This is a genomic window from Bradyrhizobium sp. SZCCHNRI1029 (genome assembly GCF_032487555.1).
Taxonomy (GTDB): domain Bacteria; phylum Pseudomonadota; class Alphaproteobacteria; order Rhizobiales; family Xanthobacteraceae; genus Bradyrhizobium.
Genome location: NZ_JAUEUK010000002.1, coordinates 230394 through 449115, shown reverse-complemented (window position 1 = coordinate 449115; position 218722 = coordinate 230394). Strand labels below are relative to the sequence as shown.

General features: G+C 65.3%; 236 protein-coding genes, 1 tRNA gene, 3 pseudogenes and 1 riboswitch (2 of these 241 only partly in view). Of the genes and pseudogenes, 90 read left to right on the top strand and 150 right to left on the bottom strand.

The window, feature by feature from the left end; genetic code table 11:
* Positions 1 to 521, top strand: partial view of a hypothetical protein gene (locus QW861_RS07865; RefSeq protein WP_316192889.1) — the 3' portion only. Its footprint begins 469 nt before the window's first position; only the last 521 of its 990 coding nucleotides appear in the window; its start codon lies beyond the left edge, outside the window; the stop codon is at positions 519 to 521.
* Between the two features lie 217 nt (positions 522 to 738).
* Positions 739 to 1014 (top strand): hypothetical protein, encoded by a 276-nt coding sequence (locus QW861_RS07860; RefSeq protein WP_315713008.1) that lies wholly within the window; start codon positions 739 to 741, stop codon positions 1012 to 1014.
* Positions 1015 to 1064: 50 nt separating this feature from the next.
* Here the strand turns inward: QW861_RS07860 and QW861_RS07855 are convergent, their stop codons facing one another.
* Positions 1065 to 2039 (bottom strand): quinone oxidoreductase, encoded by a 975-nt coding sequence (locus tag QW861_RS07855; protein ID WP_315752890.1) that lies wholly within the window; start codon positions 2037 to 2039, stop codon positions 1065 to 1067.
* A gap of 211 nt (positions 2040 to 2250) precedes the next feature.
* Here QW861_RS07855 and QW861_RS07850 point away from each other — a divergent pair, with 211 nt between their 5' ends.
* The 3 genes from QW861_RS07850 (at position 2251) to QW861_RS07840 (ending at position 4525) form a co-directional block, all read left to right on the top strand.
* Complete coding sequence (locus QW861_RS07850; protein WP_315825146.1) at positions 2251 to 2511, top strand: hypothetical protein; 261 nt, start codon at positions 2251 to 2253, stop codon at positions 2509 to 2511.
* Between the two features lie 177 nt (positions 2512 to 2688).
* Positions 2689 to 3012, top strand: a complete 324-nt coding sequence (locus QW861_RS07845; protein ID WP_315713012.1) for a multidrug efflux SMR transporter — start codon at positions 2689 to 2691, stop codon at positions 3010 to 3012.
* 1291 nt (positions 3013 to 4303) lie between these two features.
* Positions 4304 to 4525: a hypothetical protein gene (locus tag QW861_RS07840; RefSeq protein WP_315752889.1), complete on the top strand. Its 222-nt coding sequence runs from the start codon at positions 4304 to 4306 to the stop codon at positions 4523 to 4525.
* A 47-nt stretch (positions 4526 to 4572) separates the two neighbouring features.
* Here the strand turns inward: QW861_RS07840 and QW861_RS07835 are convergent, their stop codons facing one another.
* From QW861_RS07835 to phnG, 9 genes are read right to left on the bottom strand one after another with little or no spacing between them, the layout of a single operon-like run.
* Entirely contained in the window at positions 4573 to 5184 is a 612-nt protein-coding gene (locus tag QW861_RS07835; protein WP_315752888.1) for a pyridoxamine 5'-phosphate oxidase family protein, read from the bottom strand.
* Entirely contained in the window at positions 5162 to 5803 is a 642-nt protein-coding gene (gene phnN / locus QW861_RS07830; RefSeq protein WP_315752887.1) for a phosphonate metabolism protein/1,5-bisphosphokinase (PRPP-forming) PhnN, read from the bottom strand. Before phnN ends, QW861_RS07835 begins: the two co-directional genes overlap by 23 nt.
* A complete protein-coding gene (locus tag QW861_RS07825) occupies positions 5800 to 6957 on the bottom strand; it encodes an alpha-D-ribose 1-methylphosphonate 5-triphosphate diphosphatase (protein ID WP_315752886.1) in 1158 nt (385 codons plus the stop codon). The genes phnN and QW861_RS07825 overlap by 4 nt, the downstream gene beginning before the upstream one ends.
* A gap of 14 nt (positions 6958 to 6971) precedes the next feature.
* On the bottom strand, positions 6972 to 7670 hold the full coding sequence (phnL, locus tag QW861_RS07820) for a phosphonate C-P lyase system protein PhnL (RefSeq protein ID WP_315752885.1): 699 nt from the start codon (positions 7668 to 7670) through the stop codon (positions 6972 to 6974).
* 18 nt (positions 7671 to 7688) lie between these two features.
* Complete coding sequence (gene phnK, locus QW861_RS07815) at positions 7689 to 8483, bottom strand: phosphonate C-P lyase system protein PhnK (RefSeq protein ID WP_315752884.1); 795 nt, start codon at positions 8481 to 8483, stop codon at positions 7689 to 7691.
* Positions 8476 to 9360 carry an alpha-D-ribose 1-methylphosphonate 5-phosphate C-P-lyase PhnJ gene (locus QW861_RS07810; RefSeq protein ID WP_315752883.1) on the bottom strand — a complete coding sequence of 295 codons (885 nt, stop codon included), beginning with the start codon at positions 9358 to 9360 and terminating at the stop codon, positions 8476 to 8478. Before QW861_RS07810 ends, phnK begins: the two co-directional genes overlap by 8 nt.
* Positions 9357 to 10460 (bottom strand): carbon-phosphorus lyase complex subunit PhnI, encoded by a 1104-nt coding sequence (locus tag QW861_RS07805; RefSeq protein WP_316192888.1) that lies wholly within the window; start codon positions 10458 to 10460, stop codon positions 9357 to 9359. Before QW861_RS07805 ends, QW861_RS07810 begins: the two co-directional genes overlap by 4 nt.
* A 3-nt stretch (positions 10461 to 10463) precedes the next feature.
* The gene (gene phnH / locus QW861_RS07800) at positions 10464 to 11075 is read right to left on the bottom strand and encodes a phosphonate C-P lyase system protein PhnH (protein ID WP_315752881.1); all 612 of its coding nucleotides are present in this window, start codon (positions 11073 to 11075) and stop codon (positions 10464 to 10466) included.
* The gene (gene phnG, locus QW861_RS07795) at positions 11075 to 11530 is read right to left on the bottom strand and encodes a phosphonate C-P lyase system protein PhnG (RefSeq protein ID WP_315713029.1); all 456 of its coding nucleotides are present in this window, start codon (positions 11528 to 11530) and stop codon (positions 11075 to 11077) included. Before phnG ends, phnH begins: the two co-directional genes overlap by 1 nt.
* Before the next feature lie 119 nt (positions 11531 to 11649).
* Here phnG and phnF point away from each other — a divergent pair, with 119 nt between their 5' ends.
* Positions 11650 to 12375 (top strand): phosphonate metabolism transcriptional regulator PhnF, encoded by a 726-nt coding sequence (gene phnF, locus QW861_RS07790; protein ID WP_315752880.1) that lies wholly within the window; start codon positions 11650 to 11652, stop codon positions 12373 to 12375.
* Between the two features lie 35 nt (positions 12376 to 12410).
* Here the strand turns inward: phnF and QW861_RS07785 are convergent, their stop codons facing one another.
* From QW861_RS07785 to phnC, 9 genes are all read right to left on the bottom strand, one after another.
* Positions 12411 to 13253: a phosphodiesterase gene (locus QW861_RS07785; RefSeq protein WP_315752879.1), complete on the bottom strand. Its 843-nt coding sequence runs from the start codon at positions 13251 to 13253 to the stop codon at positions 12411 to 12413.
* Between the two features lie 7 nt (positions 13254 to 13260).
* Positions 13261 to 14313, bottom strand: coding sequence for an ABC transporter ATP-binding protein (locus tag QW861_RS07780; protein ID WP_315752878.1), 1053 nt, complete (start codon positions 14311 to 14313; stop codon positions 13261 to 13263).
* Between the two features lie 5 nt (positions 14314 to 14318).
* The gene (locus tag QW861_RS07775) at positions 14319 to 15104 is read right to left on the bottom strand and encodes an ABC transporter permease (RefSeq protein ID WP_315752877.1); all 786 of its coding nucleotides are present in this window, start codon (positions 15102 to 15104) and stop codon (positions 14319 to 14321) included.
* 4 nt (positions 15105 to 15108) lie between these two features.
* Complete coding sequence (locus tag QW861_RS07770; RefSeq protein WP_315752876.1) at positions 15109 to 15924, bottom strand: ABC transporter permease; 816 nt, start codon at positions 15922 to 15924, stop codon at positions 15109 to 15111.
* 52 nt (positions 15925 to 15976) lie between these two features.
* Positions 15977 to 16984, bottom strand: coding sequence for an ABC transporter substrate-binding protein (locus QW861_RS07765; protein ID WP_315752875.1), 1008 nt, complete (start codon positions 16982 to 16984; stop codon positions 15977 to 15979).
* Between the two features lie 159 nt (positions 16985 to 17143).
* Positions 17144 to 17992, bottom strand: coding sequence for a phosphonate ABC transporter, permease protein PhnE (phnE, locus tag QW861_RS07760; RefSeq protein WP_315713042.1), 849 nt, complete (start codon positions 17990 to 17992; stop codon positions 17144 to 17146).
* The gene (gene phnE / locus QW861_RS07755; protein ID WP_315713044.1) at positions 17989 to 18873 is read right to left on the bottom strand and encodes a phosphonate ABC transporter, permease protein PhnE; all 885 of its coding nucleotides are present in this window, start codon (positions 18871 to 18873) and stop codon (positions 17989 to 17991) included. The genes phnE (QW861_RS07760) and phnE (QW861_RS07755) overlap by 4 nt, the downstream gene beginning before the upstream one ends.
* A 95-nt stretch (positions 18874 to 18968) precedes the next feature.
* The gene (gene phnD, locus QW861_RS07750) at positions 18969 to 19901 is read right to left on the bottom strand and encodes a phosphonate ABC transporter substrate-binding protein (protein ID WP_315741002.1); all 933 of its coding nucleotides are present in this window, start codon (positions 19899 to 19901) and stop codon (positions 18969 to 18971) included.
* Positions 19902 to 19980: 79 nt separating this feature from the next.
* Entirely contained in the window at positions 19981 to 20790 is an 810-nt protein-coding gene (gene phnC, locus QW861_RS07745) for a phosphonate ABC transporter ATP-binding protein (protein ID WP_315752874.1), read from the bottom strand.
* 174 nt (positions 20791 to 20964) lie between these two features.
* Between phnC and QW861_RS07740 the strand changes: the two genes are divergently transcribed.
* The 7 genes from QW861_RS07740 (at position 20965) to QW861_RS07710 (ending at position 29268) form a co-directional block, all read left to right on the top strand.
* The gene (locus QW861_RS07740; RefSeq protein WP_315752873.1) at positions 20965 to 21627 is read left to right on the top strand and encodes a DapH/DapD/GlmU-related protein; all 663 of its coding nucleotides are present in this window, start codon (positions 20965 to 20967) and stop codon (positions 21625 to 21627) included.
* A complete protein-coding gene (locus QW861_RS07735; RefSeq protein ID WP_315752872.1) occupies positions 21624 to 22808 on the top strand; it encodes an alpha-D-ribose 1-methylphosphonate 5-triphosphate diphosphatase in 1185 nt (394 codons plus the stop codon). Before QW861_RS07740 ends, QW861_RS07735 begins: the two co-directional genes overlap by 4 nt.
* A gap of 6 nt (positions 22809 to 22814) precedes the next feature.
* Positions 22815 to 23525: a DUF1045 domain-containing protein gene (locus tag QW861_RS07730; protein WP_315752871.1), complete on the top strand. Its 711-nt coding sequence runs from the start codon at positions 22815 to 22817 to the stop codon at positions 23523 to 23525.
* Positions 23526 to 24295: 770 nt separating this feature from the next.
* The gene (locus tag QW861_RS07725; protein ID WP_315713058.1) at positions 24296 to 24850 is read left to right on the top strand and encodes a peroxiredoxin; all 555 of its coding nucleotides are present in this window, start codon (positions 24296 to 24298) and stop codon (positions 24848 to 24850) included.
* A gap of 2 nt (positions 24851 to 24852) precedes the next feature.
* On the top strand, positions 24853 to 25398 hold the full coding sequence (locus QW861_RS07720; protein ID WP_315752870.1) for a carboxymuconolactone decarboxylase family protein: 546 nt from the start codon (positions 24853 to 24855) through the stop codon (positions 25396 to 25398).
* A gap of 503 nt (positions 25399 to 25901) precedes the next feature.
* Entirely contained in the window at positions 25902 to 26819 is a 918-nt protein-coding gene (locus QW861_RS07715) for a sel1 repeat family protein (RefSeq protein ID WP_316192887.1), read from the top strand.
* Between the two features lie 103 nt (positions 26820 to 26922).
* Positions 26923 to 29268, top strand: coding sequence for an ABC transporter substrate-binding protein (locus tag QW861_RS07710; protein ID WP_316192886.1), 2346 nt, complete (start codon positions 26923 to 26925; stop codon positions 29266 to 29268).
* A gap of 13 nt (positions 29269 to 29281) precedes the next feature.
* Here QW861_RS07710 and modD read toward each other — a convergent pair whose 3' ends face one another.
* Positions 29282 to 30157, bottom strand: coding sequence for a ModD protein (gene modD / locus QW861_RS07705; protein WP_316192885.1), 876 nt, complete (start codon positions 30155 to 30157; stop codon positions 29282 to 29284).
* Between the two features lie 73 nt (positions 30158 to 30230).
* On the opposite strand from modD, the gene QW861_RS07700 reads away from it, so the two are divergent.
* Entirely contained in the window at positions 30231 to 30794 is a 564-nt protein-coding gene (locus QW861_RS07700) for a DUF2478 domain-containing protein (protein WP_315768941.1), read from the top strand.
* A 27-nt stretch (positions 30795 to 30821) separates the two neighbouring features.
* Here QW861_RS07700 and QW861_RS07695 read toward each other — a convergent pair whose 3' ends face one another.
* The 11 genes from QW861_RS07695 to nifH (QW861_RS07645) all read right to left on the bottom strand — a co-directional run bounded on the left by QW861_RS07695 (position 30822) and on the right by nifH (QW861_RS07645) (position 39901).
* Complete coding sequence (locus QW861_RS07695) at positions 30822 to 31028, bottom strand: molybdopterin-binding protein (RefSeq protein WP_315713067.1); 207 nt, start codon at positions 31026 to 31028, stop codon at positions 30822 to 30824.
* Between the two features lie 152 nt (positions 31029 to 31180).
* A complete protein-coding gene (locus QW861_RS07690) occupies positions 31181 to 31477 on the bottom strand; it encodes a ferredoxin family protein (protein WP_172112536.1) in 297 nt (98 codons plus the stop codon).
* Between the two features lie 41 nt (positions 31478 to 31518).
* Positions 31519 to 32826: an FAD-dependent monooxygenase gene (locus QW861_RS07685; RefSeq protein WP_316192884.1), complete on the bottom strand. Its 1308-nt coding sequence runs from the start codon at positions 32824 to 32826 to the stop codon at positions 31519 to 31521.
* 22 nt (positions 32827 to 32848) lie between these two features.
* Positions 32849 to 33955: an electron transfer flavoprotein subunit alpha/FixB family protein gene (locus QW861_RS07680; RefSeq protein WP_316192883.1), complete on the bottom strand. Its 1107-nt coding sequence runs from the start codon at positions 33953 to 33955 to the stop codon at positions 32849 to 32851.
* 36 nt (positions 33956 to 33991) lie between these two features.
* A complete protein-coding gene (locus QW861_RS07675; protein ID WP_316174146.1) occupies positions 33992 to 34837 on the bottom strand; it encodes an electron transfer flavoprotein subunit beta/FixA family protein in 846 nt (281 codons plus the stop codon).
* 261 nt (positions 34838 to 35098) lie between these two features.
* On the bottom strand, positions 35099 to 35437 hold the full coding sequence (gene nifW, locus QW861_RS07670; RefSeq protein ID WP_316183885.1) for a nitrogenase stabilizing/protective protein NifW: 339 nt from the start codon (positions 35435 to 35437) through the stop codon (positions 35099 to 35101).
* Positions 35434 to 36225 carry a serine O-acetyltransferase gene (cysE, locus tag QW861_RS07665; RefSeq protein WP_315825159.1) on the bottom strand — a complete coding sequence of 264 codons (792 nt, stop codon included), beginning with the start codon at positions 36223 to 36225 and terminating at the stop codon, positions 35434 to 35436. The genes nifW and cysE overlap by 4 nt, the downstream gene beginning before the upstream one ends.
* Positions 36226 to 36227: 2 nt before the next feature.
* A complete protein-coding gene (gene nifV, locus QW861_RS07660; RefSeq protein ID WP_315752865.1) occupies positions 36228 to 37367 on the bottom strand; it encodes a homocitrate synthase in 1140 nt (379 codons plus the stop codon).
* Between the two features lie 316 nt (positions 37368 to 37683).
* Positions 37684 to 38178 carry an iron response transcriptional regulator IrrA gene (irrA, locus tag QW861_RS07655; RefSeq protein ID WP_315713082.1) on the bottom strand — a complete coding sequence of 165 codons (495 nt, stop codon included), beginning with the start codon at positions 38176 to 38178 and terminating at the stop codon, positions 37684 to 37686.
* Positions 38179 to 38195: 17 nt separating this feature from the next.
* Positions 38196 to 38930, bottom strand: a complete 735-nt coding sequence (locus QW861_RS07650) for a nitrogen fixation protein NifQ (protein ID WP_315752864.1) — start codon at positions 38928 to 38930, stop codon at positions 38196 to 38198.
* Positions 38931 to 39013: 83 nt separating this feature from the next.
* Entirely contained in the window at positions 39014 to 39901 is an 888-nt protein-coding gene (gene nifH, locus QW861_RS07645) for a nitrogenase iron protein (protein WP_315713086.1), read from the bottom strand.
* A 419-nt stretch (positions 39902 to 40320) separates the two neighbouring features.
* On the opposite strand from nifH (QW861_RS07645), the gene QW861_RS07640 reads away from it, so the two are divergent.
* The gene (locus QW861_RS07640) at positions 40321 to 40752 is read left to right on the top strand and encodes a response regulator transcription factor (RefSeq protein WP_315713088.1); all 432 of its coding nucleotides are present in this window, start codon (positions 40321 to 40323) and stop codon (positions 40750 to 40752) included.
* Position 40753: 1 nt separating this feature from the next.
* Positions 40754 to 41173, top strand: coding sequence for an ArsC/Spx/MgsR family protein (locus QW861_RS07635; protein ID WP_315752863.1), 420 nt, complete (start codon positions 40754 to 40756; stop codon positions 41171 to 41173).
* A 19-nt stretch (positions 41174 to 41192) separates the two neighbouring features.
* Here QW861_RS07635 and QW861_RS07630 read toward each other — a convergent pair whose 3' ends face one another.
* From QW861_RS07630 to QW861_RS07620, 3 genes are read right to left on the bottom strand one after another with little or no spacing between them, the layout of a single operon-like run.
* Complete coding sequence (locus QW861_RS07630; protein ID WP_315752862.1) at positions 41193 to 41555, bottom strand: (2Fe-2S) ferredoxin domain-containing protein; 363 nt, start codon at positions 41553 to 41555, stop codon at positions 41193 to 41195.
* Positions 41552 to 41881 carry a Grx4 family monothiol glutaredoxin gene (grxD, locus tag QW861_RS07625; RefSeq protein WP_315752861.1) on the bottom strand — a complete coding sequence of 110 codons (330 nt, stop codon included), beginning with the start codon at positions 41879 to 41881 and terminating at the stop codon, positions 41552 to 41554. The genes QW861_RS07630 and grxD overlap by 4 nt, the downstream gene beginning before the upstream one ends.
* 48 nt (positions 41882 to 41929) lie before the next feature.
* A complete protein-coding gene (locus tag QW861_RS07620) occupies positions 41930 to 42163 on the bottom strand; it encodes a BolA/IbaG family iron-sulfur metabolism protein (RefSeq protein WP_006609694.1) in 234 nt (77 codons plus the stop codon).
* A 272-nt stretch (positions 42164 to 42435) separates the two neighbouring features.
* Between QW861_RS07620 and QW861_RS07615 the strand changes: the two genes are divergently transcribed.
* The 4 genes from QW861_RS07615 (at position 42436) to QW861_RS07600 (ending at position 44442) form a co-directional block, all read left to right on the top strand.
* The gene (locus QW861_RS07615; RefSeq protein WP_316169744.1) at positions 42436 to 42927 is read left to right on the top strand and encodes a hypothetical protein; all 492 of its coding nucleotides are present in this window, start codon (positions 42436 to 42438) and stop codon (positions 42925 to 42927) included.
* Positions 42928 to 43015: 88 nt separating this feature from the next.
* Positions 43016 to 43378, top strand: a complete 363-nt coding sequence (locus QW861_RS07610; protein WP_315752901.1) for an iron-sulfur cluster assembly protein — start codon at positions 43016 to 43018, stop codon at positions 43376 to 43378.
* A 36-nt stretch (positions 43379 to 43414) separates the two neighbouring features.
* A complete protein-coding gene (locus QW861_RS07605; protein WP_315752859.1) occupies positions 43415 to 44173 on the top strand; it encodes a dienelactone hydrolase family protein in 759 nt (252 codons plus the stop codon).
* 26 nt (positions 44174 to 44199) lie between these two features.
* A complete protein-coding gene (locus QW861_RS07600; protein WP_315752858.1) occupies positions 44200 to 44442 on the top strand; it encodes a hypothetical protein in 243 nt (80 codons plus the stop codon).
* Between the two features lie 259 nt (positions 44443 to 44701).
* Here the strand turns inward: QW861_RS07600 and QW861_RS07595 are convergent, their stop codons facing one another.
* From QW861_RS07595 to QW861_RS07500, 20 genes are all read right to left on the bottom strand, one after another.
* Complete coding sequence (locus QW861_RS07595) at positions 44702 to 45160, bottom strand: group II truncated hemoglobin (RefSeq protein WP_315752857.1); 459 nt, start codon at positions 45158 to 45160, stop codon at positions 44702 to 44704.
* Between the two features lie 16 nt (positions 45161 to 45176).
* The gene (locus QW861_RS07590) at positions 45177 to 45344 is read right to left on the bottom strand and encodes a hypothetical protein (protein ID WP_315752856.1); all 168 of its coding nucleotides are present in this window, start codon (positions 45342 to 45344) and stop codon (positions 45177 to 45179) included.
* Complete coding sequence (locus QW861_RS07585; RefSeq protein ID WP_315752855.1) at positions 45341 to 45673, bottom strand: DUF6156 family protein; 333 nt, start codon at positions 45671 to 45673, stop codon at positions 45341 to 45343. The genes QW861_RS07590 and QW861_RS07585 overlap by 4 nt, the downstream gene beginning before the upstream one ends.
* 13 nt (positions 45674 to 45686) lie before the next feature.
* The gene (locus QW861_RS07580) at positions 45687 to 45899 is read right to left on the bottom strand and encodes a hypothetical protein (RefSeq protein WP_315752854.1); all 213 of its coding nucleotides are present in this window, start codon (positions 45897 to 45899) and stop codon (positions 45687 to 45689) included.
* Between the two features lie 12 nt (positions 45900 to 45911).
* Positions 45912 to 46220, bottom strand: a complete 309-nt coding sequence (locus tag QW861_RS07575; RefSeq protein WP_315752853.1) for a 2Fe-2S iron-sulfur cluster-binding protein — start codon at positions 46218 to 46220, stop codon at positions 45912 to 45914.
* Between the two features lie 35 nt (positions 46221 to 46255).
* Positions 46256 to 47470 (bottom strand): DegT/DnrJ/EryC1/StrS family aminotransferase, encoded by a 1215-nt coding sequence (locus tag QW861_RS07570; RefSeq protein WP_315752852.1) that lies wholly within the window; start codon positions 47468 to 47470, stop codon positions 46256 to 46258.
* Positions 47471 to 47472: 2 nt separating this feature from the next.
* Complete coding sequence (locus tag QW861_RS07565) at positions 47473 to 47733, bottom strand: hypothetical protein (protein WP_315752851.1); 261 nt, start codon at positions 47731 to 47733, stop codon at positions 47473 to 47475.
* 19 nt (positions 47734 to 47752) lie between these two features.
* The gene (locus QW861_RS07560; protein WP_315713117.1) at positions 47753 to 48109 is read right to left on the bottom strand and encodes a DUF3024 domain-containing protein; all 357 of its coding nucleotides are present in this window, start codon (positions 48107 to 48109) and stop codon (positions 47753 to 47755) included.
* A 6-nt stretch (positions 48110 to 48115) separates the two neighbouring features.
* On the bottom strand, positions 48116 to 48364 hold the full coding sequence (locus QW861_RS07555; protein ID WP_315752850.1) for a nitrogen fixation protein NifZ: 249 nt from the start codon (positions 48362 to 48364) through the stop codon (positions 48116 to 48118).
* Positions 48361 to 48684 (bottom strand): nitrogen fixation protein NifZ, encoded by a 324-nt coding sequence (locus QW861_RS07550; protein WP_315752849.1) that lies wholly within the window; start codon positions 48682 to 48684, stop codon positions 48361 to 48363. The genes QW861_RS07555 and QW861_RS07550 overlap by 4 nt, the downstream gene beginning before the upstream one ends.
* Entirely contained in the window at positions 48681 to 49454 is a 774-nt protein-coding gene (locus tag QW861_RS07545; protein WP_315752848.1) for a 4Fe4S-binding leucine-rich repeat protein, read from the bottom strand. Before QW861_RS07545 ends, QW861_RS07550 begins: the two co-directional genes overlap by 4 nt.
* Positions 49447 to 49980: a hypothetical protein gene (locus QW861_RS07540; protein ID WP_315752847.1), complete on the bottom strand. Its 534-nt coding sequence runs from the start codon at positions 49978 to 49980 to the stop codon at positions 49447 to 49449. The genes QW861_RS07545 and QW861_RS07540 overlap by 8 nt, the downstream gene beginning before the upstream one ends.
* 11 nt (positions 49981 to 49991) lie before the next feature.
* Positions 49992 to 50321 (bottom strand): iron-sulfur cluster assembly accessory protein, encoded by a 330-nt coding sequence (locus tag QW861_RS07535; protein ID WP_315713125.1) that lies wholly within the window; start codon positions 50319 to 50321, stop codon positions 49992 to 49994.
* Between the two features lie 11 nt (positions 50322 to 50332).
* Positions 50333 to 50557 carry a YfhL family 4Fe-4S dicluster ferredoxin gene (locus QW861_RS07530; protein ID WP_006609676.1) on the bottom strand — a complete coding sequence of 75 codons (225 nt, stop codon included), beginning with the start codon at positions 50555 to 50557 and terminating at the stop codon, positions 50333 to 50335.
* Between the two features lie 55 nt (positions 50558 to 50612).
* Positions 50613 to 52175 carry a nitrogenase cofactor biosynthesis protein NifB gene (gene nifB / locus QW861_RS07525; RefSeq protein ID WP_315752846.1) on the bottom strand — a complete coding sequence of 521 codons (1563 nt, stop codon included), beginning with the start codon at positions 52173 to 52175 and terminating at the stop codon, positions 50613 to 50615.
* Positions 52176 to 52439: 264 nt separating this feature from the next.
* Positions 52440 to 53306 (bottom strand): SIR2 family protein, encoded by an 867-nt coding sequence (locus QW861_RS07520; RefSeq protein WP_315752845.1) that lies wholly within the window; start codon positions 53304 to 53306, stop codon positions 52440 to 52442.
* Positions 53306 to 53527: a putative nitrogen fixation protein NifT gene (nifT, locus tag QW861_RS07515; RefSeq protein ID WP_315713133.1), complete on the bottom strand. Its 222-nt coding sequence runs from the start codon at positions 53525 to 53527 to the stop codon at positions 53306 to 53308. The genes QW861_RS07520 and nifT overlap by 1 nt, the downstream gene beginning before the upstream one ends.
* A complete protein-coding gene (gene nifS / locus QW861_RS07510) occupies positions 53524 to 54738 on the bottom strand; it encodes a cysteine desulfurase NifS (RefSeq protein ID WP_315752844.1) in 1215 nt (404 codons plus the stop codon). The genes nifT and nifS overlap by 4 nt, the downstream gene beginning before the upstream one ends.
* Before the next feature lie 9 nt (positions 54739 to 54747).
* Positions 54748 to 55038 carry a NifU family protein gene (locus tag QW861_RS07505; RefSeq protein ID WP_315713137.1) on the bottom strand — a complete coding sequence of 97 codons (291 nt, stop codon included), beginning with the start codon at positions 55036 to 55038 and terminating at the stop codon, positions 54748 to 54750.
* 38 nt (positions 55039 to 55076) lie between these two features.
* Positions 55077 to 55397, bottom strand: a complete 321-nt coding sequence (locus QW861_RS07500) for a HesB/IscA family protein (protein ID WP_257170758.1) — start codon at positions 55395 to 55397, stop codon at positions 55077 to 55079.
* Between the two features lie 323 nt (positions 55398 to 55720).
* Between QW861_RS07500 and QW861_RS07495 the strand changes: the two genes are divergently transcribed.
* Positions 55721 to 56329, top strand: coding sequence for a hypothetical protein (locus tag QW861_RS07495; RefSeq protein WP_315752843.1), 609 nt, complete (start codon positions 55721 to 55723; stop codon positions 56327 to 56329).
* A 71-nt stretch (positions 56330 to 56400) separates the two neighbouring features.
* Here the strand turns inward: QW861_RS07495 and QW861_RS07490 are convergent, their stop codons facing one another.
* A complete protein-coding gene (locus tag QW861_RS07490) occupies positions 56401 to 56820 on the bottom strand; it encodes a Rieske (2Fe-2S) protein (protein WP_315752842.1) in 420 nt (139 codons plus the stop codon).
* A 199-nt stretch (positions 56821 to 57019) separates the two neighbouring features.
* Between QW861_RS07490 and QW861_RS07485 the strand changes: the two genes are divergently transcribed.
* From QW861_RS07485 to QW861_RS07475, 3 genes are read left to right on the top strand one after another with little or no spacing between them, the layout of a single operon-like run.
* Complete coding sequence (locus tag QW861_RS07485; RefSeq protein ID WP_315752841.1) at positions 57020 to 57478, top strand: hypothetical protein; 459 nt, start codon at positions 57020 to 57022, stop codon at positions 57476 to 57478.
* Positions 57479 to 57531: 53 nt separating this feature from the next.
* A complete protein-coding gene (locus QW861_RS07480; RefSeq protein ID WP_315752840.1) occupies positions 57532 to 58383 on the top strand; it encodes a sulfurtransferase in 852 nt (283 codons plus the stop codon).
* A 22-nt stretch (positions 58384 to 58405) separates the two neighbouring features.
* Complete coding sequence (locus QW861_RS07475) at positions 58406 to 58723, top strand: hypothetical protein (protein WP_315713146.1); 318 nt, start codon at positions 58406 to 58408, stop codon at positions 58721 to 58723.
* Positions 58724 to 58926: 203 nt separating this feature from the next.
* On the opposite strand, the gene hspQ is transcribed toward QW861_RS07475, so the two are convergent.
* From hspQ to nifH (QW861_RS07425), 10 genes are all read right to left on the bottom strand, one after another.
* Positions 58927 to 59253 carry a heat shock protein HspQ gene (hspQ, locus tag QW861_RS07470; protein ID WP_315752839.1) on the bottom strand — a complete coding sequence of 109 codons (327 nt, stop codon included), beginning with the start codon at positions 59251 to 59253 and terminating at the stop codon, positions 58927 to 58929.
* A gap of 19 nt (positions 59254 to 59272) precedes the next feature.
* The gene (gene fdxB / locus QW861_RS07465) at positions 59273 to 59560 is read right to left on the bottom strand and encodes a ferredoxin III, nif-specific (protein WP_315713149.1); all 288 of its coding nucleotides are present in this window, start codon (positions 59558 to 59560) and stop codon (positions 59273 to 59275) included.
* 23 nt (positions 59561 to 59583) lie between these two features.
* Positions 59584 to 59784 carry a CCE_0567 family metalloprotein gene (locus QW861_RS07460; protein WP_315713150.1) on the bottom strand — a complete coding sequence of 67 codons (201 nt, stop codon included), beginning with the start codon at positions 59782 to 59784 and terminating at the stop codon, positions 59584 to 59586.
* 18 nt (positions 59785 to 59802) lie between these two features.
* On the bottom strand, positions 59803 to 60273 hold the full coding sequence (locus tag QW861_RS07455) for a NifX-associated nitrogen fixation protein (RefSeq protein ID WP_315752838.1): 471 nt from the start codon (positions 60271 to 60273) through the stop codon (positions 59803 to 59805).
* Between the two features lie 10 nt (positions 60274 to 60283).
* The gene (nifX, locus tag QW861_RS07450) at positions 60284 to 60679 is read right to left on the bottom strand and encodes a nitrogen fixation protein NifX (protein WP_315713153.1); all 396 of its coding nucleotides are present in this window, start codon (positions 60677 to 60679) and stop codon (positions 60284 to 60286) included.
* A 25-nt stretch (positions 60680 to 60704) separates the two neighbouring features.
* Positions 60705 to 62102 (bottom strand): nitrogenase iron-molybdenum cofactor biosynthesis protein NifN, encoded by a 1398-nt coding sequence (nifN, locus tag QW861_RS07445; RefSeq protein ID WP_315752837.1) that lies wholly within the window; start codon positions 62100 to 62102, stop codon positions 60705 to 60707.
* 10 nt (positions 62103 to 62112) lie between these two features.
* The gene (gene nifE / locus QW861_RS07440) at positions 62113 to 63786 is read right to left on the bottom strand and encodes a nitrogenase iron-molybdenum cofactor biosynthesis protein NifE (RefSeq protein WP_315752836.1); all 1674 of its coding nucleotides are present in this window, start codon (positions 63784 to 63786) and stop codon (positions 62113 to 62115) included.
* Positions 63787 to 63918: 132 nt separating this feature from the next.
* Positions 63919 to 65478, bottom strand: coding sequence for a nitrogenase molybdenum-iron protein subunit beta (gene nifK, locus QW861_RS07435; protein WP_315752835.1), 1560 nt, complete (start codon positions 65476 to 65478; stop codon positions 63919 to 63921).
* 83 nt (positions 65479 to 65561) lie between these two features.
* Entirely contained in the window at positions 65562 to 67064 is a 1503-nt protein-coding gene (nifD, locus tag QW861_RS07430; RefSeq protein ID WP_315713160.1) for a nitrogenase molybdenum-iron protein alpha chain, read from the bottom strand.
* 73 nt (positions 67065 to 67137) lie between these two features.
* Positions 67138 to 68025, bottom strand: a complete 888-nt coding sequence (gene nifH / locus QW861_RS07425; protein WP_315713086.1) for a nitrogenase iron protein — start codon at positions 68023 to 68025, stop codon at positions 67138 to 67140.
* 449 nt (positions 68026 to 68474) lie between these two features.
* On the opposite strand from nifH (QW861_RS07425), the gene QW861_RS07420 reads away from it, so the two are divergent.
* Positions 68475 to 68867 (top strand): response regulator, encoded by a 393-nt coding sequence (locus tag QW861_RS07420; protein ID WP_315752834.1) that lies wholly within the window; start codon positions 68475 to 68477, stop codon positions 68865 to 68867.
* A gap of 45 nt (positions 68868 to 68912) precedes the next feature.
* Positions 68913 to 69374 carry a SufE family protein gene (locus QW861_RS07415; protein WP_315752833.1) on the top strand — a complete coding sequence of 154 codons (462 nt, stop codon included), beginning with the start codon at positions 68913 to 68915 and terminating at the stop codon, positions 69372 to 69374.
* Positions 69375 to 69644: 270 nt separating this feature from the next.
* Here QW861_RS07415 and QW861_RS07410 read toward each other — a convergent pair whose 3' ends face one another.
* The 7 genes from QW861_RS07410 to QW861_RS07380 form a co-directional block, all read right to left on the bottom strand.
* Positions 69645 to 70886 carry a cysteine desulfurase gene (locus tag QW861_RS07410; protein WP_315752832.1) on the bottom strand — a complete coding sequence of 414 codons (1242 nt, stop codon included), beginning with the start codon at positions 70884 to 70886 and terminating at the stop codon, positions 69645 to 69647.
* 3 nt (positions 70887 to 70889) lie between these two features.
* Positions 70890 to 72215 carry a Fe-S cluster assembly protein SufD gene (gene sufD, locus QW861_RS07405; protein WP_315752831.1) on the bottom strand — a complete coding sequence of 442 codons (1326 nt, stop codon included), beginning with the start codon at positions 72213 to 72215 and terminating at the stop codon, positions 70890 to 70892.
* Positions 72216 to 72229: 14 nt separating this feature from the next.
* Positions 72230 to 72991 carry a Fe-S cluster assembly ATPase SufC gene (sufC, locus tag QW861_RS07400; protein ID WP_315752830.1) on the bottom strand — a complete coding sequence of 254 codons (762 nt, stop codon included), beginning with the start codon at positions 72989 to 72991 and terminating at the stop codon, positions 72230 to 72232.
* Positions 72992 to 73028: 37 nt separating this feature from the next.
* On the bottom strand, positions 73029 to 74549 hold the full coding sequence (gene sufB, locus QW861_RS07395; RefSeq protein WP_315752829.1) for a Fe-S cluster assembly protein SufB: 1521 nt from the start codon (positions 74547 to 74549) through the stop codon (positions 73029 to 73031).
* A gap of 38 nt (positions 74550 to 74587) precedes the next feature.
* Positions 74588 to 74782 (bottom strand): 4Fe-4S dicluster domain-containing protein, encoded by a 195-nt coding sequence (locus tag QW861_RS07390; RefSeq protein ID WP_315713168.1) that lies wholly within the window; start codon positions 74780 to 74782, stop codon positions 74588 to 74590.
* A 455-nt stretch (positions 74783 to 75237) separates the two neighbouring features.
* Positions 75238 to 76977: a nif-specific transcriptional activator NifA gene (nifA, locus tag QW861_RS07385; protein ID WP_315752828.1), complete on the bottom strand. Its 1740-nt coding sequence runs from the start codon at positions 76975 to 76977 to the stop codon at positions 75238 to 75240.
* Between the two features lie 422 nt (positions 76978 to 77399).
* Entirely contained in the window at positions 77400 to 78248 is an 849-nt protein-coding gene (locus tag QW861_RS07380) for an SDR family oxidoreductase (protein ID WP_315752827.1), read from the bottom strand.
* Between the two features lie 397 nt (positions 78249 to 78645).
* Between QW861_RS07380 and QW861_RS07375 the strand changes: the two genes are divergently transcribed.
* Positions 78646 to 79500 (top strand): xanthine dehydrogenase, encoded by an 855-nt coding sequence (locus QW861_RS07375; protein WP_315752826.1) that lies wholly within the window; start codon positions 78646 to 78648, stop codon positions 79498 to 79500.
* 65 nt (positions 79501 to 79565) lie between these two features.
* Positions 79566 to 79808 (top strand): bacterioferritin-associated ferredoxin, encoded by a 243-nt coding sequence (locus tag QW861_RS07370; RefSeq protein WP_315752825.1) that lies wholly within the window; start codon positions 79566 to 79568, stop codon positions 79806 to 79808.
* 81 nt (positions 79809 to 79889) lie between these two features.
* On the opposite strand, the gene QW861_RS07365 is transcribed toward QW861_RS07370, so the two are convergent.
* Positions 79890 to 80750 carry an SDR family oxidoreductase gene (locus tag QW861_RS07365; protein ID WP_315752824.1) on the bottom strand — a complete coding sequence of 287 codons (861 nt, stop codon included), beginning with the start codon at positions 80748 to 80750 and terminating at the stop codon, positions 79890 to 79892.
* A 135-nt stretch (positions 80751 to 80885) separates the two neighbouring features.
* Between QW861_RS07365 and QW861_RS07360 the strand changes: the two genes are divergently transcribed.
* A complete protein-coding gene (locus QW861_RS07360) occupies positions 80886 to 81056 on the top strand; it encodes a hypothetical protein (RefSeq protein ID WP_315713176.1) in 171 nt (56 codons plus the stop codon).
* A 230-nt stretch (positions 81057 to 81286) separates the two neighbouring features.
* Here the strand turns inward: QW861_RS07360 and QW861_RS07355 are convergent, their stop codons facing one another.
* From QW861_RS07355 to QW861_RS07340, 4 genes are all read right to left on the bottom strand, one after another.
* Positions 81287 to 81442, bottom strand: coding sequence for a hypothetical protein (locus QW861_RS07355; RefSeq protein WP_315752823.1), 156 nt, complete (start codon positions 81440 to 81442; stop codon positions 81287 to 81289).
* A gap of 25 nt (positions 81443 to 81467) precedes the next feature.
* Positions 81468 to 81656 carry a DUF2934 domain-containing protein gene (locus QW861_RS07350; protein WP_315713177.1) on the bottom strand — a complete coding sequence of 63 codons (189 nt, stop codon included), beginning with the start codon at positions 81654 to 81656 and terminating at the stop codon, positions 81468 to 81470.
* 137 nt (positions 81657 to 81793) lie between these two features.
* Positions 81794 to 82150, bottom strand: coding sequence for a hypothetical protein (locus QW861_RS07345; RefSeq protein WP_315752822.1), 357 nt, complete (start codon positions 82148 to 82150; stop codon positions 81794 to 81796).
* 103 nt (positions 82151 to 82253) lie between these two features.
* Positions 82254 to 83600 (bottom strand): ATP-binding protein, encoded by a 1347-nt coding sequence (locus QW861_RS07340; protein ID WP_315752821.1) that lies wholly within the window; start codon positions 83598 to 83600, stop codon positions 82254 to 82256.
* 154 nt (positions 83601 to 83754) lie between these two features.
* On the opposite strand from QW861_RS07340, the gene QW861_RS07335 reads away from it, so the two are divergent.
* Together QW861_RS07335 and fghA are read left to right on the top strand one after the other, a co-directional pair.
* The gene (locus QW861_RS07335; protein ID WP_315713180.1) at positions 83755 to 84375 is read left to right on the top strand and encodes a response regulator transcription factor; all 621 of its coding nucleotides are present in this window, start codon (positions 83755 to 83757) and stop codon (positions 84373 to 84375) included.
* An 85-nt stretch (positions 84376 to 84460) separates the two neighbouring features.
* Complete coding sequence (gene fghA / locus QW861_RS07330) at positions 84461 to 85306, top strand: S-formylglutathione hydrolase (RefSeq protein ID WP_315752820.1); 846 nt, start codon at positions 84461 to 84463, stop codon at positions 85304 to 85306.
* Between the two features lie 649 nt (positions 85307 to 85955).
* Here the strand turns inward: fghA and QW861_RS07325 are convergent.
* The gene (locus QW861_RS07325) at positions 85956 to 86435 is read right to left on the bottom strand and encodes a DUF3280 domain-containing protein (RefSeq protein ID WP_315752900.1); all 480 of its coding nucleotides are present in this window, start codon (positions 86433 to 86435) and stop codon (positions 85956 to 85958) included.
* A 142-nt stretch (positions 86436 to 86577) separates the two neighbouring features.
* Between QW861_RS07325 and QW861_RS07320 the strand changes: the two genes are divergently transcribed.
* The 5 genes from QW861_RS07320 to QW861_RS07300 all read left to right on the top strand — a co-directional run bounded on the left by QW861_RS07320 (position 86578) and on the right by QW861_RS07300 (position 91148).
* Complete coding sequence (locus QW861_RS07320; RefSeq protein WP_315752819.1) at positions 86578 to 87786, top strand: ABC transporter substrate-binding protein; 1209 nt, start codon at positions 86578 to 86580, stop codon at positions 87784 to 87786.
* A gap of 158 nt (positions 87787 to 87944) precedes the next feature.
* Positions 87945 to 88877, top strand: coding sequence for a YVTN family beta-propeller repeat protein (locus QW861_RS07315; RefSeq protein WP_315752818.1), 933 nt, complete (start codon positions 87945 to 87947; stop codon positions 88875 to 88877).
* Positions 88874 to 89689: an ABC transporter ATP-binding protein gene (locus QW861_RS07310; protein WP_315752817.1), complete on the top strand. Its 816-nt coding sequence runs from the start codon at positions 88874 to 88876 to the stop codon at positions 89687 to 89689. The genes QW861_RS07315 and QW861_RS07310 overlap by 4 nt, the downstream gene beginning before the upstream one ends.
* Complete coding sequence (locus QW861_RS07305) at positions 89686 to 90540, top strand: ABC transporter permease (protein ID WP_315825186.1); 855 nt, start codon at positions 89686 to 89688, stop codon at positions 90538 to 90540. Before QW861_RS07310 ends, QW861_RS07305 begins: the two co-directional genes overlap by 4 nt.
* Positions 90537 to 91148 carry a hypothetical protein gene (locus QW861_RS07300; protein WP_315752815.1) on the top strand — a complete coding sequence of 204 codons (612 nt, stop codon included), beginning with the start codon at positions 90537 to 90539 and terminating at the stop codon, positions 91146 to 91148. The genes QW861_RS07305 and QW861_RS07300 overlap by 4 nt, the downstream gene beginning before the upstream one ends.
* Positions 91149 to 91180: 32 nt before the next feature.
* Here QW861_RS07300 and QW861_RS07295 read toward each other — a convergent pair whose 3' ends face one another.
* Together QW861_RS07295 and QW861_RS07290 are read right to left on the bottom strand one after the other, a co-directional pair.
* Positions 91181 to 91741 carry a PQQ-dependent catabolism-associated CXXCW motif protein gene (locus QW861_RS07295; RefSeq protein WP_315752814.1) on the bottom strand — a complete coding sequence of 187 codons (561 nt, stop codon included), beginning with the start codon at positions 91739 to 91741 and terminating at the stop codon, positions 91181 to 91183.
* A complete protein-coding gene (locus QW861_RS07290) occupies positions 91738 to 92613 on the bottom strand; it encodes a substrate-binding domain-containing protein (protein ID WP_315752813.1) in 876 nt (291 codons plus the stop codon). Before QW861_RS07290 ends, QW861_RS07295 begins: the two co-directional genes overlap by 4 nt.
* A gap of 161 nt (positions 92614 to 92774) precedes the next feature.
* On the opposite strand from QW861_RS07290, the gene QW861_RS07285 reads away from it, so the two are divergent.
* Both QW861_RS07285 and QW861_RS07280 read left to right on the top strand, forming a co-directional pair.
* Complete coding sequence (locus QW861_RS07285; protein WP_315752812.1) at positions 92775 to 93701, top strand: quinoprotein relay system zinc metallohydrolase 2; 927 nt, start codon at positions 92775 to 92777, stop codon at positions 93699 to 93701.
* A gap of 56 nt (positions 93702 to 93757) precedes the next feature.
* Positions 93758 to 94579, top strand: a complete 822-nt coding sequence (locus QW861_RS07280) for a quinoprotein dehydrogenase-associated SoxYZ-like carrier (RefSeq protein WP_315752811.1) — start codon at positions 93758 to 93760, stop codon at positions 94577 to 94579.
* A gap of 20 nt (positions 94580 to 94599) precedes the next feature.
* Here the strand turns inward: QW861_RS07280 and QW861_RS07275 are convergent, their stop codons facing one another.
* Positions 94600 to 94959 (bottom strand): hypothetical protein, encoded by a 360-nt coding sequence (locus QW861_RS07275; RefSeq protein WP_315713197.1) that lies wholly within the window; start codon positions 94957 to 94959, stop codon positions 94600 to 94602.
* 86 nt (positions 94960 to 95045) lie between these two features.
* On the opposite strand from QW861_RS07275, the gene QW861_RS07270 reads away from it, so the two are divergent.
* The 4 genes from QW861_RS07270 to QW861_RS07255 are packed head-to-tail and all read left to right on the top strand — an operon-like array spanning position 95046 to position 97847.
* The gene (locus QW861_RS07270) at positions 95046 to 96026 is read left to right on the top strand and encodes an ABC transporter substrate-binding protein (protein ID WP_315752810.1); all 981 of its coding nucleotides are present in this window, start codon (positions 95046 to 95048) and stop codon (positions 96024 to 96026) included.
* Positions 96026 to 96763 carry an ABC transporter permease gene (locus tag QW861_RS07265; protein ID WP_315741273.1) on the top strand — a complete coding sequence of 246 codons (738 nt, stop codon included), beginning with the start codon at positions 96026 to 96028 and terminating at the stop codon, positions 96761 to 96763. Before QW861_RS07270 ends, QW861_RS07265 begins: the two co-directional genes overlap by 1 nt.
* Positions 96753 to 97463: an ABC transporter ATP-binding protein gene (locus tag QW861_RS07260; RefSeq protein ID WP_316192882.1), complete on the top strand. Its 711-nt coding sequence runs from the start codon at positions 96753 to 96755 to the stop codon at positions 97461 to 97463. The genes QW861_RS07265 and QW861_RS07260 overlap by 11 nt, the downstream gene beginning before the upstream one ends.
* A 36-nt stretch (positions 97464 to 97499) precedes the next feature.
* The gene (locus tag QW861_RS07255; protein ID WP_315825193.1) at positions 97500 to 97847 is read left to right on the top strand and encodes a hypothetical protein; all 348 of its coding nucleotides are present in this window, start codon (positions 97500 to 97502) and stop codon (positions 97845 to 97847) included.
* Positions 97848 to 97877: 30 nt separating this feature from the next.
* On the opposite strand, the gene QW861_RS07250 is transcribed toward QW861_RS07255, so the two are convergent.
* A complete protein-coding gene (locus QW861_RS07250) occupies positions 97878 to 98090 on the bottom strand; it encodes a hypothetical protein (RefSeq protein WP_315713207.1) in 213 nt (70 codons plus the stop codon).
* 214 nt (positions 98091 to 98304) lie between these two features.
* On the opposite strand from QW861_RS07250, the gene QW861_RS07245 reads away from it, so the two are divergent.
* On the top strand, positions 98305 to 98613 hold the full coding sequence (locus tag QW861_RS07245; RefSeq protein WP_315713209.1) for an EthD family reductase: 309 nt from the start codon (positions 98305 to 98307) through the stop codon (positions 98611 to 98613).
* A gap of 168 nt (positions 98614 to 98781) precedes the next feature.
* On the opposite strand, the gene pqqA is transcribed toward QW861_RS07245, so the two are convergent.
* On the bottom strand, positions 98782 to 98862 hold the full coding sequence (gene pqqA / locus QW861_RS07240; RefSeq protein WP_009031067.1) for a pyrroloquinoline quinone precursor peptide PqqA: 81 nt from the start codon (positions 98860 to 98862) through the stop codon (positions 98782 to 98784).
* Positions 98863 to 99079: 217 nt separating this feature from the next.
* Positions 99080 to 99472 (bottom strand): hypothetical protein, encoded by a 393-nt coding sequence (locus QW861_RS07235; protein WP_316192881.1) that lies wholly within the window; start codon positions 99470 to 99472, stop codon positions 99080 to 99082.
* A 262-nt stretch (positions 99473 to 99734) separates the two neighbouring features.
* Between QW861_RS07235 and QW861_RS07230 the strand changes: the two genes are divergently transcribed.
* From QW861_RS07230 to QW861_RS07220, 3 genes are read left to right on the top strand one after another with little or no spacing between them, the layout of a single operon-like run.
* Positions 99735 to 101399, top strand: coding sequence for a methanol/ethanol family PQQ-dependent dehydrogenase (locus tag QW861_RS07230; RefSeq protein ID WP_315713213.1), 1665 nt, complete (start codon positions 99735 to 99737; stop codon positions 101397 to 101399).
* 25 nt (positions 101400 to 101424) lie between these two features.
* Positions 101425 to 101766, top strand: a complete 342-nt coding sequence (locus QW861_RS07225) for a cytochrome c (protein ID WP_315810551.1) — start codon at positions 101425 to 101427, stop codon at positions 101764 to 101766.
* Positions 101766 to 102701, top strand: coding sequence for a transporter substrate-binding domain-containing protein (locus QW861_RS07220; RefSeq protein ID WP_316166045.1), 936 nt, complete (start codon positions 101766 to 101768; stop codon positions 102699 to 102701). Before QW861_RS07225 ends, QW861_RS07220 begins: the two co-directional genes overlap by 1 nt.
* Before the next feature lie 20 nt (positions 102702 to 102721).
* Here QW861_RS07220 and QW861_RS07215 read toward each other — a convergent pair whose 3' ends face one another.
* The gene (locus QW861_RS07215) at positions 102722 to 103669 is read right to left on the bottom strand and encodes a helix-turn-helix domain-containing protein (RefSeq protein ID WP_315713217.1); all 948 of its coding nucleotides are present in this window, start codon (positions 103667 to 103669) and stop codon (positions 102722 to 102724) included.
* 406 nt (positions 103670 to 104075) lie between these two features.
* Between QW861_RS07215 and xoxF5 the strand changes: the two genes are divergently transcribed.
* The 7 genes and pseudogenes from xoxF5 to QW861_RS07180 all read left to right on the top strand — a co-directional run.
* A complete protein-coding gene (gene xoxF5, locus QW861_RS07210; protein WP_316192880.1) occupies positions 104076 to 105878 on the top strand; it encodes a lanthanide-dependent methanol dehydrogenase XoxF5 in 1803 nt (600 codons plus the stop codon).
* Between the two features lie 132 nt (positions 105879 to 106010).
* Positions 106011 to 106490: a c-type cytochrome, methanol metabolism-related gene (locus tag QW861_RS07205; RefSeq protein WP_316192947.1), complete on the top strand. Its 480-nt coding sequence runs from the start codon at positions 106011 to 106013 to the stop codon at positions 106488 to 106490.
* 78 nt (positions 106491 to 106568) lie between these two features.
* On the top strand, positions 106569 to 107678 hold the full coding sequence (locus QW861_RS07200; RefSeq protein WP_316192879.1) for an S-(hydroxymethyl)glutathione dehydrogenase/class III alcohol dehydrogenase: 1110 nt from the start codon (positions 106569 to 106571) through the stop codon (positions 107676 to 107678).
* 33 nt (positions 107679 to 107711) lie between these two features.
* Positions 107712 to 108275: an S-(hydroxymethyl)glutathione synthase gene (gene gfa / locus QW861_RS07195; protein ID WP_315713222.1), complete on the top strand. Its 564-nt coding sequence runs from the start codon at positions 107712 to 107714 to the stop codon at positions 108273 to 108275.
* A 360-nt stretch (positions 108276 to 108635) separates the two neighbouring features.
* Positions 108636 to 109088: a (2Fe-2S)-binding protein gene (locus QW861_RS07190; RefSeq protein ID WP_315741262.1), complete on the top strand. Its 453-nt coding sequence runs from the start codon at positions 108636 to 108638 to the stop codon at positions 109086 to 109088.
* 2 nt (positions 109089 to 109090) lie between these two features.
* Positions 109091 to 111424: a xanthine dehydrogenase family protein molybdopterin-binding subunit gene (locus QW861_RS07185; RefSeq protein WP_316192878.1), complete on the top strand. Its 2334-nt coding sequence runs from the start codon at positions 109091 to 109093 to the stop codon at positions 111422 to 111424.
* Between the two features lie 105 nt (positions 111425 to 111529).
* Positions 111530 to 111853, top strand: a pseudogene (locus QW861_RS07180) (amidase); the annotation flags it as partial.
* Between the two features lie 8 nt (positions 111854 to 111861).
* On the opposite strand, the gene ccoG reads toward QW861_RS07180, so the two are convergent.
* Both ccoG and QW861_RS07170 read right to left on the bottom strand, forming a co-directional pair.
* A complete protein-coding gene (gene ccoG / locus QW861_RS07175; RefSeq protein ID WP_316192877.1) occupies positions 111862 to 113343 on the bottom strand; it encodes a cytochrome c oxidase accessory protein CcoG in 1482 nt (493 codons plus the stop codon).
* Positions 113344 to 113697: 354 nt separating this feature from the next.
* Entirely contained in the window at positions 113698 to 114492 is a 795-nt protein-coding gene (locus QW861_RS07170) for a fumarylacetoacetate hydrolase family protein (protein ID WP_315752802.1), read from the bottom strand.
* A gap of 963 nt (positions 114493 to 115455) precedes the next feature.
* Between QW861_RS07170 and QW861_RS07165 the strand changes: the two genes are divergently transcribed.
* Entirely contained in the window at positions 115456 to 116070 is a 615-nt protein-coding gene (locus QW861_RS07165; RefSeq protein ID WP_316187016.1) for a heme-binding protein, read from the top strand.
* Between the two features lie 269 nt (positions 116071 to 116339).
* On the opposite strand, the gene QW861_RS07160 is transcribed toward QW861_RS07165, so the two are convergent.
* Both QW861_RS07160 and QW861_RS07155 read right to left on the bottom strand, forming a co-directional pair.
* A complete protein-coding gene (locus QW861_RS07160) occupies positions 116340 to 117116 on the bottom strand; it encodes a cyclase family protein (RefSeq protein WP_315713232.1) in 777 nt (258 codons plus the stop codon).
* A 50-nt stretch (positions 117117 to 117166) separates the two neighbouring features.
* Entirely contained in the window at positions 117167 to 118156 is a 990-nt protein-coding gene (locus tag QW861_RS07155) for a fumarylacetoacetate hydrolase family protein (RefSeq protein WP_316187017.1), read from the bottom strand.
* A 99-nt stretch (positions 118157 to 118255) separates the two neighbouring features.
* On the opposite strand from QW861_RS07155, the gene QW861_RS07150 reads away from it, so the two are divergent.
* From QW861_RS07150 to QW861_RS07130, 5 genes are read left to right on the top strand one after another with little or no spacing between them, the layout of a single operon-like run.
* Positions 118256 to 119191, top strand: a complete 936-nt coding sequence (locus tag QW861_RS07150; RefSeq protein WP_315825201.1) for an ABC transporter substrate-binding protein — start codon at positions 118256 to 118258, stop codon at positions 119189 to 119191.
* A complete protein-coding gene (locus tag QW861_RS07145) occupies positions 119191 to 119889 on the top strand; it encodes a GntR family transcriptional regulator (RefSeq protein ID WP_316192876.1) in 699 nt (232 codons plus the stop codon). The genes QW861_RS07150 and QW861_RS07145 overlap by 1 nt, the downstream gene beginning before the upstream one ends.
* 1 nt (position 119890) lies before the next feature.
* The gene (locus QW861_RS07140; RefSeq protein ID WP_316192875.1) at positions 119891 to 120694 is read left to right on the top strand and encodes an ABC transporter ATP-binding protein; all 804 of its coding nucleotides are present in this window, start codon (positions 119891 to 119893) and stop codon (positions 120692 to 120694) included.
* Positions 120691 to 121458, top strand: coding sequence for an ABC transporter permease (locus QW861_RS07135; RefSeq protein WP_316192874.1), 768 nt, complete (start codon positions 120691 to 120693; stop codon positions 121456 to 121458). Before QW861_RS07140 ends, QW861_RS07135 begins: the two co-directional genes overlap by 4 nt.
* Positions 121455 to 122222 carry an ABC transporter permease gene (locus QW861_RS07130; RefSeq protein ID WP_316192873.1) on the top strand — a complete coding sequence of 256 codons (768 nt, stop codon included), beginning with the start codon at positions 121455 to 121457 and terminating at the stop codon, positions 122220 to 122222. The genes QW861_RS07135 and QW861_RS07130 overlap by 4 nt, the downstream gene beginning before the upstream one ends.
* A 500-nt stretch (positions 122223 to 122722) precedes the next feature.
* Here QW861_RS07130 and QW861_RS07125 read toward each other — a convergent pair whose 3' ends face one another.
* From QW861_RS07125 to QW861_RS07075, 11 genes are all read right to left on the bottom strand, one after another.
* Positions 122723 to 122902, bottom strand: a complete 180-nt coding sequence (locus QW861_RS07125; RefSeq protein WP_316192872.1) for a hypothetical protein — start codon at positions 122900 to 122902, stop codon at positions 122723 to 122725.
* A 347-nt stretch (positions 122903 to 123249) separates the two neighbouring features.
* Entirely contained in the window at positions 123250 to 124641 is a 1392-nt protein-coding gene (locus tag QW861_RS07120) for a M20/M25/M40 family metallo-hydrolase (RefSeq protein WP_316192871.1), read from the bottom strand.
* Positions 124642 to 124767: 126 nt separating this feature from the next.
* Positions 124768 to 125115: a RidA family protein gene (locus tag QW861_RS07115; protein WP_316192870.1), complete on the bottom strand. Its 348-nt coding sequence runs from the start codon at positions 125113 to 125115 to the stop codon at positions 124768 to 124770.
* 7 nt (positions 125116 to 125122) lie between these two features.
* Positions 125123 to 126256 (bottom strand): FAD-dependent oxidoreductase, encoded by a 1134-nt coding sequence (locus tag QW861_RS07110; RefSeq protein WP_316174191.1) that lies wholly within the window; start codon positions 126254 to 126256, stop codon positions 125123 to 125125.
* Positions 126253 to 127659, bottom strand: coding sequence for an FAD-dependent oxidoreductase (locus QW861_RS07105; protein ID WP_316192869.1), 1407 nt, complete (start codon positions 127657 to 127659; stop codon positions 126253 to 126255). Before QW861_RS07105 ends, QW861_RS07110 begins: the two co-directional genes overlap by 4 nt.
* A complete protein-coding gene (locus QW861_RS07100; protein ID WP_315713257.1) occupies positions 127656 to 127952 on the bottom strand; it encodes a (2Fe-2S)-binding protein in 297 nt (98 codons plus the stop codon). Before QW861_RS07100 ends, QW861_RS07105 begins: the two co-directional genes overlap by 4 nt.
* Positions 127953 to 127985: 33 nt before the next feature.
* Positions 127986 to 129122, bottom strand: coding sequence for an FAD-dependent oxidoreductase (locus QW861_RS07095; protein WP_316192868.1), 1137 nt, complete (start codon positions 129120 to 129122; stop codon positions 127986 to 127988).
* 11 nt (positions 129123 to 129133) lie between these two features.
* Positions 129134 to 129943 (bottom strand): ABC transporter permease, encoded by an 810-nt coding sequence (locus QW861_RS07090; RefSeq protein ID WP_316166024.1) that lies wholly within the window; start codon positions 129941 to 129943, stop codon positions 129134 to 129136.
* Entirely contained in the window at positions 129940 to 130821 is an 882-nt protein-coding gene (locus tag QW861_RS07085; protein WP_315713263.1) for an ABC transporter permease, read from the bottom strand. Before QW861_RS07085 ends, QW861_RS07090 begins: the two co-directional genes overlap by 4 nt.
* Positions 130818 to 131861 (bottom strand): ABC transporter ATP-binding protein, encoded by a 1044-nt coding sequence (locus QW861_RS07080; RefSeq protein ID WP_316166023.1) that lies wholly within the window; start codon positions 131859 to 131861, stop codon positions 130818 to 130820. Before QW861_RS07080 ends, QW861_RS07085 begins: the two co-directional genes overlap by 4 nt.
* A gap of 116 nt (positions 131862 to 131977) precedes the next feature.
* Positions 131978 to 133009: an ABC transporter substrate-binding protein gene (locus QW861_RS07075; protein WP_316192867.1), complete on the bottom strand. Its 1032-nt coding sequence runs from the start codon at positions 133007 to 133009 to the stop codon at positions 131978 to 131980.
* A 217-nt stretch (positions 133010 to 133226) separates the two neighbouring features.
* Between QW861_RS07075 and QW861_RS07070 the strand changes: the two genes are divergently transcribed.
* Positions 133227 to 134156: a LysR substrate-binding domain-containing protein gene (locus tag QW861_RS07070; protein ID WP_315752780.1), complete on the top strand. Its 930-nt coding sequence runs from the start codon at positions 133227 to 133229 to the stop codon at positions 134154 to 134156.
* 124 nt (positions 134157 to 134280) lie between these two features.
* Here the strand turns inward: QW861_RS07070 and QW861_RS07065 are convergent, their stop codons facing one another.
* From QW861_RS07065 to QW861_RS07050, 4 genes are all read right to left on the bottom strand, one after another.
* Positions 134281 to 135267 carry an FAD:protein FMN transferase gene (locus tag QW861_RS07065; protein WP_316192866.1) on the bottom strand — a complete coding sequence of 329 codons (987 nt, stop codon included), beginning with the start codon at positions 135265 to 135267 and terminating at the stop codon, positions 134281 to 134283.
* Positions 135248 to 137452 (bottom strand): PepSY domain-containing protein, encoded by a 2205-nt coding sequence (locus QW861_RS07060; RefSeq protein ID WP_316192865.1) that lies wholly within the window; start codon positions 137450 to 137452, stop codon positions 135248 to 135250. Before QW861_RS07060 ends, QW861_RS07065 begins: the two co-directional genes overlap by 20 nt.
* A 16-nt stretch (positions 137453 to 137468) precedes the next feature.
* Complete coding sequence (locus tag QW861_RS07055; protein ID WP_316192864.1) at positions 137469 to 137939, bottom strand: DUF2271 domain-containing protein; 471 nt, start codon at positions 137937 to 137939, stop codon at positions 137469 to 137471.
* A gap of 238 nt (positions 137940 to 138177) precedes the next feature.
* The gene (locus QW861_RS07050; RefSeq protein WP_316192863.1) at positions 138178 to 138594 is read right to left on the bottom strand and encodes a PepSY domain-containing protein; all 417 of its coding nucleotides are present in this window, start codon (positions 138592 to 138594) and stop codon (positions 138178 to 138180) included.
* Positions 138595 to 138755: 161 nt separating this feature from the next.
* On the opposite strand from QW861_RS07050, the gene QW861_RS07045 reads away from it, so the two are divergent.
* The gene (locus tag QW861_RS07045) at positions 138756 to 139418 is read left to right on the top strand and encodes a response regulator transcription factor (RefSeq protein WP_315713274.1); all 663 of its coding nucleotides are present in this window, start codon (positions 138756 to 138758) and stop codon (positions 139416 to 139418) included.
* Positions 139415 to 140740: an ATP-binding protein gene (locus tag QW861_RS07040; protein ID WP_315752775.1), complete on the top strand. Its 1326-nt coding sequence runs from the start codon at positions 139415 to 139417 to the stop codon at positions 140738 to 140740. The genes QW861_RS07045 and QW861_RS07040 overlap by 4 nt, the downstream gene beginning before the upstream one ends.
* Positions 140741 to 141307: 567 nt before the next feature.
* On the opposite strand, the gene QW861_RS07035 is transcribed toward QW861_RS07040, so the two are convergent.
* From QW861_RS07035 to QW861_RS07000, 8 genes are all read right to left on the bottom strand, one after another.
* A tRNA-Lys gene (locus tag QW861_RS07035) sits at positions 141308 to 141383 on the bottom strand.
* 165 nt (positions 141384 to 141548) lie between these two features.
* Positions 141549 to 142154, bottom strand: a complete 606-nt coding sequence (locus tag QW861_RS07030; RefSeq protein ID WP_315752774.1) for a Spy/CpxP family protein refolding chaperone — start codon at positions 142152 to 142154, stop codon at positions 141549 to 141551.
* Between the two features lie 149 nt (positions 142155 to 142303).
* Positions 142304 to 143629, bottom strand: a complete 1326-nt coding sequence (locus QW861_RS07025) for a TRAP transporter large permease subunit (protein ID WP_316192862.1) — start codon at positions 143627 to 143629, stop codon at positions 142304 to 142306.
* Entirely contained in the window at positions 143626 to 144192 is a 567-nt protein-coding gene (locus tag QW861_RS07020; RefSeq protein ID WP_315713280.1) for a TRAP transporter small permease, read from the bottom strand. The genes QW861_RS07025 and QW861_RS07020 overlap by 4 nt, the downstream gene beginning before the upstream one ends.
* Before the next feature lie 122 nt (positions 144193 to 144314).
* Entirely contained in the window at positions 144315 to 145331 is a 1017-nt protein-coding gene (locus QW861_RS07015) for a TRAP transporter substrate-binding protein (protein ID WP_315713282.1), read from the bottom strand.
* 299 nt (positions 145332 to 145630) lie between these two features.
* Complete coding sequence (locus QW861_RS07010; RefSeq protein ID WP_316192861.1) at positions 145631 to 147208, bottom strand: 2-isopropylmalate synthase; 1578 nt, start codon at positions 147206 to 147208, stop codon at positions 145631 to 145633.
* A gap of 126 nt (positions 147209 to 147334) precedes the next feature.
* A complete protein-coding gene (locus QW861_RS07005; protein WP_316192860.1) occupies positions 147335 to 147460 on the bottom strand; it encodes a hypothetical protein in 126 nt (41 codons plus the stop codon).
* Between the two features lie 296 nt (positions 147461 to 147756).
* The gene (locus QW861_RS07000; RefSeq protein WP_315778629.1) at positions 147757 to 148002 is read right to left on the bottom strand and encodes a hypothetical protein; all 246 of its coding nucleotides are present in this window, start codon (positions 148000 to 148002) and stop codon (positions 147757 to 147759) included.
* Between the two features lie 332 nt (positions 148003 to 148334).
* On the opposite strand from QW861_RS07000, the gene QW861_RS06995 reads away from it, so the two are divergent.
* The gene (locus tag QW861_RS06995) at positions 148335 to 149069 is read left to right on the top strand and encodes an alpha/beta fold hydrolase (protein ID WP_316192859.1); all 735 of its coding nucleotides are present in this window, start codon (positions 148335 to 148337) and stop codon (positions 149067 to 149069) included.
* A gap of 9 nt (positions 149070 to 149078) precedes the next feature.
* Here QW861_RS06995 and QW861_RS06990 read toward each other — a convergent pair whose 3' ends face one another.
* Positions 149079 to 149579 carry a hypothetical protein gene (locus QW861_RS06990; RefSeq protein WP_409998671.1) on the bottom strand — a complete coding sequence of 167 codons (501 nt, stop codon included), beginning with the start codon at positions 149577 to 149579 and terminating at the stop codon, positions 149079 to 149081.
* Between the two features lie 134 nt (positions 149580 to 149713).
* Between QW861_RS06990 and QW861_RS06985 the strand changes: the two genes are divergently transcribed.
* The 4 genes from QW861_RS06985 (at position 149714) to QW861_RS06970 (ending at position 156815) form a co-directional block, all read left to right on the top strand.
* Positions 149714 to 151273, top strand: coding sequence for a serine hydrolase (locus QW861_RS06985; protein WP_316192858.1), 1560 nt, complete (start codon positions 149714 to 149716; stop codon positions 151271 to 151273).
* A 249-nt stretch (positions 151274 to 151522) separates the two neighbouring features.
* Positions 151523 to 152974 carry a HAMP domain-containing sensor histidine kinase gene (locus tag QW861_RS06980; RefSeq protein ID WP_316192857.1) on the top strand — a complete coding sequence of 484 codons (1452 nt, stop codon included), beginning with the start codon at positions 151523 to 151525 and terminating at the stop codon, positions 152972 to 152974.
* A gap of 350 nt (positions 152975 to 153324) precedes the next feature.
* Complete coding sequence (locus QW861_RS06975) at positions 153325 to 155622, top strand: TonB-dependent siderophore receptor (RefSeq protein ID WP_316192856.1); 2298 nt, start codon at positions 153325 to 153327, stop codon at positions 155620 to 155622.
* A gap of 17 nt (positions 155623 to 155639) precedes the next feature.
* On the top strand, positions 155640 to 156815 hold the full coding sequence (locus QW861_RS06970) for a PepSY-associated TM helix domain-containing protein (protein WP_316192855.1): 1176 nt from the start codon (positions 155640 to 155642) through the stop codon (positions 156813 to 156815).
* Positions 156816 to 156825: 10 nt separating this feature from the next.
* Here QW861_RS06970 and QW861_RS06965 read toward each other — a convergent pair whose 3' ends face one another.
* Together QW861_RS06965 and QW861_RS06960 are read right to left on the bottom strand one after the other, a co-directional pair.
* The gene (locus QW861_RS06965; protein ID WP_315713647.1) at positions 156826 to 157389 is read right to left on the bottom strand and encodes an HXXEE domain-containing protein; all 564 of its coding nucleotides are present in this window, start codon (positions 157387 to 157389) and stop codon (positions 156826 to 156828) included.
* Positions 157390 to 157511: 122 nt separating this feature from the next.
* Positions 157512 to 157802 carry a hypothetical protein gene (locus tag QW861_RS06960; RefSeq protein ID WP_315713297.1) on the bottom strand — a complete coding sequence of 97 codons (291 nt, stop codon included), beginning with the start codon at positions 157800 to 157802 and terminating at the stop codon, positions 157512 to 157514.
* 181 nt (positions 157803 to 157983) lie between these two features.
* On the opposite strand from QW861_RS06960, the pseudogene QW861_RS06955 reads away from it, so the two are divergent.
* Together QW861_RS06955 and QW861_RS06950 are read left to right on the top strand one after the other, a co-directional pair.
* Positions 157984 to 158115: pseudogene (locus QW861_RS06955) on the top strand (TetR/AcrR family transcriptional regulator); the annotation flags it as partial.
* Positions 158116 to 158308: 193 nt separating this feature from the next.
* Entirely contained in the window at positions 158309 to 158590 is a 282-nt protein-coding gene (locus QW861_RS06950) for a hypothetical protein (RefSeq protein ID WP_316192952.1), read from the top strand.
* 6 nt (positions 158591 to 158596) lie between these two features.
* Here QW861_RS06950 and QW861_RS06945 read toward each other — a convergent pair whose 3' ends face one another.
* Positions 158597 to 158833 carry a hypothetical protein gene (locus QW861_RS06945; RefSeq protein ID WP_315713301.1) on the bottom strand — a complete coding sequence of 79 codons (237 nt, stop codon included), beginning with the start codon at positions 158831 to 158833 and terminating at the stop codon, positions 158597 to 158599.
* Between the two features lie 123 nt (positions 158834 to 158956).
* Here QW861_RS06945 and QW861_RS06940 point away from each other — a divergent pair, with 123 nt between their 5' ends.
* Positions 158957 to 159682: a Crp/Fnr family transcriptional regulator gene (locus QW861_RS06940; RefSeq protein WP_315713303.1), complete on the top strand. Its 726-nt coding sequence runs from the start codon at positions 158957 to 158959 to the stop codon at positions 159680 to 159682.
* Between the two features lie 69 nt (positions 159683 to 159751).
* Here the strand turns inward: QW861_RS06940 and QW861_RS06935 are convergent, their stop codons facing one another.
* The 4 genes from QW861_RS06935 to QW861_RS06920 all read right to left on the bottom strand — a co-directional run bounded on the left by QW861_RS06935 (position 159752) and on the right by QW861_RS06920 (position 164683).
* Complete coding sequence (locus tag QW861_RS06935) at positions 159752 to 160105, bottom strand: hypothetical protein (protein WP_316192854.1); 354 nt, start codon at positions 160103 to 160105, stop codon at positions 159752 to 159754.
* A gap of 170 nt (positions 160106 to 160275) precedes the next feature.
* A complete protein-coding gene (locus QW861_RS06930) occupies positions 160276 to 160908 on the bottom strand; it encodes a CAP domain-containing protein (protein WP_315825222.1) in 633 nt (210 codons plus the stop codon).
* A 150-nt stretch (positions 160909 to 161058) separates the two neighbouring features.
* The gene (locus QW861_RS06925) at positions 161059 to 162060 is read right to left on the bottom strand and encodes a transporter (protein WP_316169779.1); all 1002 of its coding nucleotides are present in this window, start codon (positions 162058 to 162060) and stop codon (positions 161059 to 161061) included.
* Positions 162061 to 162475: 415 nt separating this feature from the next.
* Entirely contained in the window at positions 162476 to 164683 is a 2208-nt protein-coding gene (locus tag QW861_RS06920) for an arylsulfatase (protein ID WP_316169780.1), read from the bottom strand.
* On the opposite strand from QW861_RS06920, the gene QW861_RS06915 reads away from it, so the two are divergent.
* Positions 164676 to 164933: a hypothetical protein gene (locus QW861_RS06915; RefSeq protein WP_315752759.1), complete on the top strand. Its 258-nt coding sequence runs from the start codon at positions 164676 to 164678 to the stop codon at positions 164931 to 164933. The genes QW861_RS06920 and QW861_RS06915 overlap by 8 nt on opposite strands.
* Positions 164934 to 165067: 134 nt before the next feature.
* Here the strand turns inward: QW861_RS06915 and QW861_RS06910 are convergent, their stop codons facing one another.
* On the bottom strand, positions 165068 to 165310 hold the full coding sequence (locus tag QW861_RS06910) for a hypothetical protein (RefSeq protein WP_315713314.1): 243 nt from the start codon (positions 165308 to 165310) through the stop codon (positions 165068 to 165070).
* 329 nt (positions 165311 to 165639) lie between these two features.
* Between QW861_RS06910 and QW861_RS06905 the strand changes: the two genes are divergently transcribed.
* Complete coding sequence (locus QW861_RS06905) at positions 165640 to 167934, top strand: tetratricopeptide repeat protein (RefSeq protein WP_315752758.1); 2295 nt, start codon at positions 165640 to 165642, stop codon at positions 167932 to 167934.
* A gap of 120 nt (positions 167935 to 168054) precedes the next feature.
* On the opposite strand, the gene QW861_RS06900 is transcribed toward QW861_RS06905, so the two are convergent.
* Positions 168055 to 168396 (bottom strand): YqfO family protein, encoded by a 342-nt coding sequence (locus QW861_RS06900; RefSeq protein WP_315713316.1) that lies wholly within the window; start codon positions 168394 to 168396, stop codon positions 168055 to 168057.
* A 205-nt stretch (positions 168397 to 168601) separates the two neighbouring features.
* Here QW861_RS06900 and QW861_RS06895 point away from each other — a divergent pair, with 205 nt between their 5' ends.
* On the top strand, positions 168602 to 169849 hold the full coding sequence (locus QW861_RS06895) for a multidrug effflux MFS transporter (protein WP_316174216.1): 1248 nt from the start codon (positions 168602 to 168604) through the stop codon (positions 169847 to 169849).
* A gap of 15 nt (positions 169850 to 169864) precedes the next feature.
* Here QW861_RS06895 and QW861_RS06890 read toward each other — a convergent pair whose 3' ends face one another.
* Positions 169865 to 171661: a ShlB/FhaC/HecB family hemolysin secretion/activation protein gene (locus tag QW861_RS06890; RefSeq protein ID WP_316192853.1), complete on the bottom strand. Its 1797-nt coding sequence runs from the start codon at positions 171659 to 171661 to the stop codon at positions 169865 to 169867.
* A gap of 127 nt (positions 171662 to 171788) precedes the next feature.
* Here QW861_RS06890 and QW861_RS06885 point away from each other — a divergent pair, with 127 nt between their 5' ends.
* Entirely contained in the window at positions 171789 to 173048 is a 1260-nt protein-coding gene (locus QW861_RS06885; RefSeq protein ID WP_316192852.1) for a FecR family protein, read from the top strand.
* 149 nt (positions 173049 to 173197) lie between these two features.
* Positions 173198 to 175963 (top strand): EAL domain-containing protein, encoded by a 2766-nt coding sequence (locus QW861_RS06880; protein ID WP_316192851.1) that lies wholly within the window; start codon positions 173198 to 173200, stop codon positions 175961 to 175963.
* Positions 175964 to 176215: 252 nt separating this feature from the next.
* On the opposite strand, the gene QW861_RS06875 is transcribed toward QW861_RS06880, so the two are convergent.
* The 5 genes from QW861_RS06875 to QW861_RS06855 all read right to left on the bottom strand — a co-directional run bounded on the left by QW861_RS06875 (position 176216) and on the right by QW861_RS06855 (position 180823).
* Positions 176216 to 177136 (bottom strand): polyphosphate kinase 2 family protein, encoded by a 921-nt coding sequence (locus QW861_RS06875; RefSeq protein ID WP_315713323.1) that lies wholly within the window; start codon positions 177134 to 177136, stop codon positions 176216 to 176218.
* Complete coding sequence (locus QW861_RS06870; protein WP_315713325.1) at positions 177133 to 177849, bottom strand: NUDIX hydrolase; 717 nt, start codon at positions 177847 to 177849, stop codon at positions 177133 to 177135. The genes QW861_RS06875 and QW861_RS06870 overlap by 4 nt, the downstream gene beginning before the upstream one ends.
* Before the next feature lie 3 nt (positions 177850 to 177852).
* Positions 177853 to 178866 carry an ABC transporter substrate-binding protein gene (locus QW861_RS06865; RefSeq protein ID WP_315713327.1) on the bottom strand — a complete coding sequence of 338 codons (1014 nt, stop codon included), beginning with the start codon at positions 178864 to 178866 and terminating at the stop codon, positions 177853 to 177855.
* 222 nt (positions 178867 to 179088) lie between these two features.
* Positions 179089 to 179874: an ABC transporter permease gene (locus QW861_RS06860; protein WP_315713329.1), complete on the bottom strand. Its 786-nt coding sequence runs from the start codon at positions 179872 to 179874 to the stop codon at positions 179089 to 179091.
* A 142-nt stretch (positions 179875 to 180016) separates the two neighbouring features.
* Positions 180017 to 180823: an ABC transporter ATP-binding protein gene (locus QW861_RS06855; RefSeq protein ID WP_409997663.1), complete on the bottom strand. Its 807-nt coding sequence runs from the start codon at positions 180821 to 180823 to the stop codon at positions 180017 to 180019.
* A gap of 141 nt (positions 180824 to 180964) precedes the next feature.
* Between QW861_RS06855 and QW861_RS06850 the strand changes: the two genes are divergently transcribed.
* Together QW861_RS06850 and QW861_RS06845 are read left to right on the top strand one after the other, a co-directional pair.
* Positions 180965 to 181759, top strand: a complete 795-nt coding sequence (locus QW861_RS06850; protein WP_315752896.1) for an ATP-binding cassette domain-containing protein — start codon at positions 180965 to 180967, stop codon at positions 181757 to 181759.
* Positions 181756 to 183312, top strand: coding sequence for a glycine betaine ABC transporter substrate-binding protein (locus tag QW861_RS06845; RefSeq protein ID WP_315752754.1), 1557 nt, complete (start codon positions 181756 to 181758; stop codon positions 183310 to 183312). Before QW861_RS06850 ends, QW861_RS06845 begins: the two co-directional genes overlap by 4 nt.
* Positions 183313 to 183445: 133 nt before the next feature.
* Here the strand turns inward: QW861_RS06845 and QW861_RS33975 are convergent.
* Both QW861_RS33975 and QW861_RS06840 read right to left on the bottom strand, forming a co-directional pair.
* A pseudogene (locus tag QW861_RS33975) lies at positions 183446 to 183688 on the bottom strand (transposase); the annotation flags it as partial.
* Between the two features lie 114 nt (positions 183689 to 183802).
* The gene (locus QW861_RS06840; protein WP_315752753.1) at positions 183803 to 184513 is read right to left on the bottom strand and encodes a glutamine amidotransferase-related protein; all 711 of its coding nucleotides are present in this window, start codon (positions 184511 to 184513) and stop codon (positions 183803 to 183805) included.
* Between the two features lie 80 nt (positions 184514 to 184593).
* Here QW861_RS06840 and QW861_RS06835 point away from each other — a divergent pair, with 80 nt between their 5' ends.
* Complete coding sequence (locus QW861_RS06835) at positions 184594 to 185472, top strand: LysR family transcriptional regulator (protein ID WP_315752752.1); 879 nt, start codon at positions 184594 to 184596, stop codon at positions 185470 to 185472.
* A gap of 86 nt (positions 185473 to 185558) precedes the next feature.
* Here QW861_RS06835 and QW861_RS06830 read toward each other — a convergent pair whose 3' ends face one another.
* From QW861_RS06830 to QW861_RS06820, 3 genes are all read right to left on the bottom strand, one after another.
* The gene (locus QW861_RS06830; RefSeq protein WP_315752751.1) at positions 185559 to 185954 is read right to left on the bottom strand and encodes a rhodanese-like domain-containing protein; all 396 of its coding nucleotides are present in this window, start codon (positions 185952 to 185954) and stop codon (positions 185559 to 185561) included.
* 126 nt (positions 185955 to 186080) lie between these two features.
* Complete coding sequence (locus QW861_RS06825) at positions 186081 to 187790, bottom strand: sulfatase-like hydrolase/transferase (RefSeq protein WP_315713333.1); 1710 nt, start codon at positions 187788 to 187790, stop codon at positions 186081 to 186083.
* A 191-nt stretch (positions 187791 to 187981) separates the two neighbouring features.
* Positions 187982 to 188914, bottom strand: coding sequence for a DUF2380 domain-containing protein (locus QW861_RS06820; RefSeq protein ID WP_315752750.1), 933 nt, complete (start codon positions 188912 to 188914; stop codon positions 187982 to 187984).
* Positions 188915 to 189103: 189 nt separating this feature from the next.
* On the opposite strand from QW861_RS06820, the gene QW861_RS06815 reads away from it, so the two are divergent.
* Together QW861_RS06815 and QW861_RS06810 are read left to right on the top strand one after the other, a co-directional pair.
* Positions 189104 to 190501, top strand: coding sequence for a histidine kinase (locus QW861_RS06815; RefSeq protein ID WP_316192946.1), 1398 nt, complete (start codon positions 189104 to 189106; stop codon positions 190499 to 190501).
* Complete coding sequence (locus tag QW861_RS06810; RefSeq protein WP_315713335.1) at positions 190498 to 191139, top strand: response regulator transcription factor; 642 nt, start codon at positions 190498 to 190500, stop codon at positions 191137 to 191139. The genes QW861_RS06815 and QW861_RS06810 overlap by 4 nt, the downstream gene beginning before the upstream one ends.
* A gap of 31 nt (positions 191140 to 191170) precedes the next feature.
* Here the strand turns inward: QW861_RS06810 and QW861_RS06805 are convergent, their stop codons facing one another.
* Both QW861_RS06805 and QW861_RS06800 read right to left on the bottom strand, forming a co-directional pair.
* Complete coding sequence (locus tag QW861_RS06805) at positions 191171 to 191473, bottom strand: hypothetical protein (RefSeq protein ID WP_315825236.1); 303 nt, start codon at positions 191471 to 191473, stop codon at positions 191171 to 191173.
* Positions 191473 to 192330, bottom strand: coding sequence for an SDR family oxidoreductase (locus QW861_RS06800; protein WP_316192850.1), 858 nt, complete (start codon positions 192328 to 192330; stop codon positions 191473 to 191475). Before QW861_RS06800 ends, QW861_RS06805 begins: the two co-directional genes overlap by 1 nt.
* 543 nt (positions 192331 to 192873) lie before the next feature.
* Here QW861_RS06800 and QW861_RS06795 point away from each other — a divergent pair.
* The 3 genes from QW861_RS06795 to QW861_RS06785 all read left to right on the top strand — a co-directional run bounded on the left by QW861_RS06795 (position 192874) and on the right by QW861_RS06785 (position 197300).
* Positions 192874 to 193986 (top strand): DUF2336 domain-containing protein, encoded by a 1113-nt coding sequence (locus tag QW861_RS06795; protein WP_315752746.1) that lies wholly within the window; start codon positions 192874 to 192876, stop codon positions 193984 to 193986.
* A 270-nt stretch (positions 193987 to 194256) separates the two neighbouring features.
* Positions 194257 to 194475, top strand: a riboswitch (cobalamin riboswitch).
* Between the two features lie 95 nt (positions 194476 to 194570).
* A complete protein-coding gene (locus QW861_RS06790) occupies positions 194571 to 196646 on the top strand; it encodes a TonB-dependent receptor plug domain-containing protein (protein ID WP_316192849.1) in 2076 nt (691 codons plus the stop codon).
* 75 nt (positions 196647 to 196721) lie between these two features.
* Positions 196722 to 197300, top strand: a complete 579-nt coding sequence (locus QW861_RS06785; protein ID WP_316192848.1) for a hypothetical protein — start codon at positions 196722 to 196724, stop codon at positions 197298 to 197300.
* An 85-nt stretch (positions 197301 to 197385) separates the two neighbouring features.
* On the opposite strand, the gene ilvC is transcribed toward QW861_RS06785, so the two are convergent.
* The 7 genes from ilvC to miaA all read right to left on the bottom strand — a co-directional run bounded on the left by ilvC (position 197386) and on the right by miaA (position 205272).
* Positions 197386 to 198405 (bottom strand): ketol-acid reductoisomerase, encoded by a 1020-nt coding sequence (gene ilvC, locus QW861_RS06780; protein WP_315713342.1) that lies wholly within the window; start codon positions 198403 to 198405, stop codon positions 197386 to 197388.
* A 150-nt stretch (positions 198406 to 198555) separates the two neighbouring features.
* Complete coding sequence (locus tag QW861_RS06775) at positions 198556 to 199158, bottom strand: LysE family translocator (RefSeq protein ID WP_315713343.1); 603 nt, start codon at positions 199156 to 199158, stop codon at positions 198556 to 198558.
* Positions 199159 to 199386: 228 nt separating this feature from the next.
* Positions 199387 to 200076, bottom strand: a complete 690-nt coding sequence (locus tag QW861_RS06770) for a class I SAM-dependent methyltransferase (RefSeq protein ID WP_316192847.1) — start codon at positions 200074 to 200076, stop codon at positions 199387 to 199389.
* Positions 200077 to 200079: 3 nt separating this feature from the next.
* A complete protein-coding gene (ilvN, locus tag QW861_RS06765) occupies positions 200080 to 200622 on the bottom strand; it encodes an acetolactate synthase small subunit (RefSeq protein ID WP_315713345.1) in 543 nt (180 codons plus the stop codon).
* A 214-nt stretch (positions 200623 to 200836) separates the two neighbouring features.
* Positions 200837 to 201820, bottom strand: coding sequence for a threonine dehydratase (locus QW861_RS06760; protein WP_316192846.1), 984 nt, complete (start codon positions 201818 to 201820; stop codon positions 200837 to 200839).
* 215 nt (positions 201821 to 202035) lie between these two features.
* Positions 202036 to 203805, bottom strand: coding sequence for an acetolactate synthase 3 large subunit (locus QW861_RS06755; RefSeq protein WP_315713347.1), 1770 nt, complete (start codon positions 203803 to 203805; stop codon positions 202036 to 202038).
* Positions 203806 to 204354: 549 nt separating this feature from the next.
* Entirely contained in the window at positions 204355 to 205272 is a 918-nt protein-coding gene (gene miaA, locus QW861_RS06750) for a tRNA (adenosine(37)-N6)-dimethylallyltransferase MiaA (protein ID WP_315752740.1), read from the bottom strand.
* Positions 205273 to 205275: 3 nt separating this feature from the next.
* On the opposite strand from miaA, the gene serB reads away from it, so the two are divergent.
* The 7 genes from serB (at position 205276) to arsH (ending at position 210249) form a co-directional block, all read left to right on the top strand.
* Positions 205276 to 206166, top strand: coding sequence for a phosphoserine phosphatase SerB (gene serB / locus QW861_RS06745; RefSeq protein WP_315752739.1), 891 nt, complete (start codon positions 205276 to 205278; stop codon positions 206164 to 206166).
* Between the two features lie 481 nt (positions 206167 to 206647).
* Positions 206648 to 206917: a hypothetical protein gene (locus QW861_RS06740; protein WP_315752738.1), complete on the top strand. Its 270-nt coding sequence runs from the start codon at positions 206648 to 206650 to the stop codon at positions 206915 to 206917.
* A gap of 453 nt (positions 206918 to 207370) precedes the next feature.
* Positions 207371 to 207667, top strand: coding sequence for a metalloregulator ArsR/SmtB family transcription factor (locus tag QW861_RS06735; protein ID WP_315752737.1), 297 nt, complete (start codon positions 207371 to 207373; stop codon positions 207665 to 207667).
* Positions 207664 to 208716, top strand: a complete 1053-nt coding sequence (locus QW861_RS06730; RefSeq protein ID WP_315752736.1) for a permease — start codon at positions 207664 to 207666, stop codon at positions 208714 to 208716. Before QW861_RS06735 ends, QW861_RS06730 begins: the two co-directional genes overlap by 4 nt.
* Before the next feature lie 16 nt (positions 208717 to 208732).
* On the top strand, positions 208733 to 208969 hold the full coding sequence (locus tag QW861_RS06725; RefSeq protein WP_315752735.1) for a thioredoxin family protein: 237 nt from the start codon (positions 208733 to 208735) through the stop codon (positions 208967 to 208969).
* Entirely contained in the window at positions 208954 to 209469 is a 516-nt protein-coding gene (locus tag QW861_RS06720; RefSeq protein WP_315752734.1) for a heme-binding protein, read from the top strand. Before QW861_RS06725 ends, QW861_RS06720 begins: the two co-directional genes overlap by 16 nt.
* A 78-nt stretch (positions 209470 to 209547) precedes the next feature.
* Positions 209548 to 210249 carry an arsenical resistance protein ArsH gene (arsH, locus tag QW861_RS06715; protein WP_315752894.1) on the top strand — a complete coding sequence of 234 codons (702 nt, stop codon included), beginning with the start codon at positions 209548 to 209550 and terminating at the stop codon, positions 210247 to 210249.
* Positions 210250 to 211131: 882 nt separating this feature from the next.
* Here the strand turns inward: arsH and QW861_RS06710 are convergent.
* The 8 genes from QW861_RS06710 to QW861_RS06675 form a co-directional block, all read right to left on the bottom strand.
* Complete coding sequence (locus tag QW861_RS06710; protein ID WP_315752480.1) at positions 211132 to 212634, bottom strand: Do family serine endopeptidase; 1503 nt, start codon at positions 212632 to 212634, stop codon at positions 211132 to 211134.
* Positions 212635 to 212866: 232 nt separating this feature from the next.
* The gene (locus QW861_RS06705) at positions 212867 to 213073 is read right to left on the bottom strand and encodes a DUF2065 domain-containing protein (RefSeq protein ID WP_315713359.1); all 207 of its coding nucleotides are present in this window, start codon (positions 213071 to 213073) and stop codon (positions 212867 to 212869) included.
* Between the two features lie 120 nt (positions 213074 to 213193).
* Positions 213194 to 214132, bottom strand: coding sequence for a protease modulator HflC (hflC, locus tag QW861_RS06700; protein ID WP_315713360.1), 939 nt, complete (start codon positions 214130 to 214132; stop codon positions 213194 to 213196).
* Positions 214129 to 215256 (bottom strand): FtsH protease activity modulator HflK, encoded by a 1128-nt coding sequence (gene hflK, locus QW861_RS06695; protein ID WP_315713361.1) that lies wholly within the window; start codon positions 215254 to 215256, stop codon positions 214129 to 214131. The genes hflC and hflK overlap by 4 nt, the downstream gene beginning before the upstream one ends.
* A gap of 250 nt (positions 215257 to 215506) precedes the next feature.
* Entirely contained in the window at positions 215507 to 216019 is a 513-nt protein-coding gene (locus tag QW861_RS06690; protein WP_315713362.1) for a dihydrofolate reductase, read from the bottom strand.
* Complete coding sequence (locus tag QW861_RS06685) at positions 216016 to 216501, bottom strand: GNAT family N-acetyltransferase (protein ID WP_315713363.1); 486 nt, start codon at positions 216499 to 216501, stop codon at positions 216016 to 216018. The genes QW861_RS06690 and QW861_RS06685 overlap by 4 nt, the downstream gene beginning before the upstream one ends.
* 3 nt (positions 216502 to 216504) lie before the next feature.
* Complete coding sequence (locus QW861_RS06680; protein WP_315713364.1) at positions 216505 to 217299, bottom strand: thymidylate synthase; 795 nt, start codon at positions 217297 to 217299, stop codon at positions 216505 to 216507.
* Positions 217300 to 217569: 270 nt separating this feature from the next.
* Positions 217570 to 218722, bottom strand: the 3' portion of a protein-coding gene (locus tag QW861_RS06675; protein WP_315752476.1) for a tripartite tricarboxylate transporter permease. It continues 362 nt past the right edge of the window; 1153 of the gene's 1515 nt are visible here — the last part of the coding sequence; its start codon lies beyond the right edge, outside the window — the gene reads right to left on this strand; the stop codon is at positions 217570 to 217572.

Here is a 218722-nt window from a genome sequence, read left to right as displayed (position 1 = left end):
TCTATTGCAGCAACAATCCCTGGACGGGCCAGGGGCCGCCGACGGTGCCGATCTGCTCATATCCGGCCGATGATCCGAACGTGGGACTGCCCGTCACCTCGGCGATGCTCACGCAAAGCCAGCGAGACGATCTGCTTCGCGTTCAGGAGCCGTTGCATACCCGTTGCCAGCAGATCAAGCCACTCGAGGACGAGGTGTCGTGGCTGAACGGTCGCCCCATCGTCGAGGTGGTCGCGTCCCATCATGAATATCAGAAGCTCGAATGGCATCTGTGGTTCATGGACTTCGGCGAGTTCGGACCGTGGCATGAGGTCGCGGCACCGAAGCCGAAGGGCCCTTTGATCTGGAAGGGCACGACCTATACCGAGCGCCGCATTGCGACATCGAGGCACAGATATTGGCTGAACAAGCCCGGCCGCTGGAAGGTGGTTGCGAAGCCGAAGCCGACCGCGGCGGCGGCGCAGGCGATCCCGATCAGCGTGACCACCGAATGTCCCGGCGCGACGTTCAACGTGCAGTGATGGGCGATGACGCGGTCCTCATGGCGTGCGGGAACATGCTTCCGCACGCCACGTCACATCGCCTGGACTATCTCTGCGCTGATACCGGCGTGGTCGCGGCCGCGCAGGCTGGGGATGGAGTCGGTGAGACGAGGGTGGACCGAATCAGTCTTGACAAAATTCTGATTTAAAGAAATAATGGAGCGATCACAGTCAGCCGAAGGCGAACCGGCGCTCCATGCAGTATTTCGTCGTGATGATCGACTACGGCCGGCGCGGACGCGAGGCCGTGGTCGATCCTGAGATGACCCGGCGCGACGTCGTTGCGCGCATCGCGTCGGGGGAATATTCGAACGTCAGCTTCATCCACGAGATCGTCGACCGGTCGGTTGCCGACGTCACGGCCGACATCATGTCCGAAGCCGCCCTGCCCGAGATCGATGGGCGGGACGCCGACCTGCAGGCCGCCCGGTCCGATCACCTCCGCGACCTGCGCAAGCACGAGCGGGTTTGACCCGGCTGCGCCGGCCCTATCGGGATCTCGCGACCGGAGGACGCGCCAGATCAGACCAGAAAGACCGTCGAGCCGGTCGTCTTGCGTGCCGCGAGATCGGCGTGAGCCCGGGCCGCCTCCTTGAGCGGATAGGTCTGGTTGACCTCGATCTTCACCGCGCCAGATTTGACCACGTCGAACAGCTCGTTGGCCATCGCGACCAGGCTCTCGCGCTTGGCGGCGTAGGTGAACAGCGTCGGCCGGGTCACGAACAGCGAGCCCTTCTGGGCGAGCAGCCCGAGATTGAGCGGATCGACCGTGCCGGAGGACTGGCCGAACAGCACGGCGTAGCCGAGCGGCGCGAGGCAATCGAGCGATTTCAGGAACGTGTCCTTGCCGACGGAATCATAGACCACGGGCACCTTCTTGCCGCCGGTGATCTCGCCGACGCGCGCGACGAAGTCCTCCCGCGTATAGATGATGGTGTGCTCGCAGCCGTGGGCCTTGGCCAGCTGCGCCTTGTCATCGCTGGATACGGTGCCGATGACGTGAACGCCGAGATGCTTGGCCCACTGGCTGAGGATGAGGCCGACGCCGCCGGCGGCGGCATGCAGCAGGATGGTCTCGCCCGCCTTGACGCGGTAGGTCTGCCGGATCAGGTACTGGGCGGTCAGGCCCTTGAGCATCATGGCAGCGGCGGTCTTGTCGTCGATCTCGTCGGGCAGTTTCAACAGCAGCGCGGCCGGCATCAGCCGCGCCTCTGAATAGGCGCCGAGCGGCGACGAGCCGTAGGCGACCCGGTCGCCCACCTTCAGGTCCGTCACCCCTTCGCCCAGTTCCTCGATCACACCCGCGCCCTCGCTGCCCAGTCCGCTCGGAAGCTGGACCGGATAGAGCCCGGAACGATTGTAGATGTCGATGAAGTTGAGCCCGACCGCCGTGTGGCGGATACGCGCCTCGCCGGGGCCGGGCTTGCCGACCTCGATCTGCTCCCAAGCGAGAACCTCGGGACCGCCGGTCTTGTGGAAACGAATGGCGTTCGTCATGGGTTATCCTCCCTGTCGGATCGCGCGACGCTGCGCCGCTCGGCCGCGCGCCGGCCCCCCTTGCGGGCCGTTCGAGCTTTGTTTTTCCGCGACCGAACCTCGGTCATCCGTAGCCGCTGTCGGCTCGGTTTGGCAATCGGCTTTGCCAGCCGGCACAGGAACAACGTTCACCGTTCCAGCGTTCATCGGCCATAGCGTGGAGTCCGAGCCCATGCCGCCCAAACGACGCAGCGCAGTAGTCAATCCGGCCATGCTGATCGAGCTGGCCTGCCACACCTTGATGGGCATCGCCATGGGGCTCGGCTTCGCCTTCGGGCTGACCCAACTGGATGCGTTCGGCATCTCGACCCTGATCGCCCACAGTGTCGATCCGCACGCGACGCTCGTGATCTTCGTCGGTGTATTGACGCTGTCCTTTGCTGTCGGCGCAACGCTGACAGGATTCGTATTCACGATGATGGAGGAGAGATAGACCCGACGCGCGCCCAGCTTGTCATATGCGCGTCGCGCAAACCATGCAGATGGACGGCAGGTTCGACCGGCGCGGAGATGACGAAATGGCCGGACTGCTCGGTGCAGGCGATCCGCGGCTTCGCGAGGCCCGCCTCGGATCTGTGGGCGATGTTACACCGTTGGGCGCGCGGCCCTCATGAACGGCTGGCTAGCTCTGTTCGCGGCCGGAGCTCTCGAGATCATCTGGGCGCTTGGCCTGAAGCATTCCGACGGCCTGACGCGCTTCTGGCCCAGCGTCGCCACCGTGATCGCCATTCTGCTCAGCTTCGCGATGATGTCGCTCGCGCTGCGCTCACTGCCGTTTGGCACCGCCTATGCGGTATGGACCGGGATCGGCGCGGCCGGGAGCATCCTCGCCGGTATGATCCTCTACAGCGAGCCGGCGGACCCGACACGGCTGATCTGCCTCACGCTGATCATCACCGGCATGATCGGGTTGAAGCTGAACTCGCCGGTCTGACACCATCGACGACCTCCGGCAGGAGCGCGACAGCTCGACGCTGCCGAACACGACCAGGGCGAGCACAAACGGCAACAGGTGATAGAGCGCGCGGAAGATCAGCAGCGCCGCCAGCAGGCGCTCCTGGTCAACGCCGCCCAGGCCCAGCAGGATCGTTGCGTCGAACAGGCCGATGCCGGCTGGGGCATGGCTGGCAAATCCAAGCAAGGTCGCGGCAATGAAGACCGCCATCAGCCGCGCGAGGTCGATGCCGAGTTCCGGCGGCATGAGGACGTACATTGCCAGCGCCGCGGCGCTGAGCTCGAACAGGCCGACCACGATCTGCAGCAGCACGGCGGGCCCGGACGGCAGTCGAACGGGCCAGCGCGCACTTCGCCGCCCGGGCCAGCTCCACACGACGAAGGCGGCAACGGCGCAAAGCAGTGCCGCGGCAACGAGACGGTTGATCGCCGGCGGCCAATATTCCATCCATCCGAAGGCATCCGGATCGATCATCAAGCTCAGGCCGAGCGCGGTGAGATTTCCGAGCCAGAAGGTCAGGCCGGTCAGGAAGCTGATATTGGCAATGTCGATCGCACCGAGCCGGTACGGCGCGTAGATCCGATATCGCACCAGTGGCGAGACCAGCGCGACCGCACCGATGCCGTGCGCGATCGGGTAGCTCGTGAAGCTGCCGAGCGCGGCGGCGCGATAGGGAATGTCCCGGCGGCCGATCGTCCGCAACGCGAACAGGTCGTAGAGCGTGAGGCTGGCGTAGGAGAGGACGATGAACGCCAGCGCCATCGCGATCAGATGAAGGTCCGTGGCCTCGACGATCGACAGAACATGAGCAAGGTCGAGCTTCTTGACGGCGCGTGCCAGGACATACACGGCCGCAGCTGCAATCGAGAGGCTCAAGGCCAGTCCGCCCAGACTGCGCAACCAGATTCTGCGGTTCGATCGCAGCGGCGGAACGTCGGTCAGGTCAGCCATTCAACGTGTTTCGCTTCAAACATGCGCCGGCCGATTCGAGCAGGACGATGGCGCCGTTTGACACACCGATGTGACAGCGGCGTTACCGTTGTGCGCTGCCCACATCGCTTAATTATCTGTTAACGACGGACGATCGTTCACCGCTACCAACACGGCGAGCTGCAATGCAGCACCACATTCGCGATCATTCAAATTTGAATTAATCGCGGGCGGGTTCGAGCGTAATGACGTGGACCGTATCAGTACGGATGCATGAAGGTCGCATCTTCGTCACGCGGACTTTCTAAGACGAGTGCCGGACGTCAACATTCGAGGCAGCATGAACGCGGAATTCGAACACGAACTCACGCCGGACCAATGGGAGACGCTGAAGGCGCTTCGCATTCCCGCGCGTGAACGCCGCAGGCTGAACGGCATGATTGTCGACGAGCTCACTGCATTTGGACTCGCCTCCATCGACAATGGCGCGGCAACACTCACAATGGCCGGCCGCAAGGCGCTCGTCAGGGGATCCTCACGCCTGCTCGATGTCGCAGCCTGATCTTTAGGAGCGCGGCCTCCCCTTTTTTGAAGAGCCGCGCTCCGAATTCACCACATCGATTTCCGCGCACGCTCGGGCCACTCGCGATCGTACGCCGCGCCGTCGATGTCGTTGGCCGTCATCGCCGCAAGGATCTGTCCCGGCGTAGGCAGTTGCTGCGGGTCGACCCGCTTGTCCGGGTTCCAGAGATCGGCACGAACGATCGCGCGCGCACATTGGAAGTAGATCTCTCCCACCGTCATGACCAGGACGGAGCGCGGCAGCTTGCCTTCCATCCGGAACGACTCCAACAGATCGGGAGCGGTCGACAGGTGACCGTGCCCGTTCACACGCAGCGTGTTGCCCGATCCCGGAATCAGGAACAGCAGTGCGATCCGCGGATCGCGCACGACGTTGCGCAAGGAATCCACGCGATTGTTGCCGCGGCGATCCGGCATCATCAGCGTCTTGTCGTCATGGATGCGGATGAAGCCGGGAAGATCGCCGCGCGGCGAACAGTCGAGACCTTCGGGACCACACGTCGCCAGCGCCACGAAAGGCGACTTCTCGATCATGATCCGGTAGTGCGGCGTCACGCGATCAGCCACCTTCGCCGTCGATGCCAGCCCCGTCTCGCCATAGATCGCCTCGAGCTGCTCAATCGTGGTGATGATCGACATGGCCGCTTCCTCCCTCGGATCCGATCGGTTCTGCGTCGATCGGTCGCTTGATGATGTTCGCCAGCCTGTGACCGTGCGGCTCGGGATCGCCGACATTGACGATCGTGACGTCCGCTGCGGCGTCCTCGCTCACCGCCCGGTGAAGACGCTCACCGATATCGCCGTCACTCGGGCGGTGCCGCTTGCCGAGCCGTTCGGCGAGAACATCCGCCGGCGCAGTGATGGCGATGACGACGACGTCGGCATAGTCCCGCCGCGCGGCGGGAATGATCGTTCGCGAGACGTTCACGACCACGATGCGGCCGGCCAGGATGTCATTCTTGATCGCGCGCGGCACGCCGTAGTCGTGTCCGTGGGCCTCCCAATGCAGCGCGAACTCACCGGCGCTGAGCGCCTCACGAAAAGCGGACGCGCTCATCTCGAGATTATCCTCGAAAGCCGAGGCCTCGCGCGTGACGATCCGCCGCGGAAAAACGATCCGGTCGTCGCCAGCGCATTCGCGGCGCGCCACATTGAGCAAGGTGTCCTTGCCCGCGCCGCTCGGCCCGACCACCAGGATCAGGCGGCCGGGACCGAGCTTCGCGGGCGTCTTCGCCGATGCAACCTCGGTTTCGCTCATGCCACCCGCTGTCCTTCCCGCCAGACGCTGCGCACGACCGACAACTGGCCCGCGACATGGACGCGGATCAGGTCCGCACGCTTGCCCACCGCGATCTCGCCGCGATCATGCAGGCCGACGGCGTCCGCAGGGGCCTTGGTGACGGTGCGGACGGCCGCCGCAAGACCGATGGACGGCACCCGCTGCGGCAATTGCAGCGCGCCCATCAGCAGGCTCGACGGGACGTAGTCCGACGACAGAATGTCGAGCAGGCCCTCGTGCGCCAGGTCCACGGCGGCGATATTGCCGGAGTGAGACCCGCCGCGCACCACGTTCGGAGCGCCCATCAGAATGCTGATGCCCGCCTGGTGAAGGCCCCGCGCGGCTTCCATCGTGGTTGGAAACTCCGCGACGGCGATGCCGTCCTTGATTGCATCGGCGACGTTCTCCTCCGTCGTGTCATCGTGACTGGCCAGGGGCACGTCATGGGTCTTCGCCAGTGCAACGATGTCGCGCATGTTCGGCGCCGCATAGGCCTGCTGATAGGCGAAGCGGCGTGCGAACATCACGTCGAGCTCCGCATCGGTCTTGCCGCCGCTCTTGCCGCGATAGTAGTCGCGCAGCTTGCCTTCGTCGCGAAACTGGCGCTGCCCGGGCGTATGATCCATCAGCGACATCAGCCGCACATCCGGACGCCCCGCCAGTTGCCGCGCCTCCTCGACCACGGTCGGCATCGGCACCTCGCAGCGCAGATGCAGGAAGTGATCGGACCGCAGCAGCCCGCCGTCGCGCGCCGTCGCGATCGCTTCCGCGAGCACATTGGCCTGGCCGTCGACGCCCTCGGCGCCCTCCTCGCTCCACACCCGCAGCGAATCCAGCACCGTCGTGATGCCCGCGGTCGCAAGTTGCCCGTCATAGGAAATGACCGCAGCAACGGGATCCCAATAGACCTTGGGGCGGGGCACGAAATGCGCCTCGAGGTGATCGGTGTGCAGTTCGACCAGCCCGGGCATCAGCAGGTCGCCGCCGGCATCCAGGCTGCCGGCCGGCGCCGCCCCCTCGCCCAGTTCCGCGATCAGGCCTCCGGCGATCGCCACCCAGCCCTGCTCGACGACCCGGTCGGCGAGGACCAGCCTGGCATTGCCTATCACGATATCGGACATGTTCGCGCTCATCTGCAATGTGTACCTCATGCCGCCGCAGCGAATGTCGTGACGTCGACCGTACGATCCGCAATCTGCGCACGGATATCGTCATCATGCACGATCGCGAGCATCGCCACCCCGTCCTTCTTCTTCGCCGCAATCAGGTCGACCACGACCGCACGGTTCGCCGCATCGAGCGACGCGGTCGGCTCATCGAGCAGCAGCACCGGGACGTCGGAGATGAAGCCGCGAGCGATGTTGACCCGCTGCTGCTCGCCGCCCGAGAAGGTCGATGGCGGCAGCGACCACAGCCGCTCGGGAATGTTCAGCCGCCGCAGCAGTCCTCCCGCCCGCACCCTCGCATCGTCGCGCGGCAGGCCGGCCGCGAGCAGCGGCTCGGCAACGACATCGAGCGCAGGGACACGCGGCACCGCGCGCAGGAACTGACTGACATAACCGATGGTCTGCCGCCTCGCATGGAGGACAAGGCGCGGCTCGGCGCCGGCGAGATCGGTCATCTCGCCGAGGTGCCGGACGCCGATGCGTCCGCCATCGCAACGGTAGTTGCCGAAGATCATCTTCAGGATCGACGACTTGCCGGCACCCGACGGTCCCGACAACACGACGCATTCGCCGGCCTTGACCTGGAACGACACGCCGCGCACCACGGGCAGCGATATGCCGCCCTGCAGATGCATGGTGAAGGTCTTCTCTGCACTTTCGACATCGATCATCACGGTCATCGCATTGGGCTCATTGCATCATGGCGGCAGGATCGAGGATACGAGGAGCTGCGTGTAAGGCTCGCGCGGATCGTCGAGCACCTGGTCGGTGAGGCCGGTCTCGATCACCCGCCCCTCCTTCATGACCATCACACGATGAGACAGCAACCGCGCCACGGCCAGATCGTGGGTCACGACGATGGCGGCGAGGCCGAGCTCGTTGACGAGGCTGCGCATCAGATCGAGCAGGCGCGCCTGCACGGACACGTCGAGTCCTCCGGTCGGCTCATCCATGAACACGAGCCTGGGCTCGGTCACGAGATTGCGCGCGATCTGCAGCCGCTGCCGCATGCCGCCGGAATAGGTCCGCGGCGCATCGTCGATGCGGGCAACGTCGATCTCCACGCGCGCGAGCCAGGACGAGGCGGTCTGCCTGATCTGACCGTAGTGATTCCAGCCGACCGCCATCAGCCGCTCGCCGACATTGGCGCCGGCGGAGACCGCCATGCGCAGGCCTTGCGTCGGGTCCTGATGGACATAGCCCCAATCGGTGCGGAACAGAAAACGGCGCTCCACCTCGCCAAGGCCGGCAAGATCGCGCAGCACCCCGTCCCGCATCCGATAGGACACGCGGCCCAACGTCGGCGCCAGTTGCGCCGACAGCATCTGCAAGAGTGTCGATTTGCCCGAGCCGGACTCGCCGACGATGGCGAGCACCTCGCCGGGATAGAGCACGAAGGAGACGTCGCGGCAGGCTGCCAACCGGCCGTAGCTCTTCGCAAGCCCTTCCGCGACGAGCAGCGGCTGATCGGATGCGCTGATCATCTCAGCCATGGGCGCTCTCCTTGTGCGGGGCGGCGCTCTGCTCGCCACGATGTCCGGACGCCTGGCGGCCCTCGCAGTAATCGGTGTCGGAGCAGACGAACATGCGGCTGCCCTTGTCGTCGGTCACGATCTCGTCCAGGTAGGAATCCTCCGCGCCGCACAGCGCGCAGGGTGCATCGAACTTGTAGCGCGTGAACGGATGGTCCTCGAAATCCAGCGAGACGACCGGCGTATAGGGCGGAATGGCATAGATTCGCTTCTCGCGTCCCGCACCGAACAATTGCAGCGCCGGGCAATTGTCCATCTTGGGATTGTCGAACTTCGGCGTCGGCGACGGATCCATCACGTAGCGCGCATTGACCTTGACCGGATAGGCGTAGGACGTCGCGATGTGGCCGAAGCGTGCGATGTCCTCATAGAGCTTGACGTGCATCAGGCCATATTCGGCCAGCGCATGCATGCGGCGGGTCTCGGTCTCGCGCGGCTCGAGAAAGCGCAGCGGCTCCGGGATCGGCACCTGATAGACCAGCACCTGCCCCTCGTGAAGCGGCGCCTCGGGAATGCGATGCCGGGTCTGGATCACGCTCGCCTCTTCCGTCGACGTCGTGGTCGCAACGCCCGCGGTCTTGGCGAAGAACTTGCGGATCGAGATCGCATTGGTCGTATCGTCCGAGCCCTGGTCGATGACCTTGAGCACGTCGTCGGGACCGAGAATGGCGGCGGTGACCTGTACGCCGCCGGTGCCCCAGCCATAGGGCATCGGCATCTCGCGGCTCGCGAACGGCACCTGATAGCCGGGAATCGCGATCGCCTTCAGGATCGCGCGACGGATCATCCGCTTGGTCTGCTCGTCGAGATAGGCGAAATTGTAGGTCGGCGCGTTCATTCCGCAGCCTCCTTCAATTCGGGAGCGGCATTGGCCTCGGCGAACTCCTGGCGCAGCTTGCGCAGCAGGCCGAGCTCGGACTGGAAGTCGACATAATGCGGCAGCTTCAGATGCTCGACGAACCCGGTCGCCTGCACGTTGTCGGAGTGCGACATCACGAACTCCTCATCCTGCGCCGGCGCAATCACATCCTCACCCAGCTCACGCGCCCGCAAGGCGCGGTCGACCAGCGCCATCGACATCGTCTTGCGCTCGCTCTGGCCGAAGGCGAGACCGTAACCGCGCGTGAAGCACGGCGGCTCGGTGGCCGACCCCTTGAACTGGTTCACCATCTGGCATTCGGTCAGCTCGATCGATCCGAGCGGCACCGCGAACCCGACCTCCTCGGCCACGAACTCGACCTCGACTTCGCCGAAGCGGATTTCGCCGGCAAAGGGATGGTTGCGGCCGTAGCCGCGCTGGGTCGAGTAGCCGAGCGCGAGCAGAAAGCCCTCATCACCGCGTGCGAGATTCTGCAACCGCAGATCACGATCGGCGGGAAAGCCTAGGGGATCGCGGGTGAGATCGCCGACCGGCGCGCCAACATCGGCTTGCGGCGACGGCTCGATCAGCCCGTCCTGGCCGAGAATATCGGTGACACGTGGCGTCGGCGCATTCGGCGCCTCGGCACGGGCCGGCGGCTCCGGCTCGGCGGCGGCCGCCAACTGCGGATCGAGCAGCCGATGCGTATAGTCGAAGGTCGGCCCGAGCACCTGGCCGCCCGGAATGTCCTTGAAGGTCGACGAGACGCGCCGCTGCACCCGCATCGCACCGGTGTCGACCGGCTCGGTCGCACCGAAGCGCGGCAGGGTCGCGCGGAAGGCACGCACCAGGAAGATCGCCTCGATCAGATCACCGCGTGCCTGCTTGATTGCGAGCGACGCGAGCTCGCGGTCGTACAGCGAGCCCTCGGCCATCACGCGATCGACGGCAAGCCCCAACTGCTCGGAGATCTGCGCCAGCGAAAGTTCGGGCACATCGCGATCACCCCGGCGTTCATGCGCCAGCAGCCGGTGCGCGTTCTCGATGGCGCGCTCGCCACCCTTGACGGCAACATACATGCCTCACTCTCCTGCGGAAACGAGTCGGGTCGTTCGCGGGATGGCGACGATGGACGAGCCATCGACCAGCACCACATCGACACCACGCGGAAACAGCTTCTCATTGATCGACAGCCGCTCGAACAGATCGGCGGGCGCGACCGTTGCACGGAACGATGTCGTCCCGTCGATGCCTGGACCGCGCAGCTTGAACGCCGGCCCTCCGGACAAGCTCGGCACCTGCAGGATCAGCGTCGTCGAGCGATCAGGGTATTCAGCACTGCCGAGCGCGAATGAATCCAGATCAGGCAGCGCTTCGGGGTCCGCCGCCACCGCAAAGCAGGCGAGCGCGGCATCGGCGACGATCGGCGCCCCGGTGTGAAACTTGAGCCAGGCGCCGACCTCGGGCGTGCCGGCGAGCGGCGCATCGAGCCAGATCGGCGTATCGTGATCGAACAAGGTCAACGCGATCGCGGCAGCACCAGGCATCAACGACGACGGCCGGCCGACATTGCCCTCGACCTGCCGCACATTGCCCGGACGCGCCATGGCCTCCATGACGGTACGGAAGGTGGATTGCGCGGACAGAACATTGTCGGCGAAACCGTGTTGCAGATCGGATGCCGCGAGACCCATCAGCCCTCTCCTCGCACCATGGTGTAGAAATCGACACGCGTGGCCGCAGCCTCCTCCGCTCGATGCTCCCGCGATGCGCGCATCTGCTCCTGCAGCGGCGCGACCACCTGAGTCTCGATCGATCGCGCATGGCTCGACGACTGGATCATCGCGTCACACAGCGCCATCAGACGCGCCTTGCCGGCGTCTCGTCCGAGCACATAGCCGAACCCGACCTCGCCGCTCTCCAGCCGTACCGCGGCGCGCGACACCGTCGCTTCGCCGACATTGAACGGCGCGCCATCACCGCCGATCCGGCCCCGCAGCATCACGAGACCATTCTCCGCCGGACGCAGGTCGCGATACTCAGGCAGCGCCAGTCCGTCGAGCCTGGCGCGGATGTCCGCATGCGAGGCATGCGCCAATACCCGCATCGCCGTCCTGCGCCGGTCCTGCATCGCGGTCTCGCCTTCCATCTTCACCCCGAACTTGCTATCGCGAAGTTGTCTATGTTAATAGACAACTTCGTAACGAAGCGCCATGACTGTTTGATGACATGGGCGTGATTTTCAGGTCGCGCAGCGGAGAACCGCAGATGAGCATGCAGGGCGCTGACTCGGGCGTGGCACTGTGGCGCCGGGTGGCCGACGGCATCGAGCGCGACATCGCCGACGGCCGCTTCGCGGCCGGCACCCGCCTGCCCGGCGAGACCGAGATCGCCGAAACCTACCGCGTCAACCGTCATACGGTGCGTCGCGCGCTCGCGACCTTGGCCGAGCGCGGCCTCGTGCGCGCCGAGCGCGGCAGCGGCACTTATGTCGAAGCGCCTCGTCTGTCATATCCCCTGAGATCGCGAACCAGGTTCTCCGAGATCGTGGGCGCCGGCGGGCGCGAGCCGCGCGGACAGTTGATCGCAGCGTCCGAAGAGTCGGCGACGCGCGAACTCGCGCACGCGCTCCGACTGAAGACGGGGGCGCCGCTGGTCCGAATCGAGGCACTGCGTCTTGCCGACAAGACCCCCATCTGCGTCAGCACGTCCTGGCTGTCGTCCGAGCGATTTCCCGAGGCCGGCCACATCTTCGCATCGCTCCGCTCGATGACGGCGCTGCTTGCGCATTACGGCATTCGCGACTATCGCCGCGGCGCGACCAGGATCACGGCGGCCATCGCCGACGCGAGCGACGCCGCACGGCTCGACCTCGCGCTGGGCCGTCCGGTGCTGGTGGTCGACAGCACCGACATCGATGCCGATGGGACGCCGCTGGTCAGCAAGCGCTCGCGCTTCGCGGCGGAGCGCGTGACGTTCGAGGTCGAGAGCTAGACCAGACCCCGCCGCCTCGCTTCGTTCTTGCGCCCTCAGTCGATGAGCGTGCCGTCCTGATTGAAGAACGGATGCGGCCCGTCGAAATCCCCGATCGGCACCTGATGCGTGACGACCGTTCCAAATCCCGGTCCCGGAAACCAGGCATGTAGGTGAAAGGCCGGTGGCTCGATCCGGAAGGATGGCGGGCGAAGCTCGGCCAGGTCGAGCGCGACGGCATGGTTCGGTGCCGGGCAGATCGTGCAGGGGATGCCCGCAAACCGGGTCAGCGTCGCGCGATGAACGTGACCGCACCCGATCAGTTGCACCCGCGGATGGCGCGTGAGGACGGCCGCGAGATCGTCGGCGTTGCGCAGGTTCTGCCGGTCCATGTGCCAGATGCCAGTGGCGAACGGCGGGTGGTGCAGAAACAGCAGGGCCGGCCTTTCGCTGGATCCGGCCAGCGCGGCGTCGAGCCATTGCAGACTCGCTTCATCGAGCTCGCCATGCGGATGGCCGGGCACGCTGGAATCGAGCAGAAGCAGATCGAGATCGGCCAACTCCACGCACCGGTTCAGCGGACCGGTGGGTTGACCATGCAGAGCGTCCGGAAACGCCGCGCGCATCAGCTCGCGTGAATCGTGATTGCCGGGCACGGCGACGAATGGAGTTTCGAGCTCGGCGAGAAGATCCTTGAGATGATCGTACTCGGCCGACGACGGCGTATCGACGAGATCGCCCGAGATCACCACCAGATCGAATTTCGGCTCGAACCGGTTGAGCTCCGTGATGCAACGGGCCAGCGCGCGCGCCGTATTGACGCGGCGGTAGGCGAGCCGGCCGGGCGCCTTGATGTGCAGGTCGGATATCTGGGCGATGACGACGGGGCTCTTGGTCATCAGCAGATCAGCCTTTCTCCGGCAACAGCCGAATGGAGTCCGGGGCAATCCATAGGCCGATCCGCTCTCCCGCAGCGACCCTGATCGAATTCGGCGCGTCCACGGTCAGTGCAATTGAGGCGGCGTCGCGGACGATGATCCGCTGCCGGTCGCCGACAAAGCGGACGCTGTCGACGACGCCAGTCAGACTCGATGCCGCGGCGTCGACGATCCCGATCGTTTCCGGCCGAACCATCGCCACCGCCAGGTTACGTGGACCGGGATCGGCGATCGGCTGCCGACCTCCCGGCAGAACGAGCTGGGCGCCGTCGATCGGCGCCTCGATGATGTTGGCCGCGCCGACGAACTCCGCGACGAATCGATCGGCGGGCGAGAAATAGATTTCGCGCGGCGTCCCGATCTGGGCGATGGCGCCCTTGCGCATCACGACGATGCGGTCGCCGAGCTCCATGGCTTCGGCCTGGTCATGCGTGACGTAGATCGCCGTGATGCCGAGCGTGCGCAACAAGCCGTTGAGCTCGCCGCGCAGGCGCTCTCGCAAGGCCGCATCGAGCGCGGTGAGCGGCTCGTCGAGCAGCAGCACGCTCGGCCGTATCGCGACCGCGCGCGCCAGCGCGACGCGCTGGCGCTGGCCGCCCGAGAGCTGATCGATTCGCCGATCTTCGAGGCCGGCGAGGTTGGTCAGCGTGACCAGCTCCGCGACCCGCGAGGCGCGCTCCGGCTTGGGCACGCCGCGGATCTTGAGCCCGTAGCCGATATTGTCCGCGACGGTCATGTTGGGGAACAGCGCGTAGGATTGAAACACCATGCCGACGTTGCGCTTCTCGATCGGCTGCCTCGTCAGATCCTTGCCGCCGAACAGCACGCGCCCGCCCGCATCGGGTGTTTCGAGCCCGGCCACGATCCGCAGCAGCGTGGTCTTGCCGCAGCCGGACGGCCCCAACAGCACCAGCGTCTCGCTCTGCGCGATGTCGAGCGTGGCGCGCGCGAGCGCGCAGGTCCCGTCAGCAAAGGTCTTGCCGCAATTCTCCACCTTGAGGGCGGCTCCATGCCGGGTCATCGTGCTCACCTCAGGCTTCCTCTCTCGCCGATCCATTGCATGGCCACCAGCAGCGGGATGATCATGACGAAGAAGATCAGCGTGTAGGCGGACGCGACCTCGAGCCGCATCGATGCGTAGCTGTCGGCGAGGCCGACCGGCAATGTCTTGGTCAGCGGCGTATGCAACATCCAGGTCAGGTTGAACTCTCCGAGAGATAGTGTCACCACCATGAGGCTGCCCGCCAGGATGCCGGGCGCGGCGTTGGGAACGATGACGTCGATGAAGCGGCGCCATGGCGCGGCTCCGACCGATGCGGCACCTTCGTCGAGCGACTTCACGTCGATCGTCGAGAACACCGCCATGACGGACCGCACCATGAATGGCATCGTAAAGATCACATGGCCGGCGAGGATGAACAGCCATGAGCGGCGGAAGCTTCCCGCCCCGCCATAGGTGAGCAACAGCGCAAGCGCGATGGCGAGCCCGGGAATCGCGAGCGGCAAGGTGATGATTTCCTCGACCAGCCGCGCCAGCCGTCCGCCGCGAACGTACAGCGCATAGGCAGCGGGAACACCGACCACGAGCGCGACCGCCAGCGTGCCCAGCGCGATCAGGATCGATGCCATGATCGTGCCCGCGTAGAGCTCCCAGACCTCGGCCACCCACTGCAGCGTCACGCCGGATTGAATGCCGCGGAAGTAGTTGACGGTCACGCCCGCGGCGATCGAAAGGCCGGCCGGCACGGCCAGGAAGGCGGCGACCAGCAGTGTGAACAGCAGTTGAAGGATGAAGATGGCTCTGTCGCGCACGTGCCTACCCTGCCGCTGCCACCGAGCTGCCGGCGAAGGAGCGCGCCAATGCGAGCATCAGCCAGGTCATCAGGCCAAGGCCGACCGAGAGCGCCGCCGACGTGGCCAGGTTTCCGGCCAGCGTGAACTCCGTGTAGATCAGCATCGGCAACACGTCGATGTTCGTGGCCAAGGTGAATGCCGTTCCGAACGCGCCCATCGCGGTCGCGAACGCGATTGCGCCGGATGCGATCAGCGCCGGGGTCAGTGCCGGCAGAATCACGTCGCGCAGCACGGCCCAGGGGCTTGCGCCGAGCGAGCGCGCGGCCTCCTCCAGCCCCGGGTCCAGCTTCTGCGCGGCAGCCATGATCGTGAGGATCACCCGCGGAATCGAGAAATAGAGATAGCCGAGGAACAGCCCGTAGATCGAATAGGCGAATACGAGCTTGTCGCCGGTGAGCCGGGACGAGACCTCGCCGATCAGCCCCTGACGGCCAGCCAGAAGGATGATCATGAAGCCGACCACAACGCCCGGAAAAGCGAGCGGAAACGTCAGGATCGCAACCAGGATCGCGCGGCCCGGAAACCTGTGGCGCTGCAGAAACAGGCCGGCGATCGTCGCAATGACCAGGGTCGCGATCGTGGTGGCCGCCGCCAGCGCCAGCGTGTTGAGGAGTGTCGTGCGGTAGCGCGGCTCGAGAATGATCGCGAGATATTCGGTCAGACCGTGCGGTCCCTCGGCGCCGGTCGCGAGCAGCCTCGCCATCGGCAACAGGAAGAATGCCGCGGTGACGGCCGCCAGGGGCAGCAGGCAGAGCCGGACGAAGGATTTGTGCGACATGTGATCAAGTGCACCTCCGCCGGATCGTCTCCGGCGGAGGCGCGGTGCTCCTTCAGCGGACTTCGGACAGATAGCGATCGACGAAGCCCTTTTGCGCAGCTTCCATATCGCCCCAGTTCACGCTCTTGGCGCGGGCGTAGTCGCTGTCCGGCAGGAACTTGTTCTTCACCGAGTCCGGCAGCTCGATCGGGCGCGCCGGACGCAGATAGGCATTGGTCCAGATCGCCTGGCCCTTGTCGGACAGCAGATAGTCGATCACCTTCTTCGCCTTGTCCTTGTCGGGCGCGTTCTTCACAAGGCCGACGACATAGGGAAAGACCACCGAGCCTTCGCAGGGAATCACGAACTCGAAATTGCCCTTCTCGGTATATTTCGCGCGGTAGGCGTTGAAGTCGTAGTCGAACAGGATCGGGATCTCGCCCGAGACGACACGCGCATAGGACGTCTGCTTCGGCACGATCGGATCGTTCTTGCGCAGATCCTTGAAGAACGTAAGGGCTGGCTCGAAATTGGCCTGCGAACCGCCGAGCGCGAGGTTGACGGCAACGGCGCCGACATAGCCGACGGCCGCAGAGCTCGGATCGAGGTAGCCCACCATGCCCTTGTAGTCGGGTTTGAGCAGGTCCTTCCAGCAGGCCGGAACGGGCTTGCCGCCGAGCGCGTCCTTGTTCACGAACAGACCGAGCGTGCCGGAGTGGATCGTGGTCCAGTAGCCGTCCGCATCCTTCAGGCCGGCGGGGACCTGATCCCAGTTTGCGGGCTTGTAGGCCTCCAGCGCGTCCTGCGTCTTCGCCTTCATGCCGAAGGTGACGCCGAAATAGCCGATGTCGCCGACCGGATTGCTCTTCTCGGCGAGGATCTGCGCCAGCGCCTGGCCGGAGTTCTTGTTGTCGTGTGGAATGTCGTAGCCGAGATCGGTCTTGATCGCCTTGAGCATCGAGGCCCAGTCGGCCCATTCCGGCGGGCAGTTGTAGCAGATGACGTCCGCGGCTTTGGCCGGCTGCCATGATGCGGCAACACATAGCGCGAGCAGCGCGAGAACGAGGCGAGTGAGCTTCATGAAGACGGACTCCGTATGTCCTGGCATGGCAGCCAGTTCCGGAGCTTCCCCTAAAGGCGGCACGTGAAGGATTTGCGACAGTCGGTGCAGCACACACAGCCGGCACTGCATCCTGATCGTTCGTAGGCGAACGATCGCAACCTTCGGATGCCGCGCTGTTCAAGCAATGGCGCGGCGGCCGATGATCGCAAAGCGCAGCTTGCCTGAGATCCAGTCGATCACAGCCACCGCAACGAGGATCATCAGGATCAGGAACGACACCTTCTGCCATTCCAGCACGCGGATCTGCTCCGCCAGCTGCAGCCCGATGCCTCCCGCGCCGACGATGCCGATGATCGTCGCCGAGCGCGTGTTGGATTCGATGAAGTAGAGCACCTGGCCGGCAATCACGGGAAGAACCTGCGGCAGAAGGCCGAAGCGGATCTCATGCAGCGGGCTGCCGCCGGCAGCGCGAACGCCCTCGACCTGCCGCCGGTCGGCGCTCTCCATCGCCTCCGAGAACAGCTTGCCGAGCGCTCCGAAATCCGAGACCGCAATCGCCAGCACTCCGGCGAACGGCCCGAGGCCGACGACATTGATCCAGACCAGCGCCCAGATCAGTGTGTCGACGCCACGAATGGTGTCGAACAGGCGACGCACCGGAAAACGGAAGATCGCCGACGGGATGATATTCCTGGCTGCAAGCAGGCTGACCGGAAGAGCGAACACGGCCGCCAAGGTGGTGCCGAGCACCGCGATCGAGAGCGTCTCGCCGAGCGCCTTGAGATAAATCGGAAGCGATGAGCCGGGATCCGGCGGCAGCATCATCCGCGCGATCCAGCCGAGCTGGCCGAGGCCGGACAGCATCCGCGACGGCGAGAAGTCGAGATCGACCAGACCGAAGACGAAGATCGCCACGGCCAACGCCAGCACGAGCGGCGTTGCAAGGCGTGCGGACAGCGGCCGATTGAAGATCTGCGGATAGCGCTCGGCGAGCTGCTTCGGGTCGGGTGAGCCGGAGATACTCATGTGCGGGCCTCCGAGCCGAACAGGCGGCCGCGCAGCCAGCCGGTACCGATGTCGATCAGGAACACGGTGACCACGATCATGACAAGAATGGCGCTGACGTCGGAATAGTAGAACTTGCGGATCGCGACCACGAGCTCCTGGCCGATGCCGCCGGCACCGACGAAGCCCATCACGGACGCCTCGCGCACGTTGATCTCGAACCGCAGCAGCGTGTAGCTGGAGAAGCCGGCGATGACCTGGGGCAGCACGGCAAAGCGCATGCAGGACAGCCAGCTCGCGCCGGTGGCGCGCACGCCCTCGACCGGCTTCATGTCGGCGTTTTCGACGACCTCGGAGAACAGCTTGCCGAGCGCACCGCTCGAATGAAGGGCGATGGCGAGGACGCCCGGGATCGGCCCAAGCCCGAAAGCAATGACGAAGATCAGGGCGAACACGACGCTCGGAACGGTGCGGGCGAATTCCAGGAGCCGGCGCACCGTGAAGCGGATCCACGGCGCGGGCGAGGTGTTCTCGGCGGCGAAGAAGTTGAGACCGAATGCGACGAGCATTCCGGCCATCGTGCCGACGTAGCTGATCAGCAGCGTCTCTGCCAGAAGCTTGATCCACTTCTTGAAGCCCCAGAACCATTCGGGCAGATTGGTCCAGACCCGCTGCCCGTCGTCGAGCGTGAAGATGCGATCGAAGTAGCTGATGAAGTTGCCGAAGTAGGTATAGAACGTCCGCGGATTGACCTCGGCACCGATGGCCGCGGCGAAGAGCACCGCCAGGAATACCATGGCGGACAGGGCAAGACGCAATCGACGGCGCGAAACGGCCCGCCGATAGGTCTCGTTCAGAGCCGCAAGCTGCTGGCTCGGAAGGATCGAAACGGCAACAGCCATCGGCTTCGTGCTGCTCTTGGTTCGGACGTGCGAGGGATTCTTCAACGGACGAGCCGGGCCCCACGAGACCCGGCTCACCATCGATGGATCGTCGATCAGGACGCCTTCTTGCGCAGGCTGTCGACGAATTTGATCAGGTCGATCGTGCCATCCCAGTCCTTCGTCGTGGCAGGGTGGAAGCCCTTCTTCTGGCCGTCGGAGAGACGGTCGAAGGCGGCCTTGTCCTTGATCGGCGCATCGAAGAAGGCCTTGGCGATCGCCGATTTCAGATCGTCCGGCAGGTCCGTGTTGTAGGCGTAGGGGCCGTTGATGATCGGCGCCGACTTGTGAATGATGCGGAAGTCGTCCTTCTTCATCGGCGAACCGTCAGCGTTCTTCAGCATGCCCTTGGTCAGCATCTGGGCCAACGTCGAATCGTTGTCGCTCGTCCATTGGTTGGCCGCGATGTCGACAGTCCCCTGCGAAAGGGCCAGCACCGCGTTCTCGTGGCTGCCGGTGAAGACAACCTTGCCAAAATACGTCTCGGCGTCGGTCACGCCCATCTTGTTGAGCTCGAAGCGGGGCACGTTGTTGCCCGACGTTGAGTTCGGATCGACGAGGCCGAGATTCTTGCCCTTGAGGTCTTCGACCTTCCGGTACGGGCTGCTCGCCTTGACGAAGAACACCGAATAGTAGCCGGTGCTGCCGTCGGAGTTGATGTCGTTGGCGAAGGCATCGGTCTTGACCCCGGTGAGCCGGGCGCGGGCAAACGACGCCGAGCCATAGCTCGCGATGTGGATGTTGCCGGCGCGCTGGCCTTCGATCACGGCCGCATAATCGTTGGCGATACGCAGCGTCACCTTCACGCCCAGCTCTTTCGAGAGATAGTTCACGAAAGGCGTCCAGCGCTCGGTGACACCCGAGGCGTTCTCTGCCGGGACCACGGCGAAGGTCAGCTCAGGATACTTCGCCTTCCAGTCCTCGGCTGACGCCGAGGCCGTGAAAGCCAGCGCAGCGACGCCCGCCAGAACGATGCGACGATTGATCATAACATGCCCTCTTGTTGCAGTAAGTAACAGGTCTCGCCCCCGCGCCATGCGGAAGCTCGAGCTTGCAGAAATCCGCGTCTCAGGCCACGGCCGCTTCGCCAAGTACCGGCACCGTTGCCGCCGGTGCCGGATGGATCGAACCCATCACCTCGTCCGCCTCGAGATCGTAGAGTTCACGTGCGATCTGCGCCGTCAGCGCCGACGGCACGTCGTCGAACACGATCCGTCCGGTCGCCATGCCGATCAGGCGATCGCAATAGCTGCGCGCCAGATCGAGCGAATGCAGATTGCAGACGACGGTGATGCCGAAATGCTTGTTGATGCGCAGCAACGCGTCCATCACGATCTTGGTGTTACGGGGATCGAGCGAGGCGATCGGCTCGTCTGCGAGAATGATCTCGGGGTTCTGCACCATCGCGCGCGCGATCGCGACGCGCTGCTGCTGCCCGCCCGAGAGCTGATCGGCGCGCTGCGCGGCGAGGGAGGCCATGTCGAACTGTTCGAGCGCGGACAGCGCCATGGCGACATCCTCCGCTGGCCAGAGCAGCGCCAGCGAGCGCCACGACGGGATTTCGGCCAGTCGCCCCATCAGCACGTTCGTCAGCACGTCCAATCGGCCGACCAGATTGAACTGCTGGAAGATCATCGCCGAGCGCGCGCGCCACTGCCGCAGGTCACGGCCGCGCAGCGCCGTCACGTCGAGATCCTTGAAGAGGACGCGCCCGCCACTCACCGGGCTCAGACGATTGATGGACCGCAGCAGGGTCGACTTGCCGGCGCCGGAACGCCCGATCACGCCGACGAAGCTGCCCGGTGCAACAGAGAAGGATGCATTGTCGACTGCGGCTTTCATGCCAAAACGGCACGTCAGGCCATCCACCACCAGCATTGAATTCTCCAGACGCCTCGCTTTGGCCTATCGCTAGCGTCTGGATTCTACAGTTATGTGACAGGGACACTGCGGCGCCACGTCCGTCCACATGCCGGTCACAGTCATGCAGATGTCACGCCTCTGTCATAGGGGAGATCCAACACCCTCACAGGCGTAGAGACAGGACGCGAGATGGCCGGCAAGTCGCTTTCGATTGAACCTACCGTTGATCCCTCGGCCAAGCTCCAGGACGTGACGCTCGGCGCCTATTGCGAGATAGGCGCCCGCACCATCCTGCAGGAGGTGACGATGGGCGACTACTCCTATGTGGTCAACGATTCCCAGATCACCTACACGAGGATCGGGAAGTTCTGCTCGATCGCGGCGATGACCCGGATCAATCCGGGCAACCACCCGATGCAGCGGGCGACGCAGGCCCATTTCACCTATCGCGCCAGCGCCTATTTTCCAGGAGAGCCGGACGATGCGGAGTTCTTCGCCTGGCGGAGAGAGCATCATGTCCAGATCGGACACGATGTCTGGATCGGCCATGGCGCGATCGTGCTGCCGGGCCGCAACATCGGCACCGGCGCGGTCGTGGCGGCTGGCGCCATCGTCACCAAGGACGTTCCGGCCTATACCGTCGTCGCCGGCAATCCGGCGCGCCCGATCAAGCGCCGGTTTCCGCACGAGGTCGAGCAGCGGCTGCTGGATCTGGCGTGGTGGGATTGGAATCACGAGGCGCTGCGCGCGGCGCTGCCGGATTTTCGCAAGCTCGCGATCACTGCGTTTCTCGACAAATACGAGGCTGCCCTCGACGCGCGCGTCGCGGTGCTGCAGAGTGCCGCCCCATGACCGATATCTGCATCTCGCGAGGCCGCTGCCTCGTCGATACCGACCTCGTAGACACTTCCTTGATCATATCCGGCGGCGTGATCGCCGGCATCGGGACACCGGGACGCCGGTCGGGTCTCGAACTCGATGCGGAGGGGCTCACTGTGCTTCCCGGCATCGTCGACATCCACGGCGATGCGTTCGAGCGCCAGATGATGCCGCGCGCCGGGGTCGATTTCCCGACAGACGTTGCGCTGATCGACAGCGACCGCCAGGCCATCAGCAATGGCATCACCACGGTCTTTCACGCGACGACCTGGTCATGGGAGCCGGGCCTGCGCAGCGCCGACAATGCGCGGCGCCTGCTCGAATCGATCGAAGCGCTGCGCCCGCGGCTCGCAGCCGACACGCGCTTTCATCTGCGTCACGAGACCTTCAATCTCGACGATGAGGAGGAGATCGGCCGGTGGCTCGCCGACCGGCGCGTTGACCTGTTCGCCTTCAACGATCACATGGATTCGACGGTGGCGAGTCTGGACAAGCCGCACAAGCGCCAGCGCATGGTCGACCGCACCGGCCTGCCCGGCGCGGAGTTCGACCGGTTGGTCGCGCGCATCGCCGCTCGCGCCGACGCCGTTCCGGCCTCGATCGCGCGGCTGGCCGAGATCGCACGCAAGGCTGGTGTCCGCATGCTGTCGCATGACGACAACAGCCCGGCCATGCGCAAGGCGTTTCGCAGCCAGGGAGTGACCATCGCAGAGTTTCCGGTCAATGAGGAGACCGCGCGCGAGGCCGCTCAAGGGGACGACGCGATCGTATTCGGCGCGCCCAACGTCGTCCGTGGCGGCAGCCATACCGGGTGGACGAAGGCCAGCGACATGATCGCCAAGGGCCTCTGCTCGGTGCTGGCCTCCGACTACTACTATCCAGCGCCGCTGCTGGCAGCGTACCGGCTTGCGGCCGACGGCGTTCTTCCGCTGGCGCGCGCCTGGGATCTGATCTCGGGCAGCCCTGCACGCGCAGCCGGGCTGGCGGACCGCGGCACGCTCGCCGAGGGCCGCCGCGCCGATATCATTCTGGTCGACGACCGCGTGCCGTTGCGCCCCCATGTCGTCGCCGTGATCGCGTCCGGCCGGCTGGTCTATCTCACCGAGACCGACCGGCTGAACGCCCGGCCGGCGCGTGCCATGGCGGCGGAGTAGCGAACCATGGCCAATCTTCTGCGCTATGCGATCTATTATGCTCCACCAGCGACGGCGGATCTGGCGGAATTCGGCGCGAGCCTGCTCGGATACGACGCGTGGAGCGGCGATGACCGCAGCTTTCCGAGCGAGATCGTCCGCGCGGTTCCAGACTGGGCTGAGCTGACCGCAGACCCGCGCAAATACGGCTTTCACGCGACCTTGAAGGCTCCGTTCGAGCTGTCCGATGCGGAGAACGAAGCCGCGCTCCGCAGCGCCTGTGCCGCGTTCGCGGCCACGCCGCGAGCCGTCCCGGCCATCCGTCCGATCGTGGACGCGATCAGCGGCTTCATCGCGATGATCCCCGGCGAGCCGTCGCCGGCGCTGCAACAGCTCGCGGCCGATTGTGTCCAGGCCTTTGAGCCATTTCGCGCTCCGATGACGGCCGACGACCGTGCTCGGCGCAAGCCGGATCTGCTGACACCACGGCAGCGCGATCATCTCGATCGTTGGGGTTATCCCTATGTCATGGAGGATTTCCGCTTCCACATGACGCTGACCTGCCGGCTGTCCGACGAACGGCGCCGGCCGATCCTGATGATGCTGCAGGAGAGATTCGCGGCACTGTCACTGACAAAGCTCCGGATCGACAGGATTGTGCTGTTCCGCCAGGCCAATGCCCACGAACGTTTCCGCATCATCGGAGACTGGCCGCTCACGGTCGTCCAGGGGGGATAGCGGCGTCAGTTCGGCATGGCCTGCATAGTGCGGCGGCGCCTCGCGGTCGAAGACCGAGAGTGGCGGCGAGATGTCGGCGCGCTCCCGCGGCAGGGCTCCCCATCCTGCCGCGAGCGCGGCTGAGGTCGCGAGAAATCGTCGATCGATCGACAGGCTCGCGCTTGCATTTGGTGCCGAGACAGTTTCGCTCATGGTGATGAACTCCTCCCAGGCCGATGAAAATCTGCGAGGAGACTATGGTCAGGTCATCGCGCAGCAAGGCGAAATAACAGACGCGATCTGCTGAAAAGCTGACAACACTGTGCGCCGTGCGACACCTTGCACCGTGCCGCGCCGTGATCTGCCGACGGCTTGTCGCCTTCATGCCGCTTAGCGAGTCGCCGTGGTCAAACGTGCATCGCGACGAAGGCGATAATGTCAATTTTGCCACTTCGGCCGCACAAAGAAATTGCACGTCGGGCGTCGTCGAGACCGTCAACACGACGTCGCATGGCGCTTCGACCAAGCGGATATCAACCTCATTTTGCCGTGGCGACGACGCGCGCGCTCCGGCTGTCGTCGCTCGATGTCCGATCGCAATGTCACGAAGCCGACGCTCCAAGCCAGCTCCATCCAAAAGCTCCCCATCGCCACGGCCTCGCACTCGCAGCATGTTGCCGCCACGTGTCGGGTTTTCGACAATCCACTGATACTAAAAACGAATGGCATATCGCTTGCAATGCACAATGCGCCTCGCTATTGCAGCGCAATAATTTTCTTGGAGTGCCCCAATGCTCGGAATCGGAAGCAAGCTGCCATCGTTTGAAATCGTCGGCGTGAAACCCGGCTTTCATCTTCAGGAAGAGAAGGGCGAGAGCGCCTTCGAGACCCTGACCGAGACCAGCTTCCCTGGAAAGTGGAAGATCATCTTCTTCTATCCGAAGGATTTCACCTTCGTCTGCCCGACCGAGATCGCCGAGTTCGCGCGCCTGGCGAAGGATTTCGCGGACCGCGATGCCGTCGTGCTCGGCGGCTCGACCGACAACGAGTTCTGCAAGCTCGCCTGGCGCCGCGACCACAAGGATCTGCACAAGCTGCCGATCTGGCAATTCGCCGACACCAAGGGCGCATTGGTCGACGGCCTCGGCGTCCGCTCGCCCGACGGCGTCGCCTACCGCTACACCTTCATCGTCGATCCCGACAACACCATCCAGCACGTCTATGCGACCAACCTGAATGTCGGCCGCGCTCCGAAGGATACGCTGCGCGTCCTCGACGCGCTGCAGACCGACGAGCTCTGCCCGTGCAACCGCGAAGTCGGCGGCGAGACCCTGAAGGTCGCCTGATCATGTCGATCGAGCAGCTGAAGGACCAGATCCCGGACTTCGCCAAGGACGTCAGGCTCAACCTGTCGTCCATGGCCTCCGACGAGACGCTGTCGCCGCAGGCCAAATATGGCCTGTTCGTCGCCTGCGCGATTGCGACTCGCAATCCGAGCGTCGTGGCGGCGTTGGAATCGGTTGCGGCCGCGCGGCTGTCGCCCGCCGCTCTGGCGGCGGCGAAATCGGCCGCCGCGATCATGGCCATGAACAACGTCTACTACCGCTTCGTACACCTTGCCTCGAACAAGGAGTACGCGACGATGCCGGCCCGGCTGCGGATGAACGTCATCGCCAACCCCGGCGTCGCCAAGGCCGATTTCGAGCTGTGGTCGCTCGCGGTGTCCGCCATCAACGGCTGCGGCACGTGCATCGATTCGCACGAGAAGGTCCTGCAGGATGCGGGCGTGCCCGCGGCCACGATCCAGACCGCCGTGCGCTTTGCCGCCATCATCCAGTCGGTTGCCGTTGCGATCGAAGCCGCTGGTGTGTCCGTCGCGCTGGCGGCGGAATAAGAATCGATCGGATATGTGAATGCGGCCGGCATTGTCCGGCCGCATTTGTCTTTCGCCATTTCTCGCCTGAGTTGCAGAATTTCCCGGCGCGCCTGCAACTCCTCGGTCCGCTAAGCCCCTGACCTCGCGGCAAAGTCGAGATGGCTGCGGCATCCTGATACTCCAACCGATCTTTCCGCAAAGCGCAGAACTCGCCCCCGGTCTCGCGCATTGCGAGTAGTCACCGATGCGGCGCGCCGGGAAATTTCCATCAAATAGCCTTACCTACTCACCCTTCCCGACAAGAACATTGATCAGCTTAGGGACCAAGCAACATCGATTGTGACCAGGGCGCGCGAAAACAATGGCGTGCATGTCGGAAGGAAACCGGACCTGTCGGTCTCGACGGAAGCGTTGATGCAATGTCCCCGATGTCGCATCATGTGCGCTTCGGTTGGACCGCGCGCGCCCGACGTCCTGAAGCTATCTCCCACGACCCGTTCGTCGGAGACAGGAGGCTAGTGATGAGTGCTCCAGATCAGAACGATCCGGCGAAACCAGCGCCGCCCTGGGCGAACGAAGAGCTCCGCAGATATGCGCCGCGCCGCCGCCAGACGGAGGCCGGCCCGACGGCATTCGATCCGCCCGCCGACGGCATCCCCCTGCCGCATCATCTGGTGTCCCGGCCAAGCTCCCTGCCGGCCCGGCCAGCGACCCTTGACCTCGACGATGAGGAGGCCCACCGTGCCTGGAGCGCGAAGCTCGATCCCGTGGTGATGCCCCTGCCGCCGGAGGATCCGGACAAATCGTTGCGGCTGAGTAGTATCATCAAGATCGGTGCCGCCGTCGGCATCGCGGCCTCCATCGCCATGATGGTGGTCAACATGGTCTCCTTCGACAACAGCGCAGCGACACCGGGTGGCAAGAGCCCGATCATGCCGACCGCCGTGCTGGAAAGCCTGGCCCAGATCGATCCTGCGGAAGCCAAGGTCGCCCAGGACGACCCGCCGCAGACGGTCGCCGCGCTCGCGGCTCCCAGCGGTACAGAACTGGCGATGCGGCCATGGCCCTCGACGCCGACGTCGCCAGCGCCAGCCGCGGCAGCACCGGCGGTCTCGCCCCCCTCCGCTGCGCTCCCGATGGCCTCGCCTCGCCCGACCGTTCCGCTGCCGCGAGACGAGGTCGATGCGCTGATGAAGCGCGGACGCGACCTGCTCGCCGCGGGCGACGTCGCCAGCGCGCGCCTGATCCTGACGCGGCTTTCCGACGCCGGAATTGCGGACGCCTCCCTTCTGCTCGCGCGCACCTATGACCCGGCCGAACTGACGAAATCGCGGTTGCTCGGTGCTGTTCCCGACGCAGCCAAGGCGCGTACCTGGTATCTCAGGGCTGCGGAGCAAGGATCGCCGGAAGCCAGCCGACGCATCTCGGCTGCGCGCTAACGCATAAATCTCGAAGCGCTCGAGACGCGACCCGGACCGCTCCCTGCGAGACGGGCGGCCGCGATCTGCTGCGCCCGAGAACCAAATATCGATGGGAGGACTGATGATGCACGGCATCCATGCTGCAGTTCGCGCCGGCTTGGCCGCCAGATGGAGCCGACGTCGCAGACCACGGGATGCAAAGATCAGCCCCCCTCGAGCAGCCGCATGCCTCGCCCTGGCTCTGTCCGCTCCGCTGGCGCTGACCGGACATCAAGCGGTCGCCGCGGACAACGAGATCCGCATCGGCAACACCATGCCCTACAGCGGCCCGGCTCTCGCCTATGGCGTCATCGGCAAGACGATCGCGGCCTACTTCAACAAGATCAATGCCGAGGGCGGCATCAACGGCCGGCGCGTCAACTTCATTTCCTACGATGACGGCTATGCGCCGCAGAGGACGGTGGAGATGACGCGCAAGCTCGTCGAGGAGGACAACGTCCTGCTGATGTTTGCGAGCCTGGGCACGGCTCCCAACCTGGCGGTGCGCCCTTATCTCAACGCCAACAAAGTCCCGCAATTGTTCGTGGCATCCGGCTCCTCGCAATGGGACCAGCCGCACGACTTTCCGTGGACCATGGGCTTTCAGCCGAGCTACCAGGCCGAGGCGCACGTCTATGCCCAGTACCTGCTGGAGACCCACAGCCGCGGCAAGATCGCAATTCTCTATCAGGACGACGATTTCGGAAGGGATTACGTCAAGGGATTGAAGGACGGCCTGGGCGGCAAGCTCCCGATCGTGGCGGAAGCCGGCTACAAGGTCACCGACGCCAACGTCAATCAGCAGATCGCCACGCTGAAGGCCTCCGGCGCCGACATCTTCTTCGACGTGACCACGCCCAAATTCGCCGTGATGGCGATCCGCCGCGCGGCCGAGCTCGGCTGGCGTCCGGACCACATCATCTCGACGGTCTCGGAATCGGTGTCCGCCGTGATGCAGCCGGCCGGCCTGCAGAATGCCGAAGGCATCCTGTCCGCGGGCTATTACTACGAGGGCGAGGAGGCCGCGGCTGCAGGCGATCCATCCTACCGCGAATGGTCCGCCTTCATGGACCGCTATCTGCCGGACGTACCGAGGAGCAATGGTCTTGCGACCTTCGGCTACCTCGCGGCAAACGCGATGGTCGCAGTGCTGCGGAGTTGCGGCGACGACCTGTCGCGCGACAATATCATGAAGCAGGCGGCATCCCTGAAAAGCCTCAAATTGCCGATGCTGACGCCCGGCATCACCGTCAACACCAGCCCCCATGATCACGCGCCGCTGGAGCAGATGCAGATGATGCAGTTCACCGGCGGCAAGTGGCAGCGCTTCGGTCCGGTCCGGAGCGGTATCGATCCCGGCAGCGTCAGCGATTCCTTCAAGACCATCTTCCGTTACGGCACGGCGAAGCGCGATCTGGCCAACCAGCTGAATGCCAATACCGTCACCCTGATGACCGGCTCGTTCGGCAGCACCTACGCCAATATGGGCGCGGACCTCGCATCCGCGCTCGACAAGGGGACGGAGCTGCGCATCCTTCCCGTGATCGGCCGCGGCTCGGTGCAATCGGTCGCCGACATCCTGCTGCTGCGCGGCGTCGACGCCGGCATCATCCGGAAGGACACCCTGGCCTTTCTCGAGCGCAAGGACTTCGCCAACAACATCCGCGAACAACTGGTCTATGTCACCAAGCTGTTCAACGAGGAGATGCACGTGCTGGCGCCGAGATCGATCGCCAGCCTGAGCGAGCTCGACGGCAAGACCATCGCCGTCGACCTGCCCGACGGCGGCACCTTCGTCACCTCGATCAACGTGTTCGAGCGCCTCGGGATCAGGCCGCATCTGCTCTATATCGAGCCGCGGCTGGCGCTGGACATGCTGCGCAAGGGCGACATCGACGCCATCATCACGGTCGAGGGCAAGCCGGTGCAATGGCTGAGCCAGGTCAGCGATCCCAATCTGCATCTGGTGCCCGTCGACTACGACAAGGCTCTGCACGACGACTATCTGCCGGCGCAATTGTCCGCCGAGGACTATCCGAACCTCGTCGGCGCCTCGGCGCCGGTGAACACGATCGCGGCCGAGGCCGTGCTGGCGTCGTTCAACTGGCCGGCCGGGAGCGACCGTCACCGCCGGCTGTCTCTGCTGGTCGAGGCCTTCTTCAGCAACATGCAGGCGCTGCAACGGCCACCATACCACCCGAAATGGCAGGAGGTGGCGCCGCTGGCGCCGATCGCGGGCTGGACAAGATTCAAGACGGCGCAGGACTGGCTCGATCGCAATACACCGCCCGCCCAGATGCTGGGAGCGAACGCACAGGCCAACGATCTGCAGGCCAGCGGCGTATCGGCCGATCCCCGGCTGTTCCGTGAATTCATGGAATGGCGAGCCAACCGCCAGAAGCGCGCCGCTCCGCGGCACCCACAGTAGCCGGGTCGTGCGGTCAAGCCGCGGCCGAGGCAGGGCTGATCCGCACCTGCACGTCGCAGGGACGCGCGAGGTAGGGCGCCGAGGTGACCAGCACGTCCGCCCCCGCCGCAGCATAGGCTGCGGCGTTCTGCGCATTCACGCCACCCGCGGCCGCAATGATTGGTCGCCGCGGCAGCGCCGCGCTGATGGCGATACGCTCGGTCAGCGCAGCGATCTCGGCAGGCGGAAATTTCTCGGCCTGGATGACGTCGAAGCCGGCCACGGCGGCGGCGACGGCCTGCTCGACCGTGGTGACCTCGATCACGAGCCGCTTCTCCGGCGCGCTCCGCCGCAACCGCTCGGCGACATCGGCAAGCGGCGCATCGCCGAGAAACGCCCGGTGTTCCGGAAACACCAGCACCGACTCCGACAGGCCGAGCCGATGCATCACCGCGCCACCCGCCTTCACCGCGGCAACGGCGAACGGCTTGGTTCCGGGGACGTTCTTGCGCGTGCAGGCGACCACAATGCCAGGCCTGATCGCGCGCGCCGCGCCGACGATCGCAGCCGCCCCGGTGGCGACGCCTGACCAGATCTCGATGAGCGTCTGCGCCACCTTCCAGCTCCGCAACAGGCCGGCCGCCGTGCCCTCTGCACGGAGGATCGGAGCCCCCTCCTCCAGCACCGTTCCGCTGCCGGCGAACAATTCGACATGGCAGCCCGTGAGCTCGATCAAGGCCGCCGCGTCCTCGGCCAGGGCCAATACCATGCGGCCGCGCGCAGCGAAGTGCATCAGGCCCGGCTCGGCGCCGATCCCGAGCGTCTCCGTCGTCAGGTCGCCATAGGGGACATCGTCGCGGAGCAGCGCTTCCAGATCATGGTGCGTAGCGGTGGTCGGCGCGCGCGACATCTGCTCTTTCTCCACAGGCTGCATCCTCTATATAAACCCTGGTCGCCGCCCGCCCCCGATCGCCAGGCCCCGCATGATCCCGCACGATCTTCCTGCTTCCGCTGAGCCCAATCAGCCCCGTCTCGCCGCCATTCTCTACGGACCGGGCGACGACGCCGATGCCTTGCTGGACGCCTTTGCCCAGGAGCTGCTGCAACGGGGCGTCCGCGTCGGCGGCATCGTTCAGCGCAATACGAGAGACGAAGTCGGCAAGAAAAGCGGAATGGACGTGATCGATCTCGCCAATGGCGACACGATCTCGATCTGTCAGGACCTCGGCACCGGATCGACGGCCTGCAAGCTCGACACCGCGGGCCTTGCCGAAGCCGGCATGGCCGTTCACCGCGCCATCGCGGCCCATGCCGACCTCATCGTGATCAACAAGTTCTCCAAGCAGGAGGCTTCCGGAAGCGGGTTGCGCGGCGAGCTGGCCGACGCAATCACGTCGGGGATTCCGGTGCTGACGGCCGTGCCGCAGAAATGCATCGACGACTGGCGGACCTTTGCGGGCGATTTCGGCACGCTGCTCCAGCCGTCGCTTTCCGCGATGGAAACCTGGTGGCTCGACCTGCGCGCGCGACAGGCGTCGCGCGGCTGATCGGCGCAGCAATTCGGCGCCACGCTCCTATTTGCCGATCATCACATCCGACGACTTGATGACGGCGGAGACGCTGTCGCCGACGGCAAGTGCGAGTTCGTCCACCGCCTCGTTGGTGATCGCCGAGAAGACTGTCAGTCCCGGGGCGAGCTCCACCTTGACGTGGGCGGTGGTCGTTCCCTTTTCAACCGAGATGATTCGTCCCGGTAAGACATTTCGTGCGCTCAGCTTCACGTGCTGTTCCTCATCCGTTGCAGCCTCGTTGCTGCTGCTCAATGTAAACAGAACGCGTGCCAGAACTCAATGACCTATATCAAACACAATACAGGATTGATGATCCGGCGCTGCGTTTGCGGCACCCCGTCGACCGGCGTGATCTGACGGCGTCAGCCGAACTTGAACAGCACGCCATAGCCGCCGCGCGGATAGCTCCACTCGATGTCGCCGCTGGCCTCGCCGATGACCCGGCAGGTGCCGCATTCGATGCAGCCGTCCACCGTGATCTCGACCTGGCCCTTGTCGTTGAGCTCGTAGCAGCGTGCCGGGCAGGCCTTGAGAAGCGCCTTCAACTGCGGCGTCGGCGTGGTATGCGGACGGACCTTGATATGGGCCCGGCCGGGATCGACCTGATAGCGATTGTAGAACAGCTTGTCTTCGACCCTGACTGCGACGTCCGTGCTCATGTCTGATCTCCCTCGCCTGAGCTGTTTCGTTCATTCACCAATCATCGCCACGCCCGAGCAAACCTGAAGGCGTCGCCGAACAGGCCGGTCCATGACCTTGCATTCACGAAGGAGCGCACGGTGCTGCTTTCCTTCTCCTTCTTCGGCGTGCCGTCGACGCGCACGAAGTTCTGCATCGCCTTGGAGACAAGCTGCGGATAGGTCAGGAAGAAGTTCTGCGACTGGTTGTGCAGCAGCGCCGGCATGTCCTTGTATTTCTTCAGATCCTTGATGACGAAGGAGTCCTCCAGCATCTTCTTGTAGAGCGCGAGGTTCGCTTTCGTCATCGGATCGCGGCGCGACTTGACCTGGAAGATCGCCTCGGCGGCGATGCGGCCGGAGGTCATCGCGAGATTGGAGCCCTCGCGATGAATCGCATTGTTGAGCTGTGCGGCGTCGCCGACCACCACCCAGCCGTCGCCGCAGAGTTCGGGAATCGCGTTGTAGCCGCCCTCGGGAATCAGGTGCGCCGAGTACTCCTTGACTTCCGACCCCTCGATCAGCGGCGCCACCGACGGATGCTGCTTGAACCGCTCGAGCAGGCCGTAGGGCGTCTCGCCGGTCTTCTGGAAGTCGGAGACGAGGCAGCCGATGCCGAGCGAAATGCACTCCTTGTTGGAATAGATGAAGCCCATGCCGGTCATGCCGCGGGAAATCGTGCCGACGGCCTCGATGACGGCCCCTTCGTCGCCCTTCAGGTTGAAGCGCGCCTCGATCGTTTCGCGCGGCAGGAAGTGCATCTCCTTGACCGCGAGAGCGACGTTCTCCGGCTTCGGCCGCTCGCGCAGGCCGGCGCGGGTTCCGAGCAGGCCGTTGACGCCCTCGGCCAGCACGACGACGTCGGCATGGATCTCACCATCGCGCCGATCGGTTCTGACGCCGATCACCTTGCCATAGGCATCCTGCGCGAGCTCGGTCACGGTGGTCTCGCACAGCACGGTGGCGCCAGCCTCCTTGACCTTGGACGAGAACCATTTGTCGAACTGGGCGCGGATGATCGTGTAACGGTTCGGCTTTTCCTCGTTGAAGTCGTCCGACTTGTAGTGCAGGCCGACATGCGACTTGTCGTCGAGCATCCAGAAGCGCTGCTCGACCAGATGGCGTTCCAGCGGCGCTTCCTCGCGGAAGTCCGGAATCAGCTTCTCCAGCATGTCGGCGTAGAGGATCGCGCCCTGCACGTTCTTGGAGCCGGAATACTCGCCGCGCTCGAGCTGCAGCACCTTCATGCCGCGCTTGGCCATGGTCAGCGCAGCCGCATTACCGGCCATGCCGGCACCCACGACGATCGCGTCGAAACGTTCCTCGATCATTGCCCTGCTCCCTCTCTGGTGCCTAGCTTGCGATGCGATCGCGCGAATGCGGCGACAGACGCGCGCGGAATGCCTCCGTCAGCGCGGGCAGCAGCCGGATCGCATCGGTGACGATGCCGACATGCGCGAAGTCGAAGATCGGCGCGTTCTTGTCGGTGTTGATGGCAACGATCAGGTCGGCGCCCTCGACACCGACCCGATGCTGGATCGCGCCGGAGATGCCCGCGGCGATGTAGAGCTTGGGCCGAATGGTCTTGCCGGTCTGGCCGATCTGGCGATCCGAGGTCACCCAGCCCTTCTGCACCAGCGGCCGCGAGCAGCCGAAGTCGGCGCCGAGCACCGCGGCGAGCCCCTTGACGAGCTGGAAGTTCTCCGGCGAGCCAAGCCCGAGCCCGCCCGCCACGACGATGTCGGCATAGGCGAGATTGGACTTGGCGGAATCGCGATCCGGAATGAAGGACAGCACCTTGGTGACGATGTCCTCCTCGACGAGGCCGAGCTTGTGCTCGATGATGCGACTGGCGGGTTTCTCGACGCGGTCCGGCATCGGCATCACGCGCGGGCGGACGGTGGCCATCTGCGGCCGATAGTTCAGCGTGTAGATCGTGCAGAGCAACGAGCCGCCGAAGGTCGGACGCGTCGCGGCCAGCGAGCCGTCGGCATCGACGTCGAGCTCGGTGCAGTCGGCGGTCAGACCCGTGAGCAGCGTTGTCGCGACGGAGCCGGCGAGGTCGCGGCCGAGCGTGGTGGCGCCGAGCAGCAGGATCTCCGGCTTGAAGGTGTTGACGACGTCGGTCAGCGCCTTGGTGTAGGCTTCGTTGCGATAGTCGGCGAGAACGCCGTCCGCGACGATGTAGGCGAGGTCGGCGCCATAGCAGAACGACTCCGCGGCAGCGTGCTGCACGGCTTCTCCGGGAGGACCGATCACGACGGCCGCGAGATCGACCTTCAGCTTGTCGGCGAGCTTGCGTCCGGCGCCCATCAGCTCCCAGGATACCGGGTGGACCTGGCCGCGCTCCTGCTCGATGAACACCCAGACGTGCTTGTAGGCCTTGAAATGCTCGGGCAGCTCCTTCTTGGTCGCGGCGCGACCGGCTGCGGCGGGCGGTGCTTTGGTGGGTTCGCTCATGATCGTCGTCCCTTGGTCCGTCAAAAGCCGTCTGGATCAGAAGCCGTGCGCTGACGTCGTCAGCTCGGCTTCGAGCTTCGGCTGCCGCTTGAACAATTCCTCGATCAGCGCGTCGGCCGGTGCGCGGTTCGAGAAGTCGACCATGGTTGCCTTCTCCGCCCGGGGGGACGGCGCGAAGACCCGCTTCACGATGGTCGGCGAGCCCTTCAGGCCGCACTTCGAGATGTCCTCGACGCCGGCGTCCTTGGCGCTCCAGGTGACGATCTGAGCGCGCGCCGCACGGAGCGCATCGGCCATGGCGCCGCGGCGGATCTCGTTGGTCGCCTCGAGCATCGTCACCAGGCATGGCAGCTTGGTCTTCAGCACTTGAACGCCCCCCTCGGAGCGGCGCTCGGCTTCGATCGTGCGCGCGACAGGATCGACCTCGCGGATCTTCGCCACATAGGTCAGTTGCAGCAGGCCCAGCCGCTTGGCGATGCCCGGGCCGACCTGCGCGGTGTCGCCGTCGATCGTCTGCTTGCCGGTGAACACGATGTCGGGCGCGCCAAAGGTCTCGCTGACCTTGCGAATGGCTGTCGCCAGCGCATAGGTGGTCGCCAGCGTATCGGCGCCAGCGAAGAAGCGATCGGTCAGCAGCACGGCGCGGTCGGCGCCGTAGGTCAGCGCCCGGCGCAGCGAGTCCTCGGCGGACGGCGGTCCCATGGTCAGCACCGTCACTTCGCCGCCGAACTTGTCGCGCAGTTGCAGCGCCGCCTCGAGCGCGAACAGATCGTAGGGGTTGATGATGGTTGGCACACCCTGGCGCATGATGGTGTTGGTCACCGGATGAACGCGGATCTGCGCGGAGTCCGGAACCTGCTTGATGCAGACGACGATATGCATGCGATCACTCCGGGTGTGTAGTCCTGCGATCAGGACAGCAATTGTCGTACCAGTTTCGGCCGCGATGATTATCGGCACGGATTCAACACCTTGGCGCATGAACCCGATCTGCTTCTGAAAACTCGCCGACGAGGTCCGACACGTCGCAAGCAACACGCGTCGGGAATGCGACAGGAACTTGAAAGCGCACGGCTCGCCTGAAAGCAGAAGCGCCGCCAGTCGTGCCGGCGGCGCTGGTGGGAGCGATCGTCAGTTCATGCGCTACTTGAGCGTCGTCAGCGACACGAACGGCTTTGGAGCCGGCTTCGGCGGCGCCACCGCCTCCTTGAGCACCTTGAACACCCGCTGATCGAGCGGCGTCGAGACGAGGAAGTCCTGATAGGCCCGCTCCAGGAACGATTTGCAGCGGGCTGCGACGTCCTCACTGGAAGCGCCGGAGAAGTCCTCGCTGACGAGGTACTGCCCCATCCGGCGGAGGATATGCAGCCGGCAGACGTTGAGCACCTTGGGATCGTAGTCGACACCGAGCAGCTTGAAGAACTCCTCGGCCGCGGAGGTCTTCTTCAGTTCGTCCAGAACGTTCGGCGTTGCCGCAGTCATTGCTTTGCTCCTTGACTCGAAATCGGATCAACCTCGCAGAGAGAGGTCGGCGCCGGAGGCGGCGGTCCCTGACGCATCCTCTGCCTGGTGTGAGCGAGCTGCGCCTCGAGGAATTCGATCCGGTCCAGCATCACGGAAAGGGCTTCACCGACCGGATCAGGCATCAAATGATGGTCCAGATCGATCCGTCCGACGGTCCGCCGATGGGTGAACTCAGGCCGCACCACCTTGGCGGGGATCCCGACCACCGTGACGTCGGGCGGCGTGCTCTGGATGACGACGGAGTTGGCACCGACGCGGGTCCGCGGACCGATGGTGATCGGTCCGAGAATCTTGGCGCCGGCGCCGACGACGACACCGCTGTCCAGCGTCGGATGCCGCTTGCCTGGCGACCACGACGTACCTCCCAGGGTGACGCCGTGATACAACGTGACATCGTCGCCGACCTCCGCGGTCTCGCCGATCACGACGCAGGCGCCATGATCGATGAAGAAGCGGCGGCCGATTTCGGCGCCCGGATGAATGTCGACATTCGACAGGAAACGTCCGAGCCACGACAACAAGCGCGCCGGAAAACGCCAGCCGCGGATCCACAGCCGATGCGCCAGGCGGTGCCAGATCAGCGCGTGAATGCCGGGATAGGTCAGCAGTGTCTCGATTTCGCTGCGCGCCGCCGGATCGCGCGAGCGGACACACGCAATGTCCTCGCGGATCAGGCGAAGCAGCGAAGGCCGGCTCGCCTCGACGACGATCGGCTCTGCAATGGGGGTATCGACGATGTCGCTCATGATCAGGCAAAGCTCGCCAGCGGGTGATCGCAGACTTCGCGCCAGATGGCCGCAACGGCCTCCTTCGGCACCGGCCCCTTGTGAGCGACGGCATGCCTGCGCACCCGCGCCAGGATGCGCTGGGCCTGGTCGGCGCTCGCCGGCAGCCGCAAATCCGACAGCAACGAGGTGATCGCCGACAGCCCGGAATGCTTCCCGATCACGATCCGATTGGAGCGGCCGAACAGTACCGGATCGAGCGCCTGGTAGGTGTGCTGATCCTTCAGCAGGCCGTCGACGTGAATGCCGGATTCATGGGTGAAGACGTGCTCGCCGACGATGGCCTTGTTGAGTGGAATGGCGCGTGCCGCGGCGGCCGCCACGACATTGGCGACGTGATCGAGCTCGGCCAGCACGATGCCGGTCTCGCGCCGGTAGAGCTGCCGCAGCGCGACCGCGACCTCTTCCAGCGGGGCATTGCCGGCACGCTCGCCGAGGCCGATCACGGTGACCGACGCATGGGTCGCGCCCGCCTTGACCGCCGCCAGCGTGTTGGCGGTGGCAAGACCGAGATCGTCATGGCCGTGAAACTCGATCTCCAGGTCCGTGGTCGCACGCAAGGCGCCGACCAGGGCTGACGTCGCGTCGGGATCGAGCACGCTCAGTGTATCGGCGACGCGGAAGCGTCGGGCACCGAGCGACTTCGCGGTCGCGATCACCTCGGCGAGAAAGCCGACATCGGCGCGCGACGAATCCTCACCGCCGACGGCAACGGCCAGTCCGCGGCTTCGCGCATAGCCGACCACGCGCTTGAGCAGCTCCAGCGCGGCGCTGCGGCTGCCGCCGAGCTTGGCGGCGATCTGCACGTCGGATGTCGGGATGGAGACATTCACCATCGAGACGCCGGCCGCGATCGCCGCATCGACATCCGCCTCGCGCATCCGGCACCAGCCGATGATGGTCGCGGGCAGACCGGCCTCGACGATCGCCCTGATCGCCGCGATCTCGTCGGCCCCCATCGCCGGCGTGCCGGCCTCGATCTCGGGAACGCCGGCACGGGCGAGCGCACGAGCGATCGCGACCTTCTCTCCGAGGGCGAAGGCGACGCCCGGCGCCTGTTCGCCGTCGCGGAGCGTGGTATCGTTGAGGATGACCCGGGGCATCGGGCTCCCCGAGGCTGTGCCCCCGTGGGCAGAGCCGGCATCTCGGGCATTCCTAGACCCGCGCTGTCCGGAGACGTCTGGCATTCACTCGCTCCGTCGCAACCTGTGTGCGGCCGCCAGAAGCACGACGCTCCATTGCGGCCTGCCATTCACTCAGCAACGGCCATGCCACCGCCGGACACCACGCCAATCAATTGATTATCCAATTGTTTTTCCATTGCCCCGGATTGTCGGATTCGTAACAGCGTCGGACATCGAACGTCGACGCAGAGAGACATGCCCGCGCAGCGCCAAGCCGCGGCGACCTGCGCTGCCGTCAGGCGTGACGCCTGCGGCGCAGATGAATGACGATGTCGATCCGCTCCATGCCATAACCCGGCAGCGGCTCGGGCATCTGCTCGAACGCGACCTGTCCGGGCACATCGACGAGCGCGCCTTCGTCCTCGTAGAAGAAGTGCGGGTGCACGGTCGTATTGGTGTCGAAGAACGATTTCGAGCCGTCCACGCCAATTTGGCGCAGCAGGCCCAGCTCCACGAACTGGTTGAGCGTGTTGTAGATGGTGGCCTGCGAGATCTTCATGCCCGAAGCAACGGCTGCGGCATAGAGCGCGTCGGCGGTGATGTGGCGGTCACCGCCGCCGAACAGAATCCGGCTCAGTTGCTGACGCTGCTGGGTGGGGCGCAACCCGGCCCGGCGCAGCGCGTCCTCGCATCGACGCATCAGGATCTCGCCAGCTTCGCAGGTCTCCGCCTGAGGACAACGTCCGCCGTCGGAGTTGCACGGGGATCCAAGCTGGCTGTCCATCAACATCGTCACGGTCCTCGAACTCACATCGCGGCGCCCGCCGCCTCCCGCAGCGCCACCTCGCGCCGCCGTTCGGCCATCCGGCTCTCGCCGCTCTCCTCGCCGAAGCAGAGCTGGAAGTCGTTGCACTGGGTACAGACCGGCGTCGTGCACATCACGAAGCCATCATCCTCGCACAGCATGCGGTAGAAGAAGCGCTTCCAGCGCATGTTGCTGGTGTTGCGGCTCGCCAACGGCGCGAAGTGGCGCATCAGCAGGCGCGACAATTCGGAGCGCTCGCGCAGGCCCAGGTCTTCCCAGAGATGGTTGGGCTCCATCGCGCGACGCGCCACCATGGCCGCGAGCCAGCGGCCGACCTCGCCGTCCGTGGAGCGCTGCGCGGCGAGCAGATCGCGCACCATCGTGATTTCGTCCTCGTCCGGCGCGGCCGCGGCCCCGGTGATCGGCAGCCATGAGGAGTCGATCGAGGCTGCCGGAAACAACTGCGCCAGCAGTGCGATCAGTTCGACGGTCGAAAGCCCCGCGCGCTCCGCCAGCGCGCCATGCTCCATCGCTGAAACGGCGAGAACCGATGCGATGACGTGACGATCGAAACCGATGTCACTGTCGATCAGCGCCTCGTCGGGATCGACGCCGGTCAGCAGGCGGTAAATCTGGCGGCCGTGATGCCGCGCGTTCTCTTCGCAGGAGCCGCTGCGCGGCGACGGTTGCAGGCCGGCAGCGACGGACTCCGAGACGCCCACGATTGCGATGGTCATAGCTTGATCCCCTGCCGCGCGCCGACGGGACATGCGATGAGGTACCGGCCTTCCGACGGGAGGAAGGCCGGTACCAAGACTGCTTAAGCCGTTGCGGCGAGTTCGGCGGCAGTCTTTCCGATCTGGGTTTCGTCGACGGCCTTCATGATGCCGTGCTCCATCAGCATGTCCTCGAGCTCGTCCATCGTGATCGGGGTCGGGATGATGCCCTTGCCGCCGTTGTTGTGGATCTTCTGCGCCAGCGAGCGGTAGTGCCCGGCCTGGACGGAATCCGGCGCATATTCCAGCACGGTCATGCGGCGCAGCTCGGCGTGCTGCACGATGTTGTCGCGCGGCACGAAGTAAATCAGCTGAGTACCGAGCTTCTTGGCGAGAGCCTCCGCCAGCTCCAGCTCCTTGTCGGTCTGACGCTCGTTGCAGACCAGGCCGCCCAGGCGCACGCCGCCGGAATTTGCATATTTCAGAATGCCCTTGGAGATGTTGTTGGCGGCATACATCGCCATCATCTCGCCGGACATCACGATGTAGATCTCCTGCGCCTTGTTCTCGCGGATCGGCATCGCGAAGCCGCCGCACACGACGTCGCCGAGCACGTCGTAGGACACGTAGTCGATGTCCTCGTAGGCGCCGTTCTCTTCCAGGAAGTTGATCGAGGTGATGACGCCGCGGCCGGCGCAGCCGACGCCCGGCTCCGGACCGCCGGACTCGACGCAGCGGATGTCGCGATAGCCGACCTTCATGACCTCCTCGATCTCGAGGTCCTCGACGCTGCCGGCGGCAGCAGCCAGGCTCAGGATCGTGTCCTGCGCCTTGGCGTGCAGGATCAGGCGGGTCGAATCCGCCTTGGGGTCGCAGCCGACGATCAGGATCCGATGACCCATCTCGGCGAGCGCCGCGAGCGTGTTCTGCGACGTCGTCGATTTGCCGATGCCGCCCTTGCCGTAGAATGCGATTTGTCGAAGTGATGACATTCTGCTCTCCATCAACCGATTGCCAATGTCGCGCCCGCGCTGCTCGCGAGGCGTGACCGCGTCCTCTGTGTGTCCGAACCGGCAGACGGGTTGTTGGGAAGGAGAGCATCGCTCGTCCGGAGCGTCGGCGTGCACTCAGCCCTCAACCATTGCCTGAACCCGGTTTTGCAACGGCTGTGCCAGCACGCGCACAGGGCCAAAACGATCATGTTTTAAAGGAGATGCGGAGCAATCCGGGCGCGATTGCGAGTTGTTGCAAACCCGACATCGGAATGCTTCGCAAGATGCGACGACGCGCGGCGCTGTCCGAAACGACACAACAGCGGTAGCTTTTCAGCCGGGCGGTGCCCGGAACGAGATTTGCTAGATCCCCTCTGCAGCCCTGCGGCACAGACGCTGACAACGTTGAGGAGGATGCAATGCAGATCGGAGTGGAGACGGCCAAGGCAGTGGACCAGCGGCGCGTGTTCGTGATCGACGACGACGAGATCACGCGCGCGGCCCTGCAGTTCATGTTGCACGATGAAATCGAGACCCACGAATTGGCGACGCCGGAGGAGGCGTACGAGAAGGGCGTCGACTGGCTGGCACCGAACGTGGTGCTGCTCGGGGTTTCCTTCCTGAAGCAACGCGGCCCCGAGCTCGTCCGCGAGATCCTGGCGAAGTTCAAGGGCGTGCGCATTCTGATCGTGACCGCCAAGGCCGACGAGGCGATCGCGATCGAAGGTCTCAAGGCCGGCGCGCATGGCGCCGTGGTCAAGCCGCTCACGATCGAGGCGGTGCGCAAGAAGGTCGACACCATTCTCGGCCGCGCCGGCGGCGCGCAGCTGGTCCAGCTCGGCGGCGCCTGACGTGACGACCGTCGTCTTCTACGAGAAGCCGGGCTGCGGCACCAACGCCCGGCAGAAGCTGATGCTGACGCGAGCAGGCCACGATGTCATCGCCAGGAACCTCTTGACCGAACCCTGGACGGGCGAGAGGCTGCGCACATATTTCGCCGGGACCCCCGTCTGGGCCTGGTTCAATCCGGCCTCGCCGCGCGTGAGATCGGGAGAGATCGAGCCAGAGACGATCGAAGCCGTCGCGGCCATCGACCTGATGCTCGAGGATCCGCTGCTGATCCGCCGGCCATTGATCGAAGCCGGCGGCCGGTGCTGCGCCGGCTTCGATCGTGAACCCGTCATCTTGCTGCTTCGGCAGGGCGACGGTCTGGAGGATGTCCAGGGCTGCACGCGTCCGGATGGGTCGACACCTTGTCCGGAGCCGCGTTGAGCGGCTCCATTCTGCAAGCTCAGCGCTTCAACACCATGACCAGGCGATCGACACGCTTGCCCTGCTTGAAGTGGGATTCGACGATCTCGTCGATATCCTCCGGCTTGGTCGGTCGATACCAGACGCCGTCCGGATAGACCACCATCATCGGTCCGGCGCTGCAGAAGCCGAAGCAGCCGGCGGCGGTGACGCCGATATCCGTCAACCGCTGCGCCTCGATGGTCTTGGTCAGCCGGTCCCACAGCGGCTGCACGCCGAGCGCGCCGCAGCTGCCGCGCGGATGCCCGGGCGGGCGCTGCGTCAGGCAGACGAAGGCGTGATGTTTGTAGAGCTGCGGAATCTCGAATGCGTCATCCGCCTCGGCGACATCGGCATCGCTCATGACGCAGACGCCTTGATGCCCTTGTCGGCGAGCAGGGTCGCGAGCTCACCGGCCTGGAACATCTCGCGCACGATGTCGCAGCCGCCGACGAATTCGCCCTTCACATAGAGCTGCGGAATGGTCGGCCAGTTGGAGAACTCCTTGATGCCCTCGCGGATGAAGGGATCGGCGAGCACGTTGACGCTCTCGTAGGCCACGTCGAGCTTGGCCAGGATCTGTGCCACCGCGGCGGAGAAGCCGCATTGCGGCGCCGCCGGCACGCCCTTCATGAACAGCACGATGTCATTGCTGTCGATCAGCTTCTGAATGCGTTCGGATGTCGACATAGACTGGATCCTTTCCCTGAATGCGACCGATCAGCCCGGCCGCAACGATCATTTCGGCAATGACGTCTCGAGCGCCAGCGCATGCAGCACGCCGCCCATCTGGCCCTTGAGAGCCGAATAGACCATCTGATGCTGTTGCACCCGGCTCTTCCCGGCGAAAGCCTGTGAGGTGACGCGCGCCGAATAATGGTCGCCATCGCCCGCCAGATCCTCGATCACGACGACGGCATCCGGGAACGCCTCCTTGATCAGACGCTCGATGTCCGTTGCTGCCATCGCCATCGCTGCCACTCCCGCTGGATTGATGAAGGCCTCATGCAAGCTCCGAACCAGTGATTTGCTCGCCGCAATCGCCGTCTCGCCGGCATCTGACGACGCGTCCACGCCAATTCGCCAAGCGTTGCGTCGTCTTTGCGACATCGGCCGCGGCGGAGCGAAGAGGCGACGTGCAAAATCCAACATCGGCCCGCTCTTCCGCCCGCCTCGTACCGGCTCCGGCGCTGCTGCACCCGCGCGAAAACGGTCCGCGTCTTGCAGTGATTTGATCGAGGTCAATGCAGATGCTCGAACTCGTCAGCGAACCCGACACGATCAACTTCGGCGATCTGCCGCAAGAGATCGATGCGCTTTTGCAACAGGGCGTGGCGGCGTATCGCCGCGACCACGCGCAGGCGGATCGGCTGTTTCGCCAGGCGCTGGCGGCCGCTCCGCAGCAGCTTCCGACCTACTTCTGTCTGTACAAGATTCACACCTATCAAGGCCATCTCGACGAGGCAGAGGCGGTCGCCGAGCTGGGCCTTGCGGAAGCGGCGCGCCAGGCCGGCTGGCCACGGGATTGGCGGCACTGGACGCCGCATGATCCGCTGCCGGATGGCGCCGGCCGCTTCGCGCTCTACACGCTGAAGGCCCTAGCCTTCATCCATCTGCGCAAGACTGATTCCGACGGAGCAGCCGAAATGCTCGCGGCGCTGCGGCGACTCGATCCCACCGGCGCCGTCGGATGGCCGGTCGTCGCCGCGCTGGCCGAGGGGCTCGGTTCGGAATGAGGCGACGCCATGCATGAGCGAAACATGACTCGAATTCCAACGACCATCCCCCGGTGCGAACCAGGATCATGAGAGGAACCAACGCATGATGACCATGCACGCCCCGCCCCCTCCTTCCCCGGCGCAGAACGCCGTAGCGACCGGCTCCCAGAGTGCAGCCGAGAGCGTGATTGCAGCGTTGCGAACGGTCTATGACCCGGAGATTCCGGTGAACGTCTACGATCTCGGGCTGGTCTATCGAATCGCGCACGAGGGCGGCGGCGCGGTCGAGATCGACATGACCCTGACGGCGCCCGGCTGTCCGGTCGCAAGCGAGATCGTCCGAATGGTGGAGGACGCCGTACAGGCCGTCGACGGTGTGGTGTCGGTCAAGGTCACCCTTGTCTTCGAGCCGCCATGGGACAAGTCGCGCATGTCCGAAGAGACCGCCCTGGAGCTGGGTTTGTTGTAACGCGCGCCAACCGCGCAACGGAAGCAGGAGCATCACATGCCTACGGCGAGCACGATCAAGCTGACCGCCAGCGACGGCCATACCTTTCAGGCGTTTCGTGCCGATCCCGCCGACGCGCCAAAGGGGGCGATCGTCGTCCTGCCGGACGGCGCCGACGCTGCCGGCAAACTACGCAAGGTCGCCGATACTTTCGCCGCGAGCGGCTATGTCGTGATCGCGCCGGAGCTGTCGCCTCCCACCGCGATCGAAGCGGCAACGGAGGGCGAGCCGGCCGAGAGCGTGCCGGATCCGGCAGCACCGCTGCTCGCCGAGATCCAGTCAACGGTCGACAGCGTCAAGGACTGCGGCAAGGTGGCGGTGGTCGGCTTCGGCGCCGGGGGCGGTCTCGCCTATGACGCGGCCAACCGCGTCTCCGGCGTGGCCTGCGCAGTGAGCTACTACGCGACCGGTGTCGTCAACGCGGCCGGCGCCAAGCGCAAGATTCCGACGCTGCTCCATTTCGGCGAGGCCGACATCGTCGTGCCGTTCGCGGAGGTGACCATGTTCCGCGCCTATCATCCCGAGGTCAGCGCGTTCTCCTATCCGAATGCCGCGCATGCGTTCGACGGTGACGGCGAGACCTATGATGAATCTGCAGCTACGCTGGCACATGACCGGACCCTGGCGTGGATCTCGCAATATGTCGTCGGGCAGCCGCCGATCACGCTGAAGAACGCCGGCGCCTATGCGCTCGCCAAGACCGACAAGAAAAAGAAGAAGAAAGCCGACGACGACATGGGACCGCTGGCCGATTGACAATCCGATGGAGTGAGAGCACCGCGATGCTGCCGACCACCATCCTGATCGACGAGCGGCCACGTTGCGTCGTGCGCCCCAACGACACCAAGGATCTCAACCGCTTCATCCGCAACGGCAAGCCTTTTCTGCTTGCCGAGGTGCCGGACGGCAGAATCACGCATCGCAATGCCAGCGAGGTCGAGATGATGCAATGGCAGAACGCCCTGGCGCTGCACCGCGCCTGGGGCGGCGACGACGAGACCTTCTTCGGCGTGCCGTTGTATTAGCTGGATTGCGTAAGGTCGGCAAAGGCGCCACGGACGGCAGTGAATTGCACCGTCGGAAGATCGCCGTGCCCACCTTTCTGGTCCATCTTTTTCTGGTCCATCTTGCAGGCGAGACCGCCGGTGGGCGCGTTTCGCTTGGTCCAGCCTACGTGTCACGCCCTCTCCGTCATTGCGAGCGCAGCGAAGCAAGCCAGGGTAACGCGGGCGACTCTGGATTGCTTCGTCGCCTTCGTCTCCTCGCGATGACGTCACCGCAGGCTCACGGCCGCGCGGCCCGAGCATCGTGCGGGTTGCCGGCGTGGTTGCGCATCCAGTCGGCGAGCTTGGTCATGGCGGCGTCGACATCCTGACGGGCCTTGACGTCGCTGACAGTCTCCTCGAGCGCGCCGCGCATGCACAGCAGCCAGGCGTCGCGCTCGGCATTGCCGATGGCAAAGCCCATGTGACGCTGGCGCAGCCGCGGATGGCCCTTCTCGGGCGAATAAAGCTTGGGGCCGCCCAGCCATTCGGAGAGATAGCGCTTCAGGATGTGCTTGATCGGCCCGAGATTGCGGCCGTGCATGTCGCGGATGCCCTTGGCCTCCGGCAGCGTATCCATTCGGTGGTAGAAGGATTCGACGAGACGGTCCACGACAACCGCTCCGCCGATCCGCTCATAGGGGGTCGCGACCGGCCCTGCGTCCGGAGTTCCGGTCTCTGAAGTCCCAGCGTCCGCCATCCGACCAGTCCGCCCTCTACTCATCCAAGCTCGGCTGCAGGATCACCTCGGCCGGAGCGCCCGGGCCCTGCTCGTCCACAAGCTGAAGCGCATCGACACGCGACAATCCGCCGCCGCTGTCCATCAGCACGATAGCGTCCTTCGGCATGCTGGCAAGAGCCTCGATCAGCTTGGCGACAGTCACGAGGCCTCCTTCACCGACGCATCCTGACCGGCGATGGGCGCGCCGGTCTCGTCAAAATTCAGCGTCACCGGATCCTCGTCGAGCATGACGATCTCGGCCCGGCTCAACGCCCCGCTGGCATGGTAGCTGTAGCTGTGCGTGAGCTCGATCTCGCCATAGACGATCTTTTCGAATCCGGTCAGCACGCCCGCGGCATCGAAATAGCCGCGGATGAACGTGTTGCGGTTCGACAGCTGCTCCGGCGCAATCGCAGTCACCAGCCGCAGCGGCAGCTTGACGCCCGTGTAGGAGACGAAGAATCGGCACGCCTGTCCCGCATCGGTGCTCATGCTGCCAACCGCGTCACGAAACAGCCGCGGTCTTCAGGGCCTCGATCTGCTCACGAGCCACCTTGAACACGCCGCGGCCGCCGGCGAAGGTCTGATAGGCCTTCATGCCGATGGCCTCGCTGAGCTTGTCGAACCACTGCTGCGGCGTCAGCTCGACCGGCCGCTCGCTGATCTCGGCGACCGTGCCATCATTGGCAAAGCGGACATGAAGCGTCAATTTGTCCATGTGATCCTCCTGTTACAGGCCCGAGCCGAAGCCCAGGAGTTCGATCTTGACGTTCTCGGTGCCAAGAATGGTCGCCTGACAGGCGAGCCGCGACTTCGAGCCGACGCCGACGATGGTGTCGAGCTTCTCGTTCTCCAGCTTGGTGACCTTCGACACGCCCTTGCGTCCCTCCTGCAGGAAGATGTGGCAGGAACCGCACTTTGCCTGGCCCTCGCATTTGTGCGGGATCTCGACCTCGGCGCCGAGCAGCGCTGCCAGAATGGTGGTGCCCTCGCCCACCTCGATCGTCTTGCCGGAGGGCATTACCGTCAATGTCGCCACTTGGATTCTCCTTTTCGGTTTGAACTTAGAACTTCTCAGTAGATCGCGGCGCCCGCCCCGACATTGACCGAGGCGTCCTTCATGGTCGCGACGATGAAGGCGATCTGATCCGTGGTGAGATGAACGTGGAACGGCAGGGCCACCACACGATCGGCGACCTTCTCGGTCACGAGATAATCGCCTCGGCGATAGCCCATGTCGAAATAATGCCGCTGCAGATGCAGGGGATTCGAATAGGCCACGGCCTCGACCTGTTCGACCCTGAGATCCTCGACGATCGAATCCCGGCTCGACTTCGAGAACCGCGTGCCCAGATGCACCTGGTAGAGAAACCAGTTCACCTCGGTGACATCGGGCCCGACATAGGGGTCCTTGATGCCCTCGAACGACTGCACCTCGCTGTAATAGATCTGCTCGATCAGCTTGCGCCGCTCGAGGATCTCGTCGATCCGCCGCAATTGCGCCAACCCGAGCGCGGCGGTCACGTCGCTCATCACCGCCTGGTGCGACGCGCTGCTGCTGACCACGACCGATGCGCGCTCGTCGAGCCGGTGCGAACGGTGCCGACGCACGGCCACAGCGATGTCGACGTCGTCGGTGACGACCATGCCACCCTCACCACAGGTGAGCGCGAAAGGCTGCGAGAAATCGAACACCGCGGCCGCACCGAATGTACCGACCAGCGCCCCCTTATATTTCGAGCCGATGGCCTCGGTCGAATCCTCGATGACAGGCAGATTGCGGGTCTTCGCGATCGCCTGCAGCTCCGACCATTTGGCCGGATGGCCGTTGGTGTTGCCGGCCAGGATCGCCTTTGTCCGCTCCGTGATGCGCGCCTCGATCTTGCTCGGCGCCAGCGTGCCCGAGTAGTAATCTATATCCGCAAACACCGGCTTGGCGCCGACAATGCTGATGGCATGCGCGATCTCGCGGAACGAATACGACGACGTGATCACCTCGTCGCCCGATCCGATGCCCATCGCTTTCAGGACCAGGACCAGGCCAAGCGTTCCGCTCGGGACGGCAATGGCGTATCTGCGCCCGAGATAGCTTGCGAATGCCGCCTCGAACTCCTCGACCAGCGGACCGCAGGACAGCCGCGGCGAGCGCAGCGCCGCGTCCACGGCGGCAATCTCCGCCGTGGTAATGTCGGGATCAGAGAGCGGAATGAAGCTCGCCTCGACCGGCGTAAGCTCCGCTTCATCCTGCTCCTGCCGATCGGCGTCATGCACCAGATAGGGCTTGGTCATGCTCAGCTCCGCTTGGCCAGGATCAGGCCGGTGGCTTTGGCAAGGTCATCGGTCACACCCGCGCAGTGGTCGCTGGCGTCGAGCAGATGCAGGTCGAATGCCGGATAGCTGCGGAACGGCGCTTCCGTGACATCGGACGCGTCACAACGTGTCAGTACCAGCCTTGGAAAGCGGCGGCGCAGCTCGCCGAAGGCCGCGCTGCCGGCGTCGGGTCGCTCGAGGACCTGCGCGATCTCATTCAATTCCTGTTCGGCCAATGCCACGTCACCCGTCCTCTTCGCTCTACTGCCAGAAGATCCGCTCAGGGTCCGCGTTCAGCTCGTCGACCGCCGCGGTCAACCGCCGATGCAGACTGTGCAGCTCCCACGTCCCCTGCGCGTGATCTCTCCAGAACAGCTTCCACATCGCATTCGCGGGATCATGGCGCAGCAGCGCGACGTCGATCACCCCGCCGTCCTTGTCGATGTTGCGCGAGCAGCAAGGACTGCGGACGTGATAACCCTCGTCGACCGGCGACACCGTCGGCTCGACATAGCGGTAGCGCTTGCGTGACTTCAGCGCGCGCGCGATCCGCTTGCGATCCAACTCGTTGGGATGCGCGGGCAGGACAAAGCTGGGCTTGAGCGCGGTTGCAGCCATCGTGGATCATCGCACCTCAACCGGGACGATCTCCTCTTCGAGACAGCCCACGACGAGCTGCTCGCCGAACTCGACGAGATAGATCGGCATGTTCGCCTCGGTGTGGGTGCCGACCTGGACGATCTCACCCATATCGCCGACTCCGACCAGCTTGGCTTCGGCCGGCGCGTTCGGGAACGAGCCGTCATTGACGAGGTCGATCAGCGCCTTGACACGCTGGCCCCATTGATATTTCGGCAGGCGTGGCTCGATCATGATCTGTATGCTCCCGGCAGTGGCAGCTCGTCCTCGGTCTCCCCGCGGGGCACGGTGGATTCGAGCTCCTTGCGTTTCATGCCGACGCGGTTCCCGCTTTCGAGAAACTCGACGCCGTAGATGTAGAACTGCTGCAGGAAGGTTCCGATCGAGACGACGTAGCCGATCTCGCCCTTCTTCGCGAGGATCTCGCCGATTTCCTTGCCTGCGTAGGTGCCGTCGTTGCGGATCGTGCGCTTGGCCTTGACCTTCTCGCCGAACGTGAAGTACGGCGGCGCCGACAACTCCACGACCTCGCTGTCACGAACGATGTTGCTCATGCCGGTTTCTCCATGGCAGCTCCGAAGCGGTTCGCGAGCCGGTCGCGCGCCATCTCCTGCACCAGCGGGTCCTCGTCGCGCGCAAGCTCCGCGAGTTCACTGAGCGCGATCCGGCTCGCAACCTCGTGACGCACCCGCCAGTCGGCGTCCTTGCGCATCGCGGTGAGGAGATCCGGCGCGAGGCGCTCGGCGATCTCGAGCCGCACCCGTGGATCTGGGTCACTGATCATGCCGAGCAGCCAGTCGCTGGGGATGCGCCGCGCGACGACGCGGCGTACCTCGGCCTCCGGGTCCCCCATCATGCGGCCAAGCACGGACGGCACGATACGGCGCGCCACGACCAGGCGGACGTAATAGTCGTCGTCCATCATCATCGGCATCAGGTCTTCCGGATCGAGCACGGTCGCGATTCGAATGCGGACCTCGCGATGCGGATCATGGCGCAGCCGGAGCACCAGCCGCTTCGGCAACCGCCGCGCGGCGTTCCAGCGCACCGTCTCCTCGGGATCGTCGAGCAGCGGAGGCAGAAAGAACGGGCTGGCATGCTTCGCCGCGATAGCCCGCACCTCGAAATGCGGATGCTTGACGTAGCCGTTGGCGAGCGCCGGATTCCAGTTGAAGAAGCGGTCGATGCGGCGGGCGTAGCGGTCGTGCACGCAGGCGTGCCGAAGGCGACAGCCGCCGGATGCGTTGAGCTGCGCGTGCTCGCAGCCCTTACAGCTGATGTCGTTGCCCTGCCAGTCGATGGCCTCGTCGATGTCGTCATTCATCGTCGAGCTCCACCCGGTCGACCACCTCGAGCAGGACGCGTGCGCCGATCTTATCGCTGGGATCGAGCTCGAGCAGCTTTTGCACCGCGAGCCGTCCCTCGACGAGATTGCCGAGGCGCATCTGCAAATAGGCGTATCCCTTCAAGGTGAACATGAAGAAGCGCGGCAGCATGTTGTCATAGCTGCCGAACTCGGCATGACCGGCGCGAACGTCGCGCCAGTGCGGCGGCAAGCAGTTTTCGGCGGCCGCCTTGGCGAGGCATCGCTTGGCGATGCGCAGCGCGTCGGCGAGCCGTCCCTTGTAGAAATAGAACCGGTAGAAGCCGATCAGGACCGCTGCATGCCCAGGCGCCAGCGCTTCCGCCTCTTTCAGGTGCGTCTCCGCGACCTCGTCGAGATGATAGCTCTGGCCCGCCTGCCACAGATGATACTCGGCTTCCTCCGGCAGGCCGCCGCCGAGCAGCGCGTCGGCGAGCAACGCGTCCTCGATGGCGGTCTGAGAGCTGGGCCGGGCATCGGTGGGCATGGCGGGCTGTCCTAGTGCTCCAGCGCCTTCAAGGCGTGGGTCGAGCACGAAACCTGCTTCGGATCGTGAAACACGAGGCCGGTCTGCGTCGCAGTATCCGCGAAGTCGATGGTCACACCGTCGAGCAGCAAGCGGCTTTCCGCCGGCAGAAACAGCCTGACACCGTCGCGCTCGACCACGGCATCACCGGGCTGCGGCGTGGCGAGCACGCTGATATCGGCCGCAAGGCCGGAGCAGCCGCCGGGCGACACCGCGAGACGGAAGCCGGAGCCCGCGGTACCGTCGGTTCGCAGCATCATTCGCATGAATTTTTGCGCGGCAGGCGTGAGGGTGAAGTTCATCTCGGTCTCCCTCAAGCCGGCGGCTGGTAGCGCGGGAACGAATTGTCGATCACGCAGGTGTTGTCGACCGGGCAGACCGCCGCGCATTGCGGCTCGTCGAAATGGCCGATGCATTCTGTGCACTTCTTCGGATCGATCACGAAGGTGCCGTTCTTCTCCGAGATCGCCACGTTCGGACATTCGGGTTCACAGGCCGAGCAGCTCGTGCACTGCGAGGCAATGATCTTCAAGGTCATCAAAGGCTCCTGTCGAAGGGGCCCGGCGACGCAACAGCGTCGCCGGGGTCTGGTGTCACGCCGCCGAAATCAGGGCGCCCTGGCGAATTTCGGCGTCACCGCGCACGACGTGCTGGATTTCGCCGCTGTTCACCTTGTCGAGGTAGTCCTTGAACCAGGCGATCGCGGACTTTTCGATGAACTCGTGCGCGAACTGATCGACCGGCTCGATGCCCGCGGCCAGCAGGTCGCTCTTCGGGCAGCCGCCGATCTTGGCCACGAACACCGCATGGCAGTCGTTGATGGCGCGGATGACGGTCTCCAGGCTGTCCTCGTCGCCATAGCCGCCCTGGCAGTACAGGTCGACACGGCGGTGACCGACGAACTTGGCACCGGCGGTGGAGAGCTCGTAGACCTGGAACTCCTTGGCGTGGCCGAAATGTTCGTTGATCAGGCCCGAGCCCTTGGTCGCGACCGCGATCAAGAGCTTGATGTCGCTCGACTGGCCGGCGAGCGAGGCGAGCTCCTCCTGCTTCGCCACGACCTTGGCGACACGCTCCTGCTCGACCGCCTCCTGATAGGCCTTGCGACTGTCGATATCGTAGTTCACCTCCATCGCCATGATCTTGTCGGTGGTGAATTCGGCCGAGCGATCCTCACCGAGCAGGCCCACGGCGTCCGCGCGGCACTGGCGGCAATGCCGCATCATGTTCATCTCGCCTTCGCACTCGTCCTGCAGCGCCTTCAGCTCCTGCGCGGTCGGACCGCGCTGGCCGGTCAAACCGAACACGGTGCCGTGCTCCGGCGACGAGATCAGCGGCATGATGTTGTGCAGGAACGCGCCGCGCGACTTCACCGCCTTGTTGACCTCGACGAGGTGCTTGTCGTTGACCCCTGGGATCATCACCGAGTTGACCTTGCAGAGGATGCCGCGCTCGGTCAGCATCTCCAGGCCCTGCAACTGGCGGTCGGTGAGCAGCTTGGCCGCCTCGACGCCGGTGTAGCGCTTGTGCTTCCAGAAAACCCAGGGATAGATCTTGGCGCCGATCTCGGGATCGACCATGTTGATGGTAATCGTGACGTGGTCGACGTTGAAGCCGGCGATGGTGTCGACGTGGTCGGGCAGCGCGAGACCGTTGGTCGACAGGCAGAGCTTGATGTCGGGGGCGGTGCGCGCGATCAGCTCGAAGGTCTTGAACGTCTTCTCGGGATTGGCGAGCGGATCGCCAGGGCCGGCAATGCCCAGCACGGTCATCTGCGGAATGGTCGAGGCAACGGCGAGCACCTTCTTGGCGGCTTGCTCGGGCGACAGCTTTTCGCTGACGACGCCCGGACGCGACTCGTTGGCGCAGTCATATTTTCGGTTGCAGTAGTTGCACTGGATGTTGCAGGCGGGCGCGACGGCGACGTGCATGCGCGCGTAGTGATGATGCGCCTCCTCGCTGTAGCAGGGATGGTTCTTCACCTTCTCCCAGATCTCCGGCGGCAGGTCGTTCTCGCCGGCGCCCGAGCCACAGCTCGCCTTGCCGCTGCCGCCCGAGGTGCCGCAACCCTTGTGTTCCGCGATGGTCTGCATCACCGAGCTCAGCTTGTCGCCGTCCGGTATCGTCGCCTGTTCGTGCTGCACTGACGCGTCCATGTCCGCTCCTTAACGTTGCTGGCGAGCCGCAAACCGCCTTGGGCTAGGGTTCAGCAACTCGCGTGCCACGCCGCGGACAAGATCATTTCGTCAGACTATCAACGCCTTAGCCAAATCATCGCGCCTGTCGCCTTGCCAACATGCGAAAGGCTCTCGTTTCGGACGTTGTTAGAAACGTTACAGACTCGAATTGGGACACAGGACGAACGGCAAAACAGCGCAGCTTGCGGCCACGCTGTTCGATTTCCGGTGTCGTGGTCTCGCTCAGCCGCCGATGATGATCTCGCTCGCGCGGGCCAGCGGAATCGCGATCGGCGTCAACCGCTCGGCGATGAAGAACTTCAGCTCGTTCTTCGACAATGAGTCGGGCTCGACCAGGACGTAGTGATCGGCGCCGGAGCGCTTGATGACCTGGCGGCCATAGGTGCGCAGCAACTGGTCGTTGAAGCGGCAGCCGATGAACAGGAAGGTGCGGTCGGTGCGCCGGTCCTTGACCGTGTCGGGTATCGGTGTCTGGATATCGATGTCGGTCAGCACCTCGACATAGTCGGCGTCGGTGATCAGGAAGTTCCTGGCCGGCGTGATCCCGCCATGCGGCTTGTAGAGCAGCGTAGTCCAGCTTGCGGCCTTCTCGCGATCGCTCTCGGCGCCCGCGGCGTCGTAGAAGCGATACCAGCGGTCCTCGCCGATTCCGGCCCGCGTGATGCCCTGCACCTCGCCCCAATCGCCGCGCCCGGCGAGCGCGGTTCGCATTGCGCCGTCATACCAACTGTCGACGATCATCGGCAGCGGCAGCGACGCCAGATGCTGCTGCAGCGGTGTCGGTGCAACGGGCGCGGCAAAGGCTTCGGCCATCAACGCCGTCACCGTCGAGCGGTGGCGCGTGCTCTCGATGTGCTGGGCTGAAGCCCACGCATTGCCCTTGGCTCGGCGCGGCAGCGCCACCTTGGTGCCGAAGAACGCAGCCAGCGCTTCGGGATTCATCGGCACCGTGGCGCCGGACTGCTCCGACACGGCGGGACCGAGGAACGGGACGACCTTGCCGGCCTTCAGTCCGGCGACGACGTCCTTGAGCAGGGCCTCGGCATCGGCCTGCTTGACGATGTCGATATGAGGAAGCGGCGCATTCATCACTCGTCCCCTTCGCCACCGCGCTTGCGCGCGTTGATCGTGATCGGCAGCCGCGTGTCGGCGGCCATCTGCGGCAGTTCGAGGACCCATCCGTTGGCGATGCGGATCCAGCCGCCCCACAAGGACTCGTGCTCCGACTCGACGATGGGCTCCTCGAGATCCTTTTTGGGGACGTAGATCGACAAGCCCGTTTCCGGCGAGCGGCGGATCATGACTTTCATTGCGTGAGCTCCGTAGGGCGAAGGGCGTCCGTCGAGGGCGATTGACGATGCTGCAGACAGGCCGGCGAGGTCTCGCGCAGCCGGCCGACGATGTCGGGCAGGATCTGCAGCATGCGATCGATGTCGTCGTCCGTGGTGTCGCGCGACAGCGAGAACCGGACAGCCCCGCGCAGCAGGTCCGGCGGCACGTTCATCGCGCGGAGCACGTGCGACGGCTCCATCGAGCCGGAGGCGCAGGCCGAGCCGAGCGAGGCGGCGATACCGGCTTGGTTCAGCCGCATGACGATCGGCTCGCCCTCGAGATGCTGGAAGGCGATGTTGGAGGTGTTCGGCAGCCGCGCAGCGAGGTCGCCGAGCACGACGCAATGGCCGACGCTCTGGAGGATGCCCTGCTCCAGCCGGTCGCGCAGCGCGCGGACGCGGCCCTGCTCGTCCGCGAGATGCTTTGCCGCCAGCTCGGCCGCCTTGCCGAGCCCGATGATGCCCGGCACGTTCTCGGTGCCGCCGCGCCGGCGGCGCTCCTGCGGGCCGCCGCGCAGCAGCGGCGCGAACGGTGTGCCCTTCCGAACATAAAGCGCACCGATGCCCTTGGGGCCGTGCAGCTTGTGGCCGGACAACGACAGCATGTCGACGCCAGCGGATTTCAGATCGATCGCGATCTTGCCGACCGCCTGCACGGCGTCGGTGTGGAACAGCGCGCCGGCCTCATGCGCGAGCCTGGCCAGATCGGACACCGGAAACAGCGTGCCGGTTTCGTTGTTGGCCCACATCACCGAGGCGATCGCCGTGCGCGGGCCGAGCGCGCGCTTGTAAGCCTCGAGATCGAGCCGGCCGGCCGCATCGACGCCGATCAGATGCACCGTGAGGCCGCGCTTGCCGCTGAGATACTCGACGAGCGACAGGATTGCGGGATGCTCCACCGCCGTCGTGACGATCTCGTCGCGACCGTCCTGCGTCTCAAGCGCCGACAGCAGCGCGGTGTTGTCGGATTCCGTCCCACCGGAGGTAAAGACGATCTCGTGGTCGAAGGCGGCGCCCAGCAGCGCCTGCAGGCTCTTGCGCGCCTGCCTCACGGCCCCGGCGACCTCGCTGCCGAAGGCATGCGAGGATGAAGCATTGCCGAACTGGTCCGTAAAGAACGGCAACATCGCCGCGACGACCTCCGGATCGGCTCGTGTCGTCGCGTTGTTGTCGAGATAGACCGGACGCAAGGCCGCTCCTTAATGCCGCGCCTTGGCTGCGCCGGCCACCGGAACGAGGCGGACGAATTCGCCGAGCTTCTCGATCATGCGCGCCTGGATGCCCTCCAGCGTCGCGCTGGCGAGCTTGCAGAAGATGCAGGCGCCGGCGAGCTTGACCATGATCTTGTTGCCGTCAATCTCGACGAGCTCGCAATCGCCGCCGTCGCGCTTGAGGTTCGGACGGACCTCCTCGATCACGGCCCGGATGATCCGCTCGCGCTCGCTCATCTGCGACGGCGCTTCGACGATGCCCTGGGATTCGACCAGCATGGTTTCACTTCTCGCGTGTTGGATGATCGAGCGAAGACTCAAGCGAACGACTTGCCGCAGCCGCAGCTCGACTTGGCATTCGGGTTCTCGAAGGTGAAGCCGGAGCCCTCGAGCGCGATGACGAAATCGATCGTCGTGCCTTCGAGATATTCGAGGCTCTTGTGATCGACGAGCACGCGCACGCCCTCGCGCTCGATCACGGTGTCCTCCGGCTCGCTGCCGCTGACGAGGCCCATGTTGTATTTGAGCCCGGCGCAGCCGCCGGCTTCGACCATGATCCTGAGGCCGTCGACCGGCTTGTCGGAGGTCGTGATCGCGTTGCGGACCGCATTGATGGCGCTGTCGGTCAGGTTGATCATCATCGTCTCGCCTTTCCCATTCGGCTGTTGTGAACGGAATTGGCAAGTCTCATGCCATGCAGCAATCGCCTGAAAGACCTCAGCTTTTCATGCTGTCGCTGTGGCGTTTCCGACGCGTGTCGGCTTTCCGACAGGCGCTGTTCACGCCGTGTCGCGCGGGAGTCGGCGCGATGTCGGGGCGCAAACCCGACAATCACTGGCGCGAGAGGCAAAAGAACCAAGCAAATCAAGCCGCCACACACACCGGCAGACAATTTGCATCACGTCCCTTTCGACCGCGCCGTGCGGCGAACGGCTGACAAGGACATGCGAGGGGATTGCTGATGACGACATTGGAGAAGACGGTTGCGATCGAGACCACCGCGCTCGCGCAGCTCGACAAGGAAGGGCGGCTGCTGAACGCCGTTCTCAAGGCGCCGACCACCAAGCCGGGACGGTTCGGCTTCCGCGGCGATATCGCGCTGAAGTTCCAGACCCAGGTTGCGGACGAGAAGCGTCCGCCGGACTTCTCGATCGAGCAGGTGCTGACGATCGCGCAAGACGGTGCATCAACGATCCCGGTGCTCGCCGGCTACATCCACTCGCTGGCCTATCTCGAGACCGCGGCCGAGGTGCTCAAGGGCCTGCTGACGCCGGACGGCAAGTACCTCATGTTCTGCAACAACATCGATCTGCTGGCGAAGTACCGCATCAAGATCGACGACATCACCTTCTACGTGCTGCCTTGCGACGAATCCACGGTCTGGAAGGAGATGCTGGAGCTGCTGTCGATCGACAAGAACGACATCAAGAAGCTCGATACCGCCGGCAAGCTCGACTACGTGCTCGACGCCGCCAAGGACTTCAGCGAGAACTACGATCTCGTGCCCTACGCGGATGCACTGGCCAGGATGGAGCCGGTCAAGAACCGCAACGAGAACCGGCCAGTCTGAGACCGTTCGTTTCTTCAAATTCAAGATGAAGTCCCGGCAGTTTCCGTCGGGACTTCACCGCGATCGCCGCCTCAGCCTTCCTCACACTGCAGGCCGGTCTCACCCTCTTCCTCGTCATCCTCGACCAGGGTCACGCCGGTCACGCAGATGTCGCCATCCAGCACGCTCAGCGCGACCGGCGTCAGGCTCTCGCCCCTGCACGGGCCATCGACGCAGAGCCCGGTACCGATCTCGAACAGCGAGCCGTGCTTGCCGCAGAGGATGCGAAGGCCGTTGCCGTCCAGGAACTGATTGCGCTCCCAGTCGAGATTGACCTTGTCGTGCGGGCACATGTTCAGATAGCCGAACACCTGCTTGCCCCAGCGGATCACGAAGATCGGCCACGGGCGGTGGCTGCCGTCCTCCGCGACGATCATGAGCTGGAAGCCCATGGCGCGGCGGCTCGGAATGTCGTTGAAGCTGCAGATGGCGTAGGCGACGTCGGTCGTCATGTCGGGCCTCATCGATGTCTGGCGCATCTCCGACACGGCCGCTTCGGCGCAGCAGGAGCGACGGTCGGCTCGCTTGCGAGCCGCGTTGCAAGATTCGCGCAACTCCGCCTGTCCGCCTCGCCTTCTTTGCTGCTGCGATAGACTGGCACAGAACTTGAAAATTTCTCCTGCAAAGGCGCCTCTTTGTAAGGAGATCGACATGAACGTGGCACTGGAATTCGTCGAGAGCTCGCTCGACGACATCAAGGCGGCAATGGAGGGCGGCACGCTGACGGTCTACTCGGTGGCGCGTCCGATCACCGCGGACAAGCCGGTCGACCGCAGCGGCGTGCTCGCGACCTTCACGTTCGGCTCGCCCGCCTTCGGCGCCGCGGTGGATGGCCTCGAGCAGCCGAACTTCGTCGCGACGTCCGTGCCGGCGGCCACCGTCGGCACGCCCGGCTTTGCGCGGGCGCGCAAGGCGGACGGTACTACCGTCGCCGATTTCTCCGCCGGCCCAGGCGAGCGCGAAATCAAGTTCACCGAAGTGTCGTGCTCGCCCGGCGCGCCGGTCACGGTCGCGACCTTCAAGATCGTCGCCGAAGGCGGCTGGCCGGAGCGTCCGGAATACTACGACACCCATCCACGCCCGGGCTATCCGATGCCGAAGACGCTCTGACGCCCGCAAGCGCGTCAGTCATCCTGTTGGCTCTTCAAATCGCGAGCGCATGCATGAGCACGGATCCCTCGAGCACCCTGGTCAGCTCCGACTGGCTGGCACAACATCTTTCCGATCCCGCCACCAAGATCCTCGACTGCACCTGGCACCATCCGAGCACCAACCTGGACGGCCGTACGCAATACCGCGGCCGGCACCTGCCGGGCTCAGTGCATTTCGATATCGACCAGGTCGCCGACAAGTCCAACCCGCTGCCGCACATGCTGCCGTCAGCGGGCGATTTCGCCCACAAGGTCGGGCTGCTCGGCATCAGCAATGCCGATCGCGTCGTCGTCTACGACCGTCACTATGGCGGCTCGGCCGCGGGCCGCGTGTGGTGGATGTTCCGCGTATTCGGGCACGACAACGTCGCCCTGCTCGACGGCGGCTTCGGCAAATGGACCAAGGAGAAGAGGCCGGCGGAGATGACGCCGGTGCGCCCGGTGCCGGCGAGCTTCACGGCCAGCTTCCAGCCCGGCCTGGTCGCGACCTCGGCCGACGTGCGTCGCCTGCTGCAGGCCGGCGGCCAACTCATCGATGCGCGCGGGCCCGGCAAGTTCGACGGCACGCAGGCAGACGTGTTCACCTTCAAGCGCCAGGGCCACATTCCAGGTGCCATCAACCTGCCCTGGGCCGATCTGGTCGATCCGGACTCCGGCGTGCTGCTGGCGCCCGACGCGCTCACCGCACGCTTTACGGCCGCGGGCGTCGATCTGAACAAGCCGATCGTTACCACCTGCGCCTCGGGCATCACCTCCTGCATGCTGGCGTTGGCGCTCTACCGGCTCGGCGTTCCGAACGCCGCCGTCTACGACGGCGCTTGGGCGGAATGGAGCCAGCTCGACGACACGCCGGTCGCGGCGTGATTTCAACGACGGGAGCACGAGCATGGCAAAGACTCTGGTCAAGACCACGCAGGACGGCCGCAAGGTCGAGGTGATTGGCCTCGCCATCTGCCTCGAAGGCGAGCTCGAGGCGTTCGAGCTGGTCGAGGTCAAGCTGCATCCGAACCGGCGCAAGATCTGGGAGGCCGCGCCCGACGCGACTCACATGGCCGGCCGCATCACTTTGACCAAGGACGAGGCAGCGATCGTCGAGAGCGCGTTCGCCGCCGCCCAGGCCGAGATCCTCGCCAACCCCGCCGCGATCAACGAGCGCTTCCGGATCGCGGCGATGTGGAAGGCCAGGGAACAGGGGATCGAGTAAAAGTCCCCGCTTTCGGCCTGGCCCTCATCTCTCGACCGTCATTCCGGGGCGCGCGAAGCGCGCGCCCCGGAATGACGAGCGGATAGATCGTGGCCAACACAAGTCTCCGTCATCGCGAACGCAGCGACGCGATCCAGGGCCGCACGACGACTCTGGATTGCTTCGTCGCCTGCGGCTCCTCGCAATGACGGCAGTGGCAAGATCTACTGAAAGATCCGCCCGCGGTAGCGATAGCTGCCCTCATCGTCGACATCGAACAGTTCGCCGATATCGGGATGCTTCACCGGCTCCCCGGAAGCGTCCGCCACCAAGTTCTGCTCAGGCACATAGGCGATGTAGCTGCTCTCGCCGCATTCGGCGAGCAGATAGTAGAATGGCTGCTCCTTGTCGAGCCTGGCGTCCATGGTGATGGCGCGCCAGCCCTCTTCCTCGGAGAACGACAGGTCGACATCGAACACGACGCCGCGCAGATCGTAGACGCGGTGCCGAGTCACCTGGCCGATCGTGAATTTCGCCTCCATCCGCATCATGGCAGCACGCTCGACAATCTCAGGCCGCCGGCGAATGGGTCTGGCAGTTGGTCGGGCAGACCCGGGCGCAGGCGCCGCAGCCGATGCAAGCGCCGGTGTCGTTCATGACCATGATCTTCTTCTCGACCTCGTCATCCTCGTCGTCGTCGAGCTCGACGAACTCGCCCTCGTCGTTGATGCCCTTCAGGGTCATGACCTCGCGGCCACACACCTTGTAGCAGCGGCCGCAGCCGATGCACTTGGCCGGATCGATGGCGACCAGATAGTCCGGCCGCCAGTCGCGACCGTCACGGGTTGCGTTGGACATGATGACGGATCCTCAAATCGGGCTTACGCGGTTTCGAGCTTCTTCAGCTCGGCCCGCTTCTTCTCCAGCTCGGCGAACGCGTCATGCGCCTTCTGCGCCGTCGGCAGGATCTGGTCCCAGTTGATGGGCAGTTCCTCCGACAGGTCGTGCAGGTTCATCTTGGCATCCATGGCGCGTGCCGACAGCTTCTTGATCTCGGCCTTCAGGGTATCCAGGTCGCTCATCTCTCTCATCCTCGCCGTTCAGTAGTTCGCGACGTCCTTGAACTTCTCGATCATCTCGACGCCGGCCTTGACGAACTTGTCGCCTTCGTCGGCCAGCTTGCCGAGATTGTCGAAGCCGAAGCGGTGGACGTCGCGCAGCTGCTTGTTGACGACGATCAGCCGGCCGCCGATCAGCACCATGCGGCCGAAGCCCTCGTGACTCATCTTCAGCATCGGCGAGATCATGACGCCGGTGGCCTTCTCGATCGACAGTGCGACCGCATTGAAGAACAGCTCCAGCCGCCAGATCGTCTCCGGATCGGGATCGCCGATGATCGGCAACGCCCGCCGCTTCTCCTTGTCCAGGATGTAGGGCTCGAGCAGGTCGATGTCCTTCTTGCCTTCCCATGCGCCATGGGTGTCCTGGGCGCGCCACACCTTGATCAGCTCCTTGACGAAGGGCCGCTGCTCGGCGGGGATGGTTTCGACGGCTACCGCGGTATCGGACATGGTGGTTTCCTCATTCCTCGAAATCGAGCGCGCGTTCCTGGCCCTTGGCCAGCGCCTTGCGCAGCCAGGGCGGCGGCGTGCCCTTGAGCACCGCCTGCAGCTTGCCGAGCAGATCGGTGATCTCCTCGGGCTGGGTGACCTTCATCGGATGGATGTTGTTGGCGACGACGCGCGCTGCGCCGGAGCCGCCGATCGCGGCGACATAGAGGATCGCGCAATCCTTGATCGCCTCGATCTTCGGCGCCAGCTTGTCCTCGTTGCCATCCTCCTTGAGATCGCCGTCGAACTCGACCTTCTCGATGAAGCGGTAGCCCTCGGGATCGAGATCGTAGATCGCGATGTTCTTGGCCCAGCCGAAATGGGCGTCGACGCGCTTCAGATCCTGGGTAGCGAATGCGACTTTCATGTCGTCGGTCCTTTCTCCTGAAACGTCAATGCAGTGGCGCCACGACGGCGGTGTCGATCGATGCCTGTTCGAGGTCCTTCCAGGGATCGAGCCAGGTGTCGGGCGTCGGCTGATGGTTGTCCTCGCGATCGGCGATGATCAGATTGGCGAGCGCAAAGATCAGATCGCGCGTGCCGCGATAGCCGACCGTCAGGAGATGCCCTGCCCCGAGCCGGTCGAACATCGGAAAGCCGATCCGGTAGAACGGGATCTTGAGGCGGGCGGCGGCCTGGCGGCCGTGCGAATGCGTGAGCATCAAGCCGCAGTCGCGCTCCTTTGCCAGGTTTTCGAGATCCTCGAGATCGCCGATCAGCACTTCATCGCAGGGCATCCGCTCGAGCACCGGCGACTGCGTCGTGGTGACCGCCACCGACACATGCGCGCCCATGTCGTGCAGCATGCTCGCGACGTCGAACAGCAGATCCGGCTCGGCGCCAACAGCGAGCTTGCGGCCGCCAATGTGGAAATGCGCATCCAGCATCGCGTCCGCGAGCTGGCCGCGCTGCCGTCGATATTTCACCGGCACCGGGCGTCCCGAGATCTTGCTGAGGAACGTCATGAACTCGTCGTTCGGCAGCAGCCCGCAGAGCCGCTCGAACAGCCGATACGGCACGCCGGTCCTGGCCTGCATCGCTTCCGCCGCTCGCTTCATTTGCGCCCCGATCGCGATCGTCCAGGACGCGCTGCCCATGGTCGCAATCTCTTCCAGGCCGATGCCGCCGATCGTTGTCGGCGTGAACTCGTCGGGGATGTGGCCGTCGAGCGAGCCGCCGATATCCGGCAGGAACGATGGCTCCAGACCGAAATCCTCGATGATGGTGCGCAGCTCCTCGATATCCCCCGGCGTCAGATGGCAGCCCGGCAGCACGTTGACCCGCGCCGGGTCGCGACGGGTCGAGGTCGGCTTGTCGACGAGCACCTCGACCATCTTGGCGACGGTCTTGTCCCAACCGTCCTGGAACGCGTCCTTGAAGTCCGGCGTCGAGACGTAGACCAGCGGATAATTCGCGAGATCTGGATGTTTCTCGCGGATCAGCCTGATGTAGCCGTCGACGTCGTCGCCCTTGGTCTCGGTGACGCCGGTCGAGCAGATGCCGATGATCTCCGGCTTTTGTCGCTTGTAGATGTTGAGGATCGCCTGCTCGACATTCTCATAGCCGCCGAGCACGGTGGCGACCTCGCTCATCGCCGTCGTCTGCATCGGCACCGCTTCCTTGAAGTGGCGCACGAACAAGGTCAGGCCGAACGAGGTGCAGCCCTGCGAACCATGCAGCAGCGGCATCGCGCCGCGCAGGCCGAGGAAGGCGAACGAGCCGCCGATCGGCTGGCTCATCTTGAGCGGATTGACCGCGCAGGCCTTCTTTCCAATGGTGACCTTGGCCATGAGCGCCGCCCTACTCCGCCGCCTGCAGCAGCTCGGCCGGCGCCTTGAACGTCGCCAGGATGTCCTCGACCCGCCCGGCGCAGGCGCCGCAGCCGCCCGAGGCGTTGGTGTGCTCGCGAACGCCGGCGACATCGGCGAGGCCATGGGCCTTGATCGCGTCCTCGATGGTGCCGAGATCGACCGACTTGCAGTGGCAGATCTTCTTGGCGCGTCGCGCGGCTTCCGCGGCGACCGGATCGGCCGCCAGCGCCGCCGCTTCTGCATTGACCTGGGCAATCGCCCTGGCCTGCCAGTTGCTGTCGGCCTGCTCCCAGGGCGCCCGCTTGCGCAGCTGCTCCCACATCGGGTTGTAGATCGCCTTGTCGATCTCCGCGACCAGCTTCACCATCCCGATATAGCCCATAAAGGCGTGGGAGCGCTCCTGGTTGATGTCGAGCCAGGGCATCGCCGCCTTCAGCGCCACGAATTGCGACTTGCCGCCCGAGAGCATGATGTCGGCCTTGGCGTCCTTGAGCATCTTGTACATTTCGCGCGGCGCCATATCGTCGATCATGTGCGCGTCCTGGCCCATCAGCTCCTTGATGCGCTCCTTGTCCTCCTTGGTGGACTTCTTGACGGAGGTGCCGACCAGCTCCATGCCGGCCTCCTGCAGCGCCGCTACGACTGACCACGACTTCACGCCGCCGGTGATCAGCAGCACCTTCTTGCCGGTGAGCCGCTTCTTGAACGGCTCGATCGCCGCCCAGGCCTTGGCCTCCTCGCGCGCGATCACCGCCTCGGTGCGGTCCAGCAGATCGGCCGGCGCGCCGCGCTCGACCAGGAGGCGCGCGATCTCGCGCAGCGAGTCCGAGGAGTCCTGGATGCCGTAGAACGATCCCTCGAAGAACGGAATGCCGTAGCGTTCCTCCATCTTGCGGGCGACGTTGATCATCGCCTTGGAGCACACCATCATCGCGGCGCGGGCGCGGTGCGACGAGGCGACGTCCTTGTAGCGGCCGTCGCCGGAGATGCAGGCGGAGATGCGGATGCCGAGTTCGTCGAACAGCGGCTTCACCTGCCAGAGCTCGCCGGAGAGATTGTATTCGCCGATGATGTTGAGGTCGTAGGGCGTTGTGACCTCCGGCTCGACGGTGCCGATGACGTGGTCGAGCAGCGCCTCGCCGGCGAGCTTGTTGCCGAGATTCTTCGGGCCGACGAAGCCGGGCGAGTTGACGGGGATACAGGGCTTGCCAAATTTGGCCGAGGCCGCCTTGCAGACGGCATTGATGTCGTCGCCGGTCATGGCGGGCACGCAGGTCTGGTAGACGAAGACCGCCAGCGGATCGTACTTCTCGATGATTTCCTTGATCGCCTTGTACAGCCGCTTCTCGCCGCCGAACACGACGTCGGTCTCGTTGATGTCGGTGGTGAAACCGGTGCGCCAGATCTGCGAGCCAGACGAGGCCGCACCACGGTTGTCCCAGGAATTCCCCTCGCAGGCGATCGGTCCGTGCACGAGGTGCGCGACGTCGGTCAGCGGCTGCAAGGCGACCTTGGCGCCATCGAACGCGCACCCGCCCGCCGCACCGCCCGGCTGTAGCTGCTTGGTGCAGCCCTTCTTGCGCTCGGCCTCGGACTTGTTGGCGTTCTTGCCGCAACCCGGCTCGTTGAAGACGTTCTGGATCGTGGCAGACAGCGAGCTCATTGGCTTCTCCTGTTGGCGGACCTTCTGCGCGTCTTTTGGCCGAGGAGGCTCAGGCTTTCAGTGCCTTCCCCATGAGCCTCGTCGTCCAGATCGAGACGCGGCGGCCCTTAACGGACCGCCGCGCGCCGTGTCCTAGCGGATGATATCGAAGCTGTAGTCCGACTTGGCCGGCACGTTGGTGTTGCGATCGATCTCGTCGAAGATCTTATCGAGGATCGTGACCAGCACGTTCAGGCCGCCTTGATAGCCCCACACCGGATAGCGGTGCTTGTGGTGACGATCGAAGATCGGAAAGCCGATGCGGATCAGCGGCGTGCCGGTGTCGCGCTCCAGATACTTGCCGTAGGTGTTGCCGATCAGGAAATCGACCGGCTCGGTGAACAGCAGCGAGCGCATGTGCCACAGGTCCTTGCCGGGATACACGTGGCAGTTCTTTCCGAACGGCGACGAGTCGAACACGGCCTGCACCTTCTCGGCCCAATCCTTGTTGCCGTTGGTGGCGAGCACGTGGGTCGGCTCGGCGCCGAGCTCGAGCAGGAACGCGGCGAGGCCGAGGCAGAGGTCCGGATCGCCGTAGATCGCGAACTTCTTGCCGTGGATGTGGGCGCTGGAGTCGGCGATCGCGTCGACCAGGCGGCCGCGCTCGAGCGCGAGCTGCTCCGGAATCTCCTTGCCGGTGATGCGTGACAGCGCCATCACGAAGGCGTCGGTGCCGATCACGCCGACCGGATGGTTGAAGGAGACGACCTCCTGGCCGTGGTTCTTGATGAACGGCAGGGTCTTCTCGGTGCAGAAGTGCTGCATCGAGATCGTCGCCTTGGCGTGAATCGCGTTGGCCGCGTCCTCCAGCGTGGTGCCGCCATCATACATACGGAACTCGCCGTCGGTCGGCGTGTCGAACACGTTCGAATTGTCGCCGAGGATCGTGTACTCGATCCCCATCGCCTCGAAGATGTGCTTCACTTCCTTGATGTTGCCGACGGTGTAGCCATCGAAACCGCCGATGAAGTTGATCTTCTCGTTGGGAACGCGCTCCAGCTTCGGCGCGGTGCCGGCCTTGCCGTCCCAGAAGTGCTCGAGAATGCCCTTCATTGCATTGTCGTAGCCGGTGACATGGCTGCCGACGAAGGCAGGCGTATGGGCGAAAGGCACATCGAACTCGGCGGGAACCGAGCCCTTCTCCTTGGAGGTCTTGATGAAGGCGTTGAGGTCGTCGCCGATGACTTCCGCCATGCAGGTGGTGGAGACCGCGATCATCGACGGCTTGTACATGTTGTAGGCGTTGGCGAGGCCGTCGATCATGTTGTTGAGGCCGCCGAAGACGGCTGCGTCCTCGGTCATCGACGACGACACGCAGGAGCTCGGCTCCTTGAAGTGGCGCGACAGATGGCTGCGATAGTAGGCAACGCAGCCCTGCGAGCCGTGCACGAACGGCAGCGTCTTTTCGAAGCCGACGGCAACGAACACGGCGCCGAGCGGCTGGCAAGCCTTCGCCGGGTTGACGGTCAGCGCCTCGCGGGCGAAATTCTTCTCGCGATATTCGGGTGTCTTGGCCCATTCGCGGATGCGCTCGACCTCGGCGGGATCGCGCGGATTCTCGAACATCTTCTTCTTGTTCGCCAGCATCTGCTGGTATTCGGGACCACGGAAAAGCTCGAAGTGATCGAGCACATGTTCGGCACTCTGCGTCATGGGATAACCCTCTCTATGTTCCTGTGTCGATCAGGGAGCACTGGCTCTCCGCCGAAGGAGAGCCAGGCCGTGGGCGGTGGTGCTTACTCGGCTGCCTGAAGCAACGGCTTGGGCGCCTGCTTCCAGGGCGCCTTGGCCATCTTCCAGACCGGCGAGTTGATGGCCATGTCCATGTCGCGGGCGAAGATCGCGAACCCGTCATAGCCATGGTAGGGACCCGAGTAGTCCCAGGAATGCATCTGGCGGAACGGTACGCCCATCTTCTGGAACACGTACTTTTCCTTGATGCCCGAGCCGACCAGGTCCGGCTGGACCTTCTCGACGAACTTCTCGAACTCGTAGCCGGTGACGTCGTCGTAGATCAGCGTGCCGTCCTTGACGTAGTGCTGAGCGGTGCGCTGATAGTCGTCGTTGTGGCCGAACTCATAGCCTGTGCCGACGACCTCCATGCCGAGATCCTCGTAGGCGCCGATCACGTGGCGCGGACGCAGACCGCCGACGAACAGCATCACGGTCTTGCCTTCGAGGCGCGGCCGGTACTTGGCGATCACGGCGTCCATCAGGGGCTGGTACTTGGCGATGACTCGCTCGGCACCTTCCTTGATCTTGTCGTCGAAATAGCTGGCGATCTTACGCAGCGATTCGGCGATCTTGCTCGGTCCGAAGAAGTTGTATTCGCACCACGGAATACCGTACTTCTCTTCCATGTGGCGCGAGATGTAGTTCATCGAGCGGTAGCAATGCAGCACGTTGAGCTTCGCCTTCGGCGTCGCCTCGAGCTCTGCCAGCGAGCCGTCGCCCGACCACTGGGCGATCACGCGCAGGCCCATCTCCTCGAGCAGGATGCGGGACGACCAGGCGTCGCCACCGATGTTGTAGTCGCCGATGATCGCGACGTCGTAGGCCGACGGCTCGAAGCGCGGCGCGGCATCGGCCGGGAGCTTGTCGAACACCCAGTCCCGGATCGCGTCGTTGGCGATATGGTGACCCAAGGACTGGGAGACGCCGCGGAAGCCTTCGCAACGCACGGGGACGATGGTCTTGCCGTCATACTCCTTCGACTTGACCTTGGAGACGGCCTCGATGTCGTCGCCGATCAGGCCGATCGGGCATTCCGACTGCACGGTGATGCCGTTGTTCAGCGGGAACAGCTCCTGGATCTCGTCCATGATCTTGGCGAGCTTCTTGTCACCGCCGAAGACGATGTCCTTCTCCTGGAAGTCGGAGGTGAACTGCATCGTCACGAAGGTGTCGATGCCGGTCGTCCCGATGTAGTAGTTGCGGCGCGCCGCCCAGGAGTACTGGCCGCAGCCGACCGGGCCATGGCTGATGTGGATCATGTCCTTGATTGGGCCCCACACCACGCCCTTCGAGCCGGCGTAGGCGCAACCGCGGATGGTCATGACGCCGGGGATCGACTTGATGTTCGACTTGACGCCGCAATCCGACTTGCCGTTCTCATGCACGTTGAGATGCTTGGCGCGGCGCTTGGCGGTCTTTTCCGGATAGACCTTCAGGACCTCGGCGATCAGTTCCTTGTTGCGCGCCTTGATCTCGGCGACGCTTTGTTTCTCGGTGACGCTCATCTGGCTTTCCTCGATGATCGGTTGCGGAGGTGATCCGGCCCTTGGAGATGAAGGGCCGGAGCACCGGTGGCGGTTACGCCGTTGCGGCGAGTTCGGCGGCAGTCTTTCCGATCTGGGTTTCGTCGACGGCCTTCATGATGCCGTGCTCCATCAGCATGTCCTCGAGCTCGTCCATCGTGATCGGGGTCGGGATGATGCCCTTGCCGCCGTTGTTGTGGATCTTCTGCGCCAGCGAGCGGTAGTGCCCGGCCTGGACGGAATCCGGCGCATATTCCAGCACGGTCATGCGGCGCAGCTCGGCGTGCTGCACGATGTTGTCGCGCGGCACGAAGTAAATCAGCTGAGTACCGAGCTTCTTGGCGAGAGCCTCCGCCAGCTCCAGCTCCTTGTCGGTCTGACGCTCGTTGCAGACCAGGCCGCCCAGGCGCACGCCGCCGGAATTTGCATATTTCAGAATGCCCTTGGAGATGTTGTTGGCGGCATACATCGCCATCATCTCGCCGGACATCACGATGTAGATCTCCTGCGCCTTGTTCTCGCGGATCGGCATCGCGAAGCCGCCGCACACGACGTCGCCGAGCACGTCGTAGGACACGTAGTCGATGTCCTCGTAGGCGCCGTTCTCTTCCAGGAAGTTGATCGAGGTGATGACGCCGCGGCCGGCGCAGCCGACGCCCGGCTCCGGACCGCCGGACTCGACGCAGCGGATGTCGCGATAGCCGACCTTCATGACCTCCTCGATCTCGAGGTCCTCGACGCTGCCGGCGGCAGCAGCCAGGCTCAGGATCGTGTCCTGCGCCTTGGCGTGCAGGATCAGGCGGGTCGAATCCGCCTTGGGGTCGCAGCCGACGATCAGGATCCGATGACCCATCTCGGCGAGCGCCGCGAGCGTGTTCTGCGACGTCGTCGATTTGCCGATGCCGCCCTTGCCGTAGAATGCGATTTGTCGAAGTGATGACATTCTGCTCTCCATCAACCGATTGCCAATGTCCCGCATGCGCCTTGCATCGCGAGACCGCGTCCTCTCTCCAGAACCGGCAGACGGGTTATTGGGAAGGAGAGCATCGCTCGTCCGAAGCGTCGGCGTGCACTCAGCCCTCAACCATTGCCTGAGCCCAGTTTTGCAACGGCTGTGCCAGAGCTTTGGAATCGTTAAAAAGGCCATGTTTTGAAAGAGATGCGGCCAAGCTCGGCGCTAGGATGGACTTGTTGCAAATCCGACATCGGGGGTTTCCACCCGACGCTCCCGCGCCGTGCTGTCCGAAACGACACATGCCGCCGCGGCTCCGAGCGGCGCTTCCGTAGAGAACACCGCGGAGCGCTCGCGGGGGGCCGGTCAGGAGCGGCGGTACGGAGTTTGCTTGATGCAGATCAAACCCGCTTTCGAACGGGCCAGCAGGAGTACTTTTGATGGCGAGCAAGGCGCGCGTCTTTGTCATTGAAGCCGATCAGGTGATCCGCTCGGCGCTCGGCTACATTCTCAGTGAGCGTCACGAGACCTTCACCTTCGCGGAGACCGCCGACGCTTTGACCAAGGCGGCACGGACCTCGCCCGACGCCGTCCTCATCGGGATGAGCATCCTGGAGGACGACGGCGCCGAGACGGTCGGCATGCTCGCCCGGAAGATGCATCAGGCCGGCATCATCGTGGTCGCGGGATCGCCCCGGTCGCCGCTCGCGCTGGCCGGCCTGCGGCAGGGCGCGGAAGCCATCATCGCCAAGCCAATCACCTTCGACGGGGTCACGCACGCGGTCGATTCCGTGCTGGCGCGGCGCGGCAGCGAGCCTGACATGACGGCATAGCTGGCCCCGCATCTACGGAGATCGGCCGATGACGAGGAGAGGATGATGTTGAGGATGACCCAGACTGCGACGCCGGGGATACCGGACATCGAGGACATCGTCGAGAATTTCGCGCTGCTCGACGACTGGGACGACCGCTACCGCTACGTGATCGAGCTCGGCCGCGGCCTGCCGCCGCTGCCTGACGCCGACCGCAATGATGGCAACAAGGTGCAGGGCTGCACCAGCCAGGTCTGGCTCGCCACCGCCGTGCGGCACGACGCCGCCGCGCCCGTGCTGCATTTCGTCGGCGACAGCGACGCGCACATCGTGCGTGGCCTGGTCGCGATCCTCCTGGCGATGGTCTCCGGCCGCACCGCGCCGGACGTTCTCGCCGCCGATCCGATCGCCCTGTTCGAGAAGCTGGGCCTGCGCGAGCATCTCACGCCCCAGCGCTCCAACGGCTTCCGCTCGATGGTCAGCCGCATCAAGGCCGATGCGCAGGCGGCGATGGCTGCGGCGGCGTAGGTTTTGATTTGTTGCTTTGATGAAGCCGCTATAGCGCGGCACATTCAGTCTTCGCCTCTCCCCGCGTGCGGGGAGAGGCCGGATTGCATCGAAGATGCAATCCGGGTGAGGGGGACTCTCCGCGAGTCTGGTGCGTGTGGAGAGTCCCCCTCACCCCAACCCTCTCCCCGCAAGCGGGGCGAGGGAGCGCACCGCCAGCTTGGCGAATGCTCGATTCCAACTCGCCAGATGCGAGTCAGTAGGAACTCTGCCAGGACAGAGCGAGTGCTCTTAAGAGAAAAACTCCTGTGCCTTCTTCAGCGCACGGACCAGCACATCCACCTCTTCGCGCGTGTTGTACATCGCGAACGACGCGCGGCAGGTTGCGGTGACGCCAAAACGCTCCAGCAGCGGCATGGCGCAATGGGTGCCGGCGCGGACCGCGACGCCGGAGCGGTCGATGACGGTGGCGAAGTCGTGGGCGTGGGCGCCCTGCATCTCGAACGAGACGATCGCGCCCTTGTCGGCGGCGTTGCCGATGATGCGCAGCGAGTTGATTTCGCGCAGCTGCTCGGTGGCGTAGGTGACGAGATCATGCTCATGCGCCGCGATGCGCTGCTTGCCGATCGAGGCAACGTAGTCGATCGCGGCGCCCAGCCCGGCGGCCTCCACGATCGGCGGCGTGCCCGCCTCGAAGCGGTGCGGCGGATCGCCGTAGGTGACCCGGTCCCGCGACACCTCGCGGATCATCTCGCCGCCGCCGTTGAACGGCGGCATCGCCGCCAGCAGCTCACGCTTGCCGTAGAGCGCGCCGATGCCGGTCGGGCCATAGATCTTGTGCCCGGTGATGCAGTAGAAGTCCGCGTCGAGATCCCTGACGTCGACCTCCATGTGCACGGCGGCCTGGGAGCCGTCGATCAGCACCGGAATGCCGCGGTCATGCGCGATGCGGATGACCTCCTTGACCGGGACCACCGTGCCGAGCACGTTCGACATCTGCGTCATCGCCACCATCCTGGTGCGCGGCGTCAGCAGCTTCTCGAACTCGTCGAGCAGGAAGTTGCCGTCGCCGTCGACGGGAGCCCATTTGATCACGGCGCCCTGCCGCTCCCGGAGGAAATGCCAGGGGATGATGTTGGCGTGGTGCTCCATGATCGACAGCACGATCTCGTCGCCCGGCCCGATCCGCTCGCGCCCGAAGGTCTGCGCCACCAGATTGACCGCCTCGGTGGCGCCGCGCGTGAAGATGATCTGCTCCGGACTTTCGGCATTGAGGAACGTCGCGACCTTGGCGCGGGCGCCCTCGTAGGCCTCGGTGGCGGCGTTCGCGAGATAATGCAGGCCGCGATGCACGTTGGCGTATTCGGACGTGTAGACCTGGTTCATCCGGTCAAGCACCGCCTGCGGCTTCTGCGCTGACGCGGCGTTGTCGAGATAGACCAGCGGCTTGCCGTGGACCTGCATGCCGAGGATCGGGAAATCCGCGCGGATGCGGCCAACGTCGTAGCCGCTTCCCTGCACCGCTGCATGCATCACCTACTCCCGTTGTCCGAGCCAGCCCAGCATCGCCTCCGTCAGCGCCGCCCGCACGCTCTCATTGGCAGCGCCCTCGATGATCTCGCCGACGAAGGCCTGGATCAGCAGCGCCTTGGCTTCCTTCGGCGGAATGCCGCGCGCCATCAGATAGAACAGCAGCTCGTCATCGATCGCGCCGGTCGTGGTGCCGTGGCCGCATTGCACATCGTCGGCGAAGATTTCGAGCTCCGGCTTGCTGTCGGCTTCGGCCTCGTCGGACAACAGCAGCGCCCGTGACATCATCTTGGCGTCGGTCTTCTGCGCGCCGGGGCTGACCGTGATCTTGCCCTGGAACACCGCGCGCGCGGTGTCGCCGACGACAGCCTTGAAGGTCTCGCGGCTCTGGCAGTTCTCGGCGGCATGCTCGATCGCCAAGGTCGTGTCGGCATGCTGGGCGCCGGACAGCAGCGATCCGCCGCGGATGTCGGCTACGGTTCCCTCGCCCGCGATGTGCACGAACAGCTGGCTGCGCACCAGGCTGCCACCGGCGACGAAGCCGAGCTGATTGAAGGTCGCGCGCGCGCCGATATTGGCGAGCAGCGAGGAGATGTGCAGCGCGCTGTTGCCCTCCCGGGTCACCTTGACATGGTCGATCCGCGCCTCGTCGCCGACGACGAGCTGCATCGCGGTGTTGACCTGATATTCGCTGCCGTCGGGCCCCTGATGCGACTCGACGATGGTGGCGCTGGCCCCAGTTCCGATATTGACCAGCGACCGCGTGTACATCGAGGTTGCGACCCAGTTCGTCGTGACGAACGCGACGTGGATTGGCCGGCTCAGCGCCGTGCCCGGCGCCACCAGGATCACGACGCCATTGGCAGCCAGCGCGGTGTTGAGCGCCAGCGCCGGATCGTCGTCCGGCACGACCGGACCGAGCCGCTGCGACAGCAGCGGCTTGTCGGCCGCGAGCGCGTCGGCCATCGGCTGGATGGTGAGGCCGGGCTCGAGATCGGCGAGGTCGGACAGCTCGGGCACGAAGGCACCGTCAACGATCATCAGCTTGCGGAAGCCGGTGCCCGCGAACGGGTCGCTCGCCTCGCGCGCCTTGGTCTTGGCGGCATCATCGGGCAGCGAGGCCAGCCGCTTGGCCTCCTTCATCTGCGTGCGCAGATCGGTGTAGCGCCAGGCCTCGACGCGCCGATGCGGCAGGCCGACCGCGTTGAAGCGGTCAAAAGCGGCGGCGCGCACCGCCGTGATCTCCTCGCCGCCCGGCAGATAACGGCGGGCGCCCTGGTACAGATCGGCCAGCCCGAGCTCGGCCTTGGTCTTGCGGATCGCGACGCCCATGCTCGTGCTCCGCCCTACGCCGCTTCGCTCTGATACTGGGCGTAACCGGTCGCCTCGAGCTCGCGCGCGAGGTCCGCGGTCCCGGTGCGGACGATGCGGCCCGCTGCGAAGACGTGAACGATGTCGGGCACGATGTAGTCGAGCAGCCGCTGATAGTGGGTGATGACGATCATGCCCCGCTCGGCCGAGCGCAGCGCATTGACGCCGCTGGCGACGACCTTCAGCGCGTCGATGTCGAGACCGGAATCGGTCTCGTCGAGCACGCAGAGCGAGGGCTGCAGCAGCGCCATCTGCAGGGTCTCGTTGCGCTTCTTCTCGCCGCCGGAGAAGCCGACATTGAGCGGCCGCTTCAGCATGTCGGCGTCGATGTTGAGCGTCTTGGCGATCTCGCGCACGCGCTTGATGAGATCCGGCGACGACAGCTCCTCCTCGCCGCGCGCCTTGCGCTGGGCGTTGAAGGCGGCCCGCAGGAACGTCAAGGTCGCGACACCCGGGATCTCCAGCGGATATTGGAACGCCAGGAACACGCCCTTGGCGGCGCGCTCATCGGCCTCCATTGCCAAGAGGTCCTCGCCGTTGAGATAGACCTCACCGGCGGTGACCTCGTAGCCGGGCTTGCCGGCGAGCACGTAGGACAGCGTCGACTTGCCGGCACCGTTCGGCCCCATGATGGCGTGGATCTCGCCCTTGTTCACGGTCAGGTCCAGGCCCTGGATGATCTTCCGTCCGCCGGCGATCTCGGCATGGAGCCCCTTGATTTCGAGCAAGGCCGTCATCGAACACTCCTTGTGATGTTGTCGCCGCGTGACGCCGTCATCCAACCGAACCTTCCAGCGAGATCGAGATCAGCTTCTGCGCCTCGACCGCGAACTCCATCGGCAGTTGCTGCAGCACGTCCTTGACGAAGCCGTTGACGACGAGCCCAACCGCCTCTTCCTGCGACAGACCGCGCTGGATGCAGTAGAACAGCACGTCCTCAGAGATCTTGGACGTCGTCGCCTCGTGCTCGAACACCGCCGACGAGTTCTTGGCCTCGATGTAGGGTACAGTGTGCGCGCCGCATTTGTCGCCGATCAGCAGCGAATCGCAGACGGTGAAGTTGCGGGCGCCAGAGGCCTTGCGATGGGCGCTGACGAGGCCGCGATAGGTGTTCTGCGACTTTCCGGCGGCGATGCCCTTGGAGATGATCCGGCTCGACGTGTTCTTGCCGAGATGGATCATCTTGGTCCCCGAGTCGACCTGCTGGAAGCCGTTGGAGATCGCGATCGAGTAGAACTCGCCGCTGGAATTGTCGCCGCGCAGGATGCAGCTCGGATATTTCCACGTGATCGCCGATCCCGTCTCGACCTGGGTCCAGGAGATCTTGGAATTCGTGCCACGGCAGTCGCCGCGCTTGGTGACGAAATTATAGATGCCGCCGACGCCCTCCGAATTGCCAGGGTACCAGTTCTGCACCGTCGAGTACTTGATCTCGGCATCATCCAGCGCGACCAGCTCGACCACGGCGGCGTGCAGCTGGTTCTCGTCGCGCTGGGGTGCCGTGCAGCCCTCGAGATAGGAGACGTAGGCACCCTTGTCGGCGATGATCAGCGTGCGCTCGAACTGGCCGGTGTTGCGCTCGTTGATGCGGAAATACGTGGACAGCTCCATCGGGCAACGCACGCCCGGCGGGATGTAGACGAACGAGCCGTCGGAGAACACCGCCGAGTTGAGCGTCGCGAAATAATTGTCGGTCGTCGGCACGACCGTTCCGAGATATTTCTGCACCAGGTCCGGATGCTCGCGCAGCGCCTCGGAGATTGGCATGAAGATCACGCCGGCCTTCTTCAGCTCCTCCTTGAAGGTCGTCGCCACCGAGACCGAATCGAACACGGCATCGACCGCGATCTTGCTGCGCGGCGTGGCCGCCTCACCATCGGCGTCGGTTTCCGCGCCTCCAGCCGGGCGCTCGACGCCTTCGAGGATCTCGACCTCGCGCAGGGGAATGCCGAGCTTTTCGTAGGTCTTTAGGATCTCCGGATCGATCTCGTCGAGCGAGGCCACCTTCTTCTTCGGCTTCGGCGCCGCGTAATAATAGAGATCCTGATAGTCGATCTTCGGGTATCCGACCCGCGCCCAGGTCGGCTCGGTCATGGTCAGCCAGCGGCGATACGCCTCCAGCCGCCATTCCAGCATCCAGGCCGGCTCGTTCTTCTTGGCCGAGATGAAGCGGATCGTGTCCTCGGACAGCCCCTTCGGCGCCTTCTCGGATTCGATGACGGTCTCGAACCCGTAGCGATATTGATCGACGTCGATGCCCTTGACCCGATCAATGGTCTCCTGAACCGCTGCCATCTCTCACTCCGCTTGCAATGTTACCGCCGCGGCCCGCGTCAGGCGGGGACGCAGGTGTCCGGCACCGGACAGACGGCGGCGCATTGCGGCGCATCGAAGTGGCCCTCGCACTCCGTGCACTTCTTCGGATCGATGATGTAGATGTCGTTCTTGAGCCGGATGGCCGCATTCGGGCACTCGAACTCGCAGGCCCCGCAGACCGTGCATTGTGAGGCGATGATCTTGTAGGCCATGTGCAGCTCCCCGCGATCCGTGCGACATCGAGCGATGTCATTCGCGCGATATCTTTCAAGCGCCGTGCCAGAGAGCATTTGGTTGATTTCTAAGGAGGATTCTAAACGTCGCAGGTCGCGGCGAGCTGTCGCGCTCCCGACAGCATGTCGCAAGTGCGACAGGGCGGGAGCAGCGTGTCGTCGGAGGCGTGGTCTCACAGCGCAAATTGTCCGATGTCACCTCGCGCGAACGCCGGTCGTGACCCAGGTCGCTCCTCCGTCATTCCGGGGCGTGCGCAGCACGAGCCCGGAATCCACCGTGCGGCAGATCGCGCGACGAAATGGATTCCGGCTCGTCGCGCTTCGCGCGTCGCCCCGGAATGACGGAGGAGATTGGGGCAACGCCGGAGCGTCAAAGTCCAAACGAAGAAGGGCGCGCTACTGCGCGCCCTTCGATCCCATCAAGCCGCCACCGCTCAGAACCGCTTGACCTCGATGTTGTGCTTCTTCAGCGCGTAACCGATCTGACGCGGCGTGAGGCCGAGCAGGCGGGCGGCCTTGGCCTGGACCCAGCCGGACCGCTCCATCGCCTGCACGATTCGGTCGCGCTCCGGCACGGCGCCGCCCTCCGAACTATCGGAATACTCGCCGTCATCGGCATCGATCGCCGGCAACTCGACGGGAGCCTCGACCGGCGCCGAGGTCCGCGGCAGGATCGGCAGCGGCACGATCGGCTGGCCGCGCGGCGGCGGCGGGGTCACCGTGTTGCCCTTCCACAGGATCGCCGACATGCACTCGTTGCGGCTGCAGGCGAAGTCGTCCATACCGATCGCCGAGCCCGTCGCCATGGTCGCGGTCCGTTGCACGCAGTTCTCCAGCTCGCGCACGTTGCCGGGGAAGCCGCAATGCATCAGCACCTCGATCGCGCTGACGTCGAACGTCAGATCGCGCTCGTTCTCGCAATTGAAGCGGCGCAGGAACTCGCGCGCCAGCTGCGGAATGTCGCTGCGACGCTCGCGCAGCGGCGGCAGTTTGATGGGCACCACGCTGATCCGGTAGTAGAGGTCGGCGCGGAACTCGTTGCGCGACACCGCCTCCTCGAGGTTGCGGTTGGTGGCGGTGACGATGCGGACATCGACCTTGATGGTCTGGTTGCCGCCGACGCGCTCGAACTCCTGCTCCTGCAACACCCGCAAGAGCTTGGCCTGGAACGCCGGCGAGATCTCGCCGATCTCGTCGAGGAACAAGGTGCCCTTGTCGGCCAGCTCGAAGCGGCCTTTGCGCGCGTTGATCGCACCGGTGAAGGCGCCCTTCTCGTGGCCGAACAGCTCCGACTCCAGCACCGTCTCCGGCAATGCGGCGCAGTTGATCTTGATGAACGGCCGCTTCGCGCGATTGGACAGTTCATGGATCGCCTTCGCCACCAGCTCCTTGCCGGTGCCGGATTCGCCCCGCAACAGCACCGGCGCATTCGACTTGGCGACGACGTTGATCTTTTCCAACAGTGCGCGCAGCGCCGGGCTGTCGCCGACGATGCCGTCGACCAGCACCTTCTTGCGATCCTTCGGCGCCGGCTTCAGCTCCGACAGCTCCTTCTGCAGCCGGTGGCTTTCCGCCATCAGCCGCTCGCGGTCCCGCGCGACGACCCGATGAAGCTTGATGGTCTGGCCGATCAGGTTGGCGACCATGGTCAGAAAGCGGACGTCGGAATCGAGCCGGAACACGGCGCGGCCGTCCCAGACACGGTCGATCGTCAGCGTGCCGACGACGCGCTGGTCGATGCGGATGGGAACGCCGAGGAAGGAGACGCGGGTGTCGGCGCAGGCGCCGAGCGTGACCGCGTCGGCGGCGCTGAAGGCGGGATGATCGGCGACGTTCTCCGCGATCAGCGGCACGGCGGTGGCGACGATCTGGTCGATCGCCTTCTGCGGCAGACGTTCGCGATAGCGCTGATCGCTGCCTTCGCTCCACCCGGCCCCGACTGCGAGATCGGGAATGCCGTCATCGGCGAGCAGCGACACCACGCCGTGGCGCATCTGCATGAAGGACTGCAGCAGGTTGACGACGTTGGCGAGGGTGATCTCCAGCCGCGTCGGCGCGGCGAGGATTTTCGAGATTTCGAAAATTCCGGTCAGCGCGATCTCGCTGAGCGGGATCGGCACGGCGTTGGACCTGACGTCCTGAGCTTCGACCTGACGTGTTTCCGTTTGGACCATGGTCGCTTCTCTGATCGTCACGAACGCCTTGGTGAAGCCGCCCGTGATTGTAGGTGTTCTAACATCCTCCCTTAACTGCAGATGATTGTCGTGCCTAACTTTGCTGCATTGCCGCAGAAGTAGTGTGCAACGGACAGGCCAGAAAAGCTGCAGGCTTTCATGATGTTAACAAATTAGTTTACACCCGTCGCGATGCGTGCATTGCACGTCCGCACGGGCGGCAAAACGGTGCGCCTGACGATTTCGCGTTGTCTACTCGACACCTGATAGCTGCGCATCCGCCGGCCTGTTTGCGACCGGATCGCAACGGACGACACCTGAACACCAACTTTCCACTTGCGGCCCGCCGCTCGTCTCCTTGCGGCCAGCCACGGCATGACGCGTTCACATCCGCGTGTCGGCCGCGCGCGGCGGTGATCAACCTAGAGGTGCTGCCCCCCATTGATCTGAATCTCCTCGCCGGTCACGTAGCTCGCCGCATCCGAGCACAGGAAGAACAGCACCTTGGCGACCTCTTCCGGCGCGCCGATCCGGCGCATCGGAATCAGCGGCGAGAACCGCGCCTCGGTCTCCGGCGACACCATCTCGGTCTTGATCTCGCCTGGGGCGATGGCGTTGACGCGGATGCCATGCGGCGCGAAATCGTGCGCCATCTCGCGGGTCAGGCAGGCGAGCGCCGCCTTCGAGGTCGCATAGGCAGTGCCCGCAAACGGATGGACGCGGGTGCCGACGATCGACGTCACGTTGACGACCGCGCCCTGCCCGCGCTTCAGCTCCTCGAACAGCCCGCGCGCGAGCAGGATCGGTCCGAGAAAGTTGACGTGAAAGACGGTCATCCAAGTCTCGACCGAGGTCGCGAGCGAATCCAGCCGGCCACCGTCCTCGGCCTTCGGCGAGATCGCCGCATTGTTGATCAGGGCATGCAGCGGCGCGCCGTCGAGCCGCTGCTTGATGTCGGCAATCGCACGCGGGATCGCCTTGCGATCGCTCAGATCGACCTGGACGTGGTTGTCGGGACCGGCGTCCCACGGACAGCGGCCGCCGTCGAACGGCTGGCGCGAGCAGGTGATGATGCGCCAGCCGGCGTCGGAGAACAGCTTTGCGGTCGCATGACCGATGCCGCGCGAGCCGCCGGTCAGCACGAGCGTTTTCTGCTCGGCGCGCGCGGGCCGCTCGGCGGCCGCCACGTCTCGATGGAACGGGCACGCCGTGATGGTCTGAGCCGCCTCCATGGCGGGATCGCGGACGTCCTGGTCGAGATCGAGGCTCACCTCATCCGTCCTGATCCTGCGCCGCAACGCCACCAAGACGCCGGCTGCCAAGCTTCGGCTGCTGCCTTTGCCGCAGACGTGATCTGGGCGCAGGCTCCGTAACGATCGGAAATACCAGGGGTATCGCCATGCGCTGGTTGTGCAGATTCCGGGCCAGCGAAAACGGCGGGCAAAGCAGCTTTTCCTGTCGGGTTCGCGACAGATTGGCGGGTTCTGGACACATCCAGCGTCGGCTTTTGTGCCGCGTCCTTTGCAGGACCTTCACAGAGCGATCGTTTTCAGAACGATGCCTGATGGTCCAACTCTTGCTCGACGGATCTGATCATTCGAACTGGAAGACCGCTTGTCAGTCGCACGACCGACAGCCACGAGACGCCAACACCGTATGGACCAGGACATGGGGACGAATGCAGTGCGCTTCGCCGTGGTCCTCGGGACCAACGATGTCGCGTCGGCGATCGGCGTGCATCTGCATCGTGCGGGCTTCTGCGTGGTGCTGTCGCATGATCCCAATCCGCCGGTCATGCGCCGTAAGATGGCGTTTCACGACGCCCTGTTCGGCGACACGGTCCGCATCGAGAACGTGACGGGCGAGCGCATCGAGAGCACGATGGAGGTGTTCAAGGCGCTCGGCAATCCCCGGCACGTCCTTGTCACTCCACTCGGGTTGCTCGATCTCCTGCCGGTCCGTACCATCGACGTCCTGATCGACGCGCGGATGCAGCGGCGCGCGGTGACCCCGAATTTGCGCGGCATGACGCGGCTCTCGATCGGCATCGGTCCGGGCTTCTCGCCATCAGCCAATTGCGATATCGCAATCGAGACTCGGCCGGGCCGGCTCGGCCAGATCGTGCGCGAGGGCTGGACGCTGGCAACGGATGACGTCGGCGCGCTCGTCGGTGTCGAGCGCCTGGTGCATTCGCCGCATGAGGGCCGATGGCATACCCCGATCGAGATCGGCACGCGCATCTACAAGGGCTTCGTGATCGGCCATCTCTCCGGCGCACCGGTCACGGCCCCCTATGACGGCATCCTGCGCGGCATCGTCCGCGACGGCAGCGACGTGCCGGCCGGCGTCGCGCTCGCCGAGATCGATTCCCGCGGCCGTCATGCGCAGTGGACCGGGATCGATGCGCAGGGACAGGCGCTCGCCCAGGCGACGTTGGCCGCAATACGGCTGCATGCCGCGAACCGCATCGGGACGACCGCAAGCGTGCCCGCGCATCAGGTCGCTTCGAACGATTCTGACTAGCCCGCGCCGTGCGCGCCGACCTTGGCATCCCGGTTGCTTATCGTTTGCAGGAGCGAGCAACAGCCATGATCATCTGTTCCTGCAACGTCATCAGCGACACGGCCATTCGCGACATCGTCACGGCGGCCGACATCGTCTTCGGCTCGCCGGCGCAAGTGTATGATTGTCTCGGCTGCACGGTCCAATGCGGCCTCTGCTCGCGCTCGGTGAAGCGGATTCTCGACGAGCGACAGGGTGATACGGCCGCTGCGGCGGTGTGGCCGGTGCAGGCCGAGCCCGCGCCGTGCGCGATGATGTCCGCCGCGTAGCACCGGCATGCGTATGACGTGCCGACGCACGGACTTGTCGGATGTCGGACAAATGCGACAGCAGACGATGTGCACTGGTCCTCAGATGACCGGCTTGCCGCCGGTGACGGCGACCGTCGTCCCCGACGTGTAGCTCGACAGGGGATCGGCGAGCATCACATAGGCGGTGGCCAGCTCGGCCGGCTGGCCGGGGCGCTTCATCGGCACCTGCTGGCCGAACGTCTTCACCTTTTCCTCCGGCATGGTCGAGGGGATCAATGGCGTCCAGATCGGACCAGGCGCCACCGCGTTGGCGCGGATGCCCTTATCGGCCAGCATCTGGGCGAGACCCGCGGTGAAGTTCTGGATCGCGCCCTTGGTGGTGGCGTAGGCGAGCAGCGTCGGATTGGGCATGTCGGAATTGACCGAGGCCGTGTTGACGATCGCGCTCCCCGGCTTCATGTGCGGCACGGCCGCCTTGGCGAGATAGAACGTCGCATGGATGTTGGTGCGGAACGTCATCTCCCATTCTTCGTCCGAGATGTCGCCGATGTCGCTGAACGTCGCCTGATGGGCGGCGTTGTTGACGAGAATGTCGATGCCACCGAGCTCATCGACGGCGCGCCGGATGATGGCCCTGCAATGCGCGGGGTCCTGGATGTCGCCGGGCATCAGCACCGCCTTGCGGCCCTCCTTCTCGACCAGCGCTTTCACCTCCCTGGCATCATCGTGCTCCTGCAGGTAGGCGATCAGGATGTCGGCGCCCTCGCGCGCATAGGCGATCGCGACCGCACGGCCGATGCCGCTGTCGCCGCCGGTGATGACGGCCTTCTTGCCGGTCAGTTTTCCCGAGCCCTTGTAGCTGGCCTCGCCATGGTCGGGCCGCGGCTGCATCGCCGCGGTCGTTCCCGGCATGGCCTGTGACTGCGGCGGAAACGGCGGTTTGGGATGATGATCGGACATCTTGATCTCCTGCAGGTTGCTGCAGCTTCAATCGCAGCGCCGGGGCGGCGTTCCTGCCGCCGCGGCGCGCGGATCGCGCGGAACGTGAGCACACCGCGCGCATTGCCCTGATGCGAACAGCGAGAGGATCAGGCGATGGCAAAAGACCTCCCCATCAACGGACGCGAGCCCGACCGCTCGGAGGACGACATCCAGCGCGATCAGCTCGGCCCGCGCGGCGTGCCGGGCGCGAAGGATCCGGCGAAGATGACGCCGCAGCGCGACAAGAAGACGCCGGATGATGTCGATCCGGGTCACACCGCGTGACGGCACGGGTCCCCGTCAACGGAGAGACGCCTTCATCTCGGCGTTGTTCATCTCATCCTTGCTGAGGCGATACGGGCCATGGTCCCGGCTGCGGCCGCCCCCTCCCTCCTTCCCTTGAAGGGCAGAGAGAGGCAGCGCTGCGGCCCGCAACGACGGCCGGGTTGAACGAGGCCTTCCTCAACACTCCTGGAGTTCATCGATCGCGCGAGAGCGGCGCATCTCCGCCCACCTCAATGCGTTTTGCTCTCGCCCCACTTCTCGAGGTCCTTCGCCGCTTCCGAGCGCTGCTCCTTCTCGGGTTTCTCGGCCCAGGGCTTGTCGGTCTGCTTCATCGAGCCCCAGTCGCTGTCCTGGCGCGGATCGTCCTTCGGCGTTTCCTTGCTCATCAGTTCGTCCTTTTTCTGCTCGCACTCACCCCGGCAGGATCGTCGGCGGCGGCGCCGTCGCCTCGTCGTGAAGCTCGCTCATCTCGCCGATCTCACGCTCGGCCTGATACCAGAACTCATCCTCGCGGCCGTCGGGCCGGCCGGCCTGCTCCCAGAGCTGGTGAGCGCGCCTGCGAATCCTCTCCTGAAGTTCAGTGTCGCTGGTCCGGTCCATGGTTCTCCCTCGCATGCGGCTGCCTCGGTGGCATGACCTTGCGTGGCAATCATCCGAACGAGACGAAGTTCCAAGGCACGGCGCGCACGGGCGATCCGCCGCAGCGGCGCGGCGAGAGAACGCGGCGCACCGCCTCTTCAGCTCAGATTGCCCGGCATGAAGCAGCGGATGGAAGTGCCGAGTGATCCCTTGATCGGCCACACCATGGTGCGCCCGGCACGGTTGGGCTCCGTGATGACCGCATCGTCCGGCACGACGATCCATTGACCGTCGAGCCGCACCCGGTAATGCGTGCCTTCGAGGTCCCAATCCGGATCGGACACCGCGAAGCCGTCGGCGTCCGAGCAGCACGGGCCGCGACCACTCTTGAGGCTGTCGAACCAGCCCTTGAGCGGCGAGTCGGCGTAGCGGCCGTCGTCACGCGCGACGGCATTGTGGAACGACAGCGCGGCCAGCAGGGCTGCGCCGCTCAGCACAGGCAAGGTTCTGGACATCTGATCACCGCGAGCTGCCGGCGCGTGCTCCGGATTGCGGCTCACGCCCCTTGCAAGTAGCTCGTTGAATGCGCCGTCCGATCGTTGGTTCCTAGCCCACGGCTCACGCTGCATCCGCCGGCACCATGGCCTCGATCGTGACGCCCGTGCCGGTAGAAGCCACCGTCAGCGTGCCGCCGAGCGCCAGCAGCCGCTCGCGCATGCCGGTGAGGCCGAATCCGAGCTTGTGCTCCGGGCTGAACCCGCGGCCGTCGTCGCGGACGCGCACCCGCGTGTAGCTGCGGCGATGACCGGCCGTCGTCTGCTGCAGCGGCTCGATGGTGACGTCGACCGTGGTGGCCTCGGCGTGGCGGAACACGTTGGTCAGCGCTTCCTGCACCACCCGATAGATCGTCAGCTCCGCCGTCTCATTGCTGCGCACGACCGTGTCGGTGAACCTGGTCTCGATCGCGACCTCGGGCCGCGACTCCCGCCACAGCCGCACCAACGCGCCGAGCGCTTCGCGCAGGCCCAGCTCGGCGAGACCCACGGGCCGCAGCCGCTCGAGGATGCGGCGGTTGAACTGCTGCACGGCGTTGACCTGGTCGAGGATCGCCTGGCCGTGCCGGCGCATCGCCGCGACGTCGAGCGTCGCAGCGTCCGGCAATCGCATCAGCGCGCTGGCATGGGCGCGCAGCGCGAACAGATGCGGCCCGAACTCGTCGTGCAGCTCGCGCGCGATCTCCTTGCGCTCGTGGTCCTGCAGCGACACCGTGCGCTCGGCCAGGCGGCGCTTCTCCTCCACCGCCTCACCGAGCGCGCCGGCGAGATGGTTGAGCTTGGCGCAGAGCGCCGCGAGCTCGGGCGCGCCGCCCGGCTTGACGCGGGTATCGTAGGCGCCGGCCTCGATCTGGCTCATCGCGTCCGACAGATCCGAAAGCGGCGCCAGCGCGCGACCGACCACGAGCATGGTGATCGCAAACAGCGCCAGCCCGACCAGCGAGCCGACGACGAGCTGGGTGACGATGCCGTCCCAGATTTCCGCGATCTCGTCGTCGGGGTGCGACGTGATCACCAGCGTTTCGCTCCGCCCCGCGACGATGACCGGCATGCTCACCGAGGTCTTGTCGGGATGCACCAGTGCGATGAACCATGCCGGCGCCGCGCGGCCGACGCCCGGAGAGGGCGGGGTCTGCACCGGCATGCCCTGCCGTCTCACGCTGACGTGACGAAGCTGTCGGAGATCGCCGACGATCCGATCGAGGCGCGCGCTCGGATCCGGCGCGTCGTTGACCTCGTCCATGATGGTCTCGACAAAGGCCCGCGTCAGGCGGATGACGCTCTGGTCCTCCGCCAGCACGCGCGGCGCCGCCTCCAGCACGAGACGGCCGATGTTGATGGCGAGGCCCAGCGTCAGCAGCAGCGCCAGCAGCACGTTGATGCGGGTCCGCAACGACCAATTCTGCCACATTCTCTCCGCCTCACGGCCACCGTGTTTCATACGCACTCACATTGACAGACAAATCCGCCGGCGATCTAATTGCAACATCATGCAATATCGCGCAGCATGCATCCATGATGCATCGCAACAATGACGCGAGTTGGAAGTCCGGGACCCCAAGGCCATGCGCGTACTGATCGTCGATGACCATCCCATTGTGGCATCAGGCTGCCGGGCCCTGCTCTCGACCGATCCGGACCTCGAGCTGCTCGAAGCCGCCGATGCCGAGAGCGGCGAAGCCAGCTTCATCGCGCGCCGGCCGGACGTCTGCGTCGTCGACATCAACCTGCCGACCGTCTCCGGCTTCGAGCTCGCGCGGCGCATCCTCGCCCACGATGCCAATGCCCGGTTGATCATGTTCAGCATGAACGACGATCCGGTGTTCGCCGCGCGCGCCATCGACATCGGCGCCAAGGGCTACGTCTCGAAGAGCGGCGATCCGAACGATCTCGCCGAGGCGATCCGCGAGGTCGCCCGCGGCGGCAGCTATCTGCCGCCTGCGATCGCGCGCAGCATCGCCTTCGCGGGCGCCGCGGTTGCGCAGAGCCCGCTGGCGAAACTGACCTCGCGGGAGCTCGAGATCCTTCGCCTGCTCAGCGCCGGCAAGAGCCTGTCGGAGATTGCCTGGCTGATCCACTCGTCCTACAAGACCGTCGCCAACACCTCCTCGATCATCCGCCAGAAGCTCGGCGTGCGAACATCCGGCGAGTTGGTGCGTTTGGCGATCGAGAACGGCGTCGCTTGACTCGTCCCGATTGAACGACGCAGCCTGACACGCGTTGGCGGCACGCGCGCCAGCGGCCCGACATCATTGCCGAACAGGTGATCCCATGACCCTCACGACCGTCTCCCAGAACAAGTCCCATGGCGGCGTCCAGGGCGTCTACCGCCACGCCAGCCAGGAGACCAAGACCGAGATGACGTTCTCGGTGTTCGTGCCGCCGCATGCCGACGGCGCGAAGCTGCCGGTCGTCTGGTATCTCTCCGGCCTGACCTGCACCCACGCCAACGTCACCGAGAAGGGCGAGTTTCGTGCCGCCTGCGCCGAGCTCGGCCTGGTCTTCGTGGCGCCCGACACCTCGCCGCGCGGCGACGGCGTGCCGGGCGATCCCAACAATGCCTATGATTTCGGCCTCGGTGCCGGCTTCTATGTCGACGCGACCGAGGCGCCGTTCGCGAAGAACTACCGGATGTGGAGCTACGTCACCGAGGAGCTGCCGAGCGTGGTCGCGGCGAACTTCCCGGTCGATCCGCGCCGCCAGTCGGTGATGGGCCACTCGATGGGCGGCCATGGCGCGCTCACGGTGGCGCTGCGCAACCCGGACCGCTACCGCGCGGCCAGCGCGTTCTCGCCGATCGTCGCGCCCTCGCAGGTGCCGTGGGGCGAGAAGGCCTTGGGCGGCTATCTCGGCGCCGACAAGGCGGCGTGGCGCAAGCACGACGCGGTGGCGCTGATCGAGGACGGCGCGCGCGTCTCCGACCTGCTGGTCGATGTCGGCACCGCCGATCAGTTCCTGACCCAGCAGTTGCGCCCGGAGCTGCTCAAGGCGGCCTGCGACAAGGCCCACATCCCGCTGCTGCTGCGCAAGCAGGAGGGCTACGACCACAGCTACTACTTCATCTCGACCTATATGGCCGATCATCTGCGCTGGCACGCGGCGCGGCTCGCACGCTGATATCAGCCGCGGACGTGATTTGCCCGACGGGTGCGATGACGCGCCCGTCGAGGCGTTCTTGTCGTGCCCGGCGCCCGGATTCCACGTGCGCGACGACGGGGATTTCGCTCGGCGCCACAAGGCGATCCCAGTGTCCAGCCCGGCGGCAACAAAAATTTCACTTTCGTTTTTCCGGAAATCGTGATTGTCTAGCGCCATCCCGCCTCGTCGAGAGGGCGTATCGCGGTCGTCACGAACGTGGAGGTGGGATGCGGTGGACGCCGGCGGCGCGCAGCATGCTCAGGGCATCACATGCCCCGTGAGAGCGTGCGGACGAACGCGTCACGGCGTACGGCCAAGTCGCGTGGTCCTGGCATCCCGATGCCGATGCCTCCGCGGCGGCGCGCTCACAGCGCGTCGTCGCGCACGGTGACCAGAACGCCCGGCGCACCGGGGAGAACGCGAAGCAACCGTTAAGACCATCCGCGCAGGGAGGGCCGGGATGTCCCAGCCGAACCTGTGGTACCTGCCGCCTGCATTTCTTGTCGCAGGCGGGCCATGGGGGCGGCAGGCTCCCGGCCTTCCCTGCGCCTCTTGTTTTCCAAGGGGCGACCGGCACGCAAAGCTCGGGCGTCATTCGCCGCGAGAATGCACCGTCATATCTCGTCAGCTACTGCGCCTGCGGCGCGCCGTAGTTCGGCGCCAGCAGGCGGTTGCGGACGAGCCAAGCCATGGTGCGCGTCCAGGATTCGTCGGTGTTGCCGCGCATATCCGCAGTCATCGCCGCGACCGGCTTGCCGGTATGAACGTCGCGCAGATAGATGTTCATGTTGAGGATGAGATTGGAGACCTTCTGCACCGTCCCGGTGATGGCGAGATCGGCGCCGATGTCGCCCGCGAGCTTGACGTCGCAGCCGCCGCAAGCCTGCAGATTGCTGTGGTGCGCCGCATCGTTGACGGGAGCGATGTCGAGCACGCGAAAACGTCCGGAGTCCTGCAGCGCCGCGCGCAGTTGCTCGGCCGCATGCGCCAGCCTGTTCTGCTCGTCCTGGCGCGGGCCCTGCACCTCGCCCTGCAGGCTGGTGTCGATCAGCTCGAAGTCGAACACCGCCACCTTGGTCGGCTCGGCATGCACTGATGTCGCAGACATCAGGATCAGGAACGCGGGGAGAACGGCAGGTTTCAAGGTCGTGATCCGAAATGACGCGACAGCGGCCAAAAGTGGGGTTGAAAGCTAGGCCAATTCGTTCATCTTGCAAGGCGAAACCTCGCCGGACAAGGACGAGGGAACAATGGGAGGACGTGTGGTCCTGGGAGTTCTGGCCCGATCTCTGATGGGCGCGATCGGCCTCATCGCCGCCGCAACCGCCGCCAGCGCGGCGGATCCGGTCGACATCGCGATCGGCTATCTCGGCCGCGCGAGCTTGCCGCAGACCTTGTCGCCGCTCGACCAGCCTGCGGCCGATGATGGCGTGGCCGGCGCGAAGCTCGCGATCGAGGACAACAACACCACCGGCAAGTTCCTCAACCAGCGCTTCACTTTGATCGACCGCCGCGTCAAGGATGACGAGGACGCCGCGCAGGCCGCCAATGAGCTCGCCGGCAAGACGGGATTCGTCCTCGTGGACCTGCCGGCGGATGCGGTGCTGAAGGCCGCAGATGCGTTGCGGGGCCGCGGCGTCACCTTGCTCAATGTCGGCGCCACCGACGACCGCCTGCGTGAGCAGGACTGCCGCGCCAACGTCATCCATGTCGCACCGACGCGCTCGATGCTGGCCGACGGCCTGGCGCAATATCTGGTCTGGAAGCAGTGGAAGCGCTGGCTGCTCGTCACCGGCTCGCACGACAGCGACAGACTGTTCGCCGACGCGCTGCGCCGCGCCGCCACCCGCTTCGGCGCCAAGATCGTCGAGGAGCGGACCTTCGAGGACACCGGCGGCGCGCGCCGCACCGACAGCGGCGTGACCTTGATCCAGCGCCAGATGCCGGTGTTCACGCAGAAGGCGCCGGCCTATGACGTGCTGGTCACCGCCGACGAGAGCGAGGTGTTCGCCAACTATCTGCCCTACCGCACCTGGGATCCGCGCCCCGTCGCGGGCTCCGCCGGCCTGCGGCCGACGAGCTGGGATCCGGCGCAGGACCAGTGGGGGGCGACGCAGTTGCAGAACCGCTTCATGAAGCTCGCCTCGCGCCGCATGGACGCCTTGGACATGCAGGCCTGGATGGCCGTGCGCATGGTCGGCGAGGCCGCCTCGCGCACCAACTCCGGCGACGCCAAGACGATGGCCGACTACCTCAAGGGCCCGAACTTCACCATCGCCGCCTTCAAGGGCACCCGCCTCTCCCTGCGCGACTGGAACCTGCAATTGCGCCAGCCGATCCTTCTGGCCGACGGCCGCATGATCGTCTCGGTCTCGCCGCAGGAGGGCTTTCTGCACCAGGTCTCCGAACTCGACACGCTCGGCGTCGACCGCCCCGAAACCAAGTGCAAGCTGCAATGATGTCGGATCGAACCATGCTGATGAGAATGCCTAGTCCGATATGCCGGGCCGACATGCGTGCTGGTGTGGAGCCTTCCGCACACGCGCGTCCCGAAGGGCGATCGCAGCTTTGCAAGCGCTTCGGCACAGCAGTCAGCCTGCTCATCGCCGCACTCGTCATGGCCCATGCAGCCTCCGCCTCCGCCTACGTCGCCTTCGTCTCCAACGAGAAGGGCAACACCGTCTCCGTCATCGACACCGACACCTGGACGGTCACCAAGACCATCAAGGTCGGCCAGCGGCCGCGCGGGATCGCGTTCACGCGCGACGGCAAGTTCGTGATGGTGGCAGTCGGCGACGACGACACCATCCAGGTGATCGATGCCAAGAAGATGGAGGTGGTGGATACCCTGCCCTCCGGCCCCGATCCCGAATTGTTCGCGCAGGACGCCGCCGGCAAGACGCTCTATGTCGCCAACGAGAACGACAACACGGTCACGGTGCTCGACCTCGAGAAGCGCGTCCGCATCGGCGACGTCCAGGTCGGCGTCGAGCCGGAGGGCATGATGCTCAGTCCGGACGGCAAGATCCTGATCTGCACCTCCGAAACCACCAACATGGCGCATTTCATCGACACGGCGACCCGCAAGATCGTCGCCAACGTGCTGGTCGATGCGCGGCCGCGCTTTGCCGAGTTCAAGAGCGACGGCTCGGAGCTGTGGGTCTCGGCCGAGATTGGCGGCACCGTCTCGATCATCGACCCCGCCAAGCGCGAGGTCACCGGCAAGATCAAGTTCGCCGTGCCCGGCCTGCGCAGCGAGGCGATCCAGCCGGTCGGAATCGCCCTGACCAAGGACGGCAAGACCGGCTTCGTCGCGCTCGGCCCCGCCAATCGCGTCGCCATCGTCGACGGCACCACCCACGAGGTGAAGAAATATCTCCTGGTCGGCCAGCGCGTCTGGCACATGGAGTTCACGCCGGATGAGAAATATCTTCTGGTCACCAACGGCGTCTCCAACGATGTCTCGGTGATCGATGTCGCCGCGCAGAAGGTGATCAAGACCATCCAGGTCGGCGAGCTGCCCTGGGGCATCACGATTGCACAGCCATGACGACGCAGAACGCACCCGCTCTCGACGCCACAGGCGCCACCCCGCAGCCGGCCTCCGACCAGGTGCCGGCGCTGTCGGTCGCCGGCGTCAGCCATTCCTACGGTGCGCGCAAGGCGCTCAACGACGTCAGCTTCGCCGTCCAGCCTGCGAGCTTCACCGCCCTGCTCGGTCTCAACGGCGCCGGCAAGAGCACGCTGTTCTCGCTCATCACCCGGCTGTTCGCAGTGCAGACCGGCCAGATCGGCATTTTCGGCCATGACATCGGCCGCACGCCGGGCGAGGCGCTGCGGCTGCTCGGCGTCGTGTTCCAGCCGCGCACGCTCGACCTCGATCTGTCGCTGACGCAGAACCTGCTCTACCACGCCGCGCTGCACGGCATCTCGCGCCGCGAGGCCCGCGCGCGCAGCGAGGAGCTGCTGGCGCGCATCGGCCTCGCCGACCGCGCCGGCAGCAAGGTGCGCGACCTCTCCGGCGGCCAGATGCGCCGGCTGGAGATTGCTCGCGCCCTGCTGCACCGGCCGCGCCTCCTGCTGCTCGACGAGGCCACCGTCGGCCTCGACGTCAAGGCCCGCGCCGACATCGTCGGCCATGTCCGTCAGCTCGTCGCCGAGCAGGGCATCGGCGTGCTCTGGGCGACGCATCTGTTCGACGAGATCGCCGCGACCGATGATCTCGTCGTGCTGCATCAGGGCCGCGTGCTGGCGCGCGGGCCCGTCCCGCAGGTCATCGCCGAGGCCGGTGCGACCGACGTCAACGCGGCGTTCGCGCGGCTGACGACCCAGGCCAGTCCGGCGCGGAGCTCCGAGCCATGACCGTCACCACCGTGCACGCGCCCACACCCACACGCAGCGGCTTTTCGGCCGGCGAATACATCACCTGCCTCACCGGCATCGTCTGGCGCGAGGGCCTGCGCTTCCTGCATCAGCGCGAGCGCTTCGTCTCGGCGCTGGTACGGCCGCTGGTCTGGCTGTTCATCTTCGCCGCCGGCTTCCGCCAGGTGCTGGGCATCTCGATCATCCCGCCCTACGAGACCTATATCCCCTACGAGGTCTATATCGCGCCCGGCCTGATGGCGATGATCCAGTTGTTCAACGGCATGCAGTCGTCGCTGTCGATGGTCTACGACCGCGAGATGGGCAACATGCGCACCTTGCTGGTGAGCCCGCTGCCGCGCGGCTATCTGCTGTTCTGCAAGCTGCTCGCCGGCACCGCCGTCTCGGTGCTGCAGGTCTATGCGTTTCTCGCCATCGCCTGGTTCTGGGACATCACCCCGCCGCCGATGGGCTATCTGACGGTGCTGCCGGCGCTGATCCTGTCCGGCCTGATGCTCGGCGCGCTGGGCATGCTGATCTCCTCCGGCATCAAGCAGCTCGAGAATTTCGCCGGCGTCATGAACTTCGTGATCTTTCCGATGTTCTTCGCCTCATCGGCGCTCTACCCGCTCTGGCGGGTCGAGGAAGGCAGTCCCTGGCTGGCTTATCTCTGCGAAGCCAATCCCTTCACCCACGCGGTCGAGCTCATCCGCTTCGCGCTATATGGCAAGCTGAACTGGGTTTCGCTCGCGGTGGTCGGCGGCTGCACCGCCGTCTTCATGATCGGCGCGATCCTGGCCTACGATCCGTCGCGGGGGTTTGTCAGGCGCGGTCCCGGAGGCGAGGCATGAGGTTCAGAACGACACTGGCGGCCGTCGCCATCGCTGCGTCGGCAGGTGCTGCGCAGGCCGCCGATCCGCGCTATCCGGATTGGCCCTGCCCGCAGGCCAAGGTGCCGGAGATCTCGATCGCCGCCGTGTGGTCCGGCCCGCCGATCGACGATGTCGGCGCGAGCTGGAAGGACGATGCGAAGGTGGCCGAGCTCGTCGCCAAGCTTGCCGCGCGCCGTATCCCGCTGGAGCAGGCCCAGAAGGACGTCGCCGATTTCCTCACCGGTACGGCCGAGGAGAAGATACGCAAGGGCAAGCTGCTGTTCGCCGGGCTGTTCGACACGCTGAACGCGCAGCGGACATCGGTGATGAACGGCCTCGAGCGCGTCATGCGCAAGCAGCGCGAGGCCGTCGACAAGGTGCGCGGCGACACCATCGCGCTGCAGGAGATGCACAGCGGCCCCAACCCGGATCAGGCCAAGGTCGAGGAGATGACCAACCAGTTGAACTGGGAGACGCGCATCTTCGAGGACCGGCGTCGCGTGATGAAGTTCGTCTGCGAGGTCCCGACCGCGATCGACCAGCGCCTGTTCGCCCTAGCGCGCGAGATCCAGCAGGACATGGAGTAGCTGATTTGATGCGCTACCGCCGCCCTCTCCGCTCACTCCTCAGGCCGCGGCTCGGGCTGCGTCTGCTGCAGCGGCAGGTCGGCGCGGCTCCAGGCGTCGGTCCCGTCCGGATACCACGCGACGTTGCGGTAGCCATAGGTCAGCGCGCGCTTGGCGGCATTCCACGACATCCAGCAATCCTCGAGGCAGTAGAACACGAGCAGACGACTCAAATCGCCCTCGGAAGCGCGGGCAAGGCCGCGCTTCAGATAGTCCTCGGTCTGGGGCGCCAGCACCCCGTAGCCGGTGTCGGGCAGCCAGATGCTGCCGGGAATGTCCAGGCGCGGCTGCTCGCGCCACACCGTCCCGGCCGGCAGGTTCTTCGGCTTGGGCGGCCGCGGCAACACATCGACGAAGACGGCGGACTTCGCGCGCCAGATCGCCTCGGTCTCCCGCGTCGACAGCACGCGCGCTCCGCTCAGGGTCGTCGGCACCGGCGCGCGATAGTTCTCGGTGCGATAGCTGTCCGGCTCCGGCACGAGATCATCGGCCCGCACCGCCGCGGCGATCAGCAGCACGCCTGCCAATGCCGCAGCGCTGAGCCGACCGATCATGGCTTCGCCGCAGCCTCGGCGGTGATCAGATGATTGCTCTCGTCCAGCAGCGGCACCCCGAAATCGAGCAGGATCTTGTTGATCTCCCCCTGGTTCTCCTGGATCAGCTTGTTGAGCTGACGGCGCCAGTTCTGGTCCGCGCCACGGACACCCATGGCGATGCGATAGATCAGCTTCGGCCCGCTGGTCTCCTTCACCAGCGGCGTGACATGCAGTTGCGGGCTCGCCTGCTTGGCATAGTAGCCGGCCATCGGCCCCCACAGCACGCCGGCATCGATCTCGCCGGACTTCAGATCGTTGATCATCGCCTCTGCCGAGGAATCGACGCGGGTGTCGATCATCAGCGGATAGGGCTTTGCGGTCGGCATCAGCCCGGCCAGCGCCATATTGGTTGCCGGCGGCGTGCCCGCCACGATGCCGATGTGCCTGCCCTTGAGCTTGGCATCCTCCAGCGTCGTCACATCGGCAAGATCGGAGCCCGGCTTGGTCACGATCGCATAGGCCGTCCGGTAATAGGGACTGGTGCTCTGCACCAGGTCGTCCCCTTGGGGAAAGCCCATGATCACGTCGCAACGGTGCGAGCCGAGCGTCATGCGCACGAATCCGGTGGCCTGCGGGAAGAACGTGTAGTCCACCTTCTTCTGCAGCTTGGCGGCAAAGAGCTCGGCCAGCTTGTTCTCGAAGCCGTCGCCCTTCTCGTTCGAGAACGGCAGGTTGCGCGGATCGGCGCAGACCCTGAGCACCTTGGGATCGACCAGCTCGATCGACAGGTCCAGGCCATCATTGCTCTGCGCGAAAGCGGCGGCCGGTCCGAGCAGAGTGAGCCCCGCGGCAACGGCCAGCGAGCAGGCAAGGTTGTGACGCTTCGTCATCCGTATTTTCATCCCTATCGAACGCATCGTGGTATTTTTGAAAATGCTAGGCCGCCGGCCGCTCCGGTGCAACAGCCGCCGTCATCGCGAAGAGTTGACCCATTGCTGCACCGCAACGTCCATCGCCTGACGCACACCTCTCACGCGAGCAAGGCAAGCCGATGGTGAGACAACTGATCATCGCGATCACCGCCTGGGGGGCGCTGGCGCTCGGCAGCGCCGCTCTTGCCATGCCGCCGGAACTCGAGGTCAGCGAGATCGCGCCCGGCGTGTTCGTTCACATCGGCCAGACCGCGCTGATGAACGCGGCGAACGAGGGCGCCATCGCCAATGTCGGTTTCATCGTTGGCAACGACGCGGTCGCCGTGATCGACACCGGCGGCAGCGTCCGCGAAGGCCGCGCGCTGCTGGCAGCGATCCGCGCCCGTACCGCCAAGCCCGTGCGCTACGTCATCAACACTCACGCCCATCCGGATCACGCATTCGGCAACGCGGCATTCGAGGGCGACGGCACGCGCTTCGTCGGCGCCAAGAACCTGCCGCGCGCGCTTGCAATGCGCGGACCGCACTACATCGAGGCGTTCCGGCGCCTGATGGGCGCCGAGCTGATCGACGAGGTCCGTCTCGTCCCCCCGTCGATCCTCGTGGACGACGAGATGATGCTCGACCTCGGCGGCCGTACCCTCACGCTCAAGGCCTGGAGTACCGCTCATAGCGACTGCGACCTGTCCGCCTATGATGACCGCAGCCGGACCTTGTTCGCCGGCGATCTCGTATTCCTGCGTCACATCCCGGTGATGGATGGCAGCCTGCGCGGCTGGATCGCCGACATGGCCGCGCTCGCGACCATCCCGGCCGAGCGCGTCGTTCCCGGCCATGGCCCTGTCAGCCCGTGGCCACTGGCGCTCAGTGACGAGCGTCGCTACCTCGATACATTGGCCCACGACGTTCGCGGGCTGATCAAGGCAGGCAGGCCGATCGCGGACGCCGCTGGGGCCGCGGGATCGGAGCGCGGCAAATGGGAGCTGTTCGACGACTACAATGCCCGCAACGCAACGGCGGCATTCTCGGAAATGGAATGGGAATGAGGGCGGCAACGCGCTATGATTGTTAATTCACCCGACTGCCCGAGGAGGATTGCGCCATGATCCGGCTCCACCTGCCGTCCACCCTGCTTCTCGGGGCCTGCCTCGCGTTTGCGTTCGCACCTGCGAAGGCCGCTGATGGTTACGATCCCTGGCCGGGACTGGTCCAGGACATCTTCAACAACAAGGCGATGCAGGACGGCACCAATGTGCTGTCGATCGAGATGCCGACGCGCGCCGAGGATGCCTCGGTCGTTCCGGTCACCCTGCGCAGCAAGCTGTCGCCCGCCGACGAGCGCCGTATCAAGACCATCACGCTGGTGATCGACCAGAATCCCGCGCCGATGGCGGCCAAGTTCACGCTTGGCGCGGACGCCAATGTGACCGCGATCTCGACGCGGGTCCGCGTCAACAACTACACGGATGTGCATGCCGTGGCCGAGCTGACGGATGGTCAGCTCTATGTGGTCAAGACCTTCGTCAAGGCGTCCGGAGGCTGCTCGGCGCCGGCGGCGAAGAATCCGGACGAGGCCAAGGCGCGCATCGGCCAGATGCGCTACCGGCAGTTCACGCAAAGCAGCGACGGCGCCACGAGCGGCATCCGCGAAGCGCAGGTCATGGTCGGGCATCCCAACAATTCCGGGCTCCAGATGGATCAGGTGACGCAGCTCTACATTCCGGCCTTCTTCATCGACCGGCTGACACTGTCGCAGAACGGCAGTCTGGTGCTGTCGGTCGAAGGCGGCATCTCGATCTCTGAGGATCCCAACATCCGCTTCACCTACGTGTCGAACGGTGCCAAGCAATTCCATGCGGAGGCGAAGGATACGCAGGGCCACGTGTTCGAGCACGATTGGCCGGCCGACGGTTCAGGAACTTGATGCGGCAGAGCGGCAGCGCTTCAGAAGCATCTCACTTCGGCTTCGGCCTGCGCCCGGCGGAGATCGTTCAGCGCGTTGGCGGCCTGCTCGGACGTGCGGAACTGGGTGCCGAGATTGCTGTGCACCTGGGACATGCTGAGGACGGTCTCGGCCGTGACGTAGCGCTCATAGGGAATGATCGAAGCGATCACGTCGATCGAGCAGGAGCACTGCGCGATCGCCTCCCTGGTCTCGCCATTCGCCTTCATGCAGCCGAACACATATTCGGCCCGCGCCGAGGTCGGATAGTCGTTGAGCTCCTCGGCACGAGCCGGCCCGCACAGCGCAATCGTGGCAATGAGAGTGGCGACAATCGGTCCTACCGGAACAGCACTACGCATCACAGTCCTCCGCGGCATCGCAGCCGAAGCTATGCTAAGGGAATGAGGCTGAAAAGAACACCTCTCGAGGAAATGCAGACGGGCTCATGACGCAGATCGGTCGTTTGTTGATGGCGATTGTCGCCTGCGCCCTGCTGCCGGTCACGGCATGCTGCGCCGCCGAGACCGTCAAGGTTGCGGTGCAAAAGACCGGCACCTTCGCCTGGGAGCTGGCCGTGATCCGCGCCCGCCAGCTCGACAAGCAGGCGGATATCGCGATCGATGCGGTCGAGCTCGCGAGCCCGGAGGCCGGCAAGATCGCGCTGCGGGCCGGCAACGCCGACATCATGGTGTCGGACTGGCTATGGGTGTCGCGCGAGCGTGCGCTCGGCGCCAAGCTCACCTTCTATCCCTATTCGAGCGCGCTCGGCGCCGTGATGGTGCCGGCGACCTCACCGATCAAGACGCTTGCCGATCTGAAGGGACGCAAGCTCGCGGTGGCCGGCGGCCCGCTCGACAAGAGCTGGCTGCTGCTGCAGGCCACGCTCAAGCGCGACGGCGTCGATCTGAAATCGCAGGCGACGATCACCTACGGCGCGCCGCCGCTGCTGGCCGCCAAGCTGGCCGACGGCGAGATGGATGCGGGCTTGAACTACTGGAATTTCTGCGCGGCGCTGGAAGCCAAGGGCTTCCGCCGGCTTGCCGGCGTCGAGGACCTGCTGCCGCCGTTCGGCGCCAAGGGCCGCACCGCGATGATCGGCTATGTCTTCGACGAGGACTGGGCCGCCAAGCATCGCGATCTCGTCGCACGCTTCCTAACCGTCACGGCCAAGGCCAAGGAGATCCTGGCGACTTCCGACGCCGACTGGCAAACGATCGCCCCGCTGACCGGCGCACAGGACGACGCCACCTTGCGCGTCTATCGCGACCGCTATCGCGAAGGTATTCCGCGCCGGCCGGTGGCCGAGGAAGAGGCCGACGCCCGCGTTCTCTACGGCGTGCTCGCCTCGATCGGCGGCCGCGATCTGGTCGGCCCCGCGGCTGAGCTCAGTCCCGGCACCTACTACAGGGCGGATGCGAGGGATTAGTGCTGCGGCTGTTGTCCTTTGCGCTTCTGCTCGCCACCTGGTGGATTGCCGCGGCTGTCGCCGGCAGCGCCAAGCTGCCATTGCCATCGGCCGTGCTCGCGGTTGCGGTGGCGGAAGCGCGGTCCGGCGCGCTGTTTCTGCATCTCGGCGCAACGCTCGCCCGCGTCGCCCTCGCTTTCACTCTGTCAATGGCACTCGGCTCGGCGATCGGCTTTCTGATGGGGCGCAGCCAGCTCGCCAACCGCCTCGGCGATCCCTGGCTGATCCTGCTGCTCAATCTGCCCGCGCTGGTGGTGATCGTGCTCGCCTATATCTGGGCTGGTCTCACCGAGGTCGCTGCGATCGCGGCGATCGCGATCAACAAGCTGCCGACCGCCGTCGTCACCTTGCGCGAAGGCGCCCGCGCGCTCGATCCATCGCTCGACGAGATGGCCAAGGTGTTTGCCTTTTCGCGCGGACGCATCCTCCGCCACGTCCTGCTGCCGCAGCTTGCGCCCTATATTGCGGCGGCCGCGCGCTCCGGCCTGTCATTGGTGTGGAAGATCGTGCTGGTCGCCGAGTTGCTCGGGAGGCCCAACGGCATCGGCTTCGAGATCGGCGTCGCCTTCCAGCTGTTCGACATTCCGCTGCTGCTCGCCTACTCGCTCAGCTTTGCCGCCGTGGTGCTGGTGATCGAGGCCGTTATCGTCCAGCCGTTCGAGCAGCGTGCATCGAGGTGGCGGCTCCGTGCGGCTTGAGGTCGATATCAGGTCGAAGAGCTACACCAGCGCCAATGGCAAGCGCCAGGAGGTGATTGCGGGCATTGCCTTTGCGCTGCAGCGGGGCGAGGTCGGCGTCGTCGTCGGCCCGTCCGGCTGCGGCAAGAGCACGATGCTGCGGATTCTCGCCGGTCTGGACAGCGACTATCAGGGCCATGTATCGCGGCCCGAGGGAGCCCGGCTGGCAATGGTGTTCCAGGAGCCGCGGCTGCTGCCGTGGCGATCCGTCGAGGCCAACGTCCGGCTGGCAGCGCCCGGTGTCGCCGAGGACAGGCTGGCCGCCATCTTCGGCGTGCTCGAGCTCGAGGGACATCGCAGCCATTTTCCGGGCGAGTTATCGCTCGGCCTCGCCCGCCGCGTCGCGCTGGCGCGCGCCTTTGCGGTCGAGCCGGATTTCCTGATTCTCGACGAGCCGCTGGCTTCGCTCGACGACGCGCTCGCCGCGCGGCTGCGCGAGGAGATCGCGACGCTCGTGGCCTCGCGCCCCATGATCACGCTGCTGGTCACGCACAGCATGGACGACGCGGCACGGCTCGGCGACCGGATCTTCCTGCTGTCCTCACGCCCTGCCCGCCTGCTTCATTCAGTCCCGATCGACATGCCGCGCGCGCAGCGCAACAACGACGTGGTCGCGGCAATCAAGGCCGATGTGGCGCGACTGGATTTTTCCGTGTCATAGTCATGGCAACGGACATCGGACCCCAGGGAAAACGCCATGAGACGCGCATCCGCCGTGACGGCGATCATTCTGTTCGGCATCCCGCTCGCGGCCGCCGCACAAAGCAAGGGCATTCGGCTCTGGAATCTGACCACCGCAACGATGACCGGCTTTCAGCTCTCGCCGGCCGGCCAGAACAATTGGGGACCGAATCAGACGCTGAACGACAAGGACAAGGAGCTCGATCACGACGAACGGCTGAAGCTCACCGGAGTCGAGCCTGGGCGCTACGACGCCAAGGTGAGCTATGCCGGCGAGCGGCAGTGCATTGTTCGCGGCCTCGAGATCAAGGCCGACGCCGTGGTTTCGGTCGCCGACAAGGACCTCGAGGAGTGCACGAAGTAAGCAGCCAGCGTGCCGACGGCCAAGCCGGCCTCAGGCCTTGTCGTTGCTGTGGGGATATTCGCAGCGCCATCGCACTGCAGTCCATTTCGGGTGCTCGCCGATCCACTGGGCGATGTAGGGCGGCGCCTTCATCGCGCATTGCTGCAGCGAGGCGCCGCCATCCGCGAAAACGAGATGCTGCTCCTCGCAGGTGGCCGGAGACAGGACTGCGCAAACGGTGATGACGAGATCGATGGAGCTCATGGCTCGTTGTCCTTCGATAAGCCTGAAACAGCTTATCTGAAACTACGACATCCGGCTGCATCAGTTTCTCCTCGCGCAACAAATTATGCAGCGGAACCAAGGCTGGAACGACTATCCCTGGGCGAAGCCGCCCCTGACGCTTGATCCGAACCGGCAGATCGGCTGCAATGGAAGCGGTCGATCGACCTCAAAAGAGCGAATGCGGAGGAAGCAGATGCCCAAGGTTCTCGTACTCTACAAGACCCCCAAGAGCGCCGAGGCGTTCGACAAACACTATATGAACGTCCACGTGCCGCTGGCGAAGAAGATTCCCGGTCTGAAGAGCTACGATATCAGCCGGGGCCCGGTGAATGGGCCGGCGGGAGCCACCAACATCCACCTCGTTGCCACCCTGATATTCGATTCGATGCAGGCGCTGCAGGCGGGAATGGGCTCTGCCGAAGGCAAGGCGGCGGCGGGCGATCTGCCCAACTTCGCCGATGGCGGCGTCGACCTGTATATCTTCGACACGCAGGACGTTTGATCCTTGGACGGTCCTCAGGCCGTCACCAATGTTCGGCGGCGTGCCCGTCATTTCCGATCGGCCGAGAGGCCGGTCGCCGGGACGATCTCGCGGATCGTCTATCGAATGGATCCGCCAAGCCAGTCAGAAGCGAATTGCGCTCCTCGTGGCTTGGCAGATCGCTACGCGTTACTTGCGCGCAGCACAGGCGTACATGTTGATTTCCATGCCAACCGGCACTTCGACGATCTTCGGTGTCTTCCAGGCCATTTCAACCTCCCAAGTTCGACTATCATTGACTGGCGCATTGCTCGCGCCAACATCGAAGCTAGGACCGCATCGGGGGGAACGCAAGGCTCCACAACCGTGGAGCATTTCCCCAGCAGTTGTCGATCGATGGAACGAAACAAAATCCAGCCGCCTGGCTGGACGCCGTTCCGCCTCAATCCTCGTAGGACGCTCCCCCTGAGCGGGACGGCATCTTCGCTCACGCACCGCCCGGCTGCACGTAGCAGAACACATACCGATTGCGGCTCAGGAAGATGATGCCGTGCCCCGTCGGATTTCCCCTGTCCCACTTTAGCTTGTGATCGGGGACCTCGATCTCGGTACCGACATCGATATGCGGACGGCCACGCGGCTCATCGGGACGGTCATCGGTAATGATGACATAGGTCTTGCCGTCGCGGACATGGATCTCATCGGCAAAGTAGGCGTCAGCCTCACCGCAGCACGATGCCGTCGGCACGTCGGGCTGCATCAGCGCCTCGTACCATTGACGCAATGCCGGATCGACCGCTCCCCACTGACCGAGATCACGCGCACTCGCACTCACCCCAAGGCAACAAAGCATGCCGAGCCAAAGGATGGTTCGTCTCATCCGCCTACTCCTCTGTTATCCCGGCATGATGCGGCGAAGCAATGTTTGTGCCGCAACGCAACATCGGAGCGGTGCGATCATGCCGACCCAGATCAGCGAGCAGAGACAACGGATCGGCTGCTCTGTCCCGATCGAACGAGGACGGCTTCCCGATGCGCAAAGGGCGGTTGCCACCTTTTCGTATTGACGGTTCCCGATTTCGAGCGGAGTGTTGTTCCCGCAGCGTCAGGATAGGCGCGCGTAAAAATCTCGGAGGAAATGAATGAAGCGGATCGCGCTGGCCGCAGGCCTCGCTATTCTTGCATCACATGGTGCAAGCGCGCAGAGCGCCGATCAGTTGGTCAAGGGTGCAACTGATACGGCGAACGTTCTCAACTACGGCATGGGCTACAATCTGCAGCGGTTCAGCCCGCTCACCCAGATCAACAAGGACAACGCCAAGAACCTGGTGCCGGTCTGGAACTACAGTTTCGCCGATGACCGCAGTGAGGAGTCGCAGCCGCTGGTGTACCAGGGCGTGCTCTACGTCACGACCCACAATGCGACGATGGCCGTCGACGCCAAGACCGGCAAGCAGATCTGGAAAAGCAAGATCGACTATCCCGCCGAGACGCCGCGCGTGGTCTGTTGCGGCATCATCAATCGCGGCGCCGCGCTGTACGACGGCAAGGTGTTCCGGACCACGCTCGATGCCAACGTGATTGCGCTCGATGCCAAGACCGGCAAGGAACTGTGGCGTCAGAAGGCCGCTGACATCAAGGAAGGCTACTCGATGACCGTCGCGCCGCTGGTCGCCGACGGCGTCGTGTTGACTGGCATCTCCGGCGCCGAGTTCGGCACCCGCGGCTTCATCGATGGTTGGGATCCGGCGACGGGTAAGCATTTGTGGCGCACACACACGGTCCCAAGCCCGGATGAACCCGGCGGCGACACCTGGAAGGGCGACACCTGGAAGCTGGGCGGCGGCTCGACCTGGATCACCGGCTCCTACGATCCCGAGCAGAACACCGTATTCTGGGGCGTCGGTAATCCCGGACCGTTCAACGCGGCGGTGCGCCCGGGCGACAACCTCTACACCTGCTCAGTGCTCGCGCTCGATCCGAAGACCGGCAAGATGAAGTGGCACTTCCAGTTCTCGCCGAACAATCCGTTCGACTACGACGCGGTCGCGGAGATGGTGCTCGCCGACATGAACGTCGAGGGTAAGCAGACCAAGGTGCTGATGAACGCCAACCGCAATGGCTTCTTCTATGTGCTCGATCGCACCAATGGGAAGCTGCTCGCGGCCAACCCCTATGTGAAGGTGAACTGGGCCTCCAGCATCGACCTGAAGACGGGCAAGCCGGTCGAGACCGATGTGACGCGCGATGCCCGCGAGGGCAAGAAGGTCACGGTCTATCCGTCGATTCTCGGCGGCAAGAACTGGGAGCCGATGTCGTTCAATCCGCAAACCGGGTTGGCCTACGCCAACACGCTCGTGTTCGGCGGCCACTACAAGACCGAGCCTGCGACCTACAAGGCCGGCGAGTGGTACCTGGGCATGGACCTGACGGATCTGTGGGATTGGCCGGAAGGGCCGCGCGGTCAGCTCAAGGCCATCGATCCGATGACCGGCAAGACCAAGTGGGAGCAGCCGAGCGACATCCCGCGCTTCTCCGGCGTGTTGTCCACGGCAGGCGGCGTGGTGTTCTCGGGCAAGCTGACCGGCGAGTTCGAGGCTTTCGACGCCGACAGCGGCAAGAAACTGTGGCAGTTCCAGACCGGCTCCGGCATCGAAGGCCAGCCCGTCACCTGGCAGCAGGATGGCGTGCAGTATGTCGCCGTCACCTCAGGCTACGGCGGCGTCTACTCACTGTTCTCCGGTGACGAGCGCCTCGCCAACGTTCCGGCAGGCGGCTCGCTGTGGGTCTTCGCGGTCAAGAACTGAGTGCGGATTGCCCGTGAGACAGAACATGTTCATGAAAGCGGCGGCGGCCTTCGCCGCCGTCGTGGCGATGTCGGCCGTCCTGTCGACGGCTGCCCTCGCCCAACAACAAGATGGCAGCGCCGCACATAGCCAGGTGGACCTCGGCAAGACGACGTTCGCTCAGAAGTGCTCGCACTGCCACGGCCCCAACATGGTGAACTCCGGCACGGTGACGCCCGACCTGCGTCGGTTTCCCGATGACCAGCCTCGTTTCGTCACCACGGTGAAGCAGGGCAAGAACGGTCGCATGCCGCCCTGGGGCGACATTCTCAGCGATGACGAGATCACCGCGCTGTGGGCCTATGTCTCGAGCCGGAGAGCGCAGTGATGCGCCATCTCTGCCGTTGGCTGACTGCCTTGATGATCTCGACAGTGTCGTCAGCCGCCTTAGCCGCTGACGACGTGCTGCGCATCTGCCTTGACGAAAATCTTCCGCCGCTCTCGGTCCATCATCGTGGCAAGCCCGGCAACGGTTTCGACGTCCTGCTCGGTCAGGCGATCGCCGACCGCCTTGGCAGAAAGCTCGAGATCCAGTGGTACGAAAGCAAATTGGACGAAGATTCCAGTCCACCGCTGGAGGCGAACGCACTGCTCTCGGACGGACGCTGTTCGCTGCTCGGCAGCTATGCGTTCACCCAGGACGGATTGGTCGCGCCCGGCGTCAAGACGGCCAAGCTGCCGGACTTCGATGGCGCCACCCGCGACGACCGCCGCCGCCGCGTTCCGCTCGGCACGCTGATGCCGAGCAAGCCGTACATGTTCTCAACACTGACCGTCGTTCTCGGACCTTCCGCGAAACAGCGCCCGATTACCGACATCGGCGATCTGGCAGGGCTGCGGCTGGCAATCGAGAGCGGCACGTTGGCGGATGCAATCCTGATGACGTTCGACAAGGGACGGCTGATCGACGACATCACGCATTTGATTCCCACGCGGGATGATCTGCTCGGGGCGCTCGAACAGGGCAAGTTCGACGCGACCCTGCTCGATGGCAGACGTTTCGATGCGTATCGGGCGGCTCATCCCGACACCAGGCTCGGCGGGTCGGGCTACAGCTATCCGATCGGCGTGAACCGCGGTTATGTCGGGCTGACCAGTTCGGCCGAACTCATCGCATCGGTCGACAAGGCCTTGACGGAACTCGACGCCTCCGGGGCCCTGGCGAATCTCGGTCGGTCCGCCGGACTGACCTATCTTCCACCGCGCGAGCCGGTGATTCTCGGTGATGCATTCCAGAGGATCATCCGGAGCGGCGCACGCTAGCGCGGCTACCTCACGACCGCTCAGCGGGCCGCAGTCTTATGAACCGACGACGGCACGACGCCGAAATATTTGCGGAAGACACGGCTGAAGTGCGACGAACTCGAAAAACCCCACGAGAACGCGACATCAGTGATGGTCTTGCCGCTCTGCGTCTCCAGCTCCTGCCGGCAATGCTGAAGCCGGGCCCGCCAAATGTAGTCGCTGACCGTCATGCCACGATCGCTGAACACCATGTGAAGATAGCGCTTGGTGCACCCCAGAGCCGCCGAAATCTGATCGATGCACAGATCGGGATCGCGCAGATGCTCGCGGATGAAGGCTTGAGCGCGGATATAGACCGCCTCGGGTCCCGCCCGATCCAGCATTCGATCGGCTTCACGCAGCGGCAAGAGCAACAGATCAATCAGCGATTCGGCGACGCTGACGGCCGAGTTGGGCGAAAGCCGGGTCGCCTCATCGAACGCGGCATGGGTGACGTCATGCGCAATCCGACCAGTCCCGCTCCGCGCAGACAGCTTATATGCAGGCATCTTTTCCGACCGGAAGCCGCGCTCCTGCAGTAGCTCCTTGGGCACGATCACGACGTCATGGCGGGTCAGCGCGGGGCTGATGATGGTGTGCGGTAACGAGACGTCATAGGCGAGGCAATCGCCCGGGCCGATCTCGATCTGGCGGCCATCCTGCTCGAAATAGGACGTTCCATAGGTCTGGAACAAGATCTTGATGTAGGGATGTGCGGCCTTTTGCGCACGCGCATAGGTATGCGCAATACGGTGCTGGCTGGCCTCGATCTGGCAGAGCTTCAGGCGCGACACCGTCGTGAAATTGATGCGCCCCTCGAATGAGGCGCCCTCCAGCGGATCGACATCGAAACGTCCGCACAGGTCGGTCAGTGCATCTGACCAACGCTGGATCTGGCTCTTCGGTGAGAACCCCGAAGTATTAAGCGAGCGGATCGTGTCGGACATGTTTCATCCACCGATTCATGATCGAAACGCAACGGGTCCGCCGCCGGACGGCGAGCGAGACTGTAGCAAGATTGCTCCCATTTTAAGGCCGCGGCTTTCGCGGCGCACTTCGTTCCATAACTTCCCCCGGATGATCCTCCGCCTTCGTCTCTGTAAGGTCAAGGGAAACGTCAACCTTCGGTGGAACCGCGGTGCTGCAAATTGATGCTCCGCAGCAAGAATGGCGCTCATGTTGCGGACCAGCAAAGCAAAATCTCCTTCAAAAACTTCTATTCGCTTCACTCTTGAGCAAGCTCTTTTCTCTTTTGGGCAAGTTTCCCGGTCGAGAAGTGGATATTCAATGATGCCGAAAACGAATACTGGGCCGCGTGCTGCGGAACCTCAGTTGAACCCGGGAGGAAAGACGATGCGAAGAGTGCTACTCGCAACATGTCTGACGTCAGTCGCGGCGCTTGCCGCGGGTGGCGCGTGGGCCAGCGAAGAGCTGGTCAAGATGTCGGCCAACCCGAAGGACTGGGTGATGCCGGCGGGAGACTACGCCAATACGCGTTACTCCAAGCTCAATCAGATCAACGCTCAGAACGTCGGCAAGCTGCAGGTCGCGTGGACCTTCTCCACCGGCGTGCTGCGCGGCCACGAAGGCGGACCGCTCATCATCGGCAACTTGATGTATGTGCATACGCCGTTCCCGAACAAGGTGTATGCGCTCGATCTCGCGCAGGACAACAAGATCGTCTGGAAGTACGAGCCCAAGCAGGATCCGAACGTCATTCCGGTGATGTGCTGCGACACCGTCAACCGCGGCGTCGCCTATGGGGACGGCAAGATCTTCCTGCATCAGGCCGACGACAAGCTGGTGGCGATCGACGCCAAGACCGGCCAGCACGTCTGGACCGCCGTCAATGGCGATCCGAGCAAGGGACAGACCGGAACCTCGGCTCCGCTCGTGGTGAAGGACAAGGTGTTGGTCGGCACGTCCGGCGGCGAGTTCGGCGTCCAGTGCAGCATGACCGCTTACGATATCAAGAGCGGCAAGCAGGTCTGGAAGGCGTACTCCGAAGGTCCGGATGACCAGATCCTGTTCGACGCCAACACCACGGCGCTCGGCAAGCCGGTCGGCAAGGACTCGAGCCTGAAGACCTGGCAAGGCGATCAGTGGAAGACCGGCGGCGGCTGCACCTGGGGCTGGATCTCCTACGATCCGCAGCTCGACATGGTCTATTACGGGTCGGGCAATCCCTCGACCTGGAATCCGAAGCAGCGTCCCGGCGACAACAAGTGGTCGATGACGATCTTCGCCCGCCATGCCGACACCGGCGTCGCGAAGTGGGTCTATCAGATGACGCCCCACGACGAGTGGGACTATGACGGCGTCAACGAGATGATCCTGTCCGACCAGTCCATCAACGGCCAGCCGCGCAAGCTGCTCACGCACTTCGATCGTAACGGCCTCGGCTATACGCTCGACCGTGCCACGGGCGAGTTGCTCGTTGCCGAGAAGTTCGACCCGAAGGTGAACTGGACCACCGGCGTCGACATGGACAAGAACTCTGCAACCTACGGCCGTCCCAAGGTCGTCGATCAGTATTCGACCGACAAGCAGGGTGAGGACGTCAACACCAAGGGCATCTGCCCGGCGGCGCTGGGCACCAAGGACGAGCAGCCGGCGGCCTACTCGCCGGACACGCAGCTGTTCTACGTGCCCACCAACCATGTCTGCATGGACTACGAGCCCTTCAAGGTGAGCTACACCGCAGGTCAGCCCTATGTCGGCGCAACCCTGTCGATGTATCCGCCGGCGGGTGAGACCCATATGGGCAACTTCATCGCCTGGGACGGCAAGACCGGCAAGATCGCCTGGTCGAACAAGGAGCCGTTCTCGGTGTGGTCGGGTGCGCTCGCGACGGCCGGCGGCGTGGTGTTCTACGGAACGCTCGAAGGCTACCTCAAGGCGGTCGATGCCAAGACGGGCAAGGAGCTCTACAAGTTCAAGACCCCGTCCGGCATCATCGGCAACGTCACGACCTACGAGGCGAACGGCAAGCAGTACGTCGCCGTCCTCTCGGGTGTCGGTGGCTGGGCCGGCATTGGTCTCGCGGCGGGTCTGACCGATCCGACTGCCGGTCTCGGTGCCGTCGGCGGCTATGCCGCGCTGAGCAACTACACCGCTCTCGGCGGCGCGCTCACCGTGTTCTCGCTGCCGCAGTAAGCCAGGTACCTGCCTCCGGCGCATGGATCTCGTCCATGCGCCGGTTCGCCTGTTCCTAAAAATTATGGGAAAACGCCCTTGCGTAGAATCTGGTTTGCGGTCGCCACGGCTCTGAGCCTGGCAACCGGCGGGATGACTGTCGCCGAAAATGCCTGGGCGGAAAGTCCGGGAGATCCTGCGGCCGTCAAGTCCGAGGACGGGAAATACTTCGATAAGGATGGCATTCCGACCTACAAGGTGGCCGCCGACGGAACGGTCGACTGGTACACCTACTCCGGATACCGCCGCTATCATTCCGAATGCCATGTCTGCCATGGCCCCGACGGCATGGGATCGACTTACGCCCCGGCGCTCAAGGACTCGGTCAAGAACATGAGCTACGGCGACTTCATCGGGACCATTGCCAGCGGCCGCAAGAATGTCAGCACGTCCCAGGAGAACGTCATGCCGGCCTTCGGCGACAATCCGAACGTGGCCTGCTACATGGACGATCTCTACGTCTACCTGCGCGCCCGCGGCGATGATGCGGTGGGCCGCGTTCGCCCCGCCAAGCATGAGGACAAGCCGCCAGCCTATACGGAAGCGGAGAACTCCTGCATGGGCAAGAAATGACTGACGACGAGGACCGCGCCTGGCCAGTTTTCCTGGACAGGGTCGCGGGCCTGACAGACTGAAACAGGAGTTTGAGACATGAAGACGCGCGCCGCGGTCGCTTTCGAAGCCAAGAAGCCGCTGGAGATCGTCGAGGTTGACCTCGAAGGGCCGAAGGCCGGCGAGGTGCTGGTCGAGATCAAGGCTACCGGCATCTGCCACACCGATGCCTACACGCTCGACGGTTTCGACAGCGAGGGCATCTTCCCCTCGATCCTCGGCCATGAGGGCGCCGGCATCGTGCGCGAAGTCGGCCCGGGCGTGACCTCGGTCAAGCCCGGCGACCACGTCATTCCGCTCTACACACCGGAATGCCGCCAGTGCAAGAGCTGCCTCAGCCGCAAGACCAATCTCTGCACCGCGATCCGCGCCACGCAGGGCAAGGGCCTGATGCCGGACGGTACGTCGCGCTTCAGCTACAAGGGCCAGACCATCTACCACTACATGGGCTGCTCGACCTTCTCCAACTTCACCGTGTTGCCGGAGATCGCAGTCGCGAAGATTCGCGAGGACGCGCCCTTCGACAAGAGCTGCTATATCGGCTGCGGCGTCACCACCGGCGTCGGCGCGGTCGTCAACACGGCGAAGGTCACGCCCGGCGCGAACGTGGTGGTGTTCGGCCTCGGCGGCATCGGGCTCAATGTCATTCAGGGCGCTAGGATGGCGGGGGCCGACAAGATCATCGGCGTTGACCTCAATGACGGCAAGGAGGAATGGGGCCGCCGCTTCGGCATGACCCATTTCGTCAACCCGAAGAAGGTGACCGGCGACATCGTCCAGCACCTGGTCGCGCTCACCGACGGCGGTGCCGACTACACCTTCGACTGCACCGGCAATACCACGGTGATGCGCCAGGCGCTGGAAGCCTGCCATCGCGGCTGGGGCGAATCGATCATCATCGGTGTCGCCGAGGCCGGCAAGGAGATCGCGACCCGCCCATTCCAGCTCGTCACCGGACGCGTCTGGAAGGGCACGGCGTTCGGCGGCGCGCGCGGGCGCACCGACGTTCCCAAGATCGTCGACTGGTACATGAACGGGAAGATCGAAATCGACCCGATGATCACCCACACGCTCAAGCTCGAAGACATCAACAAAGGCTTCGACCTGATGCATGAGGGCAAATCGATCCGTTCCGTCGTCGTGTTCTGACCCCAAGCACGCAAAACTGAGGAGGATTGCGCCATGACTGTCCACATCCATCCGTCCGTCGATAACGGCGTCAAACAGGGAAGCGGCCATTTCGCCGGCGGCACGCTGGTCTGCAAATGCCACGACCGGCCGGTCAAGGTCGGCATCAAGGGCGATGTCGCGCATAACCACGCGTGCGGCTGCACCAAATGCTGGAAGCCCTCCGGCGCGACCTTCTCGGTCGTTGCGGTGGTGCCGCGGCAGAACGTCACGGTGCTGGAGAACGGCGACAAGCTCAAGATCGTCGATCCCTCCGCCGTCATCCAGCGCTATGCCTGCACCGGCTGCGGCACGCATATGTATGGCCGCATCGAGAACACGGGCCACCCGTTCTACGGCCTCGACTTCATTCACCCCGAGCTGTTCCAGGAGCAGGGTTCGGCCGCGCCGGGCTTTGCAGCCTTCGTCTCCTCGGTGATCGAGTCGGGCGTGAAGCCGGAACAGATGGGCGAGATTCGGGCGCGATTGAAGGAGCTGGGGCTCGAGCCCTATGACTGCCTGTCGCCGGCCCTGATGGATGCGATTGCCACCCACGTGGCGAAAGCAAAGGCGGCCTGACGGCCGCAACGTACCTAGCGTACCAACTGAAGCGTTCCTTCCTGAAGACTTGGTGCCTCGCCTGCCCCACGCCGGCGAGGCATTCTTTTTTGTCGCCGTTTTGGTCAGGCGACCGCCGTTGTCGTCGGCGCATCGCCCATTGTTCCGTATTTGCATTGCAGCGGGCTGCACGCGCAGCGCTCGTCTGCTCTGACACCACACGCGCCTGTGTAGACCGATGCCTGTCCCGGTCTGCTATCATCAGTAGTCTTCCGACAACTCTCAATTGATCCGGCGCGTGCACGTAAGGACATGTGGTCCCGCGCGCGTCCACCAACGATCAGAACCAGCGACCATTGGTCCGACAGAGCGAGGGCGAACATGATCAAGGTGAAAATCAACGGACAGGAGCAGAGCTGGGATGGCGATCCGAGCCTGCCGCTGCTGTGGTATCTGCGCGACGAGCTGGGTTTGACCGGAACGAAATACGGGTGCGGCGCAGCGCTGTGCGGCGCCTGCACCGTGATAGTCGACAAGGAAGCGGCGCGCGCCTGCATCACCGCAGTGTCGGATGTCGCGGGACGAGAGGTCACCACCATCGAAGGTCTGCATCCGACCGGAGATCATCCGGTGCAGAAGGCATGGCGGCAGGTCAACGTGCCGCAATGCGGCTTCTGCCAGGCCGGGCAGATCATGCAAGCAGCCGCACTCTTGAACGAGAATCCCAAACCGTCGCATGACCAGATCAGGGATGCGATGGCCGGCAACATCTGCCGCTGCGGCTGCTATCAGCGCATCGAGAATGCGGTCCATCTGGCCTCGACGGGGGTGTGATCATGAACATCATCGCAAATCCCGACATCGCAAAGTCCGCTTCTCGCCGCGGCTTCGAGCGCCATCTCAAGGTCGAGAACGTCTCGCGCCGTACCATCCTGCAGACGCTGGGCCTCGCCGGCGGGTTCGTGCTCGCGGCTCCCTTGCTGTCGCGCCCGGCGTTTGCCGCCTATGAAACCGGCGCCGGCAAGATGCCGCACGGCACCGTGGTCGATCCCAAGGTTTTCGTTTCGATCGCCCCCGACGGCATCGTGTCGATCCTCGCCCACCGCTCCGAGATGGGCACAGGCGTGCGTACCAGCCTGCCGCTGATCGTGGCGGAGGAGATGGAAGCCGACTGGTCGCGCGTGCGCGTCGTGCAGGCCCCCGGCGACGAGGTGAAGTTCGGCAACCAGGATACCGACGGTTCGCGCAGCACGCGGCATTATCTGCTGCCGATGCGACAGATCGGCGCCATGGCGCGGGCGATGCTCGAAGCCGCGGCGGCCCAGCGCCTCGGCGTGCCGCCGAGCGAAGTGAAAGCCGTCAATCATGAGGTCGTGCACAGCGCCAGCGGCCGCCGCCTCGGCTTCGGCGAGCTCGCGGCCGATGCCGCCAGTCTGCCGGTGCCTGCGGTTGACACCGTGCAGCTGAAATCGCCGAAGGACTTCCGCTATCTCGGCAAGGGTCAGGTCAGCATCGTCGATCTGCACGACATCACCGTCGGCAAGGCGCGCTACGGCGCCGATGTCCGCCTGCCCGGCATGAAATACGCGGTTATCGCCCGGCCGCCGGTGACCGGCGGCAAGGTCAAGTCGTTCGATCCGGCCGAGGCGCTGAAGGTGCCCGGCGTCGAGCAGGTGATCGAGGTCAAGGGCTGGCCCTGGCCGTCGAAGTTCCAGCCGCTTGGCGGCGTCGCGGTGATCGCGCGCAACACCGGCGCCGCGATCAAGGGCCGCGACGTGCTCAAGATCGAGTGGGACGACGGCGCCAATGCGAGCTACGACTCTGTCGCCTATCGGGCCGAGCTCGAGGCCGCCGCGCGCCAGCCGGGCCTCGTCGTACGCGAGGAAGGCGACGTCGAGGCCGCGCTGAAGTCGGCCGACAAGGTGATCACCGGCGAGTACTATCTGCCGCATTTCGCCCATGCCAGCATGGAGCCGCCGGTCGCGGTCGCCGACGTCAAGGGCGACAAGGCCGAGATCTGGGCGCCTGTGCAGAGCCCCGGCGGCACGCACGAGGATGTCGCCAAGACGCTGCAGATCCCGCCGGAGAACGTGACCGTCAACGTCACCCTGCTCGGCGGCGGGTTCGGGCGGAAGTCCAAATGCGACTTCGCGCTCGAGGCTGCCCTGCTGTCGAAGACGCTGGGCGCACCGGTCAAGGTGCAGTGGACGCGCGATGACGACCTCCATCACGATTTCCTGCACACCGTGTCGGTGGAGCGCATCGAAGCCGGGCTCGACAAGAGCGGCAAGGTGGTGGCCTGGCGCCACCGCAGCGCCGCGCCAACCATCCTGTCGACCTTCGCGGCGGGCGCCGATCATGCCGCGCCGTTCGAGCTCGGCATGGGCCTCGTCGACATGCCGTTCGAGATCGCCAACATCCAATGTGAGAATCCCGCCGCCAAGGCGATGACCCGCATCGGCTGGTTCCGCTCGGTCTCCAACATCCCGCGCGCCTTCGCCGTGCAGTCGATGGTCGGCGAGATCGCGCACGCGACCGGCCGCGACCAGAAGGACACGCTGCTCGATCTGATCGGCACTCCGCGCGCCCTGAAGCTCGCCTCGGTGAAGGATCTCTGGAACTACGGCGAGCCCTACGAGAGCTATCCGATCGACACCGGCCGGCTGCGCCGCGTCGTCGAGTTCGTGGCCGAGAAGGGCAATTGGGGCCGCTCGGTGCCCAAGGGCCACGGCCTCGGCATCGCCGCGCATCGCAGCTTCGTCAGCTACATCGCCACCATCGTGGAGGTGTCGGTCGACGACAAGGGCAAGCTCGTGGTGCATCAGGTCGACACCGCGATCGACTGCGGCACCTTCGTCAACCCCGAGCGCATCGCCTCGCAGCTCGAAGGCGCCGCGATCATGGGGCTGAGCCTCGCCAAATATGGCGAGATCAGCTTCAAGAACGGCCGGGTGCAGCAGCGCAACTTCGACGACCATCCGGTGGTCCGAATCGACGAGGCGCCGCTGGTCACCAACGTGCACATCGTGCCCGTTGATCCCGACACGCCGCCGAGCGGCGTCGGCGAGCCGGGCGTGCCGCCATTCGCGCCGGCGCTCGCCAACGCGATCTTTGCCGCCACCGGCAAGCGCCTGCGCGCATTGCCGATCGGCAATCAGCTCGCGACGTGAGCTTGCAGCAATCACCAGATCATCGGCCGGAGCGATCCGGCCGATGACCACGCCAGAAGAAGCAGGATCAGTCAGCGCCCGTAACGCACCGAGGCATAGCGGCCGATCACGGCGGACGGCGAGGTTTGCATCACCGCGCTCGAGACCGGCGTCACCGGCACCTTCCGCCTCACCGTGCGCAAGGACATGGACATCACCTGGCCGTTCGCCGAGAACGCCACCCACCTGATGTCGATCGGCCTCGACGAGGATCTCGATGACGCCGCCAAGCAGGCGGTGCGCGAGATGGTCAAGCACGTCTGCGCCCGCACCAACCTGTCGCGCAACCAGGCCTACATGCTGTGCTCGCTGGCCGGCAATCTGCGCGTCACCCAGCTGGTCGACGGCAACAAGGGCATCCACATGCTGCTGCCGAAATCCTATCTGTAGGCCCTCCTCTACCGGTTCACGAAGCGGTCGTGCGCGGTCAGCACGACCTGGCCGTTGGCATCGACCGCCTGGAAGGTGACATCGGCATCCACAGACTCGGGCATGGTCAGCGTCACCCGCAGCGCCTCCGAGCCGTCCGGCTCGACCTCGATCGCATCCGCCGCCGCATGGCCGACGATGGCGAGCGCCGCATCGATGCCGCTGATGCCGAGCCTGAAGCTCTGCACGGCGGACGACTTGTTGAGCAGCTTCACCGTGTAGCCGTTGCGCACCGAGCCATCCGACAGCCGCACCGACATCGGATCGCGATCATGCTGCACCGACAGCACGGCGGTGGTCTTCGTGACGAACGACACAGCGATCACGCCGGCCACAGCGACGCAGGCGAGCGCGAGCCCGATCGTCTTCGGCCGCACCAGCCGTGAGACACGCGGCTCGCCGACACGCCCACGCTCGATGTTGCGCCAGCTCTCGTAGTCGATCAGGCCGCGCGGACGGTCGAGCTTGGCCATCACGCCGTCGCAGGCATCGACGCAGAGGCCGCAATTGATGCAGGCGAAGCTCGGCCCCTGGCGGATGTCGATGCCGATCGGGCAGACGGCGACGCAGGCGCCGCAATCGACGCAATCGCCGGCCGGCAGCCCCTGCGACCGCGCCTCGGCGGCCTTCTTCGCCGACATCCGGGTCTCGCCGCGATAATCGCGATAGTTCACCGTGAAGGCTTCCGGATCCCAGATCGCGCCTTGAAGACGCGGCCACGGGCACATGAAGGTGCAGACCTGCTCGCGCGCGAAACCGGCGAGGCCATAGGTCGTGCCGGCGAACGCCAAGGTCCAGGTCAGCGCGGTCGCCGACATCTCGCCATGCAGTACGTCGCGCACCAGCCCCGGCGCGTCGGTGAAGTAGAAGATCAAGGTGCCGCCGGTGCCGAGCGCGATCGCCATCCACAGCGCGTGCTTGGTGGCGATCTGTGCGATGCGCCGCGCCGTCAGCGGCGCGCCGACGTTCTTCAGCCGCTGCCGGCGGTCGCCCTCGACGAGGCGCTCGACCAGCAGGAACAGGTCGGTCCACACCGTCTGCGGACAGGCGAAGCCGCACCACAGGCGGCCGGCCAGCGCGTTGACCAGGACGAGGATGAACGTCGCCAGCAGCATCGCCGCGGTGATGAGATAGAGATCCTGCGGCCAGATCTCGGCGGGGCCAAGATAGAGCTTTCCGTGGGCGAAATCGAGCAGCACGGCTTGGCCTGGCGCATTCGGCCCGCGGTTCCAGCGCACGAACGGCGTGATGTAGTAGACGGCGAGCGTCAGAACGAGAATCAGCCATTTCAGCCGCCGGATTGGCCCCTTGACGCCCTGCGGAACCACCGGGCCGCCAGCGCTGCGCAACGAACGTGCCGGGCCGCGGGCCTGACCCTGGCCCCTGCTTGGGCCCTGGCCCTGCGCCATGCGCCGCGTCTTGGCGTGATCGATCTCGATGGTGATGGCCACGGCTGCCCTCGTTCGCTCGGCTGATGCAGGGCAACGATAGGCGGCGGTGCCGGGCGGCTCTTTGTCGGGCCACAAACTTGCGAACGGCTGGCAGCGCCTGTTTGCGCGGGAACAACGATAGTTCCCGTCCGACAGGCGACGAGAGGCGCGGCGCCGCGAGCGCCACGGCGGCAGTCGCAGCATCCGGAGGGATGGCTGGGGCTGCCGCGCTTGTTGGATAGCGCGCGTAGCGACGCTCGCTGCTCGCCTCTCCCCGCGCGCGGGGAGAAGGAGCGTATCGGTATTGCGGCGGCGAATTCCGTTCCGATCGGCAGCGTCAACGTGCTGCACACGACGTGTGATCCAGCCCCTCTCTCAGACGATCTTGATCGACATGTCCGGCAGGCCCTCGAGCTTGCACAAGAGCACGTCGCCCTTGACGACCGGGCCGACATTCTCCGGCGTGCCGGAATAGATGATGTCGCCGGCCTTCAGCTCGAACGCCTCGGACAGTTTCGCGATCTGCTCGGCGACGCTCCAGATCATCTTGGTGAGGTCGGAGTTCTGCCGGACCGTACCGTTGACCGCGAGTGAGATCGCGCCCTTGGTGAAGTGGCCGACCTTCGCCACCGGATGGATCGGGCCGAGCACGGCGGCATGATCAAAACTCTTGCCGATCTCCCATGGCTTCTTCTCGGCGGCCATGCCGTTCTGCAGGTCACGGCGGGTCATGTCGAGGCCGAGCGCGTAGCCATAGACATGATCGAGCGCGGACTCGGCGGGAATGTTGGTGCCGCCGGATTTCAGCGCCGCGACCAGTTCGACCTCGTGATGATAGTTCTTGGTCAGCGACGGATAAGGATGATCGGCGACCTCGCCGATCGCGACGTTCTGGATCGCGTCGGTCGGCTTCTGGAAGAAGAACGGCGGCTCGCGGTTCGGATCGGAGCCGCGCTCGATGGCATGCGCCGCGTAGTTGCGGCCGATGCAGTAGATGCGGCGGACGGGGAACACGCCCTGCTCGCCGGCGATCGGAATGGTGGTCGCCGGCACGGCGAAGATCGGCTTCGGCCCGGCCTGTGCCGCGGCAGGGTAGGTGTCCGTCATGATCGCAGCCGCTGCCGCGGCGCTGCCGGCGACGAGGAGATCGCGGCGTGAGGTGTCTGCCATGGGGTTCCTCCTGGATCAGCCGTTGCGGCCGGCTGATTTGTTGGTGGTGGCGCGCCAGCATCGGCGCCCCGCTCAACTGATAAGCATATCCAGTATGCCAGCGCCACCATGCGCGCACGCGCCGTCGCCCTCGCAGCGCAACACGCGCCCGAAGCGATGCTCGAGACCCTCGCCGGAAACGCGAGGGCGCAGGGGAGGCCGGACCTCGACTGAGGCCCGTGGCCCGCCTGCGGAAAAAATGCAGGCGGCAGGAACCACAGGTTCAGCCGGACAGACCCGGCCTTCCCTGCGCGATGGGTGAACGTCTGCTCCGAGCTCTCCCCGGGGACCGGCTTGTTTGCCCCCGTCACCTGCGCAACCCGTCAGGTCGGCATCAGGCTTGGCGCCAGCATCGGGGCGCCAGGACCACACGGCTTGAACGTCCGCGAGCTGACAGTCGTCTTGCGCAAAAGCGCCTGACAGACCCGCGGCCACCGCTCCCCGCCTCAACGTATCGTGACGACGCGTACGCCCCTCTGCATGAGGCGGGATGGAGGGATGAGAGCATCTTTTCCGATAAAACGAAAGTGGGAAATTTTTGCGCCGAGATCTGGACAGAGGTGATCGCGCTGAGCGCGCTGCGGAATTTTCGTTTTCGGCGCAGGCACGATCTGGATCATGAGAGGGGTTGCGGGACGGCGCATCTTGTCGCGCCCGAGCCCGAGTCGCCCGACGGGCACGCACCGCCATCGGCACGCGCGTAGCCCGGATGAGCGCAGCGACATCCTGGGGGTCCCCTACGCCTCGTGCGATCCAGGACATCGCTGCGCTCACCCGGGCTACGCTACAGTCAGGCGTCGCGAAGGACGACCGCAGGCGGGCACCCGGCACGTGATCTGCCGGACCTTCGCTGGCGTTTCCTCGTTATTCAAACCTGACGGCGCAACCGCCATGACCGAGCCGACACCACCGAGGAGACGCCGCATGCTGCTCTGGCTCGCAGGCGCCACCGTGCTTGTCCTCGCCGGCGCCGCCATTGCCGCAGGGCCGCTTATGAGCCGGGTCGAACATCCCAGATACGACGTCGTTTCGCGCGATGGCGACTTCGAAATCCGCGCCTATGCACCGATGATCATCGCGCAGGCCGAGGTGCAGGGCGCGCGCAAGCCGGCGATCGAGGAAGGCTTTCGCATCATCGCCGGCTACATTTTCGGCGCTAACCGTGCGAAAGCCAAGATTGCGATGACGGCACCGGTGCAGCAGCAGGCGACCGCGCTGCCGACGGCGGGCGACGAGACCGCCAGCGATCGCTGGAGCGTCAGCTTCGTGATGCCGTCGAGCTGGACGCTGCAGAAGCTGCCTCCACCGGAAGACGCGCGGATCAAGCTGACGGCCGTCCCGGCTCAGCGCATGGTCGCACTCACCTTCTCAGGCTCCACCTCCGACGGCATCGTCGCCGAAAAGACCCGCGCACTGCGCGACTACGCACAGCGCAAGGGGCTGACCGTCGCCGGATCGCCGCTGCTCGCGTTCTACAATCCGCCCTGGACCCTGCCGGTGCTGCGGCGGAACGAGGTCATGCTGGCGTGTAGTTGCTAAAGCGAGCTGAGAGAGAGCGGCCTGATTTTGCAGTCAAGGTCGGCTCGCAACTGTCACCACGGCGCGCGACGAGCTCCCTCTTTGGCTTTGCCGAGTGCTCTCCTCGGTCATTCCGGGGCGCGCGCAGCGCGAACCCGGAATCCATCCTTCAGCACGTCGCGCGGCTCGATGGATTCCGGGCTCGTCGCGCTGGCGCGCGCCGCCCCGGAATGACGCGAGATCAAACGCGCCAAAACCCATGTCGTGACTTCAATCGGAGATTAGCCGCCTCACCCCTCGATGATCGCCACCGCCCGCGTCCATCCGGCCGAGGCGCGCTCAATCTTGACCGGGAAACACGACACCATGAACCCCGTCGACGGCAGTTGCTCCAGATTGTGCAGCTTCTCCAGGTGGCAATAGCCGATGTGGCGTCCGGCCTTGTGGCCTTCCCAGATCAGCGCGGCATCGTGGGTCTCGGCGTATCTCTGCGCGGTGAACACGAACGGCGCGTCCCAGCTCCAGCCGTCGGTGCCGGTCAGGCGCACGCCGCGTTCGAGCAGATACATCGTCGCCTCATAGCCCATGCCGCAGCCGGAATTGACGTAGTTGGCCTGGCCGAAGCGCGCGCCGGCCGAGGTATTGACCACGACGATCTCGAGCGGCGACAGCGTGTGGCCGATGCGCTTGAGCTCATCCTCGACATCCCTCGCGGTCACCACATAGCCGTCCGGGAAACGACGGAAGTCGAGCTTCACGCCCGGCTGCAGACACCACTCCAGCGGCACCTCGTCGATGGTCCAGGCGCGCTCGCCACGATTCATCGTCGGATGAAAATGCCAGGGCGCATCGAGATGCGTGCCGTTGTGGGTCGAAAGATTCACCTGCTCGACCGCCCAGCCCTGCCCGTCCGGCAGATCCTCGGCTTTCAGCCCGTCGAAGAACTGCAGCATGCGCGGCAGGCCCTGCTGATGGTCGATATAGGTGATGGTCGGATGATTGCCGGGCGGATCGGCGGGCACGTCGTTCTGCAAGGGCACGGAGATGTCGATCAGTCTGCGGGCCATGGGCGGTCCTCTCGCTTTGTCGTTATTGGTTGTTGTCGTCGGCAGCAGGATCAGACGTCCTGCCGCTCGACCTTGTTCTTCAGGATGCCGATCTTCTCGACCTCGAGCTCGATCACGTCGCCATGCTCGAGATACCAGCCGAGCTCGAGACCGCAGCCGTTGCCGACGGTGCCCGAGCCGATGAACTCGCCGGGCATCAGGGTCTCGTCCTTGCTGATATAGGCGATCAGCTCCTCGAACGAAAACAGCATGCCCTCGCTGACGCCACGCGAGCGGACCTCGCCGTTGACCCGCGCCTCCATCTTCAGGCGATAGGGGTCGCAGATCTCGTCCGGGGTCACGATCCACGGCCCCATCACGTTGCCGCCGTCAAAGCTCTTGCCTTTGGAGGGGCCGAGCCGGCCGTCCATCTCGATGCGCTGCGTGTCGCGCGCGGAGAAGTCGTTGAAGATCGTGAAGCCGAAGATGTGATCGCGCGCCTTCGCGGCCGGAATATCCTTGCCTTTGCCCCTGGTGATGATGCCGAACTCCAGCTCATAGTCCATCACCTTGCTGTAGCGCGGCCATTTCACCGTCGTGTTCGGGCCACGCACGCTGAAGCGGTTGGTGATGTAGAAGATCGGGACCTTGCGATAGACCTCGGGCAATTCGCCGAGCGGCTCGGCATCGATGCGCGCGAGCTCCTGCGCGTCGCCGCGCTGCCGCGCCGCGAGCTTTCGCTGGCCGCGCGGCGCCTGCAGGATGTGCAGCGGAAACGACATGCCGTCGCGCATCTGCCGCGGCTCCGGCACCGGGGCCAGCAGCTCGGTGCCGCCGACGTCGCGCGAGAGGCTTTCGTCGCTGCCATGGCGCTCGACCAGCGCGCGTGCTGCGTCGAGCGCGGCTTCGCCGGCATCGATCAACGACAGCATCGAGCCGAACGCCGGATTGCTCTTGCCAGCGCGGTCGGCGGCCGCGGCGAGGTCGAAAAGCTTGGAATCGCCGCCATGGACGACGCCGATCCGCTCCCCGCCTTCCGCCCGAAATGTCGCAAGTTTCACGCTGGCCTCCCCTTGTGTTCTGTCTAAAAATATACAAACATATAAAATATCGATAAACAAGAGGCGTCCGAGAGACGGGCGCCCGGGGAGGAGTCAAGGATGCGTCATCGGATCATCAGTGCTGCGCTCGGATCGGTGCTGGCCACGCTTGTGCTCACATCTGCGACACGCGCGGAGAAGATCCAGATCGGCTGCACCGCCACCTCGGACTGCGCCTCGGCGATGGTCGCGGTCGATGAGGGTCTCTTCAAGAAGCACGGGCTCGACGCAGAGATGGTGCTGATCGGGATCAACTCGAACATCCCCGCCGCCATCCTCTCCAACTCGATCCAGATCGGCGGGCCGACATCGACCGTGTTCCTACAGGCCGCCGACGGTGGGCTCGACCTCGTCGCGGTCTCCGGCGCCTCGATCATGAACAAGACCTCGAACGATGCGGTCGCCGCCTTCGTGCGCAACGGCATCACCATCACTGGGCCGCAGGACTTCAAGGGCAAGAAGGTCGGCGCCCCCGGCATCGGCGCCTTCCTGCACGTGCTGTTCGTGAAATGGCTGGTCGAGAAGGGCGTCGATCCACGAAGCGTCAACTTCGTCGAGGTGACGTTTCCGACCATGGCCGACACCATCAAGTCGGGCGGCGTCGATGCGGTGCTGACGGCCGAACCGTTCGTGACGCGCATGACCAATGCCAGCCTCGGCACGGTCGGCGCGCGCTACGCCGCCGAACTCGCCCGCACCGAGCCGATCATCTTCTATGCGGCCTCGCGCGAATGGGCCGAGAAGAACCCGGAGACGGTGAAGAAATTCCGCGCCGCCATCGCGGAGGCCGCCCCAATCGTGAACAATGATCGTGAGAAGGCCTCGGCCGCCATCGCCAAATTCACCAAGCAACCGCTGGAGCTGGTCAAGCTGACGGCGCCGAACTACGCCGAGCCGGTGCTGAAGCCCGAGCAGCTGGCGTGGTGGATCGACGTGATGTCGGCGCAGAAGATGCTGCAGACCAAGCTCGACCTCAAGACATTGATCCTCAACTGATGACGGCAACGAACCCGATCCTGCAGACCGAGCCGACGAGCGGCGACACGCTCAGCGAGCGCGCCGCCGCGCTGATCGAGCGCGACATCGTCGCCGGCATTCTGGCCCCCGGCTCGCGTCTGGGGATCGTCGAGCTTGCCAAGCGCTACGAGATCGGGCCGACGCCGCTGCGCGAGGGGCTGTCGCGGCTGGTGTCGCGCGGCCTGATCGTCGGCATCGGCCAGCGCGGTTTTCGCGTCGCCGAGGTCAGCCGCGACGATCTCGTCGACATCACGCGCATGCGCACTGTCGTGGAAGAAGAGGCGCTGCGGCTGGCGATGCAGAGCGGCGACGACCAATGGGAGGCCGGCATCATCGCCGCGCTCCATCAGATGCGCCGCTACATCCAGCGCATGCAGAGCGAGTTCCGCGAAGGCGCGCCGGAGTTCGATCGCTTGCACAAGGCGTTTCACACCGCGCTGCTGGCGGCCTGCGGATCACGGCGCCTGCTCGCCGCTCATTCGGATCTCTACGACCAGGCCTATCGCTACCGCCGCGTCATGATGCGCAGCTTCGAGGACGGCAGCGGCTTCATCAAGGAGCACGAGACGCTCGCCGACCTCGTGCTCGCGCGCAATGCCGCCGCGGCCCAAGCGCGGCTTGAGGCACATCTGCGCTCGACCGTCGATATCGTCTATCCGCATCCGAAGGGAGCCTGAGATGGCAGAGCCTGCCCTCGCATTGGTGCAATCATCTCCCTCGCCTGCGCGCGCGCAGATCGCCTTCGACGATGTCGCGCTGGTGCTCGGCGGCAAGACGATCATCGACACGATCAGCCTGGAGGTCGCAGCTGGCGAGATCCTGTGCGTGGTCGGCGCCTCCGGCTGCGGCAAGACCACGGCGCTGCGGCTCGCCGCCGGCCTCTATCAGCCGAGCGGCGGCACGGTGCGCTTCGAGGGCGAGGCGATGCGCGCGCCGCGGCGCGAGATCGCCGTCGTGTTCCAGGACTATGGCAAGGCGCTGCTGCCGTGGCGCACCGCCGCCGGCAACATCTCGCTGGCCTTGGAGACGATCGGAATGCCCTCCGCACAGCGCGAGGCGCGCATCGCCGAGTTGCTCGCCAAGGTCGGGCTCGCCGGCCATGCGGCCAAATATCCGACCGAGATGTCGGGCGGCATGCAGCAGCGGCTGCAGATCGCGCGCTGCCTCGCGCAGGATCCGAAGGTGCTGCTGATGGATGAGCCGTTCGGCGCGCTGGACGCGATGACGCGCCAGGGACTGCAGGACGAGATGCTGGCGCTGGTGGCGGCGACCGGCGCCACCGTCGTGTTCGTCACGCATGATCTCGAGGAGGCGATCTATCTCGGCGACCGCGTGGTCGGCCTGCTGCCGCATCCCGGCCGCGTCGGCTTGGAATTGAAGATCGGCCTGCCGCGGCCGCGCGACCAGTTGGCGACGCGCGAGCATCCGGAGTTCCTGCGGCTGCGGCGCGAGTTGTTCGACTTCATCAAGGCGAGCGAATGACGATGCCGGATCGCATCAAGCCCGTCCTGCTGCCGTTCGCGGCACTGCTCGTGTTCGAAGCCTGGATGCGGCTCGCCGGCGTGCAGAGCGACTCGCTGGCGCCGCCGAGCGCGATCGCGCTCGCCTTGCTGGGCGCGCTGACCGACGGCTCGCTGCTGGCGGCGACGCGCGACACGCTCGCCTCGGTGTTCGCCGGCCTCGCGCTCGGCGGCACCATCGGCCTCGTGCTGGGCATCGCGCTCGGCCTGTCGCCTATCTTCAACCGGCTGATGGAGGTCACGATCGAGGCGATCAGGCCCATTCCTTCAGTGGCGCTGCTGCCGATCGCGCTGATCGCGCTCGGCTTCGGCTATCGCATGGAGATCGCGATCGTCGCCTTTGCCTGCGTCTGGCCGGTGCTGATCGTGACGCGTGCCGCGGTGGGCGGCATCGAGCCGCGGCTGATCGAGGTGGCGCGCGTGCTGCGGCTGACGCAGCGCGATCGCATCAGGAAGATCGTCATCCCCGCCGCCCTGCCCCGCATCTTTCTGGCGTTCCGGCTCGCCGCCGGCATCGCGCTGATCGTCGCGGTCACGGTGGAGATCGCGATCAACCCGCTCGGCCTCGGCGCCGCCATCATGACCGCGCAGCAGGCGTTGCGGCCCGATCTGATGCTGGCCTATCTGGTATGGATCGGCGTGACCGGATTTGCGCTCAATACCGCGCTGATCGCTGCACAACAGAGCTTGTTCGGGCGCGCGGCCGCGATGGGAGACCCCGCATGAAGTGGTCGGTCGCCGCCTGGCGCCTCGCCAGCTTCGCCGTCGCCGCCGGCATCATCGTGCTGTGGCAGTTCGCCGCCGGTCAGCGGCTGATATCACCGGTGTTTCTTCCCAGCCCCGACCGCGCCTGGGCGGCGCTGCTGCGCGGCTTCACCAGCGGCGATCTCCTGACCAAGCTCACGGGCACCCTCACGCATATGGCCTATGGCTGGCTGCTCGCCTCCGCCGCCGGCATCGCGCTCGGCGCCATGATCGGCTCCTCGAAGGCGATGCGCATCTACGTCGCACCGACCCTGGAGCTGCTGCGGCCGCTGCCGGTCTCAGCGATCATTCCTGTCGCCATCGCCGTTCTTGGACTGAGCCAGGGCATGGCGCTGTTCGTGATCGCGTTCGGCTCGCTGTGGCCGCTGCTGCTCGGGACGATCCACGGCTTCGCCGCGGTCGAGCCGCGACTCTATGAAGTGGCGCGGGTGCTGCACATGTCGCGGCTCGCCGTGATCTTCAAGATCGCGCTGCCATCGGCGGCACCCGACATCCTCGCCGGCATGCGGCTGAGCCTCACGGTCGCGCTGATCCTCGCCGTCGTCTGCGAGATGCTCGCCGGCCTCGACGGCCTCGGCCAATGGGTGCTGCTGTCGGCGCGCTCGTTCCGCTCGGCGGATCTGTTTGCCGGCGTGATGCTGCTCGGAATCATCGGCTACACGACCGCGCTCGCGATGGCCGCGGCCGAGAGCCGGCTGCTGCGCTGGCAGCACGCGCGGCGCTGAGGCTCCGGTCGCACGCGCGCCCGGTCGGCGACGCGGCGTGGGGCGATCTCGATCTCACACTGTCGCGGGGATATCACCGGCTTGGAGGAGCGCGACTGGACCGAACGCCCATGGGGTCGGTTGCCGGGCCAGAGCACCACCCCACCCTCCCCCCTGAAAGAAAGAGGCCGCCGACACACGAAGTGCAGGCGGCCCAAGTCCAGGGAGGAAACGCCCCAAGAAGGGCTAGTTTTTACTTACTAGATCAGGAGAGTCGTGGGTATCCGGATGATACCGGAGGTTGTCATCGCGCTGACGGGTTCCATATCCCGACCGAGATACCGCCAGGTTACGCCGCCTGACGCTCCTCATACCCAACAAATTCCGTGACCTTCTCGGCATTGGAGTCGACCCACCCTGCCATCGGTCCTCCTCCTGCAACGACTGATCGAGCGGCGCGCGGACCCTCCTCGACACCGGTGGCATGGCACAATGCGAGCCGCCGCTTGCAGGTGGCGATCTCAAAAGTCTCGAATGTTGTTGGCGAAGGTGTTCTTCAGGAACTCGTCGCCGAACATCGCATGTTCGCTCGCCGCCAAGAGCGAGACCTTCTCAGCGCCACATGGTCGGTATGACAAGATGCGCGCCATCGGACCGTTTCCGACCGAGAGCGCCAGGGCTTTGTGCAGCCTCATCGACATTGGGCGCAGGCTCGATTGCTGGCGCGTGGTCGAGCTGGATCACAGGAACCGCGGCGGGGTGTTCCGGAGCGCTGCGCTGATCGCGCGCGCAAGGGAAAGCGGAACTTGCCGAATCACTCGGCTGGTCAACGGGGTCGTGCATGTGGCAGCTCCGAGCCCTGAAGCGGCGATTACTAATCCCTTCCGAGACTAGGCGATATCAACTGCGTTAATCCATGCGCGATCTCGCCGCGTGCGGCCGATTCACCCGCAAGGCGGCGGACGACCGTGTGCTTGCCATCCGTTCGTGGCTGCTCGATGACGCCTCCCGCACTGCACGCGGAATCGTGATGGCCGTTCCGCCGGCATCAGCGCACGCGCGCGCCGACGCGGTCGAGCAGCGCCGCACCGGTGCGGATGCCATTGTAGAAGCAGTCGATCGTCATGTTCTCGTTGGGCGCGTGATTGGCCTCGTCGGCATTCGCATAGGGAACGACGAAGGCGGGAATGCCGAGGATCTTGGTGAAGACGTAGTCCGGCAGACTGCCGCCGGTGCACGGGAATTCGAGCGGTGTAAGGCCATGCGCGAGCGCGATGGCATCGCGCACGATCGCGCCAAAGGGCGAATCGAGCGGCACGCGCGACGGCAGCATGCCGCCGCGCCGGATGAACTCCACCTCCGGCGCATGGCGCTTCACATGCGCCTCCACCTTCGCCAACACGTCGTCCGGCGTCATCGCCTCGACCAGGCGGATGTCGCATTTGGCGAAGGCCTCGCAGGGCAGCACGGTCTTGCTGCCCGGTCCGCCATAACCGCCGTGCAAGCCGTTGATGGTCAGCGTCGGATGGAACATCAGGCGTTCGTAGTAGCCGCGGTCGGGCGGCGCATCGAGATGGCTGAGACCGAGGCTCGCCTTGGCGGCATCGAGGTCCAGCGGCAGGCGCTTCACGGCAGCAATGTCCAGCTCGCTCGGCGGCACGATCGCATCATGCAGCCCCTCGATGGTGATCTCGCCCGCGGCATTCTTCATCGTCCCGAGCAGGTGGACCAACGTCCAGATCGGATTCGGCACGATGCCGCCGAGGTTGCCAGAATGCACGTCGCGGCTGGCGTGCTTCGCGCGCAGCTCGAACGAGCACATGCCGCGCACGCCATAGGTCATGGTCGGCCGCCCCGAGGGGTGCATCGGCCCGTCCGCGGTGACGACGAAATCGGCTTTCAGTTCATCGCGATGCTCAGCGACGAAATCGGCGATGCGCGGGCTGCCGATCTCCTCCTCGCCTTCGAGCAGAAAGATCACATTGCAGGGCAGCTCGCCATGCACTCGGAGATGGGATTCGATCGCCATGAGCTGCGCGAAATGCTGCCCCTTGTTGTCGCCGATGCCGCGGGCATAGATGCGGCCATCGCGGATGGTCGGCTCGAACGGCGGACTCAGCCACAGCTCCAACGGATCCGGCGGCTGCACGTCGTAGTGCCCGTAGAGCAGCACGGTAGGTGCGCCCGGCTTCTTCTGCCAGCGTCCGAGCACCATCGGATGCCCGGCGGTCGCGATCGTCTCGGCGTCGAGGCCCATCTCCTGCAGCATGGCGACCAGCAGTGCGGCGACCTCGGTGATGCCGATGTTATGAGCGCTGATCGAGGGATGCCGGACATAGTCCATCACGCGGGCCAGGAAATCCTGCTTTTGATTCTCGATGTGAGCGAACACTGCCTTCAGGCCAGCAGATGGACGCGGCAGGCTACGCTCTTCATTCATGATGTCGGCTTTCGGCGCGTGCGGTGGACGGACAGGCTCATGTTCGATCGAATTGGACCGAAAAGCAAATCACGCGCGGAGCGAGCCCCGCACGTGATCGATTGACCGCTCGATGCGGCGCGATGCTCAACCCTTGACGGCCGTGACCACGATCTCGATCAGCGCGCCGCCGCCGAGATCGGAGACGCCGACCGTGGCGCGAACCGGCAGGTCGTCGCCGAAGAACGCAGTCCAGGCCGCATCCATCTCCTTCTTCTTCGACAGGTCGGTGACGAAGATCTGGCCGGAGACGACGCGCGACCTGTCGGTGCCAGCTTCCTTCAGGAAGCCGTCGATCTTGTCGAGGATGTTGCGGGTCTGGTCGCCCATCGACACCGAGGTATCGTCGGCGATGGTGCCGCCGATGAAGACGAAGCCGTTGGCCTCGACGATGCGGTGGTGGATGGCGGAGCGGATCTTGCGGGTGATGGTCATCATGTCCTCATGTGGATGGTGAAGGGATGGAGTTCTGAAAGCGCGCGATGCTGAGATCGCCGATGCGCGTCTGGGTGCCGCCGTGCGCGATGAGCTCGGCCATCACCGCGCCGGCGCCGGGGCCGAGCTGGAAGCCGTGCGCCGAGAAGCCGAACTGGTGATACAGCCCGTCGTGAACGGCGCTCGGCCCGAACACCGGAATGTCGTCGCGCATGCGCGCCTCGATGCCGGCCCAGGCGCGCACGATGGTCGCGCGGCGCATCACCGCGAACAGTTCCGCGACGGTGCGCGCGCTCTCCGACAGCTTGCGCCAGTCGAGCACGGTCTCGTTGCGGTCCTGGTCGGGCGTTGCAAGATGGCCCCCGCCGATCAGCACCGTGCCGTTGGGGAACTGCTTGAACGACAGCTTGCGGCCGCGCAGGATGACGACGGGATCGATGAAGTGCGCGACGGGCGACGTGATCATCAGCATCGGCGCGATGGTCTCGACCGGCACCGGCTCGCCGCACTGTTCCGCAATGCGGCCGGCCCAGGCGCCGGCGGCATTGACCAGCACCGGAGCGGCAAAGCTCTCGGAGCCGACGTCGACATGCCAAAGCTTGCCGTCCTTGCGGATGTTCGTCGCCGCCACGCCCTCGCGAATGAGCGCGCCGAGCTGCTCCGCCTTGCGGCGGAACGCCGTCGTGGTGCGCGCGGGCTGCGCCGCGCCGTCGCGCCGCGACACCACGCCGCCCGGACAGCTCTCCGCCACCGCCGGCACGAGGCGACGCAATTCCGTGCCGTCGATCAGCTCCTCGTGGCTGAAGCCGCGCGCGTTGAGATCGGCGACGCGGGCGCGACAGGCGTCGAGCTCCGCGTCGTTCTCGGCGACCAGCACCTGGCCGAAGCTTTCGAAGCCGCAATCATCATCGACCAGGTCGCTGATGTTCTCCCAGATGCCCATCGAGCGGATCGACAGCGGAATCTCCGCGACGTCGCGCATGAGTTGGCGCACGCCGCCGGCATTGACACCGGAGGCGTGACGGCCGGCATAGTCCTTCTCGATCAGCACCGGCTTCAACCCGGCCAGGCATAGATGCAGCGCGGTCGAGCAGCCGTGGATGCCGCCACCCACGATGATGGCATCCGTCTTCACCGTCATCCGCGCACCACGGCCTTGGTGGCCTCTTCAGTCTTCGGCAGGCCTGCGAGCTCCGACAGCATGATCGGCTTCACCGGCGCGCGCAGCCGGTAGTAGCCGATCTCCTGCGGGGTCTTGCCGCGCGCCTCGGCCATCAGCTCGGTGACGGTGAGGCCACACAGCCGCCCCTGGCACGGCCCCATGCCGGTGCGGCGATAGGCCTTGAGCTGGTTCGGCCCGGTGGCGCCGATCGCGACGGAGTCGAGCACGTCCTTGGCGGTGATCTCCTCGCAGCGGCATACGATGGTGTCGCCTTGCGGGATACGGAACTGCTTTGCCGGCTGGAACAGAACGTCGAGGAAGGTCCTGCCGCGCTCGGCGCGGGCCAACTCCGCAGACCTATCGATGACCTTTGCGTGCGGGCGAAGCGCCTTGATCGCATCCCCGGCCGCCCGCCGGCCGCGCACCACGGCCGCCTGCGCACCGCCAATGCCGGCGCCATCGCCGGCAATGGCGATGCCGGGAATGGAGGTGTTACCTAGGGCATCCAGCACCGGAGTCCAGCACAGCTGCAGCTCGTTCCAGCGATGCTCGACGCCGGCGGCCATCGCGAGATTCACATTGGGGACCACGCCCTGATGCAGCAGCAGCAACTCGGCCGCCAGCGTCTCGCGCTTGCCGCCCGCTGTGGCGTAGCTGACCGCCGAGAGCTTGCCCTCGCCCTCTGCCACGAGTTCGGTCACGCCGCTGGTGACGCGCACCTTCGCGCGCACCTCGCGCATCATCGCGAGCCCCTTGCCGAAATAGGGCGAGGTCAGGAACGCGAGGGCATGAGGCAGCGCCGCGATGTAGTTGGCGCGCGGGGTGGTGTCGAGAATGCGATCGATGCGGCCGCCGAGGCGCAGGATCTGCGCCGCGAGCAGCCACAGCAGCGGCCCCTGCCCGGCCAAAATCGTCGGGCAGTCAGGCACGAGGCCGGAGGATTTCAACATCGTCTGCGCCGCGCCCGCGGTCATCACGCCGGGCAGGGTCCAGCCGGGAATCGGGAACGGACGCTCCTGCGCTCCGGTCGCGATGATGACCCGCTTGGCCTTGATGAAGGCCGAGCCGCCGGCCACCGAGACGCCGATCTCGAGATTGCGGTCGAGGCTCCACACCGTGGCGCGATGAATGATCTCCGCACCGCTGTCGCGCGCGGCGTTCACGAGCTGCTTGCCGGACCAATAGTCCGCGCCGAGCAGCGCTTCGCTCTTCAGAGGGGTCGCATCGATCGCACGCCAGACCTGGCCGCCAGGGCCGGCGTTCTCGTCGAGCAGCAGCGTCGACAGAGCGGCGCCAGCCGTCATCTCTGCAGCAGCGAGGCCCGCAGGACCGGCGCCGATCACCACGACGTCATATGCATCATGCTTCGGCGCGGCGCTCATTTGCCGATCTCCCGCTTGCCCTTCTGGACTTCGATCTGCATGCCCTCGGCGACAGGCACGAGACAGCCTTGCCGGTTACCGACTCCATCGATGGTGACGAGGCAGTCGAAGCACACGCCCATCATGCAATAAGGCAAGCGCCTCGCGCCGCTGACCGCGGTGGCGCGCCGGACGTCGAGGCCGGAGGCGAGCAGCGCCGCCGACACGGAGTCACCCTCGCGCGCGGCAACCGGCTGGCCCCCGACATGGATCGTCACCGATCCCCTCGCATCACCCTCAGTTCGTTTGAACATCATCGTCTCCATGGCGCCTTGCGCCGTCATCCCTCAGTAGTAGCCACTGCCGCCCGCTCCCGCTTCGCTGTCGAAGCGGCTGGCTGTGAATGCACCGACCAGCTCCGGCTCGAGCGCGCCGTCCTTGACCATGCGCGCGATGTCGAAAGCGTGGTTCGCCGCGAGCGTCACGCCGGAATGGCAGCAGGCGACGAAGGCGCCCGGGTGGCTCTCCGACTGCTCGTAGATCGGAAAGCCGTCCTTCGGCATCACGCGGATGCCGGTCCAGCTTCTGACGACGTTGAGCCGCGCCAGATGAGGGAAGGTGCGCTGGGCGCGATCGGCCATGACCGCGTTGATCGGATGGTTCTGCACGCGGTCGTCGAGCTCGTCCTCCTTGCTGTCGCCGATCATCACCGTGCCCTCGTCTGTCTGGCGGATCGTGGTCAACGGATGCGGCAGGAACGGCATCGTGCGCTCGGTCAAGACGATCTGGCCGCGCGTCGGCCCCATCGGCGCCGACAGCCCGACCATCGGCGCCAGGGTCTGGTTGGCATTTCCCGCCGCGAGCACGACCTTCGCCGCGCGGATCTCGCCTTGCGCCGTCGTCAGCCTGAACTCATTGCCGTCCAGCGCGATCGCACCGACCGCACGCTCCGGCAGATAGTCGACGCCGAACTGCTTCATGCCGACGTGCAGGGCGCGGAAGGTGCGCAGCGAATTCACGTGACCGTCATAGGGGCAGAAGCTGCCGCCCGAGACCTCCGGGCCGATCAGCGGCAGCATCTTCTTCACCTCGGACGCCGGCAGCATCTCCATTTGATAGTCGGCGGCGCCGACCTGGTTGTGCATGCGCGCGACGAGCTGGGTGCGCTGCTCGTACTCGGCCTCGCCGAGGGTGAGATGAAAGCCGCCGTTCTGCTGCAGCACCACGTCGAGACCGGTCTGCGCCTTCAGCTCCTCGGCGAGCTTCGGCCACGCCTTGGAGCCGCGCACCGTCCAGCCGGTGTAGGCCGGCATGCCCAGGCCCTTGCTCTGCACCCACACCAGCGCGAAGTTGGCGCGCGAGGCACGCTTGGCGATGTCGCCCTCGTCGAGCACGGCGACGCGCTGGCCGAGCCGGCCGAGCCCCCAGGCAATCGCAGAGCCGAGCAGGCCGCCGCCGACGACGGCGACGTCATAGTCTCTCATCGTAGTATCTCCTATCGTCCTGCGTCGCCGCCTTTGGCGGTGAGCACGCGGTCGAGGCCATAGACGCGATCGAGCACGATCAGAACGGTCATGGTGATGGCGATGACGCTGGCCGACACCGACGTCACCAGCGGATCGATGTTGTCCTGGATGTAGAGGAACATGCGCACCGGCAAGGTCTCGGTGCCGGGCGTCGCCAGGAACACGGTCATGGTCAGATCGTCGAACGACTGGATGAAGGCGAGCATCCAGCCGCTCACGATGCCCGGCAGGATCGCGGGCAAGGTGACGCGGCGAAACATGGTCCAGCCGTCGGCACCGAGCGAGACCGCGGCCATCTCGATCGACCGGTCCATGCCGGTCGCGGCCGCAAGCGTCAGCCGCAGCGCGAACGGAAACACCACGACGACATGGGCGATCACCAGCGCCACGAAGGTGCCGCCGACGCCGACCGACGTGAAGAAGCGCAGGAAGGCGATGCCGAGCACGACGTGCGGGATCATCAAGGGCGACAGGAACAGCGCCGACAGCGCGTCACGGCCGCGGAAGCGATAGCGGCTGATCGCGAGCGCCGCCGGCACCGCGAACAAGAGTGCCACACACGACGACAGCGCGCCGAGCCACAGGCTCACGCCGAAGGCGTGGACGAATTCCGGATAGTCGGCGAGCGCCCTGAACCAGCGCAGCGAGAAGCTGGTGATCGGGATCGACAGAAAACCTTCGGGCGTGAACGCGACCCAGCACACGACGACGATCGGCGCCACCATGAAGACGACGAACACGGCATGGAAGATCAGCGCCAGAGGGCCGTTCCGGCTCATCGGAACACCTCCTGATAGCGGCGCTCGATCAGCGCGTTGGATCCGACGACGATCAGGACGAGCGCGATCAGCAGCAGCACGGCGACCGCGGCGCCGAGCGGCCAGTTCAACGTATTGAGGAATTCGTCATAGGCGAGCGTCGCCGCGACCTTGAGCCTGCGGCCGCCGATGATCGCCGGCGTCGCGAACGCGCTGGCGGACAGCGAGAATACGATGATGGCGCCCGACAGCACGCCCGGCATGATCTGCGGCAGCACGATGCGGCGGACCACCGTCAGCGAGCTTGCCCCCAGCGACAGCGCCGCATTCTCGACCTGCGGATCGAGCCGCTGCAGCGCGGTCCACACCGCGAGCACCATGAACGGCATCATCGCGTGCGCCAGCGCGATCACCATGCCGGTCTCGGTGAACATGAACCTGATTGGTGACTCGATCAGGCCTGATGTCATCAGGAGCTTGTTGGCGAGCCCGTTGTTACCGCCGAACAGGAGCGCCCAGCCGAGGGTGCGCGCAACGACCGAGATCAGCAGCGGGCCGATGATCACCAGCAGGAAGAGACCCTTCCACGGCCCCTGCATGCGGTTGAGGATATAGGCCTCCGGTACGCCGAACACCGCCGTGATCAAGGTCGCCAGCACCGCGACGCGGAAGGTGCGCCAGAACATCTCCGCGTAGTAGGGATCGTCCACGATCTCGCGCCAGTTCTTCAGGATGAAGACCGGCTCGATGCCCTTGTACTGGCCCCAATCGTGGAACGACAGCATCACGGTCATCGCCAACGGGATCACGACGACGCCCAGGAACAGCATCAAGGCCGGCAGCGCCAGCGAAAGGCCGGCGCGCGTCTCCGACGAGTTGGACGCGATGGTCGCGCTCATGCTGCAGCCTTCGCAGCGCGCAGGCTCATGTCCGAGACCTGCCAGACGAGATGCACCGCTGCGCCCTGCTCCGGCTGCGGCTGGCCGTCATTCTGCCGGATTACGATGGCGGGCCCGCATTCGGTGTCGCATTGGAACAGCCAGTGATTGCCCTGGAAGATGCGGCTCGTGATGCGCCCTGCAAGCCCGGCGTCGCCGAAGTTGATGCGCTCGGGCCGGACGCTGACGGCGACGGAGCCGGCCACGCCGGCCGGCGCCGGCGCACTCCACGATCCCGCGACCAGTCTGGCCTGCCCCCCGGTGTGGTCCACGGTCGCAGCAAACTCGTTGGTCTTGCCGAGAAACTGCGCGACGAAGGCGGAAGCCGGCTGCTCGTAGACCTGCTGCGGCGTGCCGATCTGCTCGATCCTGCCTTTGCTCATCACGACGATGCGGTCGGACAGCGACATCGCCTCGATCTGGTCATGGGTGACGAGGATGGTCGTGGTGCCGAGATCGCGCTGGATCTGGCGCAGCTCGATCTGCATGTCCTCGCGCAGGCGCGCATCGAGGTTGGACAGGGGCTCATCGAGCAGCAGCAGGCTCGGCCGGATCACCAGCGCGCGCGCGAGCGCAACGCGCTGCTGCTGGCCACCGGACATGCGGCGGGGATGACGGTCCTCATAGCCGGCAAGGCCGACCAGCGCGAGCGCCGATCGCACGCGCTCCTCGCGTTCCTTGCGTGCGACTTTGCGCATCTCCAGGCCGAACGCGACGTTCTCGGCGGCGGTCATGTGAGGAAACAGCGCGTAGCTCTGGAACACGATGCCGAGGCCGCGCTTCGCCGGTGGCACTGCGACGAGATCCCTGCCCTCGAGGCGGATCGCGCCGTGTGAGGGATCGAGGAAGCCCGCGATCATCTGCAACGTGGTGGTCTTGCCGCAGCCCGAGGGGCCGAGGAACGAGATGAACTCGCCCTTGGCGACGCCGAGGCTGAACTCTTCGACGGCCGCGTTGGGGCCGAAAGATTTGCCGACGCGATCGATCTCGAGGAAGGACATGCTTTGGATCCAGATGGGCGAGGAATACTGGCGCCCCGCGCACGGTGCACTTCCCTTCCCCCTTGCGGGGAAGGGAGAACACCGTCGTCAACGAGAGGCTCGCAACAAACGACCAGTCAGCGTTCGACTTCGCGATTCCAGCGCTTGGTCCATTCCTCGCGCTTTTCGTTGACCACGGTCCAATCGGGCGCATAGACCTTGGCGGCGCGTTCGCCGATCGGCGCCATCGCGCCCACGCCCTCGGGGACCACGACGGACTTCACGACCGGGCCATAGCCATATTCCTTCAGCATCGTGAGCTGGATCTTCGGATCGAGCAGCAGCTTGATGAAGCTCGAGGCCAGCGGCGAGACCGACGGCTTGGCGATCGGACACGCCGTCGTCAGCAGGCTCACGGCCCCTTCTTTCGGATAGACGAAATCGACCGGGAAGCCGGTGTTGGCAAAGCTCTGCACGCGACCGCTGCCCCACACCGCGATGACCGCCTGCCCCGATTGGAACAGCTCGGTCATCTTGCCGGGCGACGGCTCGTAGGCCAGCACGTTGGGATTGATGTCATTCTTGAAGATCTTGAAACCGGCATCGACATTGCTCTCGCTGCCGCCGTTCATCTTCGCCAGCATCAGGAGCACGTTGAGGCCGTAGGTGTTGTTGATCGGCGGAATGACGAGCAGCTGCTTGTATTTCGGATCCTTGAGATCGTTCCACGAGGTCGGCGCGGCCCAGCCTTTCTCGGCAAACACCTTCTTGTTGTACATCAGGCCGGTGGCGACGAGGCCAATGGCGATCGCCTTGTCGTCCTTGAAGCGCGCGACCTCCAGCAGATCGCCGGGCAGTCCGGTGACCTTGTCGCAGAAGCCGAGCTGGATCGCCTGGTACATCGGGCCGTCATCGACGATCGCGACGTCGATCTGCTGGTTGCCCTTCTGCGCCTGCAGCTTGGCGAGGGTGTCGGTGGAGTTGCCGGCGACGTATTCGACCTTGACGCCGTTGGCCTGCTCGAACGGCGGGATCACCTCCTCGCGGATCGTCTTCTCGAACGAGCCGCCATAGCCGGCGACATAGAGCGCCTTCTGCTGAGCCCAGACCTGCGAGGCAGAAGCCAGGATGGCGACACCGACCGCCATCAGGAAATTAGGGTGCTTCATCGGACCGATCTCCATCATCTTGGATACGAGACGGTATTAAAAAACCGCCCCAGGGAGATCGGCTTGCCCGATGGCATCCGCACCCCAGAAACCCGGAGCTGAAGCCTAAAAAACGAGCCTTCCCTCACCCTGCCAAAAAAGATCGCAGCAGAGACTTTGATCGTCCAATGAATAATGGCACCCTATTCATACGAAAATGTTATGGATGTGAGAACGTATGGCGCGGATCAACTCGCGGCAGGTCGAAGCCTTCCGGGCGATGATGCTGAGCGGCAGTGTGACGGAAGCCGCCAAACTGATGGCGGTGACCCAGCCGGCGGTCAGCCGGCTGCTGCGCGACCTGCAGGCGCTGCTCAAGATGGAGCTGTTCGAGCGCCGCGGCACCGGCCTGGTGCCGACCGCGGCAGCGACGGCGCTCTACATGGAGGTCGAGCGCTCCTTCGTCGGGCTCGATCGCATCACCGCGGCCGCTGAGGAGATCCGTGGCCGGCGCACCGGGACGCTGCGCATTGCCGCGCTCCCCGCGCTCGCCAATGGCTATCTGCCGCGGCTCGCAGGCCACTTCCTGCAGGAACGGCCGAACCTCAACCTCGCCTTCTTCGGCGTGATCTCGCCGATCGTGATCGACTGGGTGCTGAACGCGCAATGCGACGTCGGCTTTGCCGAGGTGCCGATCGCCCATGCCGGGCTGCCGAGCATCAAGCTGCCGGCGCTGCCGCGCGTCGCCGTTCTCCCCGCAGGCCATCCGCATTGCGCGAAGACGATCTTGGTGCCGCGCGACTTCGAGGGGGAGACCTTCATCTCGCTCTCGTCAGGCTCCACCAGCCGGCATCTGATCGATCAGATCTTCCATCGCGAGGATGTCAGGCGCGTGCTGCGGGTCGAGACGACGCTGTCGGAAATCATGTGCGGGATGGTGTCGTCGGGATTGGGCGTCTCGATTTGCGATCCGTTCACCGCGCGCGAATTCGACGGCCGTGGCGTGGTGATGCGGCCATTCATGCCGCGCATCGATTTCGAATTCGCCGCGGTGTTCCCACCGCAGCGCAGCCCCTCGCCGGTGGCGCTGGACCTCGTCGAGTCGGTGCGACAGGCCCTGGAAGAGCTCGGCCGAGCATCGATCCCTGGAGAAACCGATGAAGGTTAGCTGGGCGAACCTAGAACCCGCTGATTGAGCGGCGTGTGATCTGCTCCTTGCTGAGAGCCACCAAGGCCGACGCCCTCGCCACGGACCAGAACGCGGGAATGCTTGTGATTGAGAGTCTGCCGGTTTACGGGCTCATTTCCTGCCGCGCGCCCCGAGGCTCATAGAACAAGGGACCGACAGGAATCTCCAAGAACGTCTCGTTTTGCCGCTGGATGAGCAGTGCATCCAGTCCTTGCTTCTGCGCCAGCGCCTTGCCTTGCTCCGGACCGAGAACCATGAGCGCAGTGGCCCAGGCATCGGCGTCCATGCAGCTAGCGGCAACGACTGAAACTGACGCAATTCCATTTTCTACCGGACCGCCGCGCGATCGGTCCATCGTATGAGAGAGGCGCTTTCGCCCGATATCGACCCAGCGCCGATAGTCGCCCGACGTCGCGACCGCCGCATCACGCAATTCGATCACGCCGAGCGGACCGCGCCGTTCATAGTCAGGCGCTTCCACCGCTACGCGCCACGAGGCTCCGTCTGCCTTGGCGCCCCGCGCTTTCAACTCTCCATCAAGCCCGACCAGCGCATTGGAGACGCCGAAGATCTCAACCACACGCATCATCTCGTCCACGGCAAAACCCTTGGCGATGCCCGAAAGATCGAGGGCGAAGTGGCTATGTTTGCGCGCCCTTCGTCCCGGCACATCCAGTTCAAGAACAGTGTGGGTTGGTGGCATCCGCTCGCGAAGAGCCGCGCGAAGCGCTTGCGCGTCTGGCGCCGAACTGGGAGGTCCGAAACCCCAGGCATTGACGAGACTTCCGAGGCCGACGTCAAAGGCGCCGCCCGAGGCGCGTCCGATTGCAACTCCCCGCTCCAAAACCCGCATGAGTTCAATCGGCAAGGATTCCCAGGTGCCCGGCGACGCTGCATTGAGACGCATCAGGTCGCTGTCCGGCTTCCATGTGGACATCTGATGGTCGACGCAATCGACGGCGTGAGCCAATGCGGCTTCCAGCGCGGCAAGATCGGTCGACGGCGGTGGATAGAGCAGCGCCGACCAGCGCGTTCCCATGGTGGCGCCGCTCAATACATGACGGAGCAGGTCAGTAGACATCTTCAACATACCTCCCTTGGGCTTTGAGTGCGACAGGATCCAGACCGAGGGGCGCCAATACGTCCGCCACCGCCTGCATGACGTCCGCTGCCATGTCGCGCCCGCCACAGACCATGACCTGCGCTCCGTTGGCGACGAGTGCGCGCAGGCGATCGGCGTCATCGCGCAGGCGATCCTGCACATAGCCGCCGCCTTTCACGCGCGAGAAGGCAGTGGTGAGGCTCGTCAGTCGTTTCTCACCCAGCCAGCCATCGATTTCGCGCTCATAAAGAAAGTCCGAGGCTGGATCGCGCCCGCCGAAATAGAGATGCATCGGCCGGCGCCCGCCGTTGGCACGAACAAATCCTGCCAGCGGACCGATGCCGGTGCCGGCGCCGATCAGGATCACCGGTTTTCGTCCATGTGAAGGGCGGAAAGCGGGGTTTGCCTTCACGAAGGCCTCGACCTTGTCGCCCGGCTGAAGGCCGTGAAGCAGACCAGAGCAAAGTCCACCCGGACGCTTGCGGACGCAGATTTCGACGAAGCCATCACGGGTCGAACTTGCCAACGAATAGTAGCGCGGCAAGTTGCAGTCCGGCGGCAGAACCGCGATCAAGTCGCCTGCGGCGAAGCGCGGCCAGGCATGCCCTGTGAGGCGCGCGAACATGCCGCTTCTTGGCAGCGCGAAGCGCAGCACGCAGGTTGGCGCCTGCACCTCCGCGCCGTAATCGACGCGTTCGATGAGCGTCAGCGTACGAGTACGCGGCCGCTCCGGCACATGTATCAGCACGATGTCTTCACCCATGACGTCCGACAGGGCCTCGCCCCACCGCGCAAACTCTTGCCCGGACTGGCGGTCGATCGTGTCCAGCGGCATCAACGATCTCGAACCTTTACGCGCCAGGGCCGCTTCGACGTCGCGGGCGAATTGACAGAATTGCGGGAATTGCCGATCACCGAAGCCGAGGACCGCCACCGGAAAAGGCAGTGGCGCGGTGATCGCGTCGAGGCGTTTGAGGAACGCGCCGGCCGTCGCCGGTGCTGCGCCGTCGCCATAGGTTGCCGTCAGCAGGAACATGCGCTGCGTCGACGGATAGGATCGTAACAAGCTGTCCATCGGAGCGACGTGAACCCTGTGCCCGTTGGCCATCAGCGCGGCATGCAGCGTGCGGGCGAAGCCCCATGTGCTGCCGCCCTCGCTGCCGACCAGGATCACGGTGTCGGCATCTTTGGCGGGAACGTTGTCGGTGATGGGAGCGTGAGCGTGCTTCCTGCTCGACCACACCACGGCTCCGCTTAACCCGAGCACCGGCACGCCGAGGGCGCTGACGCCGAGCAGCAATCCAAGCCACCAGAGCCCTTGCCCGGTGTGCAGCATGTAGATGAATTCGTAGATCTGCCGGGCGACCGAATTGTCCTGCCAACCCAGCAGCTCTCCACCGACCGGGTCGACGTAGCCCTCGCCTGCGGCGGTGGCTAGCTGGAAGGGATCGTTCGGATTCGCGGGGTTGGGAAACGTCAATTCACGCAGTTGGGAAAGATCGATGCCACGCAAAGCCTGGATTTGCTCGACCGGAAGAGCAGGGCCGCGGCTTGTCACGCTCGGAAATGTGGACACCTGTGCCGTGCCGTCCGGGATCAGTCCGAACGTCGTGAGCGACAGATACAGCGCCGTCATCGCCGACAGCACGAGCCCGAAGGCCACCAGTCGACCGAGATCGGTATGCAGGCGTTGCATGCCGCCGCCGCGGGAGCAGCCGAGAATGTGCCGCCACCCTCCCATGCGCCGGGCCGTCATCTGCAGACCTGACAGCGTCAGGACGAGCATCGCGAATGCGCTCGCGCCTGTGGCCACGCGTCCGCCATCGCTCAGAAGGAACGAGCGGTGCAGGTTTGTCATCCAGCGCTCGAACGGGGAGCGCACGTAGTCCGAAACCGGCTTGCCGCTGGAAGGGTCCACCACGCTCGCGGCCGGGCCCGCTGGTCCGGAGTAGAAGGCGACGATCTTGCCGGAGGTCAGTCGCTTGATCTGCTCAACGCCAGGATATCTGTGGGCGATCCGGCCGGCGAGGTCGGCGACGCTAATGCTGTCTGGCGATATCGCCCCAGCTCTTTCCCAAGCCGGGATCACCGACAGCACCGCTCCGCTCAGGACAAGCACCATCAGCGGCAGGACGACGGCAAAGGCCAGGACCCTATGAATCCAGCGCAGCATCACACCCATCCTAAGGCTACATGTCGTAAGCGAACGAGCGGATGTAGGTGCGCCCTGCCAGCGGCCGGCCCGCGCTCGCGGATGTCAGCGGAACGACCACCTCGGACGGGCTGTCGCGCATGTCCTCGGCGGCGGCGTCGATATGCAGCTTGTAGCCCGCATCGAAGAGCGCATCCGCAAGATCGAGCGTGATTTTCAGCGTACGGCCGGCTCCGACGCTTGCGCCGGTGATGCCGTTGATATCGGCAAGGTTTCCACGAGAACTGCGCTCCCAGCCGCTGAGATGACTGTAATATTTGGACTTGGAGCCCGCCATCCACAGCGTGCCTTTGTAAGCTCCGGTCGCGTCGGTCACGTAGAGCGCCAAATACGCGCCGTTCCCGCCGTAGTTGTTGAGCGTCGTGGTCAACGTGACAGGTCGCGCCATGGCCAGCCCGGGGGCGGTCAGCGCGGTGGTCACGGCAAGGGCGGCAATCATCGATCTCATTTTTGTCTCCGACAGTGGCGTTTCTATCGCGCCATAACTGAATGGCGCGGCTGACGTGCTCCTGAAGGCCGATCCGATTCTGCTTCAGGTCGCCGTCAGGTTGGCGCTCTCTGCAAAAGCAAACGCCCCGCACGACGCGGGGCGCGCTAGAACGCGATGTCGCGTTCGCTCGATTCAGGTGATGTCCGTCGGTCAGGCCAGCCTTTTGCGTCCCACGATGCTCGTCGCTTCCGGACCGCTATTGAACTTGGACCTTGGGGGCCGTGCCGCCCTGAATAAGTCCGTTGGGGGGCGGCGCCGTAGGCGCGGCTGCTCGTCCTGGTCCCGACTGATCGCCTCGCCGGTCTCGGTCACCTTCATCATGATCCTTGTCGTGCTCTCCGCGTTTTTGCTTCACGCGGATCACAGCCAGAGATGCAGGATCAACCTTTGCCTCTATGGCGCGACCGCCTTCGTCCTGTCCCCTGATCTCATAGCATCCATCGTCGATCTTGATTCTGCGCACGGTCCAGCCGCGCGCTTTCGCCATTTGTTCGACCGCTTCGCGCGGCTGCCATTGCGCCATGGGCGCGCTGCAATCGTCATCATCGGCCAGCGCCATGCCGGGGGTCAGCGCCCCCAGCAGAATGGCGGCAATCAACACTGTCCTCTTCACGTTCTCTTGCTCCCGCTTCAAGGCTCCTGCCTGCCTTCTTCTTGAGCCGGTTTCCTGACGTTGACCTGAAGACGCCGCGACTTTTGCTTCAGGTCAACGTCAGAATCTCCTCTATGATTATCTCTAACCTCACAGGTCGACGGGGTGCGCGGAATGACCCGATGCGGATATTGCTGATCGAAGACGACACGATTCTGGGGGCGGCAGTACGCGACCAGATTGTGTCGGATGGCCATTCCGTGGACTGGGTGACCCGCTTGGATGCGGCACGGGAATATCTTGGCACCGCGGCCTATGACCTCTTGCTCCTGGATCTCATGCTGCCGGACGGCCGCGGTATCGGACTGCTGCGCGATCGACGCGCCAAGGGAGACGTGACGCCGGTCATCATCCTAACGGCGCTTGATCAATTGTCCGACCGGATCGAAGGGCTCAACGCCGGCGCAGACGATTACATGATCAAGCCCTTCGATCTCTCGGAGCTTACGGCGCGGCTGAACGCCGTCGCTCGCCGCTATGCCGGCAATCCGAACCCGCTCATCCGAATTGGCGATCTTCAGATCGACCTGGCCGCTCGGTCGATGACGCGTGCAGGAAAGAGCATCGCCCTGACAGCGCGGGAATGGGTGCTGCTCGAGGCTTTCTTGCAGCGTCCACGGCAGGTCTTGTCCAAATCGCTGCTCGAGGAACGGCTCTATTCCTTCGGCGAGGAGATCGAGAGCAACACCATCGAGGTCCATGTCAGCCGGCTTCGCAAGAAGCTCGGACACGCCGTCATTGAGACCGTGCGAGGTCTCGGCTATCGGCTGGGAACCGCCTCATGAAAGGCCCGCGTAGTCTGCAGTGGCAGATCTCGCTGTGGCTCGGGCTCGGCGTCGCACTCCTTTGGATCGTTGCAGCCGTCGTGACCGGCCAAAGGCTGCGTCACGAAATGAACGAAGTATTCGATAGCGCGCTCGAGGAAACGGCTCAGCGGATTCTTCCACTTGCGGTGCTCGAGATCCTCGGCCGTGAGGCAGACGGCACGTCTCAGCGTATCGCTACGCTGAGGCAGCACGACGAGTACTTCACTTATGTGGTCCGTGACGAGCGCGGCACCGTACTGCTGCGCTCGCACGGCGCCGACGACGCGATCTTTCCTCCTTTCTCCAGAATGGGGTTTGTCGACACCCCGACCCATCGAATCTACTTCGACACTGCAGTGCGAGGCACGATGACGATCGCGGTGGCGGAGCTGCTGACACATCGCCGCGAGGTCGCGAACCAGGCGCTCCTCGGGCTTGCCTGGCCGTTGGGATTGCTCATTCCCCTCAGTCTTCTCGCCGTATGGGGCGTCGTGCGCGTTTCGATGACCCCGGTCAGGCGCCTACGAAGCGACATTGAAGCGCGCGGCACCGGCGATCTGTCGTCGGTTCCAGCCGCGGGACTGCCCTCCGAGATCGGACCGATCGCCGACGCCGTGAACGGCCTCCTGGAGAAGCTTCGACGCGCGCTGGAAGCTGAGCGAAGTTTCACGGCCAATTCCGCGCACGAACTACGGACACCGGTGGCTGCCGCGCTCGCGCAGACGCAACGGCTCATCGCCGAGACCAGGGACACCGCGGCCCGAACCCGGGCCCAGCAGATCGAGGTGGCGCTGCGGCGGCTTTCGCAACTGTCTGAAAAGTTGATGCAGCTCGCGAAGGCGGAAGGTGGACGGCTTCAGGGCAAGGGGACGACGGATATCGCATCGGTTTTGAAACTGGTCGTCGGGGAGATGATGCGCGATCCGGCTGCGGCCGGTCGGCTCGCCGTCAACATTCCTGCTACGCCGGTCCTTTTCGATATCGATACAGATGCCTTTGCCATTCTAGCGCGCAACCTCATCGAGAACGGCCTCAAGCACGGAGCGCCCCACGCGCCAGTCGTTGTAGCTCTTTCCAACACTGGCGTGCTGACCGTTACAAATGAGGGAACAGCCGTTCCGCCGGAGTTGCTGGAACGCTTGTCTCGTCCGTTCGAGCGTGGCAGCACCGATGCCGACGGCTCGGGATTGGGCCTCGCCATTGCAAAAGCCATCGCCTCCGGAGTTGGTGCCGAGCTTGTCCTGACATCCCCTTTGCCTGGAGCGCAGGGCGGGTTCCAGGCGAGGTTTTCCGCGCCGTGAGTTCGTGGGCGGCTCGTCCATGATTTTTCGAGGAATTGGGAGCAGATTGGGATGTGGCAATTGGGGCCAATCAGCAGGCCGGCGGCGAATCACGCGCGCGTGACGGCCAGTTCTTCGAGAACCGCTACGGCAGCTGTCGGGCTTCGGCTCGGCGGCGTCATCTGATTGGCCACCTCGCGCGCGCGAGTGGCGCATCCTGGCTCCACAACGGTCCGCAGGTCATGGCGAAGGGTCGCTTGCGTCGTTGCGGAGAAACGACGCGAGGTGCCGACACCCAGGCGTCTGATCCGTGTCGCCCATACCGGCTGGTCGGCGCCGATCCAGAGGACAAGAGTTGGGACGTCGGAGCGAACGCTCGCGGCCATGGTGCCTGAGGTGCACCCCGACGGCACCAATCAACGTTCAAAGACATTGAGGCTGGACGCCACCGAAGATCGCGGCTGGCTAGCCGTACGTCCCCTGGTTCGCCTTTCAAACTATTGAGAGCAGACTGTCGAAAAACACCGTCTGAAAAACCGTTAGTTTTTCAACCTCAGACGGTGTTTCTGCATAAGTCTTTGAAAGGCTTGGTGGGCGCACTAGGGCTCGAACCTAGGACCCGCTGATTAAGAGTCAGCTGCTCTACCAACTGAGCTATGCGCCCGGATCTTGCATCCGGAGAAAGCCTTCCGCGAGAGCCGGTCGTTTAGCAAAGCGATTCCAGGATGTCCAGCGATCCCTGAGCATTTTTCGGCACTTTCGATGCAGAAAAACCGCCGGCGGGCGGCGGTTTTCCCCAAATGAAATCAGAAGGATCGTCAAACGGCTGTCAAAGCCGCCCGGACTCGCGTTCCTCCTCGGACCAGCCCATGTGGCCCATCGGTCCCGGGCCGAAGCGATGCTCGCCGAAGCGCGGACCGTCCTCCATGCCGCCCTCGCCGCGCTCCATCCAGCGGTGATGGCGCAGACCGTCCGGTCCCATCATGCGCCCCATCGGCCGGGTCAGCATCGACAGCCGGCGCTTCTGGCCATCGTCGAGCGTCTTGTAGAGCGGGTCGGCGGCGTCGGCGACCTTCTTCATCGCATCCGCCGTGACCGCCATGGTGTCGGCACGCTCGCGCAGCCGCGCCACCGGATCGACATCCTTGTCCTGCGCCTCGTCGGCTGCCTTCATCCGCGCGTTGGCACGATCGAACCGCAGCTTGACGAGATCGCGCACCGCGCTCTCGACCGGCGGCCACAATTTCTCCTGGTCCGCCGTCAGCTTCAGGCCGGCATGGACGGAAGCGATGCGCGCATCGAGCATGGCGGCGCGATCTTCCGGATTCATGCGCGCATGATGCATGTGATCATGAAACCAGCCGCGCTGGGCGTAGACCGCGGTCGAGCCGGCGATGGCGAGCACGGCGACTGCGGCAATGGTGAACCTTCTCATGCCAACCTCCTTGGAAACTCGGATCAGCATGAGCCTGCCGTTCCGCGCCTTCAACTTACAGTTTGGACAGAGTGTACGACCTTACGAAGATGTAATTGCTTCAAATACCTTTCTGTTTTTGCAAATCAGTTTCAGTTTGTTGCCGCGCCTCAAAGCATCCCCAGCATGCGCGGCAACCACAGCGAGATTTCCGGCACGTAGGTGACGAGCGCGAGGAAGCCGAGCATCGTCAGCAGCCAGGGCATGACGGCGATGGTCAGTTCGGTGATGCCCATCTTGGCGATGCCGGACGCCACGTAGAGGTTGAGGCCGACAGGCGGGTGGCACATGCCGACCTCCATGTTGACCACCATCAGGATGCCCAGATGCACCGGATGGATGCCGAGCTTGACCGCCACCGGGAACAGGATCGGCGCCATGATCAAGACGATCGAGGTCGCCTCCATCACGTTGCCGGCGAGCAGCAGCAGGATGTTGACGACCAAGAGGAACACGATCCAGTTGACGCCAGCCGCCGCCATCCAGTTGGCGATCTGCTGCGGGATGTTCTCATTGGCCATCAGGAACGAGAACAGCACCGCGTTGGTGATGATGTAGAGGATCATCGCGCTCATGTTGGCCGAGCCGAGCAGCACCTTCGGCACGTCCTTCAGCGACATGTCGCGATAGACGAACACCGCGATGACGAAGGCATAGACGGCGCTGACGGCCGCGGCCTCGGTCGGCGTGAACTTGCCGGTGTAGATGCCGCCGAGCACGATCACGATCAGCAGCAGGCCCCAGATGCATTTGCGGAACGCGATGAAGCGCTCCGCCCAGCTCGCCCGCGGCATCCGTGGATAGTCGTTCTTCCAGGCCCGGTAGAACGTCGTGAAGCCGAGCAGGCTCGCCAGCATCAGCCCGGGGATAACCCCGGCGATGAACAGCTGACCGACGGAGGCCGAGGAGACGCGATGACCGGCCGGATCGAGCGCGATGCTGCCGCCGGTCGCGACCGCATAGACCACCATCACGATCGAGGGCGGGATCAGGATGCCGAGCGCGCCTGACGTCGTGATGACGCCGGCGCCAAAGCGCTTGGGAAAGCCCTGTTTCACCATTGCAGGCAGCATGATCGAGCCGATCGCGATCACCGTGGCCGGCGACGAGCCGGAGACGGCCGCGAACAGCGCGCAGGCCATGACGCCGGCGAGGCCCAGGCCGCCATACCAGTGTCCGACCATCGAGGTCGCGAAGTTGATCATCCTTCGGGCGACGCCGCCATGGGTCAGGAAGTTGCCGGCCAGGATGAAGAACGGGATCGCCATGATCTCGAAATTGTCGATGCCCGTGAACAATTTCAGCGCGACCGATTCGGTCGGCACGTTCGTCATGAAGAACACGAACGACAGCACGGTGAGGCCGAGCGCGATCGAGATCGGCATGCCCGTCAGCATCAGGAAGATGAGCAGGCTGAAGATGAGGAGGCTGCTCATCGCGCGGCCTCCACGCCCGTCGTCTCGATGCCCTCGACGGCCGCATGATCATGGTGCGGCAGCTCGTCGTGGCGGAGATAGTGCCAGGCGACCTGCAGGAAGCGGAAGCACATCAGATAGGAGCCGAGCGGGATGCAGAGATAGACCAGCCAGCTCGGCAGCTCCATGTCGGGCGTCACCTGGTCGGTCTGCGACAGGCCGTAGACGAACTTGGCGCCCATCGTGCCGATGATGGAGGTGAACAGCGCTCCGCACAGCAGGCCGAACAGGATGGTCACCTTGCGCAGCGATGGCCGCATCATGTTGACGACGACGTCGACGCCGACATGGATGCCCGTGCGCACGCCGTAGGCGGCGCCGAACTTGGCCATCCACACGAACATGTAGATGCAGAGCTCCTGTGCCCAGGACAGGTCGATCGGAAACAGGATGGGATAGAGGAAGGGCACGCCGACCAGATAGCGGTGCAGCACGGCCACGAAGATGATCGAGGTCGCCGCCGCGATCAGGAATGCGATCAGGATCTCCTCGAGCCGATCGAGGATGCGCAACAGAAAGCCCAAGTCCCCTCCCCCACAATCAAAACGTCCGCGGCGCTTGGCTGCGCCGTCTGCCTTCTTGCGCGCCGAGTGCTTCGCCCCCTCGGTGCGCGGGCCATTGTCCGCGCACCGCTCGTCTCACGCCATCAGTTGGTCGAGCCGCGCGTCTCCTTCAGGAACTCGTCGATCAGCGGCTGGCCGACGCGCCCCGCGACGTCCTTGTACACCGGCATCATCGCCTTGCGCATCGCCTCGTCCTGGGCCGGCGTCAGCTTGACCAGCTCGGTCTTGCCGGACTTGCGGATCTCCTCGAGCGCGTCGTCGTTCTCCTTCGCCGACTGGTTGTTGCCGTAGGCGGTCGCTTCCTTCATCGCCTTCTCGCAGGCGGCGCGGATATCCGGCGGCAGGCCGTCCCAGAACTTCTTGTTCACGACCACGACGTAGCCGATGTAGCCGTGATTGGTCAGCGTGATGTACTTCTGCACCTCGTGCATCTTCTGGGTATAGATGTTCGAGGGCGTGTTCTCCTGGCCGTCGACGACGCCGGTCTGCAGCGCCTGGTAGACTTCGGAGAAGGCCATCACCTGCGGGATGGCGCCGAGGGTGCGGAATTGCGCGTCCAGCACCTTCGAGGACTGGATGCGGAACTTCAGACCCTTGTAGTCGGCGGGATCGACGAGCTTCTTGTTGGCGCTCATCTGCTTGAAGCCGTTGTCCCAGTAGGCGAGCCCGATCATTCCCTTGGGCTCGAGCAGCTTCAGCAGCCTGGTGCCGAGCGGGCCGTCGGTCACCTTCCGCAGGGTGGCGAGGTCGGGCAGGATGTAGGGCAGATCGAACACCTCGAATTCCTTGATGCCGATCGGGCCGAACTTGGAGTTCGAAGGCGCCAGCATCTGCACCGCGCCGAGCTGCAGCGCCTCGAGCTCTTCCTTGTCCTTGTAGAGCTGCGAGTTCGGATAGACTTCGACCTTGACCTTGCCGTCGGTGTATTTCTCGGCCAGCTCCTTGAACTTGTCGGCGGCGAGGCCCTTCGGGGTGTTCGAGGCCACCACGTGGCTGAACTTGATCACGATCGGATTGTCGGCGGCGAGGGCCGGGCCGGCCAGAGCGAGCACCGCGAGCGAGGCGGCGGTGGCGATCACGTGGCGAAACTTGAAGTGCAAGGTGTCCTCCCGACGTTTCGGGGGACATTGCAATGACGCCCCCGCTTTGTATGCCAAGGACATTGTTAGCGGGTCGCCGGCCGGAATGCCATTGACCGTTAGCCGCAGAGGCGGGGATTCCCATGCCGCAGCGCAAAAATGGTGATGACTGTCATTCCGGGGCAGCCGCGCAAGCGGCTGAGCCCGGAATCCGAAGGTTATTGGCGCGGGCGCAAGCCAAGCTCGGGATTCCGGGTTCGACGCTGCGCGTCGCCCCGGAATGACGAAGCAAGGTTCGGCCCCAACCGACGATCGTGAACTCAGCTCGCTGCCGCGGCCGAGGCGCCCGCGCCCTGCGCCACGTCGCGCTGGCGCTTCATGACCAGCTTGTTGAGCGCCCCCAGATAGGCCTTCGCAGATGCCACCAGCGTATCCGGATCCGCCGCGCGCGCGGTCATCGAGCGGCCGTCCTGCGACAGCCGCACCGAGACCTCAGCCTGCGCATCGGTGCCCTCGGTCACGGCATGGACCTGGTACAATTCCAGCTTGGCCTCGTGCGGCACCAGCGACTTGATGCAGTTGAAGACGGCATCGACCGGCCCGTTGCCCTCGCTCTCCTCGATCTTGGTCACGCCGTCGACGTCGAGCTTCATGGTGGCGCGCTGCGGGCCGCGGGTGCCGGCAATCACCGACAGCGACAGCAGCTTGATGCGGTCATGGGCGCTCACCATGCCCTCGTCGATCAGCGCCTCGATGTCCTCGTCATAGATGTGCTTCTTGCGGTCGGCCAAAGCCTTGAAGCGGACGAAGGCGTCCTCGACCTGGTTGCCCGCCAGCTTGTGGCCCATCTCCTCCAGCTTGTGGATGAAGGCATGGCGGCCGGAATGCTTGCCCATCACCAGCGAGGTCTGCTTCACGCCGACCGTCTCCGGCAGCATGATCTCGTAGGTCTGCGCGTTCTTCAGCATGCCGTCCTGATGGATGCCGCTCTCATGCGCGAACGCATTGCGGCCGACGATGGCCTTGTTGTACTGCACCGGGAACGAGGTCGCGGCCGAGACCACCTTGGAGGCGTGGGTGAGCTGCGTGGTGTCGATCTTGTTCCAGTACGGCAGCTTGTCGTTGCGCACGCGCATCGCCATCACGACCTCTTCCAGGGCCGCATTGCCGGCGCGCTCGCCGATGCCGTTGATGGTGCATTCGATCTGGCGGGCGCCGGCGCGCACGCCGGCCATCGAGTTGGCGACCGCCATGCCCAGGTCGTTGTGGCAGTGGACCGAGAACACCGCCTTGTCGGAGTTCGGCACGCTCTCGCGCACACGCTTGAACAGGTCATAGTACTCTTCCGGCACCGCGTAGCCGACGGTGTCCGGAATGTTGATGGTGGTGGCGCCGGCCTTGATCGCGGCTTCGACGCAGCGGCACAGGAAGTCGAACTCGGTGCGGGTGCCGTCCTCCGACGACCATTCGACGTCGTCGGTATGGTTGCGCGCCCGCGTCACCGAGGAGACGACCAGCTCATAGACCTGCTGCGGGTCCATCTGCAGCTTGTACTTCATGTGCACCGGCGAGGTGGACAGGAAGGTGTGGATGCGGCCGCGCCTGGCGGGACGGATCGCCTCGGCGCAGCGGTCGATGTCCTTGGCGCCGGCGCGCGACAGGCCGCAGATCACCGCGTTCTTCGAGCGCTTGGCGATCTCGTTGACGGCCTCGAAGTCGCCGTCGGAGGCGATCGGAAAGCCGGCCTCGATGATGTCGACGCCCATGTCGTCCAGCATCGCCGCGATGTTGAGCTTCTCCTCGAACGTCATGGTGGCGCCGGGGCACTGCTCGCCATCGCGCAGGGTGGTGTCGAAAATGACGACGCGGTCCTTGTCGGACTGAACGGGATTGGACATTGGCTATTCCTCGGATTCAGAAGGTGGTGCGCTTGGCTGTCAGGGTCTCTGAACATTGGGCGCTGAAGGGTGTTCGGTGTCGAAGCAGCCCCCTGAGTGCCCAGGCGCATCCCGCCCAGCCGGCCCTCAGGGGCAGCTAAGAAGCAGAAGCTCGAGCGCGCCGGTCAGGCCGCGAGCCGGCAGCGAGGCGAGCGCGATCGACCGGGCGTCTGCCCCGGCGATGGCCTCGATCTCTGCGCTGCGAATCAGCATTGCCAAACCCTTTGCGAAGACACGAAAATGGTGCGGCAAAACCGTTGACGGTTTGTTGCCGAAGTGCCCTCGACAGCGCTTTTACTGGGAATGGGAGGGTCTCGCAACGCCGAATAATGGTCAGGAGGGGTGACGTATTGAGGCGGGCCCGCGCCGCTCTCCCTATAAATAGTGTCATCCCGGGCAAGGCCGCCAACGCGCCAGCGTTGGTGGACGCCGACCCGGGATCCATACGCCGCGGCGGATTTGGCCGGGCGAGTTGGAGCGGCCATCGTGCCTCGCAGATCTCCCTGGGGTTATGGATCCCGGATCGGCGCACGCGTGACCGCGCGCTTGTCCGGGATGACGGTGAGGGTGTGGTTGTCGGCATCTGCACCAGCACGCATTTCACGCTCCCGCGACACATCCGTGCCCGAGTTGTTCACCGGCATCGAACCCTCTTCCATCAGAGGGTGCAGGGAAGACCGGGCGTCTGCCGACACCCGCGGCCCCCGTGCGATAGAAAATGCACGGGGCAGGAACCACAGGATCGGCCAGGACATCCCGGCCTTCCCTGCGCAACGGCTTTACGGCTTACTTCGCGCTCTCCCTGGGGACCGGGCTTTCTTGCCCCCATCGTCCGCGCCGCGGCTTCACGCAACGGCACGAACTTGACCTCAGCATCGGGAGGCCAGGACCACACGACTTCGCCGTCCGCAAAACGCCGGTCGTCCACCGGCGCCTCACGGCCATCGCTCCCCGCACTCCACGTATCGTGACGACGCGTACGCCCCTCTTCGATGAGGCGGGATGACGTAGAGAAGCACGTTTTCTGAAAAAAGGAAAGAGGGAATTTCGTCGAATACGAAGATCGAGCGTGTGGTAACATGACCTTATGACAAACCGCATCTTCGTCCACGGCGTGCCGGACACGCCTGCAATCTGGGGCCCGCTGATCGCCGCCATCGGCGAGACCGTTGCCATCCCCTCCCTACCCGGCTTCCGTGACGAGGCTCCTGCCGGCTTCGCCTGCACCAAGGATGCCTACGCCGACTGGCTGGTCGCGCTGATGGAAGCACAGCATGCGGCGGTCGGGCCGCTCGACCTGGTCGGGCATGATTGGGGCGCGCTGCTGGTGCTGCGGGCCGCATCGCTGCGGCCGGAGTTGGTGCGGTCCTGGGCGGTGGCCGGCGGTGCGCTCGATCCGGACTATCGGGGACATCGCATCGCGCGGATCTGGAATACGCCCGTGCTCGGCGAGATCTTCATGGCGGTGTCGTCGCAAGCTGCCATGGCACGGATGTTCCGGCAGAGCGGATTGCCATCGGAGCTGGCGGCGCGCGAAGCCACGGCATGGCAGGCTCCGATGCGCCGGGCGATCCTCGCGCTGTATCGCTCCGCCGACGGGCTGTGCTTCAAGGGCGACTGGATCGCGCGGCTCGAACAGCTGCCGCGGCGTGGACTGGTGATCTCGGGCACACAGGATCCGTTCGTGCCGCTCGACACGCTCAGCCGGTTCGCGCAAGCGCACGGCGCGCGGCTTCATGTCGAGCCGGACGCCGGCCACTGGAGCATCGTCGAGCGGCCGCAGAGCATCGCGGCCGTGCTGCGGGCGTATTGGGCGGAATGAGCACCAGTCCTATTGCGACAGGGCTGAGACCAGCGCATCGCCGATTACATTGGCAATCTCCTGCTCGTGGCCGGGGTATGCGCGAAACACGTATTGTTGCCCGAGGAGTTGAGTTTGCTTCTCGACGTTCCAAATCCGAAGCGAAACTTTGTGACGGCCATCGCTGAGGAGCGCGGCATTGCCGACCAGCACGAGATCAAAGTGCAGATCTCGCGATTTCTCGAATTGCGGCAGCAGAATATCCGGATGACCTGGGCTTGCCATCGGGACAGGCTCTTCGACGACCCGGAGCGACGGCATTGCGTGGAATCGCGCGCGTAACGCGCTCGTCAGAAGGGCGGCATCATCTCCCGCCTCGGGCGTCATCGCATGCAGCTCGGGCACCGCGATCACGCGTTCGCCTTCGGCCGAAGCAGGTCGCGCCAGGACCGTGAGCAGAGCCGCGACGGCAAATGCAACACCAAGAAAAACGTCATGAAAACGTCGAAGTATGCCGGCCTGCATGGTCACTTCAATCCTCATCTCAATCTACGCCCGAGCAATGGGCCGGCTCTTCGACGTGCGCGCCGGTTATCACACAATCTTTGATGGATTGCGGTCCTCTGATACCATAACCTGAAAGTCGCTCATCGGAGACATTCGACATGGCGCGTCTCAAGACCGGACTTTGGTTGTTCTCGGCGCTGCTGGTGGCCCGGCTCTTCTCCAGCGCAGCCTTCGCCGAGGACTTGAGCCTCGCCCGCTTTCCTCAATCCGACTGGGCGACCGCCACGCCTGAGGACGAAGGGATGGATTCGGCGGCCCTCGCAAAACTCGTCGCTTCCGGTAAGGCGATGAGGTTCGACAGCCTGCTAATCACGCGCCATGGCCGCATCGTGCTCGATGCCAGCTACGCGCCGTACAACGCCGACGAGCCGCACATCATCAATTCCTCGACCAAAGCCGTGGTCTCGACGCTGATTGCGATGCTGCTCAAGGACGGCGTGCTCGACAGTCTCGATCATCCGGTGCTCGACTTCTTCAAGGATCGCAAGATCGACAATGTCGACGCGCGCAAGCAGGCGCTCACGGTGCAGCACCTGCTCAACATGACCTCCGGGTTCGACTGGGACGAGGGTTATAGCGGCGGCGCCGAGACATCCCTCTACGAGATGGGCCGGAGCCCGGATTGGGTGCAGTACATCCTTGACCGGCCGATGGCGCAAGCGCCCGGCGAGATGTTCTACTACAACAGCGGCAACTCCCATCTGCTCTCCGCGATCGTCACGAAGCTCACCGGCAAGAGCGCGGAGGACTTCGCCAAGGAGAGGCTGTTTGGGCCGCTCGGGATCACCGAGCACGCCTGGTTCAAGGATGCCCAGGGAATTTCCGCCGGCGGTTTCGGGCTGGCGCTGAAGCCGCGCGACATGGCGAAGATCGGCTACCTCTATCTGCGGCGCGGCCGCTGGGGCGAGCAGCAATTGCTGCCGCCGGACTGGATCGAAGCCGTCAACCACGCCACCGTCAGCATGAATGCGAAGTTCGATCCGGGGCTCTCCTACGCCGATCAGTTCTGGGCCCTGCCGGACAAACACGTGTTCATGGCGGTCGGCTACCACTGCCAGGTCATCATGGTACTGCCCGACCGCGACATCGTGGCGGTGATGACCGCGCGCGAGTTCTGTCCATTCCGCAAGCTCGCCAACACCATTTCGGCGACTGTGACATCTGACAGCGCCCTGCCTGCGGCGCCGGAAGCGGCAGCCGCGCTCGCCGCTGATGTCCGCGAGGTCGCGACGGAAACCCGAGGCCCGGTCGGAGCCGTGCCGGAGATGGCGGCTTCCATCTCGGGCAAGACCTACAGCTTCCCGCCCGGCCCGCTCGGCATCAACACGATCAAGCTGGACCTCACGGGACCGGAACCGCAGGTCACCTGGGACATCCCCTCGCGGGACCGCGCCGGAGGCACGGTGCATCTGCAGAGCCCGATCGGCCTCGATGGCCTCTATCGCAAGACCGCGCCGCCCCATCCCTGGCAGCCCTTCACCTACCGGGCCATGAAGGGCAGCTGGATCGACGCCACGACCTTCGTGATCGACGCCCAGTTCATTGGCCAGGGCGAGGAGCGCAATTGGCGGCTCAGCTTCGACGGCGACAAGGTGATGTTCCGAACGAAGGGCCGCTACGGCAAGGACGTCGTTGTCGAGGGTCATGCGGCGCCATGAGTCCTCGGCGGCTCTGCGCAGCCTGACGAAAGTCGAGCGCAAATGCTGCAGCACTGATCGGCTCCGTTCGGCTGGGCGGAGACATGCCGCACGGCGAGAATTGGAACAGTTCTCATAGCGCTCTGCGTGCCGCGGGCGGCGGATGCGATCTCCCGTCGTTTTCTCAAACAGATCATCTCGTGTATGTCTGCCCTCCCGCCGAGGCTCTCACTCCGCGGCGGGGGATCGTTTTTCGATTGCGGTGGCATAATGTTGGGATTGCTGGAGCGGCTGGGGCTGCGTTTCGAGGATGCCGTCGAGGAGCGGCGTTTCGTCGACCATTATGTCCGCGGCAGCACCGGCTGGACGCAGATCGCGATGCTGCTCGGCGCCCTCACCTTTGCCGGCTACACGCTGTGGGACTGGGTGCTCTATCCCGAGATCGTGCCGACCACGCTCGCGATCCGCGGCGGCACCGCCGCGCTGGTGCTGCTGCCGCTGACGGCTTTGCTGTCGACGCCGGCGCGCCGATGGGCCGAGCCGATTCACCTGGTCTATTGCGTGATCCCCGGTTGCGTGCTGCCGACGATCTACTGGGTGCTGCCGTCGGGCTTCACTTACTCCGCGGCCGGCATGATCATCGTCATCCTGTTCGTATCCACCATGCTGCCGTTGCGCACCGGCTCCTACGCGATCTTCTGCGCAACGAGCTGGAGCGCGCTGGCGGTGGCCGAGAGTCTCGCGACCGAGCCACTGCCGCCCGGCCTGCGCTTCATCGATCATTCGCTGGTCGGCAATGCCTGCCTGCTCTCGCTCTATGCCGTCGGCGCGCGCGAGTACCAGGCGCGCAAGCAGTTCCGCACCGCCGAGGCGCTGCAGCGGGAGAAGGAGCGCTCCGAGGCCTCGCTGCGCGATCTGCATGCCACGCAGGCCCATCTGGTGCAGGCGGAGAAGCTGGCCTCGCTCGGCCAGCTCGTCGCCGGCGTCGGCCACGAGGTCTCAACCCCGCTCGGGCTGGCGCTGACCACGTCGACGGCGATGGAAGACGACGTCGAGGCGATCGCGCGCATGCTTGGCGGCGGCCCGGTGCGGCGCTCGGATCTGGCGAGGGGCGTCGCTCGGCTGCAGCAGGGCCTGCACTTGACGACGCAGAGCCTGCACCGCGCCTCCGAGATGGTACACAGCTTCAAGCAGGTCGCCGTCGACCAGGCCAACGAGGCGCTGCAGACCTTCGAGCTGCAGAGCTGGATGACCGATCACATCGCCAAGCTCCGCCCGCTGCTGGTGCGCCAGGGCCTGACGGTCGTGCTCTCCTGCCCGGAGGGCATCGTGCTCACGAGCTATCCCGGCGCGCTCGGACAGGTCATCAGCATCCTCGCCTTCAATGCGGCGACGCATGCCTATCCCGGCGACATCAGCGGCGTCTTCACCGTGGAGGTCGCACAGCCCGGCGATGATTCGGTGCGCATCGTCTGCGCCGATCAGGGCGTCGGCATGCGCGACCAGGTTCGCGGGCGGGTGTTCGACCCGTTCTTCACCACGCGCCGCGAGAAGGGCAATGCCGGCCTCGGCCTGCACATCGCCTTCAACCTCGTGGCATCCACACTCGGCGGCCGCATCGAGCTCGACAGCCAGCCGCAGCAGGGCACGCGCATCACGCTGGACATTCCGCTGATCGGACCAGGCAAGCCGGCCGAGCTGGAACTCACCGCCGCACAATAGGCTCGGGGGCGCGCCCGCATCAACGACCGGTCCCAAGCGTTGAGAGTCCTCGGCACGCAGTCCCGGAAAACGAGACCAGCAGCGCTCCGTCCGCAGCTTGGGTGGGGCGCTTATCGCGCATCATATCGTGCACGATCATGAATCACTCCGCGTCGATCGTGATCATCAAATGCGCAATGCCGCAAAGACGCCGCGACCTGCGCATCTCCGAACCAATTAGAACAATTCAACACCGCATGGCTTAGAGCAATTCAATCCGGCGCGTTGTGTCTTTCGCTGCACTGCGTTGCTAGACGTCGCATCGAGCTGACCGTTCCCTCGAACGGTGCGACGTGGAAGTGCAGTAGACGATGACGAAGTGTGAAGGCCGGCGCGATGCGCGCGCTCGTACCGGCATGCGTGGCGCGATTGCGCTCGTGAGTGCTCTGACCGCAGACCTCCTCTGGTCCCCCTCTCCCGTGTTTGCGCAGGCGACGCTGCCGCCGGTGACGGTCGACGTGCCGGCGCCGAAGCGCAAGCCTGCGAGCGCCGCCAGCGCGCCGCAGCGCCAGGCGCGTGCGCTGCCATCACGACGCGCGATGCCGCCGCCGATGCCGACACGCGCGGAACGCGCCGCGGCCGAGGCCGTAGTCCTCGACGCCGCCAAGCTCAACTACCGCGCCATGCCGAGCGCGACCACGCTGCGCAGCGGCGCCTCGCCGCTCGACACCGCGCAATCCGTCAATGTCGTGCCCGAACAGGTGATCAGAGACCAGTTGCCGCGCAACATCGACGACGCGCTCGCCAATATCAGCGGCGTCACCCAGGCCAACACGCTCGCCGGCACGCAGGACGCGGTGATGCGGCGCGGCTTCGGCGACAACCGCGACGGCTCGATCATGCGCAACGGCCTGCCGCTGGTGCAGAGCCGCAGCCTCAATGCGGCCGTGGAGAGCGTCGAGGTGCTGAAGGGCCCGGCCTCGCTGCTCTACGGCATCATGGATCCCGGCGGCATCGTCAACACCATCAGCAAGCGCCCCGAGCTTTATCAGCACGGCTCGGTCACCCTGCTCGGCTCGGCCTATGCCAACAACCGGACCGGCGTCGACGGCACGATCGACGTCACCGGCCCGATCGGCGACGGCGGCCTCGCCTATCGCTTCATCGGCTACGGCGTCAGCGAGGATTACTGGCGCAATTTCGGCCGCCACCGCGAGATGCTGGTGGCGCCGTCGCTCGCCTGGTACGGCGACACGACCACGGTCCAGCTCAACTACGAGCATCGCGAGTTCATCACCCCGTTCGATCGCGGCACCGCCTTCATAAATGGCGCGCCGCTCGCGATCCCCGCGACGCGGCGGCTCGACGAGCCCTTCAACAACACATGGGGGCAGTCCGACCTGGTCCAGGCCTCGGTCGAGCAGAAGCTCAACGACGATTGGAAGCTCACCGCGGCCTACAGCTACAACACCGAGAGCTCCAGCGCCAACCAGCTGCGCATCACCGCGATCGATGCGAAGGGCAAGGAGACCCGCAGCAACGACGGCACCTGGGGCTCGCTGAGCCGGGTCAGCTACGGCACGTCCTACATCCAGGGCGCCTTCTGGCTCGGCGGCCTGCGCAACGAGGTGCTGTTCGGCGGCGACGCGCAATATCGCACGATCTATCGCCAGGACCTGATCCGCGACAAGGTCACGAGCGTGTTCAATGTCTACACCCCGGTCTACGGGCTGATCCAACCCGGCACGCTGGTCTCGGCCAGCGACAGCGACCAGACCGACAAGCTCGGCCAGTATTCGCTGTTCGTGCAGGACACGCTGCATCTCACCGAAAAGCTCTCCTTCGTCGGCGGCGTGCGCTACATGGACTACGAGCAGATCGCCGGCCGCGGCCGGCCGTTCAAGGCCAATACCAACGTCGCCGCCGACACCGTGCTGCCGCTCGGCGGCGCCATCCTCAAGCTCAACGAGCAGGTGTCGCTCTACGCCAGCTACACCAAGAGCCTGAAGCCGAACTCGACCATCGCCCCGCTCACGGGCGGCGTGGTGCTCGGCTCCAACATCGCGCCCGAGCAAGGCACGGCGTGGGAGACCGGTTTCAAGTTCGATCTCGACAAGAGGCTGTCCGGCACCGTCGCGGTCTACGACATCGACAAGCAGAACGTGCTGGTGTCGCAGACCAATGCCAGCAACGTCGTCGAATACACCACCGCCGGCAAGGTGCGCTCGCGCGGCGCCGAGGTCGACGTCACCGGCAAGATCGCCGAGCACTGGACCATGATCGGAAGCTACGGCTACACCGATGCCAGGGTCACGGACGACCCGGTCTATCGCGGCAACCGCCTGCAGAACGTCGCGCTCAACACCGCCTCGCTCTACCTCGTCTACGATTTCGGCACGGCGCTGCCCGGCCAGCTCAGGCTCGGCGGCGGCGCGCGCTATGTCGGCGACCGGGCCGGCGATGCCGCCAACAGCTTCGTGCTGCCGCCCTACGTCGTCGCCGACGTGTTCGCGAGCTACGAGACCAAGCACCATAACCTGCCGGTGATCTACCAGCTCAACGTCAAGAACCTGTTCGACAACGTCTACTACCCCTCGGCCAACAGCGTGCTGACCGTCGCGGTCGGCGATGCGAGGCGGGTGTCGCTGTCGGCGACGGTGAAGTTCTGAGCCAAGGAGAAGCGTGCGTGACGTCCTTCCGCATCAAACCGGCGCTGCTGCAGATCCACTCTGTCCTGGGTCTTGCGGCCGCGCTGATCCTCTCCCTCTTGGGCATCACCGGCGCGATCATGGGTTTCGAGGACGAGATCCAGGCCGGTCTCAACGCCAAAATGTCCCACGTCGCGCCGCGTACGGAAGCGCCGCTTTCGCCCGCCGAGCTGGTGGCGCGGCTGCAGGCTGATCCGGCACTCGGCAAGGTCTCGGCGATCACGCTGTCGCGCGATCCCCTGGCGGCCGTGCGCGTCCGCTTCGCGCGCAATGAGGATGGCGGCCGGCCCCTCTCGCTGCTGGTCGATCCCTATGACGGCCGCGTGCTCGGTGAGCCCCGCGGCGAGGCGTTCTTCGCCACCGTGCGGAGGCTGCATCGCTGGCTGCTGCTGCCGGGCGACGGCAACGGCGCCGGCCGCCAGATCACCGGCGCCGCGGTGCTCGGACTCGTCGTGCTGCTGATCACGGGCCTCGTGCTGCGCTGGCCGCGCCGGGCGAGCAGCGCAGCACTCTGGCTGAAGCCGCAGCTCGGACTGAGCGGACGCGGCCTGCACCGCTCGCTGCACAGCGTGATCGGCACATGGGTGCTGCCGGTGTATCTGGTGATCGCGCTGACCGGGCTGTCCTATTCCTATGCCTGGTACAAGGACGGCCTGACCTGGCTGCTCGCGCCGGCGACATCAGGAGCGCCGATGCCGGGCAAGACTCCGCGCGAGGGTCGCTCCGGGTCTGCGGAAGCAAAGCCTGTCGCGCTCGATCTGGTCTGGTCCACGTTGCGTGAGCAGATCGGGGATCGCTTCGCGGTGATGCAGCTCACCTTGCCGGCGGGCGCCGGCGCGGCGGTGCGCGTGCGCGCCTGGCCGAGCGAGGCGCATGACGGCCGGCGCGACGAATTCCGTATCGACGGCGCGACGGGCCGGCTGCTCGCGGCCGAGCGCTACGCCGACAAGACCGCCGGCGAGCGCGTGCTCGCCCGCATCCTGGATATCCACCGCGGCAGCATTCTCGGCTGGCCCGGCCAGCTCGCCTTCATGCTCGCCGCCGCGCTGATGCCGCTGTTCGCCGTCACGGGCACGCTGCTCTATCTGTCGCGGCGGCGCTTGCGGCGTCAGACGCAGTCGGCACGCGCTGTCCAGCTCGTTCCCGGCGAATGAGGCCGCGCGCTCAGGCTGCGGCGCGGACATGCGACGCGCGCCGGATGGCGTTGGCCGCGATGATGACGTGCAGCAGCAGCGACAGGCCGAAGCCGAGGGCGTGCTGGGCAGCCGTCGCCGGGATGGTGAGGACCGTCACGAGGCCGAGCGGAATGAACAGCACGATGCCGGTGACGAGGCCGGGATTGTAGCCACGGAAGCGCAGCGCCGGGCCGATATGGCCGAGCGAGTTGACGAGCATCAGATAGGGCGCGACCAGCGCCCAGGCCGGGCCGGCGATCCAGGCGACATAGAGCGCAATCAGGTCGATGCCCCAGACCGCGCCGCAATTGACCCAGAGCACGTCGATCGTGGTCAGCGCCTCGCGGCCGCCGAACATCACGTTGTTGACGAAGCTGCGGAAGCGGTCGCCGGTGTGCTCCTCGACCTGGTGGATCATGTAGCCCGGCGAATGCAGGAAGATCAGCAGCAGCGCGAGCGGCCAGTCGGCCGCCAGCAGCGGTACCAGCGCCAGCAGCGCTGCGGCCATGAACACGGCACCGGCCACCCAGTGACGGGAGAGAAGGTCCAGCATCAGCGAGTGATGCGCGAGTCGGCTGAACTTGCCAAGCCGGGTTGCTCCGGACACCGCCGCGCCGGGAGGCTGCGGCGTGATGTCCTGTCGCAGCCTCCAAACCTTTCGGGGCGCGGCGCGACCTACTTGAGCAGCACCAGGCATTCGCCGGCCGGCGTGGCGTTGGCGCGGGCGGTGTCGCGATCGAACTTGCCGGCCATCACCAGCGGCCTGACACGCTCCACGATCACATCCTTGACGACGCTGTCCGGGCCGATGGCAGGAGCTGCGACGTCGTAGATCTGCTTCGCCACGGGCGACAGCTTGGCGGCACAGCTGTCGGCGGCGGCGCGGTTGCCGGCCAGCGCGGCCTGCGACAGAAGACATTGGGAGACGGCGACGAATGTGACAAACGGGAATGCGACGCGCAGCATGGCAATCAGTCCTTCGTTCAAATGAGGTTCAGCCCGGCGCAAGCAGGCTCGGTCCGGAGCACATCCACTCATTGTCCGGCCGCCCGCATGCGGGCTCTGATCTAACCCGAGCCGGCAGCAACGCCTACTCGATTTCGCCCGTCCGCCAGCCGAGGTCCAGACCGTGCAGCAAGCTCCTGAAATGCTTCGAAAAACCCCGGTGCAGAAGCGCACGCGGCAGACCCTCGACGTGATCTTCGAGGCAACCGCTCAACTTCTGCAGAGCGGCGGCGGCAAGGGCCTGAGCACGAACGCCATCGCCGAGCGCGCGGGCTTCTCGATCGGCACGCTCTATAGCTATTTCAGGGACAAGACCTCACTGTTGCGTGCGCTGGTGCTGCGCGAGTTCGCTCGACAGGAGGCCGAGTTCGGGGAGGCGCTGGAGGCGCATCGCGGGCTTGGACGCGAGGCGATCGTGCGCGCGGCGGTGCGCCAGGGCTTCGCCCCCTTTCGCCGGCCGTCACCGTGTGCGGCGCTATCTTATCGGTCTGTTGGGCAACGACGCGGAGCTGCAGAAGGCGCTGCACGAGATGGTGGACCGCATGACCGAACGGCTGATCGCGACGGTGGGATTGCGGATCGAGGCGATGCCGGCCGCGCGCCGCTTCATCCTGGTCCGCGCTGCGCTGGGCCCGATCCGGGCTGCCGTCATGCGCGAACATCGCCTCGTCGGCACACGCGAGCTCGAGGACGAACTGGTGCGGCTGATGCTGTTCCTGCTGGAGCCGGATCCCGCCAAATCGTCATGAGGGCCGTCACGGGGGGCCGTCGGGCTTGGCGGCCTCCAGCCGCTCAGCGAGCTTCTTCAAGGCCTCCTCCGACGCCGGCCGGCTCTGGAACTCGCGGATGGCGCGCGACAGCTCCTGATCCGACATCGGATGAGCCGGCTGCTTGATGCGGCCGTCGGCAAGGGCGGCTGCGATGGTCTCGATATGCGGCCCCGCGCCACCGAACAATCGGCGGAGCCGGTTGAGGAACGCGATGTGGGGCACAGCTGTTCTCCCGATGCGGCGACCGGCAACCTTCGACCGCATCTGCTGACGGCGACCTTAGTCGGTAACGCCGGCTCCGTCGTCTCATTTGATACGCAACACCGCCCGGACGGTAGGATTTTCATGGATGCGGACCGGATCGTCACCAACAAGCTCAGGGAGCATTCGAAACTGTCCGGCGAGGACATCGCCGAGATCCGGAATTTCAGCTCCGCTTTGCGCGAGCTCACCGATCAGGAGGACCTCATCCGCCAGGGCGACGAGCCGGACCGTTCCGTCGTCGTGATCTCCGGATGGGTGGCGCGCTATCACCTGCTGTCCGGCGGGCAGCGGCAGTACCTCTCCTTTCACATGCCCGGTGACTGGCCCGACGCCCAGTCGATCTTCCTCGACTGCATGGATCACGCCGTCTGCGCGATCGGGCCGGCGGTGGTGGCGAGCGTTGCGCACAAGGAGCTGACCCGCGCGATCAGCCGGCGGCCGACGCTCGGCTTTGCGATCTGGCGCGAGACGCTGATCGATGCGTCGATCTTCCGCGAGGCCATCACCAACAACAGCGCGCGGAGCAAGCCGGCGCGCATGGCGCACATGTTCTGCGAGCTGTTCTATCGCGCCCGCGCGCTCGGCCACGTCCGGCACGATCAGTTGCAGTTGCCGGTCAGCCTGGTGCAGCTCGGCGAGGCACTGGGCATCGCGATCGCGACGGTCAACCGCACGCTGGTCGAGCTGCGCGCCAGCCGCGCTGTCGATTTCCGCAGCGGGCTGCTGACGGTGCACGACTGGACGCGGCTATGCGCGATCGGCGAGTTCGATCCCAGCTATCTGCACCTGAAGAAGCAGCCGCGCTGAGGCACAGGTCTCAGCGCGGCCACTCACGTGGGCTCGCGACTCCCACCTTTAACGGTTGCGCGCGTCAGCTCAGGCGACCTTGGTGATGAGCTTGACCACGTAGGCGTAGGGCCCGTTCGGGCTCTTCTCGGCGATCCAGGCGCAGTGCCAGTCGGAGCCGTAGCGCAAGCCCGTGTCCCATCCCGAGCCGCCGCCGTGCTCGTTGTCCCACGACCAGGCCTTGCGGTCCTTCTGAGGATCGGAGGGGAAGCTGCTGCCGCTGTAGACGGAGATCTGCCCCTGCTGCGCGCGGAACGGCGAGTTCGTGCTCCACGTGAGCCACAGATTGCCCTGCTCCTCGTAGGACGTGAGCGACCATTGGTAGGACGCTGAGACGGTCTGCGGATTGGTGCTGGTGGCCGAGGTCTGCTCAATGACTGCCATGATGGTCTCCTTACAAAATGAGATGAAAAATCTTCACAATAGTGGCTGCCCAAAAGACAACCATTGATTGTATATCTGATAAAGCTCACCCCGACAACGTGCGCTGTTCGCACAACGCCGTGATCGCGCGGCAGGCGTGGCGTCCAGCCGAGGCCCACCGATCCCTGCACTCAGATGCAGAGACCGATCACCTTGATGCTGAGGTGGCAGTCCTTGGAGGCGGACGCCGGCGGCTTGGCGCCCCAGCGCGTCGCCGGCTTGGCGTCGCCTTTCGCGGATCGGGTCGCGGCCTGCGCGACGACGGCCTTGGCCTTGCTCTTCGGAGCGCCCTTCGGCCTGTCGGTCTCGTAGTCGCCCGCGATCACCATCGCCCAATAGGTGCGCTTGCCGCTGGCGTTCTTTGCGCTGGCGATGCCGACCTTGGTCGCCTTGGGAAGCAGCAGGTTCTTGCGGTGCCCCGCCGAGTTGATCCACTGCCCCAGCGTCTTGTCGAAATTGTCGTAGCCATAGGCGATGTTCTCGGCCGCGCGGCCGGCCTTCGACGGAGCCACACGGCGGGTGAAGGGACCGAGCACCTCGTGGCTGAGATCGTCCTTGTCGGCCATCGCGCGCGCTTGCTCCATCGCGATGCGGTCGAGCGTCGCGTCGCGCGTCACGCGGCCTTCGCCATGCGCGAGCCGAAACGCCGAGATCTGATCGGCCGGCGCGGAGTCGCCGGCAAATGCCGCATGGGCCGACAGCGCCAGCAGCGCTGCAACCAAAACCGCGCGAAAGCCGCGCAACGTGAAACGAAGCTCCCGCATGCTAGGACACGTGCTCATCAATCCGGAGTAGGTAACGGTCGCTCGATCCCGCTTTGATCCGAAGCGACGGACGTGCTGGACCGCCGCGGAACCACCCGATATGACAATGCCGGAATTCAGTCCAATGCGGGCGGTCGATACTTCTCTATTCTATTTCGACACTTTGTGCCAAGTCGGCGCAATCGTGCCGGCGGGCGCGGCCTCCGAGATCGAGAACGTCAGCCACGTGTTCCAGCCCGACGGCCGGTTGGCGGCGTCGAACTCGCCATATCCCTTCAGCCCCAGGAACGCCTGATTGCTGCCGATCTGGAAAATATATCCGATCTGCGGGCCAACGCCGAGGACGCGCGAGCGGAAGCCGCCGAGAGCGGCGGGCTGACCGAAGTCGTCGGTAATCTGCTGATAGGCGTAGCCAACGAAACCGACGAAGACCTGCTTCGACAGGAACTGCGACACGCCCCAGTCGAGATGGAAATCGATGCCGCTCTGGTACCGGGTATCGGGATTCTTGAAATTGTAGGTCAAGCCCCCGACGGCCGAAAATTCCGTGCCGGTCACCGGGTTCAAATAAGTGTAGCCGCCGCCAAAGTCGATGGCGCCGTGACCGATGCCGATGTTGGCCAGCCGGTTCCGACTGTAGTCGCCGACGGGAATATCGCCGGCGCCGTAGACCATGGTGTTGTGGACGCCGTTATTCCACTTCAGCTTCACGGTCGGATAGAGATCTCCGTAAGAGACGAGTGCGTCTTCGAGGAATCCGGTGCGCGTGCTGACGATCGGACCGGCAACCGTCGTCAACGTACCAGCGATGCTCGCGGAATTTCTGCCGTAGACGCTGGCCAGCGTCGCCGACAACTGGCCGCCGAGTACCGGCGTCGCAAACGTGTAGGTCGGCGCGATGAACATCAGATCGGCCTGGCCGCGCAAAGCCAGATTGAGATCGATGTTGACGGTTGGAGAAAATCGTCCGACCTGGAACTCGCGCGACGCCGCGGCCGCGCCTGAGGCACCCACGCTCGTATGGTAGTAGATGGCAGCCACCGACCAGCCCGGCGTGGCAGGCGTTGCGGCGAGGCTGCCGTACAATCCCGGCAGCCAGAACGAGATGCCGCTCTCATCGGCATGGGCGACCAGAGGCGAAAAAGAAGCCACCGCGGCGGACGCGAAAACGCCGCTCAGCCACAATCGCAGGAAGCCGGACCTGCGTCCCGATCTATCGCGCTGCAATCGTAGTCCCCCCACGCTCCCATTTCAGGCGGCATGCCTGAGTTGTCGTCGACGACTACGGCTTGTAGTCGCTCATCCCCCGTCCGGTCTTGTCGTAGACGTTGAAAAACTCGTCCGACATGATCGTAGCGATGCCACTTCTGGGTACCCTCGGTCAGATCTTTCTCAAGCGTCTTGATCCGGAACTTCCACCCGAGAACCTCGGCTCCACGGTGCTTGCATTCTGCCCGACGGCCCCCCCTCAGCTTGAGGCCAGAAGGATCGTCGCCAGATTGGCTACTTGCACTGCACGCTCCTTCTCAAGGGACCGACCACTGACCTGGCGAGCACGAAGAGCGCATCAATCGGACAGTCCTTTCTTCAAAGCCGCTGCCTTGCGGGCCTGGACGGCTTCTTCATTGTCGGCCTTCTTCATACCCACTAGATCGATCGTCACCTTGCCGATCTTCCCTGTGAACTTGAACGGCACCTTGTAGGCCTCGGTAACAGGTGTGCCTTCATCGGCACCGACGTCTGCGCCTTCGTCCGCGGAGTAGAAGCAGCATTGGGTTCGTTCGATCCGGCCGGTCGCGACGGTCTTTCCGTTCACGAGGATCGTACCCACGCCACCCTTGCCCAGGCCGCCACCGTCATAAGCGAACTCAAAGCGCAGTGCGGCTTTGCCTGCCGGAAGAGCCTGCTTGGCGGTTACGGTGTATCGCTGCAGACCGAGAAAATTATACGTGTAGGTCGGCTTTCCGTCCTTCAGGTAGAAGGTCCAGCCACCGAACCGTCCGGCCTGAGCGATGATGACGCCATTGCCTCCGCCCTTCGGGATGTCCAGATCGGCGGTAATGGCGTGCGATTGGTTCTTCAGGTTGATGAAGACATTCTCCGTCATCCCGATCATGCCTTCGTAGACCGTCAGGCTGGTGCGGCCGGCCATCAGGTCGGGACGTCCGACCAGCGCCGCGTTGGTGCGCTCCAGGGTGCGGTCGTCGAGCGGCAGCACGTTGTATTTCACTGCTTCCTTCAGGAACAGCTCCTGCATCTCCTTCAGCTTGTCCGGATTTTTGGCAGCCAGATCGTTGCTCAGGCTGAAGTCCGATCGCGCATCGTAAAGCTCCCAGATATCCTGCTGGAGCGGCCGCCGCGGCTTGGTTTCCCAGGCCGCCCGGTGCACAGTGCCGGCAAGCCAGCCGTCGCTGTAGATCGCGCGGTTGCCGAAGATTTCGAAATACTGCGTCACATGCCTGCTCGGCGCCTTGGCGTCGGCAAAGCTGTAGGCCATGCTTACGCCTTCAATGGGAGTCTGGACCGTTCCATTTACGCTCTTGGGCTCAGGCAGCTTCGCTGCTTCGAGAATGGTCGGCACGATGTCGATGACGTGATGCCACTGCGGACGAAGCTCACCTTTCGCCGCGATCCCCTTCGGCCAATGGACGACCATGCCGTTGCGGGTGCCGCCATAGCTCGAGGCCACTTGCTTGGTCCAGGTAAACGGAGTGTCGCCAGCGACCGCCCAGCCGGCCGCGTAATGGCCGTAGGTGTTGGGACCGCCGAGTTCGTCATAGTGCTTCAAGACGTCCTGGACGGTTTCCTGCACTCCATTGAAATAGGTCATCTCGTTGTACAGGCCGTTCGCGCCGCCTTCGGCGCTCGCGCCGTTGTCGCCGACGATGTAGAAGATCAACGTATTGTCGAGTTGGCCCGTTGCCTTGATGGCGTCGATCAGGCGGCCGATCTCGGTGTCGGTGTATTCGCCAAATCCGGCGAATACTTCCATCTGGCGCACGAACAGCTTCTTCTCGTCAGCGCTCAGCTTGTCCCAGTCCTGGATGGCGTCCGGCTTCGGGGCGAGCTTGGTATCGGGTGGCACCACGCCGAGCTTGATCTGCCGCGCCAACGTCTCCTCACGCAGCTTGTCCCAGCCCTGATCGAACTTGCCCTTGTACTTGGCGATCCATTCTTTGGGCACCTGATGCGGGGCATGGGTGGCGCCGGGTGCAAAATACATGAAGAACGGCTTGTCCGGCGTCAGCGATTTCTCCGACCGCATCCAGTCGATCGCCTTGTCGGTCATGTCGGTCATGAAATGATAGTTCGGGTCCGTCGACGGCTCGACCTGCGTCATGCCATCGTAGATCAGCGGCGCCCATTGATTGGTTTCGCCGCCCATGAAGCCATAGAACTTGTCGAAGCCCTGGCGCGTCGGCCAGCGGTCGGTCGGGCCGGAGGGACTGACCTCCCATGCCGCGGTCTCGTGATTTTTGCCGAAATGCGCCGTGCTGTAGCCGTTCAACCGCAGCATCTCCGCGACGGACGCGACATTGTTGGGACGCTGACCGGTCTGTCCCGGGAAGGACGTCGCGGTTTCCGCGATCGAACCAAAATTGTTCATGTGATGGTTGCGGCCGCTGAGCAGCGCCGCGCGGGTCGGCGAACAAAGCGCCGTGGTGTGAAACTCGTTGTAGCGGAGACCCTCGTTGGCGAGGCGGTCGACCGTCGGCATCCTGATCGGGCCGCCAAATGCGCTCGACTGGCCGAAGCCCATGTCGTCAATGAGCACGATCAGTACATTGGGTGCACCGGCCGGCGCCTTGACTTCAAACCGCGGCGGCGGCGGCGCATCGCGCGCATCGAATACGGTGCTGTGTGGAGGGTTCGGTTCAGGAATCGGCAGAACCGATCGCTCGGTCGGCAACACAGCACTCGGCGGCGCCGACTGTTGGGCCAATGCTGGAAGCACGAGTAGCGTCGTCAACGACAGCACCGACGCAGCCAACTTCATTCGCTTCATGATCACTGCCTTTGGATGAGACAATTGACAAATGACACAATTGACACGGCTTCTCGCTGCCGGAACGATCCTGCCCGCAAACCGCGATCATCGGCGCGGGCAATGACGTTCGGCCGGCCCAACCGGCTCGCGGAGAGCGATAATTCTATAATTCTAGCGTCTGCCGACGCGATTAACCGGCCCGCCTCGATTCATCGGCGTTCCCCGCACGCGCACGCCTGGGGCCACCACGGCGCGCGCCACCGGGCGGGGCCGCAGCACGACGCCGGGCCTGACGACGCAGCCGACGGGATACTCGACATACTGACAATACACCACGGCACTTGCCCTTTCGGTGCTCGCGGCTACGAACCCCGTCACCAGCAACAGCCCTGTCAGGGCAACTGATAATTTCATCTTGGCATCCTCCCATCGGAAAGCTCATTATCGGCCCCTCCGGGAGGCACACCTTGATGCAGGTCAAGCAACCTTGGCAGACATTCCTGCATGTGCGGAGATGACCGACGGAGCAGCTTGATCGCAAGCTCACCAATTTGGGGCGTGAGGTACAAGCGTTGACACGCAGGCCGCCAAAAGCCGGCACGAAGGGACCGCGGAAGGGATCCGCCGCGGCCCCATCACCGGCTGCGCCGGCGGATCGGCTTGCGTCCGGCGAAACGGCCTTCTCCAGGCGCGCGATCTGGATAGCAGTAGCGGTCACGATCGCGCTCGTGCTGGTGGTCGGCATGGTTTTTCATCTCCTCAAGGCCGACGGACCGGCCTCCACGGCGCAGGCCTCATTCGTCGCCACCTATGTGGGCAGCGAAAGCTGCGCCGGCTGCCATCAGGCGGAAGCCAAATTATGGGATATTTCGCAGCACAAGGCCGCGATGGCGCACGCGACCGACAAGACGGTGCTCGGCGATTTCAACAAGAGCTTCGACTACTTCGGTGTGCATTCCCGCCTCTTCCGCGATGGCGGAAAATTCATGATCGAAACCGACGGGCCCGACGGCAAGCTTGCCGTGTTTGAGGTGAAGTACACGTTCGGTGTCGATCCGCTGCAACAATATCTCGTCGAATTTCCAGATGGGCGCATCCAGGCGCTGCCGATCGCATGGGACGGCCGGCCCAAGGACAAAGGCGGCCAGCGCTGGTTCCATCTCCATCCCGAAGAAGAGATCAAGCATGACGACGTCCTGCACTGGACCAAGCTGAACCAGAACTGGAACTTCATGTGCGCGGAATGCCACTCGACCGGCGTGCGCAAGCATTACGACGCCGCGACGGATCGCTTCGCGACGACATGGGCGGAAATCAGCGTCGGTTGCGAGACCTGTCACGGTCAGGGCTCCGCCCACGCCGCCTGGGCGCGTGACAAGCAACGCTGGTGGCCATTCGGCAAGCACGAGGATCCGAGCAGGGGATTGCTTGTCCGTTTCGACGAACGGCGCGGCGTCACCTGGCCGATCGATCCGCGGAGCGGAAATGCGACGCGTTCAGCCGCGCCGGCCGCGTTGCGAAAGGAGATCGAGACCTGCGGGCTATGCCACGCGCGCCGTGCCGGCTTCAGCGAGGACTGGACACCCGGTCAATCGCTGTCCCAGACCCATATTGTCGAGGCGCTGGCGCGGACCACCTATCATGCCGATGGCCAGATCCGCGATGTGGAGGAGCCCTATAACTATGCGCCGTTCAAGCAGAGCAAGATGTTTGCCGCCGGCGTGACCTGCAGCGATTGTCACGAGCCGCACGGCGCAAAGCTCCGAGTCTCCGGCGAAGGCGTTTGCCTGCAATGCCATGCGTCCGAAAAATACGCCGATGCGAAGCATCGCCATCACGCGGACGCCGATCCGGCGCCGACCTGCATGTCGTGCCACATGCCGGCGCGCACCTATATGCAGATCGACCTGCGTCACGATCACACCTTCCGCGTTCCGCGACCCGATCTTTCGGTCACGTTGGGAACCCCGAACGCCTGCAACGACTGCCACAGCGACAAGCCGGCGCAATGGGCCGCCGCCGCGATCGAGCAATGGTTCGGGTCCGACCGAAAGGGCTTCCAGACCTATGGGCCCGCGTTCCGCGCAGCACGCAGCGACCAGGCCGACGCCGCCGCGCTGCTTGGCCTTCTGGCCGCGGACAGGAACGCGCCGGCCGTGGCGCGTGCGAGCGCGCTCGGCGAACTCGCCTCGCGCATCGCTCCGGCGAACATTGCGACCGCACGGGCAGGCCTTGTCGATCCCGATCCCATGGTGCGGATCGGCGCGCTGGACATGCTGGAAAACGTGCCCGCCGGCCAGATCTGGCCGCTGGTTTCGCCGCTGCTCACCGATCCCGTGCGAGGCGTGCGGATCAGGGTCGCCTCCCTGCTCGCTTCCGTTCCGACCGCAAGCCAGCCGCTGCCCGATCGCGCACGCTTCGATCAGGCGGCACACGAATTCATCACGGCGCAGCGCGCCAATGCCGAACGGCCCGAGGCCCGCACCGCACTGGCAAACTTCCTGGCCTTGCGCGGACAGATCGGGGACGCAGAGACCGAGTACAAGGCAGCCCTCAGGCTCAGCCCGCACTATGCGGCGGCCGCCATCAATCTGGCCGACCTCTATCGCCAAATTGGCCGCGACGGCGACGGAGAAACCGTTCTGCGCGGAGCAATTGCGGCATCACCTACCGACGCGGCCGCGCATCACGCACTCGGCCTGACCTTGACCCGGCTGAAGCGGCACGACGAGGCGCTCGCCGAGTTGCGCAGAGCAACCGAACTCGAACCGGGTCGCGCTCGCTATATCTATGTCTACGCGGTGGCGCTGCATTCCGGCGGGCGAGCCGACGAGGCAATGACGGTCCTAAAGGAAGCTCTGGAAAGCCATCCCAATGATAGGGACGTGCTGTCCGCTCTGGTTTCGCTCAGCCGCGCGACAGGCGATGCAAGGGCGGCGCTGGGCTACGCCGAAAGGCTCGCAATCATGACGCCGGACGACCGGAATCTGGCGGCGTTCATCGGCGAGATCAGGCGGCAGATTGACAAGCCAAACTAAGATAGCTGGCTCTCCTGCTTGAGCTCACAAAGGGCGCCCGAGAACCTCAAATGGAGCGAGCGCGAAATCGACGCTGAAATGACCAGGGACGCAACAAAGTCGAACGGCTCCTCAATGAGATCAAGCACTGTCGGCGGATCGCAACGCAACCACCTCGATCGGGTAGACATCGATCGCCGGCTCCTCATAGGGATGCGCAGCGCGGATCGCCTGTAGCACGGCTTTCAGCCGGTCCTCGGCGCAGACGGTCTCGATGCGCTCCTCCTCGACCGTCTCGAGCTGGCCGACCGCGCCAACGGCCGGGTTGGCGCCTGCCAGCGGACGAAACCGGCCCACGCCCTTCGCGGTAAACGAACAGTGGTCGTAATTGCCGATGCGGCCGGCGCCGGCCTCGCCCATCGCGCGGCGCACGGCGTCGCCCGCCGCTTCAGGGACATAGACGACGATCTTGTAGGTCTTCATGCTGGCCTGGATCCGGACGTCGATCACACGGCCGTTACCATCGCGTCGCCGCTGGCGCAATTTTCAGCGGGTCACAACCGGTCACAATCGCGAAAGCGCCGGCGCCGGTGACCAGCCATTCCGAAACACGCCTTGTGCGACGCAGCAAACCCGATACTTATCGGTGATCTCTCCCGCATTCCCAACACCATGGAAGGCCCGCGCCTTGGCTGATACCAGTGCCGACACCATCGAGATCGTCCGCCACCGGCCGATGGGCTTCACCGAATTCGTCATCGTGGTCGCGGCGATCATGGCGCTCAATCCGCTGGCGATGGACATGATGCTGCCGGCGCTGCCGAACATCGGCGCCTCGTTCCATATCGACGTCGCCAACCGGCTACAGACGGTGCTGACGGCGTTCGTCATAGGCTTCGGTCTCGGCCAGTTCGTGATCGGCCCGCTGTCCGACAGCTTCGGCCGGCGCCCGGTGCTGATCGGCGGCATGGTGCTGTATGCGGTCGCCAGCCTGTTCGCGATCGCCGCGCCGTCCTTCGAGATGCTGCTGCTGGCGCGCGCGCTGGAAGGCCTCGGCACCGCGGCGACGCGGGTGATCGCGACCTCGATCGTGCGCGACTGCTACGCCGGCCGCCGCATGGCGAGCGTCGTCTCGCTGGCGATGATGGTGTTCATCGCCATTCCCGTGATCGCGCCGTCATTCGGCCAGGCGGTGATGCTGCTGACGCAGTGGCGCGGCATCTTCGTCGTGCTGACCTTGTACGGCATCGTCACGCTGCTGTGGACCGCCGCACGACTGCCCGAGACGCTGCCGGAGAGCGAGCGCAAGCCGTTCTCGGTCAAAGAGATCGTCGGGGCCTTCCGCAACACCCTCACCAATCGTCAGACGCTGGGCTATGCGCTCGCGGCGAGCGGCATCTTCGGCGCCGTGCTCGGCTATGTCCTGTCCTCGCAGCAACTGTTCACCGGCGTCTATCATCTCGGCCACTACTTCCCGCTCGCCTTCGCGGCGATCGCGGTGACCATCGCGGTGGCCGGCTTCCTCAACGCCCGCCTCGTCGGGCGGCTCGGCATGCGCATGATCTCGCACGGCGCGCTGGTCGGCAGCGTCGTCATCGCGCTGGCCTGCTTCAGCGCGGCGATCCTCGGCACGCTGCCGCTGTGGCTGTTCATGCTGCTGTCGGCCGGCATGATGTTCTCGTTCGGCCTGATGTTCGCGAACTTCACCGCGCTGGCGATGGAGCCGCAGCGCGCCAATGCCGGCACCGCATCTTCGCTCTACGGCTCGATCACGACCCTGCTCGGCATGGCCGCCGGCGCCGTCGTCGGCCAGGCGTTCGACGGCACGGCATTGCCGTTCGCCGCGGGCTTCCTGGCCTGCACGTCGAGCGCGCTCGTCATCGTGCTGATCACCGAGAAGGGCCGGCTGTTCCACGGCCAAGGCAAGCCGGTCTGACCGCCGCCGAGGGCCTCAAATGCACGGCCCCTGCCCGCGCTGCGGGCACAGCTTCAGCACGCTCGACAGCGTCAGCAGCAGACGCGCGCTGCGCGTCGTGTTGCCCGGCGCGCGATAGCTGAGCGGCGCGGCGACGCCGAGATCGGCGCGCCAGTCGTTCGGGAAGGTAAAGCGCACCCCGGCACCCGCCGAGGTCAGCGCCACTCCGTCGGACGGCCGGAAGCCGTCGTTCCAGGCGAGCCCGGCATCGAAGAAGCTGTAGAGCTGATAGCTCGTGAGATACTGCCAGTTCGGTTTCTGCTCGAAGCGGACCTCGAACGTGCCGGCGACGCCATTGTCGCCGCTGATCTCGGCGCTGCCATAGCCGCGGCCATAGGCGAGGCCGCCGAGATAGAACTGCTGCGAATTGTACAGCGGACCCGAGGCGAGCTGGCCGGCGGCGGCGAGCTTCAGCGACCACGCCTCGGACAAGGTCTGATAGCGCGCGAACCAGCCGTTGAAGACCGAGAAGCTCGGCGAGGCGCCGGCGCGCGACGCGAGGGGATCGTCGAGCGGCGTCGCCCCGAACGCGTTCAGGCCCTGCCGGTAGGCCAGCGTCAGGTAGCTGTCGCCGCCGACATCATCCTTCCAGCGGTAGTCGGCGGTGAAGGTCAGCGTCCGGATGCGATCGCGATACCAGATGCCGAACAGGTCGCGCTCGGTCACGTCGCTGAAGGCGGCCGCGAGATTCAGCTTCAGCGAGGCGCGCTGCGACTGGATCGGCACGAGGCCGCCGCGCAGCTCGAGCGTCTCGGTCACCGTGTTGTCGTTGAACAGCCGTCTCCGGTCGCCCGGCCGGACCTCGCTGTACAGCGCGGAGGCGCCGACATAGGCGCCGTCGGTGCCGACCGGCACCTCATAGGACAGCCGGCCGAACGCGAGCTGGCGCGGATCTCCCGGCGTCGTCGACAGGTTGGCGGTGAGCGTGTCGCCCGGCAGCAGATAGGAATTGAAGGCGGCCGTGGCGTAGTTCTGCCAGGGACCGACGGTCGACGAGCCGAGATTGTCGACGCCAGCGAAGCCGTAGACGTGCCAGGTCTGCAGCTCGATCACCAGGCGGAACCGACCGGTGGTGCCGCCGATCTCCTCCAGCGCGGAATCGACCAGACGGACGCCGCCGCGGCCGTTGATCAGCAGCAACTGCCGCTCCAGTGTCGCGAGCCGGGACGGCTGCTCGGCCAGCACGGGGCCGAGCATCGGCCTGATGCCGAACTCTTCCGCGCCGGCGCCCTTCAAGGTCACCTCGGTGATGCTGCCTTCGATGATCTGGATGCGCACCCGGCCATCATGGATGTCCTGCGGCGGTATGATCGCACGGCTGAGATGGTAGCCGGCGGCGCGGTACTGATCGCTGATCGCGGTCGTGATCGCCGCGAGGTCGGCCTGCGACACCGGCTTGCCGAGATAGGGCTGATAGCTCGCGGCGAGTTGCTCGGCGGGCAGCGCGGACGCCCCCGTCAGCGTGACACCGCGCATGGTGAACAGGGGCTTGCGATCGCCGCCGCCCTGGGGCGCGAATTGCGGCGCACGTGGCCGCGGCGGCGGCTGCGTCGACCGCGACTGCTGCTCGTCGAAATATCGCTCGGTCTGCCGCGGATCGAAGCCCGGCTGGCCGACCTGCTGCGCATGGGCCGTCGCTGCAAACAGCAACGCCGACAGGGAAATGCCGGCGGCGATCGCGGTTCCATGCAGCCGTCGCGAGCCGTGCGGTACGGCCGCGAAGTCGCGCCAACCCGCAGTCCTCCCAGTTCCGTCGACACAACCAGCGCGCATGCCTCGTTTTTAGTTTGTTAAGGTCAACGAAGCGTAAATGCGTGAGGAAAACACGGCTGCAACTCCTAAGGGTCTCTTGAAACATTTCGATTAGTTTCAAAAGCCGCCAACGATGCGAGTTCGTGCCATGTCATCCAAGCGCTTCCTGATACCGGGACTGATCGCCGCGTGCCTTTTCGGTGCGATGCCGGCCGCATTGGCGGCCGACGGTGAGCCGTGGCTGGTGAGCAAATCGTCCGGTGAGGTCTGGGTCACCACCCAGGGCGCAGCGCAGGTGTCGCTCGGTCGCGAGGACCCGCTGAAGCCAGGCGATACGATCCGCACCGGGCCGACCGGCCGCGTCCGCCTGACCCGCGGCGCCGAGACGATCGTGATCGCGCCGAACTCCGAAGTCGGCCTGCCCGCCGCGCCCAAGGACGGCATGGCGACGACCATCCTGCAGCGCGCCGGCTCGATTCTGCTCGACGTCGAGAAGCGCAATGTCCAGCATTTCGAGGTCGAGACGCCCTATCTCGCCGCCGTCGTGAAGGGCACGCAGTTCAGCGTCACGATCAGCGGCCGCAGCACCAAGGTCGAGGTCAGCCGCGGCCAGGTGCAGGTGTCGGATTTCAAGAGCGGGCAGATCGCCCAGGTGATGCCCGGCCAGGCCGCCACCGCCTTTGCGACCGGCCGCGCCGGCCTGAGCCTGTCCGGCGCCGGCACCTTCAGCCCGATCGAGCAGGGCCGCCCGCGCGCCTCCACGATCGATCGTGTTCCGGTGCCGCGCGACGGCCTGCAGGCGCCGCGCGAGGCCAAGGGCAGCGTGATCCACGCGCTGAACGCCGACGGCCCGGCCGCGCGCCCCGGCACAACGGTCGCCGCTCGGCAGCATTCTGCGGCCGGCTTCGACAGCGCGAAGCCCGGCGTGGTGCGGATCTCGTCATCGATCGGCGAGGTCAACCTGAACATCCAGAAGGCGACACGCGGCCTCGCCCACGGCGCCCACACGCCGGCCGCCGGTGGAGGGCGAAGCACCGCCTGGAATGATGCGCGCGGCAACAGCGGCAATGCGACGGGCAACTCGGCCACCGCAAGCGGCACGTCGGGAGATTCCTCGATCGCAGCCGCCGTCACCGCGGCGGTCGGTTCGCCAAGCGGATCCGCCAGCGCCAATGCCGCCGGAAATGGCGACGCCGGCAACGGCAATGCCAACGGTAGCAGCCGCGGCAGCAACAATGGCGGAAGTGGCAACGGCAACAACGGCCAGGGCAACAGCGGCAACGGTAACAGCGGTAACGGAAATAGCGGTAACGGAAATAGCGGCAACGGTAACGGCAACAGCGGCGACCATGGCAATGGCAATCATGGCAACGGCAATGCCCACGCTTACGGCCACAGCAAGAATTAGGGAGTCCCGATCGAGCGTAACGCCTGCGTCATGCGTCGTCATGGGGGAGCGCGGGCTTGCAGGGTTCCATGGCTCTGCGGTCGGAGCGGGATGAAGTTGGGATCACGAACGCGGGCGTCAACGTGGCACGCAGACATTCGGGAGAGGGCATGCTCAGGCGGTTCATGCCGCATATTCTGGTGGTCGTCGCGCTGCTGACGGTCGGCCTGTCCGGCAGCCACGAGTTGTTGAGCAACGCCCTCGTCGATCTGCGCTTACGCCTCGACAATCGCCCCGCCAGCGGCGAGATCGCGGTCGTCGCGATCGACCCGCGCTCGATCGAAGCCATCGGCGTCTGGCCGTGGCCGCGGACCCAGCATGCGCATCTGCTCGAGCAGTTGCAGCGGGCCGGCGTCCGCGACGTCGCCTTCGACGTGGATTTCAGCACGCCGTCCGACGCGGCCGGCGATCAGGCCTTCCTGACCGCGCTCCAGAATGCCAAGAGCTCGGTCGTGCTGCCCACCTTCAGGCAGCTCGCTGCGGCGGGGAAGGACACCGCCATTCACCTCAACCGGCCGCTGCCGCAGTTCGAGCAGCTCGCATGGTCGGCCTTCGTGAACATCGAAGTGGCGCGCGATGGCCGCGTCAGAAGCTACGCTTTCGGCGAATATAGCGAGACCGGCGGCGCGAAAACTTTCCTGCAATCCATGGGTGCGTTCCTCGCCGGCAGCGATGCGGTCAAGGACAGCTCTTTCCTGGTCGACTACGGCATCGATCTGTCGTCGCTGCCCCGGGTCTCGTATGTCGACGTCGTCCGCGGCGACGCGGCGGCGCTGTCCAGGCTCAAGGACAAGCGGGTGATCGTCGGCGCGACCGCCATCGAGCTCGGTGACTATTACAGCGTGCCGAACGGCCGCGTTCTGCCCGGCGTCATGCTGCAGGCGCTGGCGGCCGAGTCCATCATTCAGCACCGCACCCTGCTGTCGACGTCGACGACGGCCGCCGTAGGCGGCCTGCTGCTGATCGTCATCATCATGCTGGCGAGCTGGCGGCACCTCTCGGCGGCGCGGCGCGCGCTGCTGATCGCCATGATCAGCGTCCTGATCGAGGCCGTGGCGCTGCTGCTGCACGACCGCTACGCCCTGGTGCTCGACACCTCGCTGCTGCAGATCGCGCTAGTCGCCTATCTCGCGGCCACTGCCCTCGACGAGATCGACTTCCGCGGCCTGCTGCGGCACGTCGCCGAGAGCCGTTTCGAGCGAATCGCGATGTCGATCGGCGACGGGCTGGTCTGTACCGACCGCGACCGGCGCATCACGGTGTGGAATCCGGGAGCTGTCGCGATCTTTGGCTATGGCGCCGACGAGATCATCGGCCAGCCCTTCGCGCGCCTGCGCGCCGACGGCAGCGATACGCATGACCTGTTTCCGCAGCAGGAGGCGGCGCTGCCGGCGACGTTGCTGCCCGGCGGAGCCACGATCGAGTTCGACGGCCGCCGCAAGGACGGCGAGGTGTTTCCGGTCGAGGCGAGCTTCTCCGCCTGGCAGGGCGCCGACGGCCTGCAATATGGCGTGATCCTGCGCGACGTCTCGGTGCGCAAGCGCAAGGCGGAGCGCATTCGTTACCTCGCCGAGCACGACACGCTGACCGGCCTGGTCAACCGCAACACGCTGCAGAGCGAGCTCGCCGCCATGATCGAGACCGCGGATGCCGCGGCCGACCAGGTCGCGCTGCTGGTGATCGGGCTCGATGCCTTCCAGCGCATCAACGACACGCTTGGCCACGCCTACGGCGACAGTGTCTTGCGCGCGGCGGCCGACCGGCTCCGCACCGAGATCGGCGGCATGGGCCGTGTCGCCCGGCTCAGCGGCGACGAGTTCGCCGTCGCCATTCCCTGCTCGGCCGTCGGCGGCACCGTGGCCGAGCTCGCCGATCATCTGTCGCATTTGTTCGAGGCGCCGCTGGACGCGGGCACGCGCCAGCAGCGCGTCAAGGTCACCCTCGGCATCGCGGTGCATCCCGAGGGCGGGCACTCGGCAGACGAGCTGCTCAGCAATGCCCACCTTGCCCTCTGTCGCGCCAAGATGGACCGGCGGGGCAGCCACGTGCTGTTCGAGAGCGCCATCCGCCACGAGCTCGAGCAGAGATTGACGCTGGAGGCCGAGCTTGCGCTCGCCGTCGAGCGGAACGAATTCGAGCTGTTCTACCAGCCGCAAGTGGAGCTGTTGAGCGGCCGTGTGATCGGCGCCGAGGCGCTGATCCGCTGGCGCCACCCGACGCGCGGCCTCGTGCCTCCCGGTGATTTCATTCCGGTCGTCAACACCTCGCATCTGTCCGAGGCGGTCGCGACCTGGGTCATGGCGACCGCCTGCCGGCAGGCGCGGGAGTGGCAGCTCGCCGGCCACGACATCCGCGTCGGCGTCAACCTCTCGCCGTCCCAGTTCCAGTCCGGCGACCTCGCGGCCTTCGTCAGCAAGCTGCTCACGTCGACCGGCCTGTCGCCGCGCCTGCTCGAGCTCGAAGTCACCGAGGACATCCTGCTGCACGACGAACCCGGCGTGCTGCAGACGTTCAACCGGCTGCAGGCGCTCGGCGTCAGCCTGGTGTTCGACGATTTCGGCACCGGCTATGCGAGCCTGAGCTACCTGAAGAAATTCCCGCTCGACGGCCTGAAGATCGACCGCTCCTTCGTGCGCGACGTGCTGACCCAGGCCGACGACGCGGCCATCGTCGGCTCGACGGTCAGCCTGAGCAAGCAGCTCGGGCTGTCCGTGATCGCCGAGGGCATCGAGAACGCGGCGACGGCCGAGTTCCTGCTGCGGCTCGGCTGCGAGCAGGGCCAAGGCTATCACTTCGGCAAGCCGATGCCGGCGGCGGATTTCACGCAGCGATTCCTCGCGGTGGACGACGAGATGCGCCAAGCCGGCGCGGCGTGAGGCTCAGGTCTCACGCTCGAAGCTAACGCAGGTCAACCGCTCTCTCCGCCGTCATTCCGGGGCGCGCGCAGCGCGAGCCCGGAATCCATCGCCACAGGCGGTCGTTGGTGACAACGGCGCGCTGTTGCACGGACCTTGCTCCCTCGCAGGCGATCGGGGTTATGGATTCCGGGCTCGCGCTGCGCGCGCCCCGGAATGACGAGAGAGTGCAGGTGCACCTCGGCTTCTCGCCTCAGCCCGCGCCTTACGCCCTCACCCTTTCTTCCCGCCCTTGGCTTCGCTCTCGAGCGCCTTGCGCACCGCCTTGAACTCCTCGCGCGAGCCGGCATCGACGCGCGGGAAGTGCAGATCCAGGCTTTCCAGCGCGGCGACGATGGTCGAGCCGATGACGACACGGGCGAACCATTTGTGGTCGGCCGGAACGACGTGCCACGGCGCGTAGGGCGTCGAGGTGTGGCGCACGATGTCCTGATAGACCGCCTGGTAGCGATGCCACTTCGCGCGCTCGGTGATGTCGCCCATCGAGAACTTCCAGTTCTTCGCCGGCTCCTCCAGCCGGTCGAGGAAGCGCGCGCGCTGCTCCTCCTTGGAGATGTTGAGGAAGAACTTCAGGATCACGGTGCCGTTGCGCGACAAGTAACGCTCGAAGGCGCAGATGTCCTCGAAGCGCTCGCGCCAGATGTTCTTGGTGACCAGCCTCGGCGGCAGCTTCTCGGCCTTGAGGATCTCCGGATGCACCCGCGTGACCAGGCATTCCTCGTAGTAGGAACGGTTGAAGATGCCGATGCGGCCACGCTCGGGGAGCGCGATGGCGCTGCGCCACATGAAGTCGTGGTCCAGCTCCTTGGAGGTCGGCTGCTTGAACGAGGTGACCTCGCAGCCCTGCGGATTGACGCCCTCGAAGATGCTCTTGATCGCGCTGTCCTTGCCGGAGGCGTCCATGCCCTGCAGCAGCACCAGCACTGACCAGCGGTCCTGTGCATAGAGCCTTTCCTGAAAATCGGCGAGCCGCGTCCGATTCTGCTCGATGATCGCCTCGCCCTCCTCCTTGGCGAGGCCGCCCTTGACCTTTGTCTTGTGCGATTTGAGGTGAAACTTGTGCCCGCCATCGATCCGGAACGGCGAGATGAAACCATCGAGCTCATCGGCCAGCGTGCGCGGTTTCTTGCTCATGAGGACGGCTCTCCTGGGCTGAATTGCGTTTCGAGGAAGGCGGTCACGAAGCGCGGCATCGCCGCAGTCAGATCATTCCGGCTTCGAACCAGCCGTATCGAGCAGAGTTCCGGCTCGTCCTGAGCCGCGAGGTTGGCCTCGATGCGGCGCTGCAGAGCCTCGCCCATGTCAGAGGCGTCGAGCACGCGCATCAGCGCGATCGACGCGCCGGTCACGACACAGTCCCAATGCGCCGCGGCCTGATAGTCCGATGGCGCGAGTCCCGTCTCCTCCTCGACCTCGCGCGCGACGTTGGCGGCGAGATCGAGCACGCCGTCGCTGACGTCGGCGAGATCCGGCGTGCCGGCGGGAAAATACAGCCGGCCGGCATTGGCGGTATGCGCGCCCATCTCGCCGAGCACGAAGGCGCCGTCGGCGGCACGCAGCGCGCCCATGCCGAAGCCGTTGAAGGCGGTGCGATCCGGAAAGCCCCAGTCGCGCCACGCCAGCAGGCTGGCGAAATCGGTCTCGAAATAGCTCGCGGTGAACCGGCTATCCGCGAAGCGCGGGTTGCGCCCGAGCAGCACGCGGCCGTTCCACAGCCCCGGCCTGGCGCGCTGGCATTCGGCGAAATGCGCCGCGATGTCGTCGCGGCGCTGTTTCGCGAACGGCCAGTCCCACGGCTCGACCTTGAGGTCGAGCGTGGTGACGCGGTGGATGACGACGTCCGTCATCCGCTATTTCGCCCCCTTCGCCTGCTCAACGAACTTGTTGGTGAAGGTCTTGCTGACGTCGACATTGGCCTTGGCGACATCGGGCGAGCCGGTGCTGAACACGGCGAGCACAGCGTCGGCGCCCTTCGGATCCATCTTGCCGGTCTGCGAGTACATCGGGATGGTGTTCTTGAGCGCCGCGAGATACAGCGCCTTGTCCTTGCCGACGAGTTCCTCCGGCATCTTCGCCATGATTTCCTCCGGCGTGTGCGAATGGATCCAGCCCAGCGTCGCCACGATGGCGTTGGTCAGCGCCTGCGTCTCCTTGTCATGGCCGGCGATCCAGGCCGCGGTCGAATACAGCGCGCCGCCGGGATACTCGCCGCCGAACACCTCCAGCGTGTCGTGCTGGGTGCGGGTATCGCTGAGGATCTTGAGGTCCGGATGCTTGCCCTGCAGCACGGTGACCGAGGGATCGAGCATGACGGCCGCATCGATCTGGCCCTGCTCCATCGCGGCCACCGCGGTGGCGCCGAGACCGACGCCGATCACCGCGGTGCCCGACGGATCGAGACCGTTCTTCTTCAGCATGTACTTCAGGAAGAAGTCGGTCGAGGAGCCCGGCGCGCTGACGCCGACCTTCTTGCCGGCGAGATCCTTGACCGAGCTGATCTCCTTGTTGTGCGACGGCGCCACCACCAGCACGAGACCGGGATAGCGGTCGTAGACGACGAAGGACTGCATCTCCTGCTTCTTGGCCGCGAGATTGACGCAGTGATCGAAATAGCCGGAGACGACGTCGGCGCTGCCGCCGAGCACGGCCTTCAGCGCATCCGAGCCGCCCTTGAGGTCGACCAGCTCGACCTCGAGCCCGGCCTTCTCGTATTCGCCGAGCTGCTTGGCCAGCACGGTCGGCAGATAGCACAGGCAGGCGCCGCCCCCGATTGCGATCGTGACCTTGGTGGCAGCGCTGGCGAGACCAGTGCTCAACGTCAGCGCCAGCAGCGCGCCGGTGACCCGGCTCAACATCTTGTTCATGTGTTTCCTCCGTTCATGTTGTCAGTCAGGTTGGGCATGTCGGCGTAGATTGAGAAGGCCGCCCAAAACTCCGCTGTCGTCCCTGCGAAAGCAGGGACCCATACCGCGTGATGTTCCGGTTGGAAAAGACTGGTCGTCCCGCGTGCCACAAACGCCGCCCTGTGGTTATGGGTCCCCGCTTTCGCGGGGACGACAGCGGCGGGTGGCGCAGCAGCCCGGCCATCATCGGCCCTCGGCGGCGTCAGGCCGCCACACCAGCAGCCGCCGCTCCACAAGCGTGACGCAGATGTCGATCAGGATGACGAATGCCGACAGCACGAACATGCCGGCGAAGACGCCGGCGACGTCGAAGATGCCTTCGGCCTGCTGGATCAGATAGCCGAGGCCGGCCGCGGAGCCGAGATATTCGCCGACGACAGCGCCGACGACGGCGAAGCCGACCGACGTGTGCAGCGACGAGAACATCCACGACAGCGCCGACGGCCAATAGACGTGGCGCATCAGTTGCCGCTCGCTCATGCCGAGCATGCGGGCGTTGTCGCGCACCACGGTCGAGACCTCCTTCACGCCCTGATAGACGTTGAAGAACACGATGAAGAACACCAAGGTCACGCCGAGCGCGACCTTGGACCAGATGCCGAGCCCCAGCCACAGCGTGAAGATCGGCGCCAGCACCACGCGCGGCAGCGCATTGGCCATCTTGACGTAGGGATCGAACACGGCGGCGACCAGCGGCTTGCGCGCGAACCAGAAGCCGACCAGCACGCCGCCGAGCGAGCCGATCGCGAACGCCAGGATCGACTCCCACAAGGTGATCGCGAGATGCTTCCAGATGGCCCCGGTGGCGAACCATTTGATCACCTGCGCGAACACGTCGACCGGGTTCGAGAAGAAGAACGGCGGAAGCCAGATGCGCCCGAACACGGGCACGCTGGCGAGCAGTTGCCACAGCGCAATCGCGACGACCGCGACCAGCAATTGCAGCGCGAGCAGACCGAGACGCGACATTACGCTACTCCGCGCCCGTGGTGACAGAGACAAAGCGCGAGCCGCGCACGCCGCTCCGCTCCCTCCCCCCTTGTGGAGGAGGGAGTGCACTGTCCAAGTGGAAACAGCGAGGCTCTCATGATCGAACGAGTCACTGCTCCCATCACACCGCCTCCGCCTGCTTGTAGGTCTTCTCGACCTCCGCCTTCAGCGTCTGCCAGATCTCGCGGTGCAGCTCGTGGAACTCGTGCTTCATGCGCACCTCGAAGATGTCGCGCGGACGCGGCAGGGTCACGCGCCAGTCGCCGATGATGCGCGAGGCCGGGCCGGCCGACATGATGACGACGCGGTCGGCGAGCGCGATCGCCTCCTCGAGATCGTGGGTCACGAACAGCACCGCCTTGCGGTCGGCATTCCAGAGATCGAGCAGCAGATTGCCCATGATCTGCCGCGTCTGCGCGTCCAGTGGCCCGAACGGCTCGTCCATCAGGATGATGCGCGGATTGCGGATCAGCACCTGGGCGAGGCCCACGCGCTTGCGCTGGCCGCCCGACAGCATGTGCGGATAGCGGTTGCCGAATGCGCCGAGGCCGACCGAGGTCAGCCATTGCTGCGCCTTGGCGGCTGCATCCTTCGACGGCGTGCCCGCGACCTCGAGCCCGATCGCGACGTTCTCCAGCGCGGTCTTCCATGGGAACAGCGCGTCGGCCTGGAACAGGTAGCCGGCGTCGCGATTGAGGCCGGCCAGAGGCTGGCCGAAGATGCGCACATGGCCGGCGGCCGGCTTCAGCAGTCCCGCCGCCACGTTGAGAAGGGTGGATTTGCCGCAACCGGTCGGCCCGACGATGGCGACGAACTCGCCATCGGCGACGCTGAGATCCGCCGTCTCGACGGCGGTGTAGGTGCGTCCGCCGGCGAGACGGAATGCCACCGTCGTTCGCTCCAGCGCGACCGCGGCGGCCGTGGGCATCGTCACGTCCAAGTTCCTCCCCCGAGAATGGCCGGGACGGCTTAGCCGCTTGCGCGGCGAAGTTCAACGCGGCGGCCGGACGTGCTAGGTCGTCTGACTGAGCCCAAGGCCAACCTTAAGGCCAACATTCCGCAAGGCCGCATGCCGCGCACGCCGTTCATCGTCTACACCAACGTCCGCAAGAGTTTCCCCGGCCCGGCAGGCGCCGTGACCGCGGTCGACGGCGTCTCGCTGGAGATCGCCGAGGGTGAGTTCCTGGCGATCGTGGGCGGCTCCGGCTCGGGCAAGACCACATTGCTGCGGCTCACCAACCGCCTGATCGAGCTGGACGGCGGCGCGATCCGGATTGCTGGCGACGATATCGCCGGCCTCGATCCTGTCAGCCTGCGTCGCCGGGTTGGCACCGTGTTCCAGAACGGGGCGCTGTTTCCGCACATGACGGTTGCCGCCAATATCGGCATCACCCCCAGGCTGCTGGGTACGCCCGCGAACGAGATCGCCGCCCGTGTCGACGAGCTGCTCGACCTCGTGCGGCTCGACCGCAAGGCGCATCGCGACCGGCTGCCGCACGAGCTCTCGGGCGGCCAGCGCCAGCGCGTCGGCGTCGCCCGCGCGCTCGCGGCGCGGCCGAAGATCGTGCTGATGGACGAGCCGTTCGGCGCGCTCGATCCGCTGACGCGTGATGCGCTCGGCAGCGACTACCGCGCCCTGCATGAGCAGTTCGCGCTGACCACGATCATGATCACGCACGACATCACCGAGGCGCTGCTGCTCGCCGACCGCATCGCGGTGATGCGCGGCGGACGCCTGATCGAGATCGGCACGCCGGCCGAGCTCGCGGCCAGCCGTGAACCCTACGTGACGGAGCTGATGACGACGCCGCGCCGACAGGCGGCGCGGCTGGCCGCGCTGCTGCCCGAAAGCGGCACAGTATGAGCGCACTGTCCGATCCACGCTTCACCGAGGCGCTGTCGCATCTCACGGATTATCTCGGCAGCCATCTGCGCGTGAGCCTCGCCGCGCTGGCGCTCGGCCTTGCCGTGAGCTTTCCGCTGGCGCTGCTCGCGCGCAATCGCCCTGCCCTGCGCAATCTGCTGCTCGGCGTCGCCAGCGTGGTGCAGACGGTGCCGGGACTGGCTCTGCTGGCGCTGTTCTATCCGCTGCTCCTGGCGCTGACGGCACTCACCTTGCGCTGGTTCGGGCTCTCGTTCTCGGCCTTCGGCTTCCTGCCGGCCATGCTGGCGCTGGCGCTGTATTCGATGCTGCCGGTGCTGCGCAATACCATCACCGGGCTGAACGGCGTCGACGCAAGCCTGATCGAGGCCGCCAAAGGCGTCGGGATGACCGAGCGCCAGGCGCTGACGATGGTGGAGCTGCCGCTGGCGCTGCCGGTGATCATGGCCGGCATCCGCACCGCTGCGGTGTGGGTGATCGGCACCGCGACCTTGTCGACGCCGATCGGCCAGACCTCGCTCGGCAACTACATCTTTGCAGGTTTGCAGACCCAGAATTGGGTGCTGGTCGTGTTCGGCTGCATTGCCGCCGCCGTACTGGCGCTTGCCATCGATCAGTTGCTGGCACTGATCGAGGATGGCCTGCGCAGGCGCAGCCGTGCCCGTGTCGGGCTTGGCACCGCAACCATCGCGCTCATGGTCGGCGCGAGTCTCCTGCCCTCGCTGGCCGGCGGCTCGGCACGCTACGTGATCGGCGCCAAGACGTTTACCGAGCAATATGTGCTGTCGGCCTTGATCAGCGAGCGGCTGCAGGCAGCCGGTCTCTCGGCGACGACACGTGCCGGGCTTGGCTCCAGCGTGATCTATGAGGCACTGAAGAACGGCGACATCGACGCCTACGTCGATTACTCCGGCACGCTGTGGACCAACCAGTTCCACCACAAGGAGCAGTTGCCGCGCGCCGCGCTGCTCGATGCACTGAAGCAGGATCTCGCCAAGGAGAAGGTCACCCTGCTCGGCGAGCTCGGCTTCGAGAATGCCTACGCGCTGGTGATGCCGCGCAAGACGGCCGAGGCGCTCGGCATCCGCTCGATCGCCGACCTCGCGCGCCACGCCAGCGAGATGTCGATCGCCGGCGACTACGAGTTCTTCTCGCGCCCGGAATGGGCGGCCCTGCGCGACGCCTATGGCCTCGCCTTCCGCGCCCAGCGCCAGATGCAGCCCGACTTCATGTATGCCGCGGCCGCCTCCGGCGAGGTCGACGTCATCGCCGGCTACACCAGCGACGGCCTGATTGCGAAATATGATCTCGTCGTGCTCGACGATCCCAAGCAGGCGATCCCGCCTTACGACGCGATCCTGCTGCTGTCGCCGAAGCGAGCCGAGGACCGCGCGTTGCAGGATGCGTTACGACCGCTGCTCGGCCGCATCGACATCGCGACCATGCAGCAGGCCAATCTGCGCGCCTCCGGCAGTGACGCGGAGTCCTCGCCGCAGGCGGTGGCGCGCTGGCTGTGGAGCAAGATGTCGAAGTAAGCCCCACAGTCTCGCCGCGTCATTGTGAGCGCAGCGAAGCAATCCAGGGCGTCACGAGGACTCTGGATTGCTTCGGCTCGCTCGCAATGACGGTGGTGGTTGGCGCAACCTCCACACGCATTAGGGTCGGGACTCATTGATCGAGCCAGAAGATAACAGTTGCCGCGATACAGATGGCGCTGAAGAATGTGTGAGCGCAGCGGTCGTAACGCATGGAGAGACGTCGCCAGTCCTTAAGTCCGGCGAACATATTCTCGACCTTGTGACGCTGCCGATACAGGGATTTGCAATATGTTAGGGGCGATCTGCGCCCAGCCCGCGACGGAATGCAAGGCTCTATTCCTCGCTTAGCGAGAGCCGCTCGGAAGGCATCGCTGTCATAGCCCCTTGTCGGCGATCAGAGTCTCAGCCTCTGGCAAGAGAGGAGAGACCAGAGCCGCACCTTACGATATTGCGTCGAACGGATTGCCGACATCGCGAGAACCGCACCTCATCGGTTAGATTCCATCGCAGCCCTCATAAACTCCAGGATCACCGGGTGAGGCTGGGTGATGCTCGAAGTCAGCTGAGGTACATAGAGAGTAGCAATGAAGAAGCGATGCGCGGGGATAGTCAGAATCCTCGCTTCGCCGGATGCGTCCGTGCCAATGATTCTCAATCCTGCGTCATGTAGCTTCTGCTGATGCTCCGGGTTCAGTCCGAAATTGCAGTAGTACTGCTCGCGTGGATTCTTCCCCCCGTAGATCGCATCTGCGAGGCTGCCCGGCTCGATTTTGACTTCCATCGTCTGCCCCACGAGCGAGCACGATAATGGTGTGATGAAGAGGTTGGAGGCGTAGGGATCATATTCGGCGTGCGCGGCGTCTTCGAAGCCCATGACATTGCGACTGTATTCGATCACAACGTGCTGGCAGCCCCCGCAAGTCCCCAAGAGCGGAACGCCGCTCTCGCGCGCGTAACGAATTGCATTGATGGCTCCGAGAAGGCTCTTGTATGGGCTCCCGGGAACAATCCAGATCGCATCAAAACGCCGAAGCTGTTCGGCTGCCCCGGCCTCCAGCTGGACGGTTGAGATCCATTCCGCCGTAATTCGTCCCTCCAGCGTCAGCCGAGCATGCTCAATCGCATCGTTGGTTGCGGTGTGAGGCAGGAAGGAAGGGGTGAATTCGCCAACAAGCGCAATCGCTATGGCGTCGGACATGATCGCTCTCCGGCTGTAGTTCCGCCTTGTAAGAGCATGCCGGTCATGTATAAGTAAAATTACTTCGACAGCGGCTGCATATGACAATTACTAATATATCTCTCGCTCACCTTCGGGTGCTCAGCAGCGTCGTGGATTGCGGCACCTTCTCGGCTGCAGCCACAGAGATCGGCCTCACCCAGTCAGGGGTCAGCCAAAGCATCAAGCATTTAGAGGCGGTATTGGGCGGGCAGCTGCTTATAAGGCATCGTGACGGAATCAGAATCACCGAACTTGGTCGGGCAGTGCTCGCCGACGCCCGGGCTGCACTTCAAGCCGTCGAACGCATTCGACAAACCTGCAGCGCGGTCAATGGATTGCTCGCGGGGCATATACGCATCGGCAGTGTATCGAGCGTTGCAGCGCGGCTTCTGCCGGCCCGACTCGCGGAGTTCAAAAGGATGTACCCACGCATCACGGTCAGTCTGATCGAGGGGACCGATGCGGAAGTTTGCGAATGGGTTGAGAAAGACATCATTGATCTCGGCCTGACGGGAGAGACGACGCCGGCGGTGCAGCCCATCGTCATCATGGAGGATGAATTTGTTCTCGTCGTCGCATCAGACCATCGTCTTGCCAGCCGGCGGCAAATTAGCCTGACAGATGCGGCCGACGAGCCATTTTTGATGTCCGCGTCCGGCTGCGAGCCCGCCATTCGTCAAATATTCGATCAAGCTAAGATCAATCCGCCGATTGTGCTGCGGGTGCGAGATGCCGAAGCTCTCGTAAACATGGTCAGCCAAGATATCGGCATAACCATCATGCCACAGCTCGCCATTCCCGCCGATAGCAGGGCCATTGCACAGATTTCCATTAAACCGCGTCGTAGGCGTCAAGTCTTTGCGATCACGAGAAGTGGCGCTCCCAAAGTGCCGGCGGCAGAGAGATTGAACGCCATGCTTTCGAATACGAAAGGTTGAAGCCGGCCATCTCCCTGTGGGATTGAGCCGCTCGCCCGAGCGTTCTGTCGGTTAAATGGGTCCTGACCCTAGTGAGCAGTTTACGCTCACATCCCCGGCTCGATCGGCTTCTCCACCGCGCCGCCATTGTCGGCCCAATCCTTGAAGCCGCCCACGTTGAACACCTTGTCGTAGCCGAGGTCTTTCAGCGCCTTGCCCGCCAGCGCGGCACGGCCGCCGGAGGCGCAGTACAGAATGACGCTCTTGTCCTTGCTGAAATTCTTGTCGTGATAGGGCGAGTCCGGATCGGCGCGAAATTCGACCATGCCGCGCGAGACGTGGTGCGCGCCTTCGATCTTGCCGCTCTTCTCGACCTCCGGCGCATCGCGCACGTCGAGGACGAGCGTGTTGCCTTTGGCGATCATCGCCTGCGCCTCGGCCGGCGTGATCTTGGGGACCACCGCGTTGGCGGCGGCCATCAGTTCTTTGACGGATGTGGACATGTCGAACCTCTCGCTTACACGGAGCGCACGGGGTAGCCCAACGCGGCCGTCCCGACAATCCTCCCATGGAATGACGGATCGATCGCAATCCCGTGAAGCCACCGACCCGTCGCGGGCGGTGAGAGTCTAGAGCCCCCGGATCAGCTCGGCGTCGATCAGCATGCGGTTGAACCGGCGCGCCTCGGCGCCGTCGCCGCAGGCGTAGAACACGCCCTTGCAGCGGAGCATGATGTCCTTCTGCTCGGCGAAGGACGGATCGAGCGGAATGCCGGCCGCCTCCAAGGTGACCAGCGGCAGATAGGCGGCGTCGATCCGGTCCATCACGACCGCGCTCTGGCGCGGCTCGAAGTTGACGGCATCGACGGCGTAATAGGTCTGATAATAGCGCGGATCGTAGCTTTCGAGCTTCTCGCCGATGCCGGCCTCGTCGAGCTTGGGATCGAGAATGTGCGGCGAGAACTCCGGCTGGTGATCGCCGTAGCGCACGATCAGGAACGGCTGGTCGCCGAAGCGCTTCTTCAGGCTGGCGAGGAAGCGCTGATAGTCCGTCGCGCTCATCGCCTGGCGGCGCAGATACTCATCGATCGAAGGCAGATTGCCCGGCGCTCGCCAGGACGGCGTCAGGTCGGGCCGGAACGTCGTCTCCCACGGGAAATGGTTGGCGGCGAGATAGACGAACATGAACAGCGGCTTTCCGCGCGGCCGGTGCTGCATCAGATCGAGCGCGGCATCGTAGAAGAAGCCGTCGGGCTCGACGCCCTTGGCGCCGAGATCGCGCGCGTCGAGGAAGCGGTCGACGCCCACCGTGGTCTGGAAGCTGCGCGCGCTCATGAAGGCGCCCTGCGCGGGATAGAGCGACACCGTGTCGTAGCCGCAATTGCGCAGCGCCAGCGGCAGGCCGCGCTCGACCCGGCCGGACGCGATCCGCGTCACGAAATAGGCGAAGCGGCCGAACGAGCGCGACGACAGGCCGGCGAGTACGTTGTACTCGGTGAACCAGCTCGGTCCGCCATTGCTCTCGGCCATGAACTGCCGCGCCTTGCCGTCGAACGACTTGAAATGGCTGCCATAGCCCGCTGGTACCTTGATGCCTGGCGCCGAGCGGATGTCGAAGCTGGATTCGTCGTGGATCAGCACGATGTTCGGCCGGCGCGCGGCCGGATGACAGGAATCCGGGACGAAGGCAGCCAGACTTCGATCAGCCGTGCCGTCGGATTCCATGAAGCCGTTGGCGAGAAAGTCCGACACCGCCGTGACGCCGGAGCGGGCGAATTTCGACAGATAGCCATCGTCATAATAGCCGCGCCAGGCCTCGTCGCGCCAGTTGAGCGAATACAGCGTGAGCGCCGCGAGGCAGGCGAGCTTGCCGGCGAGCGCCGGCAACCGCGCGATCCGGAACGGATCCGCCCACCACAACAGCCCCATCAGCGGCAGCACGACGGCGGCCGCCACCAGCACCGACAGCTTCAGGTTCGGGAAGATCGTGAACAGGAACGCCGCGCTGTCGTGGTCGATCAGCATCACGTCGACGAAGTTCGCCGTCATCTGGACCACGGCGTGCTTGAGCTGCGACAGCAGCACCAGCACCACGACCATGGTCAGCGCCAACGCGCCGGACACCGCGGGCCGCCGCAGCAGCACCAGCCAGAAGCAGTTCAGGATGCCCCAGGCCAGCACGAAGCCGAGCCGCGAGCCGAAATCGGTCTCGGTGTGCAGCATCAGGGCCAGCGCCGCGACATGCGGCGCGGCGACGGCGGACAGCCGGACCGCCGCGGAGCGCGTTGCGCTCGCCGCGGCGAGCGTGGTGATCGGTTGGTCGTTCGGGGTCAGTGACATCAGGCGATCGAAAGCAGGCGCCCTTCGTCGGCGCATGCCGACAGATCAAGGAAGGCTATCCTGTCATCCGACCGTAATGAAATCGTCACAAATCACAACAGCCCGGATTTGCACGGAGGGCGACGTGTCGTCTCGCGCCGCGACGAGAGGTGGCATCACTGCCGTCCTCGCGTACCGATCCTCGCCCTTTTTCAATTCTGGGGGCCGGTCTCGAGCAGCCGCTCGCGCACCAGACGCACCGCGCCGCGGCTCCAGGAATAATTGGCGCCGAGGCGCAATCCGCTGTCACCGGCGACGACGAGCGTCCCACTGTCGGCCTGGCGGACACGAAAGCCGATGATGTATTCGGTGCGGCCGATCCGTCTCACGATGCCGAGCAGCGATTGCTGGGCGCCGAGCGCGCGGGCCGCCCGCGCCTCGCAATCGTCGCACTCACGCACCGGCTGCCCCGGCTTGATCTCGCCGGCCGCATCCACCAGGCGATAGCGCCCGGACTGTGCCAGCAGCTGCCGCACCGCGTCGGTCGTCTCCTGCAGCCCCTTCTGGTCGGATTCGGTCTCGCCGAGCGCGGCGCCCGCGCTGGTGTCGTCGAGCTCGAACGGCAGCAGCGCCAGCCGGATCGGCTCCGGCGGCGCCAGTGCGTCACGGACCTGGCGCGAGACGAACATCTCGGCGCGCTGCCAAGCCTCGTCACTGTCGCCGCGGAAGGTGAAGATCTTGTCGAACAGGACCCGATGGGAGGCGACGTCGATGGCCGATGCGCGCGCCCACTGCACCAGGGTGGAGAGCTTCTGGACTCCGCCAGTGATCACGACGGTGGCGCCGGCCGCGGCCGCCATCTGCAGCCGGGCCTCCGGGGACGCATCGGTCGGACAGGACGGTGCGCAGGACGGGCTGACCGGCCGCAGCCGCGCGTCGGCGGCGACATCGCGGCGGAGCGCGGCGATGAACGCATCCAGCCGCCGCTGATGCGCGGCGGTCTGATCGACCGGCTCGCCGGACGTGTCGAGATAGCTGAAATCGTCGACCAGCACGGCCGGGACATCGGCGGAGGCGGCGCGGACCGGGCCGGCCGCGAAGGCAAGCGCGAGAACGAGACAACGGACGACGCGACGGTTCGACATGGGATCCCCCTGCAACGATGTCTGGCGGTCGGAAGCTAGACGCCGCCGTGCCATCGCCGCAGCGGCCACGGTCCCGGCGCGGCACGGGAAAAATTCACGACCGCACCGTCCACCGGGCCGCGGCGCTTTTGGCCCGGACGGTTCTGCCGTTAAATGCCGGCCGGCTGGGCTGTCATGGACACACCGAAGATGTGGACCCGCTACGACCTCAAATACCGCCTGACCCTGCGCATCTCGGTGGTCTCGGCGCTGTGCTTCGCGGCGATCTGCGCCTATGTGCTGTTCGACATCGACCGCTCGGTGCATGTGCGCAATGAGCGGATCGCCGAGATCACGGCCCGGACGCTGCAATTGCAGCAAAGCAAGATGCATTGGGTCGCCAGTCCGCCGGCCGGCTTTCCCGACCTCGATGCGGTCGCGGCGGCGGCGATGCGACCGGGCCTGTGCATCGCCTATCGCGGCGTCGACGGCGTGATCGTGCAGCGCATCTGCGGCGGCGCCGAGGCGCAGACGGACGATCCGCCCCGCGCCTTCGCGATGCTGTATCGGCGGCTGTTCGATCCGGGCCGCGAAGCGGCACGGCCGGTCAGGTTTCGCGACGAAACGACGGGCGATGCCGTCGTCTGGATCGACGCCGGCGTCATGACCGCGGACGCCTGGCGCGAGCTCAGCCGGCTGCTGCCGGTGCTCGGGACGGCGCTGGTGCTGCTGTGCGCGCTGGCCTACGCCGCGCTGGCCCGCGCGCTGCGCCCCACCCGGCTGATCCGCGCCGGGCTGGAGCGGATCGCCGCCAACGATCTGTCGGCGCGGCTGCCGCCGTTCGACCTCGCCGAGCTCTCGGCGATCCGCGCTGCCTTCAACCAGCTCGCCGAGGGGCTGGAGACGGCGCTGGCCCAGCGCGGCGAATTGACCCGGCGCCTGATCGCCTTGGAGGACGACGAGCGCCGCCACCTGGCGCGCGAGCTGCATGACGAATTCGGCCAGTCGCTGGCGGCGATCCGGGCGCTCGCGGCATCGATCCGTCACAGCGCGGCGCAGGATTGCCCCGCTCTGGTCGGCGAATGCGACGGCATCGCGCGCACCGCGAGCGACATGATGGAGCAATTGCGCGGCGCGCTGATGCGGCTGCGCCCGCCGGACGTCGACGAGCTCGGCCTCGCCGGCAGCCTGGAGGGCCTCGTCGCCGGCTGGAACAGGCGCCAGCACGGCCGCACCGTTTTCGAGATCAACCTGTCGGGCGACGTCGACCGACTGCCGGGCATCATCGCCACCAATATCTACCGCATCGCGCAGGAGGCGCTCACCAATGCCGTCAAACACGCCGACGCGACGCGGGTGCGGTTGCAGTTGACGCTTCAGGAGGGGCCGGTCAGCGCGACCCTGCTCACCGTCGAAGACGACGGTCTTCTCGGCGAAGCTCCCGACAAGCCGGGCATGGGCCTGCTCGGCATGGGCGAGCGCGTCGCCTCCATGGGAGGCCAGATGAGCTTCGCCGCCACCTCCGGCGGCGCGCGCCTCCACGTCGAGATTCCGGTCCCGGCCCTCTCGCCTGCGCCGACCCAGCCGGAAACGGCATGTGCGGCATGACGACCCCCGCCGGCACCATCCTGCTGGTCGACGACCATGCCGTGGTCCGCGAGGGCTACAGGTCGATGCTGCAGAAGCAGCCGGGGCTGCGCGTGGTCGCCGAAGCCGCCGATGGCGCCGAAGCCTACCGGCTGTTCAAGGAGGTCAGGCCCGATCTCGTCATCATGGACCTGACCATGCCGGGCGTCGGCGGCATCGAGGGCATCCGCCGCATCCGGCAATGGGATCGCGGCGCGCGCATCCTCGTCTTCACCATGCATGAGAATGCCGGCTTCGCGGTGCAGGCGATCCGCGCCGGCGCCCGCGGCTATGTCACCAAGAGCAGCCCGCCGGAGACGCTCGTGCGCGCCGTCATGGACGTGCTCGCAGGCCGCATCGCGATCAGCCCCGACATCGATCACGAGCTCGCGCTCAGCCGCCTCGCCGGCGAGCGCGCGGCCGCCGACGTCCTGTCCGCGCGCGAGTTCGAGGTGATGCAGATGCTGCTCGCCGAACGCACCACCGACGAGATCGCGTCAGCGTTGCATCTCAGCCCGAAGACGGTCGCCAACCTGCACTCGCTGATCAAGGACAAGCTCGGCGTGGCCAGCGACATCGAGCTGGTGCGGCTGGCGCTGCGGCAGGGCCTGCTGACCTGAGCCCGCAGGGCTTACATCCCCGCAAGGATTGTCAGGAGTCGCCAGCGTTGCCCTGCGGCGTCGCTGCCGCTTCCGGCGCCGTGACCGGATCGTCGATCAGGTGAAACGCGCGCCCGAGCCGGCGCTGCACGCTCATCACGGCGCGGTCGACGTCGCTGATCAGGCTGTCGCCGAGAACGACGTGCGGGATCTCCCAGTTGCGGCCGCTGCGCACGTCGAGCGCATGAACGGCCGGCACACGTGCCGTCTCGCAGCCCGGCTGCGCGCGAAGTTCCTCCTCGACCAGGCGGGTCAGCTCCGCCTGGGTCTTGCCGATGGTCGTCATCGCCGGCATCAGGGCCTGATCGCGGGCATCAGGCCGAGCCGCTTGGCGATGATGCGATCGACGGTCCGTTTCGGAAGCACCCGCACGATCCATTGCCTCATGGCATCGGGCGCGATCTCGTAGCGCACCTTGGGCGCCGGCAAGGTCAAGGCGTCGGCCACCCGCGCGGCGATGGTCTCGGCCGGCAGCCCGGACTGGCCGAGATGCAGCATGAAGGCGCGGATCTTCTGCAGCGCCGGGAAGAACGGCGAGGCCTGATACGGCGACAGGTCGACTTCGTCGGCCTTGGCCCAGATCGGCGTCTTCACCGCGCCCGGCGCGATGACGATGACGTCGATCCCGAACAGCATCAGCTCACGGCGCAGGCTCTCGGACAGCCCTTCGACCGCATGCTTGGAGGTCGAATAGGGCGCCATCAGCGGGTTGCCGTTGCGGCCCGCGACTGAGCTGATCATCACGATCCGGCCGCGCTCTCCCGTCATGGCTGGATCGGCCCCGAGCAGCGGCGCGAACGCCTGGGTCGCGATGACCGGGCCGATGACGTTGACCTCCATCTGATGGCGGAACTGCGCGATCGGCAGCTCCGTCACGGGACCGGCGACGGCGATGCCGGCATTGTTGACGAGACCGGCGAGCGTCTCGCCCTTGAGCGCCGCTCGCACCTCGCCGGCGGCCGCCTTCACCGCCGCCTCGTCGGTCACGTCGAACAGCAGCGGCATGAAGTTGGCGCCGAGCTCGCCGCGCAGACGGTCTGCGTCGGCCTGCTTGCGAACGCTGCCGAACACGCGAAAGCCGCGCGCGAGCAGGAGCTTCGAACAGGCGAACCCGATGCCGGTGGATGCGCCGGTGATGACGACGGATTTCATGGTGACCTCAACGATTTGCGCGGCGATTATCGCACGAGATGCGGCAGGATGCTGGCGCTGATTTTTCGCGCGAGGTCATCGCCCCGCCGAACCTGCCCCGGAACATCGGGTGACGCCACGCATCGCACGGCGCGTCGGCAAAATGGCCGCGGCAAGAATGGGATTTAAGTTTCAAGGCTTGGGAGGATGACAGCTGACGTGAGATCGAGGGCAGCGAGCAAGTTGGATGAAGGAAGGTTTGTGACCTTATGAGATCATTAACCTTTCCGCTTCGCTGGCCTGTCGTCGCCGCGTCTGCGGGGAGGTGTTCGCACCTCATTCCATCGCCTGTCCGGCGAATCTCCGGAAGACCGGGCTCCAGCCCGTCATCCCCCCTATATGTATCGTCTTAATTTTCCGTATCCGTGTTTCTCCGGAGTACTACGCCTTCGGCCCCTAACGCATTGTTATCGCCCGTGCCGAAAACTGCTCCGGCCGAAAGCCTTGCAGCGGATCACAATCGCGTTGCTGTCGCTCCGGCAATCCGGACAAACGAGCGCGATCGTGTCACAGCCAGAACAGCTTCCGCCTTCAGAAGACTCCATCATCACCGAACTCGAAGAGGCCGTCCGCAGCGGCACCTCGGCGAAGCGCGTCAACACGCTGCGCCAAGTCACCAACCTGTTCCTGCATGACGGCGAACGCCTCAGCGAGGACCAGATCAAGGTATTCGACAACGTGCTGTGCATGCTGGTCTCGCGGGTCGAGACCCGCGCGCGAGCCGAGCTCAGCAAGCATCTCGCGCCGGTCGACTACGCGCCCGTCGAATTGATCCAGCAGCTCGCCCGCGACGACGAGATCTCGGTGGCCGAGAACGTGCTGATGCACTCGAGCCGGCTCACCGAGCATACGCTGGTGGAGGTCGCGGCGACCAAGGGCCAGGATCACCTGATGGCGATCTCCAGCCGTCCGCATCTGACCGAGGCGGTGACCGACATCATCGTCGACCGCGGCGAGCGCCGGGTGATCCGCAAGCTCGCCAACAACCAGACCGCGCGCTTCTCCGAGTCCGGCTATTCCGGGATGATGGCGCATGCCGAGGACGACGACGAATTGTCCGAGATCATCGGGCTGCGCGTCGACCTGCCCACCAAGCACCTGCGCGACCTCCTGCGCCGCGCGACCGAAGCCGTGCGCGCCAGGCTGATGGCCTCGGCGCCGCCGGCGTTGCAACAGGAGATCAAGAAGATCCTCAAGGCGATCGCCGACGTTGCGCGCAGCGACGGCGGCCTGGTCGGGCGCGACTTCACGCTGGCCGAAGAGGCCGTCAAGCGCATGAAGGGGCTGAACGAGCTCAACGATGCCGCCATCGCCTTCTTCGCCGAAACCCGCCGCTTCGGCGAGGTTTCCGCCGCACTCGGCCTGCTCAACAACGTCCCGACCGAGATGATGGCCAAGGTGCTCGAAGGCCCGCGCACCGACATCGTGCTGATCCCTTGCCGTGCCGCCGGGCTGGCCTGGTCGGTGGTGGCGAAAATCCTGACCCATCGGCCGATCAAGCACGCCATCGACAGCGACACGCTCAAGCTCGCGGAACGCGACTACGGCCGCCTGTCGCTCGACACCGCCCAGCGCACGCTGCGATTCTGGATGGTGCACAACAAGGTCGAGAAGTGAGCGGGTGCTCACAAGACGCAATCCTCATCAGCAACGACTCGCGCTCCGCTGTCGTCCCTGCGAACGCAGGGACCCATACCGCGTGATGTGAATTGGCGGAAAATGTCTTGTCGTCGTCCTTCGCCACACGACCGCCGGTGGCTATGGGTCCCTGCGTTCGCAGGGACGACGGCTATGGTTGTCGCAGGCGGCCGGGCATCACCAAGCCGACCGGCCAGCGTTATCGCCAGGAGATCGCCGGGCGCCGGATTGACTTTGGTGCGCCCGCACTCCTACGGTGATCGCGACGGTGCCCCTCGACCGGGGCTCAAAAGGGAATGCGGTGCCGGATGCGTCTCGCAAGGGACGTGACCGAAGGCCGCAGCTGCCCCCGCAACTGTAAGCGGCGAATCTCGCGTCAAAGGCCACTGGGAAATCTCGGTCCCGGGAAGGCGACGTGGAGGTGACGACCCGCGAGCCAGGAGACCTGCCGTCAGCCGTGGTCACACGCGAGGATGCCGGTCGGGGCGTTATTGGCATCGTTTTCAGGCAGGCCTGCCAAGGGCTGCATGAGACCTCGTTCGCGGTGACGTGCCACTGACGTCATGCCGAGGTTCCTCGTGTCTCCCGTTCCCCATGCCAGGCGCAGTCGCGCCCTTCTGTCGTCGTTCTGCGTCCTCTCGTCATTCGCCCTGCTCGGCCCCTCGCCCACAGCAGCGCAGCAATCCGCCTCCCCCGACCTTCTGCCCCCGGTTGAGGTCGACCCGCCGCGCGAGCCGATCGCTCAGAAACCAGCCATCCCCCGCAGAACCGCCAGCGCCGCGCATCAGCAGATGCCGGCGGCAAAGCCGGCCGCGCCAGCCGGAACCCCCGTCGCCGTCAGCCCGACCGGTGTCGTCACGCCAGTGGCCCACGTCGCGAATGCGATCACCGTGGTGACCGACAAGGACATCGCCGCGCAGCAGGCCCGCACCGTGCCGGACATCCTGAGCACGATCCCCGGATTGAACGTGGTGCAGGCCGGCGGCCCGGGCGGCCAGACCAACGTCTTCATGCGCGGCACCAACGCCAATCACACCAAGCTCTTCATCGACGGCATCGACGTCGGCGATGTCACCAACGGCAATGGCGCGTTCGATTTCGCGCATCTGCTCGCCGCCGACATCCAGCAGTTCGAGGTGCTGCGCGGGCCGCAGAGCGGGCTCTACGGCTCGGATGCGATCGGCGGGGTGATCTCGGTGATCACGCGCAAGGGCGAGGGCCCGGCGCGCGCGACCGCCTCGGTCGAGAGCGGCTCGTTCAAGACCTTCAACCAGTCAGCCGGCGTCAGCGGCTCACAAAACAATGTCAACTACGCGGTCAATGTCGCGCATCTGCACGCCGGCGACGTTCCGGTGACCCCGTGGCAGCTGCTGCCTGCGGGGCAGAAGGCCATCGGCAATGCCTACGACAACCTCACCGCCTCGGCCAAGCTGGGCGTCGACCTCAACGAGGCCTGGACGCTGAACTCGGTGGTTCGATACACCGACGCGACGCTGCTGTTCACCGGCGACAGCGGCTTTCCGAGCTTTCCCGACGCGGCCCAGAGCAACCACGCCGTCCACCAGCTTGCGACACGCCAGGAAGCCGTGTGGTCGCTGCTCGGCGGCCGCATCCGGAACTACTTCGGCGTCAACTATGTGAACGACCGGTCGTCCGACCTGACGGCTGGCAATCCGGTGGCAGCGGTCGCGGCCGGCGAGCGCATCAAGTATGACTGGCACGCGGTGACCAAGCTGGCGCCGCATAACAATCTCGTCGTCGGCGCGGAGCAGCAGACCGAGCGGCTGAAGACCGCCGACCTCTCGGCCGAGAATGGCAACAAGGCCGGCTTCGTCGAGCTGCAGACCGAGTTCGCGAAGCGCTGGTTCGTGGTGGCGAGCCTGCGCAACGACGTCAACGACCAGTTCGGCGGCCATGGCACCTACCGGATCGCGCCGGCGGCGATCCTGCCGGTGACCGAGACCAAGCTGAAGGCGAGCTACGGCACCGGCTTCAAGGCGCCGACCCTGAGCCAGTTGCACCAGGATTTTCCGGCGTTCAACTTCTTCGCCAATCCCAACCTCCGGCCGGAGCAGAGCACCGGCTACGACGCCGGCTTCGAGCAGCCGCTGTTCGACGATCGTCTCCGCTTCGGCGCGACCTACTTCCACAACAGCATCACCGACTTGATCAATTTCAACGCGACCTTCACCTCCTACGCCAATGTCGGCCTCGCGACCACCGAGGGCACCGAGAGCTTCGTGACCGCTGATCTCACCGACCGGATCTCGCTGCGTGCGGACTACACGTTCACCCGCGCGGTCGATGCGACTACCGGCCTGCAGCTATTGCGGCGGCCGAAGGAGAAATGGAGCGCCACCGCGACATGGGGGCCAATCGATGCGCTGACGCTGTCAGCGACGCTGCTGCACATCGGCAACTGGCTCGACGTCAGCCGCGACGGCATGACCACGGGCCTCGTCGCGCCCGGCTATACGGTCGTCAACCTGCGCAGCGACTACGCGCTGTCCGACCAGGTCAAGCTGTTCGGCCGGATCGACAACCTCTTCAACCATCACTACCAGAACCCGACCGGATTCCTCGCGCCGGGCTTCGGCGTGTTCGGCGGCATCCGGGTGGCGAGCTTCGGCGTGCAGTGACGCCGCCGACCAACCTCCCGGCGGCTGACAGAAGCTGCCGAAATGGACTACAATCGCAACAGAAGGAGATGTTCCATGACTCTCGACGTCCTCGCCCGGTCTGGTTCCGAAGCTCGCCTCGCGCCCGTTCCGCAACGGCATGCCGCTGCGTTCTGCTTCGCGCTGCTGACAGGGGCCTGCGCGCTGGCGAGCTTCGTGTTCGCCTGCGCGACGCCGTTTGCGGCCTTCGCCGTGATCGCCGCCGCCATGCTGCCGCTGCGCGCGGCGCTGCCGGTGATGCTCGGCGCCTGGCTGGTCAACCAGGGCATCGGCTTCGGCGCCCTGCACTATCCGGTCGATGCCAACACCCTGGCCTGGGGCGCCATGATCGGCGTCGCGGCGCTCAGCGCCACCGTTGTGGCCCGCATGGCCCTGGCGACCTTGCGCACAGCACCAGCGACGGTTGCGCTTGCCGTCGCGCTCCTCAGTGCCTACGCCGCCTATGAGCTGGTGCTGCTGGCCGCCACGCCGGCACTCGGCGGCGCCGCGAGCTTCGCGCTCCCGATCGTCGCCCGCCTCGGCCTGACCAGCGCCGCCTGGCTCGTCGGCCTCGTCGCCGTCAGCGAGATCGTCCGCCTGCTGACGCCGGTCGCGTCGCGCCGCGCGGCGTCCTGAACGCGCCGGCGGGCCTTCAACGACCCCAAACAAAAACGGCGGGCCTCTGCCCGCCGTTTTCATTTCTCGGTTTCGCCGCAAGACCTCAGTTCTTCGACTTGTCGACCAGCGCGCCCTTCTTGATCCAGGGCATCATGTCGCGCAGGCGGGCGCCGACTTCCTCGATCGGGTGCTGGGCAAGCTTGGCGCGGGTCGCCTTGAACGAGGTCTGGTTGACCTTGTTCTCCAGCATCCAGTCGCGCGCGAAGCGGCCTGACTGGATGTCGTCGAGCACGCGCTTCATCTCGGCCTTGGTTTCCGGCGTGATGATGCGCGGGCCGGTGACGTACTCGCCGTATTCGGCGGTGTTGGAGATCGAGTAGTTCATGTTGGCGATGCCGCCTTCATAGATCAGGTCGACGATCAGCTTCACCTCGTGGAGGCACTCGAAATAGGCCATCTCCGGCGCGTAGCCGGCCTCGGTCAGCGTCTCGTAGCCGGCCTTGATCAGCTCGACCAGGCCGCCGCACAGCACCGCCTGCTCGCCGAACAGGTCGGTCTCGCACTCTTCCTTGAACGTCGTCTCGATGATGCCGGCGCGGCCGCCGCCGATCGCCGAGGCGTAGGACAGGCCGAGGTCATGGGCGTTGCCCGAGGAATCCTTGGCGATCGCGATCAGGCAGGGCACGCCGCCGCCGCGCTGGTACTCCGAGCGGACGGTATGGCCGGGGCCCTTCGGCGCGATCATCAGCACGTCGAGATCGGCGCGCGGATCGAGCAGGTTGAAGTGGACGTTGAGGCCGTGCGCGAACACCAGCGCGGCGCCCTGCTTCATGTTGTCGTGCAGGTGCTCGCGGTAGATGTCGCCCTGCAGCTCGTCCGGGGTCAGCATCATCACGAGGTCGGCCCACTTGGCGGCCTCGGCGACTTCCATCACCTTGAAGCCGGCGCCTTCGGCCTTCTTGGCGGAGGCCGAGCCCTTGCGCAGCGCGATCGCGACGTCCTTGACGCCGGAATCCTTCAGGTTGAGCGCGTGGGCGTGGCCCTGGCTGCCATAGCCGACGATGACGACCTTCTTGCCCTTGATCAGGTTCAGATCGGCGTCGCGATCGTAGTAGACACGCATTGTCGTTTCCTCTTTGAGATGGCCGGAATTGGCTGGAAAGTCAGACGCTTGGGTGAGGCACGGGCGGCTGCGCCCGGACGAAATCCGGCCCGTGTCTAGAGCATTTTGGCCCTGCTTGGAAACCCCGATCTCGCATGGCGGCAGTCTCCCTCATGCGTCCATGAACACGGGATAGAGCGAGGCCAGGAGCAGCACCGCCATCAGGATGTTGAAGGCGCGGACCGCGCGCTCGGAGCTGAGCAGCGGCCGCAGCGCGGTGCCGAATAAGGTCCAGGTGATGGTCGAGGCGACCGCCATCACGAAGCTGATCGCGACCTGCAGCGCCACGTTGGCCGGAAAGCTGGCGATCGCGGCATAGGCGGTGATGGTGCTGATCACCATCACCCAGCCCTTGGCGTTGACCCATTGGAACAGCGCCGCGCCCCAGAACGACATCGGACCGCGCGGCTTGGCGTCGTCAGGCTCGGCCGACCCTGACAAGGCGATGGCGACCGCGAGGTAGATCAGATAGGCCGCGCCGAGGTATTTCAGCACGTCCTGCAGCAGGGGATAGCGGATGAACACCGTCGCGAGGCCGAAGCCGACCGCGCCGACCATGAAGGCGAAGCCGAAGCTGACGCCCATCATGTGCGGCACCGTGCGGCGGAAGCCATGGGTCACGCCCGACGACAGCAGCATGATGTTGTTCGGCCCGGGCGTGAACGCCATCACGAAGGCGAAGGTGACAAAGGCGATGAGGAGCTGCTGGGACATCTAATGAGCTCCTGCCACACGACGACTTTTCAACCTCCCCTGGAGGGGGAGGGTCGCCTCACATCGTGCGAAGCAACGATGTGAGGCGGGGTGGGGTGATCTCTCCACGCGCGAGCTTTTGCGGCGGCCCACCCCACCCCGATCGCGCATTGCATGCGCGATCGACCCTCCCCCTCCAGGGGAGGGTGGCAGCGTGGCCACCTCACCGTCGTACAAGAACATCAGCGCCTAGCCCTGCCCCGCCGGCTTCTGCAGCACGTAGGTGGCGTGCATCGGCGCATGGTAGTCAGCGGAGACCGTGACGAAGCCGACCTCGGCCAGCATGCGCTCCATCACCCAGGCGAAGGTCGAGTTCTCGTCGCGCATGTGGGTGATGACGCTGTCGCGGGCGAGGTCGTGGTTCTTGATGTTGAAATCCGCCCACTGCTCGACCGAGCGCTCGACACCGTCGGGCATGCTGACATAGACGATGTCGCGCAGGAAGAACTGCGCGCCCGGCTTCAGCGCCGCGAAGATGCGCGCCAGCGCCACCGCCTTCCAGAAGTCCGGCAGATGATGCAGCGTGAACTCGCTGGCGATCAGGTCATACGAGTTCGGCTCATAGGCGAACGACAGCAGCCCCGCCGAATGCATCCGCACCGCGGTACGGCGGTCGCGGGTGTAGATCCGGGTCAGCGCCAGCATCGCCGGCGAGATGTCGATGGCGTCGACGACGGCCCCCAGCAGCGCCGCCTCGGTCGCCAGCACGCCGTTGCCGCAGCCGATGTCCGCCACCCGCCAGCCCGGCTTGACGCCGAGCATCTTCAGAGCAGCGCGCGCTCGCTCGTCGGCATCATCGCCCGAGCCGTAGATCGAGGCGACGGCATGATCGAGCCCGATCCGGTTGCGTTCGTTGTAGTACCAGTCGCGCGCCAGCATGGCTCACATCCCTTCCGATCCCCGCCCGATCGCCGCAATGCCGGTCCTGGCGACTTCCACCAGGCCGAGCGGACGCATCAGATCGATGAATTGCGTGATCTTGTCGGTATTGCCTGTGATCTCGAACACGAAGCTTTCCGTCGTGGCGTCGATCACCCGGGCGCGGAACGCATCCGCCAGCCGCAGCGCCTCGACCCGCGGCTCGCCGGTGCCGCGCACCTTGACCATCGCGAGTTCGCGCTCGATCGCGCGCTTGGTCAGCGTCATGTCGACGACGCGGTAGACCGGGATCATGCGGTCGAGCTGGTGCTTGATCTGCTGGATCACCATCGGCGTGCCGGTGGTGACGATGGTGATGCGCGAGAGGTGCTTCTGGCTCTCGGTCTCGGAGACGGTGAGGCTCTCGATGTTGTAGCCGCGGCCCGAGAACAGGCCGATGACGCGCGCGAGCACGCCCGGCTCGTTCTGCACCAGCACCGCCAGCGTGTGCGTCTCGTTCGGATCGTGACGGTCTTCGAGGAAATAGGCTGACGCTGGCTGGTTCATTGGTGTCCCCGTGATAGTTCAACCGTCATGGCCGGGCATAGCAGTCTGCCTTGCGCAGACTGCGTAAACTTGTCTGCGCTCCCGGCCCTCCACGTCGAGCGTCGAGCGCGCGGTTCGTGGATGCCTGGGCCTTCGCCGCGCCGAAGCGGCTTCGGCCGCGCAGGCGGGTCAAGCCCGGGCATGACAGCGGTGTTTGTGGCGAGTTGCGAGCTCCTCATGCGGCCCCCGCTTCGGCATGCGTGGCCGCCGGCAGCACCCAGCGCCTGAACAGGTCGAGATCGATGTTGCCGCCGGTCAACACTAGGCCGACGCGCTTGCCGGCGAGCCTGCCCTTTTCCTGCAAGGCCGCCGCAAGCGGTGCCGCGCCGGCACCTTCGGCGAGATTGTGGGTGTCGGTCCAGAGAATGCGCACGGCCTCGGCGATCTCGGCGTCGCCGACCTGCACGATGCGCGAGGCGCCTTTCAGGATGATGGCGAGCGCATCCGCATCCGGGCTGCGCGTCGCGAGACCATCGGCGTGGGTGTCGGCGCTGTTGGTCGTCACCACCGTCCGCGCAGCGAACGACAGCGCGTAGGACGGCGCCTCGGTCGACTGCACGCCGACGATCTCGGTCTTCAAGCCCAAGAGATCGCGCGCAAGGATGCAGCCGCAGATGCCGGAGCCCTGCCCGATCGAGACGTAGAGCACATCGAGGTCGGGCGCCGTGCGGAACAGCTCCAGCGCGTAGGTCGCGACGCCGCGCACGAGATCGCGATGGAACGACGGCACCATGTGCAGGCCGTCGCGCGCCGCATGGCGGCCGGCCTCCTCGCGCGCCTCCTGGAAGTCGCTGCCGTGCTCGATCAGCTCGGCGCCGAACGCCGCCATCGCGCGGTTCTTCTCGACCGAGTTGCCACGCGGCACGTAGATCGTCACCGGCAGGCCGTTGCGACGGCCGGCAAACGCGACGCTCTGGCCATGATTGCCGCGCGTCGCGGTGATCAGGCCGCGGACGTCCGGCCGCGTGCGCTTGAGGTTGTCGACGTAGACCAGCCCGCCGCGCACCTTGAAGGCGCCGGCCGGCGTGTGGTTCTCGTGCTTCACGACGACCCCGGTCCCCAGCCGCGCCGCCAGCAACGGCCACGCATGCGCCGGCGTCGCCGGCACCGCGGCGCCGACGATGGCATGGGCGGCTTCGAGCTCAGCGAGGGTGAACATGAGAACTCCCTGACGCATGGGCACAATGCGGCCGCGCAAGCAGATGAACTCCCTCGCCCCGCTTGCGGGGAGAGGGAGATTCTCCGCGAGGCCGACTGCGTGGGGAGTCCCCCTCACCCGACGCTGCGCGTCGACCTCTCCCCGCAAGCGGGGAGAGGTTAAGAGAGAGACTGCCGGACGCGCGTGCCATCACCGCACCATCAAACCTATCAGACTCACACCAGCGCCTTGCCGCCCGCGAACGCCGCGGCCGGATCGCTCGCTTCCGCCGGCAGGATCATCTCGTTATGCGCCTTGCCCGACGGGATCATCGGGAAGCAGTTTTCGAGCGCCGCGACGCGGCAGTCGAACAGCACCGGCTTCTTGACCGAGATCATCTCCTTGATCGCGCCGTCGAGATCGCCGGGCTTGCTCACCTGCAATCCGACGCCGCCATAGGCCTCGGCGAGCTTGACGAAATCCGGCAGCGCCTCCGAGTAGGAGTGCGACAGGCGGTTGCCGTGCAGCAGCTGCTGCCACTGCCGCACCATGCCCATGTACTGGTTGTTGAGGATGAAGATCTTGACCGGCAGCTCGTACTGCACGGCCGTCGACATCTCCTGCATCGTCATCTGCACCGAGGCGTCGCCGCCGATGTCGATGACGAGGCTGTCTGGATGGGCGACCTGGACACCGATCGCGGCCGGCAGGCCGTAGCCCATGGTGCCGAGACCGCCCGAGGTCATCCAGCGGTGCGGTTCCTCGAAGCCGTAGAACTGCGCCGCCCACATCTGGTGCTGGCCGACCTCGGTCGTGATGTAGGTGTCGCGGCCGCGCGTCAGCTCGAACAGCCGCTGGATCGCATATTGCGGCATGATGACGTCGCGGTTCGGCCTGTAGGCCAGCGAGTTGCGCGCGCGCCAGACGGCGATCTCCTGCCACCACGACTTGATGTCGGGCTTCTTCGCCTCGGCCCTGAACACCTGCAGGATGTCGGCGAGCACGTCGCCGCAATCGCCGATGATCGGCACGTCGACGCGGATGTTCTTGTTGATCGAGGACGGATCGATGTCGATGTGGATCTTCTTCGAGCCGGGCGAGAACGCATCGGTGCGCCCGGTGATGCGGTCATCGAAGCGCGCGCCGACGCACAGCATGACGTCGCAATCATGCATCGCCATGTTGGCCTCGTAGGTGCCGTGCATGCCGAGCATGCCGAGCCAATTGGTGCCCGACGCCGGATAGGCGCCCAATCCCATCAGCGTCGAGGTGATCGGGAAGCCCGTGACCTCGACCAGCTCGCGCAACAGCCGCGAGGCCTCCGGCCCCGAATTGATGACGCCGCCGCCGGAATAGATCACCGGCCGCTTGGCGCCCGCCAGCAGCGCCACGGCTTTGCGGATCTGCATCGCGTCGCCCTTCACGCGCGGCGAATAGGAGATGTGGACGTCGGACTTGCGTGGCGGATGATAGGTGCCGGTCGCGAACTGCACGTCCTTCGGCACGTCGACGACGACCGGCCCCGGACGGCCCGTGGTCGCGACATAGAACGCCTCGTGCAGCACCTTGGCGAGATCGTTGACGTTGCGGACCAGCCAGTTGTGCTTGGTGCAGGGCCGGGTGATGCCGACCGTGTCGCATTCCTGGAACGCGTCGTTGCCGATCAGATGCGTCGGCACCTGGCCGGTGATGCAGACCAGCGGGATCGAATCCATCAGCGCGTCCGCCAGCGGCGTCACCATGTTGGTGGCGCCGGGGCCCGAGGTGACCAGCACGACGCCCGGCCTGCCGGTCGAGCGCGCATAGCCTTCGGCGGCGTGGCCGGCGCCCTGCTCGTGGCGGACCAGGATGTGCTCGACCTCGCTCTGCTGGAAAATCTCGTCATAGATCGGAAGCACCGCCCCGCCCGGATAGCCGAAGAGGTGCTGCACGCCGTGGTCGATGAGCGCGCGCACGATCATCGCGGCGCCGGTCATCTGGTTCGGATCGTGGCTCTTGTCGGTCATGGTGGGCTCCGGATCGCTTCTGTCAGCGGCTGGTCGGTCTTGGTCAGTCGGTCTTGGTCAGTCGGTTTTGGTCAGTCGGTTTTGGTCACTTGGGTCAGGGTCGTTTCGGTCGGATCGCTGGCTTCCAGGCAATAAAAAAGGGCCCTGGAAGGCCCTGCGCACCGCTCGGAATTTGGATGGCCGCTAGCCATCCCCGGCGGTGCGCCTGGGTACGACGGCGATAAGGAGGATGGAAATAAAGTTGCGCATGATGCCGAGCGAGCTTCCCAAAGGTTGCGCGAAACATAGCCGGCGATGCCCCAATGTCAAGGCAAAGCCGGCCCGTCAGCGCGATTTTGCGATGTTAACGCGGAATTTTCCGTTCGGCGAGCGGTAATTTGGCGGTTGGCCTCCGAAACGAGGCAATAGGCTGGATGAGAGTACGGGCTCCATCTCCAAACGAGGTCGTCATTCCGGGGCGCCCGGAGGGCGAGCCCGGAATCCATACTCACGATCGTGGTTATGGATTCCGGGCCCATCGCTTCGCGATGTCCCGGAATGACGATGCGGCTAGAGTTTGACGACCCATCCCTTTGCCGCCTCCGGGCTCATCCACTCGAACTCCGGCAGTTGGTGCCGAAACCAGGTGAACTGCCGCTTGGCATAATGGCGGGTGTCGGCCTTGCCGATGGCGGCCGCCTCCTCCCGCGTGATCTCCCCTCTGATATAGCGGATCAGCGCCGGCACGCCGTGGGCCTTCATCGCCGGCAGCAGCGGATCGAGGCCGCGCGCGGCCAGCCGCTCGACCTCCTGCACCGCGCCGCGCTCCAGCATCAGATCGAACCGTACATCGATCCGCGCATACAGCGCCTCGCGCTCCGGAGCGATGAACAGCGCCCGATAGCTGCCCTCCGGCAGCAGCGGCGGAGTGGCCTCGGCATGCCAGTCGGCCAATGGCCGACCCGTCGCCTCGATCACCTCCAGCGCCCGGGCCACGCGGGCGCGGTCGCGGACGTTCAGCCGCGCGGCCGCCGCCGGATCGCGTCGCGCCAGCTCGGCATGCAAGGCCTCGACGCCGTCGCGATCGAGCCTGAGACGCACCGCGTCGCGCACCTCATCCGGCACGGGCGGCACCGCGGACAGCCCTGATGTCAGCGCCTTGAAATACAGGCCAGTGCCACCGATAAAGATCGGCAGCCGCCCGGCCCGTTGCACCTCGCCCAGGATCTCCGCGGCATCCCGGACATAATGGCCGGCCGAGTAGTTCACGCTGGCATCGACATGGCCGTAGAGCCGGTGCGGCACGGTGGCCTCTTCGTCGCAGGTCGGCCTTGCCGTCAGCACCCTCAGATCGCGGTAGACCTGCATGGAATCGGTGTTGATGACGACCCCGCCCGCTTTTTGCGCAAGTTCCACCGCCAGCGCCGACTTGCCGCTGGCGGTCGGCCCTGCGATAAGCAGCGCTTTGTTGATCCCTGGCAAAGTCACCTGATGTCTCTCGTCGCCACCTTCATCTGCAATCCCGCCGATCCCGCGCTTGATACCACGATCGTGGAGGCCTTCCTGGCCGTTCTGCCCTCGCCGGGCACGCCGCGCTGGCTGTTCGACGAGGTCGCGATCGACATCCCCTTCGCCCACGACGGCGAGGTCCACAAGCTCGAGGCGCGCCTGCGCGACCTGCGCGGCGACATGCCGATCGACATCGTCGTGCAGGCGGAAGCCGTCAGGCGCAAGAAGCTTTTCCTCGCCGACATGGACAGCACCATGATCGGGCAGGAATGCATCGACGAACTCGCCGATTTCGCCGGGCTGAAGCCGCGCGTCGCCGCCATCACCGAGCGCGCCATGCGCGGCGAGATCGCGTTCGAGCCGGCGTTGCGCGAACGCGTCGCATTGCTGAAGGACCTGCCGGTGAGCGTCGTCGACGAAGTCCTGACCAAGCGCATCAAGCTGACGCCGGGCGGCCGTCATCTGGTGATGACCATGCGCGCCAACGGCGCCTATACCTGCCTGATCTCCGGCGGCTTCACGCTGTTCACCAGCGCCATCGCGGCCAAGATCGGCTTCCAGGAGAACCGCGCCAACGAGCTCATCATCGATGGCGGCAAGCTCACGGGCGAGGTGCGCGAGCCGATCATCGGCCGCGACGCCAAGCTCGCTACCCTGATCGAGCTGCGCGAGGCGTTCGATCTCGACGAGATCGACACCCTGGCGGTCGGCGACGGCGCCAACGACCTCGGCATGATCGAGGCGGCCGGTCTCGGCGTCGCCTATCACGCCAAGCCTGCGGTCTCGGCCGCAGCCTCGGCCCGCATCGACCACGGCGACCTCACCGCCCTGCTCTATGCCCAGGGCTACACGCGCGATCAGTTCGTCGACTGACGAGACTGCGGCCGCGCGGCAGGCCAAGTAGCCGCGCGAGCCTTTGCGCAATACAGCGCCCTCTCCTGGCTGTGAGAGAGGACGCGTTGATGGGCAGCCGCCATGCCGTCATTGCGAGGGCAGCGGTTTTGCGAACGCTCGACGATCGCAATCGCATTGCCGTGTGCGAATCGCCGCCGCAAGCAAAGCCGTTACCAAATCCCTGCCTTCATCGGCTCTCGATCAGCGCATCATCAGGATTTTGTTTCAATCCAGCGCACTCGCACGCAACTCCATTCCAATCTCATTTCAGATCGCAAATCAGATCATTCGCCTTACGTATCAAGGCGGGACGCGAACTGCCATTTTAACCGCATCACCAATCCATGAATTGTCAAATCATGCTGCAGCGCATATAAAGCTGACAACGCTAGGGAGTGTCCAAGGAAGCGAAAGCGGTTGCAGGTGATGCAATCGATCATCGTCACAGAAGGACCTCCCGATGACCATCAAGCACATCATTCCCGGCTCTCTTCTTGCCCTCGCGCTGCTGAGCGGCGCCGCCGCTGCCGGCGAGCTGCCGAGCTACGAAGTCGGTGCGCTGCCGGCCACCCCGCACCAGCTCTCCGTCGTCGGTGCATCCGCCGCGCAGCAGACCATTGCGGTGAATGCCGACAGCGCCGCCTCGCCGCACCAGCTCGCCGTGCTCACCCAGCACCACCGCAGCGCTGCGCTCGTCGCTCCGATCACCGTGGGCAGCGTCCGCAACTAGGCAACGCGGGCAACCCATCGTCGGATAGGCAGCGCGCGTCTCGCCGGGCGAGGCCGCGCTCCCTGTTCGAGATAACGCGTGGCGCCGCGCGTGGTAAAGATCCCGGACATCCACGCCGGGCAGCCCAGACGCCCGGCCCGCTGCACCTACTGGGTCTTCGACGCCAACGCTCTCCGCCTCCGTACCCGGCGCGGCAGCCGCGTCGTCGAGCCCAGCCGCACAGTCACATTCCGGCCGCCGGCGGCAAGACCATCCGCGCGTGAATTGACCTGACGCCAGCCAGCTCGCCCGATTTCGCAACCGGGATCTCGCAGGGCGTCGCCGCGCGGGCCACGCATCACCAGCCATTATCAGCCTGACGCCACGCGCCGCGCCGATTGCCGGTCAAATCGCACATCCATAACCATTATATGCGCTATTGCGCAAATACGAAAGTACGAATATATTGCCGCCATGTTCGATCCCGTCCCGCTGCTCGCCGCTCTGGCCGAGCCGACTCGTCTCGCCGCCCTGCGCATCCTTTGGGACGGCGGCGAGCACTGCGTCTGCGAGCTCATGCGGCAGCTCCGAGCCAGCGCATCGCGCATGAGCCGGCACATGTCCGCCCTCAAGGCCGCCGGTCTCGTCATCGACCGGCGTGACGCCCAGTGGGTCCGGTATCGGCTGAGCCCTGACCTGACGCCCGATCGCCGCGCCATCCTCGACGCCGTCATGGCGGCCATGCCTGAGCCGAACAGGAGTGCAGCATGAAAACCGAAGCTTCGACCTATCCTGACGGGTCGGCATCGGCTGTGATCTGGATCATCGCGACGGCAGCTGCGGTCGCATTGTGGTTCGCGGTCTACTGGCAGCTGGAAGCGTTCTCGGCATGGCTGGTATCGTCGCTGCCGGTGTCCCGCGACAGCCATCTGGAAGAAGCCGCGCGGTTCTTCGTGTTCGACGCGCCCAAGGTCCTGATGCTGATGACGCTGGTCGTGTTCGGCATGGGCGTCGTACGCAGCTTTTTTTCAGCCGAGCGAACTCGCGCATTGCTCGCCGGCAAGCGCGAGGGCCTCGGCAATGTCGCGGCTGCGATCCTCGGCGTATTCACTCCCTTCTGCTCGTGCTCGGCGGTGCCGCTCTTCGTCGGCTTCGTCTCGGCTGGCGTCCCACTCGGCGTGACCTTCTCGTTCCTGATCGCGGCGCCAATGGTGAACGAGGTCGCGCTCGGCCTGCTGTTCGCGCTGGTCGGCTGGAGGATCGCCGCGATCTATCTGGCCTTCGGCCTGGCGGTCGCGATCGTGGCGGGATGGATCATCGGACGCCTGCATCTCGAAGGCTGGCTCGAGGAATGGGTTCGCAACGTGCGCGCAGGACAGGCGGAGTTGCAGCCCAATTCACAGACCGTCGCCGATCGGATCCGGGCCGGGATCGACGCGGTACGCGACATCGTCGGCCGCGTCTGGGCATGGATCATCATTGGCATCGCGGCGGGCGCATTCATTCACGGCTATGTCCCGAACGACCTGCTCGCCTCGATCATGGGCAAGGACCAATGGTGGTCCGTTCCGGCCGTGGTGCTGATCGGCGTGCCGATGTACGCCAACGCTGCGGGCATCATTCCGGTCGTCGAGGCGCTGCTCGGCAAGGGTGCGGCGCTGGGAACGGTGCTCGCCTTCATGATGAGCGTCATCGCGCTTTCGTTTCCCGAGATGCTCATTCTGCGCAAGGTGCTGACGCTCCGGCTGATCGCTGTCTTCGCGGGCGTCGTCGCCGCCGGCATCGTCGCCGTCGGCTATCTCTTCAACGCCCTGTTCTGATGAAAGGACAAGCCCCATGAAGAACGTCAAGATTCTTGGCTCCGGCTGCAAGCGCTGTGTTCAGACCGCAGCAATGGCCTCCTCTGAAGCAAGCAAGCTCGGCATCGAGATCGAGCTGGAAAAGATCACGGACTTCGCCGACATCGCCCAGTTCGGCGTCGCCTCGACGCCGGGCGTGGTGATCGACGGCAAGGTCGTTCACGCGGGCGGGCTGCCGAAGGCCGAGGACATGGCGAAATGGCTGTCGGCGTGATGGCGTTGCGTCCGCTGCTCGCAGCGGTCCTCCTGCTCGGCCCGGCTGTCGTTGCGCGCGCCGACGAACCGACGTGGACGCGGCGCATCATCGCGCCGGACACGGCGCTCAAAGCGGCACAGGCGGCGCTCGCGGAGTGCCGCAAACGCGGCTGGCAGGCTGCCGTGACCGTGAGCGATCCGTCGGGGCTCGCGCTGGTCACCCTGCGCGACCGTTTCGCCGGCTGGCATACCCTTGAGGCCGCGACGGGCAAGGCGAGGACGGCCGCGAGCTGGCGCGAGGCGACGAGCACGCTCGCAGCCCGGCTGGCACGACCGGACGCCGCGGAGCGGGCCATCGTCAACGTTCCCGGCGTTGTCATGGTCGGCGGCGGCATGCCAATAGAGGCCGCTGGCCAGCAGGTCGGAGCGATCGGCGTATCCGGCGCGCCCGGAGGCGACAACGACGACATCTGCGCGAAGGCCGGCATCGAAGCCGTCGCTGCGGACATCGCGTTCTGAGCGCTTGTACCGGCGTATCGCGAACGAGGACGGCCAACGCCGATCATTTTGCCGGAGGATACCGCGTTGTCTGACACGATGCCTCAATTGGACGAAACCTCATTCCGTGCCATCGACCGCGCGAAGCTGCTGGAGCCTGCGCTCTCCTCCCACCCTCCGCGAATCCTGCTGCTCTACGGATCGCTCCGGCAACGCTCGTTCAGCCGGCTGCTGACCGAGGAAGCGGCGCGCATTCTCGTGCGCTTCGGCGCGGAGACACGGACTTTCGATCCGCGCGGCTTGCCGCTGGTCGACGACGCCGAGCCGGACCATCCGAAGGTCCGCGAGCTGCGCGATCTCGTGACATGGTGCGAAGGCATGGTGTGGTGCTCGCCGGAGCGGCACGGCGCGATGACCGGTGTGATGAAGACCCAGATCGACTGGATCCCGCTGTCGCTCGGCGCCGTCCGGCCGACGCAGGGCAAGACGCTGGCGGTGATGCAGGTTTCTGGCGGCTCGCAGTCGTTCAACGCGGTCAATCAGCTTCGGGTGCTCGGCCGCTGGATGCGCCTGATCACCATTCCGAACCAGTCCTCGGTGCCCAAGGCCTTCGCGGAGTTCGACGACGCGGACCGCATGAAGCCGTCCCCCTATTACGATCGCCTCGTCGACGTGATGGAAGAGCTGGTCAAGTTCACACTGCTGACGCGCGACCGCGCCGACTATCTGGTCGACCGCTACTCCGAGCGCAAGGAAAGCGCCGAGGCGCTGTCGCAGCGGGTCAATCAGCGGTCGCTCTGAGCCGGCGCTCCCGGGAGTTCGCGGATGGCGACCCACCAACTTCTGATAAAAATAATCACCTTGCGCATTTCCGGAATTCATGATTGTATCCGCGCATCCCGCCTCACTGCGGAGGGGCGTTGCGCGCGATCGTCACGACACGCGAGGCGGGGAGCGATGGCCGCGAGAGATCGCAGCGTCTTCTCACGAGGGCGCGGACGAACGATCGCTTGCGGACGTGAAGTCGCAGCGTCCTGACACCCCGATGCTGGTGTCACGTTCGCGACGGCGCTAAAGCGCCGCGCGGACAATGGTGGCCAACAAGCCCGGCGCACCAGGGAGACTGCGTATAAGCGTGAAGACCGTCGCGCAGGGAATGCCGGTTGAATCGGCTTTGCCTGTGGTACCTGCCGCCTGCATTTTTTTCGCAGGCGGGCCATGGGTGAGGCCTTCACCCGGCATTCCCTGCGCCCTCTGCATTTCGAGAGGGACGAACTGATCGCAGGCCTCGGGCGCGATGCGCCGCGAGACTGCAAAGCTCTGTCGATCGCTGTTTGAGCCGTGAATTCGCCTTGCGAACCGTCGTCGTCCCGGACAAGCCACGGCGCGCGCCAGCGCGTCGGGGCGCCGATCCGGGATCCGTACGCCGCGGCCGTCGTGATGAGCAAACAGCCAATGATTAGCCCGCCCCAAACTGCTTCCTGGGGGCTATGGTCCCGGCTCGAGGCCGGGACGACAGCGGAGTGTGGAGCTGCCGCAGGGTGGGCAAAGCAGCGCCCGCAGGCGCAGCGTGCCCACCGCCGTGCCGCGAGCTCGGAGCCGGATGGTGGGCACGGCGCGGGACAGAGCGCCTTAGCAGGCGCACATCGCGGCGCGCCTTTGCCCACCCTACTGCATCGTGCCCTACTGCAGGCTCAACGCCACGAAGCGCAGCTCGCCGTCGGCGTTGGAGACGAGCAGCAGCACCGACTTCTTGCCGTCCTTCTTGAGCTGGTCGACGCGCTTCTTGATATCGGCGCCCGAGGTCACCGCCTCCTGGGCGACCTCGACGATGACGTCGCCGGCCGACAGCCGCTTCTCGGCGGCGTCGGAGGCTTGGTCAACACCGGTGACGACGACGCCCTTGACGCTGTCCTTGATCTTGTAGCGGGCGCGCAGGTCCTTCGACAACGCGGCGAGATCGAGCCCGAGCGCCTTCTGGGTCACCGGCTTCTCGGCCGGCTCGTCCTTCTTGATCGCCGCCTGCTGCACCTTCTCGGTGTCCTCGAGCCGGCCGAGCTTGACCTTGAGCGTCTGCTCCTGGCCCTTGCGGATGACGATGACGTCGACCTCCTTGCCGACGGCGGTGTCGGCGACGATGCGCGACAGGTCCTTCGGCTCCTTGATGTCATGGCCGTCGAACTTGACGACGACGTCGCCCGGCTCGATGCCGGCCGGCTTGGCCGGTCCCTTGTCGTCGACGCCGGCGACCAGCGCGCCGCGCGCCGGCTTGATGTTGAGGCTCTCCGCGATCTCGTCGGTGACGCCCTGGATGCGCACGCCGAGCCAGCCGCGGCGCAGCTCGCCGAACTGGCGCAACTGGTCGACGACGCCGGCCACGGTCTTCGAGGGCACCGCGAAGCCGATGCCGATCGAGCCGCCCGACGGCGAGATGATCAGCGTGTTGACGCCGATGACCTCGCCCTCGAGGTTGAACAGCGGGCCGCCGGAATTACCGCGGTTGATGGCGGCGTCGGTCTGGATGTAGCTGTCATAAGGACCCGACGAGATGTCGCGGTTCTTGGCCGAGACGATGCCGGCGGTGACGGTGCCGCCGAGGCTGAACGGGTTGCCGATCGCGACCACCCAGTCACCCAGCCGCAGCTTGTCGGAGTCGCCGAACTTGACCACCGTCAGCGGCCGCGGCGGTTTGAACTTGAGCACCGCAAGGTCGGTCTTCTTGTCGACGCCGACCAGCTCGGCCTTGATCTTGGTGCCGTCGTTGAGGATCACGTTGATCTCATCGGCATCGGCAATGACGTGGTTGTTGGTGACGACAACGCCCGAGTCGTCGACGATGAAGCCCGAGCCCAGCGAGTTGGTTCGGCGCGGCGAGTTGTCGGCACCGCCGCGGCCGCCCGGACCGCCGCGGCGGTTCTTGAAGAAATCGTCGAAGAACTCCTCGAACGGCGAGCCGGGCGGCACCTGCGGATTGGCGTTCCGCCCCTCGGACGAGCCGCCCTTGGGCTCGACAGTTTGCGAGGTCGAGATGTTGACGACGGCGTCGATCACCTTTTCGGCGACATCGGCGATCCCCTCCGGCCCCCGCGCCGAGGCCGGGGCCGGCGCGAGCGCCCAGCCCGCGGCAAGGACCGCCGCGGTCAGGATCGGGCGCAGTCGACGGCTGAAAGCAAGGGTTGCGGTCATCGGGCGGATCTCCAGAAAAGTCGGCAAATTCAACTGTTACAGTGCGCCGGAACCGGCGGGGGACGCAAGCACGCCGGATCGGACCGCAGATTCATCATTGAGGGCGACCTAATACGGCAAAATGGCGCAGCCATCGCCTCACAATGGCGTTGGCCGGGCAGCAGACCGTCATTGCAGCGGTCGCGCCTCGTTCCTGTGCGACGGGGCACGCAAACGCACGACAATCCACCGCTCAGATCGGCCGCCGGATCACCCAGATCAGGACCAAGCCGGCCACCGCCGAGCCGATGCCGACTGCGCGCAGCACGTTGTCGGGCGTGGTCATCGCGGTCTTCATGGCCCGCCGCATCCACTCCGGACTGGCCGCGAACAACAGGCCTTCGAGCACGAACAGGATACCTAATCCGATGAGGAAATCGGAAAACGCAATGGACCTCATCGGACCCGGACCTCCCGTTCGATCTTCTTGATATGTAACGGGGCGAAGCAACGGCTTCGCCCCCTCCATGTCAACTCTTATTCGCCCCGATCAACGGCCCCGGCATCGAGGCAGGCGCCATCAGGGCTTGGGCGCCGGCACCGCGACGGCCGCCGTCGAGTTGGCGGTGGACGGCGTCTCCCCCGCCGGCTTCCCCGAGGGGTTGGCGAAGTAGCGGAAGAACTCCGAATCGGGCCGCAGCAGGAAGCGGGTGTCGCCGGATTTCAGACCGTTCTCATACGCCGCCATCGAGCGGTAGAAAGCGAAGAAGTCGCGGTCCTTGCTGTAGGCCTCGGCGAACAGCCGGTTGCGTTCGGCATCGCCGGCGCCGCGGGTCTGCTCCGCCTGCGAGTTGGCCTCGGCGACGATCACGGTGGCCTCGCGATCGGCCTTGGACCTGATCTCCTGGGCCTTCTGGCCGCCGAGCGCCCGGAACTCCTCGGCCTCGCGCTGCCGCTCGGTCTTCATCCGGTTGTACACCGCCTGGCTGTTGGCCTCCGGCAGGTCGGCGCGGCGGATGCGGACGTCCACCACCTGGATGCCATAGGCGTCGGCCTCCTTGTCGAGCTGATCGCGGATCTTGCGCATCAGCGCCTCGCGCTCGTCGCGCACGACTTGCGTGAAGGTGACCTCGCCGAGCACGCGGCGCAGCGCGGCGTTCAGCAGCGTGCCGAGCTGGACGTTGGCGGTCTGGATCGAACCGACGCTTTGGTAGAACTGCAGCGCGTTCTTGATCTTGTAGCGCGCGAAGGCGTCGACCACGAGTCGCTTCTGGTCGAACGCGATCACCTCCTGCGAGGGGTTCTCGAGGTCGAGGATGCGCTTGTCGATCGAGATCACGTTGTCGATGAACGGTGCCTTGAAGTTCAGACCGGGCTCCGTGACGACGTCGACCGGCTTGCCGAACCGCACCACCAGTGCCTGCTCGGTCTGGTTCACGGTGAACAGCGAGCTGTAGCCGATGACGACGAGCACGAGCACGGCGACGAGCGCGACGATGCCTGCAACGGGGGACCTCATCGGACGCCTCCCTGCTGAGCGGCCGGCGCCGGACGGCGCGGCAAGAGATCGCCGAGCGGCAGCAGCGGCACGGGACCGCCGGTGGCGCCGCTGTCGAGCACGAGCTTCTCGGAGCCACCGAGCACGCGCTCCATGGTCTCGAGATAGATCCGTTCGCGGGTCACGTCGGGCGCCTTCTTGTACTCGTCATAGACCTTGAGGAAGCGCGCGCTCTGGCCCTTGGCCTCGGCGATCGCCTGCTCCTTGTAGCCCTCGGCGACCTGCAGGATCTGCGCGGCACGACCGCGTGCATCCGGCACCACCTTGTTGGCATAGGTCTGGGCTTCGTTCTGGAGACGCTCGAGGTCGGCACGCGCCGCCTGGACGTCGCGGAATGCCTCGATCACCTGGGCCGGCGGATCGACCTTCTGCATCTGCACCTGGGTGATCTGGATGCCGGAGCCGTAATTGTCGAGCGTCTTCTGCATCAGTTCCTGCACGTTCTGCTCGATCACGGTGCGGGCACCGGTGAGGATCGGCTGGATGTTGGAGCGGCCGATCACCTCGCGCATCGCGCTCTCGGCCACCGCCTTCACGGTGCCCTCGGGGTTCTGGATGTTGAACAGGAAGTCGGCCGCGCCCTTCGGCTTGATGCGCCAGAGCACGGTGACGTCGACGTCGACGATGTTCTCGTCGCCGGTCAGCATCAGGCTTTCCTCGGGGACATCGCGACCGCCGCGGCCGCGCCGGCCGGGATCGTCATTGGCGGTGATGCCGATCGAGATCGAGTTGACGCGCAGCGCCTTAGGCAGCAGCACGGTCTCGATCGGATAAGGCAGGTGATAGCGCAGGCCCGGCTGCTCATCGCGGACATACTTGCCGAAGCGCAGCACGACGCCGAGCTCCTCGGACTGCACGCGGTAGATGCCGGAGGCGAGCCAGATGATGATGGCGCCGAGCACGATCAGGAGCACGCCCGCGGTGCCGAAACCGCCGCCCGGCACGAACTGCTGCAGCCGGTCCTGGCCGCGCCGCAGAAGATCTTCCAGGTCGGGCGGCCTTGGACCGACCGGTTGCGGTCCCGAGCCCCAGGGCCCCTTCGGACCCTGACCCCACGGGCCTCCGCCCTGATTCTTCCACGCCATCGATCGATCTCCTCCGAGAGGCTGAGTATACACCAACGCCGGCCCCGACGGTCGCCGGGTTATAAGGGACGGCCCCGCCCCTTACAACGTAGCGCTCCAGCTAAGCCCGAACCGGGTTTTGTCAATGTAAACAGGGCCGGAAGCGCCGGTTTGCCGCGGCCTCAGCTCCGCCACGCGGCCAAACTGCGCGACTTCATCATTAACGGATGGTCTTGAGGGGGCCGTCGCGTCGATCCGACCGGCGAAACGCTCACCGCCGCCGGCGATAGGTGACGTAGGAGAATTCGGCCTGATCGTCGGGCCCCGAGGCATGGCGCTCCCGCGCCACCTCTTCCCATTGGGCCGGGTCGATCGCCGGAAACACGGTATCGCCAGGCGGGCTCGCATGCACCTCGGTGATCTCCAGCCGGTCGGCGATCGGCATCGTCGCAGCAAAGAGCTCGGTGCCTCCGATGACCGCGATCTCCGCGGCTGAACGCCGCAGCGCATCACCACGCGCGATGCCGAGCGCTTCATCGACGGTATGGGTCACGATCGCGCCCGGCGCGCGAAACTCGGCATCGCGGGTGACGACGATGTTGGTGCGGCCCGGCAGCGGCCGGCGCGGAAACGAGACGAAGGTCTTGCGGCCCATCACGATCGGGCGGCCCATGGTCATCGCCTTGAAGCGCTGCATGTCGCTCTTCTGCCGCCACGGGATCGCACCGGCGGCGCCGATGATGCCGTTGTCGGCGACCGCGACGATCAGCACGATCTCGATCACGGCGCCCTCTCCGCCAGTTGAGCCAGAGCTTCGCCGGTCACCTTGCATAGCGTCCACTCGTCCATGAGCTCGGCGCCGAGCGATTTGTAGAAAGTGATGGAAGGAGCATTCCAGTCGAGCACCGACCATTGCAGCCGCGCCCAGCCCTTTTCGACGCAGGTCCGCGCGAGGTGACCGAGCAAGGCCTGGCCGATGCCATTGCGGCGAAACGCCGGCCGCACGAACAGGTCTTCGATATAGATCCCTGGCCTGCCGGCAAACGTGGAGAAGTTGACGAACCAGACCGCGAAGCCCGCCACCGCGCCGTTCCATTCGGCGAGATCGCAGAACAGCGTCGGGTGCTCACAGAACAGCGCGCCGGCGATGCCGGCCTCGCTCGCGCCGACCTCGTGCGATAGCTTCTCGTAGTCGGCGAGCTCCCGGATCAGCGCGAATACGCTTCCGATGTCGTCAGGCCGGGCGCTACGGATCGAAACCGGCATGCGTCAGACCGCGACCTCGGCCTTGATATGCGGATGCGGATCGTAGCCGGCGAGCGCGAAGTCCTCGTAGCGGAAGCCGAAGATGTCCTTGACGTCCGGATTGAGCGTCATGGTCGGCAGCGGACGGGGAGCGCGCGTGAGCTGCAGCCGCGCCTGCTCGATATGGTTGGAATAGAGATGCACGTCGCCGAAGGAGTGCACGAATTCGCCGGGCTTCAATCCCGTCACCTGCGCCGCCATCATCGTCAGCAGCGCATAGGATGCGATGTTGAAGGGCACGCCGAGGAAGACGTCGGCCGAGCGCTGGTAGAGCTGGCACGACAATCTGCCGTTCACGACATAGAACTGGAACAGGCAGTGGCACGGCGGCAGCGCCATCTTCTCGACGTCGGCCGGGTTCCAGGCCGTCACGATCAGCCGGCGCGAATCCGGATTGCGCCTGATCATGTCGATCACGTTCGTGATCTGGTCGATATGACCGCCGTCCGGCGTCGGCCACGAGCGCCACTGATAGCCGTAGACGGGGCCGAGATCGCCATTGGCGTCGGCCCACTCGTCCCAGATGGTGACGCCGTTGTCGTGCAGATATTTGATGTTGGTGTCGCCCTTCAGGAACCACAGCAGCTCGTGCACGATCGCCTTGAGCGGCAGCCGCTTGGTGGTCACCAGCGGAAAGCCGGCCGCAAGGTTGAAGCGCATCTGGTGGCCGAACACCGACAGCGTGCCGGTGCCGGTGCGGTCGTGCTTCTCGGCGCCGTCGGACAGGATGCGTTCGAGCAGGTCGTGATACTGGTGCATGGTGCGCGCTGGCGGCCTTTCGCAGAAGGCGGCGAATTTAACGACAGGGATCGCCCGGCCCTAGCCTCGACTCGGCCCGGCCGCCAATTATACCCCGAAAAATGTCGGCCACCGCTGCAAACGACAAGGGCGGAACCGCACGTTCCGCCCCCCCTCCCGATCCATGGCCGCTCCGTACGAGCTCGCCGGCTTGAGGACCGCGGACCATTTGACGATCTCGCCCTTCACCAGCGTCCCGAGCGACTCCGGCGTCCGGTCCGCCGACGCAGGTCAGCCTTCGCTCTCCACGAAGACCTCGTCGCGCTTGCGGCGCAACGTCGGCAGCACCGCCAGCACCAACAGCCCCGCCGCGATCGCGAGCAGCACGGCCGACAGCGGCCGCGTCAGGAACACCGACCAGTCGCCGCGCGAGATCAGCAGCGCCCGGCGCAGGTTCTCCTCCATCAACGGGCCCAGCACCATGCCGAGCAACAGCGGCGCCGGCTCGAAATCATGCTTGATCAGCCAGTAGCCGACGAGGCCGAACGCGCCCGCCAGGACGACGTCGACCGGCGCGTTGTTGACCGAATAGATGCCGATCGCGCAGAAGATCACGATCGACGGGAACATCAGCCGGTATGGCACGCGCAACAGCCGCACCCAGATGCCGACCAGCGGCAGGTTGATGATGATCAGCATGAGATTACCGATCCACATCGAGGCGATCATGCCCCAGACCAGATCGGGCTGCTTCTGCATCACCTGCGGGCCCGGCACGATGCCGTGGATGGTCATCGCGCCGACCATCAGCGCCATGACCGCATTCGGCGGAATGCCGAGCGTCAGCAGCGGAATGAAGGAGGTCTGCGCCGCCGCATTATTGGCGCTCTCCGGCGCCGCGACGCCCTCGATCGCACCGCGACCGAACCGCGACGGATCTCGCGCGATCTTCTTCTCCAGCGTATAGGCCGCGAACGAGGCGATCACCGCACCTCCGCCCGGCAGGATGCCTAGGATCGAACCGAGCACCGTGCCGCGCAGGATCGCCGGCGCGGAGTCCTTCAGATCCTTCCTGGTTGGCATCAGGCCGGTGATCTTCTTCTGCACGAGGTCGCGGTCCATCTCCGCGCCGGCATCGAGATTGCGAATGATCTCTGCAAAGCCGAACACGCCCATCGCGACGGTGGCAAAGCCCAGGCCGTCGGCGAGCTCGGGAATATTGAAGGCCATGCGCGAGACGCCGGTCTCGATGTCCGAGCCGACCATCGACAGCAGCAGGCCGAGCACGATCATTGCGATCGCCTTCAGCACCGAGCCCTTCGCCAGCACGACTGCGAAGATCAGGCCCAGCACCATCAGCGAGAAATACTCGGCCGGGCCGAACGCCAGCGCGAGCTTGGTCAACGGCGCGCCGAGGATCGCAATCAGCACGGTGGCAACGCAG

What these genes read in the sequence shown, in the direction of transcription:
- QW861_RS07860 (WP_315713008.1), top strand. Translation starts at nt 739, where the DNA reads ATGCAGTATTTCGTCGTGATGATCGACTACGGCCGGCGCGGACGCGAG.
- QW861_RS07855 (WP_315752890.1), bottom strand. Translation starts at nt 2,039, where the DNA reads ATGACGAACGCCATTCGTTTCCACAAGACCGGCGGTCCCGAGGTTCTC.
- QW861_RS07850 (WP_315825146.1), top strand. Translation starts at nt 2,251, where the DNA reads ATGCCGCCCAAACGACGCAGCGCAGTAGTCAATCCGGCCATGCTGATC.
- QW861_RS07845 (WP_315713012.1), top strand. Translation starts at nt 2,689, where the DNA reads ATGAACGGCTGGCTAGCTCTGTTCGCGGCCGGAGCTCTCGAGATCATC.
- QW861_RS07840 (WP_315752889.1), top strand. Translation starts at nt 4,304, where the DNA reads ATGAACGCGGAATTCGAACACGAACTCACGCCGGACCAATGGGAGACG.
- QW861_RS07835 (WP_315752888.1), bottom strand. Translation starts at nt 5,184, where the DNA reads ATGTCGATCATCACCACGATTGAGCAGCTCGAGGCGATCTATGGCGAG.
- phnN (WP_315752887.1), bottom strand. Translation starts at nt 5,803, where the DNA reads ATGAGCGAAACCGAGGTTGCATCGGCGAAGACGCCCGCGAAGCTCGGT.
- QW861_RS07825 (WP_315752886.1), bottom strand. Translation starts at nt 6,957, where the DNA reads ATGAGCGCGAACATGTCCGATATCGTGATAGGCAATGCCAGGCTGGTC.
- phnL (WP_315752885.1), bottom strand. Translation starts at nt 7,670, where the DNA reads ATGACCGTGATGATCGATGTCGAAAGTGCAGAGAAGACCTTCACCATG.
- phnK (WP_315752884.1), bottom strand. Translation starts at nt 8,483, where the DNA reads ATGGCTGAGATGATCAGCGCATCCGATCAGCCGCTGCTCGTCGCGGAA.
- QW861_RS07810 (WP_315752883.1), bottom strand. Translation starts at nt 9,360, where the DNA reads ATGAACGCGCCGACCTACAATTTCGCCTATCTCGACGAGCAGACCAAG.
- QW861_RS07805 (WP_316192888.1), bottom strand. Translation starts at nt 10,460, where the DNA reads ATGTATGTTGCCGTCAAGGGTGGCGAGCGCGCCATCGAGAACGCGCAC.
- phnH (WP_315752881.1), bottom strand. Translation starts at nt 11,075, where the DNA reads ATGGGTCTCGCGGCATCCGATCTGCAACACGGTTTCGCCGACAATGTT.
- phnG (WP_315713029.1), bottom strand. Translation starts at nt 11,530, where the DNA reads ATGGAAGGCGAGACCGCGATGCAGGACCGGCGCAGGACGGCGATGCGG.
- phnF (WP_315752880.1), top strand. Translation starts at nt 11,650, where the DNA reads ATGAGCATGCAGGGCGCTGACTCGGGCGTGGCACTGTGGCGCCGGGTG.
- QW861_RS07785 (WP_315752879.1), bottom strand. Translation starts at nt 13,253, where the DNA reads ATGACCAAGAGCCCCGTCGTCATCGCCCAGATATCCGACCTGCACATC.
- QW861_RS07780 (WP_315752878.1), bottom strand. Translation starts at nt 14,313, where the DNA reads ATGACCCGGCATGGAGCCGCCCTCAAGGTGGAGAATTGCGGCAAGACC.
- QW861_RS07770 (WP_315752876.1), bottom strand. Translation starts at nt 15,924, where the DNA reads ATGTCGCACAAATCCTTCGTCCGGCTCTGCCTGCTGCCCCTGGCGGCC.
- QW861_RS07765 (WP_315752875.1), bottom strand. Translation starts at nt 16,984, where the DNA reads ATGAAGCTCACTCGCCTCGTTCTCGCGCTGCTCGCGCTATGTGTTGCC.
- phnE (WP_315713042.1), bottom strand. Translation starts at nt 17,992, where the DNA reads ATGAGTATCTCCGGCTCACCCGACCCGAAGCAGCTCGCCGAGCGCTAT.
- phnE (WP_315713044.1), bottom strand. Translation starts at nt 18,873, where the DNA reads ATGGCTGTTGCCGTTTCGATCCTTCCGAGCCAGCAGCTTGCGGCTCTG.
- phnD (WP_315741002.1), bottom strand. Translation starts at nt 19,901, where the DNA reads ATGATCAATCGTCGCATCGTTCTGGCGGGCGTCGCTGCGCTGGCTTTC.
- phnC (WP_315752874.1), bottom strand. Translation starts at nt 20,790, where the DNA reads ATGCTGGTGGTGGATGGCCTGACGTGCCGTTTTGGCATGAAAGCCGCA.
- QW861_RS07740 (WP_315752873.1), top strand. Translation starts at nt 20,965, where the DNA reads ATGGCCGGCAAGTCGCTTTCGATTGAACCTACCGTTGATCCCTCGGCC.
- QW861_RS07735 (WP_315752872.1), top strand. Translation starts at nt 21,624, where the DNA reads ATGACCGATATCTGCATCTCGCGAGGCCGCTGCCTCGTCGATACCGAC.
- QW861_RS07730 (WP_315752871.1), top strand. Translation starts at nt 22,815, where the DNA reads ATGGCCAATCTTCTGCGCTATGCGATCTATTATGCTCCACCAGCGACG.
- QW861_RS07725 (WP_315713058.1), top strand. Translation starts at nt 24,296, where the DNA reads ATGCTCGGAATCGGAAGCAAGCTGCCATCGTTTGAAATCGTCGGCGTG.
- QW861_RS07720 (WP_315752870.1), top strand. Translation starts at nt 24,853, where the DNA reads ATGTCGATCGAGCAGCTGAAGGACCAGATCCCGGACTTCGCCAAGGAC.
- QW861_RS07715 (WP_316192887.1), top strand. Translation starts at nt 25,902, where the DNA reads ATGAGTGCTCCAGATCAGAACGATCCGGCGAAACCAGCGCCGCCCTGG.
- QW861_RS07710 (WP_316192886.1), top strand. Translation starts at nt 26,923, where the DNA reads ATGATGCACGGCATCCATGCTGCAGTTCGCGCCGGCTTGGCCGCCAGA.
- modD (WP_316192885.1), bottom strand. Translation starts at nt 30,157, where the DNA reads ATGTCGCGCGCGCCGACCACCGCTACGCACCATGATCTGGAAGCGCTG.
- QW861_RS07700 (WP_315768941.1), top strand. Translation starts at nt 30,231, where the DNA reads ATGATCCCGCACGATCTTCCTGCTTCCGCTGAGCCCAATCAGCCCCGT.
- QW861_RS07690 (WP_172112536.1), bottom strand. Translation starts at nt 31,477, where the DNA reads ATGAGCACGGACGTCGCAGTCAGGGTCGAAGACAAGCTGTTCTACAAT.
- QW861_RS07685 (WP_316192884.1), bottom strand. Translation starts at nt 32,826, where the DNA reads ATGATCGAGGAACGTTTCGACGCGATCGTCGTGGGTGCCGGCATGGCC.
- QW861_RS07680 (WP_316192883.1), bottom strand. Translation starts at nt 33,955, where the DNA reads ATGAGCGAACCCACCAAAGCACCGCCCGCCGCAGCCGGTCGCGCCGCG.
- QW861_RS07675 (WP_316174146.1), bottom strand. Translation starts at nt 34,837, where the DNA reads ATGCATATCGTCGTCTGCATCAAGCAGGTTCCGGACTCCGCGCAGATC.
- nifW (WP_316183885.1), bottom strand. Translation starts at nt 35,437, where the DNA reads ATGACTGCGGCAACGCCGAACGTTCTGGACGAACTGAAGAAGACCTCC.
- cysE (WP_315825159.1), bottom strand. Translation starts at nt 36,225, where the DNA reads ATGAGCGACATCGTCGATACCCCCATTGCAGAGCCGATCGTCGTCGAG.
- nifV (WP_315752865.1), bottom strand. Translation starts at nt 37,367, where the DNA reads ATGCCCCGGGTCATCCTCAACGATACCACGCTCCGCGACGGCGAACAG.
- irrA (WP_315713082.1), bottom strand. Translation starts at nt 38,178, where the DNA reads ATGTTGATGGACAGCCAGCTTGGATCCCCGTGCAACTCCGACGGCGGA.
- QW861_RS07650 (WP_315752864.1), bottom strand. Translation starts at nt 38,930, where the DNA reads ATGACCATCGCAATCGTGGGCGTCTCGGAGTCCGTCGCTGCCGGCCTG.
- nifH (WP_315713086.1), bottom strand. Translation starts at nt 39,901, where the DNA reads ATGTCATCACTTCGACAAATCGCATTCTACGGCAAGGGCGGCATCGGC.
- QW861_RS07640 (WP_315713088.1), top strand. Translation starts at nt 40,321, where the DNA reads ATGCAGATCGGAGTGGAGACGGCCAAGGCAGTGGACCAGCGGCGCGTG.
- QW861_RS07630 (WP_315752862.1), bottom strand. Translation starts at nt 41,555, where the DNA reads ATGAGCGATGCCGATGTCGCCGAGGCGGATGACGCATTCGAGATTCCG.
- grxD (WP_315752861.1), bottom strand. Translation starts at nt 41,881, where the DNA reads ATGTCGACATCCGAACGCATTCAGAAGCTGATCGACAGCAATGACATC.
- QW861_RS07620 (WP_006609694.1), bottom strand. Translation starts at nt 42,163, where the DNA reads ATGGCGATGGCAGCAACGGACATCGAGCGTCTGATCAAGGAGGCGTTC.
- QW861_RS07615 (WP_316169744.1), top strand. Translation starts at nt 42,436, where the DNA reads ATGCAGATGCTCGAACTCGTCAGCGAACCCGACACGATCAACTTCGGC.
- QW861_RS07610 (WP_315752901.1), top strand. Translation starts at nt 43,016, where the DNA reads ATGACCATGCACGCCCCGCCCCCTCCTTCCCCGGCGCAGAACGCCGTA.
- QW861_RS07605 (WP_315752859.1), top strand. Translation starts at nt 43,415, where the DNA reads ATGCCTACGGCGAGCACGATCAAGCTGACCGCCAGCGACGGCCATACC.
- QW861_RS07600 (WP_315752858.1), top strand. Translation starts at nt 44,200, where the DNA reads ATGCTGCCGACCACCATCCTGATCGACGAGCGGCCACGTTGCGTCGTG.
- QW861_RS07595 (WP_315752857.1), bottom strand. Translation starts at nt 45,160, where the DNA reads ATGGCGGACGCTGGGACTTCAGAGACCGGAACTCCGGACGCAGGGCCG.
- QW861_RS07585 (WP_315752855.1), bottom strand. Translation starts at nt 45,673, where the DNA reads ATGAGCACCGATGCGGGACAGGCGTGCCGATTCTTCGTCTCCTACACG.
- QW861_RS07580 (WP_315752854.1), bottom strand. Translation starts at nt 45,899, where the DNA reads ATGGACAAATTGACGCTTCATGTCCGCTTTGCCAATGATGGCACGGTC.
- QW861_RS07570 (WP_315752852.1), bottom strand. Translation starts at nt 47,470, where the DNA reads ATGACCAAGCCCTATCTGGTGCATGACGCCGATCGGCAGGAGCAGGAT.
- QW861_RS07560 (WP_315713117.1), bottom strand. Translation starts at nt 48,109, where the DNA reads ATGGCTGCAACCGCGCTCAAGCCCAGCTTTGTCCTGCCCGCGCATCCC.
- QW861_RS07555 (WP_315752850.1), bottom strand. Translation starts at nt 48,364, where the DNA reads ATGATCGAGCCACGCCTGCCGAAATATCAATGGGGCCAGCGTGTCAAG.
- QW861_RS07550 (WP_315752849.1), bottom strand. Translation starts at nt 48,684, where the DNA reads ATGAGCAACATCGTTCGTGACAGCGAGGTCGTGGAGTTGTCGGCGCCG.
- QW861_RS07545 (WP_315752848.1), bottom strand. Translation starts at nt 49,454, where the DNA reads ATGAATGACGACATCGACGAGGCCATCGACTGGCAGGGCAACGACATC.
- QW861_RS07540 (WP_315752847.1), bottom strand. Translation starts at nt 49,980, where the DNA reads ATGCCCACCGATGCCCGGCCCAGCTCTCAGACCGCCATCGAGGACGCG.
- QW861_RS07535 (WP_315713125.1), bottom strand. Translation starts at nt 50,321, where the DNA reads ATGAACTTCACCCTCACGCCTGCCGCGCAAAAATTCATGCGAATGATG.
- QW861_RS07530 (WP_006609676.1), bottom strand. Translation starts at nt 50,557, where the DNA reads ATGACCTTGAAGATCATTGCCTCGCAGTGCACGAGCTGCTCGGCCTGT.
- nifB (WP_315752846.1), bottom strand. Translation starts at nt 52,175, where the DNA reads ATGGACGCGTCAGTGCAGCACGAACAGGCGACGATACCGGACGGCGAC.
- QW861_RS07520 (WP_315752845.1), bottom strand. Translation starts at nt 53,306, where the DNA reads ATGAATGCGCCGCTTCCTCATATCGACATCGTCAAGCAGGCCGATGCC.
- nifT (WP_315713133.1), bottom strand. Translation starts at nt 53,527, where the DNA reads ATGAAAGTCATGATCCGCCGCTCGCCGGAAACGGGCTTGTCGATCTAC.
- QW861_RS07505 (WP_315713137.1), bottom strand. Translation starts at nt 55,038, where the DNA reads ATGCTGGTCGAATCCCAGGGCATCGTCGAAGCGCCGTCGCAGATGAGC.
- QW861_RS07500 (WP_257170758.1), bottom strand. Translation starts at nt 55,397, where the DNA reads ATGATCAACCTGACCGACAGCGCCATCAATGCGGTCCGCAACGCGATC.
- QW861_RS07495 (WP_315752843.1), top strand. Translation starts at nt 55,721, where the DNA reads ATGACGACATTGGAGAAGACGGTTGCGATCGAGACCACCGCGCTCGCG.
- QW861_RS07490 (WP_315752842.1), bottom strand. Translation starts at nt 56,820, where the DNA reads ATGACGACCGACGTCGCCTACGCCATCTGCAGCTTCAACGACATTCCG.
- QW861_RS07485 (WP_315752841.1), top strand. Translation starts at nt 57,020, where the DNA reads ATGAACGTGGCACTGGAATTCGTCGAGAGCTCGCTCGACGACATCAAG.
- QW861_RS07480 (WP_315752840.1), top strand. Translation starts at nt 57,532, where the DNA reads ATGAGCACGGATCCCTCGAGCACCCTGGTCAGCTCCGACTGGCTGGCA.
- QW861_RS07475 (WP_315713146.1), top strand. Translation starts at nt 58,406, where the DNA reads ATGGCAAAGACTCTGGTCAAGACCACGCAGGACGGCCGCAAGGTCGAG.
- hspQ (WP_315752839.1), bottom strand. Translation starts at nt 59,253, where the DNA reads ATGATGCGGATGGAGGCGAAATTCACGATCGGCCAGGTGACTCGGCAC.
- fdxB (WP_315713149.1), bottom strand. Translation starts at nt 59,560, where the DNA reads ATGTCCAACGCAACCCGTGACGGTCGCGACTGGCGGCCGGACTATCTG.
- QW861_RS07460 (WP_315713150.1), bottom strand. Translation starts at nt 59,784, where the DNA reads ATGAGCGACCTGGATACCCTGAAGGCCGAGATCAAGAAGCTGTCGGCA.
- QW861_RS07455 (WP_315752838.1), bottom strand. Translation starts at nt 60,273, where the DNA reads ATGTCCGATACCGCGGTAGCCGTCGAAACCATCCCCGCCGAGCAGCGG.
- nifX (WP_315713153.1), bottom strand. Translation starts at nt 60,679, where the DNA reads ATGAAAGTCGCATTCGCTACCCAGGATCTGAAGCGCGTCGACGCCCAT.
- nifN (WP_315752837.1), bottom strand. Translation starts at nt 62,102, where the DNA reads ATGGCCAAGGTCACCATTGGAAAGAAGGCCTGCGCGGTCAATCCGCTC.
- nifE (WP_315752836.1), bottom strand. Translation starts at nt 63,786, where the DNA reads ATGAGCTCGCTGTCTGCCACGATCCAGAACGTCTTCAACGAGCCGGGT.
- nifK (WP_315752835.1), bottom strand. Translation starts at nt 65,478, where the DNA reads ATGACGCAGAGTGCCGAACATGTGCTCGATCACTTCGAGCTTTTCCGT.
- nifD (WP_315713160.1), bottom strand. Translation starts at nt 67,064, where the DNA reads ATGAGCGTCACCGAGAAACAAAGCGTCGCCGAGATCAAGGCGCGCAAC.
- nifH (WP_315713086.1), bottom strand. Translation starts at nt 68,025, where the DNA reads ATGTCATCACTTCGACAAATCGCATTCTACGGCAAGGGCGGCATCGGC.
- QW861_RS07420 (WP_315752834.1), top strand. Translation starts at nt 68,475, where the DNA reads ATGGCGAGCAAGGCGCGCGTCTTTGTCATTGAAGCCGATCAGGTGATC.
- QW861_RS07415 (WP_315752833.1), top strand. Translation starts at nt 68,913, where the DNA reads ATGTTGAGGATGACCCAGACTGCGACGCCGGGGATACCGGACATCGAG.
- QW861_RS07410 (WP_315752832.1), bottom strand. Translation starts at nt 70,886, where the DNA reads ATGCATGCAGCGGTGCAGGGAAGCGGCTACGACGTTGGCCGCATCCGC.
- sufD (WP_315752831.1), bottom strand. Translation starts at nt 72,215, where the DNA reads ATGGGCGTCGCGATCCGCAAGACCAAGGCCGAGCTCGGGCTGGCCGAT.
- sufC (WP_315752830.1), bottom strand. Translation starts at nt 72,991, where the DNA reads ATGACGGCCTTGCTCGAAATCAAGGGGCTCCATGCCGAGATCGCCGGC.
- sufB (WP_315752829.1), bottom strand. Translation starts at nt 74,549, where the DNA reads ATGGCAGCGGTTCAGGAGACCATTGATCGGGTCAAGGGCATCGACGTC.
- QW861_RS07390 (WP_315713168.1), bottom strand. Translation starts at nt 74,782, where the DNA reads ATGGCCTACAAGATCATCGCCTCACAATGCACGGTCTGCGGGGCCTGC.
- nifA (WP_315752828.1), bottom strand. Translation starts at nt 76,977, where the DNA reads ATGGTCCAAACGGAAACACGTCAGGTCGAAGCTCAGGACGTCAGGTCC.
- QW861_RS07375 (WP_315752826.1), top strand. Translation starts at nt 78,646, where the DNA reads ATGGGGACGAATGCAGTGCGCTTCGCCGTGGTCCTCGGGACCAACGAT.
- QW861_RS07370 (WP_315752825.1), top strand. Translation starts at nt 79,566, where the DNA reads ATGATCATCTGTTCCTGCAACGTCATCAGCGACACGGCCATTCGCGAC.
- QW861_RS07365 (WP_315752824.1), bottom strand. Translation starts at nt 80,750, where the DNA reads ATGTCCGATCATCATCCCAAACCGCCGTTTCCGCCGCAGTCACAGGCC.
- QW861_RS07360 (WP_315713176.1), top strand. Translation starts at nt 80,886, where the DNA reads ATGGCAAAAGACCTCCCCATCAACGGACGCGAGCCCGACCGCTCGGAG.
- QW861_RS07355 (WP_315752823.1), bottom strand. Translation starts at nt 81,442, where the DNA reads ATGAGCAAGGAAACGCCGAAGGACGATCCGCGCCAGGACAGCGACTGG.
- QW861_RS07350 (WP_315713177.1), bottom strand. Translation starts at nt 81,656, where the DNA reads ATGGACCGGACCAGCGACACTGAACTTCAGGAGAGGATTCGCAGGCGC.
- QW861_RS07345 (WP_315752822.1), bottom strand. Translation starts at nt 82,150, where the DNA reads ATGTCCAGAACCTTGCCTGTGCTGAGCGGCGCAGCCCTGCTGGCCGCG.
- QW861_RS07340 (WP_315752821.1), bottom strand. Translation starts at nt 83,600, where the DNA reads ATGTGGCAGAATTGGTCGTTGCGGACCCGCATCAACGTGCTGCTGGCG.
- QW861_RS07335 (WP_315713180.1), top strand. Translation starts at nt 83,755, where the DNA reads ATGCGCGTACTGATCGTCGATGACCATCCCATTGTGGCATCAGGCTGC.
- fghA (WP_315752820.1), top strand. Translation starts at nt 84,461, where the DNA reads ATGACCCTCACGACCGTCTCCCAGAACAAGTCCCATGGCGGCGTCCAG.
- QW861_RS07325 (WP_315752900.1), bottom strand. Translation starts at nt 86,435, where the DNA reads ATGTCTGCGACATCAGTGCATGCCGAGCCGACCAAGGTGGCGGTGTTC.
- QW861_RS07320 (WP_315752819.1), top strand. Translation starts at nt 86,578, where the DNA reads ATGGGAGGACGTGTGGTCCTGGGAGTTCTGGCCCGATCTCTGATGGGC.
- QW861_RS07315 (WP_315752818.1), top strand. Translation starts at nt 87,945, where the DNA reads ATGGCCCATGCAGCCTCCGCCTCCGCCTACGTCGCCTTCGTCTCCAAC.
- QW861_RS07310 (WP_315752817.1), top strand. Translation starts at nt 88,874, where the DNA reads ATGACGACGCAGAACGCACCCGCTCTCGACGCCACAGGCGCCACCCCG.
- QW861_RS07305 (WP_315825186.1), top strand. Translation starts at nt 89,686, where the DNA reads ATGACCGTCACCACCGTGCACGCGCCCACACCCACACGCAGCGGCTTT.
- QW861_RS07300 (WP_315752815.1), top strand. Translation starts at nt 90,537, where the DNA reads ATGAGGTTCAGAACGACACTGGCGGCCGTCGCCATCGCTGCGTCGGCA.
- QW861_RS07295 (WP_315752814.1), bottom strand. Translation starts at nt 91,741, where the DNA reads ATGATCGGTCGGCTCAGCGCTGCGGCATTGGCAGGCGTGCTGCTGATC.
- QW861_RS07290 (WP_315752813.1), bottom strand. Translation starts at nt 92,613, where the DNA reads ATGACGAAGCGTCACAACCTTGCCTGCTCGCTGGCCGTTGCCGCGGGG.
- QW861_RS07285 (WP_315752812.1), top strand. Translation starts at nt 92,775, where the DNA reads ATGGTGAGACAACTGATCATCGCGATCACCGCCTGGGGGGCGCTGGCG.
- QW861_RS07280 (WP_315752811.1), top strand. Translation starts at nt 93,758, where the DNA reads ATGATCCGGCTCCACCTGCCGTCCACCCTGCTTCTCGGGGCCTGCCTC.
- QW861_RS07275 (WP_315713197.1), bottom strand. Translation starts at nt 94,959, where the DNA reads ATGCGTAGTGCTGTTCCGGTAGGACCGATTGTCGCCACTCTCATTGCC.
- QW861_RS07270 (WP_315752810.1), top strand. Translation starts at nt 95,046, where the DNA reads ATGACGCAGATCGGTCGTTTGTTGATGGCGATTGTCGCCTGCGCCCTG.
- QW861_RS07255 (WP_315825193.1), top strand. Translation starts at nt 97,500, where the DNA reads ATGAGACGCGCATCCGCCGTGACGGCGATCATTCTGTTCGGCATCCCG.
- QW861_RS07250 (WP_315713207.1), bottom strand. Translation starts at nt 98,090, where the DNA reads ATGAGCTCCATCGATCTCGTCATCACCGTTTGCGCAGTCCTGTCTCCG.
- QW861_RS07245 (WP_315713209.1), top strand. Translation starts at nt 98,305, where the DNA reads ATGCCCAAGGTTCTCGTACTCTACAAGACCCCCAAGAGCGCCGAGGCG.
- pqqA (WP_009031067.1), bottom strand. Translation starts at nt 98,862, where the DNA reads ATGGCCTGGAAGACACCGAAGATCGTCGAAGTGCCGGTTGGCATGGAA.
- QW861_RS07235 (WP_316192881.1), bottom strand. Translation starts at nt 99,472, where the DNA reads ATGAGACGAACCATCCTTTGGCTCGGCATGCTTTGTTGCCTTGGGGTG.
- QW861_RS07230 (WP_315713213.1), top strand. Translation starts at nt 99,735, where the DNA reads ATGAAGCGGATCGCGCTGGCCGCAGGCCTCGCTATTCTTGCATCACAT.
- QW861_RS07225 (WP_315810551.1), top strand. Translation starts at nt 101,425, where the DNA reads ATGTTCATGAAAGCGGCGGCGGCCTTCGCCGCCGTCGTGGCGATGTCG.
- QW861_RS07220 (WP_316166045.1), top strand. Translation starts at nt 101,766, where the DNA reads ATGCGCCATCTCTGCCGTTGGCTGACTGCCTTGATGATCTCGACAGTG.
- QW861_RS07215 (WP_315713217.1), bottom strand. Translation starts at nt 103,669, where the DNA reads ATGTCCGACACGATCCGCTCGCTTAATACTTCGGGGTTCTCACCGAAG.
- xoxF5 (WP_316192880.1), top strand. Translation starts at nt 104,076, where the DNA reads ATGCGAAGAGTGCTACTCGCAACATGTCTGACGTCAGTCGCGGCGCTT.
- QW861_RS07205 (WP_316192947.1), top strand. Translation starts at nt 106,011, where the DNA reads ATGACTGTCGCCGAAAATGCCTGGGCGGAAAGTCCGGGAGATCCTGCG.
- QW861_RS07200 (WP_316192879.1), top strand. Translation starts at nt 106,569, where the DNA reads ATGAAGACGCGCGCCGCGGTCGCTTTCGAAGCCAAGAAGCCGCTGGAG.
- gfa (WP_315713222.1), top strand. Translation starts at nt 107,712, where the DNA reads ATGACTGTCCACATCCATCCGTCCGTCGATAACGGCGTCAAACAGGGA.
- QW861_RS07190 (WP_315741262.1), top strand. Translation starts at nt 108,636, where the DNA reads ATGATCAAGGTGAAAATCAACGGACAGGAGCAGAGCTGGGATGGCGAT.
- QW861_RS07185 (WP_316192878.1), top strand. Translation starts at nt 109,091, where the DNA reads ATGAACATCATCGCAAATCCCGACATCGCAAAGTCCGCTTCTCGCCGC.
- QW861_RS07170 (WP_315752802.1), bottom strand. Translation starts at nt 114,492, where the DNA reads ATGGCAGACACCTCACGCCGCGATCTCCTCGTCGCCGGCAGCGCCGCG.
- QW861_RS07165 (WP_316187016.1), top strand. Translation starts at nt 115,456, where the DNA reads ATGCTGCTCTGGCTCGCAGGCGCCACCGTGCTTGTCCTCGCCGGCGCC.
- QW861_RS07160 (WP_315713232.1), bottom strand. Translation starts at nt 117,116, where the DNA reads ATGGCCCGCAGACTGATCGACATCTCCGTGCCCTTGCAGAACGACGTG.
- QW861_RS07150 (WP_315825201.1), top strand. Translation starts at nt 118,256, where the DNA reads ATGCGTCATCGGATCATCAGTGCTGCGCTCGGATCGGTGCTGGCCACG.
- QW861_RS07145 (WP_316192876.1), top strand. Translation starts at nt 119,191, where the DNA reads ATGACGGCAACGAACCCGATCCTGCAGACCGAGCCGACGAGCGGCGAC.
- QW861_RS07140 (WP_316192875.1), top strand. Translation starts at nt 119,891, where the DNA reads ATGGCAGAGCCTGCCCTCGCATTGGTGCAATCATCTCCCTCGCCTGCG.
- QW861_RS07135 (WP_316192874.1), top strand. Translation starts at nt 120,691, where the DNA reads ATGACGATGCCGGATCGCATCAAGCCCGTCCTGCTGCCGTTCGCGGCA.
- QW861_RS07130 (WP_316192873.1), top strand. Translation starts at nt 121,455, where the DNA reads ATGAAGTGGTCGGTCGCCGCCTGGCGCCTCGCCAGCTTCGCCGTCGCC.
- QW861_RS07125 (WP_316192872.1), bottom strand. Translation starts at nt 122,902, where the DNA reads ATGTCGATGAGGCTGCACAAAGCCCTGGCGCTCTCGGTCGGAAACGGT.
- QW861_RS07120 (WP_316192871.1), bottom strand. Translation starts at nt 124,641, where the DNA reads ATGAATGAAGAGCGTAGCCTGCCGCGTCCATCTGCTGGCCTGAAGGCA.
- QW861_RS07115 (WP_316192870.1), bottom strand. Translation starts at nt 125,115, where the DNA reads ATGACCATCACCCGCAAGATCCGCTCCGCCATCCACCACCGCATCGTC.
- QW861_RS07110 (WP_316174191.1), bottom strand. Translation starts at nt 126,256, where the DNA reads ATGACGGTGAAGACGGATGCCATCATCGTGGGTGGCGGCATCCACGGC.
- QW861_RS07105 (WP_316192869.1), bottom strand. Translation starts at nt 127,659, where the DNA reads ATGAGCGCCGCGCCGAAGCATGATGCATATGACGTCGTGGTGATCGGC.
- QW861_RS07100 (WP_315713257.1), bottom strand. Translation starts at nt 127,952, where the DNA reads ATGTTCAAACGAACTGAGGGTGATGCGAGGGGATCGGTGACGATCCAT.
- QW861_RS07095 (WP_316192868.1), bottom strand. Translation starts at nt 129,122, where the DNA reads ATGAGAGACTATGACGTCGCCGTCGTCGGCGGCGGCCTGCTCGGCTCT.
- QW861_RS07090 (WP_316166024.1), bottom strand. Translation starts at nt 129,943, where the DNA reads ATGAGCCGGAACGGCCCTCTGGCGCTGATCTTCCATGCCGTGTTCGTC.
- QW861_RS07085 (WP_315713263.1), bottom strand. Translation starts at nt 130,821, where the DNA reads ATGAGCGCGACCATCGCGTCCAACTCGTCGGAGACGCGCGCCGGCCTT.
- QW861_RS07080 (WP_316166023.1), bottom strand. Translation starts at nt 131,861, where the DNA reads ATGTCCTTCCTCGAGATCGATCGCGTCGGCAAATCTTTCGGCCCCAAC.
- QW861_RS07075 (WP_316192867.1), bottom strand. Translation starts at nt 133,009, where the DNA reads ATGAAGCACCCTAATTTCCTGATGGCGGTCGGTGTCGCCATCCTGGCT.
- QW861_RS07070 (WP_315752780.1), top strand. Translation starts at nt 133,227, where the DNA reads ATGGCGCGGATCAACTCGCGGCAGGTCGAAGCCTTCCGGGCGATGATG.
- QW861_RS07065 (WP_316192866.1), bottom strand. Translation starts at nt 135,267, where the DNA reads ATGTTGAAGATGTCTACTGACCTGCTCCGTCATGTATTGAGCGGCGCC.
- QW861_RS07060 (WP_316192865.1), bottom strand. Translation starts at nt 137,452, where the DNA reads ATGCTGCGCTGGATTCATAGGGTCCTGGCCTTTGCCGTCGTCCTGCCG.
- QW861_RS07055 (WP_316192864.1), bottom strand. Translation starts at nt 137,939, where the DNA reads ATGAGATCGATGATTGCCGCCCTTGCCGTGACCACCGCGCTGACCGCC.
- QW861_RS07045 (WP_315713274.1), top strand. Translation starts at nt 138,756, where the DNA reads ATGCGGATATTGCTGATCGAAGACGACACGATTCTGGGGGCGGCAGTA.
- QW861_RS07040 (WP_315752775.1), top strand. Translation starts at nt 139,415, where the DNA reads ATGAAAGGCCCGCGTAGTCTGCAGTGGCAGATCTCGCTGTGGCTCGGG.
- QW861_RS07030 (WP_315752774.1), bottom strand. Translation starts at nt 142,154, where the DNA reads ATGAGAAGGTTCACCATTGCCGCAGTCGCCGTGCTCGCCATCGCCGGC.
- QW861_RS07025 (WP_316192862.1), bottom strand. Translation starts at nt 143,629, where the DNA reads ATGAGCAGCCTCCTCATCTTCAGCCTGCTCATCTTCCTGATGCTGACG.
- QW861_RS07010 (WP_316192861.1), bottom strand. Translation starts at nt 147,208, where the DNA reads ATGTCCAATCCCGTTCAGTCCGACAAGGACCGCGTCGTCATTTTCGAC.
- QW861_RS07005 (WP_316192860.1), bottom strand. Translation starts at nt 147,460, where the DNA reads ATGCTGATTCGCAGCGCAGAGATCGAGGCCATCGCCGGGGCAGACGCC.
- QW861_RS07000 (WP_315778629.1), bottom strand. Translation starts at nt 148,002, where the DNA reads ATGTCCTGGCCGATCCTGTGGTTCCTGCCCCGTGCATTTTCTATCGCA.
- QW861_RS06995 (WP_316192859.1), top strand. Translation starts at nt 148,335, where the DNA reads ATGACAAACCGCATCTTCGTCCACGGCGTGCCGGACACGCCTGCAATC.
- QW861_RS06985 (WP_316192858.1), top strand. Translation starts at nt 149,714, where the DNA reads ATGGCGCGTCTCAAGACCGGACTTTGGTTGTTCTCGGCGCTGCTGGTG.
- QW861_RS06980 (WP_316192857.1), top strand. Translation starts at nt 151,523, where the DNA reads ATGTTGGGATTGCTGGAGCGGCTGGGGCTGCGTTTCGAGGATGCCGTC.
- QW861_RS06975 (WP_316192856.1), top strand. Translation starts at nt 153,325, where the DNA reads ATGACGAAGTGTGAAGGCCGGCGCGATGCGCGCGCTCGTACCGGCATG.
- QW861_RS06965 (WP_315713647.1), bottom strand. Translation starts at nt 157,389, where the DNA reads ATGCTGGACCTTCTCTCCCGTCACTGGGTGGCCGGTGCCGTGTTCATG.
- QW861_RS06960 (WP_315713297.1), bottom strand. Translation starts at nt 157,802, where the DNA reads ATGCTGCGCGTCGCATTCCCGTTTGTCACATTCGTCGCCGTCTCCCAA.
- QW861_RS06940 (WP_315713303.1), top strand. Translation starts at nt 158,957, where the DNA reads ATGGATGCGGACCGGATCGTCACCAACAAGCTCAGGGAGCATTCGAAA.
- QW861_RS06935 (WP_316192854.1), bottom strand. Translation starts at nt 160,105, where the DNA reads ATGGCAGTCATTGAGCAGACCTCGGCCACCAGCACCAATCCGCAGACC.
- QW861_RS06930 (WP_315825222.1), bottom strand. Translation starts at nt 160,908, where the DNA reads ATGCGGGAGCTTCGTTTCACGTTGCGCGGCTTTCGCGCGGTTTTGGTT.
- QW861_RS06915 (WP_315752759.1), top strand. Translation starts at nt 164,676, where the DNA reads ATGAGCACGATCAGTACATTGGGTGCACCGGCCGGCGCCTTGACTTCA.
- QW861_RS06910 (WP_315713314.1), bottom strand. Translation starts at nt 165,310, where the DNA reads ATGAAATTATCAGTTGCCCTGACAGGGCTGTTGCTGGTGACGGGGTTC.
- QW861_RS06905 (WP_315752758.1), top strand. Translation starts at nt 165,640, where the DNA reads ATGGTTTTTCATCTCCTCAAGGCCGACGGACCGGCCTCCACGGCGCAG.
- QW861_RS06900 (WP_315713316.1), bottom strand. Translation starts at nt 168,396, where the DNA reads ATGAAGACCTACAAGATCGTCGTCTATGTCCCTGAAGCGGCGGGCGAC.
- QW861_RS06890 (WP_316192853.1), bottom strand. Translation starts at nt 171,661, where the DNA reads ATGCGCGCTGGTTGTGTCGACGGAACTGGGAGGACTGCGGGTTGGCGC.
- QW861_RS06885 (WP_316192852.1), top strand. Translation starts at nt 171,789, where the DNA reads ATGTCATCCAAGCGCTTCCTGATACCGGGACTGATCGCCGCGTGCCTT.
- QW861_RS06880 (WP_316192851.1), top strand. Translation starts at nt 173,198, where the DNA reads ATGCTCAGGCGGTTCATGCCGCATATTCTGGTGGTCGTCGCGCTGCTG.
- QW861_RS06875 (WP_315713323.1), bottom strand. Translation starts at nt 177,136, where the DNA reads ATGAGCAAGAAACCGCGCACGCTGGCCGATGAGCTCGATGGTTTCATC.
- QW861_RS06870 (WP_315713325.1), bottom strand. Translation starts at nt 177,849, where the DNA reads ATGACGGACGTCGTCATCCACCGCGTCACCACGCTCGACCTCAAGGTC.
- QW861_RS06865 (WP_315713327.1), bottom strand. Translation starts at nt 178,866, where the DNA reads ATGAACAAGATGTTGAGCCGGGTCACCGGCGCGCTGCTGGCGCTGACG.
- QW861_RS06860 (WP_315713329.1), bottom strand. Translation starts at nt 179,874, where the DNA reads ATGTCGCGTCTCGGTCTGCTCGCGCTGCAATTGCTGGTCGCGGTCGTC.
- QW861_RS06855 (WP_409997663.1), bottom strand. Translation starts at nt 180,823, where the DNA reads ATGCCCACGGCCGCCGCGGTCGCGCTGGAGCGAACGACGGTGGCATTC.
- QW861_RS06850 (WP_315752896.1), top strand. Translation starts at nt 180,965, where the DNA reads ATGCCGCGCACGCCGTTCATCGTCTACACCAACGTCCGCAAGAGTTTC.
- QW861_RS06845 (WP_315752754.1), top strand. Translation starts at nt 181,756, where the DNA reads ATGAGCGCACTGTCCGATCCACGCTTCACCGAGGCGCTGTCGCATCTC.
- QW861_RS06840 (WP_315752753.1), bottom strand. Translation starts at nt 184,513, where the DNA reads ATGTCCGACGCCATAGCGATTGCGCTTGTTGGCGAATTCACCCCTTCC.
- QW861_RS06835 (WP_315752752.1), top strand. Translation starts at nt 184,594, where the DNA reads ATGACAATTACTAATATATCTCTCGCTCACCTTCGGGTGCTCAGCAGC.
- QW861_RS06830 (WP_315752751.1), bottom strand. Translation starts at nt 185,954, where the DNA reads ATGTCCACATCCGTCAAAGAACTGATGGCCGCCGCCAACGCGGTGGTC.
- QW861_RS06825 (WP_315713333.1), bottom strand. Translation starts at nt 187,790, where the DNA reads ATGTCACTGACCCCGAACGACCAACCGATCACCACGCTCGCCGCGGCG.
- QW861_RS06820 (WP_315752750.1), bottom strand. Translation starts at nt 188,914, where the DNA reads ATGTCGAACCGTCGCGTCGTCCGTTGTCTCGTTCTCGCGCTTGCCTTC.
- QW861_RS06815 (WP_316192946.1), top strand. Translation starts at nt 189,104, where the DNA reads ATGTGGACCCGCTACGACCTCAAATACCGCCTGACCCTGCGCATCTCG.
- QW861_RS06810 (WP_315713335.1), top strand. Translation starts at nt 190,498, where the DNA reads ATGACGACCCCCGCCGGCACCATCCTGCTGGTCGACGACCATGCCGTG.
- QW861_RS06805 (WP_315825236.1), bottom strand. Translation starts at nt 191,473, where the DNA reads ATGCCGGCGATGACGACCATCGGCAAGACCCAGGCGGAGCTGACCCGC.
- QW861_RS06800 (WP_316192850.1), bottom strand. Translation starts at nt 192,330, where the DNA reads ATGAAATCCGTCGTCATCACCGGCGCATCCACCGGCATCGGGTTCGCC.
- QW861_RS06790 (WP_316192849.1), top strand. Translation starts at nt 194,571, where the DNA reads ATGCCGAGGTTCCTCGTGTCTCCCGTTCCCCATGCCAGGCGCAGTCGC.
- QW861_RS06785 (WP_316192848.1), top strand. Translation starts at nt 196,722, where the DNA reads ATGACTCTCGACGTCCTCGCCCGGTCTGGTTCCGAAGCTCGCCTCGCG.
- ilvC (WP_315713342.1), bottom strand. Translation starts at nt 198,405, where the DNA reads ATGCGTGTCTACTACGATCGCGACGCCGATCTGAACCTGATCAAGGGC.
- QW861_RS06775 (WP_315713343.1), bottom strand. Translation starts at nt 199,158, where the DNA reads ATGTCCCAGCAGCTCCTCATCGCCTTTGTCACCTTCGCCTTCGTGATG.
- QW861_RS06770 (WP_316192847.1), bottom strand. Translation starts at nt 200,076, where the DNA reads ATGCTGGCGCGCGACTGGTACTACAACGAACGCAACCGGATCGGGCTC.
- ilvN (WP_315713345.1), bottom strand. Translation starts at nt 200,622, where the DNA reads ATGAACCAGCCAGCGTCAGCCTATTTCCTCGAAGACCGTCACGATCCG.
- QW861_RS06760 (WP_316192846.1), bottom strand. Translation starts at nt 201,820, where the DNA reads ATGTTCACCCTCGCTGAGCTCGAAGCCGCCCATGCCATCGTCGGCGCC.
- QW861_RS06755 (WP_315713347.1), bottom strand. Translation starts at nt 203,805, where the DNA reads ATGACCGACAAGAGCCACGATCCGAACCAGATGACCGGCGCCGCGATG.
- serB (WP_315752739.1), top strand. Translation starts at nt 205,276, where the DNA reads ATGTCTCTCGTCGCCACCTTCATCTGCAATCCCGCCGATCCCGCGCTT.
- QW861_RS06740 (WP_315752738.1), top strand. Translation starts at nt 206,648, where the DNA reads ATGACCATCAAGCACATCATTCCCGGCTCTCTTCTTGCCCTCGCGCTG.
- QW861_RS06735 (WP_315752737.1), top strand. Translation starts at nt 207,371, where the DNA reads ATGTTCGATCCCGTCCCGCTGCTCGCCGCTCTGGCCGAGCCGACTCGT.
- QW861_RS06730 (WP_315752736.1), top strand. Translation starts at nt 207,664, where the DNA reads ATGAAAACCGAAGCTTCGACCTATCCTGACGGGTCGGCATCGGCTGTG.
- QW861_RS06725 (WP_315752735.1), top strand. Translation starts at nt 208,733, where the DNA reads ATGAAGAACGTCAAGATTCTTGGCTCCGGCTGCAAGCGCTGTGTTCAG.
- QW861_RS06720 (WP_315752734.1), top strand. Translation starts at nt 208,954, where the DNA reads ATGGCTGTCGGCGTGATGGCGTTGCGTCCGCTGCTCGCAGCGGTCCTC.
- arsH (WP_315752894.1), top strand. Translation starts at nt 209,548, where the DNA reads ATGCCTCAATTGGACGAAACCTCATTCCGTGCCATCGACCGCGCGAAG.
- QW861_RS06710 (WP_315752480.1), bottom strand. Translation starts at nt 212,634, where the DNA reads ATGACCGCAACCCTTGCTTTCAGCCGTCGACTGCGCCCGATCCTGACC.
- QW861_RS06705 (WP_315713359.1), bottom strand. Translation starts at nt 213,073, where the DNA reads ATGAGGTCCATTGCGTTTTCCGATTTCCTCATCGGATTAGGTATCCTG.
- hflC (WP_315713360.1), bottom strand. Translation starts at nt 214,132, where the DNA reads ATGAGGTCCCCCGTTGCAGGCATCGTCGCGCTCGTCGCCGTGCTCGTG.
- hflK (WP_315713361.1), bottom strand. Translation starts at nt 215,256, where the DNA reads ATGGCGTGGAAGAATCAGGGCGGAGGCCCGTGGGGTCAGGGTCCGAAG.
- QW861_RS06685 (WP_315713363.1), bottom strand. Translation starts at nt 216,501, where the DNA reads ATGCCGGTTTCGATCCGTAGCGCCCGGCCTGACGACATCGGAAGCGTA.
- QW861_RS06680 (WP_315713364.1), bottom strand. Translation starts at nt 217,299, where the DNA reads ATGCACCAGTATCACGACCTGCTCGAACGCATCCTGTCCGACGGCGCC.